Raw genomic sequence first — 190,088 nt, forward strand, 5'->3', positions numbered from 1 at the left:
AAGGGCCTTGGCTTCACAGATATCTGAACCAAAAAGGACGGCCGCACCCTGGATCCAGGGTGCGGCCGTCCTTTTGCATAGCTTAACCGCTAGTGGGAGACTTCGGCCGGGAGCAGCCATGAACGCTCGGCTTCGAAGGCGACCGAAACGAACGTTCCGGCAGCCATAATGTCGCCGGGAAGCGGATCGTAAACCATGGCGGTCATGTTGCCGGCTTCTGTTTCCACGTCGTACTCAATCCATGCTCCGTAGAAAACTGAACTGAGGATCCGCCCGGTCCGGCCAACAACCTCGAGGCCCTCGCCAGGGAGCTTTCGCACTGAAACGGACTCGGGCCGCACCAGCAACACCACGGAAGAATCCGGGGTGATGCCCGAATGTGCCGGAACAACCTGGTCAACGCCGAGGACGCTGACCCGTGCCGTGGCTGTCCCGCCGGTACCGTGCGCAGTGAAACCAGCGACGTCGAGGAAGTTGGCCTGTCCGATGAAATCCGCCACGAAGACCGACGCCGGCCGCCGGTAGACCTCCTCGGGGGGGTGCGAGCTGTTCGATTTTGCCGTGCCGCATGACCACGATCCGGTCCGAGAGACTCATGGCCTCGTCCTGGTCGTGGGTGACGTACACACTGGTGATGCCGAGCTTCTGCTGGAGGCGGCGGATTTCGGTACGCATCTGGACGCGAAGCTTGGCGTCCAGGTTGGAGAGCGGTTCATCGAAGAGCAGGACCTTTGGCTTCATGACCAGTGCCCTGGCCAAGGCCACACGCTGTTGCTGACCACCCGAGAGCTGGTTCGGCGACCGGTCCGCGAATGCCAGAAGACTCATTGATGTCAGGGCGAAGTTGACCTCCTGCTCGATCTGCTTCTTGCCCATCTTCAGGAGTTTCAAGCCATAGGCCACGTTGTCGTACACCGACATGTGCGGGAAAAGGGCGTAGGACTGGAAGACCATGGCCATCGGGCGCTTATCCGGCGTCAACCCGATCATGTCCTCGCCGTCCAGTGTGAGTTCACCGGCGGTCGGGTTTTCGAACCCCGCAATCATCCGCAGGGTGGTCGTTTTGCCGCACCCGGACGGTCCGAGGAGGGTGAGGAACTCCCCTGACTTGATCTGCAGGTTGATATTGTCGACGGCGAGTGGTCCGTTGCCACCACCGTAAGACTTGCTGATCCCGGTCAGTTGGAGCGAGCCGGCCTCGCCGGTGTTGGTGTTGGGGCTGGACTTCGTTTCAAGTGTTGTATTCGTCATAGTGTCCTCGTGGAAGTGTGTGTGAAGCAGCCGGTCTAGCGGGTTCGGGTTTTGGGACGAGGGTCCCGGACCAGGAGATTCATCAGACCGATCACCGAAAGCACGATGACGATCAGAATGGTGCAATAGGCGAAAGCGTTGCCGAAGCGGCCCGCATCCACTTCAGACAGGATCTGCGAAGTCATGATTTTGGTCTGGGGAGTTGTGATGAAAATGATGGGGGAGAGCGTGGTCATGGCCCGGGCAAACGCGTAGGTCAGGCCCGAAAGCAGCGCCGGCCGGATCAGCGGAAGCGTGATGGTGCGGAACGTTGTGATGCCGGAGGCGCCCAGGGAGGTGGAGGCCTCATCGATCGCCGGATCAATCTGTTGTAACGCCGCCACGCCGGAGCGCTGCCCGGAGGGCATGGAACGGATCACATAGACCATAACGATGGCCATGGCGCCGCCGAGGATGGCTCCACCCCCTGCCAAGGCTGGCAGGAGCTGGATGTTCCCGATGATGAATGGTTTGTTGAAGGCCAGGGCGTATCCGATGCCCAGCACGGTTCCGGGAACGGCAAGCCCCAGCATGCCCATAAAGTCCAGCACACCGCGTCCGCGCTTGACCTTCCGGACGATCAGCCAGGCGAGGATCATACCCAGAACGCCGGCAATGGGCGTGGCGATCAACGCGAGGATGGTGGTGGTGAACATAGCGTCAGAACCAATTCCAGCCAGGACGTACTGATAGTTCGCCAGGGTGAAGCTGTTGTTGACGCCCAGGATCTTCGTGAAGGCGCCTATAAAGACAGTGACGTAGATGGTCACGATGAGGGCTGCAATCAGGAGCACGATGGTGAGGAGGGGAATGCGTCCCAGAGGCGAAGAAATCAGGTTGACCCGGCCGGAGGGCTTGCCCGTAACGGACACGACGCTCTTGCGCTCGGCCCAGTAGCGCTGAACGAGGAACACGAGCAGCCCTGGCAGCAGGAGCACCAGGGAGTACGCTGCGCCACCTGCCACGTTGTATTCGCCGGTGATGGCGATGTAGGCGCGGGTTGAAAGGACAGTGAAGTCGCCGCCGATCACCAGCGGGTTGGCAAGGTCTGCGATCGCCTCGACGAACAGCAGCAGGAAGCAGCTGGCAAAGCCGGGGATCAGCATGGGGATGGTCACGCTGCGGAAGATCTTCCATTTGCTCGCGCCGAGGTTTGACGCTGCCTCATCCATCGCCGGGTCCAGGCTGCGCAGCATTCCGAGCAGGTTCATGTACGCCACCGGAAAGAACGACAGGCCCAGCACCACCGTCAGCCCGGTCAGGCCATAGATGTTGTAGTCCAGGCCGAGCAGCTTGTTGCTGATCAGGCCGCTGCGTCCGAAGAGGCTGATGACAGCGGTTGCCACGGCGAACGGTGGCGAGACGATCGGAAGGAGCGCGATCAGGTGCAGGATGCGCTTCCCACGGAACTCCAGCCGGGCCTGCGCGTACGCAAAAGCGAACCCGATGCACGTGCCGACGGCGCCGACTACAAGGCCCAGGGCCACCGTGTTGAGCAGGACGCCGCGGTTGGTGGCGGAGGTGAGGATCTGGCCGAGGGTGTCCCGGCCTTCCGGGCTGAAGGACTGTGTGAGGATCCGGATCAGCGGATAGCCGATCAGGAGAAGGAGAATGCCTACCACCAAGGCGATAACGAGCTTGGTGACGGTGTCGAGTTTACTGAATTTGGCGCCCGCACGTTTGGCGGGAAGAGGGGGAGCGGCCGGCGCTGTTGCCGGTTGCAGGGTGTCAATACTCATGGGAGCTCCTGGCTCGGGCGGCCCGGGGTGCACGGGCCGCCCGCCTTGATGGATCGGATGGTGGGAGTTTCTACTCCTTGGGCTGCGGCGCGATCTCCGCGTCAAACCGTTTGGTGAGCTTCGACTTCTCGGCCGCGGCCAGAGTGAAGTCGTAGTCCACCAGCTTGACCTCGTCGAGGTCTACCATCCGGTCGTCGTGCTTGGCGTCAGGGTTGGTAAGAATCTGGTACGAGCCCACTGTCGGGCCCAGGTCCTGAGCCTCGGCTGTCAGCGCCCAGTCCACATAGGCCTTAGCGGCGGCCGGGTTCTTCGAGTTTTTCACCACACCGACACCGCCCACTTCGTAGCCTGTGCCTTCCTTGGGAAAGGACACCTGCAGGTCCGTCATGCCGGCTTCCTTGTACTTGACGCAGTCGTGGGAGAACACCAGTCCGACGGCGACCTCGCCACGTCCCGCTGTCTGGCCAGGCGCCGTCCCGCTCTTGGAATACTGCAGGACGTTGTTGTGCATCTTGCGCATGTAGTCGAGCCCGGCGTCCTCGTTTCCGTTGTTCAGCGTGACCTGGGTCCAGAGTGTGGTGAACGCTGTGCCTGAGGTGGACGGGTGGGCTGTGGAGACCTGGCCCTTGAGTTTGTTGTCGAGGATGTCGTTCCAAGAGGTGGGGACACCGACTCCCAGCTTTTCCAGGCCTGCCTTGTTGGAGCAGAATCCAAGTGCTCCTACATAAACGCCTGCCCAGTAACCCTCGGCGTCCTTGTACTTGTCTGGAATTACGGAGGCATTCGGGGACTCATACTGCTCCAGCAGGCCCGCCTTCTTTGCCGCACCGTAGCCGTCGGCAGGGCCGCCGTGCCATACGTCGAATTCCGGCGAGTCCTTGCCTGCGTTGAGTCTGGCCACCGTCTCCCCTGAGGAGAGCCGCACGAAACTCGTCTTGACGCCTGTCTTTTCGGTGAAAGCCTCGGTCATGGCCTGGCACCAGTCTTCCATCGCGCCGCACGCGACGGTCAGGTTTCCGCTGAGCTCGCCGCCCGCTGCCGCGGCCTTGGGGCTTGTGTCGACGACGCAGCCGGTCAGGGCCAGCGACGCAGAGGCCACGACGGCGAAGGAGAGCGCGATTTTGCGCTTCATGTCATACCTTTCGTAGGTGAAGCAACGTTGCTTCACGACGTCGGAGCTAACCGCTAAGCGGTTCCTTCCGTGTCGATGTCAAAACCTTAGGCAGCGTCATGGGGCCTTGGAGTGTCGTGACGGTCACACATGGTCACAGCTCTGTGACCTTCAGAATTCCGTCCATAAGGGCAGGTTGTGGCATAGCTTCATTCATTGAAGGGGATCAGCTGATAGCCGTCGCCGCGGACCGCCTTGATGGAGCGCGGATAGCCCTCAGCCGCGAGCCGGTGCCGCAGCCGGTAGATGGCGGTCTTCAACATTTGGCGCCCGCCTGGACCTTCGGTCTGCCGCCAGCCAGCCAAGAGCAGCTCGTCGAAGGGGACGGTGCGTCCGGTGTTTTGGACGAGCCTGGTTAACAACCTCAGTTCCGTGGAGGACAGGTTCAGGTAGCGGCCGTGAACGCTGGCCCTGTCCGCTTCCAGCCGCAGCGGGCCGTGATGGAGCACGGCTTCAGCGGCTCGGGGCCGTGTCCTGCGGACAATTGCCTCGGCGCGCAGGGCCAGCTCCCGGGGATGGAACGGTTTAGTAACGTAGTCGTCGGCCCCGGACTCCAGCCCCGAGACCCGGTCAGAGCTCTCGCCTCGTGCCGTCAGCAGGATAATCGGGACTTCGCTGACCTCGCGGATCCGGCGGCACAGGGCCAAGCCAGAGGAGTGCGGCAACATGACGTCGAGAACCAAGAGGTCCAAAGCTTTTTCCCTGAAGAGGTTCCAGCCGGTCTCCGCATCCCTGGCTGTCACTGTGGTGAAGCCCTGGGTCTCCAACGCAAAGGTGACGATGTCCAGCATCTGGGGTTCGTCGTCGACCACCAGGGCCGTCAGAAGAGGGGCGCTCAAGGGGAAACCTCCAGCCGTACTGCTGTGGGGCCCGCCGGGTGGCTCTCACCGTTCGGCAGGCTGAACATCATGGTGGTGCCGCGCTGGGGGGTCGAGTCAACAAACACTCCACCGCCGTGCATCTGGACGATCTGCCTGGTGATGACGAGGCCAAGGCCTGTGCCGTCCCGTAAAGGCTTCCCGCTCGAAAAGCGCTCGAAAAGCTGTTGGCGCTCGGCCGGGGACATGCCTGCACCGTCGTCGCTGACTGAGACGAGGATCTGCTGGTCGGTGTCGATGATCCGGACTGTTACCAGGGTTGCGTCGTGGGCGTGGATCACCGCGTTGTTGATGAGGTTCGTCAGTGCCTGGCGCATAAGTTCGGCATCTGCCCAGGCCCGCGGCGGTGCCCCCGGGCAGTCCAGCGCTATTGCCAACGTGTGGAGGAGGCGCAGTTCGGAGATGACCTTGGTGGCCAGGGACCTGAAATTCACTCGCTGAAGGTGCAGTTCGAACATGCCGGCATCGATCCGGGCTTGGATCAGCAGGTCCTCCGCCAGGCTGATCACGGAGTGGCAGTTGCTGCTTATGGTCCTGATGAAGCGTTCCTGGCTCGGCGTCAAGGGTCCGGGTGTCCCCTCGGCCAATAAATCGGACGCGCCCTTCATCAGAGCCAACGGAGTCCGGATCTCGTGGCTGACCACGGAGATCTGGTCCGCGTTGCGTTGGGCTGTGGCGCGGAGCCGCTGGATGTCTGCCCTGTCAGCCAGCCACGATCTGGCAAGCAGGAAAAGCCAGAGACCCGTTGCTGCCGCAACGGCTGCAAGGATGACAGTGGCTTCATCACCCGAAGAATCGGCTGCGAGCCCGGCAAGAACCAGGGCGCCCGACCATGTCAGGATCAGCCCGCTGGCACCGAGCTTGTAGGGGCGCAGCAATGAGGTTCTCCATACGGGAACCAACGCCGCCAGGCCGCTCGCCCCCACGAAGTACCACAATGTATTCACCGAACAACTCTAACGAGGAGAACAACCCCAACATCAGAGTCTTGGCGAAGCGCGGCGTCGCATTACCAGCCGCGGGAGCGCCACTCCTCCAGGTGCGGACGTTCGGCGCCCAGGGTAGTGGGCTTGCCGTGGCCCGGGTGGACCACGGTATCGTCCGGGTACACGGCAAACAGCCGCTCTGTGACGTCAGTGATCAGTTGCTTGAACCGCTCAGGATCCTTCTGGGTGTTGCCGACTCCGCCCGGGAAAAGAGAATCGCCCGAGAAGATGTGAGCCGGACCTGCCGGGTCCTCATAGACCAGCGCCACCGAGCCCGGGGTGTGCCCGCGCAGGTGCACGGCCGTCACGTCGAAGCCGTCGAAGTTGCCGACGTCCCCATGGTCCAGCAGCACATCCACGGGCACGGGCAGTTCCGGAGCATCGTCGGTGCCTGCTGCCGTCATGGCTCCGGTGGTTTTCACGAGCTCCGGAAGCGCCCGCACATGATCCCAGTGTTGGTGGGTGGTGGCGATCAGTGTCAGTTTGGGCGCTGCAGCAGTATCGGCCGCCGCATCAGAGAGCAGTTCCAGGATCGCCGGCAAATCATCTGCCGCATCGATCAGCAGTTGAGCACCGGACTCCTTGGCGGTGAGCAGATACACGTTGTTGTCCATCTCGCTGACGGAAATGCGCCGGATGGTGATGTCCCGGAGTGAGTGAATGAGCGTGTCCATGCGTTATTCGCGTCCCTGTGAGACCCAGTTGGGGTCAGCAGACCGGGAGCCGACGACGGCGTCCGCAGCGGCGTCGAGCGTCTCCAGTTGTGATGGGGTGAAGTCGAGCGAAAGCGCTCCCAGGTTCTCGTCGATCCGGTGCGCCTTCCGGGTACCGGGGATCGGCACGACAGGCAGGCCCAGACGCTGGCCGTGGGCGAACAGCCAGGCGAGGGCAACCTGGGCGGCAGTTGCGCCGAGCTCCTCAGCAACAGCCTGCACTGCCGCCACCACCCCTTGGTTAGCTTCAGCTGCGACTTCGGCAAAACGGGGGATCTTGCGGCGGAAGTCAGTCTCGGACAGCTGGGTGGCGTCCACGGTTCCGGTCAGGAATCCACGGCCCAGGGGCGAGTAGGGGACGAAGCCCACACCAAGTTCGGCGGCGGCTGGAACCACGTTCTTTTCCACGTCACGGCTCCAGATGGACCATTCACTCTGGACTGCCGCGATGGGATGGATGTTGTTGGCTTCCCTCAACTCGGCGGCGGTCACCTCAGACAGGCCGAGGTGCAGGACTTTACCCTCGCGCACCAGCTCTGCCATGGCCTCAACGGTTTCCGCAATCGGAACGTTGAGGTCGCGGCGGTGCATGTAGTAGAGGTCGATGGTGTCCGTGCCCAGGCGGCGCAGACTGTTTTCCACTGCTTGCCTGACATAAGCGGTGTCCCCTCGGACACCTGAGTAGCCGCCGGCCGGGTTTCCGACGATGCCGAATTTGGTGGCAAGCTGGACTTCACCCCGCCGCTCAGCCAGCAGTTGCGCGATCAGTTCCTCGTTGCTGCCGCTGCCGTAGACATCCGCGGTGTCAATGAAGCTGACTCCCGCATCCACAGCGTGATGAAGGGTACGCAGGGCATCGCCTTGATCTACCCCTCCGTAAACCGGCGTCAGCGCCATCCCGCCAAATCCCAAGGGGCTGACCTTGAGGCCGTCTCCCAGGTCTACTGATGCTGCAGTCATAGGTCGCTCCGTTTCGTTGCTATGAAGTGGTGTCCCAGCCAAGAACCCCACCGCCGTCCGAGGTATTCCTGTGCCACGAACCGCGATGGCCATCCTGCTCGCCGAAATAGCCGAATGTCGCTCCCTAAAGGCGTTAATTCGGCGAGTGAGGTTACCGAGGTCCTGACGGACTCCCGTTAGTTCGTGCTTGCAGCAGTGTGCCGCGAGCACTTGGAACCCAACCACAAGTAGCTGTCCATTCGGTATTCGTCAATGGTTATTCCATTATCGAAACGCTTCGATTATTCTGGTGACGCACGCCATGTCGCACCTGCAGCAACTGTAGCGGCGCCAGTGCCCGGAACAACCACAAAGGAGTGTACGAGATGCACCGCGCCCGAAGAATCACCGCCCTTTTCGCTGCGGGAGGTTTCACCGCAGCGCTGATGAGCGGGCCAGCAGTTTTGGCAGCCCCGCCCTCAGATCCCGCCCCTGCCCCCGGCTATACATGGACCAATGCTGAAATTGTGGGCGGCGGATTTGTGCCCGGCCTCGTGTACAACGAGACCGAGCCAGGCCTCGCTTATGCGCGGACGGACATCGGTGGCGCCTACCGGTGGGACGAAGGCCTGGAGCGGTGGAAGCCCCTCATGGACTTCGTCGGCTGGGACGATTGGAACCTAACTGGAATCGAAGCGCTTGCGTCAGATCCCGTAGATCCGGACAATCTCTATGTCCTTGCGGGCACTTATACGGGGACGTGGGCCAGCAATGCAGCCCTGTTCCGTTCCGGCGACCGCGGCGACACGTTTGATCGTGTGGACCTACCGTTCAGGGCAGGCGGCAACGAGAACGGCCGCTCCATGGGTGAGCGTCTCATGGTGGACCCAGATGACAACAACAACCTCTACCTGGGCACCCGCAACGACGGGCTCTGGCTCAGTACCGACGCCGGCCGCACCTGGTCCAGGAACGACCCCTTCCCCCGGTTGGGTGATGCAGGTATCGGAATCTCGTTCATAGAATTTGGCTTGCCCACCCCGGGGGCGCCCACCGAGGTCTATGTCGGCGCGGCAGACAAGGCAGGGGGTATCTTCAAGAGCAAGGATGGCGGGCAATCCTGGCAGCAGCTACCGGGCCAGCCCACCGGCTTCTACGCCCACCATGGCCGGCTGGCTCCGGATGGGTTCTTCTATGTCACCTACGGTGACCTGCCGGGGCCGTATGAAATGCACGACGGTGGTGTGTGGCGGTTTGACCCTTCCGGCATGGCTTGGAAGGACATCACCCCGCTTCGTCCCAATACGGGAACCGAAGGAGGCTTCGGCTATGCGGGATTGGCCGTGGACGCTTCCAGGCCAGGCACTGTTATGGCAGCGACGATGGGCCGCTGGGGTCCCGTTGATGACATTTTCCGAAGCGTCGACGGCGGCGAAAACTGGACGTCTATCACTGAGAAGAAGGTGATGGACACGTCGGCATCGCCGTTCCTCAATTGGCACGGCGAGCCCAAGCTTGGCTGGATGATCGGGGCCCTGGAGATCGACCCCTTCAACTCCGACCGTGTCCTTTTCGGCACCGGGGCGACCATTTTTGGAACAGATAACGCCACGGACGCGGAGGATGGTGGGTCCACCACGTGGTCCGTTCGCGCACAGGGACTCGAAGAAACGGCTGTGCTCGATTTAGCAAGCCCCACCTGGGGTGATGCCCCGCTGTACAGCGCCCTTGGAGATATCGGAACCTATCGCCATGACAACCTCTCGGAGGTTCCGGCCAACGGAATGGACCCCAACCCCATCTTCGGCACGTCCACGTCCATCGAATACGCGCCACTTCGCGAAGGATTCCTGGTCCGCTCGGGCTGGGGCGAAAAACGCGGTGCTTACACCCTTGACGGCGGCGATACGTGGCAGCCCTTCCCTGGCGAACCGGTAGGAATCACCGAGCCCGGACATGTTTCACCATCCGCCGACGGCTCAGCAGTGGTGTGGTCCACATCCGGGATGCACGCCTTCCGCACTACCGATCTGGGCAACTCCTGGACACAGGTGCAGGGCCTGCCCAACGGTTTGGAGGTCGTGGCGGACAGAGCGGATGCCGCACTCTTCTTCGCGTTCGACCCCGCAACCGGAACCGCGTATGCCAGCAACGACGGCGGTGCCACGTTCAGCGCAACCCAGACGGGGCTGCCTTCCGGTTCAGGGGTGCTGGAGCCGGTCACAGACCGTGCCGGGAACGTCTGGCTTTCCGCTGCCGGGGGCGGACTCTGGCGATCCACGGACGCAGGGATCTCCTATCAGCAGGTCCTCAGCGGGGTGGGGTCGGCAGACCAGGTTGCCTTCGGTAAGGCGGCGAAGGGCGCGAGCCACATGGCCGTGTACCTGAATGGTGTAGTGGGCGGCACCCGCGGGATTTTCCGCTCCGACGACGCGGGTGCCTCCTGGTTGCGTATCAACGACGACGCCCATCAGTGGGGCTGGACTGGTGCTTGCCTCGCCGCCGATCCTGATCAGTACGGGAGAGTCTTCATCTGCACCAACGGACGCGGCATCCAAGTGGGCGAACTGACGGCTTCCCCGAAACCGGGGAAGGGTAAGGAAGACAACAAGGACAAGAAGGACAAGCCCGGAAAACCGGCCTATTCTGTCCATTCCAACCCCGAGGACTAATGACCTCAGTAGTAGCTGCAGCGCAGGCGGCGTAGTCATCCGTCTGCGCTGCAGCCCTGACTTAGGACCAGCTAATGACCCGGTCTGCAAAAGCCTTCGTTTTTTCAATCAGCTCGGCGTTGGCCTGGTCAGAGCCGCCAGCCCAGGCTTCCGCCGCGCTCCGTTCCTTCCCGAACAGCACGTGACGTTCCACAAGCCGGGACATCCGGACGCTGGCCGGGACCTCAATGAACCAGACCTCGTCCAGTTGTGCCCTGACCTCTCGCCATTGCGGGTGGTCCGCGAGCAGGTAATTTCCCTCGGTGATCACCAGGGGAAGCGCTGCAGGAATGGCGATGGACGCCGCCACGGGTTCGTCAATGGAACGCCGGAAGTCAGGGGCGTAAACCGTCTCTTCATCCCGCCGCCTGAGCCTCTGCAACAGCGAAAGGTAGCCGCCGACGTCGAACGTATCAATGGCGCCTTTGCGCTGCTTCAGAGGGGTGCCGTCAATGATCGCGTTGCCCAAGTGGAAGCCGTCCATCGGGACCACCACGGAGGCTTCGGGACCGAAGGATTCGCGGAGGTAGGCAGCAAACGTTGACTTGCCCACTCCCGGTGACCCTGTGATGCCCAGCAGGGTCCTGTTCCCTGCTTCGATCCGGCGGCGCAGCGTATCCATTGCCTGCTCGATTTCGGGAGAATCCATGGCAAAAGCCTAGTGCTCCGAGTCTGCCGATTTATGCCGCGGCAGCATCTTCAGCCCAGCCGCACAGGCAACGATTCCCGCGATGAACAGCAGTTTGAGCGGACTGGCCGGTTCGACGCCGGTGGCCATCGCCCAGCCAACCGTCAGGGCGGCACCGATTCCCACCCAGACCGCATAAGCCGTCCCGAGCGGAATCTGCTTCACGGCCAGGCCGAGGCCGAGCATGCTCAGGGTTGCAGTGACTGCGAAGACCATGGTGGGCAGGGGCCTGGTGAAGCCGTCGGACAGGCCAAGGGCCGTGGCCCACACGGCTTCAAGGACTGCGGAAGCCAGCAGGACACCCCACGCAATGGCGGATTTCGAGAGCATCACGCCACCACTTTCAGGCCGACCACGCACACGGCGATCCCGCCGAGCAGCAGGAGCCGGGCCGCCGTCGCCCGTTCCACTTTGGTGATGATCGCGTAGGCGCTGGTCAGCACAACTCCCACGCCCACCCACACCGCGTAGGCGGTGCCGGTGGGGATGGATTGCATCGCGATGGCGAGTCCGCCGGTGCTCGCGATGACGGAGGCCAGGAACAGCAGGGCGGGAAGAGTCCGACGGCGGCCAGTGGCTTGGAATGTACGGTGCAGGGCGGCGGCCCAAACGGCCTCAAGCGCACCGGAGAGGATGAGAATTATCCACGACATGACAGATCCTTTGGCCAGTCTTGTCGCGTGCCGGGTACTGAACCGTCGTCCGGAGGGTCCGGTGCGGACCCTTCAGGCCAGCCTAGCAACGCCCGACGCCGGCGGGCTACTTATGGTGGCCAACCTCACCTCCCGCGCCGTGTCACCCAACTAGGTAGCAGTTGACGTTGTTTTGAGGCTCCAAAACAGCATCTACTGCTACCTAGTTGGGGGACTTACTTGGGTGGGAGGCCCTGACAGGGAGGCCCTGACAGGGAGGCCCTAGAGCGTGCCCCCTGCCGCTTCCGGCGCCGAGGAGTCGTGCCCGCTGTCACCGACGGTTTCCCTGGCGATGAAGTTCTCGATGTCGAAGAGATTGTCCGCCCGCTGGGCAATGTTCAGGAGCGTGGTCATGGACGCCACTTCCTCCACCTGCTCCTTGAGGAACCAGAGCATAAACTGCTCCCCGAGGGCGTCGTCCTCCGCGCGGGCAGCGCGGAACATGTCTTCGATGTTCTTGGTGACTTCCTTCTCCTGCTTCAGCGCGAGCGCCAAAGGCTCGGTCACGGAAGTGAAATCATTACGGACCGCAGGAATGCCGGGAATGTTCACGGGAAGGTCCCGGTCCAGCATGTACTGCACCATCATCATGGCGTGATTCCGTTCCTCAACGGATTGCCTGTAGAAGTACTTGGCAAGTTGGGGCAGATCCTGGTTCGCAAACCATGTGGCCACGGCAATGTATTGCTGGGAGGCCGAGAATTCGTTGCCTACTTGAGTGCTCAGCAGTTCGTTGAAAGATGCTTTTCTCATGGACCGAGTCTAGGGTTTGTTCAACTGAACTAGCCAGACCAACCCTTCAGTCTGCGGCCGCGGCGGGATCCACCCTGTCGATGGACACTACGGCCAGGAAACCGCGGCCAAGGATTTCCGGCGTTTCGGTATCCGAACCGACCACGGCGTCGTAGCGGCCCAGGGGCTCCGGCCCGCCGTCGGAAGCTGTAGCGGGTGAGGTGCCCGATGAAGCCGTGCCGCCGGGACTGACGGTCGCCTGGCCCTGTAGCAGGACGCCGAGTTGGCCGCCGAAAACAGGGTGGGCGCGTTTCTTGGACAGCTCGATGATTGAGGTGTAACCCTTGAATGATCCCTTGCGGGTCACCACGTTGAGGGCCTGGACGTTACCCGTGGGGAGGGTGGCCGAGGAGAGAGCGTCGCCGGAAAACCGGAAAGGCCGGTGCTTCTCCAAGGGCTGCTCTGCACCGTCCACGTTGAGTAGCAGCAGTTCCCCTTCGATCACAGTCAGTACGCGGTCCGTGCCCACAAAGGGAGAGAAGGGTCCCGCCTTGGAAATTTCGGCGATGCTCACGCGCCAGTCCCAGGCTCCATCCTGGGCGGAGGCGGCCTCCGGGTGACTGGCGAGCTCCCTGGTCACCCCGCCGCCGTTGCGCCACGGTTGGGGTTTCAGCTCGGAATAGCGGATGATCTCCATCCGCCCAGCCTAACGGGACAGGGCCAGCCCAACGGGACAGGCCGGAAGCAAATGTCACTCCAAGGCCGGGCCGCACCTTCAGTCGACGGAGTCGAACCAGTGGACCACGCTGTTGCCGCCATAAGCGCGGGCCAGGGTTTCCTGCAGCCCTTCTGCCTGCTGTGCGGCGAGGTCAAGCTCCGCCACGGAGGTCATGATCCCGAGGGCGCTTTCCTCGTGCCCTTCGGCGTAGTGGACACCGGAAGAAGTGGAACGATGCCACTCGGCGAGCTGCCGGAGGGTCTGTTCAATGGCCCGCTGGGTCTCGAGAAGCTCTCCCAAGACCACGTAACTGTCGGAGGGCCGGCTCAGGGTCCTCGTGGAGTGCGCCAGCTGGCCGGCGGCTTCCGCCATCCGCTGCGCGGACCGGCGCGGATCATCTGTTTCGGTCACGGTGACTTCCTCTCCACAGGATGGGTGCCGCTTAGGGTTCATTGTGCACCATGGGTGACCTGCTGCCACCGATTGCTTGCTAACGTCAGATGAGCAAGAGAATTGAAGGAGCCCGATGTTCGTCAAAGTTTGTGGACTCAGTACCCCGGAATCGGTCCAGGCGGCCGTCGCCGCCGGTGCAGACGCCGTGGGCTTTGTCCTCACCGCCAGCCCGCGGGAAGTGTCTCCGGCCCGGGCGCTGGACCTGCTGGCGCATGTTCCAGACGGTGTTCATGCTGTGGGCGTCTTCAGGCACGAGCCTGTGGACCAGGCGATCGGTCTGGCCCGCCAGGCAGGCCTGGAGTGGATCCAGCTTCACGGGGAACGGACTCCGGTGGACGTCAAAACGGCGCACGACGCCGGGATCAAGGTTATCCGGGCCGTCACTGTGGGTGCCGCTCCGGACGCGTTCACCGATTGGGGTGAGGAACTGCTGCTGATCGACGCGGCGGTACCTGGCTCCGGCGAGGCCTGGGACTACGCATCCGTCCTCACCAAGGGCCTCGGAGACCGGGTGTGGCTGCTCGCGGGGGGACTGGACCCGCTGAACGTGGCCAGTGCGGCGAAAGAGGCAGGTGCGCCGGGAGTGGATGTCTCCTCCGGCGTCGAAAGTTCCAGGGGTGTTAAGGATCTGGCCAAGGTCACGGCTTTTGTCAGGGCGGCCAAAGGCTAGTACGCGCCTCCGCTGGCGGGAATGAGACTGCCGCCCGCTTTGTTGCCGTTCCCATGAAGCGCATTGGATTTCTCTCCTTCGGCCACTGGGGAAATATTGAGGGCTCACACACCCGGACCGCGCGCGACGCCTTGCTCCAGGGCATAGAACTCGCGGTCGCCGCAGAGGAACTGGGAGTGAACGGGGCCTTTTTCCGGGTCCACCACTTCGCCCGCCAGCTGGCTTCACCGTTCCCGCTTCTTGCCGCGGTCGCTGCCCGGACCAGCCGGATCGAGATGGGCACGGCCGTCATAGATATGCGCTACGAAAACCCGCTGTACATGGCAGAGGAGGCAGCCGCCACGGACCTGATCAGTGGAGGACGCCTGCAGCTCGGCATCAGCCGTGGTTCGCCCGAACCGGCCCGAGACGGCGCGGCTGTTTTTGGCCATGTCCCGGCCGAGGGTGAAAATGCCGCTGAGATGGCCCGCCGCCATGCAGCAGCCTTCCGGCAGGCAGTAACGGGAGCCGGAGTTGCCGAAGCCGACCCGCGCTACGCCGGAGGGGCCACCGGGCTGTTGCCCGTCCAGCCGAATTCCCCCGGCCTCGGCGAGCGCATCTGGTGGGGCGCCGGAACGAGGGCAACGGCGGTCTGGACTGCAGAGCAGGGGATGAACCTTATGAGTTCCACGCTGCTGACCGAGGATACCGGTGTGCCGTTCGACGAACTCCAGGCCGAGCAAATCAGCATGTTCAGGAAGGCGTGGGCGGATGCCGGGCACGGGCATGAGCCGAGGGTCTCCGTGAGCAGGAGCGTGCTGCCCCTGGTGGATGACGAGGACCGGCGATACTTCGGGCTCAGCGCTTTGCGGGAAACGCGGGACCAGGTGGGCATCATCGACGGGTTCACGGCACGGTTCGGCAAGAGCTATGTGGGGGAGCCGGATGTGCTTGCCGAGCAACTCGCTGCCGATTCCGCAGTCCAGGCCGCTGACACTCTGCTGCTCACAGTCCCCAACCAGCTGGGGGTCGACTTCAACGCCAAGCTTCTGGGCAACATCGCCACCCACATAGCACCAGCAATCGGCTGGAAGCCCAACGTTTCAGGTTAGGGTCGGGCAGCAAGTCCCGGCTGAGGCGGATTCTGCAGGCTGGGGGCCGCCCACTCCTGGCGCTGAAAGGCGGCCAGGGCGGGCGGCTCAGGCGGTGTGCTCAGGCGAGGTGATCAGGCGTGCGCAAGGACCGGGTAATCGGTGTACCCAACTGCGCCGCCGCCGTAGAGAGTGGTGGGGTCCACCTCGTTGAGTGGAGCATCCGCACGCAGACGCTCCACGACGTCGGGGTTGGCCAGCGCGAAACGGCCCAGCGGGGCAATGTCAGCAAAGCCTGCATCGATGTCACCGGCGATCTGTTCGCGGGTTCGCCCGTAGCGGAGCACAAGCACCGCCGTCGGCCACATGTCCCTGAGTGAGCGGAGCAGTTCGTCGTCGCCCACGTGGTGAAGGTGCAGGTAAGCCAGGTTCAGGGTGGCGAGCTCTCCCACCAGGTGCCGGTACTGAGCACGGACACTCTGGGTGTCGCCTTCGTCGAGTCCGCCCAGCGGCATGGCAGGGGAGAGGCGGATGCCAACCCTGTCCGCCCCGATTTCATCGGCTAGGGCGTGCGCGAGCTCGATCACGAACCGGGACCGGTTCTCCACGGACCCGCCGTAGGAGTCGGTGCGGTGATTGGCGTTGGGGGAGAGGAACTGGTGCAACAGGTAGCCGTTTGCGCCATGGATTTCGACTCCATCGGCGCCGGCCGCGATTGCAGACGCTGCGGCGTGACGGAATTCGGAGATGGTGGCCTGGATGTCCTCAGTGCTCAGCTCGCGTGGGGTCGCCGTCTTTTGCGGGCCGGTTGGCGTGAATATTTCCTGGTCGGCGGAGATCGCCGAGGGCGCCACGGGCTGACGGTGATGCGGAGTATTGTCCGGGTGAGACATCCGGCCCACGTGCATCAGCTGGATGAATACAGCGCCACCACCCGCGTGCACTGCATTAGTGATCTTTCGCCAGCCCTCGATCTGCTCAGGGGTGTGGATCCCCGGCGTGTTCATGTAGCCCTGCCCATCCTCCGACGGCTGCGTGCCCTCGGTAATGATCAATCCCAGGGAGGCTCGCTGCCCGTAGTAGTCAGCGGCGAGGTCACCGAGCGTTCCATCCGCGTTGGCGCGGCTTCGGGTCATTGGTGCCAGTGCCAGCCGGTGGGGGAGGTCCACGCGACCGAGGGTGAATGGTTGCCAGAGGGAGGACAAGGTCATGGGAGTTGGTCCTTTGCAGTCGAGAGGTTATGAGCATCACCCAAGTAGTGACTATGCTCATAACTGACTGCAATCAGATTCTATTCCCGAAGGATCCGACGCCCTCTAACGTCTCACTTGCCGTCCCACGGTGAGGCTCAGGAGTCCGACAGGCTCTTCACCGCGGATGCCAGGATCTGGATCGCTTCCTCGTATCGCTCCGGCTGCGGACCGGAGTAGTTCAGGCGGATGAACTGCCCGGAGGGTTCCTCTGGGAACCATTCCGGACCCGGCGAGATCAGCAGGCCCTGGGCTTCGCAGCGCTGGGCCAGTTGCAGCGTATCCACCGAATCGGGGAGCTGGAGCCAAAGGTTCATTCCCCCTTTGGGTATGCGGGTGATTGTTTCCTTGCCAAGGTATTTGGTGACTAGGGCCGCGAGGTCGTCACGGCGCTGACGCAACTCCCTGATCCGTTGCTTGTTGTGGGAGTGCCAGCCCGGCTGGGTCACAACGTCAAGAGCTGCTGACTGAAGGAACCCGCTGACGTAGAGGTGGTCAACCGTCCTGTCGGTTTGGATTCGCTGCATGGCGGGGCCTTTTGCGATGATGGCCGCGACCCGGATTGATGGCGACACGCTTTTGCTGAGAGAACGCACGTACACCACGTGGCCATCTGCGTCGTCGGCGGCCAGCGGTTTGGGGGTCGAGTCGAGGGCGAAGTCGTGGGCCCAGTCATCCTCGACAAGAAATGCGCCGGTGTCCCGCATGACCTCCATGACTGCCTCGGACTCGGCTTCTGTCCACTGGTATCCGGTGGGATTGTGGAAATGGGGCTGGGCATAGAACACTTTTGCGCCGCTGGAGCTGAGGGCTGCCCTAAGGCTTTCGGGGTCGGGAGCGGCGGAACCGCTGGAGGCGATGGGGATGATGCGCAGCCCTGCCTGCCGGGCGGCGGCAATTGCTCCCCAATAGGTAGGCGATTCCATGACAATCGCTCCCCCGCGGGCCGTGAGCGCCCGGAAGATGGACGAGAGTGCACTTTGCCCACCGGGGGTGATAACGACGTCGTTCTTGTCCGGCGCCGGCCCACCCCTCCGGGAACCCGCGGCCAACTCGTTGGCGAACCATCTCCGGAGCTCGGGAAGACCTGCTGCCGGAGGTCGTACCTCAATGGCATCGGAGCGGCTGGATCTGATGAGGGCCGCCCGAAGCAGGCGCAACGGCACAAGCTCCGAGGTTGGATAGCCGGTGTGCAGGGCTATGGCGCCATCGGGGAGCGAGGACATGATGGAACCAAACTGTGAGGTTCTGTGGGCAGGTCCCAGGGCCGTGGTCTGCCAGCTGAAGTCTGACTTCCCTTTTGGCCGCTGGGCGGCAACGAAGTTGCCCGACCCTGGCCGGGTTTCGATCAATCCCTCACTCACCAGATTCTGAACCGCGCTTTGTACCGTTACCGGGCTCACGGAGAGCTCGGCAACGAGGCTCCTGGTCGAAGGCAGTTTCGTTCCAGGCCGCAGGCCGCCAGACAGCTGCCGCAGATACTCTGTTGTCCGCCTGCTGCTACTGCTATCGTGGTTCATGAAAGACAACAATAGCGCTACTGTCCCAGTGAAGAAAGCGCTACTCCCCGGCCCGGCCTCTTCAGCGCCGAATCTCCGCGCGCCTTCCCCGGCCATAAATCCCGGCATCGCCGCACATCACTCCGCCCAAAAGGCGCAAGGACAAGCAGTTGCGCCTGAAAACAGCACCTTCTCACCTAAGCGGAACCGGCATCCGATCCCGTCCTCACCCTCCAAGAAAGCGAGTTTGAAATGTTGCTGATAGTCGCCGTCGTCGTCCTGCTGGTCCTTGTTCCTACGGCCGTTCTTGTCTCTCTTGTGCGGAAGGACGGGCACGGCACGCTGCCTCCGGAGCCAGCCCATCACCCGTGGACTGCGGGCGATCTCCCCAGCGAGCCCTACTCCTCGGGACGCCGCCCTTGACTACCCCCGCACACTCCCTAGAACCAGAGAGATTGGATCATTCCAGCGGCGGCCATGAGCACCAATCCGCCGAATGCGACCAGGGAGACTATGCTGGCGACCTTTGACGTGCCTTCGAATCTGCGAAGCTCGTCGTCCCTCCGGAAGGCGAACACCACCGAGAACGCAGCCATCACGGCCAAGAGAGGCATCGAGAGGATAAGAATGATTGTGAAACCCAGCCTGTCCCATCCGGCGGCAGTCACGGACAGGAGCCAGAGGGACCCGCCGATGACGAATGGCAGGACAGCCAGGATGAGCGCCCGGTACCTGATCCACTCCCACATGACAGGATCCCCCTAAAAGTATTGAGTTGAATGCTAGCGGCTGGGATTGTGTCGCGATTAGCATGCACAGTGGGAGCACCCCATTGACGGCGCATCGTTGGTTGGGGCCGCCGCTCCCGGCCAACCCGGCACGAAGGAGACAGCAATGACACTTCCAGAAGGACTGACTCCAGGCATCTGGACTCTTGATCCCTCCCACAGCGAGGTCGGCTTCACGGTCCGCCATGCCGGGATCAGCAAGGTGCGCGGCCGCTTCACGGATGTCACAGCAGAAGCCCATGTGGGCGATTCCCTGGCGCACTCCAGCCTGAATGCCACCGTAAAAACTGCCAGCTTCGATTCCGGCGACGCCAACCGGGATGCGCACGTGCGCGGACCCGAGTTCTTCGACGTCGAGAAATATCCGGAGATGACTTTTCATGCCACCGGCATAGAGGGCGACGGCGAGGACTACACCCTCACGGGCGACCTCACCATCCGCGGTGTCACCAAGCCTGTGGAGTTGGAGGTCGAGTTCACGGGTATAGCCGTTGACCCGTTCGGTGCCACCCGCGCAGGGTTCAGTGCCGAGGCCGAAATCAGCCGCAAGGAATTCGGGCTGACGTGGAATGCGGTGCTTGAGACGGGTGGGCTGCTGGTCAGCGACAAAGTCAAGATCACCGTGGACGCTGCAATGGTGAAGCAGGCCGCATGAAAACACTCCTGAACATCATCTGGTTGCTTTTTGGCGGCCTGTGGTTGGCGCTTGGCTATTTCCTCGCCGGCATTATCTGCTGTGTGCTGATCATTACGATTCCCTGGGGCATCGCCTCGTTCCGGATCGCCGCGTACACACTGTGGCCTTTCGGCCGGATGGTGGTGGACAAACCCGGCGGCAACGGAGTGTTTGCGCTCTTCGGCAACGTTATCTGGCTGGTGGTGGCGGGCATCTGGATCGCGATCGGGCACGTGGTGACCGCGATAGCCATGGCCGTCACTATCATCGGCATCCCGCTGGCCATTGCCAACCTTAAGCTCATTCCAGTCTCGCTCATGCCGCTGGGGAAGCAGATCGTGCCGACGGACCGGCCATTCGTGCAAAGCTACCGGTACTGGGGCCCACGGACACCGAAACGGTGAGCATGAGAATTGCCACCTATTAGAGCAGATCGGCTGAACACCGGGTCCCCAGCCTCTAGAAAGAAGGCGCGTGACTTCTACGCGACGCTATACCTGTTGATCGCAGCGACGAGTAGGTAGATGTCCCGGTTCTAGGGAAGTGGGACGTGGCTGCTTCGCTTCCCCGGCACTTGGATAAGGCGGTTCAGATCCGGTAGGGGCGGCTACTTGGGTGTTGCGGATACCGGCCCTGCACCATTACAGATTTGAGCTGCTGAATGTTGATATGAGCGCACTAAAGGCGTATGCCCACAGGAGAACCGCCAGAATGAGGGCTCCCAAAGCAACTGGCCAAGCCAACTGGCGCAGTACCAGGCGAATCAGACCCCAAACCGTTCCAATGACCACAACGACAATTCCCGCAATGACGCCAAGCGCCAGCTGGTGTCTAACCACCGCACACCCATCAGGCCGACAGGTATCAAGAAAGAAAAGACCACTGAAGCTGTATAAGCAGGCACCGGCCGCGGCGCAACCGGAGAGAACATAAATGGTGATGGTGGCTGCGATATCCCATCGCCGAGCCCGACGGGGGGATGGTGCGGGATAGATTCTGAGTTGTTGAGTGTAGCTACCCATGGATAATTCTCGCCGTCATTTCGGTCAAGAGGCTGATGCTGGCCATAATACACCACCGAATGGATAAACTGATCAAAAGCTGAATGGCCAGAAATCGCTGGAAGAATACGGTTTGGCCATTGTGGCTAAGGAGCGAGGTGCTCCGGGTTCCACCAAATCTGGGCTGCCAGCACGCCCCTGGACATGGCCTTCTTGGTTTCGGATTCCCGGCGGAGTCCCGCCGAATCTGTGTGTCCTGTTACCAAGGAAGTGGCACGAGGAGAATTGGGCCCCTCGCGACCTATCGCTGGCTAGCGGTGTGTGCTTTGGTTCAGATAGGTGGACGAGGACTGAAGCTACAGGCCCAGGGGAGTTTCAATGATTGAGATGGAGAACATGGGCAGGCTTCCGTTTCACATGTTCAAGAGTCGACGCATGGCGGCTGTTGTGATGGCCTTTCTGGTGCTCTGCGGCCTGGCGTTGACAGTGGGAGCGGGCACGCTTCCGAACTCGGGGGCTGTCAGCTTTCTTGCCGTCGTTTTTCCCATATTGGGACTTGTCACTCTCATACGAGCTTGGCAGCTTGGTGGCCGGCGTGGCACTGTATTTGTCCCCAGTTCAAAGGTGTGGAAGCCGCTTCTGTTCCTCGCGTTTGTACTGGCTTCGGGAGCCTACACAACTTACGCCGTTTATGCCTTCGCCCCGGCGCAAGCGGTCGGTATAGGAGGCCTGCTCTTGCTCCTGACCGCCAACCTGGTTTTCATGCTCCTGTTCGAAGTCGACGGAGATAGGAAATCCACGAACACGTAACTGCATTCGGCGACTGGGTCCGGCTGGAGCCGAGGGGTGGTGTGAGAGTGGACCCGAAGGGAAGGGCTATGCGGGTAATGTGCCCCAGAAACGGCGCCGAAATCTGACGCTGATGATCCTGCGTCAGCTGATCCTTTCTTCCAGCATTCGGGCCAGTTCCAGGCCCCTTGGTTCCGGGTTTCCATCACCGCGAGGATTCACAAGGGCGTCTACCTCATCCCATCGGCGCAGCTGGCCGGCAACGAACCGCCACGTTGTCGCTGGCAACTCGATACTCAAGTCTTCCTCCAAGGGCGGCCAACCTTCCCATCCCTGGTCGGCCTTAGGGTGGTGCCGGGCCGCTGCCCAGCCTGTCTTCCGGACGATGCCGCCCTGATCCGCGGTGGACTCGTCTCCGTTCTGGTCTGCGATTGCCACCGTGTTGTCCATGGTTGCGTCGATAAGTGTCCAGTCATGGACTGACAGGATCATCTTGAGCCGGGCCGCCGGATGATTGTTCGCTTCTGAGGTCAAGGTTCCCCCTAGTACTCCGATTGCTTAAGCCTATTTTTCCAATGCGGGGATTCCGAGTTGGGCGCAGACCTCGGCCGGGCCGGGGATGACGGCGACGGTGTTGTCCACGACGCATGCGGTGAGGAACGGTATGTAATTTCCGAATGACTTGAGGGTGGGATCCGGGAAAAGGGGTTTGCCGTTCTGGTCTTTTACTCCTTTTGCAGTCGGCATAACGCCCGGAGTAGGTGAGATGAAACCCTTTGGGATGAGGTCGTCGTTGACGCCGGTCTGGTGCATATTTCCCATGTCCCACGCGCGGCTGCACTGATTTATGGGATCCGCGACCTGTTGCATTCCGGCGTTCTTATCGTCCGGGTTGGGGTTGTTCTCGGTGTCGAATCCGGTGATGAAGATCCCCGTGGTGATGTAAGGGGGCTTCGTGTCGCCGGGCACTCCTATAACAGGAGGTCTGGTGGTGAGGTCGGCGCGGTAGTAGCAACGGATGTCCCGTTTGTCCTCCACCGGTGCCAGCGCCACGTAGACGCCTGCGGCCGTGGTTCCGGCCAGCGCCAGCCCGGCGAAGATCAACACTGCGGGTTTGCGCCATCGCGGCGCTGTTTTCGTGTTGCTGAGGGCTTCCTGGACAAGGAGGTTCTGGACGCGGTTTTTCGTGTCTCTGGGGTAGGTCACTTCAGACAGGTTCATGACAGCCTCGCTTCAACGATCGTGGTGTCCAATTGTTCGGCGGGCGCTAGCGCCCTGTTCATGGCGGTCAGCTTGGCTCGGGCACGATGCAGTCTCGATTTCACAGTCCCGATGCGGATGCCGAGGGTCTTAGCGGCGTCCTCCTGGCCGATTCCGTTCATCAGGCACAAGATCACGACGTCGCGTTCCCCGTCATTCAGGCCAGCAGTCGTCTCGATCAATTGGCGGACGGCACGTTCTGCATCAAGCCTTGAAGCGACCGCCTCGGCATGGTCTGCTTCGTGTTCGCCGTGCCGGGGATCGGAGTGGGGGAGCCTGCCGAGGAAGTCAGCGTGCCGACGGGATGACCTGGCACGGTTGCGGTTCGCGTTGGTTGCTACCCCGAGCAACCACGGCAGGACACTCTCCCTCTCCGGTATGAGCCTGTTCCGCTGCCGCCACGCCTCCAAGAACGTGATCGAGACCAGTTCCTCCGCGTCATGCCAGGAACCACACCGGGACAGGCAGTACCGGAAGACCGCATCGGCGTGCCTGTCGAACAGGACCCCGAAGGCATCAGCGTTGCCTGCAATGCACTTGCGCCACAGGTCTTGGTCGTTCTCCGCCATTTGCCTCATGTCTTGTAGTGTCCGCAGGAGCCGATAAGGTTCCCGGTCTGCCAAATATGATCGCCGACGCTAAATCTGTGGCGATGAGTTCGACTTCGAAACCGTGCGAGACGGAATGCCCATGATTTTGGCAAGGCCAGCATCCCCTGGATGCCGGCGAGCTCAAAAGGGGACAATCACACGTTCAGAAGTGGTGAGGCGTCGAAGGTTGGCAGCCGGTGTGGCGCGACCCGTCAAGGGCTATCCCCTTGAGGGTCAGGACGCAGATGATTACAACAGCGGAGACGACCGCCGAGTCGGCGATGTTGATAATGGCAAAATTAGGCAATTCAATGAAGTCCACGACGTGCCCCATGGCAAACGATGGCTCCCTGAACAGTCTGTCCGTCAAGTTGCCCAGCGCACCTCCCAGCAGAAGCCCCAAGGCCAGTGCCCACCAGGCCGATCCCAGGCGCCGGAGCTGGAAGAAAATGGCGATCGAAACAACGGACATGACGATGGTGAAGACCCAGGTCACGTTCTCGCCGATCGAGAAAGCCGCCCCGGAATTTCGGAAGTAGTACCAGTGAAGCAGCGGGGGAAGGACGGGGATGCGTTCGCCCTCCACCATGGTGCTCGTAACCAACAGCTTGGTCAGCTGGTCGAATACGTAAGCGAACACTGCGAAACCGGCAAAGAGGGACATCAAGAGCGGCCGCCGCGGCCTGGGTTTGACGGGCGACGGGTGAGTAGCATCCGGGGTGAGTTCGTCAGTCATGAGGACTTTCATGTAGGTCCACTGGAGGCGCAGAGAGGGCTTTGAAAGGGGTACCTGGCGCGTTGGTTCATGCTGGGGTCAGGTGTCGGGAGGGGACGGGGCTGGAGTAGACGACGCTGGTGGTGATGCCGCCTAGGGTGGCAAGGCGGCCGCTGATGCGCTCGAGGTCACGCATGGAGCGTGCCAGGACCTTGATTATGAAGCAGTCTGCGCCGGTGACGTGATGTGCTTCGATGATTTCCGGTGTCGTGCCGACGAGGTCGTGGAACGGCTTGTAATTGCCGGAAGGATAAGCCAGGCGAACGAATGCGGTAATTGCGTATCCGAGTGCCTCTGGATCGACAGTGACGGAGTAGCCCGTGATGACCCCGCCTTCGGTCAGCCGTCGCACACGGTCGGCGGTGGCGCTGGCTGAGAGGTTGATGGCCCGAGCTAGCTGCGCGACGCTCATGCGTCCATCGCGCTGAAGCTCGCAAATGATGGCATGGTCGGTCGTATCAAGTTCGAGGCGGGGATTCGACGGCATAACAGAAAGAGTACCGTTTGATCTTCATGAGAACGGCGACAGTACCGTTGACATGCGGTTCCCCTACCTTGGTGCCGGGCGGTTTGATTAAGGAATGAAAACAACCCTTACAGCAGTCGACTTCTTCGCCGCCAAACTAACCTTCGAAACGGACCCCGCAGACCTGGCCGCTGACCGAGCCGCCGGGGCAGCACCCTTGGTGATCGACGTAAGATCCGACGCTGCATGGAGCCAAGGACGCATCCCGGGCGCGATGCACGTGCCCAACTCCGACCTGGCTGCACGAGCCTCTGAAATCGCACCAGACTTGAGTGCGGCAATCGTCGTCTACTGCTGGGGTCCCGGTTGCAACGGGAGCACCCGAGGGGCGCTGACGCTCGCCTCCCTCGGGTACACGGGAGTGCGTGAGCTCATCGGCGGATATGAATACTGGGCACGAGAAGGGTTTGCTGTTGTCACGGACGACGGCCGGTCAAGGCGAGCACCTGATCCACTCACGGCACCCGTCGGGGTGAGCGTGTGAGCAGGATCGTCACCATCGTGCGCATCGCCGGCACTGCCGAGTGCGCCCCCATACGCGAGCTTGCTGTCGAACACGCGCGGCATGAGCAGAGCCCCACGGTGATCCCGCTGGATTGGGCTGATCGAATCGCCAAACTGATCCATGTGGGACGGCTTAACCTATTCGTTGCCATGGTGTCTGGAAACCCGGTTGGGTATGCAGCGCTCACCTCGGATGTCGAAACATGGGCAGCCTTGCCATATGGCCACCTCGATTGCCTCTACGTGGACGAAGAATACCGAGACTTTGGCGTTGGCCGACTTCTCATGGACGCCGTGATCGTTTACGCCCAGGATCAAGGCTTCGGCGAGCTGCAATGGCAAACTCCGGCCTGGAATGCCAAGGCAATCCGGTTCTATGACCGGTTGGGCGGGAAGCGGCAAGCGAAACAACGCTTCACTCTTGCGTTACGCGAATTAGTCCCCGAAGGCCAAAATGAGAACAGTCTTCGAAACGAGGCGAGTTTGAGTCATGACATTGCCATGGAGATAAGTAGAACTTCGTGTCCACTGTGAAAGACGCAACCCTAGGACGGGGAAGATGAAATGAAGGATCTTGAAAAGACTCTTGCGCCGACGACGCCTGACTTGCTCGATCCGCAATACGTGGTGGCCGTTGTGCGTTACAAGGGGGCCATCCACTGGCGAGTGTCAGATCATGACAACTGGGTGCTTGATTGGAAAAAATGGCAGGATGCATTCGTCGCAGCAGGGCATGAAGTTCCGGATCTGAACGTCACCGCAATGGCTCAAAGGTCAGGCATCCCTGTTGTGGACCAGCATACGGCCGAGGCTTTTCTGGCTGCGCCAGAGGTCCGCAGTGTGGATTTTCAGTTTTTGCGGCAGATTCTGTTGGAGCGATTTCCCAGTGCGCAGTCGTGGTGGGACGTGAGCTTCTTGTTTCCAATCGCCTTCGTCGATTTTGACAACAAGCGCTTTGCCGGCTGTTACCAGAGCGGGCCACGCATGGAGCAGTATGTTCCCGACGGTTGGGTGGGCGAGTTCGCAGACTTTTCCAATACGTACCCCGAAGAGGTGTTCCCGGCCTCGGATAAGTTCTGGATCGTCGATGGCAGGGATTTGCTCCATGAACTGAATGAACGTGGCCGGACCCTTGAAACTCAGCCGTCCCAAAGTTGACGTCCAAGAATCCCAAACCACAACGGGTCGTCTTTGCTTAGGTGGCCGATGGTTCAGGCCCGGGAGAGCAGGGCGTCTCCCAGTTCGCCCCGCTGGTAGAAGACCTCACGGCCGGAGCGAAGCGACTCCGCGAGGCCGCTCCCGGAGAGCACCCTGAGATGACCGCTGACGGTCGCGGCTGCGAGGTCCAGGGCGCAGGCGAGTTGAGTGGTTGTCATGGGGACGTCCAGTTGCGCCAGGATCTGCGCGCGGGTGCGCCCCAGCAGGGCGGAGACGGGGGATTCGGAGGTTTCCCGCACAGTTTCCCAGAGGCGCCCGACGCCGCGCGGGGCGTAGGTGATGGTGGGGACGAAGGGTTGTACGTTCAGGACCATGGTGTCCGGCCAGACGAAGGCGTTCGGGACGAGTATGAGGCCCATTCCGGGTTCCGGGACGTTGTTCGCGTAGTGGCAGCAGGTGACGCCTCGCATGATCTCCAGGCCGGTGCTGTTGGGGCGCACTCTCGGATGCAGGGTCTTGAAGACCTCCTGGATGCCGTCCCGGGCCAGCTGTTCCAGCCGGGAGTCAACGTCGGCCAGCAGCACCGAGCGCAGCCGGGGCCAGAAGGGCTCGACGGCGGTGGCCCAGTACCATTCGAGGGCTGCGAGGATCCGCGAGACTGCGGCGTCGATGTCGTTCAGGAGCTCGTCGATGGTGCGGCGTGTCGGGCTCCCGACCGTCAGGTCCGCTAGATGGCGGAGATCACGCTCCCATAATTCCGTAGGGATGGCCCGGATGGCATCTAGGGACTCCGCGAAGCTGTCCTGCCGTGGCTGAGTCGGGGTCAGTGAGTCGGCGATGTATCCGTCTGGCATCACGAGTGCGGAGAGGATGCGGAGGTGTTCGTACGCCCGGGAGTCTGGGGATGCGGCGATGCGCTCCTTCGCCATCTCGATCCAGGGGCGATGGATAGGGGTCCTCTTCTGCAACGCTTCGATGCTCGCGACCGTTTCCCAGAGGGGCGAGATGAGGAAACGGACCTTCGTAAGGTCCTCTGTGCCGAGCGCGATCTGCATCTCTTCACTGTATTCCCCGGGTCAGGATGCGCCACGATTCGGGCTGGACCGAATCGTGGCGTGAATTCCGGGAACGGCTCACGCTGGGGACATGAGCACAAACACCCACAGCGCGTCCCTCCGTCCTGCCAGCCGCCGTCTCGCCGCCCCGGTCCAATCAGTGAACTGCCTCGCCTCACGTGTTCAGGGTCCCCGCGCAAGGCTGCTGCGGAAGATCGGTGCTTCCCTACTCTCCATCCTTCGCGAGGCAGTCCTTATGGATGCCCGTCTTCGGGAGCGACGCGAGCACGACCGGGTGAAGTTCCACCGAGCCGGCGGCAACATCCGTTACTTCTGAGCATTCGGGCCCCGCGTGTACGAGACGCAGGCGCCTGCACTTTGTCGCCGACAACTTCTTCACGTCGTGGCCAGAAAGAAAGCTAGAGCAGGAAAATAGGGGAATGATGAAAATTACAGAGCTTCAGCAATATCTGGGATTTCCAGCGCAGAACATCGAGTTCGACAAATTTCTGACCGCAAGTGGCATTTCGAGACGACCAAAATTTCTCGGTAGCCCCGTCGAAAGAATCAATCAAATCGACACGGGCATTTCGCTGGTTTTCGAATCCAGGTCGGGCTTTGAGAAATTTTGGGGACCGGCAAAAGAAGATGGCGAGATGATCTTCGGGTCTATGCAGGTCTTTAGCGATCATAACGATAGCGGTTTCTCTCGCTATCAGGACACCTTGCCCTATGACTTGAGCTTTAATACCACGGTGAAGGAAGCTCTCGCCTTGTTTGGCCAGCCAACGCTCGATCATGTATCCGGCCCCAATCATGTTTATCTCTGGTACAACTTCCAGCAGGCGGGGTGGACGTTTTCGATCTGTTTTCTCCCCGGTGAGAAAGGCGTCTCATTTCTCAGCTTGGAAAAAGCAAAACTTAGACCCCCGAGAAAGAGGAAGTTAGATTTTGCCACGAGGGTTTGATTTATGCCCTGCACTGCTGTGAAACCAATCCGATCTGATTTCATGGCAAATTCCCCGCCATCGAATTCCGCGCCCTGGCTGACGTTTGCGGGAGGCAGGTCTACGGAACAAGCTCCTGAGGGTTTGCCAGAGCCCTGCGCAGGCTGCTCCCCGCGGCGCCCATCAGCGCGGCAGTCTGCCGCAGGGCGGAAAACGCGACGGCGTCCGGCGCTACAACTCCCGGCGCAAACTCGTCCACGCTCTGCTGCAGGGCCGGCCTGATCCATTCCTCGAGCAGAGAAAAATGGCCGCCCAGCACCACGGCAGCCACGTTCATGAGCCTGGCGGTGGTGGCCGTCGCCACACCCAGATAGTAGCCGGCCTCCTCGACCGCCGCTAAGGGGCGCGGGTCACCTGCAGCCAGAGCTGTTAGCAACTGTGCCATCCGGTGTCCTGTGGGCCCATCACCGATGCCCGAAGCCGAGAAGATGGCTTCCTGGCCTGCGAATGTTTCCAGGCAGCCGTGGCCGCCACAGGTGCACTTTGGTCCTTTTGGCTGAACCACGGAGTGTCCGATTTCGCCTGCATGGCCTGCAGGACCGGTGAAAAGCTGCGAATCGATGATGAGGCCACCACCGACGCCCACTTCTCCCGAGATATACAGATACGCGCGGAAGGAGACTCCCTGCCCGTACCAAAGTTCCGCCAGGGCTGCACTGTTGGCCTCGTTGGAAAGTGTGACCCCGAACGGGCTATGGGGGAGCAGGGCTCCAAGCTCTCCGGAAAGTTCGACGCCGGTCCACCCCAGGTTCGGGGCGGTGGACACATAGTTCCTGTCAGCGTCAACAAGGCCAGGAACGGCTAAGCCTCCGCCAAGGAGGACAATGCCTGCATCAGAGGCGGCATCAGCCGCGCGTTTGGTCATCAGCCGGAGTGCCCCGAGGACTTCCTCCGGGCTGCTTCCGCTGTTGTGACGCTCAGTGGTTTCCTGAAAATGGAGATTGCCGTTCAGGTCCACCACGCCAACTCCCAGGTAATCGACGTTCACCTCAGCCCCAAGCGCGCCACGTAGAGGATTGAGTGCCAGCCCCACGCCGGGCCTTCCCCTCTCGCCGTCGCGGGTGATTCCCACCTCCGTCAGGAGCCCTGCGTCCAGGAGGTCGGCCACGAGGCTGGAAACAGAAGCCTTGGTCAGGCCCGTTTCGGCCGCCAGCTGGGCCCTGGTTGTCTGGACGTTTGGGTGAACGTTCCGTAGCACCAGTGCGAGGTTCTGCTTGCGCACATCGCCCACCCGCCCGGGCGTGGGTCTGTCTTCCAGGTGTGCCGTCGACATTTCACTCCTTGGATTCTTCGCAGACCATTGACCTTAGTTGATCATGCCACCTATAGTTCAGAACGAAAACTAATTGCGTTTTTTCTCCTACCAGCCCAATGAGGTGCCTGAATTGTCAACACATCCCACACCTGAGGACCGCTTTACCTTCGGACTTTGGACGGTCGGCTGGACCGGCGCAGACCCCTTTGGCCAGCCCACCCGTGCTGCCTTGGATCCCGTGGAGGCAGTCCACCGCCTCAGCGAGGCAGGCGCCTACGGCATCACGTTCCATGACAATGACCTGATCCCGTTTGATGCCAGTGCCTCTGAACGCGAGCTGATCCTGAAGAACTTCCGGGCAGCCCTGGCCGAGACAGGCCTGAAGGTCCCCATGATGACCACCAACCTGTTCAGCCACCCTGTGTTCAAGGACGGCGGGTTCACGTCCAATGACCGCGCAGTTCGCAGGTTTGCCCTGAGTAAGGTGCTCGCCAACATTGACCTTGCCGCCGAAATGGGCGCCGAGACGTTCGTGATGTGGGGCGGCCGCGAAGGCAGCGAATACGACGGGTCCAAGGACCTCTCAGCAGCCCTGGACCGCATGAAGGAAGGCGTGGACACGGCCGCCGGCTACATCAAGGAGAAGGGCTACGGACTGCGGATCGCGCTGGAGCCCAAGCCCAACGAGCCCCGCGGCGACATCTTCCTCCCCACCGTTGGCCACGGGCTGGCCTTCATCGCGCAGCTCGAGCACGGCGACATCGTTGGCCTCAACCCGGAGACCGGCCACGAGCAGATGGCAGGACTGAACTTCACCCACGGCATCGCCCAGGCACTGTGGGCCGGAAAGCTTTTCCACATCGACCTGAACGGCCAGCGCGGCATCAAGTACGACCAGGACCTCGTCTTCGGCCACGGTGACCTCACCAGCGCATTCTTCACCGTGGACCTGCTGGAGAACGGGTTCCCCAACGGCGGGCCAAAGTACGACGGCCCTCGCCACTTCGACTATAAGCCCTCCCGCACCGACGGCTACGACGGAGTGTGGGAATCGGCCAAGGCAAACATGGCCATGTACCTCCTGCTCAAGGAACGCGCTCTCGCCTTCCGCGCCGACGCCGAGGTCCAGGAAGCACTGAAAACCTCCGGTGTGTTCGAGCTCGGGGAGCCTACGCTGGCCGCCGGCGAGTCCGCGGCCGATCTGCTGGCCGATCCTTCTGCCTTCGCGGAGTTCGACGCCGACAAGGCCGCCGAGCGCTCCTTCGCCTTTGTCCGGCTCAACCAGCTGGCCATTGAGCATCTCCTCGGTGCCCGCTGACAATCAGGGTGCCCGCTGACAATCAGCGCCCGCTGAACTACCCGCTTCACTAACCCTCCTCTGAAAGAGCCCAGCAATGCCCTTGGTCGCCGGAATTGATAGCTCCACCCAGTCCTGCAAGATCGTCATCCGCGATGCCGAATCAGGAGTTCTGGTGCGCCAAGGGCAGGCCCGGCATCCGGAAGGAACGGAAGTGGACCCGGAAGCCTGGTGGAGTGCGCTGCAGGAGGCGATCGAGGCCGGCGGCGGACTGGACGATGTCTCGGCCATTTCGGTCGCAGGGCAGCAGCACGGCATGGTCTGTCTTGATGCCGACGGCGCAATAGTCCGGCCCGCGCTGCTGTGGAACGACACACGCTCGGCAGCTGCGGCCGAGCTCCTGATCAGTGAGGCGCCTGGCGGCCCTGGATACTGGGCGGACGCCACCGGGACGGTCCCGGTGGCGTCGCTCACCGCCACCAAGCTCTTGTGGCTTTCCCAAAACGAGCCGGAGAACGCTGCCCGCACCGCAGCTGTCTGCCTTCCGCATGACTGGCTGAGCTGGCGCCTGGCCGGGTTCGGGCCCGGAAGCGGCGCGGAGGGACTCGCTGCCCTGCGGACAGACCGGTCAGATGCGTCCGGCACCGGCTACTGGTCCCCAGCCACCGGGTCATACCTGCCCGAGGTCCTGGAACGGACTTTGGGTCACGTCCCGGTGCTTCCGGAGGTCCTCGGTCCGCTGGGCGCGGAGCTGAAAACGCCGTCGGGCATTCTGATCGGCGCGGGAGCCGGCGACAATGCCGGGGCGGCGCTCGGAGTGAACGCCCGGTTGGGTGATGTTGTGGTGTCGGTCGGGACGTCGGGGACCGTTTTTGCCATCGCCAGCCGGCCCTCCGCTGACCCAACAGGGCTGGTTGCGGGATTCGCGGACGCAACAGGGGCTTTTCTTCCCCTCGTCTGCACGCTCAATGCCTCGCGTGTATTTGATGCCACGGCTGCTGTGCTGTCCGTGGACTTGGCGGAGCTCTCCCGGCTTGCCCTGACCGCCCCCGCCGGGGCCCGGGGTCTGACATTGGTTCCCTACTTCGAGGGGGAGCGGACGCCTAATCTGCCCGATGCCAGCGGTTCCCTGCATGGCCTGACCCTCGCCAACTTCACACCCGCAAACGTGGCCCGGGCGGCCATCGAGGGCGTTGCCTGCTCCCTGGCTGACGGATTGAAGGCCCTCACTGATCTGGGAATCACGGCGGAGCGGGTCATCCTCGTCGGCGGCGGAGCACGGTCACTCGCATTGCAGCAGATCCTGGCAGGAGTTTTCGGTCTGCCGGTTACAGTTCCTGAACCGGGGGAGTACGTGGCCGACGGCGCTGCGCGTCAGGCCGCGGGCATCCTGCTTGGAGCACTCCCTGTTTGGGAAGCCGAAGGAGCCATCACGGTTAACGCAGAGCCGACGCCGGAGGTCCTTGAACGGTATAGCGCTGCTGCTGCCAGCGCGATCTAAGACTCCTCTCCTCAGGACTACTTTGGCAGGCACTCAGGCCCCTGCGAGACGTCCGGCCAGGGCGGCCTCAGAGGGACTAAGCGTGGCTGCTGCGCTCTCCAGGAAGTCCCAGTGGGCGGCGGTACCATCCGGCCTGCTGATCGTTCCCGCCCGCAGCGCCTTCTCTATCCTTTTGCGCACCTGCTCTTCGTTTTCGGGCTGCGTGGCGAAGACAACACGCACCGTCAGCGCACCACCGGTCCGCTCCGCCCTGGTGTTGTGCGGGGCCAGAGGGCATGGCGGGGGATGTTCGAGGCTGCCGCACAACTCGAGGGTCACAGCGGCGCCGGGGGCGGCGTCGTCGGAATTTCCACTCACCGCTAGAACCGCCTCGTGAACAAAAGGTGCCAACATCCCTGCCTCGATTCCTTCTAGCCTGACAACTCGCCGGCAAGGTTCCGATGCGCTGCTTCCATCCACAAGTCCCGTGCGTGCCGCGTGTGGAACAGCGGATCAAGGGCAAGCAAGTGACGCACGACGGCGGCCCTCCCGGCGGCGAAGTCGGCATCACCGATGTGCCCGTATTCCTGCCGGACGGCGCTGACGTACCGGCCATATTCCTCCGGTTCCCCGCCGAGAATTGAAAGATCAGCATCCGACAGGAGGGCGCCGTCGCGGTCTCCCCGCTCCGGCCGGTGGTCAGCAGTCATGCGCACCAGCCGCGCCACTTCCGCGATATCGGCAGAGGGAAGCCCGGCGTCGTGAAGGCGCTCCTCTGCCAGGATGGCCGAATCCTCCTCGTCCTGGCCCGCTATCCCGTGGTAGACGGCGTCATGGAACCAGGCAGCCAGGGCAACGGTCCAGGGTGGTTCCTCCGGTTCAGTGAGCACGTCAAGCGCCTCGAGCACGGTCAGGAGATGGGTGCGCCCGTGGTACTTCCGGTGCTCTTCGCCCCAGCGGTCCAGCAGATCAAGGAACAGCGCATCATGGCCGGGGAGTACGGCGTTCCAGCGGTTCAGGAGCGGGACTTTGAGGGACTTGTTCCGCAATCGTGCCGGGATGCGGAGGCCGCTGGCGATCAGTTTGCGGACCAGGATCCGGGCTTCCACGGGAATGGCACCGGCCTCTACCAAGGCGGCATAGCGCGTTTCGGAAACGTCGTAGTGGTCGCCGTCGAACGCCCGCTGCGGGATGCCGGCCTTGGCCGTAAAGGCGTGCAGCTCCTCAAGGGAGGTATCCGAAATGAGGTGCGAGAAGTGCGTTCCGTGTGCCGGCCACAGCGGCGGATCCAGGTAGATGGCCATGGAGGAAGTCTAGTGGCCCGGGGCAGGGGCCGACCAGCCGGCCTTCGGCAGTCAGGAGTGACATTTGCGGAGAAAAAAGGCCCCGTACTCCGCATCTGAGGATTATGCTGGACTCATGCCGATGATCCGCGTTGCCGAAGCTGCCAGATTCCTGGGTGTCAGTGACGATACCGTCCGCCGCTGGACCGAAAACGGAACGCTGACCCCGGTGAAGGACCAGTCCGGACGCCTGGCCGTGGATGGGCTGGAGCTGGCCAGGCTCGCCAAGGACCAGTCCCAGCTCCCCGATGACCCGACCAAAGTTGGCAGCTCGGCCCGGAACAGGTTTGTAGGGCTGGTCACCGGCATCACGATGGACAAAGTCATGGCGCAAGTGGAGCTGCAGTGCGGTCCCTTCCGTGTGGTCTCCCTGATGAGCAGCGAAGCCGTCCGGGAACTTGGGCTGGAACTCGGCTCGGTAGCCACGGCGGTGGTCAAAGCCACCACCGTCATTATCGAGACGCCTCAGGGCAAGTCCGTAGCATGACCGGGCGCACTCGGCGTGGCTTGAGCCGCGATAGACGTGGCTTGAGCGGCCGCCGGAACCGGGCGCGCCGGCCCGCGGCGCAACTGGCGGCGGTTGGCCTGATTGTGGCGATCGGCGTCGGGCTTTCCGGCTGCGGAAGTACCAGCGAGTCCGGATCTCAGACTGTCACGGTGTTTGCTGCCGCCTCCCTGAAGGGGAGCTTCACCGAGCTGGCAGGCCGCTTCGAAAGTCAGCACCCTGGAGCCAAGGTGGTCCTCAGTTTCGCGGGCTCCTCGGACCTTGCAACGCAGATTATCCAGGGTGCACCCGCTGACGTCTTTGCCTCTGCAGACGCCCGGAACATGGCCAAAGTAGCAGACGCAGGCATGGTCAACGGCAGCGCCAAGGACTTCGCCAGCAACACCCTGGCCATCGCCGTCCCGCCTGCCAATCCGGCGTCGATCCGGTCCTTCGGGGATCTCGGCAGGCCCGGTGTGAAGGTGGTGGTCTGCGCCCCCCAGGTTCCCTGCGGCGCGGCAGCCAAAGCAGTTGCACGGTCCGCCGGAGTGGAGCTGAAGCCCGTGAGCGAAGAATCGTCGGTCACGGACGTGCTGGGAAAGGTTGGCTCCGGGGAAGCCGACGCCGGCCTTGTCTACGTGACCGATGTCCTGGCCGCCGGGAGCAAGGTTCAGGGTATTCCTTTCCCTGAAGCATCAGCAGCCGTCAATACCTACCCGATCGCGGCCTTGAAGTCGGCGGGGAAGACAGAATTGACGGACGAGTTCATTGCCATGGTCAGCGGCAGCGAAGGGCAGCGGATATTGTCCGCTGCCGGCTTCGGTGCGGCCCGGGGGGACTAGCGTCATGCGCCCCAGCAAGCCGGCCCCGGTGAGCCGTTCCGCCGCCTACAGCGGCATACCTTCGTGGATTTACGCAGTAGCCATCGCGGGTGCGCTGCTGGTCATACTGCCGCTCGTGGCGATGCTGGCCAGAGTCAACTGGCCCCAGTTCCTTCCGCTGATTAGCTCCGAATCCTCTCTCGCCGCCCTTGGCCTCAGTCTCCGAACGTCCGTAGCGAGCACAGTGCTGTGCGTTTGCCTGGGTGTTCCGCTTGCCCTCGTTCTGGCAAGAGGACGCTTCCCCGGCCAGCAGCTCCTGCGCGCGTTTGTCCTCTTGCCCCTGGTTCTTCCGCCGGTGGTTGGCGGCATCGCCCTGCTCTATACCTTCGGGCGGCAGGGCCTGCTTGGTGGAACGCTCGAAGTGCTGGGCCTGCAGATCGCGTTTTCCACTACCGCGGTGGTCCTCGCGCAGACATTTGTGGCCTTGCCGTTCCTGGTGGTGAGCCTTGAGGGGTCCCTCCGCTCAGCCGGCGGCCGGTTCGAAGCCGTGGCCGCCACCCTCGGGGCCCGCCCCACCACCGTGCTTCGCCGGGTGACGTTGCCCCTGGTCCTGCCCGGCCTGGTCTCCGGTGCAGTCCTTTCCTTCGCCCGCAGCCTCGGCGAATTCGGTGCCACCCTGACTTTCGCCGGGAGCCTCGAGGGGGTAACCAGGACTTTGCCGCTTGAAATCTACCTGCAACGGGAAGCGGACGCCGATGCCGCCGTCGCCCTTTCACTGGTCCTCGTGGCCGTTGCGGTCACGGTGGTTGGGCTTTCCTATCGTCGTCGCGGTTTCCTTGGCGGGACAGGCGGCAGCGGGACGATTAGGGAAACCCCGACGCCGGCTCTCACCGGCGGGAGCCTCCGGTGACGTTCACGTTCAACGCCGCTGTCCGCGAGCGCAACTTCGACGTCTCCCTCACCGTGGGGCCGGGGGAAACGGTGGCTGTGATGGGACCCAACGGAGCGGGGAAGTCCACGTTGCTGGATCTGATCGCGGGCCTGCTCCATCCGGATTCGGGAAGATCCGTGCTGGGCGGCAAGGTTCTTTTTGAAGTCCTCGACGGCGGACACACCTGGCTGGCGCCGCACCGCCGGGGGACCGCGCTCCTGGCCCAGGATCCGCTGCTCTTCCCGCACCTGAGCGCCCTGGAGAATGTCGCCTTCGGTCCAGGCAGCAGCGGAGCCAGCAGGACCTCCGCCCGGAACACGGCGCGGGAGTGGCTGGACGCCGTCGAAGCAGGAGGCCTGGCTCAGAGGCGGCCGGGTGAGCTGTCCGGCGGGCAGGCGCAGCGGGTTGCTGTAGCAAGGGCACTGGCGGCCAGTCCCGAACTGCTGCTGCTGGACGAGCCGCTTGCCGCGCTGGATATCCACGCCGCTCCCTTGCTCCGGCGCCTGCTTAAACATGTACTCGCCGGCCGGAGCGCCATCATCATCACCCACGATGTCCTCGACGCGCTGATGCTGGCTGACCGCGTCATTGTCCTGGAGAACGGCAAGATCACCGAAGAAGGCCCAACACGCCAGGTGCTCCAGCGGCCGCGGAGCCGGTTCGCGGCCGGGCTGGCCGGGCTGAACCTCCTGGCCGGAACCGTCACTGAGGACGGCATCACCACTGCGGAAGGCGTGCACTTTTCAGGCCAGCACGACGACGGCCTGGAGCCCGGGCAGGACGGCGTGGCTGCCTTCCCGCCGTCGGCCGTTTCGGTATTCCTTAGCGAGGCCCACGGCAGCCCACGGAACTCCATGGCGGTGACCGTAACGGACCTTGAGCCCCACGGTGACCAGATCCGTGTGCGTGCCGGGATGCGCGGTCAGCTGGCGGCCGACATTACGCCGGCAGCCGTCGCGGACCTCGGGCTGGTGCCGGGGATGAAGGTGTACTTCGTGACCAAGGCGGCAGCAGTGGCTGTCTATCCTGCCTGAGGCCTGATGTCAGGCGTCGTCCTGGATCGGATGATGGCTGACGATGGACACCCGGTTGAAGGCGTTCATGGTGATGGCCAGCCAGGTCACAACCGAGAACTCTTCATCACTCAGGTGTTGGCGGGCGGACTCTTCCTCGCGTTCGCGGGTGGCCGCATCAGGGAGTTCCGTGACCGATTCGGCCAGGGCAAGCGCAGCACTTTCCTGCTCCGTGAAGAGGTCGGTTTCCCGCCAGGCCGAAAGCACCGCGAGTCGCTGAGTGGTCTCGCCTTCCTTCAACGCATTGCTTACATGCATATCGAGGCAGAAGGCGCAGCCGTTGAGTTGGGAGATGCGGACATAGAGCAATTCGACGAGGAGGCGGCTGATTCCGGCCTCCTCGGCAGCCTCCCGCACCTTCAGACCCAGTCCATTCAGCGCCCGCCAGAGCGGGGGATGCTGCTTGTCGATGAAGACATGTTTTGTAGGGGTATCGTCAGGCGGGCTCTGGTTCATGTCTCCCAGAATAGGTCAGGATTGCCGACGGAAAGCCGGCATGTCCATGACGACCCGCTGGCACTGCCCCCCACCAAATCTCGCGGATCAGTCCGCAAGGATGTGATAGAGCGCCCGACGGGTTTCATCGATCTTCTCGATGGCCGCATTGCGTTGCTCCTCAGTCGCTGAGAAGCGGAACTGGTGGATGACTCCCATCAGCTTTCCTACGCTTTGGTGGAACGCGGGACCGGTGCCCTTAGGGTCAGAGTTCCAGGCGTTGTCGAGCTCCTCGGCGTTCTCTGCCACATAGGCCCTGCCCTCATCAGTGAGCGTGAATTCCGTGCGCCGGCCTTCTCCAACCGGGGTAATCAGCTCCTCATCAACCAGCTGCTGCAAAGTCGGGTAGACGGAGCCCGGGCTGGGGCGCCAGGTTCCTGAAGTCTTCTCCGCGATCGTCTTGATCAGCCCGTATCCGTTGGATGGCGCTTCGGCGAGGAGGGAGAGGATCGCCGAACGAACGTCCCCCCTGTTGGCCCGCCGTGAACCCCCGGGACCAAAACCGGGGCCGAAGCCAGGCCCAAAGCCGGGACCGAAGCCACGGCCGCCCGGGCCGAATCCGCCGGGTCCGAAGCCACCATGTCCATGGGGTCCGCGTCGGCTCCTGCCCCGCCCGAAGCGTCCTAGTACTTGCCCCATATGACCCACCTGTCCTTCTTGACCCGCTTGTCCTGCTTCTTCGGGGTTTCCAAATTTGCTGTCGTGAATGCCTTTCATAACGGCATCGTCCTTCCATCTGGTGATCTCTTTTCAGAGTATCGCCGATGCTTCGGCGATACTTAACGATATATCGGTAACTATCGCCGGTCAAGCAAAATCTTTGAGTGGGTGATGAAACCCCCATGCCGATTGCAATCAAGGCTGCGGGGCCCTGCGCGAACAGGGGAACTTCGTGCAAGATGGAGAAATGGACGCCGCTGACGCACTCAATGAGATTGCTTTCTGGCTCGAGCGTGACCTCGCCCCCACTTTCAAGGTGAAGGCGTTCCGGAATGCAGCGGAGACCATCCAGGGCATGGGGGAGGACCAGTTGGCTGAGGGAGTCCGGACGGGCCGGCTCAGGAAAATGGGTGGAATCGGAGACAGGACGTTCGAGGTCATCAGGCAGGCGCTGGAAGGCCAGGTGCCTGATTATCTGGAGAAGCTGCGCAGTGCGGCCAAGCCTCTCGTCCAGGGCGGCCAAGGGTTGCGGAAAGCCCTCCGTGGCGACCTTCACAGTCATAGTGACTGGTCCGACGGCGGCTCCCCCATTGAGGTCATGGCGGACACGGCACGGATACTCGGCCATGAATACCTGGCACTGACGGATCATTCGCCCAATCTCAAAGTTGCCAACGGGCTCACGGCGGAACGCCTGGCAAAGCAGCTGGACGTGGTGGCCCTCATCAATGAACAAAGCGAGAGCGAACAGTCCGACGGGTTCCGGCTCCTGACCGGCATCGAAGTGGACATTCTGGAGGATGGCACTCTGGACCAGGAGGCCGGCATGCTGGACACGCTCGACGTCGTGGTGGCGAGCGTGCATTCGAAGCTTCGCTCGGACAAGCACACCATGACCCGGAGAATGCTGGGAGGCATCAGGGATCCCCACACGAATGTCCTTGGCCACTGCACCGGCCGGCTTGTGACCGGTTCCAGGGGCACACGTCCGGAATCAGAGTTCGACGCCGAAAAGGTGTTCGCAGCGTGCGTGGAGAACGACGTCGCGGTCGAAATCAACTCCCGTCCGGAGCGCCAGGACCCACCGGACAACCTGATCCAACTCGCACTCGACGCCGGATGCCTCTTCAGCATCGACAGTGACGCGCATGCCCCCGGCCAGCTCGATTTTCTCCAGTACGGCGCTGAGCGTGCTGTGCTGAATGAGGTGCCGGCAGAGAGGATCGTCACCACCTGGCCTCTGGAAAAACTCCTTGAGTGGACGCGGCGGAAGCGCTGAAAATACAGCTGTTCGCCCACGGCAAAAAGTGGCACCCACACCACCGGTACCAAAAGTTGAGCGTAGTACACTCAACTTAGAAAATCTTCCCGAAAGGAGCCCTCTTTGGACGCCAAATTCACCATCAAGAGCCAGGAGGCTCTTTCGGCAGCAGCCATGAATGCCTCCACGGCAGGAAATCCCCAGGTGGAACCGGCCCACCTGCTCAAGGCGCTCATGGACCAGCGCGAGGGTGTGGCCGTCGCACTCCTGCGCGCCACCGGTGCCGACGTCGATGCTGTCAGCGTCCAGGCGAGCTCGGCCATCAGGGCACTCCCCGCTTCATCGGGATCTTCCACCCAGCAGGCCCAACTGTCCCGGCCCGCTCTGCAGGCTATCCAGAACGCCAAGAACGAGGCGGACAAGCTTGGGGATACCCACATCTCCACCGAAGTCCTGCTGCTCGGGATCTCTGCGGGCAACGACGCCGCAGCAAGGTTACTGCGCGACGCCGGTGCCTCCCATGAAGCGCTGCTCGCCGCCTTGCCGGGACTGCGGGGGGAGCGGAAGGTCACCACTGAGAACCCGGAAAACACCTTCCAGTCACTGGAAAAGTACGGAACGGACCTGACGGACATGGCTAGGGCAGGCAAGCTGGATCCCGTCATCGGGCGCGATTCGGAGATCCGCCGCATCATCCAGGTCCTGAGCCGCCGTACCAAGAACAACCCCGTCATCATCGGTGAACCCGGCGTAGGCAAGACAGCCGTCGTCGAAGGCCTTGCGCAGCGGATTGTGGCAGGCGACGTCCCGGAAAGTCTTCGAGGCAAAAGCCTGATCGCCCTGGACCTGGCCTCCATGGTGGCCGGGGCTAAATACCGCGGGGAATTTGAGGAGCGTCTGAAGGCTGTCCTGGAGGAGATCAAGAACTCCGAGGGACAGATCGTCACCTTCATCGACGAGATCCACACCGTGGTGGGCGCAGGAGCAACGGGCGACAGCTCCATGGACGCGGGCAACATGCTCAAGCCCATGCTTGCCCGCGGCGAGCTGCGCCTGATCGGGGCCACCACCCTTGACGAATACCGCGAGAACATCGAGAAGGACCCGGCGCTCGAACGTCGCTTCCAGCAGGTCTACGTGGGGGAGCCGAGCGTGGATGACACCATCGGCATCCTTCGCGGGCTCAAGGAGCGCTACGAGGCGCACCACAAGGTCGCCATTGCCGACTCCGCCCTGGTGGCTGCAGCCACGTTGTCCCACCGGTACATTTCCGGGCGGCAGCTGCCGGACAAGGCGATCGACCTTGTGGACGAAGCCGCGTCCCGGTTGCGGATGGAAATTGACTCCGCCCCGGAGGAAATCGACCAGCTGCGGCGCCAGGTGGACCGGCTCACCATGGAGGAGCTGGCCCTCAGCGGCGAAACCGATGCAGCTTCCCTGGAACGCCTGGCTGCCCTCCGCGCGGACATGGCCAACAAGAAGGAACAGCTCGATGCGCTGAACGCGCGCTGGGAAGCGGAGAAGGCGGGCCTCAACCGGGTGGGCGACCTCAAGGCCAAGCTGGACGAGCTGCGGTCTGCCGCGGACAAGGCTCAGCGGGAAGGTGACCTGGAGACGGCGTCGCGCGTGCTTTACGGTGAGATTCCTGCCTTGGAGCGTGAGCTGAACGCCGCCGCCGAGGCCGAGGCGGCCGTGACGGACAAGTCCAACCAGATGGTGGCCGAGGAGGTCACAGCGGATGACATCGCTGAAGTCATTTCCGCCTGGACCGGGATCCCTGCAGGGCGGATGCTGCAAGGCGAAAGCCAGAAGCTGCTGAACATGGAGCAGGTGCTGGGAGCGAGGCTTATCGGTCAAACCAAGGCGGTCGCTGCCGTCTCGGATGCTGTTCGGCGTGCCCGTGCAGGCATCAGCGACCCCAACCGGCCCACGGGTTCGTTCCTCTTCCTTGGGCCCACCGGTGTGGGTAAGACGGAACTTGCGAAGGCCCTTGCGGACTTCCTGTTCGACGACGAACGGGCCATGGTCCGGATCGACATGTCCGAGTACTCGGAGAAGCACTCCGTAGCGCGGCTGGTGGGTGCCCCTCCCGGTTACGTGGGTTATGAGGAAGGCGGTCAGCTGACTGAAGCCGTCCGCCGTCGTCCGTACTCCGTGATCCTCCTGGATGAGGTGGAGAAGGCTCACCCTGAGGTCTTCGATATCCTCCTGCAGGTGCTCGACGACGGTCGGCTGACCGACGGCCAGGGCCGCACGGTGGACTTCCGGAACGTGATCCTGGTACTGACGTCCAACCTCGGCAGCCAGTTCCTGGTGGATCAGACCCTGGATGCGAACGCGAAGCGCAATGCCGTGATGGCTTCGGTGAACGCGTCCTTCAAGCCCGAGTTCCTTAACCGGCTTGACGAGGTGGTGCTCTTCGACGCCCTGACTGTGGAGGAGCTGGCGAAGATCGTGGAGCTTCAGGTGAACGAGCTGGCAGCGCGGCTGCATGGGCGCCGGCTGACTCTGGAAGTAACCGATGGCGCGCGCGCCTGGCTGGCGATGTCCGGGTTTGACCTTGCTTATGGCGCCCGCCCATTGCGGCGCCTGGTGCAGCGCGAGATCGGGGACCGGCTGGCCAAGGCGATACTCGCCGGGGAGATCGCCGACGGCGACACTGTCCTGGTGGATACGGCCGCTGACGTCGACGAACTCACGGTCGAGGGCCTGATGTCAGCAGGCATGAACGACGGCAGGGAGCTCGTAGGGAGCGGTCTGTCGGTCCGCCGGAAGGACTAGCCAGGCGAGGAAGGAACCAGCCAGGGCCGGAAGGACCAGTGGAAAAACCGCTCAGGGGAGCAGGTTTTCCTTGATGACGTTGCCAGCATCGGCCGTGACGTAGCAGTCCACGCGGCGGTCCCCTGTTTCCCAGCTGGTAGTGCTCGGGAAAGCAGTGCGCTGCAAGAGCACGTAGTTTGCCTCGGCGCCATTGAGTTTGGCGTTCTGGCAGATTTCGCGCCCCTTGTTCCTCAGCGCGTCCTGTCCCGGGTACGCCTCGGATTCCGGATAGTGATGGACAGCGACGAGTTGCGCTGAATGCTCCGTATCGCATGCCACCACTGTGGATCCTGTGGCGTTGGGGTCGAAGTCTTTGAAACAGTCACCGAGGCGGAAGTCCAATGGGCTCACGCCTTCCCGGGGGAGCGGAAGGGGGCTGGCGTCCGCAGTGGGTGTGGGAGTGCCGCCGCCGGAAGCCTGTCCGTCCCGGGAACCTGTATTGAGGAAGGTCATCAAACCCCAGACCATCAGGCCCAGCAGCACCAGGCCGGTTGCAATGATGCTGCCGTTGATGAGGAGTTGCTTGGAACGATCTGACATGCGCCGTCTCGGTTTGCGTTCGACTTCGATTGGTTCGTATCCAATGGGCGCCTGCGTGCTGGATTCCGGCGGCATTTCGGCAGGTACTGGCGGGACTGCTGCCGGTTTCCGTGGTGGGGCGGGAGGAATCACTGCGATGGGAACGGTGGGAGGTTTTGCAGGTGGCGGCGGTACACGTGGAGTGCCTTTACCCATGCCGGAGCCGGGCTGATGCGAGTCATCTTTGTTCTGCCCGGCATCTTTTTTATCCATTGCGGACCTCACCTCTTCCCCTGCTTAACCTGATGCGGGATACCGGCGGTGGCCAGCAAATCCGTGCATCCCCCACCTCGACTCTACCCAAGAAACAGTCAGGGACGTGGTCTGCGAACAGTGCACCGCGCGAGACTCTTCCCACAGGGGCGGTGAACTGGCGCGCAGTTGCCCCAGAAAGCATGTAACCTAGGTGTACGACAAATTGACCAAACATTCCGGGGCCTCACCGATCGCCAAGGTGACCACCTCCGGTCCAAGTACAAAAGGGGGTCACGCCATGGGGCGCGGCCGTCAAAAGGCAAAAGCTACAAAGCAGGCTCGGGACATCAAGTACTACTCCCCGAACACTGACTACACGGCACTTCAGCGCGAGCTGACGGGCCCGGGAAGTCGTGCCACGAGCCATTTCGCGGATGACCCGGTAGAACCGGACTATTCAGCTTATGTGGATAAGTACGCGGACGATTTGGAAGAAGACGACGACGAGGTAGACACCCGTCGCATCGGCTAGTTGTCGCTCACTGAACGTGCCGTAAGGCTCCGTCAGTAGCGTGCCGCCGTCGTACTTATAGTGCGATGCTTCTTTTGCGGTACCCCGAACCCATGTGCGCGTGGGCGAGGAGTTCCGACCTCAGTTATCAGGCCCGTTGGCCACGCCGTTTCTTGGCGTACCAACGGGCCTTTCTGTTTAATCAATCCGTCTTGCCGGCCTGCGGTTCGACTGTTGGTAAGGACCCTTCCCGGCGCTAGATTGATGGGGTTACCGAAAGCTGCGAAGGGATTATCATGTCGCGAGTCGAACGCTATCAACACGGCGAACCCTGCTGGACGGACGTCCAGACCCCCGATGTGGAGGCGGCCAAGACCTTCTATGCTGCCGTCTTCGGGTGGACGTTCCAAGACCTTCCCACGCCGGACGGCCGAAGCTACGCGCAGGCTTTCGTCGGTGAGGATCTTGTCAGTGTTATCGCACCGCAGAACCCAAGTCAGGAAGCCGCGGGCCAGCCCGCCCAGTGGAACGTGTATTTTGCGGCTGATGATGCCCATGGACTTGCGCATGACGTGGTGCATGCGGGCGGCACAGTCCAGTTCGGGCCGGAGGACGTGGCCGATACAGGGGTGATGCTCTTTATGGAGGTACCAGGCGGCGGAACCACAGGGGTATGGCAGGCAGGCACGCACACGGGCTCGGCCTTGTACAACGAGCACGGGGCATTCGCCTGGGCGGAGCTGCTGACGCCTGAGCCGCAGTCCGCCGTCGCGTTTTTCCAGCACCTCTTTGGTCATGACGTCACCGAATACCCCCAGGACGACGGCGGGACGTACAGCACGCTGATGGTGGACGGCGCCGAGGTTGCGGGAATCGCACCGGCGGGAGGTGGCGACGGCGGGAAGCCCAACGCGTCACGTGCCGGCAACGGCTGGCAGGTCTACTTCGGTGTGTCCAGTGCTTCCGAGACCGTTATGGCAGCCGCGGCAGCCGGAGCGGAAGTTCTGGTGGAGCCCGAGTTCGCTGAGGACGCCGGAACGCTCGTGGCAACGCTGAAGGATCCGCAGGGCGGCGTCTTCAGCGTCGTCGAGATTGAGCCCACTCCCTGAACACGAGCAAAGGGAAGCCCCGGCCCCTGGGGGGGCCGGGGCACCTCTATTGGTTCCGATGGAATGACTAGTCAGTAATCGTTACGTCGTTCCGTTGGCCCTGACGATCGCAGACTACTGAGGAGACGTCTGTAGCATCGACTTGGGTGGCGAGCAGAATGACCGGGCCAACCTTGATACCACAGAGCTGAGCCGCGACATTAGCCGCAACTGCGATGTTGACGTCATTCAAAATCTCCACGTTTCCGACGCTGACGTTAACCAGGCCGTCCTGATCCACATCGCGAACCGCCTGTGATGGGGTGGCTACGGCTCCCAAGATCAACAATGATCCAAAAACTGATGCGGTGGCTTTTTTCATGACTGACATTATGTGCTCCCTTGATTCGCTCGAGGCTATGCCTACCGAGCTCAAGGCGACCCGTAGTGAACAGGGCGCCTGTTGTGGCAGGCAGAGACCCGAACATCACTATTGGTTGCTTCTTTTTGATTTCCGCCGACGGCGGTGAAAGGCAGTCCAACCTAGGTTGACCCAAAGGGCCACGCCTGGTCAGGGCCGAACTGCAAGCCCTAGAGAAGAACCCCCATGCCACCTCTGGTACTGCTCTTCCATATCGTCGAGCTTAAAGGTAAGCATGCTTAGCAGTCAAGGGAAAAGAGTGTCTCATGTCAGATCTTCTTAAGCCACATCGAATGCTCCCCACCGGCCCCCTCGCCTCGCAAGCTCGGCCAGGGAACCCTGCCGGCGTGGGCCCCAAAACTGCCGTTATGAGCCTTCTAAACGGCAGTTACGGAAGCACTCGATGGAGAAGTATCAGGCGTAGGCGTTGACCAGGCGGACGGCGCCGCCGTCAACACCCTTGGCACCCTGGACGTAGTCCACTCCGGTCTTGATGATGGAGTCGGAATCCTGTTCCACAGTGCCCATGATCCAGGAGGGCAGGCCTCGGTCGTTCAGCCTGTTCACGGCGGCGTCGGCGGCTTCCGCGGAAACGATGGCCACCATGCCCACGCCCAGGTTCAGCGTGCGCTCCAGGTCCGCGAGCGGCACGTTGCCGAGCTCGGAGACCAGCTTGAAGATTGCGGGCAGTTCCCAGGTTGCGCGGTCCACCGTGGCCACGAGGCCCTGGGGGAGGACGCGGGCCAGGTTTGCCGCGAGGCCTCCACCCGTGACGTGGCTGAACCCGTGGACTGCTGCCCCGGAGTTGACCGGGAAAGTGCGGGCAAGGTCCAGGCAATCTGCGGCGTAAACGCGTGTGGGTTCCAGCAGTTCTTCGCCGAGGGTGCGCCCCAGCTCGGAGACCTGCCGGTCAAGTGCCCAGCCGGCGTGGTTGATGACCCGGCGGACCAGGGAGTAGCCGTTGGAGTGCAGCCCGGAGGAAGCCATTCCAATCACAACGTCTCCCGCACGGACGCGGTCCGGGCCAAGGAGGGAATCGGCTTCGACCACACCGGTGGCAGCACCGGCAACATCGTATTCGTGCTCGCCCAAGAGGCCCGGGTGCTCTGCGGTTTCGCCGCCCACCAGTGCGGTACCGGCCACGGAGCAGGCAGCAGCGATGCCGCGGACGATGTCGGCGATGCGTTCAGGAACAACCTTGCCGCACGCAATGTAGTCAGTCATGAACAGCGGCTCGGCGCCCACCACCACGATGTCGTCCACCACCATGCCCACGAGGTCGTAGCCAATGGTGTCGTGGATGTCCATCGCCTGGGCAATGGCAACCTTGGTGCCGACACCGTCGGTGGAAGTGGCCAGCAGCGGACGCTTGTAGGTCAGCAGCCGGGAGACGTCGTAAAGGCCGGCAAAGCCGCCCACCCCACCAAGCACCGAGGAATTATGAGTCGCCTTGACGGCGCCCTTCATCAGCTCGACGGCGCGGTCGCCCGCTTCGACGTCGACGCCGGCAGAGGCGTAGGTGATTCCGGCGCTTTTGGCTCCGGCGGCTGGGGAAGCGGAAGTCATACTGGCTCTTTCTTGTCAGAGTCGATCAGGCGATCAGCGTCAGTCAGCAGGTTTTCAAATTCGGAGTCGGGCCCCGGATCGCAGCCGGTAGCGCCGGCCTTTTCCGCGGGATCCTCGTCAGCCGGTACTTCGTCGGAGGGGCTGCCAGCAGCGGAGGCTCCGGCGGCCGGGATGCCGCCGAGGTCTGTGCGCTCGAGGAGGTTCTTGCCCAGCTTGTCGGCACCCGGGAGCTCGATGGGGTATTTGCCGGTGAAGCAGGCGGTGCACAGACGTTCGCGCGGCTGCTGGGTGGCGCCGATCATGCCGTCTTCGGAAATGTAGGCCAGGGAGTCGGCGCCGATGGCCTGGGTGATCTCGTCCACGGTGGCTCCGTTGGCAATGAGCTCTGCCCGGGACGCGAAGTCGATGCCGTAGAAGCAGGGCCATTTCACCGGCGGCGAGGAAATCTTCACGTGGACGCTGGCGGCACCGGCCTCGCGGAGCATCCGTACGATGGCGCGCTGGGTGTTGCCGCGGACGATCGAGTCGTCCACCACAACAACGCGCTTGCCGCGGATCACCGATTCCAGGGCGTTGAGCTTGAGTCTGATGCCCAGTTGGCGCAGCGTCTGGGATGGCTGGATGAAGGTACGGCCCACATAGGAGTTCTTGACGAATCCGTGTGCGAAGGGGATGCCGGACTCTTCGGCGTAGCCTACGGCAGCTGGCGTTCCTGATTCGGGGACCGGGATGACAAGGTCGGCTTCCTGGGTGTTTTCCCGGGCGAGCTGGCGGCCCATTTCCACACGGGACTCATACACGGAGCGTCCTGCGATGGATGCGTCCGGGCGGGCGAGGTAGACGTACTCGAAAACGCAACCGGCCGGCGTCGCCTCCGCAAACCGTACGGACCGTACGCCGGCTTCGTCGATGGCGATGAATTCTCCGGGTTCGATCTCCCGGATGAAGCTGGCGCCCACCGTGGCAAGGGCTGATTGCTCGGAGGCGACAACCCAGCCGCGTTCCAGGCGGCCGAGGCACAGGGGGCGGATGCCGTAGGTATCGCGTGCGGCGTACAGGGTGCCCTCGTCCATGAAGACGAAGCAGAATCCACCCTTGATCTTTGGCAGGAGCTCGATGGCGGTCTGTTCCAACGACTTTCCTGGCTCGCCTTCGAGGAGCGCCGTAACCAGTGCGGTGTCAGAAGTGTTTCCCTGCTTCATTTCGCCGCTGAGCTGGCCGCCATTGCGGCTCATGATCATGGCTTTGAGTTCGGCTGTGTTGGTGAGGTTGCCGTTGTGCGCCAGGGCCACGGTGCCAGTTGAGGTGGCGCCGAGCGTGGGCTGGGCGTTGGCCCAGTGGCTTGCACCGGTGGTGGAGTAGCGGCAGTGGCCTACGGCAAGGTGCCCCGTCAGGGTGTTCAGGGTCGTCTCGTCAAAGACCTGGGACACCAGGCCCATGTCCTTGTAGACGTTGATCCGCTTGCCGTCCGAAGTGGCTATACCAGCCGACTCCTGACCGCGGTGCTGCAATGCATACAGCCCGTAGTAGGTGAGTTTTGCTACTTCTTCACCTGGTGCCCAGACCCCAAAGACGCCACATGCGTCCTGAGGGCCTTTTTCGCCAGGGAGAAGATCATGAGAAAGTTTTCCGTCGCCGCGTGCCACTGGTCGATTATCTCACGCCATACGCTAAGACTTTTCCGTCCGGGCGTTTATGACTGCGGGGAAGGGTGGCCGTCCGTGCCGGTGTCTGAGATGTTTTCTGTCCCGGTATCAGTATCGGGAACGGATTCGACGACGGCGTGCTCGGCCCGCCGGACACTCAAGCGATCCAGCACCAGGGCCGCAGCGGCGCCCAGGAGGGCCCCACCGGCGGCGAACAGGATCATGAAGAAACCAAAAACCGAACCGGGGTCATAGCTCGCACTCCCTGGCAGTGCGAAGGCGACGACGGCCGCCACCGCCACGCCTACGATGCCGCCCAATATGAGGAAAGGCACATACCTGGGAGCCCTGCGAACAGTGACGTCCCGGCGTTCCGGCTCCGGAAGCGGATTGTTGCCTGCAGTGCCGGGAGTTTCTTCGAAAGACATGCCATCAAGCCTACTGTGCGGCATGTCCTCCAGTGTTGCGGGCAGCAATCGACAGGGTTACTCGGGCTGCTTACGATTAATTCCGGGCATGCCTGATTCTGCGTTTCCTGTGGACGTGTCCAGATCGTGCGGCCAGCATGGAGGAGGAGGCCGATGAAAGCATATGAATCGCTCCCGCCTGCAGCGCGAAGGCTCGCGAAGTGGGGGTCTATCGGATTGCTGTTGGCTGTAGGGCTTGGTCTGGTGCTGATGACGTTCCTGGAGTTCTGGACGGCGTTCTTCATTGCCCTCGGACTGTACCTGGCGCTTTTTGGCCCGCTCAATGTGGCAGCCAGAAAGGAACACCTTCAGATGCTACGGAATAGAAACCGGGCCTGAGAGATCACCGCGCATCAATCAGGGGCTGGGTTGACGTAACTGTACATAGAAAATAAGTACGCTTACTATTGCATACCAAAGGATGACACCTGCTTGTCCGAGCAGCCATTCCGGGGCTCGTTGGTCCCGGCCCGATCGCTGAAGGGAGACCCGGCAATGGCCACTGATTATGACGCACCCCGGAAGTCCGAAGCAGATGTGGTCCCGGAATCACTCGACGAGCTTCAAGCCGTCCCGGGCGCAGTCCGCACACGGGATGCCGACATTGATGAAGCTGAGACTGCAGAGGGTGTCGAGCTGCCCGGAGCTGACCTCTCGAATCTGGAACTCACAGTCGAGATCATTCCGCCCCAGAAGGATGAGTTCGTCTGCTCGTCGTGTTTCCTGGTCCGACACAGGTCCCAGGTAGCCCGGCAGGCCAACGGCATGACCTATTGCACCGAGTGTGAAGGGTAGATCCGCCATGGCAGGCCTTCCCAGCTGACCCTCTTTGCCCTGAAACGAGGGCCGACACGCTCCAAGTTGGCGCGTCGGACCCCTCTCAGTCCGCAAAGAAGGTCAGGAAGGCACAGGTAGGCCCGGCCATGTCCTTGGTCAGCCGCCGTCGGACAAGCACCAAGAAAAAGTTTCAGAATGGCCCATCCGTTGTGCCTTCGCTCCCGAATACCAGCTAGAACCAGCAGGTTCTGTTACCCATTCCATATATAGGTATTGATCAGGAGCGATCATGACAACAGTCAGCAACTCACGCACCGGGGTGCGCACTAACGTGCAAAAGGCAGCTTTGGCTATCGGTGCCGTTTTCCTCCTCGTTGGAATCCTGGGCTTCATCCCGGGGATCACCAGCAACGTGGACCAGTTGAGCTTCGCCGGGCACCATTCAGGGGCAATGCTTCTGGGCCTGTTCCAGGTTTCCGTACTGCATAATGCCGTGCACCTGTTGTTCGGCGTCGCGGGACTGGTCCTGGCCCGAAGCGCATCAGGCGCCCGCTCCTACTTGCTCTTCGGAGGCATCATCTACCTCGTCCTCTGGATCTACGGACTTGTGGTGGATCAGGAATCGGCCGGCAATTTTGTCCCACTGAACGCTGCCGACAACTGGCTTCACCTGCTGCTGGGCGTGGCCATGATTGCGCTGGCCCTGATTCTCACCAGGGGCCGGAACCACCAGGCCCGGGCGCGCGCCTAGAGGACCACGCATAGAGGACCACGCATAAAGGATGCTGAGCTGGTGCGGCCCGGCGGATGGTCAGGCCCCGCCTGTCCTCCCCCGGCCGCCAGCCAGCAGATAGGAATCTTCGAGGAGCTCACCGAGCTCCTCCTTGGTCACCTTGTCCAACCGGACCAGGACCAGTTGAGGCGAGCGGTCGTGATGGGGAGTCCAGAAGTAGGTTTCGGGATCCGTTCCGGCAAGCGCCTCACGTTCCTCGGTCTTGACTGTGAGAACGCCTTCCTCCCAGATCCTGGCCATGAGCGTCCGGGCAAACCAGGCCGGCTGGCTCCAACCGAGCCGCTCGGTCACCCCGGGCATGGCCAGACAGATGCTCCGCACGTCCTCTTCGGTGGGCATGGATGGGTCAGCTGCCGCGGTAGGTGGAGTAGCCAAAGGGGCTCAGCAGCAAGGGCACGTGGTAGTGCTCACCGGGGCCGGTAACCGTGAACACCAGATCCACCTCGGGAAAGAATGTCTCGGTACCAAGGCCCTCGTAGTAGCTGCCGGTGCCGAAATTGAGGCGATAGGTCCCGGGGCGCAATTCTTCGGGTCCCAGGTTTTTGAGCCGGCCATCTGCATCGGTGGTACCGGTGGCCAGCAGGTCCCAGCCGCCGCCGTCGTGCGCATAAAGCCCGACGGCGACTCCCGCAGCCGGCCTCCCCGAGGCCGTGTCCAGGACGTGCGTGGTTATCTGTGAAACGCTCATTCGCTGATTACTCCTTCCACGCGCAGCACGGCGATTTCCCGCAGCTGTTGGGCAATGATGGCCTGCTCCTGGTCGGGCGTATGGGTAAGGCGTTGCCTGAGGGCGGCCAGGATCTCGGACGCCGTCCGGCCGGCCGCACGGATCAGGAACACCTGCCCGAACTTTTCCTCGTATTGGCGGTTGCCTTCAGCAAGTTCCCGGGCCACCTCCACGTCAGCCGGATCCACCCCTGCCTGCTCGGAACGGGACATGGACGCTTCGGCGCTTTTCGCCGTCGGACGTTCCCCGATCCGGGGGTGATGGCTTAGCGCCTGTTGGACCTCTGCGTTGGTAAAAGGGTTTGCTGTAGTCCTGGCGACGTCCATGAGGGCCTGCAGCGACGGGAAGGGGCGGGCGTCCGCAACCTGCTCCAGCCAGCGGTCCACATCGAGGCAAGGCCGTAGCGCCGCGACGGCATCCCCGCGATTGAGGGCATTGAATGCTGCAAGCTGCATGCTGGATCTTCCTGTGCACAACGTGAAGAGACTGGAGCAACGGTGTCACGAGACTACAGCACAGCCCTCCCGGACTATGATCCTGATTGGGGGCAGGGACTGGGGCTGGAGGCCGGGGGTCCTTCAACAAGGGGGTCTCATTGTTCAGTGCCGCTACGCTCCGCTTGCCACTGATGCGCATAGTCGCTCTTTGCATCCTGCTGCTCCTGTTCATGCCGGCTGCCGCGGCTGTTGCTTCCGAGCACGACGGCGACTCCCTGGCTACCAGCCCCGGCGAACCGCTGCTGGGTGCCGTGCTGGAATGGGCGGAGGACGACGCCGTCGGGTTCTCCGAACGGTTGGGGGCAACTCCGGCCGTCCTGGGCCATGAGGTGTCCTTCCCGATGAAAGACGTCGAGAGGCGGTACCTTCGCGAGTTCCTGGCCCAAAGTGCAGCCGTCGGCGCCCACGCCTTATTAACGGTCAACCCCACGGTGCCCCTGGCTGGGGTGAATGAGGGGAACTCGGCTGAGTTTGCGGCGAACCTGGAGCAGTTGGCCGAGGGTTTTCCCGGGATGCTCCTGATCCGGTTTGCCCCGGACATGAATTCAAGCTGGATGCCATGGGGGCAGCAGCCTGAGGCGTATGTCCCTGCCTTCCGGACAGTGGCGCAGGCCTTCTCGGACATGGACGCTGCGGTGATGGTGTGGCAGCCATTCCTCGGACGGGACTACCCCTATTCCCCTAGTCATTCTGCTCCATCCCCGGGAGCCACGGGCTTTGCGGCTCTGGATACCAATGGTGACGGAGCCTGGAACCACGACGACGATGCCTACTCTCCGTACTTTCCCGGCGAGGAGTCGGTGGATTGGGTGGGGCTGAGTGCCAGCCATGACGATACCGGCGGCGCTGCTGCACTGAACACGGTGCCCGTGGACGGTGAACTGGCCTCGATGCTGTCCGGTGGCGGGGCCAGAGGCGACAAAGCCGGGGATGAAAATTTCTACGAGCGATACTCGGCGCGGAAGCCGTTGCTTCTGCAGACTTCCGCCTACTTCAGCCCGAGCGCCGGCGGTCCCGGCGAAGCCGAAATCAAGTCCGCATGGTGGCGGCAAGTGCTCGCTGAGGTCTCTTCCCCCGCATTTGACCGTGTGGGGGCGGTGGTCTGGGACGAGCGCACGGCCCACGGTGACGCAGGAACGGTGGCCATCGATTGGCGGCTCACGCGGAACGGAGAAGTTGCTGCCGAGGCCGGCGGGCTTCTCAAGGAGTCCGCTCTGGTCACGGCCCCGGTTACCGAAAAGGTCAAGGACCTGGCCTCCTCGTCATCCTCTACGCTCGCCTCAACGGGAATTTCGGGGATTGTCTTGTCGGGGACGGCAGCGTGGTTGGTGGGCGGCGCCCTGTTGATTGGGGCCTGCACCTTGTGGCTCCTTCCGGTGCGCCTGGGTTCGGCCCGTAGCTGGCGCTACGAGGAGACTTCTACGCGGGATTCAAGGGTGGACATGCTCCGGGGTCTGGCCATCCTTTTCGTGGTTGTTAATCATGTGGGCATTTCGTCCTTGTTCCAGCTTTTGACCCAGGAAGCAGTGGGGTTCGTGTCGGGTGCGGAGCTGTTCGTACTGCTCTCCGGTGTGGTGGTGGGAATGGTCTATGGCCCCAAGGCGGCCAACGGCATGGCGGAGATCCTGGATAAAACCAGCAAACGCGCCGGAAAGCTCTACCTGACAGCGTTGGCGGTGGTAATCCTGGTTTTCGTCATCAGCCTCATCCCCGCTGTGAACACCCAAGCCCTTACTACCTTCACGGATCAGGGGACCGGCGGCGCTGGAAGAGCCGTAGCGGGTAGAAGCTATGATCTCTTCAGCGGAATGCAGGGGCTCCTGGAGTACCCGGTTCCAGGTGCCGTCATTCCTGCCGTTCTGTTTTTACAGTTTGGGCCCTGGCAGTTCAACGTGATGGGCCTCTACGTGGTGATGTTGCTGCTCAGCCCGCTGATTCTGTGGGCGCTGAGCCGTGGAAAAACAGCCTGGGTCCTCGCGGCCAGCAGTGCGCTCTACGTTATTGGTACTGTGTTCCGCTTCCGCCTGCTGCCCTCGCAGTTCGAGGACTCCTTTCCTCTGCTCGTCTGGCAGGTGCTGTTTGTCCTTGGCATCGTCGCGGGCTACCACCGGGGCCGCTTGGTGACCTGGCTGAGAGGCCATCGCTGGGTGGTGGCGGTATGCGCAGGGCTCACAGTGGCCTTCGCGTTTCTGTCATGGGCCAACCCGTACCTTGCCAACGAGTTCGACGTGCGCGTGGCTTCCCTGAGCGATACAAGTTTTCGTGCCCTGTATGAGAATCTGTTCGGCCGCACGTATCTGGAGCCGGGCCGGCTCCTGAACGTCCTTGTCCTGCTGGTCACCGTGTACGCCCTGCTGACGGCGTACTGGAAACCGCTGGAGCGTGCTTTGGGCTGGCTCCTGATCCCGCTGGGACGGGCAACGCTGTACGTTTTCGTCATGCATATAGTCCTGATCGCAGTGGTTTCCAACGTTCCCTGGCTGCAGCAGGACAACATCTGGCTGAACACTGCTGCCTACGCGGGAATGGTGGCCCTTCTTTGGGTGATGGTCCGGACGAGGACCCTGTTCAGGATCATCCCGACCTGACGCCGTCGCGCATTACACCAACGGCGCACACATAACTGATCGGAAGAGCTCAAGTATGGAAAATGAAACAGGACCGTTGCCGCGGGTTGAAGGTGACGACCTCGAGTGGGAGGGCCAGCTTCAGACCTGGAACGATGAGCCATTCACCGGTATCGAAGTGTGGCGCTTTCGGGATGGCACCATCGAGACCGAATCGACCTATAAGGAAGGCCTCAAGGACGGACTCTCGCGAACTTGGGACGAGCACGGCCAGCTGCGCGCGCAGTTCACGTGCCGCCTCGGCGCCATGTATGGCAATTGCAGGAAGTGGCATGCCAATGGCCGGCTCGCCGAGGACAGCAACTACGAATGGGGCGTACGGATCGATGAGAAGGAGTACAACGAGCAAGGGGTGCTGATCAACGAGTTCACCATGGATCCTTCCGACCCCAGCTCGCAGTACAGCATCCTGCTCAAGTTCAAGGACGCCTACGACAAGCATCTGTAGGGCCTACGCGGCGTTCAACACGGGGCGGGAGGCGCGGACGGGAGCAACAGCGGCCCGATTTACACCGATCAAGACTGCACGGCATATGCTGGCTCACAGGATAATGATGTTCGCTCGGAGGCAGGATTATCGTAGCCCTGGTCCGCGCGGATCCGGAGGAGACATACTTGGTCACCATGGCGGAGGTTGCCCGTGTTGCTGGTGTTTCCAGGAGCACGGTGTCTTACGTTTTAAGCGGCACACGCCCGATTTCGGAGGAGACGCGCCAACAGGTCCTCAGGGCGATGAAGGATCTTAACTACACTCCCAATGCACTGGCCCAGGGGTTGGCCGGCAAACGCACGGGAATCATTGCCTTGATCTTTCCGATCGATGAGGTTGGTTTCAACCTCACCGACTTCGAGTACATCCAGGCTGCTTCCGAGCAGGCCCGCAGCGAGGGCTATCACCTGCTGCTTTGGCCCTACAGTGCGAATGACGTCGAGGAGCTGCGGAAGGTGGTCAGCCAGGGAATCGTGGAGGGCGTGGTGCTGATGGAGGTGCGAACCGTGGACGAACGGGTGTCGTTCCTCCTGGATGCGCATCTTCCGTTCACCACAATCGGGCGTACCGGAGGCCTCCAGTCACATCCTTTCGTTGATGCCGACTTTGAAGCCACCGGCAACATGGCTCTCGAGTATGTTCTAGGACTTGGCCACACGGATTTGGCGTATCTGACGAGGTCACAGGAAGAACTGGATGCCGGTCATGGACCTATCGTGAGAATGCAGGATGCTGTCCTGGCGGCCGCCGAGGCCCGGGGCGTCCGGATGCCCGTGTTCACCGTATCCCCGACGTTTAATGACGGCTGGAACGCGTTCGACAAGATCCGGGAAATGTCACCCGGGATGACCGCCCTGCTGACGTTCAATGAGCCTGCCGTTCCAGGCTTCGTGGCGGCAGCTGCTGATCGCGGGGTTCGCATCCCACAGGACCTGTCGTTGGTAGGCCTGAACACCAGCGATGGTGGATCGTGTACGAGCTATCCCAATTTGACCAGCTTTTCTCCGAACCACAGCGAGCTGGCCAAGCTGGCGGTCCGGTATCTGATCCGGCGTCTTCAAGGCGAGGATCCGGCCACATTCCAGAAACTCTTAATACCGGAATTGACCGAACGAGGCAGCGCGGGCAGGGCGCCCGCCCAGCCCGGTTCATCCCGCAACGCCTGATCTTGTCACAATTCGTGTGACTCTTGACGCCCTTCTGGATCCTTCATAGTCTGTGTTGACGCGCGTCGACGAAGCGCGTCGACGCTCGGGCAACGTTGCCCGTTTGGGCCCGGCGAATGGTCTCCGGCCCTTGACAGTGAGAAGGAAATGCCTATGAGTACGGCGAAGCAGTCCAGCATGCAGCAAACGGCGGTCCGGCAGAAGCCGCTGATGAACATGAAGCAGATCCTTCTGATGAACGCCGGATTCTTCGGCATCCAATACAGCTTCGGGATGCAGCAGACCGCGATTAACCCGGTCTACGAGTTCCTCGGCGCCGATCCCGCCGATCTGCCCATCCTCAACCTCGCCGGACCGATCACCGGCCTGCTCATCCAGCCCCTCATCGGGGCCCTCTCCGACCGCACCTGGAGCCCCCGGTGGGGTCGCCGCAAGCCGTTCTTCCTGATCGGGGCCATCGGCTGCGCGATCTGCCTGTTTCTGTTCCCCTTCGTTACCGCGGTCTGGATGGCTGTGATGTTGCTCTGGCTGCTTGACGCCAGCAACAACACGGCGATGGAGCCCTATCGCGCCTTCATCGCCGACAAGCTCCCCCCGTCCCAGCTTGGAAAGGGCTTCCTGGCCCAGGCGTTCTTCACCGGCCTCGGCATCACGCTCGCCAACATCTCACTGTTCGTCTTCCAGCAATTCATCGAGGGGGCAACCGAAGCCGGCATCCCGTACTGGGTGGTGGGCTCGTTCATGCTCGGTGCCGTCTGCTCGATCGGCACAGTCCTCGTCTCGGTGCTGACCACGCCGGAGATCCCGCCAACCAAGGAGGAGCTCGCGGCACTCCGCGCCAAGAAGGGCGGCCTCATTCCCGCTGTCAAGGAGATCGGCGAGGCGATCCGGGAAATGCCCACCCAGCTGCGCAAGCTGGCAGTCGTGTATCTGTTCCAGTGGTACGGGATGGTCTGCTACTGGCAGTTCGTGGCTCTGTCCGTCGCCAAGTCAGTGTTCCCGGACGACATGCAAGGCAAGGAAGACGCCGTCGCATGGACCGGCCTGGTAAACGGCTGGTACAACATCATCACGTTTAGCGTCGCCTTCGCGCTGGTCGCCTTCGCCCGGCGTCGCGGAGCCAAGATGGTCCACTGTGTGTGCCTCTTGCTGGCAGCCGTGGGGTTGGCGATCTTCCCTTTCATTGACAATAAATTCCTGCTCTTCATCCCGATCATCGGCCTCGGGATCGCCTGGGCCTCGATCATGGGAGTGCCCTACATCATGGCCGTGCGGATGATCCCCTCAAACCGGTATGGCGTCTACATGGGCATCATCAACATGATGATCGTGGTGCCGATGCTGATCCAGTCGGTGACCTTCGGCTGGATCTACGACCACCTGCTGGGAGCCAACCCCAACAACGCGATCGTGTTCGCCGGCGCGCTCCTTGGTGCGGCCGCGCTCAGCATGCTGTGGATCAAGGAACCGCCGATCATTAGCGACGTCGACGACGTCACCCACATGCCGACGTCCGCGCACTGAGAAGGACCTGACATGACAACTATGAAGGACTACCGCACGATCGTCGTCGGGACAGATGGATCCGGGCTCGCCGGACCCGTCGTCGCACGAGCCGCCTGGCTCGCAGTACGGGACGACGCCGATCTCGTCATCGTCTGCGCATACGCCCGGGCGTCCCGTCGGGCAGAAGCCATGAACGTCCACACTCTCGGCGGCGACCCACGCAGCGGTCAGGTCCTCGGCCGGGAGGCCGCCGCCCTTGCCGTGGAGACAGCCATGGCCACGGCCAAAAATGAGGGGGCGACGGTCTCAGCCACTCTCCTCGTCGACGGCGAGCCAGCGGCTGCACTCATGGCCACAGCTCAAGAGCGATCCGCGGACCTCATCGTCCTCGGGGCCATCCATGACCGCTCGCTCGCAGATCGGCTGCTCGGGACGGTGGCCACTGAGGTAACCAAGCGGGCAACCTGCGACGTGCTGGTGGTCCGCCCTACCGATGACGAAGGTGACCTCGAGGTGCCCGAGGACGCGGCTCCCCGCTGACGGCCTGCGCCACGGGATTTTGCCGGAACCGCTGGGGCTCAGGCCCCAGCGGTTCCGGCACCTGTTTACCGCACGCTCCACCGCTTAGCTGGAAGAGCGCTGGAAAGGAGAGAACTATGAATGGCGAAAAAATCACCGGCTTAGGTCATCTTGTGTATGGGTGCATGGGTCTTGGCGGCGACTGGTCATCTGCGCCATATGGGCTGGCTGAGATCGATGAGGCTGAAGCCGCCGTCGAAGCCGCCCTTGACGCGGGAATCGGGATCTTCGACCAGTCGGAAGCCTATCGATTTGGCAAGTCCGAAGCCGTCTTTGGCGAGATTCTTTCCCGGTCGAGGGGTCTCCGGGAACGAATCCAAATCAACACGCATTGCGGACTCGGCAATGGCAACGGCAGTGGTGAAGCGCTGCACTATGACCTCGATGGCGCCGCGATCATCGAAAGTGTACGGCGCAGCCTGACGCGGCTGAAAACAGACTATATCGACACGCTCTTGCTGAACCGGGCTGACCCAATCCTGGAACCGGGACAGATCGCGTCGGCCTTCGAATTCCTGCGCTCCTCCGGCATGGTCCGGTATCTGGGCGTCTCCAATATGTCCGGCGCCCAGATCGCTTCGCTCCAGAAGCATCTGGACGCACCTATCGTCGTCAATCAGATGGAAATGAGCCTGGGCAAGAGGGACTGGCTCGAGACCGGTGTCCTCGTTAACCACCCGGATGGAAGCGGGCATAGCTCCCCCGAGGGAACCATCGAATACTGCCTGGATAATTCGGTCAGGCTTCAGGCCTGGTCCCCACTCGCCAGGGGCATCTACACTGGCCGCGCATCCACGGCCAAAACACCGGAAGAAGCCGCCACGGCCAAGCTGGTCCTCTCCCTTGCCCACGGCAAACACACCACGCCCGAAGCCATCGTCCTGGCCTGGCTGATGAAACACCCTGCCGGGATCGAACCTGTCATCGGAACGAAAGACCCCACACGGATCCTGGCAAGCCGCGATGCCGAGTATCAGGCCTCCCTCATGAGCCGACAGGAGTGGTACGCCCTCTGGAGGGCAGCCCGGGGAACCAACGTGCCCGTCCCGGGGCAAGGCACAGAACCAGCGGGGCGGAGCGGGCGATCAAGGGCGCTGGTAGTTGACGGCGTCATGGATCCGGTCGATCGGCAGAACGGGACTGACGTCGTTAACGGAACTCGCAGAACACTTTGGTGTCGCAAGGGCCGTGGCGTCTCAACTTCATCGCTACCGAATTGAAAGGGACTGCACGTGTCTAGGGGAGCCGTCCTTGTCGTTGAAAATGACGAGGACATTGCCGGTCTGATCACCATGATCCTGACCCAAGAGGGATTCGACGTGTGTGCGGTGAGCACAGGTGTTGCGGCGCTCAGACAAGTCACCGAAGTGAACCCTGTGCTGATCACCTTGGAGGCCATTCTTCCCGACGCCGATGGTCATAACGTCGTGACGGAGCTGAGGAAGGTCACTCAAGCGCCGCTGCTCATGGTTACCGGACGTGCTTCAGTCGCCGATGAACTCAACGGTCTGGCTGCCGGCGCTTCGGTCTACCTGACCAAACCCTTCCGCATCAACGACCTCAGGAGTGCCGCCAACGACCTGGCCGGGTCAATCTCGGAGGCAGCGCGGCGCCTGCACGTGCATATGTAACTACGTCCGTTCCTTGCCGCCCCGAGTCTCGGTTCCCGGCTCTCAGGGAATTGCAGCCTACCTCTGGCAGATCATCAGGCTATTTCCATCGGGGTCTTTGAAGTTGAACCACTTATCAAACTGGATTTCCTCCACGTCGGTACTCTTTTCCTTCATGTGCTGATGCGCGTTCTGGATGTCGCCTGTATTGAGAACGACGGCGGCAATTTGGAAGACGGCGTCCGGAGAATAAATCTTGCTGTCGAGGATGAGTCCGGTGCCTTCCATGGGAAGGACGTAAAGGTGGTTGTGCAGGATCTCCCCGTCGGCGGGGACTCCCAGCACGTCGCAGTACCAGTCGCGTGCCTTGTGAAGGTCGCTGACCGGAATGAAAACCATGCCTATCTGAGCTGCTATCGGATTCATGCTGATCCTTTTTGTATATGTGGCTTAGCTGGTCCGCCGCGGTGCCCCGATGGCTGATGCGCTTACTATTGCACGACGGTATGCACCGCGACAAGGATTGAGGAAAACGATTGCCCGCGATGAAGATTGTCGCCGTTGTATCTAACCGATGGGAGGAGGACTCATCAAAACAATCCGCGGGATCAGGCGGCTCCTGACAGAATTGCCTCAACCGGCAAGGACCTTCCATTGGTGCTTTGTCACGATGCTTCTCCTGACCGTTGCTCTAGGTGCTCTGACCCGGATGAACTGGATAGCTCTTGGATTCAGCGGAGCGGGTCTTTTCATGGCCCTATTTGGCCTATACGTCTTCCGGGATATCAACGACACGGCCACCAGCTGGTCGAGAATCTATAAGGAAAGTCGGGGAATCAGGCCGGAGAGCTTTACATTTGCCGATGTACCGACGATTAGGGGTATGGGATTCATGTTCATGGTCGGGGGCTTCTTCTTCGTGGCAGCAGGGTTTGGGATGGCCTTTTCATAGCCCGTTCGATGCATCTCCGTCCTTTTGTTTTGAGACGGTTTTTGAACGGCGCTTCTGACCGTGGGAGTGTGTTCTCATGGGTAAGGTATACGGCGCCATTGACGAGCGGTTGAGAAGATTCATTGCACGGCAGCCGGTCTTTTTTGTGGCCACGGCGCCGCTGTCTGCCGATGGCCACGTCAATGTCTCGCCCCGCGGGCTGCCAGGCACTTTTGCGGTTCTCGACGAGCACACCTTTGCCTGGCTTGATGTCACGGGCAGCGGGAGCGAAACCGTCGCCCACCTCAGGGAGAACGGCCGTGTCACTGTCATGTTCTGCGCCTTCGACGGCCCGCCGAACATCGTCCGACTCCACGGTACCGGTCGCGTCATCAGCCGGTACGACGACGAATTCGAGTCACTCGCCCGGCATTTTGACGAAAAACCAGGGACGAGGGCCGTCATTCTTGTTGACGTCGCCCGTGTTTCGGATTCTTGCGGATGGGGCGTCCCTCTGATGAGCTTCGAAGGTCATCGCGATGTGCTCGGACCCTACTTCGAACGTAAAGGGACTGACGGCAGCGCCGAATACCGGATCGCCAAGAACCGCACCAGCATAGACGGGCTTCCCGCCTACGACTTTGACCCAGCGGAATCAGCTCAGACCTAGACCTGACCTCGAGCCTCGAAGAGAACGAGGTCTGAGCGTCCGTCGTCAGCTGTCACTCCGTGTATCTCGACGGAACGGCCGACGGGCTACTACCACGCCGCCCAAATAGTGTCCTGCTGGGGCGATGCCATCGGGGTCCGGGTGGTACTGCGTCTTGGCTGCCCTAACGACCTCACCATTAACTTTTGCTCGGACGGATCCCGACGAAAGACCCCGGCGGCATTCCTGGCCCAAAGACAGGAGTGGCATCCGGCCGTTTGGCGTGGCGTTCTTCCTCCGCAATGCGTTGTTTCAGGCGCTGCAGTACCCAGGGGAACAGGTGTTCCCGTGCCCAGAGGATGTCATCCGCCCTGGCCTCCCGCCATCTCCGCTCGGGCAGCTCCTTGGGCATCATCGGTTCCAGGGTGTGCGGGACGTTGAGGGTGTCCAGGACCATGGCCGCGATGGTGTGCTGGCCCAGCGGAGAGAAATGCAGCCGGTCAGGATCCCACATCAGCGGATGGGTGAGCTCGCGCAGTGCCCAAAGGTCGGCGATCACGGCGTCGTGGCGGGCAGCGATGATGCGCAGGTTCTCGTTGAAGATGGCCACCTTGCCGCGGGTCCGTCCCAGGACTGGGGTTGCACCCCAGTCCGGGCCTGCGAAAAGCACTACAGTGGCGCCGGTGGAGGCCAACAGCTCCACTGCTGCATCGAGCCTGACGGATAGTTTGTCCGGATCGCTTCTCCTGAAAATCAGGTCATTGCCGCCTCCATTGAGGGTGATCAGATCTGGCCTCAGGGCCATGGCTGGTGCTACCTGCTGATCCAGAATCTGCTGTAGCAGCAGTCCCCGCACCGCGAGGTTCGCGTAGGCGAAATCCTCGTGGCCGATGCTCAGCTCTTCGGCAACACGGTCCGCCCACCCCCGCAGGCCTCCGGGGCTCCGTGGCTCGGGATCCCCTACCCCTTCGGTGAACGAATCCCCTAAAGCCACGTACCGGCTCCAGGGGTGCACGCCGTCCACAGAGACCTCCTGCGTACCGCCACCGCCGCCCGGAAGGTTCATCTCCCCATAGTCCTCCCGCTGAACGCCAGGCGCCATGCCGGTCGGGTCTGGTCCGTACATGAGCGCCATTGGACCCCTTCTCATTCGCACGCTTCAGACCATCACGTCCCTTTCCCGGATAAGGCGGATGGCAGCTGCCGCCACGGCGATGGCTATGGCGGCCATCAGCACGGCGCCCTCGGGATTGAAGGCTTCAACGGGCATGGCTGAAGAATGCCGGAACGGACTCAGGTCCTGAAGCCAAACGGGCAGGCCGAGCAGTTCCCCGAACTGTCCCAGGAACAGGGCGGCCGCCAGTGCCCCCCATCCAACGGCGCTGCTCCAGCGGGGTGCGAGTGCGAACACCAGCAGCGTCAGGGCAGGAAAGATGAGTGCCGCCGGGATGTGGGCCAGGGCTCCGGCAAACACCGTGCCGGGGCTACTGGCACCGGATTGTCCCGATGCGAGTACGACGGCGGCCGAGGCTCCAGCGGCAACGGCAGCCGCCGTCGTCGTAAATACCGCGACGGCGAGGGTGCTGCCGAGCCAGCGGAATCTCGACGCCGGCATGGCCAGCAGGAGTTCGGCCCGCCCTTCCGCCTCTTCGGCCCGAAGCCGCAGCACAGCCTCGATGCCCGCGGCAGCTGCCAGGACCCCGGCGATGCCCAGCATGGCCGTAGTAAACAGGTCGATCAGTCCGACGTCGCCGGGAACAATGCGGCTCATCAGCTCCGCCACGGACGGATTTCCTTCCAATGCGTCGCCGACCACCGGGCCCAGACCGCCGGCCACGGCCCCGAGCGCAGCGGTGGTGAAGCACCAACTGGCCAGGCTTCCACGCTGCAGCCTCCACGCCAAACCGAGCATCGACGCCAGGCCGGCGCCCGCCCGTTCCGCGCCCGAATCGTCCGCAGCGATATAGCTGGCGCCCAGGTCCCTGCCGCTGCGGAGCGCCACGGCAACCACCGCCACGACTACTGTTCCGGCGCCGATAACCAGCAACGGCAGCGGGTCCGTCTCGGTGAATGGCCGGATGCGCTGCGCCCAGCCGATAGGTGAGAACACCGAGGGCCAGGCGGCGGTGACGTGCAGCAGCGATGAATCGGCGGTGCCGAGGGCGTCCCCGGCACCGCGGATCAGGTAGGCGCCACCCACCAGCGCCGCAGCTGTCCCGTTGGCGCTCCTCGCGGAGGGCATAACCTGTGCCACCAGCGCGGCGGCCGCCATGAAGAACAGGCCCACGGCGCCAACAGCCGTCCCCGCCAGTAACGATCCTGATACCGGGAGGTCGGCACCGATGAAACCGGCGGCAACGGCCACTGCGAGGACAACGTTTGCGCAGGTGCCGAGCAGCAGGGTTGCGTACAGGGAAGTCACGCGGGTGACCTGGGTGGAACCGACCAGCTCAGACCGGCCCTGGTCTTCATCCGCCCGGGTGTGCCGGATCACCAGGAACGCACTCATCAATCCTGCCAACACCGCTGTGAACGAATAGCCCTGGAAGAAGGTGACGGCCCCGGAGCTGATGCCGTCGGGAAGCCCGCGCAGGAAAAGGAACGCCGGGCTGGCCGCGGCCACAGAAATCAGGGCGGCCCGCTCGTTGTCCTCGGCAAACTGTGTGGTCACTGCGCTGCCCGCCGCGTAGCCCAGACCGGCGATGCCCAGGATCCAGGCGGCCAGGGTTCCGCGGTCCCTGCGTGCCTGGAGCAGGGCCAGCCGGAGAACGGCGCGCATCACAGCACCTGGCTCTTCTGGCTCTGCTGGCTCTTGTGGCTTGCCTGCCCGGCCGCCTGCAGGCCGTAGTGGCGCATGAACAGCTCCTCGAGGGAAGGGGGTGCGGCCGTGATGGCCGTGATGCCGGCTGTAGCCAAAGCATTCAGGACGTAGCCCAGGTCCGCTGCATCGGCGTCGAACTCTATGGTTGCCCCGTCGATGCTGAGGTCGTGGATTCCCCGCCAGGTGGACAGCACCTCGGGTTTCACCGCCGACGTGACGCGGAAGCGTGTGCGGGTGAGGTGCCGGAGTTCAGCCAGGGTCCCGGATTCCACGGCCACCCCGGACCGTATGATGGTCACCCTGTCACAGAGCTTTTCCACTTCGGACAGGATATGGCTGGACAGCAGCACCGTGGCCCCATCCGAGGTGACCCGGCGGACGTGACGGCGGAACACTGCGTCCATGACCGGGTCCAGGCCCGAGCTCGGCTCGTCCAGGAGGTAGAGCCTGGCGGGGCGGGAAAAGGCCGCGATCAGGGCTGCCTTCTGCCGGTTGCCCTTCGAGTAGGTCCGCGCCTTCTTCCGTGGTTCGAAATCGAACTCGTCAATGAGTTCCCGGCGCAGGTTTTCATCCGCGCCGCCGCGCAGCCCGGCGAGCAGGTCGATGACCTCGCCGCCGGTGAGGTTAGGCCAGAGCGTCACGTCCCCGGGAACGTAGGCAACATCCCGGTGGGCGCGCACCGGCTCAGACCACGGGTCTATGCCGAACACGCGTGCCGTTCCCGACGTCGGCCGCATCAGGCCCAAAAGAATCCGAAGCGTTGTGGACTTTCCTGCCCCGTTGGGTCCGAGGAAACCGTGGACCTCACCTTGCAGTACGGACAGGTCCAGGCCTGCCAGCGCGGACGTGCGTCCGAAATTCTTCACGAGATCCGAGGTGTGGATGACGGGAGTTGAGTCGGTGTTCATGGCCGGTTCCTTGGTTGCAGCTCTCATGCCAAGGCGGTTGCCATGGCACGCCGCAGGCGTTTCCGCATGCGGGCCGACCAGGCTTCCCGGCTCTCCTGTCCTCATCATACGAGCGGTGCATGGCCTCTGGAAGGGGTGCTCACGACGCAGGTGATCGGAGAGAAGGGTGCCGAAGGCGAAGCGATGGTTGGAGTCTGCCAATTCCCGGAACCAATTGCGTAAAGGAACACGTAGCAAAGGATCAAAAAGCGGGTACATCCTACTCGTGCCCTTCGGGGCGGGGGAGCGTTGAATGTAAGTCTGGGGCCGGCGGTGATCGAGCCTTCTGAGACCAAGGTTCGACCCCCAGTCGCCGCCGGCCCCGGCCTGCTGAGCTTTTCCGGCCCGGATACGGACCGGTTGAAGCGTCGACTCGGTAGTGTTTATCGCATGATTCCAATGGTGTGGTTGGTCGGTACTTCTGGCGTGGGCAAATCAACCGTCGGCTGGCAGCTTCAGCAGGCGCTTGAGCATCGGGACGTGCCTGCAGCGTTCGTCGATGCCGATCAGCTGAGGAACGCTGCAGGAGTCGAGGCGACTGCGGATGATTTCGTTGCCGATGGACTCGCGGTGGTGGGGCCGATCTTCCAGCGCGCTGGAGCGAAGGTCCTGATCGTGGCGGGAATGGTCGACGACGCGGCTCATCTCGCTCGCTTGCTGCCAGTCAGCGGGCACCCCCATGTTCTCGTCGTTCATCTGCACGCCTCCGACGAGGCTGTTGTGGACCGCGTCGAGCGGCGTAAGTGGAACGTGGAGCTCGCCGCAGATTCGGTCGACTATGCCCATCGCTTCGACGCAAGGTGGGTGGATATAGAGGTGGACACGACTTGTCAGTCGCCATCCGAGGTCGTCGCGAGCCTGGTTGAACGATTGGAGCGTCTGGCCCGCTCGGAGCGCCTCGACACACCGCTGCCTGTTACACCCGCAACCGATGCCGAGCCCACGTTGACTCTTATAACGGGCGCTGGCGGCGTGGGACTGTCGACAACGGGGTTCCTCGCCTTCCTGCAGCGCATGTGGTCGGGCGAAAGTATCGGGTACATCGACAGCCACCAGGTCGGCATCGTGGGGGCAGACCCTCGCGCGCCGGAGGCCGCGCCGCTACGCGCGGCCACCTCGGCTGCCCTTGCGGCAGGGATGGCCCGTCGCGGGATCCGGCACGTGCTGATAACCGCGGATCCGCTGACGGCCCGTGCACTCGCCGATACCGCAAAGCCTGCGCACATGTTCTGGCTCGACGCATCCGACGACGTGATCGAATCGCGTCATCGCTTCAGGGCGGAGGGCGGCGGGCCGCCTCTTGCCGGCGATCACCGCCTGGGCCTCGACGACCTGAGCATCCGAGCCGCGGTGGCCACGTCGATCGGCGAGGCCCGCGATGAATCACTCCGGCCGAACGGCATCTCGGTCATCAACACCGACGATCTCCCGCCGGACGACGTAGCGGGGCTGATCAATCAATCCGGCGAAGTTGGGAAAAACCTGTGATGGAGCCTGTGGGCTCACCTCGCCTCCCCAGTGAATTGGGCGAGAGCCACTCGCGGGCATCACGAGCATTGCTGCTCAATGGCTCGTCCGGGGTCGGCAAGTCCAGTGCGCTTCACGCACTCGGCGCCGTGCTGGGGGAGCGAAGCGTCTCCCACGCTTTCATTGAACTCGACGAACTCGCACTCTTCTGGCCCCGCCCGGGGGACGACCCCTGGGGTGCCCGTATAGCTCGCGCGAACCTCGCCGCGGTGAGCACCACGTACTGGGCGGCGGGTGTTCAATGCATCGCCGTGGCGCACGTATTCACGGACCGTGAGCACCTGGACGGATGTCGTGCCGCGCTATCGCAGGATGTGGGCCTCTTGAATGCCGAGGCAGTACCGCTTGTGCGCCTGCGTGCGTCCAGGGCAGTGGTCGAGGAACGGCTGCGTAGACGCCATGTGGTTGAAACGCAGTGGGAGCTCGAGGCGTTTCTTGCCGGCTATGAGAGTCTCATTCGAGCACTCGATGACGCGGCACTGGATGACGTCGTTATCGACGTCGACGACCTGACACCCCGGGACGTCGCGGAACGCATCGCGGATGTCGCCGGTTGGTGACGGTGGGGCGACAGACTTGAGTGCTCAAACCCTCTTGCGATCCTTAACTGCAAGTGCTATAAAATCTGTATCAGCGGATATACATCCGGTCTATCAATTTGGATCACAGGAGGTATGCGATGTTGATGCTCAACGATCCTTTCCGCCAATTCGACAGACTGGCCCAGCAGGTCCTCGGCACGACGGCCCGGCCTACAGCTATGCCGATGGACGCCTGGCGTGAAGGGGACGAATTTGTGGTCGCCCTGGATCTGCCCGGTGTAGACGTCGACTCAGTAGACCTGGACGTCGAACACAATGTCCTGACGATCAAGGCTGAACGCAAGGACCCGGTCAGCGAGGATACCGAGATGTTCGCCTCAGAACGTCCCCGCGGGGTGTTCAGCCGGCAGTTGGTCCTCGGCGAGACCCTGGACACCGAGAACGTCAAGGCCACGTACGACGGCGGCGTCCTGACTGTACGGATCCCTGTTGCCGAACAAGCGAAACCCCGCAAGATTGAAATTGAGTCCAAGGGCAAGCAGCAGCAGATCAGCGCCGCCTAAAACCGCCGCCTAAAAGACGGAAACGCAGTGGTCCCCGGCCAATAAGGCCGGGGACCACTTCACCCGAAGCTGCAAAGGGAGCCAGCAGCATCACCCACTTGCCGATAACACGGCCGTTGATCAGGGAGTCCAAATGGACGAAGCCACAATCGTCGGCTACCTCGCCGGATACCTCGCGACTCTCATCGCGGTGTTCCTTTACTTCCTCCCGGGTCTACTGCTCTTCGTTCTGCTCGTGGTGACAGTGGGCCTGTTGCGACTTGTGGCGCAGCCATTTCTATTCCTGATCCACAGACTGCACAGGTGAGTTCCTAAGTAACCGCCGCGAGGCAGTATCGCTTAGTCCGCGACCCGCCTCAGTCCACCATCCGGAACGTTGCATCGGAACGGTCGAGGTCGTTCGCGATGGTCGTCAGGCTGAGGCTGTAGTTACTGTGCCTGATGTAGCGGTCCGGATAGTTGTGCGACCGGAACGATGTCAGGTAGTTGTGCGCCAGCCCCGCTACAGGGAGGAAGGTCGCGTCTGCCTTGAAGATAGCGGAACCGTCATTCTGGACCAGGCTGAATTGGTAGTTCCAGTGGCGCAGGAAGTAGCCGGGCATATCCACCGACTCGAACGAGATGCGACCGTCCGCCTGACTGGCCAGCCCGAGGACTACCCGGAACTGTGAGTCCTTGACCGGCGACGTCGGGAGTTCGAGGCGGACCGTTGAACCGGAGTGCCGAATGTAGCGGTCTGGCACATTGAAGCTTTGCAGCCGGGAGACGCGCCTGCCGGTCTGGGCCGGGTACTGCATAAGGGTGCCGAAACCCAGGGCGTCATACCCTCCGGAGTTGGGGCCGTAGTCGCCGCCTCCGCCGTCGGGCCGCAGGGTGGCAGCGATCTGGCTGACCCAGGGGGTGCTGAGGCCCTTGCGGCCGGAGTAGTGTCCCAGAACCTGATCCCATACCGGCCGGCCCTGCCCGCGTCCGCCCTCACCGGGGACGGTCTGGGTCTGCCAGCCTGCGTGGGCGGCGGTGCTCAAGGGGCCGGACTGCCAGGTGTACGGGGTGAACGGGACGTCGTTGCCGAGGTTGTATTTCGCGACGTACTCGGCCGCCTTGAGGAAGCGGTTGTTATCGTGCCCGTAGCAGTCGATGCCCTGGTTCCAGGCCATTTCGCAGAAGGCGCCCATGAGGCCGATGCCCATAATGCTGTGTGCCTGGTCGCGGCCGCTCTCCTGCCACTGGGCCAGGCCCTCATCCTCGTAGACGTAGGGTACGGCGTTCGGCAGTGAGCCGTTGCCCGCGCCGCTCTGGAAGTACGTAACAGCGCGGTCCACCAGGTCGTCGCGGTCCGCGAAAATACCGATGGCCAGGACCGAGGCCATGTTGCACAGGTCCCAGTTGGCCCAGTAGTTCGTGATGACAGCACCATTGTGATTGGTGAGGAAATGCTCGTTCATCGGGTGGAAAATGTTCAGCAGCATGCCGCGGAACCGCTCGAACTCGAAGTCCGGATGGTCCCGCACCAGCTCGGCGGCGTTCGCGAACTGGTAGCCGTAGATGCCTGCGGCCAGGAAGCGGTCGGCGTTGCCGGTCACTGTGGTTAACGTCCCTGACCAGGCATTGAGGATCCGCACGGCAGCCGCGCCATGAGCGGCCTCGCCGGAGATCCGCCACCGCAGGGCGTTCTGGTACGCGGCGTGGATATCCGCGAACAACGGCCCGTAGTTTGAGCCATCGCCGCCGCGGACGACTGTCTCCACCGGGCGCGGCTGCCACCCGGAACCGGAGCGGCCGTTCGCCACGAGACGGTTCCAGCCTCCCAGCCAGGGCTGGGCACTGTCGGCCACGCGCAACGATATCGCCTCGACGTCAGCCAGTGTATGGACCATGCCTGGATGCGCATACTTGGACGCTCCAAGAGAGACTGTCGCTTGCGGAATGGGGCCGGGCTTGGGCTTGGCCCAGGAGGCGCCGGCCGCACCGGCCGCTACAAGGGGTACAGCAAGGGAGGCACCAGTGATGAAGGATCTGCGTGAAACAGCACTGGGGGATGACTGAAGGTGGCGATAATTCGTCGTCATTGACTTCCGTTCGCTAGGGAATTCCTGAGAAATGAGCCGATCGGACACCGGGACGACGACGCCGTCGCTCTGGCAGGGGCCCAAACCCGCGGCGCCTCACAGCAATACAGCGAGGGAAGGGAACGGGGAAGGAGGCACGCAAATGCACTCACCCGAGTAGAACACCCGTCCGCAGCACTGAGGACTTGATTTGTGAGACCCGAGAGGGCGGGAAATCGTTATCCCGCTCGGGCTTATACTCACACGTGCAAGGCGGAGGTTCAAGAGGTCAGGCTGCCTTTTCTTCGGTGGACCCCTATGCCACCGTGTTGCGGAGGCTTCCCAATCCTCCGAGGCTGATCTCCACACGGTCACCCGGCTGCACCGCCACGGCTGTGCCCGGCGCACCGGTCATCACCACGTCTCCCGGTTCCAGCGTCAGCCACGATGTGACGTAGACGAGGCAGTCCACCACAGAGGAGGGCAGGTTGAAAGTGCCGGACTTTGCACGGATTTCCCCATTAACGGCGACGTCGATGCCCACCAGGTCCGGATCCGGCAGGTCGGTTTCGATCCATGGGCCCGGGGGTGTGTAATTGACCCCGGCCTTCCCTTGGAAGTTCCGCTCATCCACGGCCCCCTGGTCCACATTGGTGACGTCGTTGACGCAGGTGAACCCCAGAACATGCTCGAGGGCGTTCTCTGCGTTAAGCGAGGTTGCGCTTTTCCCGATGACGACGGCGAGCTCACCTTCGACATTGACCGTGCCCCTGTCCCGGGCAGCCACGATCACATCCTGCGGGTTGGCCACTGTGTGCACTGACTTATGCCATGCCTGGATGGGTAAAGGGTGATTGTTGATGGTCAGGTTATGGGCAATACCCACGACGACGGCGGGCCGCACCGGAGCCAGGAAAACCGCCTCCGCCTCGGGTGTGGAACCGCCGGTGAAGCTCAAGGTGTCCGCGAACAGATCGTTCACGTGATCCCAGTTGCCATCGCGCTCCACAGCAAACTGCGGCCCGGCGGGTGTCTTAATTCTTGCGAGGCGCAAGGAGTCTCCTTGGTGATATTGGCGGCAACCCGCCGTCGTCGGCTATTGCAGGTACTTGAAAACACTCCACGGAGCCCGCACCACAAAAGTGCAGGTGCTGTTGTGACGCGCCCCGAAGGTGGGCCGCCGGTCACCGGACTCCGCGCGGAAGAACGCTGGTTCCCCGCAGGCAAGGCATGTCAAGTGCTCACGCCGGGATCTGCGCCAGGATTCTTCCCTGGCCCCGAATTCCGTGGCATCCCAGTCCTTGCCGTCCACCAAACTCATGGCACGTTTCACTCTTGAATTCCTTCACAATGATCTGGCCCGGGGAATCAACTCGAAGTAGGTAGCAGTAGATGTGCTTTTGAGGGCTCAAAACAACACCTACTGCTACCCAGTTGGGGGGGGCACAACGCCTGTGTTAGGTGGCACGCAGGCTCAGGCGGTTTTTGAATGCGGCCGCTTCCAGGACTTCCCGGTTGATCACAAACTCAGGTGTGCGGCCATTGGCCACATCAACGATGGCGCGGACGCAGCTGCCGCCGTTTCCCAGCGACATCTCGTCCGTCCAGGACAGGCAATGAGGGGACAGCGTCACGTTGGGCAGGCCGATGAGTTCGTTGGCTACGGGCTCCTCTTCGAACACGTCCAGCCCGGCGCCGGCAATTGTGCCGCTGACCAGGGCCGCAATCAGGTCCGGCTCGTTGATGATGGGACCGCGCGCCATGTTAATGACGACGGCGGTGGGTTTCATCCGTTCCAGGATGGCGGCGTTAACAATGTGCCGGGTCTGGTCGGTCAGGACTGCCATCACAATCAGCGCGTCGCAGCAGGCGGCCACGTCTTCCAGCCCCATAAGGTCGACGCCGAGCTCGGCCGCGCGTTCCGGCGGGCAAAAGGGATCGTACCCCACGCAGCGGACGCCAAACGGCTGGAGCAGGCGGATCAGTTCTCCGCCGGTGTTGCCGACGCCGAGGAGGCCAACCGTCTTCCCTGACAAGCCCGTCCCCATGAATCCCTCACGCAGATCCCAGCGCTGTTCCCGGACCAGGCGGTCCTTGGTCACGGTGTGGTGCATCACGGAGAGCAGCATGGACAATGTGGCGGTCGCAACCGGTCCGCGGGCGCCGTCGGGAGTGATGGTTGCCACCGTCCCGGCGGCCGTGCACGCCTTGAGGTCGACGGCGTCGAATCCGACGCCGAACCGGGCCAGGATCAGTGGGGGATTGGCTACTCCGCCGAAGGATTCCGCCGTCACGGCGGGGGCGGCGTACAGGATCGCATCGTAGCGCTCCATCTGCGCCGGCGTCAGGGCTGCCGCCGAATCCTGCATATACTCCCAGTCCAGGCCTGCGTCGTCGAGTCCGGCGAGGCCGATATCGCCCCAGACGTTCCGTCCGGCGGGGTCAAGGAAATCAGGGGAAATGCCCACGGTGAATGTCATTAGAAGACCGCCAAAGGGTTAACGGGCGAACCTGTGCCGCGGGGAATGTTGAGGGGAGCCACCACAAACATGAAGCGGTAGCGGTCCTCCTCGGCGCAGGCCGCACCGAGAGGTTCGAGGTCGAGGTTGTCAAGGAGGGGCAGACCCATTGCCGTGATCGCCAGGATATGGATGGGGGAGTGGATGCCGGGGGTGGGCGAGGGCCTAACGTCGGAATCGCCGTCGCCGCCCAGGACACTGATCCCGCGCTCTGCCAGCAGCGGCATGCAGTCAACGTGAAGGCCCGCGCTCAGGTCCGAGGAGTCCCAGATTCCCAGTTCGGCTGCGCGCCGGAAGTGTCCCGTGCGGATCAGAACCGCATCGCCGGCTGTGATCTTCACTCCAAGCTTTGCCTCCGCTTCAAGAATGTCGGAGGCACGGATCGCGGTGCCGGGCTCGAGCCACGGCACGTCAAAGAGGACAGTGAAGTCCAGCAGTACGGCGGGGGTTACCAGTGAGCCGAGTGCGCTGACGGAGCCGAAATCGGCGCCGGTGGCGGTGACCACGTCCTTGGAGGTCTGCCCTTCATAGAGCAGGCCCTTGTAGGCGATGTGGCTCAGCGCGTCCAGATGGCTGACGGCCTTGCCGTGATAGTCGACGCCGATGAAGTCCTTGTTACAGGACGGTTCCGGCGCCTCACGGACACCGAGATCCGTCATGTAGTGGAGGGCCGGATTGGCATTGGAGGGCCCGCTCACCGTATTCCAGGGCAAGGCAGTAGGAACCACCCGCCCGCTGCGGACCAGGGATGCTGCTTCCACCACGGAGGCAGGAGTTACGGCTTGCCAGGCCCCCGCAGACGGATTGCTGTACGTGCCCCAGGTTTTTACCTCTTCGAAGACCTCCTCGAAGCGGGCTTTGTCCACGGCTGGCCCGTTATTGGCCGGCTCTCGATAGAGTGAGGTTGCGCTGATGTCTTCCGCACACACGGTGTACTCCTTGAAATTTAGGGACCGTCCTGGAACCCGGTCTGTTGCCTCCAACAGGAAGGCCAGACGGCCACATGAGATGCCACCGGTCCTGAGAAGGAGATGGGAGGGGGTGACTCGGCAATGATAAGCCAATATACTGGCCGAAAGTCAATATCTTGGATTAGGGGAAGCGAAACATGACGACAGAGACTACTGCAGGCACACAAAGTTCCGTGCCTGCCATTACCCGGGCTATGGCCATCCTTGACCTCATCGCCGAGGCGGGACAGGCTGGCGTCAGCGTGCCGGAGATTGCCAAGTCGATGGATCTGGCCAAGTCCTCCACGGCCAACATCGTTGCAGCCCTGGAGGGTGAAGGCATGCTGCGGCGCTCGGATGGCCGGTTTACATTGGGCCGGCGCATCCTGTCCCTGGCCGGGGACTATCTCCGCTCAGCGGACCAGCTCTCCGAGTTTTACGCTCTCTGCCGCCGCTCCAAGCTCATTTCCCGCGAGGCGGCCAGGCTCGCGTTGCTCGACGGAACCGACGTCCTTTACCTTGCCCGCTATGAAGGAACCAACCCCATCAGGCTGACGGCAAACATCGGCGACCGCTACCCTGCCCACGTCACGGCGACCGGAAAAGCCGTACTTGCCACGCTTCCTGACGCGGTAGTGGAGGACCGTTACCGTGGCAAGTCCTTTGTCGCCTTCACGCCGAAGTCTTTGACGAGCGTCCCGGAACTGCTGGCCGAACTGCAGGCGTCCCGGCGCCGCGGCTACTTCATGGACGACGAAGAGACCACTGTTGGCGTTGTCTGCTTTTCGGTCCCAGTGGTGGACATCCCTGGCAAACCGGCCCAATTCGCCATCAGCGCGACGCTCCTCAAGGCCCGTGCCGACGAGCTGAAGCATGAGGACATTGTGGGCGAGCTGCAGCAGATTGCCCGCGCCCTGGCCAATCCCCTCAGTTCACACTCCCTCTAGCTCGTCACTCCCCTAGAACCTATGGCCGACTGCCCCAGCTGACTGGGGCGGTTAGACCAAGAGTGCCCGGATTTCCCCGCTTTTCCTGCTCCCGAAGCTCCCATCTCGAAGACACGTAGCGACCGACTGGCAATCCACTCTTGACCAACATGTTGGTCGTAGTACAGGATATTGGTCAGCAGGTCATTGGTGACCACCCAGAAATTTACGCAGCACTGGGGCTGCAAGGAGCGAACATGGGACTCAACCCTCCCTCGATGCCGCTGATTCACATTGAAGAATTGTCCAAGCGGTTCGGAGTGAACGCAGCTCTACAGGACGTCAACCTCACACTGGAAGCAGGCAGCATCCATGCACTGCTCGGCCAGAACGGGGCCGGCAAGTCCACCATTATCAAGATTCTTTCCGGGCTCTACACGCCCACCAGCGGCCGCATCACGGTGGCCGGGCACGCCCTCGGAACCCCCGAAGCCACGGCCAACATGGCCTTCATCCATCAGGACCTCGGCCTGGTGGACTCCATGACCATCGCCGAGAACATTGCCCTGAGCACCGGGTTTGGCCGCTCCGGGGGTTTCATCTCCTGGCGCCAGGTGCGTGACGACGCCGCCGAGGCCCTTCAGACAGTGGCGTCCCACCTGGAACCTGACCGCTACGTCTCCGAATTGAGCCGGGCGGACAAGTCGCTGGTGGCAATCGCCCGGGCTCTGGCCTCCAACGCCTCGGTGATCGTCTTGGACGAGCCAACCGCAAGCCTTCCCGCAGCAGATTCCCGCCGGCTCTTCGACGTGCTGGAAAAGCTGCGGAGCCAGGGCCACGGGCTCCTTTACGTCAGCCACCGGCTCGACGAAGTGTTCGCCATTTCAGATACCGTCACAGTCTTGCGTGACGGCCGCCTGATCCACAGCGGACCCATTGCCCAGAAGTCTCCTCGCGAGCTCGTGGTGGATATTGTCGGCCGCAAGCCCGTCAGCTACTCCTCCGGCAGCGGCGTCCAGCAGGACGTCCAGCGGCTGGAGGTGCATGAGCTGACCACCTCGCAGACCCAAGCTGTCTCCTTTACAGTCCACGCCGGCGAAGTCGTCGGAATGGTGGGGCTGACCGGTGCCGGACACATGGAACTAGGAAGGGCATTGGCCGGGGCGTGCAGGATCACCTCGGGCAGGGTGAAGCTCGATTCCAAGGACTACCAGCCGCGGACGCCGTCGGAAGCTGTTGACTCAGGCGTCGGCTTCGTTACCAGCAACAGGATGGAAGAGGGCTGTGCCCCTGAGCTGACCCTCCGGGAGAACTTCCTTCCCAACCCCGCCATCCGCTCCAAGAACCCTTTCGCCTGGACCAGCCCCAAGACCGAACGGAAGCTGGCCGCCGAACTCGTGGAACGGTACGGGGTCAGGCCGGCGCTCACGGAGGTGGCCATCGCCACGCTTTCGGGCGGCAACCAGCAGAAGATCATGATCGGCCGCTGGCTGAGCACCAGGCGAAAGCTCATCATCCTTGAGGAACCGACGGCGGGGGTGGACGTCGGCGCGAAAGCCGACATCTACACCCTCCTGGAGGAGTCACTTGCGGGCGGGCTTGCCGTCCTGATGATCTCCACAGACTTCGAAGAAGTCGCCAACGTCTGCCATCGGGCACTCGTTTTTGTCCAGGGAACAGTCACAGCCGAGTTGTCCGGCGCCGAGCTGTCCATTGCAAACCTCACCGCGGCGGCCTCCGGTGCTGCTCTGACTTCGGAGTAATCCTCACATGAACCAGCTAAAGACCAACCGCCAACGCGGCGGTGCCGCCCACCTCCTGGGACCCTACGGACTCGTAGTGATCCTGGTGGTCCTGTTCGCGGTGTTTGCCCTGATCCTTCCCCAGACGTTCCTGTCGGGCCGGAACTTCAACGCAATCCTCAGCAACCAGGCCATCCCGGCCCTGCTGGCACTCGGCGCCATGATCCCCATCGCCACCGGAAAGTTCGATCTGTCCATCGGCTACGGGCTGGGGCTTTCCCACGTGATCGTCCTCAAGCTCATCGTCGACGGCAACATGCCGTGGGGTTTGGCAGCACTCGTAGCCATCGGAGTGATGGCGTTGGTGGGCGTCGTCAACGGACTGCTGGTGGAGTTCGGCCAGATCGACTCCTTCGTGGCAACCCTTGGAACCGGAACGGTGCTCTACGCCATCACCGGAGCCATTACTAACGGTGCACGCGTTGTTCCCGGCGACGGCGGACTGCCTGTCTCCTTCAAGGACCTCTACGATTCGAAGATTGCCGGCGTCCCCATCGTTGCCGTGTACCTGCTGGTGGTCGCCGTGATCCTCTGGATCCTGTTCGAACGCCTGCCCCTGGGACGCTACTTCTACGTGCTTGGTTCCAACCCCCGGGCCGCTGCGCTGATCGGCATCCCCACCAAGCGGTACTCCATCTACGCGTTCGCCTTCTCCGCCGTGGTTACCGGAGTTGCCGGTGTGCTTCTCGCTTCACAGCAGCAGATCGGTAACCCCAGCGTTGGCATGGACTACCTCCTGCCCGCCTTTGTGGGAGCGTTACTGGGAGCAACGGCCATCAAGCCGGGCCGCGCCAACGTGATCGGTACCTTGGTTGCGGTCATCACCCTTGCTATCGGCCTCGCCGGGATCTCGCAGCTCGGAGCCCAGTTCTGGGTCACCCCGCTGTTCAACGGCGTCACCCTGCTCATCGCCGTCGGCCTGGCCGGTTACTCGGCCCGGCGCAAACTCCGGGCCGGCGCCGTGGCCGCCCCGCCGCCCACCCTTCCCGGAGCGGGCGACGACGGGTTCCCGGCTCCCGGAGGTCCCTCCAGTACCGCCGCACTGGAGCCCAAACCAGCTCCCTCCGCAGCACCCGCCCCTGCCACGACCTCTCTCTGACACACCTCTCAACAAGAACCACCTCAGGCAATTCCCACTGACTGAAAGGCTCCACCATGTCCAACTCTGCTCCCCGACTGCTGCTTGCGGCCGGTGCCATCATGGCCCTGGGGCTCACCGCCTGCACCAGCGGCTCCTCTGAGTCTGCTGCCGCCGGCGCAACCGCAGCTTCAGCAGAAAGCGGCTGCACCGACGTCGTCGCATCCGCCAAGAAGGCCATAGACACGGCCAGCAAGTCGGACGCCGCGTGGGACGGCCCCACATCGGGCCCCAAGGCCGTCGACGGGAAAACCCTGGTGTACGTTGCCCAGTCCATGACCAACCCCGGCGTGGCCGGTGTTGCCAAGGGCCTGCAGGAGGCCGCGGCCGCCATCGGCTGGAACGTCAAGGTCATCGACGGGCTCGGGACCCCGGCCGGTATCCAGAGCGCATTCAGCCAGGCCCTCACCACCAAGCCCGACGGCGTCGTGATCGGCGGATTTGATCCCAAGACCACTGCCGCCCAGGTTGCCGAGGCCAACGCCGCCAAGATCCCGCTCGCAGCCTGGCAGGCTCTTTCCACCCCCGGCCCCAGCACCGACCCTCTGCTCTTCACCAACATCACCACCAAGGTTGAGGACGTTGCCAAGATCAGTGCCGACTTTGTTATCGCCAAATCCAACGGCAATGCCGGCGTCGTGATTTTCACTGACTCCTCCATCCCCTTCGCTGAGGGGAAATCGCAGATGATCAAGAAGGAACTGGAAACGTGCTCCGGGATCAAGGTCCTGGAATACGACAACGTTCCGCTCTCCGATGTAAGCGCGCGGATGCCCCAGGAGGTCTCCTCCCTGCTGAGCAAGCACAACGAGGCCTGGACCTACTCCGTGGCCATCAACGACGTCTACTACGAGAACGCGGCAGCGGCCCTGCGTGCCGGGGGAGTGAAGGCCGACGGCGCTCCCTTCAACGTAGGGGCCGGCGACGGCGACTCCTCAGCACTCCAGCGCATCAAGGCCGGCGAGTACCAAACGGCCACCGTGCCGTCCCCGCTGAAGTCCGAGGGCTGGCAGATTGTGGATGAGCTGAACCGGGCATTCAACAACCAGCCCGCCAGCGGCTATGTCCCGCAGATCCACGTCTCCACCAAGGAAAACACCACGGCAACGGATGCGTGGGATCCGGTAGGTTACCAGGACGCCTACCTCAAGATCTGGGGCAAGTAGTCCCGGGCAAGTCCCTGGAACGTAAGCGTTACACAGCAAATACGGGCCTCGGCCCGGGAACCAAGGTTGGAAATTGAACCACGATAACAACCCGCAGGCCCCTGGCCCGGCGAAGAGCAAGGTCACTCCGGTGACCCATACGGCACGCTGTGCCGGCTTCGTCGGGCTGGGGCTGATGGGTGCCCCCATGGCCGCGAACCTCCTCAAGGCAGGCTGGGCCGTCACGGCCTGGAACCGCTCCACAGCAGCCGTCGATGAGTTTGTGCAGCTCGGTGGAGCCAGCGCTGCGAGCGTGGCGGACCTCCGGGACCAGCCGGTGATCATCTTCATGCTTCCGGACCTGTCCTTCATCGAGGAGGCGGCGTCCGGGCTCCTGGATGAGTGGAGGCTGGCGCCGCCTGAACCGGGAACGCTTGTGGTGGTCATGAGCAGTGTGTCGCCCGTGGGCGTGCAGGCCTTCGGCCTCGCTGTGACCGAAGCGAGCGCCGGAAACGCCACGGTGCTCGACGCGCCGGTGAGTGGCGGCACGGAAGGGGCGCAACGCGGGAACCTGGCCATTATGGCAGGCGGTTCCGAGGAAAACTTTGCCCGGCTACTGCCCGTTTTCGAGGCCATGGGAACCACTGTGAAGCGGCTCGGCGAACTCGGGGCCGGATCCCTCGCAAAGGCATGCAACCAGCTGATTGTGGGAACCACGACGGCGGCGCTCGCCGAGGCTGCCGAACTCGCGGAACGCTCGGGCATGGACGTCGGTGCGCTCTTCGAGGTGCTGTCAGGAGGGCTGGCGGCGAGCCGCGTTCTCGAATTTGTCGGCCCCCGGCTTGCAGCCAAGGACTACGCACCCACCGGACCGGCCAAGTTCATGCACAAGGACCTGTCATTTGTGCTGGAGAGTGCCGCCGCAGTGGACGCCGTCGTACCGATGGCGTCCGCCGGCGTCGAACTCTACGCAGAACTTAAGGCGCAAGGCCTGGGCGATCTTGATCTGGCCGTAGTGCGGCAGACTATTGCAAACCTCAGCACTCCCGTTGCCGGAACCAGCACAGCCGGAACCAGCACGGACGTTATCGATACTGTTCAGGAGACAACACCATGAGTTCACTTTTTGACCTGACCGGGCGCACTGCCCTGGTGACGGGATCAAGCCGGGGGATCGGCAACGCGCTCGCCCGAGCACTGGCCGACGCCGGCGCCACGGTGGTGCTGAACGGTATCAACGAGGAGCGGCTCAAGGCAGCAGAAGCCGCGATGGCTGCCGATTTTGCTCCAGGCCGGATCCACAGCTGCGCTTTTGACGTCACGAAGGACACCGAAGCGGCACGTGGTGTGGCCTGGGTGGAAGAAAACGTGGGCCCGCTCGAAATCCTGGTCAACAATGCCGGAATCCAGCACCGCGTCGCCATGCTCGACCTGGACGTCAAGGACTGGGAGCGGGTCATCACCACGGACCTCACCAGCGCCTTTCTCGTGGGCCGCGAAGCTGCGCGCTTCATGATCCCCAGGGGTCACGGCAAGATCATTAACATCTGCTCCGTCCAGACCGATCTGGCCCGCCCCACGATTGCGCCGTACATCGCGGCCAAGGGAGGGCTGCGGAACCTCACCCGCGCCATGACGGCGGAGTGGGCGGCTTCAGGGCTCCAGATCAACGGCATCGCGCCGGGCTATATCCACACCGAGATGACCCAGAACCTGGTGGACGATGAACAGTTCAACTCCTGGATCCTGGGCAGGACTCCGGCCCACCGCTGGGGCACTGTGCAGGACCTCGCCGGCCCGGCTGTGTGGCTGGCCTCTGACGGTTCAAACTTCGTCAACGGCCAGACCATTTTCATCGACGGCGGAATGACGGTGGTGGTCTGATGAACACTTCCACCGGACTTTCCCCGAGCGCTCCCTTGACCGGTCTTCCCGAAACGGGACCCGCCGTCGTCGCACACGCCGCCGGCGACCTCCGGATCGAAAACATCCCCCTCGCACCACCCCAACCCGATCAGGCTGTCGTCGAAATAGCTTATGGCGGCATCTGCGGCTCGGACCTGCACTATTGGCTGCATGGTGCAGCCGGGGAGTCGGTCCTCAAGGCACCGATGGTGCTGGGGCACGAAATCGTGGGCGTGGTGGTCCGTGCTGGAGCAGACGGAACAGGTCCAGCAGAGGGCTCCGCTGTTGCTGTGCACCCGGCGACGCCGGGACCGGGCACCGGTCCCGGCGTCGTCAGGTATCCGGAGGACCGGCCCAACCTCTCACCGGGGTGCACCTACCTTGGCAGCGCCGCACGGTTTCCGCACACGGACGGTGCGTTCAGCCGCTACGCGAACCTGCCTTCCCGGATGCTGCGGGTCCTTCCCTCCGGCCTGGATCTCAAGACGGCGTCCCTGGTGGAACCCGCCAGCGTTGCATGGCACGCGGTGTCACGGGCCGGCGATGTCCGCGGCAAGACTGCCCTGGTGATCGGCAGCGGTCCCATCGGGGCGCTGGTAGTCGCAGTGCTCAAGCGTGCCGGAGCAGCCCGGATTGTGGCCGTGGACATGCACCGCAAACCCCTCGAGATTGCACAGGCAGTCGGGGCTGATGAAGTGCTTGAGGCAGGAGATGCTGAGGCGATCGCCGAGGTGGAGGCCGACGTCGTTATTGAATCCTCCGGCAGCCATCACGGCCTGGCCTCGGCCATCAAGGGTGCCGTTCGTGGCGGGAAAGTGGTGATGGTTGGCCTGCTGCCCTCCGGGCCCCAGCCAGTGCTGATTTCCTTGGCCATCACGCGGGAGCTTGAACTGCTGGGATCGTTCAGGTTCAATGACGAGATCGACGACGTCATTGCCGCACTGGCCGACGGGTCCCTGTTCGTGGACCCGGTCATCACCCACGTCTTCCCGCTGGAGCAAGGCCTTGAAGCATTCGAAACGGCGAAGAACTCCGCCGCGTCGGGCAAGGTGCTGCTGAGCTTCGCGCCGGAATCCTCAGCAGTCGAGGTGTCGCCGTGACCGCTATCCGTCCCATGGTGGTCATGGGCGTGTCCGGCAGCGGCAAAAGCGTCCTGGGAAGCGCCCTTGGGCAAAGCCTGGGGCTCCCCTTTATCGACGCCGATGACCTCCATCCAGCGTCCAACAAGGCGCTGATGGCCGCGGGCACTCCGCTCACCGATGAGGACAGGATTCCCTGGCTGAACGTGGTGGCGGCGACCATTGCGGACGGAGTCAGCAAGGGCCAGCCGAGCGTCGTCGCCTGCTCAGCGCTCAAACGTTCCTACCGGGATCTGCTGCGCACTCAGGTGCCCGACCTGCTCCTGATCTACATCGACGGCGCAGCGGAATTAATCGCCAGCCGGCTCGAGGCGCGGGAGCACGAGTTTATGCCCGCAACGCTTCTCGCATCCCAGCTCGCCACGCTGGAACCGCCCCAGGCTGACGAGGCCCACCTCCGGGTTCCGGCCGAACTGACGGTCGAGGAGGCCGTGGAGCTGATCCGGAACACCCTGGGGCTATCCGCGGCCACACCGCCGCGCTGACACCTGTGGGCTGAACAGGCAATGGGCCGGGCGGAGGAAGATCTTCACGACGCGCTCCTGGAACGGGTGGCCCGCCGCTACTTCATGAATGGCATGCTGCAGAACGATATTGCCGCCGTCGAGCACCTCTCGCGCCCCAGTGTGTCGCGCCTCCTCGCGGAGGCGCGCGCACGCGGCGTTGTCCAAATCCGGGTTGGCCCGCCAGTGGACCGCGTCCGGGAACTCGAAACGGAATTACGACGGCGGACAGGGCTCCGCCGGTGCGTGGTGGCCACAAACAAACCCCGCGCGCTCTACGGGACTTCAAGCAGGCTGGGCTACGTTGCCGCCCGGTATCTGGAATCGCAGCTCACTGGTGTTGGTCTGCTCGGAGTGGCATCCAGCCGTTCCCTCTCCATGGTGGCGGACTCCCTGGCTGAGGCCCACCGTCCTGACCTCACAGTGGTCGACCTTCTGGGCTGCCTCGCCGCCGGGAGATCAGGAGACGGAGGCCGATCAGGTGACGGCGCCAGAGCGGGGGAGGGCAGCGGGCCGAACACGGCGCAGCTGATGGCTGCGCGTCTTGACGCTGTTTTCAGGCCGCTTCCGGCCGCTTTTGTCTACAGGTCCGGCTCCGCCAGGGATGCCGCATTGGATTCCGCGTTGGTCCAGGATTCCCTGCACCTCGGCCGGCAATGTGACGTGGCGCTGGTGGGAGTTGGATCCATGCAGCGTTTCGATGGAACCGGCGTCTACAGCCCTGTCACCGTGCAGCAGCTTCAGGTTCTCGCTGCCCAGGGTGCAGTCGGCCATCTTTGCGGACATTTCATTCGGGCTGACGGGTCGCTGGTGCATGCCCATGCGCCTGCGGTGCTCGGAATCAGGTTTGGTGAACTGCGTCAGATCCCGCGACGGATAGCCGTCGCCGTTGGCAGGCACAAGATCGCGCCGATTGCTGCTGCCATCAGCGGCGGCATGATCTCCGAATTGGTCACAGATCAGGCCACCGCCGCTGACTTGGTACAGCTACTTCAGAGTTAGATCTCCTGCGCTGGCCGGTTGCTCATCCGTGCCAATACGAGGGCATTGTCAGATCCGAGGGGAGAAGGGTTGCGCAGCTGCCTCGTGCGGCATTGAGCTGCGGCTGCGTCACATACAGGGCTTTGGACAGATCAGCGCCTTCAAGCCGCGCATCCCTTAAGTCCGCGCCAAGCAGGTCCACACCTGCCAGATCACTGCCCCGCAGATCAGCCGCGATGAGGTAAGCCCCTCTCAGGTCTGCCCCGCATAAGCGCCGGGATTTAAGATTCCTGCCCATCAGATCCGCTCCTGCTTTTAGCTCGGAGCCCAGATGATCATCGCCTGCCGCGAAGTAGGAAGCCCGTACTTCTTCGCTTACCTCCATCAGTAATGTCCTCACCTGGGCGTGAAGCTCCTGAAGATCCAGTGAGAGGAGCGCGGACAGCTCGCCGCTGACCGAATGTTCGATCGTAGCTCTCAGCTGTCCGGCACCAGCTGATAAGTCAGGATCGAAGGTTCGTGATTGGGCCTCGGCCAGATACCAGAGCATCTCATGCAGCTGCCGGGCGGCTTTGAATGCTGAAAACATCCCGTCTCTTGTTTCGGGACGTTCAAGCCAGCTCTTTCCGGCGAAGAAGCCCTGCGACACGTTCTGGCCGGCCCCGAAGCAGTCAAAGACCGTGCAGCCTCGGAATCCCCTGGGGCGAAGGCGGTCATGGATGGTGCAGGAGAAATCGGACGCCAGGTTTTGGCACGGCGAGCCCGCTGGTTTGTCCAGTGCAAAATCCGCGGAACGCGAGAATCCGAAGGCCGTACAGCAGAGGGCAAAGCAGTTCGCGCAGTCAGGGCGCAGGGATTGCCGTTCGAGGGCAGGTGAAGATGGCTCGGCGGAGCTTCCAAGTGTTGTTTTCATGTGATCTTCCAGTGGTGAGTTCGGTGTTGGGCCTGGGAGCAAAGGAACTCGATTGGAGTTCCCCTCGCAGGGCGCACGGAATCATCGCTCCTCCACGGAGCGAACTGGAATCCCTAGGTGGATTCTGGGTCACAGAGAAAATTGAAATAACACTGCCATCAGAATAGCTGACGGACCTAGGGAGGGGTGCTACATCCTGCCTTGGCGTTCTGCCGCGAGCTGAGCTGCGACGTTCGCGATCAGGTCGTACGGAACCGGCTTCCCCAGCGGAAACTTCAGAGTGCCTTTCCCGCTCAGATAGGGCTCAATTTCTGCCCGAAGATCTTCGTCTCCGTGCGGAACGGGGTAGACGGACAAATGGTGCTTCCAAGCTGCGAAGTACACCACGTAGTGGCCCTCGAGCGTGATGGTGGGTATTCCATAGCTGATCATCTCCCCTGCCCCAGGCACTGCTTCATGGACCCGCCTGCGGACTTCCCGAAGGATCTCCTGCATTTCTGCAGGCTGGGAGGCTATGTAGTCGTCAATCGTGTCAATTGCCATGGGCTACAGCCTCTTTCGGGGGAGTAAATCCACTGTAGAACGCAGCACGGATAATCACGCTGAGGATCACCAGGTCATAAACCACCCAGCCAATGTTGACGAGGGTTCCCGCGGGGGCGCCGAGTCCGGTAAACATCCGGACCAGGCCCAGCACGGCGGCGAACACCAAGGCCGCGATGGCAACCAGTTGGGGACGGATCAGGGACCAGGGCGGTCCCCCGTCCTGCCGGGTTTTCGGCGTGACGGCGAAGCCCAGGTCACGACCGAACAGAACGTTCCCTGCCGCCGTCGTACATGCTTTGATCCAGACCGGGAAGAGCGCAAGGCTGTACTGCTGGCCGCGCCAGGTTTTCCTGCCCCGGGCCGCGACGAAGAACAGGAGCTGATTGAGGATCAGGAAAGGCACGAGGCGGGCGAAGAAGTCGGAACTGAACGCGTCCACCGGCATGACCCCGAAGCACAGGAAGATGATGGGGGCCGCAATGTAAACAACAGCCGCGAAGCCGGAGAGGTAGCTCCACATGGTGGCGAAGTACATCAGTCGCTGACCTGCTTTGAGCCCTCGTTGGAGGAGCGGGTTCTCGCGGAGGAACACTTGCATGGTGCCCTGGGCCCAACGCAACCGCTGGGTCAGCATCGTTTTGAGGTCCTCGGGGGCCAGGCCTTTGGCGAGGATTTCGTGGTGGTAGACGCTGTCCCACCCTGCAGCGTGCAGATGCATACAGGTGGCCATGTCCTCGGTAACGGAATTTGTAGCCATGGGCATCACGGGAAGGGCCTCATCGGACCGGTCCACATCCAACGCCTGGACGATCTTGCGGACCGAACCGATCGCACCGAGAGGAGACCAGTCACGCTGGGCCAGCCGGTCAATGGCGTTATCGTCAATGAATCCGCCTGAGGGGGCGATCCCTGAAAGACGCTCGATCTCCTCCATGTCAGCCTGGAGAGAAGCCACGTCCACGGTGACGATGCCGCGGGCCGCTGCATGGACTTTCCGCTGGAAGTCGTAGGTAATGCTACCGACCGGTTTGTTCTCTTTGAGTTCCCGGCGTGCTCCGCGTACTGCCGATCCGATGTCCTCCAAGGCCCTGGTTACATGCTGTCCTGACGAACTGTGCTCGGATCTGGCGTTGGCGATGACCTTGTCGGCTGCCTTGAGGGCCTGCTCCACCGTGGCCCTGACCCCTTTGACGTAGCCGGTGACGCCGATCTGCATCAGGGCCTCACGGCGGATGATGGCATTGGAGCCGCAGAAGAAGGCGGCGTTCCAGCCGTCCTTCCCTTGCTGGATGGGTCCGTAGAACAGCGGCGCCTGGCTTCCGAGCAGGTCATCGTCATTGACGTTTGAGAACCACTGGGGTGTCTGGACCAAGGCAACTTTGCGATTGTTGAAATGGCCCAGCATCCGGTGCAGGATCTGCGGTTCGGGGATCTGGTCGGCATCCAGAATGAGCAGGAACTCCCCTCCAGTCGCAGCCAGGGCGTTGTTGAGGTTGCCCGCTTTCGCGTGGCGCGGGAGGTCCTCCCAGTCGGGGGATCGGGTGATGTAGCCTATCCCGGCCTTCCCGGCTGCCTTTTCGATGGCCGGGCGTGCGCCGTCGTCCAGGATCCATGTCTTGTGGGGATAGGTGATGTTCCGGGCGGCCAAGGCCGTGGTCATGACCAGGTCCACGGGTTCGTTGTAGGTGGTGATGAAGACGTCCACGCTGAGGCCTTCGGGCGGGGAAGGAGCCGCGGGGCGTTCGCGCAGCCGCCACATGGTGACGCCGAAGAGGAAGGCGTCGATAAGACTGTAGGTTTCGACCATTACAAGCGGCACGCTGATCCAGGCGGCTGACCAGTTCACCGAAAACAGCCACCGCCACAGGATGTAGTTCACGCCCAAGACTATGGTCAGCGAGGTGAGGATCCGGACCAGCAATTGGTGATTGAGGACTCGGTGATTCATGACTCCGTGATTCAGGGGTTGGGGGTTCACGATTCGGGGGTTCACAGCGGCCCTTCGACCCTCAGGCCCAATCGGCCCCGCCGCACCGTCCGGAAGATCTCCGGAGGTGCGGCGCGACAACGTGGTGATGGGGATTCTTAGTTTCTCGCGGCCAATGCGGCGGCGAGGGCGTTGGTCGAGGTGGTGGAGCTGTTGATCCGCCAGTCGACTTCCTTGTTGTGATGGAACCAGACCAGCGCAGTGACATCGGATTGTGCGGCGAGGTAGGAGACGAGGGCGGTATTCCAGTTGGCCTTTGACCCGCCGGCTTCCGCGGAGGCTGTCTCGGAAATCATGATCGGCTTGCCCGGGGCGAGGCTGCGGAGGGCGATCAGTCCGTCGCCGAAGAGGGCGGATGGTGAGGTCCAGGAACTCCACGACACGGCGGTTCCCCAGTTGTAACCATCCAGGGACATGACGTCGACATAGCTCGCTCCGGGGTAAAGACCGCTCAGGGCGGTTGATCCCCAGTACGGAACGTTGGGGCTCCAGACCCACGAGACGTTGGATGCGCCTGTGGCGGCCACGACGTCATGAACATGCCGCCAGGCGGCCACGTAGTCCCCGGCCTGGTTGCCGTTCGCGGACTCGGCCCAGGGGTACCAGTTTCCGTTCATCTCATGGGCGAACCTGAGCATCACCGGCTTGCCCCAGGAGGCCAGGGCAGTGCCCCACTGAGCGATGTAGGTGTCGTAGTCTCCCGCGGTGATGCGGTCCAGCGCGAAGGCCGGCTGGTTTGCGCCGTTGCCGCTCCAGAGCCACGGTTCCCAAGTGATGAGGCTGGTGGCGCCCCGGGCGTCCACGGCATTGAGGTCCGCGATGGGTGCGGACTGGCTGAAGTCCTTGTAGGACATCACGATGGACGGGTTTTCGTTCACCAGCGTAGCGACGGCGTCCAGCTCGCTGGAGGCCAGTGGTCCGCCAGGAGTCGATACCCCGAACCGCAGCGGGTCCGAGCTCATCGGAGGAAGCGTCGTCGTCGTGGTTGTTTTTGTCCGGGCGGCCATGGTCATCGGGGCGGGACCTGCCTCAGCAAGGCTGTCCCTGCCGGCGGTGGTGGAGGCGGGGCTGTAGGTTACCGCGTACGACGCCGAGGCTGAGGTTTTCCCCGCGGTGGCGATAACAGCCACTGTGGGAGATGTGGTGACGGGGATGGTCACTGCGGCGGTAAAGGTGCCCTTGCCGCTCGTGGCAAAAGGCACGCTGACCGAGCCAGCTGCCAGCGTACCCGCGCCTTGCCTGGTGAAGCCTGTGCCGGTAACGGTCACCGAGGATCCGGCCGGCCCGGCGGAAGCGCTGAGCGTGATCTCCGCACGCCCTGCTGCTCCCGCCGGCACTGCAATTCCAAATAACACACTTAGCGACAGCACAAGGCTGGAGACAACCAGCCGAAGGAAACGATGATGCACGAGCACTCCCAGTGTTAGTAGACGGTCCCGGAGGAGTAGCGGGGTCCGAATCGTTCCTTCCAAGCCCTCTTCGGGCGAGCTGATGGTTGCCCCGGTTCAATGGTGGCAAGGGTTACGAGCAGGAAGTAGCAAACTGCTCGAATCCTCGGCCAATCCTGCGGAGGAGGGACCTAAACCTTGCAGTTTCCTTGGTAAGTACGGCAACGGCTCGCTCACTGGGGTGCTCATCAGGTTGGTCAGGGTCTGAAGAGCACAGGACCTGCCGCGGATGTGGCCAGGTAGATTTCCGCTGCGTTGCCCAGAGTAGCGATCCGCAATGCAGAGACCTTGTACTCGCCCCCTGTGGACGTGCCTGCGGCGGCAGCAGTGACCGGCGCTCCAGGCTGGTCCGGCTGGACGTTGACGGTGAAGGAGAGAACCCCGGCCAAGGGATCAAGTATGCCCCCAAGTTCCTCCGTGACTCCTGCCGTGGCGCCGCTAATTCCAGCCACCGCTGTTGGGATCACACCGGTGGCACCCTGCAATGCCGGGACCAGTGCACCCTGGACAACCGCCCCTGCTCCGTTGGTCACGGCAGTAATGATTTGCGGAAGCAGCGCCAGTCCGGGAAGGCCCGCCCCTAAAACCTCAGTGGTGATGGTGGGGGCCGGAACGGTCTCGCCGAGGAACGCTCCCACTGTGGTTCCGTAGCTGATGGTGAGCCGGGCGACGTCCACGGTGCCAACGAGAAACACGTCAGTGCGGAGCAGCACTTGTGTCTGCATGGAGAACGTGGCTGCTTCAAAGGCCTGCTCCAGAGCAATGACGGTGTCCGAGGACCACTCTCCGAGCAGCGCTGTTGTCCGCTGGCTGACTTCCGTAAGCACGGCCTGATCGATTCCAATGACGCTGTTTGGCGGAAGCCCGTTGAAGCCGCTGGCACGTCCCCCGAGTGCGGTGAGGTCGACCGTGGCGCTGCTGTTGGTGAGGTCTATCGTGACGACGCCGTCGCTGATGGATCCAGTCAGGAACTGAGGCAAGTCGCTCAAATCGAGGGCGCCTATGGTGATGACGGTGCTCACGGTACCCACTTCGAGGGAGCCTGCCGAGCCCTGAACAAGCCCGGTGATACCGGTGTTCACGGTCGTCGTGACCTGTCCGCCGACGTTGTCCAGGGCGGCAAAGTCATCCGCTGCGGCAGTCGCTGCCGCCGTCATCGTTTCGACAGAGGGGACTCCGGCGTTCAGGTCTGTTCCCGCAATCCCATAGGCCCGGTTCGCTACGGGAACGGGATTCAGAGCAGGCCAGCCATTCACCAGCACGCACGCATCCACCTCTGCCGAACTTGCCACAGCACCAACATCCAACCTCATGTCAGCGGTGGCAGCAGGGACGAGCGAGGCCATATTGATGCTGGCAGACTTGGGCATTGTCGCTGAACCGTCGGCCGTTCCGGTGGCATCAACTGCCCCGGACTGATCGTTTACTGCCCCTGCGGCTGCCGCAGCTTGCCCGCTTGCTATGGCGCGACCCCACTGGTTGTAGGCACCCGCATCTCCTGCAGCCGCGTCCAGCCCCAACGTGGTAGAAAGCAAAGGATTGCCCAGCGCGCTGACGTCCAGCGGAGCGCTGAAAGTAACAGGGTCGATCTCGACAGCCGAAGCAGGTGTTACCGACAGGGTCCCGCCTGAATTCTGGACTGCGAGACCTTGGAGTGCTGCCAGCGAATCCAGATCCTGTGCGCCGAGCAGGCCCGAGAGCTGACGGGCAGCTGATTGTGTCTGGAAGAGCGTTGTTGTGTCGCAGTCACCCGCGATCATGACTCCGGCCGAGCTGCCGACGTATTCATCGTCCGTCCAGGCAGCATCAGTGACCGGGCTCAGGCTCAGCAGTGATGCGGCAGCAACGATCATCGCGGCTGTTCCGGCCACCGCTTGGCGACTCCGGCTCGGGAACCTCACGGTTGCTCCTTTCGGCGTGCGGCCCGGATCAGGAGTGCGCCGATCAAGGCAAAGCCGACTGCGCCGGCGAGATAGGGCAAAAAGTGCATGCCTGTAATGGCCAGATCCGACGGCGGACGGGTCCCGCCGTCGTCGTCGCCGGCCACAATGCCTATGCCGAACGCCAAAGTCCCGTCAGTCCCGGCGGCACCCACTGGCCGTTCCAGCCGGAACAACACCCAGGGCTGATCGGCCGTGGTGAACCGACCCAGCGGGTAGGCCACGCCTCCGCTGTCGCCGAAATTCTCGGCGGCGACTATCTGCTTTGCCCCGGATCCGCACGAAAGCGCCGCATTCTTCCCGCTGGTCCCGGTCCATTGCACCGGGCAGGACTGCGCCGTGACGGAATAGGCTTCAGGCCCGGCAGACAACGAACCCGAACCCTGAAGTTCCAAAGTGGCAGTGGCCGAATCGGGCCCATCCAGCACGGCACCAACCTGCCAGCTGAACGACTCCCCGGGGCCCAGATACGGAATGTCCAGCGGGTAGACGGATGAGGTGAGGCGGAGCATAGCGTCTTTACCCGTCTGGGGAACCGGCAAGGCCGGATCCGCGGCGAAGGCCTGGTTCTGCCCGGTGAGGGACAGGACCAGGCAGGCAGCGGCTAGCGCCGTAGCACGTCGGAGTCCTCTCATCCGCTGCCACTCCTTCGGGGCCAGAACGACCAGGCCACCAGCGCAGCCAGGAGTACCGAGCTGATGCCCAGAATTGCGGGCGACCTGAGGCCCATGACCCATCCGCCCAGTTCAGGGACGGCGAAAAGCATCTGCCGTGCCGTGGACACCCGGTATTCCACCGGATCCGGGGAACGGTTCGCGTCACCCTTAAGGACCAGGATCACCTGGCCGGGCAACGCCGGATCGGGGTGGACGCTGACCACGCGGTGGGTGATGGGTGTCGAGGAAGGTGTCCGTGAAACGGTGGCCACGTCACCGGGTCTGAGGGAGGAAGCAGGTACTTCCCTGACGGCTGCGAGGGCGCCAACAGGAAAGGCCGGTTCCATCGAACCGCTGCGGAAGACCACAAAGTTGATGCTGAAAAGGGCAGAAGCGATCACGGCAGCAAGGCAAAGCGCCCCGAGCACGGCAAGGACAGTGAGGGCACTCTCACGCACTCCTGTCCGAAGACTTTCTGCCCTGGGTGCCCGCGCCTGTGCCCTGAATCCCTCCACGAAGGTCATGGCTTTGCAACCCTAGGATCCGACGACGCTGGTGAACCTCCACAGCGGAATCACGTTCTTGCCCTGAAGCGTCACATCGGACGTTCCCGCCGGAAGAGTAAGCGCGAAACACAGGTTCACGGGGTCACCGGCAGCTCCAGCGGCGCCCGCCGGCAAGCCGAAGGGGGCAGCTCCTGCCGTGTTCAGGCCGGAATTGGCAGCCACAAGGACCACCCCAGCGGTCTTGTCGCCGGCATCGCTGCAGTTGGCCGCCCCGACGTTCACCCACGCCTGCACTCTCAATGCCGTATAGAGTGCGGCGTTGTTGGTATCCACATGCAGTGGAACTGCCTGCCGTGCCTCGGCAAGGCTGACCGTCAGCGCCTCAGACCCGGCCTTGGTCCGAAGCTGGAAGGGAGCGTAGACGGTGTCGCCGGGAAGGAGGCTGGCAGCCTCGACGGTGAAGTCCAGGTACCCGCCGTTCTCCACCGGCTCATCCGTCCAGGTTCCTGCGGCGAAGGGGGCGACGGTGTTCTGCTCCATGGCATAGGTCTTGGTGCCGGGATTTTCATCATCCGGACCTGCACCGCCAAAAACCCATTCATTGTCAGTCCAGGCCGCCAGAGTGAAGGCCGCCCCAATCCCCAAAACCAGGCCACCGGCCAGCAGCGCGCGCACCTTGTCCTTGCGGCGCGAAGAAAATGCAGTCGTGTTGTGGTCAGTCATTCCTGGTCCCCCCAGTCGTAGAACAGGCCCAATCGGATTGGGCCTGTTCAGATCCATAGTCGAGCGACGCGCCTGGACTTATGCCTCGCAGCGCAATCCGCTCGGAGGCCCTTTTAGCGCCCTACAGGGATCCTTCAAGGGTCCGATCAATATCCGGACAGTTTTTCCGCAGGATTAGCCAAGGTGATCGGAAGGATAAGAGAACTGCCGCCTTAGGCCCGATTCGAACGGCATTTACCACGCGTAGGCCTGGGGCGCCTCGCCCGGACCAGGCCAGATCTTGTCCAGCCGTTCGTGGGTGTCGGTGTCCAAGTCGAGTGAAACTCCACCGAGGTCTGACCACGGCGGATGTCGAAACGTGGGCAGTCCCGCCATATGGCCACCTCGTTTACGCCCAAGATCAAGGCTTCGGCGAGCTGCAATGGCAAATGAGACTGAAAAGGCAACAGTTGGTCGTGGCCTCACGGTCGTGTGATCCGCAGGTTTGTCGTGGCCAGGTGATATGAATCAGAAAGCAGTCCGGGGACCTTCAATTATTGTCTTCGCCAGCATCAATGACTGTCTTTAACAACGTGCTAGTTCAGGGATCCATTACAGATCAGGCTAGGAACCATCATGAGTCCAGTGGCAACGTTCGAATGTGAAACAGTCAGTAGAGAATTCCAGTTCGTTGGACAGTGTGCGACGGGCAACTTCCCGGCGTCTTTTCCCGAGACCGCGATCAAGGTGCAGACTGCCTTCGTCCTGAGGCGATCAGAAATATCCGGGGTCATCAACCCTGAGGTCCTCTACAGCCCGTACATGTGCAACGGCCCTGTGGCAACGTACTTCGCCTGCTCTGAGGTTGAAGAAGTCAAGCAGGTTCCCGAAGGGATGCTGGGGTTTAAGGTTGCCTTCACGGACTACGCGAAAATCAGTTGCTCCAACATGACCGTCGGGGAAGGGTACTCCAAGCTCTTTGAATGGATCCAGACCCAGGGCCACACGCAGAAGAGCGGCTACAACTCAACACCAATTGAGATTTACTACTTTGAGGATGATGTCGAGGAAGAAGTAGTGGAGTTGCTGATCCCAATCGAGGAGTTTGCCGGTAGCTGATCCGAACGTTCGGCTCACAAACGGCCCCGGGAGGCGGGGATTCATGGTCCAGATTCATGCAATCGCCCATGTTTCCTGAATGGATCCGGTCCTTCTAGGTACTCGTACTGGTGGTGCAGGGATGCCATGGCAGTCTGGTTGCTGCTCTTCCCCCGGTGCTCGGGAAACACACATGCTTCAGTCGCCCTGAAGTGCAGTTGGTTCAGCCGCCGCGCCCTGGCATAAAGGCATGATTGGTGGACGCTAAACCCTGCGTCGTGGCGTTGCTGGGCCATGGCCGCGACCGTCCCCCACGGGCGGGCCACAGCGGGCACAACGGGCCGGATCAAGCCAGAATCAGGACACCGCCAGCCACAGCAGCGAGGCAATGGTCGCTGTTACACATCCCATGATGGTGACGCCCACGGTCCACGTCTTCAGCATGGCCTGTTCGCTGATGCCGAAGTAGCGCGACAGGACCCAGAAACCGGCATCGTTGAAGTTGGACAGGCACATGCCTCCCGCCGAAACCCCCACCGCCAGCAGCGCAAGCTGGCTCGGGTTCAGGCTGGTGGTGTCGAACGCCTGGGCGAGCAGGACCGCCACAAAGGTGACCGCCGCCGTCGTCGTTCCCAATGTTGCCCGGAGGATCGTGGCGAGCACAAAGCCGAACAGCACCAGCGGAAGGTGGATCTCCGCCAGAGTGTCCAGGAGCTGTTTGCCCACGCCGGAGGCACCGATGATGGAGCCGAACGCCACACCGCCGCCGGTGGAGACCAGGATTTCGCCCACGGGTTTCATTCCCTGCATGCCGAAGAAGGAGATGCTTTCTCCCCGCCGGACCCGGGGTGTCAGCAGCAGCGCGTAGGCGAAGAAGACCGTGATAGTCAGGGCAAGCCACGGTGTGCCGAGGAACGTCAGGATATCGAGGACCGTCTGGGCGGGGCCGCCGACGTGAACTGAGCCGGCCAGGGTCTGGATGAGAATGAGCACGATCGGGAGCAGCAGGACGAACAGCAACTTCGCGACGGCGGGGCGCTCGTGCCCTTCCAGCGCGGTCAGTTCGGTGGACCGCACGGTTGCTGTTGCCACTGCGGTACCTGTTGGGGAAGGCTGGCCGTTGGTTCCTGATGAGTCGCCGTTGCTGTTGGGGCCCGCCGTCGGGGTGTTCCCCATCGCAGAGGTGGGTCCGCCGCCGTCGTACGCTGCGTCCAGATCAATGGTGCCGTCGGCAGTGAGCTTCCTGGCCACCCACCGGGAATAGAGGAAAGCGATGCCCACTCCCGGAATCATGGCGAGCAGCCCGTACATGATCAGAAGCCCGAAGTTCACGTTCAGGGCGGTCGCGATGGCCACGGCTCCGGGGTGCGGAGGAACAATCGAATGCATGCCGAGGACCGCGATGGCCATGGGGATCGCGAAAAAGATGATGGACTTCTTCGACTGCCTGGCGACGGCGATGGTCACGGGCGCCAGCAGAATCACTGCGGTGTCGAAGAAGATGGTGCTGCCCACGAGGAGCCCACACATGGTCATGGCCAAGGGGCCGCGCTTGTTGCCGATACGCTGCAGCATCTTCTCGCCCAGCACTTCGCTGCCGCCTGAACGCCGGATGATCTCACCGATCACGCAGCCCAGGGCGATCAGCGGAACCATGTGGCCGAGCTGCTTGCCCATCGCCGGCTCCATCACGGCAAAGATCCCCGTTTTGGGGTCGATAAGTGGCATTCCCATGGCCAGGGCAAGCCCGACGGCGACAATCGTCATGGTGATAAAAGGGTGGATCTTCAGCTTCACAATCATGAAGAACAAGACGACGATGCTGAGGACCACCATCGTCATCGAAAACCAGATCGGGTACATATCGCTCCTTCGCGATACTGGCGGCGCTGCGGCATCAACGCCGCCAGACACCGAAAAGCGGTATTGGGTCGACCCGATACAACCCGCCGCCAGCGTGGCCGGTCAATGAATCCGCCCGAACCTGAACATCCGTTCCAATCCCCGTTGAATTGGGCACCTCATCGGCACGAACGGGGGAGGAGAAGCCAATACTGGGAGTTCGTTTTCCACGCCAGACTCACCGCCGAGGTGGCTGACCAGAGTTGGCTGAACAGAAGGGTGCACCATGCGTCAAGACCAGCTGATCCCGTCCCGTATCAAAGAGCTTCCCCGCATCAAGGAAGTTCCCCGCGTCAAGGAACTTCCAGCCAAAACCATGAGCATGCACCACGTCTGCCTCGTGGTGTCCGACATCGCCGCCACCCGTGACTTCTACGTCAATGTCCTGGGTTTCAAGGAGATCCACCGGCCCACCGACTTTGTGTTCCACGGGGCGTATTTCCACAACGGCAACGTTGAAGTGCACGTGGTCCGCGAAACCGAACCTGGTCGGCTGAGGCGGACTTCTCCGGACTGGGACAGCGAGGAGCTTCGCACCGGCCTCTGCCATCACTTCGCCGTGTTGGTGGACTCGTTCGAGCCGTTCCTGGCAGCCATGCGCGAACGTGGGCTGGAGCGGGTGGGTGGTCCGCGTGTCCGTGACGACTACGTCGAGCAGATCTACATCTCCGATCCCGATGGCCACATCATCGAGCTCCTGTATCAGCACACACCGGAATCCGGCCATGCCCGGCGGATTGAGATCTTCGATCTGGGCATCGCGGTGCCCGTGGCTCCGGGACACCACGTGCTGGATCCGCGGGTCAAATATGGGGTGCACTGTGCTGGGTGAGGCTGTGCTGGTTGAAGCCCCGCCGGTTGCGGGCAGTAAAAACAGCCGGCACCACAACGTGTGTGGTGCCGGCATTGCGGGATGTGAGGGAGGGTCCCGGTTTTTCCTGCGAGATGTGAGGGAGGGTCCCGGTTTTTCCTGCAGGATGTGAGGGAGGGTCAGACGCCCAGCTCGGCCCTCAGCTTCTCAACGTGGCCCTGGGCCTTGACCTGGTACTCGGCCAGCTTCACTTTGCCCTCGGGGTCCAGCACAACAGTGGAGCGGACGATGCCTTCGTGGACTTCGCCGTCAATCAGCTTCTCGCCCCAGGCGCCGTAGGCCAACGCCACGGCGTGGTCTTCGTCGGCCAGCAGTGGGAACGTCAGGGAGAAATCGCCGGTGAAGCGGGCGAGCTTTTCGGGGGCGTCCGGAGATACTCCCAGCACCTCGTAGCCGGAGCCTTTGAGGGATGCAAGATTGTCGCGGAAATCGCAGGCCTCGGTAGTGCAGCCAGGGGTCGCGGCTTCGGGGTAGAAGTAAACGATCACGTTTTTGCCGTGATAATCCGACAGCGAGATCTTGTTGCCGTCGGCGTCGTGCAGGCTGAAATCAGGGGCCTGCGATCCGGGCCGCAGCTTGTTGATCAGGTTCGGGCTCATAGTGGTCCTTAAGGAGATTACTTGGAATCAATCATAATAAGTGAAACCGGTTGTCGTCTCTGAGATCAACTCCGCCGTCACATGCAGTATTCCTCAGCTCCGTTACGGCGATGCAGAAACCGCTTCCTCAGACGTCCGGACGGCGGATTAACCGGCCCCGCGGGATACTGAAATCCACAGCGTTGCCCCGGAGATAGGTCCGCCGGATCACGCCGGAAAGTTCCCGCCCCTGGTACGGGGTGAGGTGGTTCTTGTGCTTCAGCTTGGACGCGTCCACGACGAACCGTTCGTCCGGGGCGAAGACGGCGAAATCGGCGTCGTGGCCGGCTGCTATCTGCCCTTTATCCCTCAGCCGGACGAGTTCCGCGGGCTTGGCCGCCATCCAGGAGACCACCTGTTCCAGCCGGATGCCCCGCTGCCGGGCCTCGGTCCAGATGAGGGACAGGCCCAGCTGAAGCGAGGATACCCCGCCCCAGGCCACCGCGAAATCCCCGTGTTCCAGATCCTTCAGGTCAAGGGTGCTGGGGGAGTGATCCGAGGCGATGAAGTCGATGGTGCCGTCCAGCAGGCCGTCCCAGAGCCGTTCACGGTTGGATGCCTCCCGGATGGGCGGGCAGCACTTGAAGGCGGTGGCGCCGTCGGGAATTTCCTCGGCGGTGAGGGTGAGGTAGTGGGGGCACGTCTCCACAGTGAGACGGACGCCGTCGCGCTTCGCGGCGGCAATCAGGGGCAGCGCGTCCGACGACGAGAGGTGAAGTATGTGGGCGCGCGCGCCGGTCCTGCGGGCCCGCTCGATCACTTCGGTGATGGCCCGATTCTCGGCAGCGCGCGGCCGGGAGGCCAGGAAGCCCGAGTAGCTGGTGCCTTCCGCGCCAGGTGCCTGGTCGATGGTGTGCGGGTCCTCGGCATGGACGATCATGACTGAATCGAAGGCGTTGAGCTCGGCCATGTCCTCCTCCATCTCGTCGGCGCCCAGCTGAGGGAACTCGTCCACCCCGGAGTGCAGCAGGAAACACTTGAAGCCGAAAACTCCTTCCGCGTGGAGTGGCTTGAGGTCAGCCTTGTTGCCGGGGATGGCTCCTCCCCAGAAGCCCACATCCACAAAGGCCTGGTCCGCGGCGACTTCACGTTTGAGTTTCAGCGCCTCAACTGTGGTGGTGGGCGGGATGCTGTTGAGCGGCATATCGATGATGGTGGTGACGCCGCCCGCCGCTGCCGCCCGGGTGGCTGACGCGAAACCTTCCCACTCCGTACGGCCAGGCTCATTGACGTGAACGTGGGTGTCCACAAGGCCGGGAATCAGGGTTTCGTCGTCGGATAATTCCACGATTTCCGTGCCGGCCCGGCCATGCCCCAGCGGCTCGATCGCTACGATCTTTCCGGCACGGACGCCTACTTCCCGCGGTGCGATGCCATCAGGGGTCAGCACGTGTTGGCCGCGGATCACCAGGTCAAAGGTTTCGTCAGTCACGCAGGTCTCCTTCAGGCTGGCCTTCTAACCACGTGTCTACCCTGCTTTGGGGCCACGTCAAAGGAGGCCACAGCAGTTAAACAGCAGTTAAACAGTTCCGTCCCGTCGCCGTAGCGTCGTGGAAACACCCGGAGCCTAGCGTGACTTGTGACCACAGCGGTGTTCCCGAATGCCGCCCCCACGATGATTGGCGGCCTCGATGAAAATCCCACTCACTGCGGAGACCCTGACTGCGGACACGGTTCCGGCGAAGAAACCCCTCTATAAGTCCTTGTTCTTCCAGCTCCTCGTCGCGGTACTCCTGGGCATTGTGATCGGGCACTTCTGGCCAAACGTCGGGTCCACTCTGCGCCCGTTGGGGGACGGGTTCATCCAGCTCATCAAGATGATCATTGCCCCGCTCATTTTCCTGGTGATCGTCACCGGCATCTCGGCCGTGGGCGACGTCAAGGCAGTGGGCCGGGTTGGCGTGAAGGCCCTGGTGTATTTCACCGGTGCCACGCTGTTCGCTCTGGTGTTCGGCCTGATTGTGGCCAACATAGTCCAGCCAGGGGCCGGGCTGAATATTGACCCGGCCACGTTGTCCCAGGACGCCTTGAAGGCTAAAACGTCCACCGCCCCGCCCGGCGACGCCGGCCAGTTCCTGCTGGGCATCATTCCCACCAGCGTTGTGGGCGCCTTCGCCTCCAACAGCCTCCTCCAGGTGCTGTGCTTCTCTGTCTTCTTCGGCGCAGCGATCGTGGTGGTGGGCCGCGAGCGGTGCATGCCGGTGGTCAGTCTCCTGGAAACGGTGCTGGAGCTCTTCTTCAAGATCATGGGCTGGGTCATGCGGGTGGCGCCGATCGGGGCATTCGGAGCCATGGCCTTCATTATCGGGCAGTACGGCCTGGGCACCCTAAGCACCTATGCGCTCCTCATCGCCGCCTGCTACGGTGCGGCCATCATCTTCATCGGTCTTCTGTTCGTCGTCGCCTGGGTCTACCCGAGGGTGCCGCTGTGGCAGTTCATCAAGTACTCCCGCGAAGAGTTCCTCCTGGCCCTCGGCACAGCATCCACTGAATCGGTGCTGCCGCGCATCATGACCAAGCTGACCAACGCCGGCTGCTCACGCGCCACTACAGGACTGGTGGTTCCCACCGGGTACTCGTTCAACCTCGACGGCGCCGCACTCTACCTTTCCATCTCCCTGCTGTTCCTTGCCCAGGCATTCGGGCACAACCTGGACCTCGGCCAGCAGCTTGCTGCACTGGGAATCCTGATGCTCACGTCCAAGGGCATGGCCGGGGTCCCGGGATCGGCATTCCTGGCGCTCTCGGCAACGGCAGGGGCTCTGGGAATCTTCCCGGTGGCAGGTGTGGCGCTCCTGCTTGGGGCTGACCGTCTGATGGATTCGATGCGGGTGGTGGTCAACCTTCTGGGGAACTGCGTTGCGACGTTCGTGGTGGCCAAGTGGGAAGGGCAGTTCGACCGGGAAGCCATGCTGGCGGCGTTCAAAGCTGGTCCCGCTGCCGAAGCTCCGGCTGCTGAAGGCGCGGCGACAGATCCTGCAGTTGACGGCGGCAGCGAGTCTTCTCCCGCTGGCGGAGTGCCGGGATCAGTCGATGGTGCTGTGCCGGAGGCGGTACTGCTGAAGTAGGGATTTGGACCTGGGTTCTCTGCTACTCTGGCGCCAATATCCCGGCTGCCTGAGGATCCTCGAAGATGAAGCCTGACTGGAGTGCCCTGGCTCAATTGCCTGTAAACCTCTGCGCAAGGAACGCAGTCTGATGGATCCTCTCAGCACGGTGCGCCAGCGACTGATTAACCAGCGTTTGGCGGGGGAGCCCTTCAATGGTGCGGCGGAGGCGGTCCGGTGGCTCGGGGCAGTGCAGGCGCAGGACTTCGCCGAGGCTAAATGGTCGCTTGCTGAACGCATGGATGCTTGCACGGATGCCGACGTCGAGGCCGCCTTCGCCCGGGGTGACATCATCCGAACACACCTGCTCCGCCCCACCTGGCACTTCGTTGCCCGCGAGGATCTGCGCTGGATGCTGAGGCTGAGCCGTCCCCGTGTCCATGCGCTCAACCGCCATTGGTACGGCAAGTTTGGCGCCAGCCCTGAGCTCCTCATCCGGGCCCACGATGTGTTCGCCCGGACTCTCGCCGGCGATGGTCCTCTGACCCGGCGGGAGCTGGTGGAACGCCTGGCCAAGGAAGGCATCGAGACAAGCGGCCCTCAACTTGCCTACTTCCTTATGTACGCGGAGCTCGAAGAGCTCATCTGCAGCGGCCCGCGGCGCGGCAAACAACATACTTATGCCTTGGTCGATGACCGTGTGCCGGTCACCGCGGTGGACGACAGGTCGCGTGAGTCAGCGCTCGACGAGCTTGTTATTCGATACTTCCGGAGCCACGGTCCAGCCACGGTCAAGGACTTCACCATCTGGTCGAGCTTCAGTGTTGCCGATACGAAAGCGGCTCTCCAACGCCTCAACGGGCAGCTCGAAAGCATCACGAATGAGGATGGAACCAGCTGGTACTCCTCGCCCGCTCCCGGTGTGGCCTCGTCCAGACTTACGGAGGGCTTCCTTATCCCGATGTACGACGAAACGGTGGTGGCCTACCAGGACCTGCGCATTGTGCTCGCCCATCAGCCGCCGCGGCCCGGGTTGTTCCTTGACCGCGCCATCGTGATCGACGGCAGGACTGTGGGCAGCTGGAAGCGAACGCTGAACGGACGTTCCGTCGTCGTGGAGGCGACGCTCTTCGGAGCCCTGACCAAGCCGGAGGAAGAGAAGCTTGATCACGTGGTCCAACGGTTCGGACGCTTCCTGGAAATGGAGGCCACATGGTCCAAGGTTGATTTGCCCACCCCGGAGGCAGCTCCATCCGGGGAAGTTATCGAAGGAGCAGGTTAGAGACTGGCCAGGAGGCCCGCTGTCTGTTCGAGCGCACCCGGGACCAGCGAGTAGTACGCCCACGTGCCGCGCTTTTCCCGGTGCAGCAACCCGGCGTCGACCAGGATCTTCAGGTGATGGGACACGGTGGGCTGGCCCAGGTCCAAAGGCTCCGTGAGGTCGCACACGCACGTCCCGCCGTCGCTACCGGCCTTGACGATCGACAGCAGGCGCAGCCGGTTCGGATCAGCAAGTGCCTTGAATGCCAGTGCCCTCTGCTGGGCGTCCTCCGCGTTCAGAATCATTTCACCTGAAGGCTCGCAGCAGGTATCCGACGCCGTCACCTCGAGAGTTCGCAGAGAGTTCATAGAGCAATTATGCACATAGATTGACATGCGTCGATATGTTTGGTGATACTTCCATATCGACGTTCATCAATTTAGCTACTCCCTCATCCCGGGCAGCCATCGCGGCCAGAAAGAGGACACCATGGAGTCATCGAACACCCTTCCCGTTGCCGTGATTGGCGCCGGTCCGGTTGGCCTTGCCGCCACCGCACACCTGCTGGAGCGTGGTCTGGAACCGCTGATCCTTGAAGCAGGAGCGTCCGCTGGGGCTGCAATCGAGCAATGGCGCCACATCCGGTTGTTCTCACCGTGGCGGTTCAATCTCGACGCCGCCGCCGTCCGCCTCCTTGCAGCCTCCGGCTGGGAATCCCCCCGCCCCACAGCCCTCCCCTATGGCGGGGAACTAATTGACGGATATCTGGCACCGCTGGCGGCACTTCCCGAGATCGCCTCGCGGCTGAAGACCGGTACGCGTGTTACAGCGGTCACCCGGCAGGGCATGGACAAGACCCACACCCGGGACCGGGACACCACACCTTTCATCGTCCGGGTGGAGCACGACGGCGGCAGGACCCTCGATTACCAGGTCGCCGGTGTGATCGACGCCTCGGGTACATGGTCCACCCGCAACCCACTGGGAACCGCAGGACTGGCCGGCATCGGTGAAGAAGCTGCTGCATCCCGGATCTCTTCACCTCTTCCGGACGTTCTTGGCCGGGAGCGTTCAGCCTTTGCCGGGCAGCGCGTGCTGGTGGTCGGGGCCGGCCACTCGGCGGCGAACACCCTGATCAACCTCGCCGACCTCACCAAAGAGGACCCTGGCACCCGGATCCTTTGGGCTGTGCGGGGCGCTTCCGCCGAGAAGGTCTACGGTGGCGGTGACGCAGACGGCCTGCCGGCCCGGGGCCAGCTCGGCTCCCGGCTCCGCCGGCTCGTGGAGGCGGGAACCATCGAACTGAGCACCGGCTTCGGAATCGCGGCCCTGAAAGAGTCCGACGGCGGCGTAACCGTCACCGCTCTGGACGGACGCACCATCGATGCTGACGTCGTCGTTCCTTGCACCGGTTTCCGGCCTGACCTGGACATCCTCCGGGAACTCCGGCTGAATCTGGACCCCGCCGTCGAGGCGCCGTTGGAACTGGGGCCGCTCATCGATCCCGAGTTCCACTCCTGCGGCACCGTTCCCCCACATGGGGCCCGGCTGCTGGCTCATCCGGAGAAGGACTTTTACATTGTGGGCATGAAGTCCTATGGCCGCGCGCCCACGTTCCTGCTGGCCACCGGGTACGAACAGGTCCGTTCAGTCGCTGCTGCCCTTGCGGGGGACCTCGAAGCCGCCGACACCGTGCAGCTGGAACTTCCCGAAACGGGCGTCTGCTCCAGCGGCGCCGGGACCAGTTGCGACGCGCCGGATGTGACACTCGAGGAGACAGAGTCGGCCTGCTGCGGCACTCCTGAGCCAGTGCTCGTAGGCTTCCCCACCGGCCTGTCCCACGGCCGCTCCGGGGACCACTAACCGAGGATCCATCCGCGGGCTGATCCACGTGAAACAGTCTCCGTGGGAAGAACATCAAGGCAAGGAAGAATCAAGGCATGACCGATAGCACCAACACATCCAGCAGGCCACTAAGCAACACTCAGAGCGTCCTGTTCGTCTGCAGCAAGAACGGCGGGAAATCGCAGCTTGCTGCCGGGCTCATGAACCAGCTGGCGCAAGGCACCGTCACCGTCCATTCTGCGGGGACCAAGCCGGGCCAATCCCTGAATCCCCAGTCCGTGGAGTCCTTGGCCGAGCTCGGCATCGATATCACAGGCGAGCATCCAAAGCCGGTCACCGACGACGTCCTGGACGCAGCCGACGTCGTCGTCGTTCTTGGCAGCGAGGCAAAACTGGAACCCCGCGAGGGGAAGCGGTTCGAAGTGTGGGAAACGGACGAACCCTCCACGCGCGGCATCGAAGGAATGGAACGCATGCGGCTGGTCAGGGACGATATCAAGGCCCGCGTCCAGAAACTGTACGCGGAGCTGGCCAAGGACTAGGAGATGCCCGCCCCGGCGTTAACCCGGACACTGGCTGCGGAGGGTGCACCGCGGCGCGGACTCGCCGCGCTGTGCATCACCCAAACCACCAGCTGGGGCATCCTCTACTATGCACTGCCCGCGGCGGTGCGGCCCATCACTGCGGACACCGGCTGGGACCCGGCACTCGTGACGGGGGCGTTCTCGCTGGGACTGCTCGTTTCGGCTGCAGCCGGTATTTTCGTCGGGAGGGCGCTGGACCGGACCGGGCCGCGCAGGCTTATGGTTGCAGGCTCCCTCGCCGGAGTGCTCGCCCTGGTCCTGGTGGCCCTCGCCCCCAACCTGCCCCTCTTTGCCGCCGCTTGGCTGCTGGCAGGCATGGCCCAGGCGGCGGTCCTCTACCAGCCTGCATTCACGGTGATCAGCCGCTGGTATGGTCCGGCCCGGGTGCGTCCCCTGACCGTCCTTACACTTGTGGCCGGGTTCGCGTCCACCATCTTCGCGCCGCTTACCGCCCTTCTCAGCACAGCGTTCGGTTGGCGGATGGCCTTCGTCCTCCTGGCCGGACTGATGGGCTTTATTACCGTGCCACTACATGCCCGCTACCTCAACCGCTCCTGGGTCTCGGGGCCGCGGAAGGAGCATGCCACCTCCGACAAAGCCAGGGTACGGATCATACGGCGCAGCCCTGAGTTTCTGGGCTTGCAGGCACTCATGGTGCTGCTGTGCCTGGGCCTCTACACGGTGACATTGAACATCATCCCCTTGCTGATGGAAAAGGGCGCCGACTATGCCACGGCGGCGATCGGCCTCGGACTGGTTGGAGCAGGACAGGTGGGCGGGCGCCTGCTCTTCGCAACTATCCCGCCTGCCGCCCGGCTGGCCGTTATCACCGCAACGGCGACCACCGCCGTCGTGCTCCTTGCGGTCCTGACCGGGCCCATGCCGCTGCTGATTGCAGCGAGCATGCTGGCCGGAGCGGTCCGCGGGTGCCAGACCCTCCTTCAGGCGACCGTCATTGGCGAACGGTGGGGGACAACCAGCCTCGGCACGTTGCAGGGGACCTTCGCGGCGCCTCTGACAGCCGTCACCGCTTTGGCGCCCGCAGCCGGACCTACTGTTGCGGCTTGGCTGGGCAGTTACACCGGCATGGCTTTCGCTATGGCTGCTGCCGCCGGCACTGCGGCCATCATCGCCGCTGTTGTGTGGCGGCATTCCCGAAACGATCCAGCTCATGGCGGCTGAGGAATGGCCCGACGGGCCGATCGTTCTGGGTGTCGATTGGAATTTTTCCCAACAAATGGTCCGCACTGCGGCTGACCTTGCTGATGCTCTGGGGCAGCACCTGGTGTGCGCCTTTGTGGACCCGGCCAGCTACCTCACCGAGTGGGAGGCAGACGGTCAACGAACAGCACTTTCACTCGATCCGGTGATTAATGAAGAGGCAGAATTTCCCTCCGGGCAACTCCTGCGGAGGCTTGAATCCACGCTCGGTGATCCCGGGGAGCGATGGTCTTTCCGGGTACTGAACGGGGACGTTGCCAAAGCACTCGGACGTCTCGCAGAAAGCACTGACGCCTCGTTGCTCATCGTCGGGGCAACCAGACCAGGAATTCGCGCTTTGATGGAAAGGATTCTGGAAGGATCGGTTTCAGCGGCTCTGATCGACAGCCAGAACAGACCTGTGCTCATTGTTCCGGTGATGGAATAGCAAAGGTTCGAGGATGCAGTACACCGCTTCTAGCCGCTGAGCGGCGTCCATCCCATTGGGAGGGGACCCCGGACATCCGCTCTGCGGCGGTCACCTTCCGCTGACCAGCCTTGGGCGGCGTCGTCGTGCGCTTCACCGACCGGGCCGCGGGCAACCCTGAAACCCACGTCCTCCAGTACAGCGTCCGGCGCGCTGCCGCGTCGTACCGATGCCCTGCAACTCCACTCCGGATCAGCCCAACCTCCGCCGCGGAGGCTTCGGTAATCGCCATACCTTGCCGTATCGGCGTAGTCCCAGCACCACTCCCAAACATTGCCGATCATATCGAAGAGGCCAAAGCCGTTCGCTGCCTTCCGAGCGACTTCCTGAGGTCCAGTCACATCGTCTGCTACTGTCCAGGCGATATCTGCAAGTGCTCCATAGGCAGGGGTCCGTGTCCCTGCCCGGCACGCCCATTCCCACTCGGCCTCGGTGGGGAGGCGGAAACCGTTGGAGCTCACATCCCAGATGACCTCCCGGTCCCGAAGCCTGTACGCAGGGTCGAAGCCGGCGGCGGACGACGCCCTGTTGCACCACCGAACGGCGTCTAACCAGGTCACCGGATGAGCCGGAGTATTCATCAGGGAGTCTGGAGGCTGGGCGTCGCTCGAGAGAGCGCTCCAGATGGCCCACGTGATCTGCGTTTGCCCGATCTGGAAGGGGTGCAATTGGACCTGGCGCGAAGATCCGGAACGGGCGTCGCGCAATTCGACGACTCCGCCGGGAATCGCAGCTAGCGGGACAGTCCCGGGCTCCACGTGTTCAATAGCCATATTCCCCAGCTTGCACTACCGGCAAGGTCTCGAACGCGAAGGCGCCCTTTTGGTTCTACATATACGTGACGGGATCGACGGTCTGGTCGTTGAGCATGACCTCGAAGTGCAGGTGGCAGCCTGTGGAGTTGCCGGTTGTTCCGACACCGGCGATCTGCGCACCCTGCGTCAGGGGCTGCCCCACGGAAACGCTGATCCTGTCCAGATGGTTGTACGTGGTCTTCAGGCCGGCGCCGTGGTCGACGACGATCCGGTTTCCGCCGCCGTACGGGCTCCAGCCTGCCTCGCTTACCGTTCCCGCAGCTGCCGCCAGGACAGGGGTTGAACATTGTCCGGACAGGTCCATGCCCGTATGCAATTCGTCGAGGGCGCCGGTGAGGGGATTGACACGGAAGCCGAATGGAGAAGTCACGCTCATCGTGGCCAAGGGAGCACGCAGGGCCGGTGAAGGGGGAGCAGGCGCGGCAGCCACCGGAGCGGCAGGGGCAGGTGCCGGTTCAGCCTGCGGTGCAGGGACGGAACTCACCTGCGGGCGGTCAAAGGTCAGCGCCGATCCGGCATCTGCCGCGACCGCGGGCTGCGCAGTGGGAGAGAACACTGTGCCGGCGGCAAGGTCCTGTGCCGCCGATATCAGGCCGGGCTGGGCGTGGGCATTGGAAAGGGCTGTTAGTGCAAACATTCCTGTCACCACCGCTGCAATTCCCAACTTTCGGGCGCGATTCCGCAGTGTGGGGGAGGCGGATGAGGCGGCCCGGTGGCTGCCGTTGGCGGACGTGGATGGGAAAAGGGCATGGCGCTGGCCGTGTTTATCCTGGGAAGGCAAAAGTAGGTCCTCTCGCCGCCTGCGGAATTAGCTGTCGGATTCGGACGAGTGGACTGTCCGGCCTGCCCCGCCACACGCCTCAAGGCGTGTAGCTACAGGGCCAGGCTTCACCCCAAGACGCGCTAAGGCATCATTAGTGGGTTTTCCGCCCCCGCCAGGGAAATAAAGGATTCATGTACCACCGGCGGGGTTTGGCGAGGCGGCACACGTATACCCAATCAAGGTATGTGGTCCCTCTATGTAAACAAGAAAAACCATGTGTTACAAATCCGTTACCTGAAAATGGTCATGTTTCGTCTTGCTCCAAGGTAGGATGCTGCAACTTTCGGCATCGTCCACACTCGCCTCGGGCCCGAAGATCGTCTGCCCTGACCGGTCATGGCTGCGTGGTTCCTTCGCCTACGATTGGCTGCGTGAAGATCGGGATCCTCGTCGCGGCGATGGAAAGGCACCAGATCGGGTTGTATCTGGCCGCCATCATTGCTGGCGGAGGTGCGGGCTTGCTGGCGCCCGCCTCGGCCGGGCCGCTCGAGCATGCCATCAACCCCGTCCTTGGCCTGCTGCTCTTCGCCACGTTCTTGGGGATCCCGTTTGCCTCGCTAGGTACGGCCACTCGCGATCTGCGGTTCATATCGACGCTGCTGATACTGAACTTCGCAGTTGTGCCCGTGGTGGTGTTTGCCCTGACCCGGTTCATCGCCGGGGAGCAGACGCTGCTGGTCGGTGTCCTCCTTGTCCTGCTGACACCTTGCGTCGATTACGTCATCGTGTTTACCGGCCTGGCGGGCGGGGCCAGTGACCGTCTCCTGGCCGCGGCGCCGGTGCTGATGCTGGTGCAGATGCTCCTGTTGCCGCTTTACCTTATGGTTTTCGTTGGCCCGGGGATAGCGTCAGCTATTGACCCTGCCCCCTTCGTCCAGGCGCTGGTGGGGCTCATCCTGATTCCCCTGGCCCTGGCCGCCCTGACGCAGGCCCTGGCCCGGAGCGCGGCACTTGGACGGGGGATCATAGCCGTCATACAGGCCGTGATGGTCCCGCTGATGATAGCAACCCTGGCCGTCGTTGTGGGCTCCCAGATCGTGGGAGTTCGGCAGGAGCTTGGCGCCCTGCTGGCTGTCGTTCCGCTGTATGCCGCGTTCCTGATCGGTATGGTGCCGGTGGGACTGATCGCGGCCAGGTGGGCGCGGCTCGACGTTCCGGCCACTCGTGCGGTGGTCTTCAGTGGGGCGACCCGGAATTCCCTGGTGATCCTTCCGTTGGCATTGGCTTTGCCGGGCCCGTTGGCCTTGGCGGCGCTCGTGGTGGTCACCCAGACTCTTGTCGAACTCATCGGGATGGTTCTCTACGTCCGCTTCCTGCCGCTCATCATCCCTGAAGTTCAGCGCCGGCAGCTCACCTGAGCCGGCGCTTTAAGCGGAGTCACCGGCAAGGAGAAATCACTGCCGGCTTTCCTTCATCGCCGCATCGAATGCTGGCAGGCTGCGCTCGATCATGTCCTCGTTGGCAGTCAGTGAGATCCGGAAGAAGCCGGGTGTTTCGAACAGCACGCCAGGAAATACGAAGACATCGTTGCGGGCAAGTGATGCAGTGAAGGCTTCGTCATCAGGAATCGGGGAACGCACATAGAGGTAAAACGTGCCTTCCGAACGCCAGACGCGGTAACCCATCCCGGCGAGCACCTCGACCAGCCGGTCGCGGCGGCGCTCCAGTTGGCCGACGTCGATGGAGAACTTCTCCAGCTCTGGAAGTGCGTGCTGCAGCACAGTGTTGGGATACACCCAGCCCATCGCTACCTGCAGGCCGGTAATGGCCGGAGCCATCTGTTCCCTGTGCGGCATGCTGGCTGGCAGCGCCAGGTAGCCCATCCGCTCACCTGGAGAGAGATGCGTTTTTCCGTAGGAGTAGGCCAGAAGCGTGTGCGCATAGAATTCCACCGGGCTGTGGAAGCGCAGACCGTCGAACACAATCCGGTTGTAGGCTTCGTCCGAGATGAGGTAGATGCGCCGTCCGATCCTCAGAGAGGCAGCCTCCAGCACCTCCGCCAGCCGGAGCAGCAGTTCAGGTGGGTAGATCCGGCCGGTGGGGTTGTTGGGCGAATTCACGATCACAACCCGGGTGCGCTCAGTGATGGCTGCCTCGATGGCGTCGAGATCCAGGTCGAACGTCATCGTGTTAATCTTCACCTTCACTGGTACCAGCCCTGCTTCAAGGACCAGCGGCTCGTACAGGAACCAGGGCGGCAGGCTGTAGATAACCTCGTCGCCGGGATCGCCCACAGTCTTGAGCGCCAATGCGATCGCGGCGAAGCCACCAGTCGTGAGGTAGATGTCCTCCGGGCGGAACGGCACATCCAGCAGTTGCTGCAGGGATTCCGCCGCTGCTTCCCGGGCGGCCTCGCCGTTGGTCTGGTATGCGAACCACTGATCATTCTGAGGAGTCAGGGCCTCCCGCAGGGTGTTGACATAGCGGTCAGCAGGCATCTGGTGCGGATTTCCGAAAGTGAAATCACACGCACCCGTATGGCCCTGCCGTCGGGCGGCCGATGCCCTGATGTAGGCGTCAACCCGACGGAATGAGGGGATCGAGGCCAGCTGCGCAGCGCGGGCAGATACCGCGGAAATGGTCCGCGCTGTGGCCAGAGGATCGTTCATGTCAGCTCCTGTGTATGGCAGCCTGATGTGGCGGCAGTCGGGCGGACAGCGCGCTGCTGAGCCAGTGGAGGCCGTGCTGGGACCCATTCTCGACTTCGGCAAAGTTGATGTAAAGGCCCTCGGGCCAGGTAATGGCACGGTTTAGCCAAGGACGGTATGACGACGGCGGGACGCACCGCTGACCGCCAAATGGCGGTTTGCGGGAACTTCTTTGAGCCCTGCTGGCGGTTAGAATCGCTGAACGAAATGCCTAGGCTGAATCACGTCACAACGCGGTGACCAGCCATCCAGGAGACCCAAGATGCCAACCTCTAAAACCACACCTAAAGCCCCGCCGTTTGATGTTGAGCTGGGCTCGACTCTTGAGGCATTGGGGGATCTGCTCAATCCAACTCTTACCCCAGACATGATTCAAGGCATGCGGGGCGGGCCACTTACCGCGTCCATTGAAGAGCAGTTGGCGGGCCACGCCGTCCGTCATGAGGAGCGGATAATTCCCGGCCCTCCGGGTGCACCGGACATCATCGTTTCAATCTTCACCAAAATCGATCACGTCCCGGGCGGCCCCGGGATTTATCACACCCATGGTGGTGGAATGATCATCGGCGACCGCTTTCTTGGGGCGGACATGCTGATCGAGTGGGTCGAGCTGATGGACGCCGTCGCCGTCTCGGTCGAGTATCGGTTGGCGCCGGAAAATCCCGACCCGGCCCCGGTCGAGGATTGCTATGCGGGCCTCGTGTGGACAGCGGCGCATGCCGAAGAGCTGGGCTTCGACCCCGAGCGGCTTATCATCGCCGGCGCCAGTGCGGGCGGCGGCCTGGCGGCAGGCGTTTCCCTGATGGCCAGGGACAGGGGAGGCCCGGCGCTCGCTGGCCAGGTCCTGATTTGCCCTATGTTGGACGACCGGAACGAAACAGTCTCCAGCTACCAGATTGACGGCTTCGGACTGTGGGACCGCACCAGCAACGACACCGGTTGGGATGCCTTGCTGGGTGACCGCCGCAAAACCTCTGAAGTGTCCATCTACGCCGCACCGGCGCGCGCAACTGATCTTTCAGGACTGCCGCCCGCCTTCATCGATGTGGCAACTGCAGAAGTTTTCCGGGATGAAGTGGTGGCTTATGCCTCGGGTATCTGGGCAGTGGGAGGCGTCGCAGAACTGCATGTGTGGGCCGGCGGATTCCACGGCTTCGACATGATCGTGCCCCAGGCCGCACTCTCGATCCAGGCCCGGGACGTACGGACGAAGTGGGTTCGCCGCATCCTTGGCGCCTGACTCACAAGTGGCCCGGAGAGAATCTGTGGGCGGAGTAAAATTCGGGCTACAAGCTAATTCAACGAGCGGCAGATATGCAGGGACTGGTATGGCGCCTCAAGGCGCTTGATCCTGAGGCGTCCGAAAGCCTCAAGGTAATCGCGTACTTCGACGCGCTCGTTGATGGTCATGCCAGCGCCCAGGTTCTGCTGAGCGGTGCCGCCGTGCTGAGCGGATGCCCCGCAGGATATGCCACCGACGGCAATACTGTCCGGGTTGACGCCTCCGGAACGAAGACCGACGTCGGGGCTCCAGCTCCCGGAGCACCCGACGGCGGCTGGCCCGGGCACGCTTTCGGCGACGGCGGCCGAGTGTGGATTGAGCGTACCGGCCCGGCCTTTGCCAACGACGAAATGATCCTTGAGCGCGTGGCGATCGCCCTGGGGATCTCCTTCGACCGCACCAGCCCGGTGGCCGCTTCCCGCCGGGCAGTGGAAACGCTCCTTGATGGTGCCGCACCATTGGACAGGCGGATGGACGCGTCGGCCATGCTCCACCTTGACCGTCAAACGTCTTACCGCGTTGTCGCTGTTCCTGTGTCCACGGATCTCGCAGGACCAAGCGCCGTCATCTACACAGCCGTGGGGCCGGTGCGGGCAGCCGTGCTCCGGTTCTCCATAGCAGAGGCGACGGTCGCCCAGAATCCACAGCCAGGGGCCACGGCCGGCGTCGGCTTGGCTATGACCCCGGAGTTGCTGCACCGATCCTGGTCGACTGCGCTCCTGGCCCTCCGGCTGACCAGTCCGCGTCACCCGAGGCAACTCGCGGACGATTTGGGGAGTCTGCTCGTCTTTGCGGAGGCGGCGGACACGTCCTCGTATGAAACGCCTGACCTCACGGCTCTCAAATGGCTGGTGACATCCCAGCCGAAGGCCCTCGCACTGCTGGACTCCATTGCCGAAACCAGCAGCCTGAGAGCTGTGGCCGAAGAGATCGGACTGCACCACTCCAGTGTCCAGACCCGGGCTGCCGAATACTCGACGGCGTTGGGTTTCGATATCCGCACAGCCGCCGGACGCGTCCGCTTGTCGCTGGTGCTGATCTTCTGGAGACTCGCCTCCCAGGCGTAGAGCCCTCAGCCAAGAAGCGCATGATGTGTCAACTTATGTTGACATCGCAATCCTTCGTCAACTAATGTTGACGCCATGGAGGTGGAACGAATGAAAACACTGGTGGCATCAATGGACGGGAAAGGTCCCGCCGAGGCGCTATACGCCGTCGCAGAATTGCAAAAAGAAGTGGGCCGCACGGAGGCGTCGCTGGTACGGAAGGCCCGACAGGCGGGCTTGTCCTGGGAGGCAATAGCGCTGTGCCTTGGAGTCAGCAAACAAGCCGTCCACCGCAAATACGGAAAGCAATAATGTCGGATCCATTGCTCCGCAGCTGCCCGTGTGGTGGGTCTAAAGGGCACCTACTGAGCAATCCATGTGCACTGTAGGTTAGTCTGCCCGTCCCGGCACGGCCGCAAGCCGGCTTAGTCGTTGACCAGCTGCAGGATCCCGGCTGAGGTGAGACGGGCAGCAAACCCGCTGGCGACGCCGGTCAGTTGAGCTTCTGCAGCCCGCCGGCTGCCGTCCACGTCAATGTTGAGGACCGTGGGTGCAAAGCGCACGTGGGTGGCATCGTCAATGCCAACGAAGTTCAGCCAGTCGGCAAAGAATGTGCTGCTGAAGTCCTGGCCGAATGCCGGCGCCACCCCCGGGCTGTACACGCCGCTGGTGTGGATGGCGAGGGCTTGCTTGCCCTCCATCAGGCCTTTGTAGCCAGTTTCCGGATCAAAACCGAAGCTCCAGCCAGGCTGGGTAACGATGTCGATCCACTGCTTCAGCGCGTATGGAACGCCGGCGTTCCACATCGGGATGTTGAAAACGTAAGCGTCGGCGTCGGCGAACTGATCGAAGACCGCACGTGCAGCTTCCCACGCGCTGATCTGCTCAGAGGTCTGATCCTGGCCCGAGAATACAGCCATCTTTGCCGCTGCTGCAGTGCGCCCGAAGTCCGGAAGGGCGCCGTCGTCGAACACGTTCAGTGTTTCAATCTCAAAGCGCTCCTCAGCGGATGCCTGGATGGCATCGAGAGCATGGCGGGCGAGGCGGAGGGAATCGCTGTGGGCCTCGCGGGGTGATGCGTTGACGTGAAGGATTGTAGGCACGGTCTACCTTTCGGTGGTGGCAGGAACAGGCCGAGCAACGGCCCATGAACCATCCTCGCTGCGGCTGCCATCGCGGGTAAGAACGCACTTTGATGTGCCTAGGGCACTTTCAGGTTCCCTCCTGTGGCCTTTGGGCTGCCCGCCCTTGGAAGTAGTAGGCTGGCGGCCGGCACGGAACCAGCAGAGGAAAGTTTGGGGCAATGACTCTCACGGCGGAACGCAAGCGGCAGGAAGCACAAGCGGACTTCAACAATGATCTGGGACAGTGCCCTGCCCGCCAACTGCTTGAGGCGATCAGCAGCAAGTGGGTCACTCTGGTGATGCTGGCACTCGCAGACGGGCAGTTGCGCCACAGCGAGCTCCGCAGAGTCATCCCCGGCGCTAGTCAGAAGATGCTCACCTCGACGCTCCGCTCGCTGGAGCGTGACGGCCTTGTATCCCGCCTCGTCACAGCGTCGGTTCCGGTCCGGACTGATTACGAGCTGACCCCTCTGGGCCACTCCCTGCTTGGTGTCGTTTATCGCATGAAGGACTGGGCCGAAGCGAACATGGACGATGTGTCGCACGCCCGGATGGAACACGACCGGCGCCACCTGGCCAGCACACGCTGAACGCGGCTTTCATTTCGCTGGAACAACTGTCTTGTGACGCGCTACCAAAAGGTCCAGCATTGGATCACCAGTGGGCACGGACAAAAGGGGCGGTAGAAATGGACCAGTCACGAATTTCCGAGGCGATCAGCTCAGCGAAGGACTACCTGATCTCGCATCCGGACGAGGCCCGATACCGCGACTCCATGGCCACCGCCGTCGTGGAAGACGGCCTCCGCGTCCGGGTGGAGGGCCCCCACGGCGCGTCCTTGGCCACCGACATGGTGGCCGGCGTCGGCGGAACCGCCTCGGCGCCGTCGCCCGGCTGGCTCTTCCGTGCCGCGAACGCATCGTGCACAGCCACCCTGATCGCGATGCGGGCGGCGGCACGGGGTGTGAATCTGTCACGGCTGGAAGTCAGCGTGGACAGCGAATCCGATGACCGCGGCCTTTTGGGAGTGGACGACGGCGTCCCCCCGGGTCCGCTCGGAGTCCGGGTCTCCATCAGGGCTGCCTCCGATAACGCCGACGACGACACGGTCCGGGAGATCGTGATGTGGAGTCTGGAGCATTCACCGATAGAAGACGCAGTTGTGCGTCCTATCCCGGTTGAACACGACATCCAGATAGGCTGACCGCCACCGTTTTTGACTGCCGTCAAGGCACCGGGGCTGAACTGTGGGATGCCCTGAACCGACAAGAAACCTGGATTGCCCCTCGATTGGATATTCCCTTGGGGCCACATCCGGTAGTACAGTCCCGGGTACCCGTTGCATCACTTTCCCAATGAGCTCAAAACCCTAGGAGTGTCATGGCCAAGTCCCCCACTATCCGTGCGGCCGTAACCCTGATTTCAGCGGCCGCGCTGATTCTCGCACCAACAACCGTTGCCTCAGCGCATCCGGAAGCCGACGACGGGGCAATAGCCGTCGACGACGGCGCCCGCGACGTCCACCAGCATGGCGGCGATGAAGGGCACCTTCCCGCAACACAATCGAATGTAGAACTGGTCTCCAAACTCAAACTTAAAAATGTGGTCCCCGAGAAGATTGCAGACGTAGGCGTATTCAACGGATACGCCTACCTTGCTGCTTGGGGCTCTGTCGAATGCAAGTACAACGGCGTACATGTAGTGGATATCCAGGATCCGGCCAACACAAAGGAAGTGGCCTTCATCCAGGCCAAGGAGGGCAGTTACCCGGGCGAGGGCATTCAGACCGTCCACATCGACACGCCAGCCTTTACCGGAGACGTGCTGGTCAGCAACAACGAGAAATGCAAGGACAAAGCCGGCTTCGGCGGGATGAATCTGTACGACGTGACCAATCCCGAGCATCCCACCCCGCTGGCTGAAGGGGTGGGCGATTCAGTTGCCAGCGGTCAGGGCAAGAAGGACGCCAATGAGATCCACAGCGTCTTCGCCTGGGATGCAGGGGACAAGGCGTACGCCGTCATCGTGGACAACGAAGAGGGCACCGACGTCGACATTATGGACATCACCAACCCGAAGAAGCCGTTCCTGACGGCGGAATACGATCTGGATGAGACGTTCCCCCAGATCCTGCAGAACGGGCCGGCGAACCTGACTGAGATCTTCCTCCACGACATCATCGTTAAGGAGATCGGCGGTAAGCAGGTCATGCTGCTCTCCTACTGGGATGCCGGCTACGTGACAGTTGATATGTCCGACGTCCACAACCCTGCCTACATCGGAGACACCGACTTCGCCAATCCGGACCCTGAGCTCCTTGAGTCCGCGGGTCTTGCCGAGAAGCCGGAGGGCAACGGCCACCAGGGCGAGTTCACCCTCGATAACAACTTCATGATCGCCGCCGACGAGGACTTCTCACCCCACGGCAGTGAGGGCACCACGGATGACTCGGCAGCCGCGTTCCAGGTTTCCCAGGGCGACTCAACGCCCAACCTGCATGGGGGTGAGTCGTTGAGCGGTGACGCCGTGTATGTGGGTCAGGCCTGCCCGGGCGATCCCGCTGTTCCGGCCGCCGGCACCACGGCCAGCGGCCAGCAGATCGCCGTCGTCTCCCGAGGTGTCTGCACCTTCACCGAGAAGGTGGCCAGCATTGAGGCTGCCGGTGGTTATGAGGGCATTGTCATCGTCAACCGGGAAGGATTCGATGGCTGCGGCCAGATCGGCATCAGCGTCGAAGGCAGCACCCCCACGTTCTCCGTAGACCGCCAAACCGGCCTCGGATTCTTCGACAAAGAGGCCGGCTTCGACAACGCAGCGTGCCTCGCGGGTACGGCTACCCTGCTTCCAGGCGTCAGCCTCGGTGAGGTGGGCGACCTCATCAACCTCCGGGCGTTCTTCGACGGCTGGGGCTATGTGCACCTCTTCGACAACTCCGCCGGCAAGATGACGGAGCTGGACACCTACGCCATCCCGGAAGCCCATGATCCGGCGTACGCCGAAGGCTTCGGGGATCTGTCGGTACACGAGGTTGCCACCTCCCACCAGCGGAATGACCTCGCCTACTTCTCGTACTACTCCGGCGGGTTCCGCGTGACCAAGATTGTGGATAACAAGCTGGTCGAGACCGGCAGCTTCATCGATGAAGGAGGCAGCAACTTCTGGGGTGTTGAAGTGTTCGAGAGCAACGGCGTGGAATATGTAGCAGCAAGCGACCGTGACTCCGGGCTCTACATCTTCCGGTACACCGGGGAGTAGCCGCGCCTGGGAAGTTTCAGAAGAGAGTCCCGTCCGGAGATTTTTCCGGGCGGGACTCTTTTTTGGGCGTGGCGGCAGGCCTATTATGTGCGCACAGCCTCTACTTCGGGGACCAACTCTCCGGGACCTTCCTTCTCTGGTGTCGGCCACACCTTCGGATGCGCGCGTCTTGGACATCACGGGACAGGAAAGACCATGACCAAGTATCTGTTCGAATCGAACTACGTGGGCGACGGGATCACGGGCCTCATGCGCGAGGGCGGCACGAGCCGCCGGGATGCCGTTGTTGAAGCCCTCAAATCGGTAGGAGGAACACTTGAAAGTTTCTACTTCGCCTTCGGGGAGGTCGACTGCGTGGGGATCATCGACGTCCCGGAACAGGCCAACGCCGCCGCGCTGTCGCTCTTGATCAATTCGACGGGCACCGTAAAAGTGCATATGAAACCGCTCATGACACCCGAGGATCTTGATGCAGCAGCCAAGGTGACGCCGTCCTACCGGGCGCCGGGACAATAGGCGCTAGGCGGTTGCCTGGCTGGCGCTGGCCGAACCTTGCCGGGCTGCCCAGGCGGCATAACTCCCTTCGAGCTCGACGACGTCGTAGCCTTCGCGCCGCAGGACGCTGGCTGCGACGGAGCTCCGGGCGCCGCTCCGGCAGTAGGCCACGATAGTCCTATCGCGTGCCAGCTTGACCAAGTTCCAGAGCACTCGACCGCCGTGCAGGTGCTGCGATCCGGGAATGTGCCCGTCGGCATGCTCGCTCTTTGTCCGGACATCGAGCAGCACGGCCGTGGTCAGCGCTGGGAGGTCTTCGGGCCGGATCAGCCGCGGAGTACTCAGAGGCAGGCCTTCAATAGCGGTGACGTAGCCGGCCACCGAGTCGATGCCCACCCGCACCAGGTGATCCCGCATTCCCTCTGCCTGTTCTCGACCGCTGGCGAGGAGCACCAAGGGACGCGGATCCCGTTCGGGGTCGACGGCCCAAGCCGCGTAGCTGGCGAAGTTCTTTCCAGCCGGGATGTTGAGGGCACCCGCCACCGTGCCTTCGTGAACTTTGGCGTTGTGGCGGGTATCCACGAACGTCACAGCATCGGCGGCGAGTTGCCTGGAAACTGTTTCGGCGTCGAGCTCCTCCAGAGGAGGACGCTCGCCCAGGATCGCAGGGCCCTGCAGGTTCTGCCGTTTCATGCGGCCGAAGTAGGAGGGCGCGTCGGGCTGGCCCGCGAGGAGTTCCTTAACGAAGCCCTCCTCGTCGTTGTTGGCCAGGTGCCGTCCCCACCAGGCATACAGCCGCTCATAGCCCACAGTGGAGGAAGGGACAGATCCGATGGCCTTGCCGCACACGCTGCCGGCCCCATGGCCTGGGTGGACCTGGATGTAGTCCGGGAGGGTCAGGAACTTGTCCCGGAGGCTGGCGAACATCTGCCGCGCCCCAACAACATCGGTACCGGCAGGCTGGGTACCGGCAGCTTTGCTACCGGCGTCCTCCAGCCCGGCGGTTTCCGCCAGCAGGTCCGGCCGTCCAATATCCCCTGAGAAGACGAAGTCGCCGGAGAGCAGGTAGCCGGGCTGATCGCTGAAAGCGCCATCGGTCACGAGGTAGGACAGGTGCTCCGGCGTGTGGCCTGGGGTGTGCAGGGCTTGGAGGGTGATTCTGCCGATGGTGACTTTGTCGCCGTCGTACAGCCGTTCGCCGTCGAACTTGTACTGCCAGTCCGGGCCGCCCTCCCCGGAGAGGTAGACCGTGGCGCCCGTAGCGGCCGCGAGCTCGCGCGTGCCGGAGAGGAAATCGGCGTGGATGTGGGTTTCGGTGACGGCCACGATCTTCATGCCGCGCGCGGAGGCGAGGGATTGGTACTCAGCGATGTCCCGGCGCGGATCCACGACGATCGCCTCCTTGCTGCGTTCACAGCCGATGACGTAACTGGCCTGTGCAAGGTCGTCGTCGTAGATGCGCTCGATCAACATGGTGTGCTCCTTTGACACCATTATTCACTTCACCGCGGATCTTGCTGACGTTTACGGCGCCGTTCCTCTGCCTGACCGATGCCGTCGCGAACAGCGGCGCGGATAACGCCATAAAGAACGTAGAAAAAGATCGCCGCGAAGACCAGGTTCACCACGATTCCGCCGGGATTAAGCATTGCGGCTGTCCTCCTCCGGCCAGAACGGTTGCACGCCCTCCGCCGCAGTTCTCAATAGCCCGCCGTCGAGCTCGATCGAAGTCTCTTCCATGCCGAAGTCCGTCCACTGCGCGACCAGCCTGAAGTCTCCGGCGGGAGGAAGGGGCCAGAGCCAGAGCGTGCCGGTGCCGGCCAGTTCGTCGTCCGCTCCGCTGCCGCCGCCGTTGTTCAGGGCAAGTGTTGGGGGGTCAGGTTCCTCGTTGGTTCCCATAAATCCATGAGGGGGTCGGTTCCCCGTACTGGCTTTGGAGCCGTCGGAAAGTTCTACGCCGAACATAAGCCAGGATTGGTCTGTTCCGCGGCGGAAGCCCATGCCCGGCTGAAAGAACAACGAGTGCTTCTCGGCCCAGTCCTCCTCGGTTTCTTCACCACGGCGGAAGACCCAGGACAGGTTGAAGTAGCAGCCTGTGGAGAACACTTCGACGCTTCTGAGCACCATCACCATCGCCGGGCCGCGGTGCAGGAACTTACCGATGTGGACCACGGCGGGCAGTTCGTAGGCCGGTGGACCGGCCCACGGTGGCGGAACGAACCTGGCGCTGGGTGGTTTGGGGCCGGACGGCGGGATTGGAAAGTCCTGGAAGAAGGTCACGGTCATCCTCGGGCTCGCTGGGTACGACCGACCAGCGGGATGACGGCACTGCCGCCCGGGATCCCCCAATCCGTCCTTGCCCCGTAAGTCTAACCGCGGCACCTCGGCGATGCCTGGAACCGACTGTATGTCCAAGCCGACGCCGTCTGGGGGCGAGTCCTGGTCTCATCAGACTCGATCGTCGCCGGCTTGGAATCCCATTGAACCCTGGCCAGACCACCTAAAACACGAGTAACGCGTACTCGCTTTTCCGGGCCTATGTTACTTGCGGGTACGTGGAAAATGATGCGCCGGTATTGGTTTTCTGCCAAGGATCTGAACTCTGCGGGTGCCAGAATGTAAACCATGACTTCCGCCCGTGCCGCTGTCTTCATCCATGGCCTTATCGGCCCCTTTTCGGAGCCTGCGGCTCTTCAGGCACTTCACCCGCGCCCGACGTCGGCCCCTGACTTGAATGGGTACGGAACCTTGAAGGGCGGCGGGGCCGGGGGATTCGATGATATTTCCACCGAATCCCAGGTGGCGGCGCTGCACGATCATGTTGCAGCAGTCAGCAGCCGCGAGCCGGTCCACCTCATCGCCCACTCGGTCGGCGCCGTGTATGCCTTCACGTTTGCAGCGCGCTATCCGGAGAGAGTGGCATCCATCATCACGGTGGAAGGGAACTTTTCCTTGGCAGACGCCTTCTGGTCCGGTGCCCTGGCCGCTATGCCGGCTGACCGGGCTGAGTCGGTAATCCGGGCTTCCCTCTCCAGCGCTGATGCGTGGCTGACCGACTGCGGAATCGAACTCACGCCGGTGCTGGTCGAGCGTGCCGGCGAGGCCTTGGCCTACCAGCCGTGGAGCACTGTCTGGTCCTCCGCCCGAGCCATCGTTGACACCACCGGGACGTCTGACTACGACGAAATGCTGCAGCACGTGTTCCAGCGCATCCCCGTACATCTGCTCACGGGGGAGCATTCGGCGGCGGGATGGGCTGTCCCTGACTGGGCATTTGCTGCAGCGGCCTCAAGCACCGTGTTGCCTGGGGTGGGCCACATGATGATGCTGGAACAGCCTGAACTGTTCGGGGCGGCTGTGGCCGGGATACTCAACTGATGGCAGCTCTAGCCCCATCCTCAAACTGGCAGCTGCTCCACTAGGCTGGCACGGAGAAAACCTGTCCCTTTGACAGCGCCAAGACCGAGGAGCCCCATGACCCGGAAAATCAGCGTTAGCCTTCCCGATTCGGCACTTCGTCAGTACCTGAAGCCGAATCCGGACGTCACGGTGCTGGAATGGGACCTCGCGGGCGAACCTCCGCAGCCGAAAATCGACATTGTGGTGCCGCCGTACATGCGCGGCCCCGTCGTCCTGCGCAATCTTGCCGGCGTGGAAACCGGGCTGGTTCAGAGCCAGTCGATCGGTTACGACGGCGTCGCGGACGCACTGCCGTCCGGGCGGGTCTTTGCGAACGCTGCCGGAGTGCACGAGACGTCCACCGCGGAGCTGGCTTTGGCCTTGATCCTGGCCAGCCAGCGGGAGCTTCCGCGTCACTTCCAGAACCAGGAGCAGGGCAGGTGGGAAACGAAGCCCACCGCCAGCCTCGCCGACCGTCGCGTCCTGATTGTGGGCTACGGAGGGGTGGGCAAAGCCATTGAACAGCGGCTTCTGCCCTTCGAAACGATCGTCACCCGGGTGGCCAGCAAAGAACGGATCGACGGGACCGGCGTCGTCCACGGCATCGAGGAGCTCCCAGCCCTGCTGCCAGACCACGACATGGTGGTGGTGGGGGTTCCCCTCAGCGACTCCACGCGGCACCTCATCGATGAAGATTTCCTTTCGGCAATGCCCGACGGCGCGCTGCTCGTCAACGTCGCCCGCGGACCGGTGGCGGATACGGAGGCCCTGGTGCGCCACACCGGCAGCGGACGGATCCGTGCCGCGCTGGACGTTACGGACCCGGAGCCGCTGCCCGCGGACCATCCGCTCTGGAGCACTCCCGGCGTGATCATCACTCCGCATGTTGGCGGGGCCAGTTCCGCGATGCGTCCGCGGATGGGCCGGTTGCTGCAGCGCCAGATCGACCTCATGCTGGCCGGGGAGCCGCCCATCAACGTGGTGCTGGGCGGCTGACCTGACCGGCAGCCACAGGGAAGTGTCCGGCTTATTTTGAGAACAAGTCTCAATAAAACTGTTGACAACCCTCTGCTTCGTGATTTAGATTCAAAGAGAATCAAAAACACGGCGACTCCCAGAACAAAACTTCCACAGACCCGCGCCGAAAAAACCTTTCCATTATCTCGTCGACAATCGACGACATATTCCCAGGAGAACAACCATGGCATTCGAATTCGAAACCAAGCCCAAGTTCGTTACGTTCGACATGAACGGAACACTGATCAAGTTCGCTATCAGCGACGCGCTGCGCGAGGTCCTGGGCGACCGGCTGCCGGCCGAGCTCGCCGATGAGTACCTGCAGGCCTGCAAGGCATACCGCATCGACGAGTGCATGGGGGAATACAAGCCGTTCCGCCAGATCGTCGCCAACTCCATGGAACGCGCCTCGCGCAGGCTCGGCATTGAATACCGTGAGGCCGATGCCCAGGCCGTCTACGAGACTGTCACCACCTGGGGCCCGTACCCGGGTGTCACCGAGGCACTGAACCGCCTGGCCGAGGAGGTCCCGCTGGTCATCATCACCAACAGCGACACCGCGGATGCCGCGCTCCTCGCAGCGAACCTCAAGGCCCCCTTCGCACACATCATCAGCGCCGAGGAAATGGGCACATACAAGCCGCGGCTCGGTGCGTTCGAGTACATGTTCGAGAAGCTCGGCGTGACACCGGATGAGATCGTGCACGTCTCCGCCAGCCCGATGTACGACCTGCGCACTGCGGCTATCCTGGGCATCAAGAACAAGGTGTACGTGGACCGCGGCTTCGAGCAGGACGAGCACTGGCTCGGCTACGAGCGGATCACCGACATCGCCGAGCTCCCCGTCCTCTTCGGCCTGCCGCGTCCCGCTGCCTAGTAGTCGAATTAAGCCAAGGGGAGGCCCGCGCTCACATCGAGCGCGGGCCTCCCCGGCTTATTTAAGGGTTTCCGATCCTATCTAGGGCTATCAGCAAGCCCGCTCGGCGTAAGCAACGTCAGCAGTGTAGGTGACCAACTGTCCACCCACTGTTGCCTTCGCCTCCACCTTCACTGCACCGGCAGGGACCGACGCAGCACGCGTCGGGAAGGTCTGCACGGTTGACTTGCCGGGCTTCACCGCCTTGACGGACTTCTGCCCGTAGGCCGACGTGAGAGTCAGGGCCATCGGCACAGCCTCGTCATTCCGCACTTCGACCGTGAGGACCACCTTTCCCTTTTCGCATTGGCCAACTGCTGTCGCAGTCAGGGCCAGGGCAGGTTTCGGCTTCGCACGCACGATGGCAATCTGGTAACTCACCTTCGTCACGTGATCCTGCGCGTACGACGTCAGCACGATGTTCGTCGGTTCAGTGCCGGCGTTCACCGGGATGGTGCGCGGTTTCGTGTCGTCGATCAGGATGTCGCCGATGGTGACCAGTCCGCTCGGTACTGCGGGGTCGGCGTCGAGCGCTACACTCGTGGCGTCCGTCGGCACCGTCAGGGTGTACGAGTGAACGCCGGCCGCCAGCGCCGGGCTCAGCACACCGGTGTCGGAGGTGAGTGCCTTGAGCTCAGCGTTGGTGTCGAAGGTGTTGGTCGCCGTCGTGTACACGCCATAAACACCACCCACGAAACTGATGCCGTTGCCCTGGAACCGGACCGTGACCACGGGGATTTTCGCGCCGTTGGCATCCAGCACGTAGTTGCCGTTCTGGTCACGCTTGTAGCTGTCCTTGGCCGCGATGCCGTCGAGGACAGCCTGCGGGATCAGGTCGTACTGGAGGTACCAGCTGGTGGCGCCGTTGGCGTTGGTGATGGTCTCGTGCTTGAGCAGGACGTCGTTTAGGTACACGTCGAAGGTCCGGCCGTTGTCGCCCCCGAAGTACCGGACGCCGAGGTAGTTCTTCTCCAGGGTGGGGTCAACGATCATGTCGTACTGGAAGTAGGCGTCGGTGGCCCGCTGCCCGTCCCGGTACGGCTGCCCCAGATGGGTGCCAACCCCGGACTTGTTGTACTTGTAGTTCTTGTCAGCCTCACTGTTGTTGTTATCGAAGGACGTCAGCGAATCAATGGTGGTCTCATCGATCCGCAACTGCTCCTTCTTCCGCCGGATCAGCGCCTGCGCCTCGGCCGAGTCGGGCTGAACGAGCGTCATGTAGATCGCGTAGCGGGCGTTATACAGGCTGTAATACGGCTCGAAAGTCAGAGCAGCCGACGCCGTATCGACGTTCTTCAGTGAGAACCGCATGGTTTCCACACCGTTTGCGTTCACGCCGTTTTCATTGCGCACGAGGTTGTTCTCGATGCCGGCCTTCCAGGCCACTGCATCATTGACGACGACGTTCGAGTTGACCGTCTTGTCTGCGGTGCTCATCCGGACGAGGACGCCCGCGGTGTAGGCTGCGTCCACGTTGTTCCGGTTCAGTTCGGTGGCAAGCAGCACCGGACCGTACTTGAAGGCAACCCAGTTGGCGTTCTCGGTTTCGTCGTCGACGGTGACCTTGGCGAGCAGGGTGTAGGAAATGGCGTCGCCGGCAGCGACCGGGACCACGACGTAGCCCGCGGACGTCAGCGGCGCGATGTCGGTCATCACGCCGTTGATGCTGAGGGCCGGTGTTCCATTGACCCAGGCGGGGATCCGCAACCGGATGCTGGTTCCATCAGCGACGGCGCCGCCGTCGAGCCCGGCAACCTGCAAGGTGACGGTCTCCTTGTTGGGCACATCGGCCGTCTGCGTCAGTTTCAGGTTGTGCGCGGCCGAGCGGAGGACGGACGACCTGAACTGGTTGACGTAGACCGAGTTTGTGTCTTCGAAGTAGATCGAGTCACCGAGCTTGGTGAAGCTTTCGATGCCGGTTCCGTGATCGCACCAGAACTCGTCCTGTTCGTGGCCGAAGATCTTGGCGTAACCGGCAGCCATCGGCTGGAAGTATGTGACCATGCCCGTCTCGGGGTTCTGTACCGGCAGGACGGAGTTGATGAACGCGTGTTCGTAGTAGTCCGCGTACTTCACGTCCTTGGTCACCTGGAACAGCGCGCGGGAGAGCTTGAGCATGTTGTACTCGTTGCAGCCCTCCGAGGTTGAGTTTTCGCCGTAGCCGGTGGTCTGGCCGTTGGTTGCGTACTGGTGGAGAGTGTCCGGAGCATGGAAGTGCTCGGACTGGCTGTTCCCGCCGTTGGCGTAGGTGTGGTGATCATGCACAGTCGGCCAGAAGTTCTCAGCCGCCGTGCGGTACATGGTCAGGCTGGACTTCTCGGCATCCGTCAGAGTGGCGTAGAGCCGCGGATTGTCCGTGAAGACTGTGTACCGCTTGAGTGCCCCGATGAGCTTGGGAATGGTGGTGTTCGCGTGCAGCCCGTTGAGGACGTCCTGGCCGGCGGCGAGCTTCTGGAACAGCGTGACTTCATCAAAGTACTCGGCGGCACGCTTGTGGGCAGGCTTCTCCGTGATGCTGTACAGCTCGTAAAGGGCTTCGTTCATGCCGCCGTATTCGGTGCCGAGCAGCGCCGCAGGGTTGGCTTGGCGGCCGGCCCAGTTGGTGATCCAGGTGCCGAATCCGTCAGCAACGGACAGGGCCGTAGCGGAGACGTTGGCCGGGGCGTCGTCGTGGGCTTCGAGCAGCCCGGCCACAACCTTGTGCAGGTTGTAGAACGGAACCAGCAGGCCGTCTGCACCTGAGGGCAGATACGAGACGGGGAAGGGCGAGACGAAACCCGCATTGGCGGGATCTTTAGCCGCGTAGGCGTCCTGGCACCGCTTCAAACCGTCGACGGCGGCTGTCAGTTTCGCGAGCAGCGCGGACTTCGTTGTCGGGTCGGTGGTGGTGGAGTAGGCCTGCGAGAGGGCCGAGATGTAGTGGCCGAAGAAGTGGCCCTGGAACCGGGTACCGGTCTCGCGCTCCCAGCCGCCGTAACCGGCCGCCGTCGTGGGTGTGAGTCCTGCCTGCTTGTAGAAGGAGAAGAGGAACTTCTCAGGATCCAGGCTGAGCAGATATTCGATGGTTTTCTGGTTGCCGTTCATGAGATACGGGTCCTCGACTGTGACGTCGGTGAGGCCAGCCTCGAGCAGGTAGACCGAGGACTCAAGGCCCTCCGGGAGTACCTCCACATTGAATGTTCTAGTCACGGGGTTACTTCCTCCATAAGTGCCTGTTGCCGTGAGAATCACTGTGACGGGTGAGCTCGGCGGCGTGACGGTTGCTGCGCCGCCATTGATCGCGATGGCGGCAGAGTTGGATGACGCCCAGCTGATGGCGGTTCCCTTGGAACCCTCGAGCGGGACGGTGAAATTGGTGCTTACCGATGGCGGAACGGTGACCGCATCGAGGTCTGACTGCGCCACCGAGCCGGCATCGAAGGCGGGGTTGTGCGCCTTGGTGAGGGCTACGACGTCGGTGGTGGAGGCGACGCCGTCGTAAACGGTGTAGTCGTCCAGCAATCCGTTGAGGTGGGCACCGTTGTAGAGCGGGCCGTTGTAGCCGAGGGTCTTGGTGCTGGTGCTTTCGGAGCCCAGGACGCCGGTCGCGGTACCTGCCACCGGGAATTTCACGATGGCAGACTGGCGGACGCCGTTGCGGTAGATGACAACGTTCTTGCTGGCTTTGTCGTAGGTGGCCACGATGTGGGTCCACTGGTCGGTGGGGAAGAAGGTGGACCGGGGTGCGTCGACGGCCACTTTGTAGGGCTGGCCGGTGGAGGGGCCGATGGAGAGGGCGAGCGGAGTTGTGTTGCTCTCGGAAGTCAGGTACCAGCCGTCGGAGTTGTAGGCCTGCTTGTTCCAGGTGAATACCTGCTCGCCGGACATCGCTATGTTCGGCTTGAACCAGAACGAGACGCTCAAGTCTGCGGGCTGCAGGTGCGCGGCGGTGCCGAGATTCACTGCGTTGGAGCCGTTGAAGTTGAACGCCTGGCCGGAGAGGCCGGTGCCGTAACCCGCGGTACCTTTTTGCATGGTGGGTGCGTTGGCCTTCGGGCTGACATCGGCGAGGCTTCCGTCGAACGGAAGTTCCAGCACCTTCCTGTCATCCAGCGATGTTTCGGCCGAAAAGGCAGGAGTCGTCATTGAGACTAGTCCTGCCGCAAGCATGATCACGCTAGTGGTCGCGATCGAGCGTTGTAATAGAGCCACTCTTGGTCTCTCTCCCTTGAGAAGACCCACCTGCTGAGCGATGGGGAGCGTCGCAAGGGGATGCGAAAGCCAGCGGTGGATAGCTCATGTTAGCGTTCACAGTTGGGTGGCACAAGAGGCATCTACAACGAGAGTAAATGGCAACTGGGTCGCAGTTGTTGTTGTTTTGAGGGCTCAAAACAGCATTTACTGCTACCTAGTTGGGAGGTGCCCTCTGCTGGCTACCTTGCCCCTTGGATAGCCGCAGAAAGCAGGCGGTCGAAGCTGTCGGTCCCGTTCTCCGGAGGGATAACCGTGAAGACTGCGCGCCATCTCCCTGGGCCGCTCAGCTCCAGGAGTGATGCCCGTTCCACATGCAGATTCAGGCCCGGCACCCCGCTGACGAGGAGCGGAACGTGCTCGCCGCTCTTGACCAGTTGCCGGAATTGCCTGACTGAGAGCTGATCATCAGGAGTGCCCGTCACCTCGACGATTGTGTCGTTGACCCTCTTGGTCAGCCCTGTCATAAAGCTCCTCTCGTCGGAGACCGCGGGAGCCGTAAAAATGGCCGCGAAAAACAGCGTGAACAAGGCAATGGCCCCGAAACTCTGGAGGAAGGGCATGAACATCATCAGAACCAGCCCCAGGATCAAACCCAAGATAGTGAGCAGGATGAACCTGATCATGGGGTCTGGTTTTTTCGACCAGCGCACCAGCGTGACAGTGCTCTTGCCCGGCAGATCGAGCGCCAAGTTCTTCATGTTCAGTACCCCTTCACTTCCATAAGCGCTTCAGCCAGGATGACTGCCTGGCGTGCTTCCTTGAGATCGCTGTGGAGCCCCAGATCGGAGACGACGACGGCGGCGGCACGGGTTGGGCCAGCCAGTTCAGAAAAGGCCCTGCTCAGGTTGTCGCGGTCTTGTGACAGCATTCGGGACGAGTGCAGCTTGGCCCTGCTGACCTCAAGCTCCAGGAGCGACTTATCGATTGCCTCGCGGCGGCCTTGCATGACCGCCAGCTTTTCGGTCAGGTGCACGATGCGGGCACGGAGCATCGACTCCATCTTCTGCGCGGTGTCGTGGAGCTCGCTCAGGGCAGTGTACGTCTGTGGCGAACCGTACGATGCGCCAGATGGTGTGCCAGAAAGCAGGGCCAGCTGCTCACCTACGTGGTTCCGGCGTCGTTCCCATTTACGGAGTGCCACGGTGTACGGTCCCACAAGCAAGGAGACGGCCTTGAGCGCATTGTCCAAGGAGGCGGCCCTTGTGATCAGGTTTGCGGTGGCGGCGTCCAACCTCGCCAGGAAGGCGGCGTAGCTGTCAGGAGGGGGATCGTTTTTCCTGTTCATACGTCACCGCCCGCAGGCCATGACGACGCCGGCGGGAATCCCTGCCGGTCTGTCCGGTCCTGCTCACGCTGGCTTGATTCCACTCGCCAGAACGTGACCCCAACGCCCATGTCAAGAGGATAGAGGTTCCGGGGCTGGTTGTCATAGGGTTCGTGGCGTGCGGGTTTGGGCCGGACCAGGTCCAGATCGCTCGCGCCACGGAACGGAAAAAGGCGGCCGTGCTGGTGCACGGGGCCGCGGTGATGAAAGTGCTCATCACGGGGATCCCGCCCATGGTGATTCCGATCTGCTGGCCAAGGTCGTCAATCCAGGTCAGAAACGGTCGTTTTTGACTATGCATCACCAGCCAGGGCGTACCTGCACTTCCTGCTGGATCCTGCCTGATCGACCAGTACCATTCGCGCTTACGCGCAGCGCCTTGACGCCTTCTTCACTACTACTTGCCGCATCGGCATCAACTTCTCAAAACGAGGTGTCGTTTTTCTGTCACAAGTTTGAGGGCTGTCTGGTCTTAGTTGGTGACGATGCCTGAGGACAAGCAGCGCCCATGGAATCCAAGATGACATGTCCGCGCGCACCTCAAGGAATCTTAACTTTAGGTATCTCGAATGAATGGAATGTAGTGATGAAGTCTCAGGAACTGCGTGTATCGACGTCCGTGCTCGTCATTGGCACCGGAGGCGCAGGACTCCGCGCCGCCATCGAGTTGGCCGAGCTGGGTGTAGATGTGCTCGCTGTCGGCAAAAGGCCCAAGAGTGATGCCCACACCTCGCTCGCGGCGGGAGGCATCAACGCCGCTCTCGGCACAATGGATGCCGATGACAGTTGGCAGCAGCACGCTGCCGACACAATCCTCGAAAGCTACCATCTTGCAAACCCTGAGATCGTGGAGATTGTCACAAAAGGCGCCGCACAGGGTATCAGCGACCTGGAACGCTACGGCATGCCGTTCGCCCGCGAGGAAGACGGCCGGATCAGCCAGCGTTTCTTCGGTGCTCATACGTTCCGCCGGACCGCTTTCAGCGGCGACTACACGGGGCTTGAAATTCAGCGCACGCTTGTTAATCGCGCCGCCCAGCTCGACATTCCGATATTGGACGATGTTTACATCACGCGCATTCTCGTCACCGACGGCCGGGTCTTTGGTGCCTACGGCTTCCGGCTCTCGGATGGGACGCGCTATCTGATCCATGCGGACGCCGTGGTGCTCGCAGCCGGAGGGCACACCCGCATCTGGCGGCGCACGTCCAGTCGGCGGGACGAGAACACCGGTGATTCCTTCCGCCTGGCAGTGCTCGCGGGCGGCCGCATCCGCGACCCGGAGCTGGTCCAGTTCCATCCCTCAGGCATTCTTGAGCCAGAAAATGCTGCAGGAACGCTCATCTCCGAAGCCGCGCGCGGTGAGGGCGGTGTGCTCACCAACGCCATCGGTGAGCGATTCATGGCCAGATACGATGCAGAGCGTATGGAGCTCTCCACCCGCGATCGGGTCGCCCTGGCTTGTTATACAGAGATCCAAGAAGGCCGAGGCACGCCCAATGGTGGGGTGTGGCTGGACGTTTCCCACCTGCCGCGGGAGAGGATCATGCGTCGCCTGCCGCGTGTGTATCAGACCATGCTCGAATTGCAGATGCTCGATATCACGACGACGCCCATAGAAATCGCACCGACCGCGCATTACTCCATGGGCGGCGTCTGGGTCCGTCCCGAGGATCACAGCACCGATGTCGCGGGCCTCTACGCAATCGGGGAGGCCTCAAGCGGCCTGCATGGCGCTAACCGTTTGGGGGGCAACTCGCTGATCGAGCTCCTGGTCTTCGGCAGGATCGTCGGCAATGCCGCCGCTGAGTACTCGCAGTCCCTCACTGCACACGTGCGCTCAACGGAAGCGGTGGATGAAGCTCGAAAAGAGATAGATGACCTGCTCCACGCCAATGGCCGGGAGAACGTCCGCGTACTTCAGCGGGCCATCCGAGACACCATGACCGAGCATGCTGGAGTCGTGCGCGACGAAGAAGGTCTTACCCAGGGCCTGGCAGAGCTGGACGGGATTGAAGCCCGCATCACCGAGGTGGGCGTGCATCCCGACATTGCCGGATATCAGGATCTTGCACACGCTTTTGACTTGAAGGCGGCCGCTCTTGCCGCACGTGCGACGCTCGAAGCTGCCCGTGAACGCCGTGAAACACGCGGCTGTCATAACCGCAGCGACTATCCCGATCTTGATTCAAGCTTGCAGGTGAATCTTGTCTGGTCTCCTGCTCGTGGCATCGAGCACGAAGGCATCGCACCTGTATCGCGCGAGATCGCGAAGCACATGCGCCAACCGGTCACAACCGCCGACAAACTCGTCGAGTGAATGAGGGTGCGGTGCATCCAGGCAGGACCTGCGCGTCACAGATCAATGCTTCATTGATTCCCTCAGTCAAAGACCCTCTTACGTTCCACCCGAGTGGGCGCTATTGGGAGGGATGTCCACCAAGAAAAAACCCGCAGAGCAAGGGAATCAGTTAAGAATTGGTACACCAACTTACCGCCGGATTTGCCCTTCGCGTTATGTCACACAGGCCCGGACTTCCCTCGCTGGCGTCCGACCCTTCGAGCAGTAATATTGGGCGCATGGATGCCGACACCGGGTCAACGGACGAATTGGAAACGGCATCGACAGTATTTGCTGATGTCCGTCCTCGATTGTTTGGGATCGCCTACCGCATGCTCGGCAGTGTCAGCGAGGCGGAGGACATCGTCCAGGAGACGTGGGTTCGATGGCAGACCTGCGATCGCAGCCAGGTTCGGCATGCGCCGGCGTTCCTGGCGACCACCGCCACCCGTCTTGCCATCAATGTCGGGCAGTCGGCACGTGTCCGTCGTGAGACTTATGTCGGTCCCTGGCTGCCCGAGCCTGTGGACACAAGCGCCGACCCTGAACTGGGCGCCTTGCGTGGTGAAGCGCTCGAGTTCGCGGTGTTGCTGATACTGGAAAAATTGACGCCGACCGAACGGGCAGCGTACGTGCTGCGGCAAGCGTTCGACTACCCCTATGAGCAGATCGCTGAGGTCATCCAACAGACAGAAGGGAATGCCCGCCAGTTGGTCAGCCGGGCGCGCAAACGCCTTGCTGAGGAGAAACGCGCTGAGGTGAGCGTGAGCGAGCAGCGGCATCTGCTGGAGGCATTCCTGGTTGCTGCGCGAACCGGGAACCTGGCCGCGCTGGAGGCACTGTTCGCTGCTGATGTGGTCAGTTACTCCGACGGCGGCGGTAAGGTTCGGGCTTCCAAGTTCCCTGTTGTCGGACGGGAACGGGTCGCGAAGTACTATCACGCGTTCGCGTCGCGTTTCTGGGTTGGTGTCGATACCGAGCCTTTCATGGCTAACGGCCGGCCCTCGGCACGGCTGGTTCAGGACGGGGTGGTGTTTGCGGTGGTGACTCTCACTGCGTCTGCCGATGGTATTGATCGGCTGTTGTGGACGATGAATCCGGACAAACTCTCCGGCGTGACGAGGGTTGGCGGCTGACCTGATGGCTTACATCCTGAGCTGTTTCATGGGGCACCGCTAATGTCTGAGATCAGCCCTGCCCGGCATGGTCCGCGGGTGCGTATGAGAGCCCGTGCGGCAGACGAATCGGACCGCCGTGCAAGCCAGCTGGAACTGCTGTTCGATCTCACTTTCGTGGTCGCTGTCGCCAGCCTTACAGCTCAACTGGCACACGGCATCGCTGAAAATCATTTAGCCGAATCGATCCTGCCGTTCCTGCAGGTGTTCTTTGCGATCTGGTGGGCATGGATGAACTTCACCTGGTTTGCATCCGCGTTCGACACAGACGATCCGTTCTACCGGCTGCTGACGATGCTGCAGATGGGAGGCGTGCTGTTGCTGGGCGCAGGTGTGCCCGCAGCCTTCAACGACGGCGACTTTCTGACGGTCACCCTTGGCTTTATTGTGATGCGCATCGGTTTGATTGCCCAATGGCTACGGGCTGCGATTGAGGATCCGGCCAGCCGTCGGACGGCGTTACGATACGCACTCGGGTTCGCGGTCCTTCAATTCGGCTGGGTCCTGCGGTTGGTGTTGCAGCAGGCGGGGTTGTTGCCGGGGCAGCTGCAGCTCGCCGCGTTCGTGATGCTCGCTATTTTGGAGCTCACCGTTCCGTTGTGGGCCGAACGGACAGGTGGCAGCACCTGGCATCCGCATCATATTGCCGAGAGGTATGGCCTGTTCGCGATCATTCTGCTCGGCGAGAGCGTGCTGGCCGCATCGAATGGCGTGGCCGCTGCATTAACATCTGGCGGCGTGAGCGCATACCTGATTACTGTCTCAGCGGCCAGCCTCGCGCTGTTGTTCTCCCTGTGGTGGCTGTACTTCCTACACCCTGCGGGCGAGGCATTGTCAGCAAATCGTGACAAATCGTACCGATGGGGATATTGGCATTACGCTGTTTTTGCGGCGCTGGCCGCCCTCGGCGCAGGCCTCGAAGTTGCCATCACGCTCGCGCCGACGGAACGTCAGCTCGATGTGCAGGCGTTTATCACGGGATACTGCGTCGCGGTTCCGACCGCGGTTTTTATGGGGTTGGTGTGGGCGGTTCACTCGCCGCTCACATCCCGGCCGATCGTTCGTCCGGCGGTGATATTGCCGGCGGTGGGGGCGGTACTGGCGATTCCGGCGAGCGTCAGTGCCATCGGGGTTGCCGGAGTGGTGGGCGGAATCGCGGTTGTGTGTGCGCTGGTCGTCGCGGTGACGGTGTTGCAGCCCCGACACAAGCCGGAAGCAAGCTGATCGGTCCCCGATCCGATTTCCGCGACACTCACATGCGGCTTTGCCCCGACGCCCATCGGGCTCGCCGTAGTCCTAGTCGGTGTCTTGAAGAGCTTTTTGATTTACGAGACATAGTTTTCGACGAGTCCTATCCGGCGCAGCAAGATTCGATGGAGGGCATTGCGTCTCTGACTTCCTCTCGGCGGACAGCGAGTCCTTCACCGATAACTGCTGACCGGCAGGATACTGCGCAGTCCTGTTCAGCGCTGCCCAGGGCCCCTCATGGCGAAGGTCGTGACCGTATGGATGGTTTCCCGGCGGAATCGTAGCTCTTGGCGGTGGATCTATTTCCCCCACCGCGCGGAGGAATCGCGCTCAGCGCCTCGTCTCGTACCTGGTCAGGACCACGCCGCCGGGAAACGTCCGCGTCTCCACCAGGTCCAGGTTCACCCAGCTGTCCAGCGCGGTGAAGAACGGCGTGCCGCCGCCCACCAGGACCGGATAGGTGGCCAGCACGTACTCGTCGATCAGCCCTGCCCGCATGGCCGCCCCGGCGAGGGTTGCGCCGCCGACGCTCATCGGGCCGCCGTCCTCGGCCTTGAGCCTAGTGATCGCGCCGATGGCGTCGCCGCTGACCAGGCGGGTGTTCCAGTCGACCTTGTCGATCGTCGAGGAGAACACCACCTTCGGCGTGTCCCGCCAGTTCCGCGCGAACTCGATCTCCGCCGGAGTGGCGTTGGGCTGCTGGTCGCCAGTGGGCCAGTATGAGCTCATTGTCTCCCAGAGCTTGCGCCCGTACAGCATCAGGCTGATCGCCCGCTCCTGGTCAAGCCACCACTGGAACAATTCGTCGCTCGGCCCGCTCCAGCCAATGTCGTCGCCGGCCGCGGCGATATAGCCGTCCAGGGTCAGGTTCATGCCGTAGATCAGTTTCCGCATGGCGTCAGCCTTCCGTCGGTCCGTTCTCCAGCGTATAGATCGGGCGCGGCGCGGGAAACTCATCGGTGCGCGATCGACTCGCGGGTAGTGCTCGTGCTCGGGGGTCAGCGTGGCATACTCGACCACCTCCCGCGCGCGCCCCCCGTCCAACATGAACACGCCCAGCCCGGTGGAGGATCCTCGAGATCATGGCAAGCATAGATGTCTTGCCGGAGACCCCGGTGGATAGCAGTCCCCTCCCGACACCTGACGCCAGCATGAACCCACGCGCCAGATAACCCTTCAAGGGCCCGCCGGTTATCGCCGCAACCTTATTCCGCTCGACGACTCAGACGACATTCAAAATCAGACGACATTCAAAAACGGTCGAAATTGAGACCCTCCGAATTGCTCATTACTCGGATAAGGCCTTGACGCATGATGCGAGCAAGTCTCGCAGTTGTTGTTGTTGGTTGATGTTCAGCGCCTGTGTCATCCGGGTCTCCACGGAACTGACAGCAGCGCTTGCGGCCCGCAGCCGCTCTCCACCCAACGGTGTGAGCTGAACAGGCAGGGCCCTGCCGGCAGGTGACTGATCCGGCCTGGACACGAGCTGTTCCCTTTCGAGGGACTGCAGGAGAACGTTCATCGACTGCCGGGAAACGAAGGCTCCGCGAGCCAGTTCCGAGTTGGAAAGACCGGGACGCTGGTGGAGGAGCTCAAGACATGCGTATTGCGGCACGGTCATTCCTAACGGACGCAGCGCAGCGTCCATCGCCGAGCGCAGCACGCTGTGCGCCTGCTTGAGGTGGTACCCCAGCGAGGTGTCCAGATCCACCCCAACATCATCTTGACTCATGTCAATATTCTGACATACCTTGTTGATGTCAACACATTGACATCAACAGGAGGCAATACCATGGCCGTTATTGGGCCCGATTTTATTTCCCTGCAGGTCCGCGATATGGAACGCTCGGCAGAGTTCTATGAACGCCAACTGGGGCTGACGCGGTCCGAGACCGGTCCGCCGCATGCCGTCGTCTTCGATACCCAGCCTGTTTCTTTCGCGGTGCGCCAACCCTTGCCTGGAGCCAGCCTCGACTCGGCGTCTCGGCCAGGTGAAGGCATTGCGCTCTGGTTGCGCGCCGCCGACGCCCAGCAGCGTCACGATGCCCTCGCCGCAGCCGACACACCTATCGTCTCCGCACCCTTCGACGGGCCATTTGGGCGGACCTTCACCTTCGCGGATCCAGACGGCTACAAGATCACGATCCATGACGGCGCCTGAACCGGGCGGACGCAAGTGCTTGTGGCGGTGATGACATGAGCGCATGGCTGGGAGTCGCGTCTGCCGAGAACGTCCGCCGCGCCGTTGCCCTCGGCATCGTGCAGCTCAACCACGGAAAGCGGGGAAACCTATTGCGGTTGGACGCCGGGGACACCCTTATTTTCTACTCTCCGGTTCAACGCTTGGGCGATAGGATCCCGCTGCAACATTTCACGGCGATCGGTGAAATCTGCGACAAGGAGATCTGGCAGGCCGACGAAGGCGAATTCAAACCTTTCCGGCGTCGTGTTCGCTACAGTGACGCGTCACCCGTGGAGCTGCTGTCTGTCCGCGCCAAACTGCATCTCACTGCCGAAGCGAACTGGGGGTACCAGCTCCGGTGCGGCCTCGTCTCACTGGACACCCATGACCTGAACGTACTTAGATCCGCTATGGCCCGTTCGCAGTAGGGCAAAAATCGCCCGACAGCTCGGACTGTTCACCACTTTTACTGAAGGCTCCGTCCCAATCGGACGGAGCCTTCTCCATTTTGGGGTCCTCTTTGTCCCGTTCCCTAACTGAACGGCAGGTTCCGGTTGAGGTGCCTTGCATCGATCAGTTTTGGAGAAGCAGCCAAGGCAGGCCGGTCCCTAGAGTCAAAAGCATCACTCGAACGCTCAAAAAGGACCTGACATGACCTCCATCGAATCCGTCACACTCGAAGTATCTGACCCCTCTGCCGCCACCGCTTTCTACGACGCCGCCTTCGGGCTGGGCGAGCGGTTGCGCGTGCGGGCCTCGGATGACACCACCACAGGCTTCCGCGGGTACACACTGTCGCTCATCGTGTCGCAGCCGTCCACGGTCAGCAGCCTGATCGATTCCGCTGTCGAGGCCGGCGCGACCACGCTGAAGCCCGTCAGTAAGTCGCTTTGGGGCTACGGCGGCGTCGTTCAGGCTCCCGATGGTGCCATCTGGAAGGTCGCGACGTCGGCAAAGAAGGACACCGGCCCGGCCACCCGGGAGGTCGACAAGATCGTGCTGCTTGTGGCTGCCACTGACCTCGGTGCGACCAAGAAGTTCTACATGGACCGGGGCCTCGCCGTCGGAAAGAGCTTCGGCAAGTACGTCGAGTTCGCCATGCCGTCCAGTCCCGTCCAGCTGGGGCTCTATGGACGCCGCGCCCTTGCCAAGGATGCCGGTGTCTCTCCCGAGGGCGCCGGATCGCACCGCATCGCGATCAGCAGCAATGTGGGCCCGTTCACCGACCCCGACGGTTTCGACTGGGAGCCTGTCTCGATGTGAGCAAGGTGGCGCAGGGGACAACTCCCAACTAGGTAGCAGTAGATGTGGTTTTGGAGGCTCAAAACAGCACCTACTGCTACCTAGTTGGGACAAGGAGGACGACGGCGGAATGTCCTCTGCTCACCGCGAAATACCAGCTCTCCCTCAGGAATCCGGTCGTAAACTGAACTCCGAATCTCTTCGCGTGAGTTGGAGCCATGCATGCTCTGGAAGTTGCTCGTTGAATACCTGAAGCCTCACCGGCGGCTGCTGCTCGCCGTCGTCGTCTTCCAGCTGGCGCAGTCCATCGCGTCCCTGTACCTGCCCACCCTGAATGCCGACATCATCGACCAGGGCGTGGCGAAGGGGGACATCAACTACATCCTGGGCACCGGCAGCATTATGCTGCTGATCACCCTGCTCCAGATCGTCTGCGCGGTGACGGCCGTGTACTTCGGGGCGAAGGCGGCAATGGGCGTGGGGCGGGATCTCCGCGGGGCGATCTTTACCAGGGTGGGGGAGTTCTCAGAGCAGGAGGTCACCCGGTTCGGGGCGCCGAGCCTCATCACCCGCTCCACCAACGACGTCCAGCAGGTCCAGCAGTTGGTCCTGATGTCGGCCACCCTGATGGTCACGGCGCCCATGCTCAGCATCGGCGGCGTCATCATGGCGGTACGGCAGGACGTGCAGCTGTCCTGGCTGATTGCGGTGAGCGTGCCCGTGCTCCTGATCGGTGTGGGGTTGATTGTCAGCCGCATGATTCCGCTGTTCCGCAAGATGCAGGTGAGGATCGACGCCGTCAACCGCGTCCTGCGCGAACAGCTCACCGGCATCCGCGTGGTCCGCGCCTTCGTGCGGGAGGACATCGAGAACGCCCGCTTCGCCCGGGCCAACGACGACGTCACCGATACAGCCCTGCACGCCGGACGCCTCATGGCGCTCATGTTCCCCGTGGTGATGCTGGTCCTGAACGTCTCCAGTGTGGCAGTGATCTGGTTCGGCGCGTTCCGGATCGACGACGGGTCCATGCAGGTGGGCACGCTGATCGCCTTCCTCAGCTACCTCATGCAGATCCTGATGTCCGTCATGATGGCCACGTTCATGGCGGCCATGATCCCGCGCGCAGCGGTCTCCGCGGACCGGATCGGGGAGGTGCTGACGACCGAGTCGAGCGTGCGGCCGCCGCTGAACCCTGTTGGCTTCCCTGACCGCGCCGGTGCTGTTTCCTCCAACGGCAAGCGCCGCGGCGAGCTGGAAATGCGCGACGTCGGATTCGCCTACCCGGGTGCCGAGCAGCCCGTCCTGAGCGGCATCAGTTTCACTGCCCGGGCGGGGCAGACGACGGCGATCATCGGCAGCACCGGCGCCGGCAAGACCACGCTCGTGAACCTCATGCCCCGGCTTTTCGACGCGACCAGCGGTTCGGTGAGGATCGACGGCGTCGACGTCCGCGAGCTGCACCCGGACCTGCTGTGGGGCCACATCGGACTTGTCCCGCAAAAGCCGTACCTGTTCTCCGGCACCGTGCGCAGCAACCTGCTGTACGGAAAGCCCGATGCCACGGAAGACGAGCTGTGGCAGGCCCTCGGCACCGCCCAGGCGCAGGACTTCGTCCGGGAGATGGAGGGCGGCCTGGATGCGAGCATTTCGCAGGGCGGCACCAACGTTTCCGGCGGGCAGCGGCAGCGGCTCGCCATCGCCCGCGCGCTGGTGAAGCGGCCGGAGCTCTACATTTTTGACGACTCGTTCTCCTCGCTGGACACCGCCACCGATGCCCGGCTCCGGCAGGCGCTCAAGCACAACACCTCCGGGGCCACCTTGGTGATCATCGCCCAGCGGGTGTCCAGCATTGTCGACGCTGACCAGATCCTGGTGCTCGACGGCGGCATGATCGTCGGGCAGGGAACGCACGACGAGCTGCGGGAGACCTCGGAGACGTACCAGGAGATTGTGAACTCGCAGCTGGCAGTGGAGGACGCGGCATGAGCGGCACCGGAACCCCGACGGCGGCTGCGTCCAGCCCGAGCCGCATACCCCGCCCCGCTGGAGGACCGGGCCGCGGCGGACCCTTTGCTGGAATGAACATCCCTGCAGAGAAGCCGATGAACTTCTGGCCCTCGGCCAAGCGGCTGCTGGGGACACTGCGGCCGGAGCGGCTGTGGCTGGTGCAGGTTCTGGTGCTGTCCGTCGTCGGCGTCGCGTTCTCCGTGATCGGGCCGAGACTGCTGGGCGAAGGCACCAACCTGATCTTCGCCGGCGTCGTCTCCAAGGACCTTCCCGCGGGCGCCAGCAAGGCCGACGTCATCGCGGGCCTGCGTGCTTCCGGGCAGAACCAGCAGGCCGACATGCTCAGCGCGATGCCGCTGACGCCCGGCGTCGGGATTGATTTCCAGGCGCTGGCCACTGTGCTGCTGTGGGCGCTGGCGCTGTATGTGCTGGCCTCCGCGTTCGGCTGGGCGCAGGCGTACATCCTCAACGGCGTCGTGCAGCGGACGGTGTACCGGCTGCGCGAGCAGATCGAGGCGAAGATCCACCGCCTGCCGTTGCGGTATTTCGATTCCATCCAGCGCGGTGAGCTGCTCAGCCGGGTGACCAACGACGTCGACAATATCTCCCAGAGCCTGCAGCAATCGATCAGCCAGGTGGTCACGTCCCTGCTGACGGTGGTGGGCGTGCTGGTGATGATGGTGCTGCTCTCGCCGACGCTCGCGGTGATTGCGCTTGTGACGGTGCCGCTGACGCTGGGGATCACGGCGCTCATTGCCAAGCGCTCGCAGAAGCTGTTCGTGGCGCAGTGGAAGAACACGGGCGAGCTGAACGGGCAGATCGAGGAGACGTACACCGGGCACGCGCTGGTGAAGGTGTTCGGGCGGCAGCGCGAGGTGGACGAGCGGTTCCGGCAGAAGAACGTGGAGCTGTACCAGGCGAGCTTCGGCGCGCAGTTCATCAGCGGGCTCATCATGCCGGCCATGACGTTCATCGGGAACCTTGTGTATGTGGGGATTGCCGTGGTGGGCGGGCTGCAGGTGGCGTCCGGTGCGATGCAGCTGGGCGATGTGCAGGCGTTCATCCAGTACTCCCGGCAGTTCACCATGCCGCTCGCGCAGCTGGGGTCGATGGCCAACCTGCTGCAGTCCGGCGTTGCTTCGGCCGAGCGGGTATTTGAGCTGCTGGATACCGACGAGCAATCGCCTGATCCTGCTGAGGCTGCGACGCCGGATGGCAAGCGCGGGCGGCTCGTGTTTGAGGATGTTTCCTTCTCCTACTCGCCGGAGAAGCCGCTGATCTCTTCACTTTCTTTGGTGGCGGAGCCGGGGCAGACGGTGGCTATTGTGGGGCCGACCGGTGCGGGCAAGACCACGTTGGTGAACCTGATGATGCGGTTCTACGAGATTGATGCGGGGCGGATAACGCTCGACGGCGTGGATGTCACCTCCATGACCCGGCACGAGCTGCGCTCGCGGATGGGGATGGTGCTGCAGGATACGTGGCTGTTCGGCGGGACGATCCGGGACAACATCGCGTATGGCCGGCCGGAGGCTTCGGAGGCGGAGATCCTGGAGGCTGCGCAGGCGACGTATGTGGACAGGTTCGTGCGGTCGCTGCCGGAGGGGTACGACACTGTGCTGGATGACGAGGGCTCGAACGTGTCTGCGGGGGAGAAGCAGTTGCTGACGATTGCCAGGGCGTTCCTGTCCCGGCCGTCAGTGCTGATCCTGGATGAGGCGACTTCTTCAGTGGACACGCGGACCGAGGTTCTGGTGCAGAAGGCGATGAGTGCTTTGCGGTCCGACCGGACCTCGTTTGTGATTGCCCACCGGCTCTCAACGATCCGCGACGCCGACCTCATCCTGGTGATGGAGGCAGGGCAGATCGTGGAGCAGGGGACACACGCGGAGTTGCTAGCGGCGGGTGGGGCCTACGCGCGCCTGTACGAAGCCCAGTTCGCGGCTCCGGTGGCGGAGGTTTAAGCGGTCTTTTTCGGCGGTTCGTAAGGTTGGAGTTCGGTATCCCAAGCTGACGAAGGTGTGGTCACATGAGCCGTAACGTCGGCCGATACCAGCTCCTCCACGATGATGCGCAGCATCGCATCTGCCATGGCTTTCGGCAGATCTCCATCCGTGTCGATGTCAATGACCAGTCCTTCAGGCGTGACGTAGACCCCGGATACGTAGCTGGCCGTGTTGTCGTAGGGGTCGCCCGAGAAGTCGGCGGAAATGTCTACTTCCTGGCCGCGACCGCCCACTCGCATAAGCCGAGGAGTGGCGGCTTGAAGAGCTGCTGCGGCCTTATCGGTGTCCTCCGTCACGACCAAAAAGACCGGGTAGGTTTCCCAGCCTTCCCCAAGCTCCGCCTCCCACCTCTCGCCCATTCGATCGAAGATGTCCGGTTCCGTGGTTACCCTGGCGACTTCCTTTGTGGCATCGGTACTCACTGTCTTAGTCGCGCTTGGGGTAGTACCCAACGCCCCCATCAGGTAGACAGTTGCAAATACGATAAGAACCGTCCCGATCAACACGATGACGAGTGCCATTTTGTTCATCATCGTCGTTCCTAGGACTTCACAAGTAACTCTTCACGCTCGCGCGGAGCGCCTCGGTGTGTTCGTAGATCTCCTCAAGCGAGCTGATAGGGACACGGGTTTCTTCTTTGTCAGCGTCGAATATCCCGATGTACTTCTGGGTGCGGTTGAAATGCAGTCGGGCGATCGGCTTGCGATTGTTGTCATCGAGCAGTACGGCGAAGTAGGACTTGGCATCACGCTGGATTACCCGTGCGGGCTTGACCTCACTACAAACGATGGCGCGAACAATCTGGTATCCCTCGATTTCCTCCAGGGTCGTCTCCAGACCATCCGCCTCGGCCAAGTCCGCGTCTGCGACAGGGGCACTTGTCACGCTTGCGGCTGCCGCGGAGTCCTCAGCCTGTGGAAAGCCTGGAGCGCCGAGGGCCTTCTTGAGCCGCTCGTTCACCTGGTCGTTGAGGAACTGCTTGGAAGCTTTGGTCACCAGAGCCGTGAACTGTTCTCGAACCTTTTGGGTGTACGGGCCAGGATAAACGCGGCCGGTTAGGAATTTCACCCATTCGTCTTCTGGCTCCTTGAACTGAGCGGCGAGAGTTCGCTTCAATTCGCCGATGTACTTCAGTTCGCCCGCGGCACTAATGATCGAGTCAAGGTCAAAGACATCTTTGGACAGCTTCTGGAGTTCAGGAATGAGGGACTCGTCGATGTCGTTCAAATCGAGAACCAGGAAGGGCTTGGCATCCATGCGATTCGGGGCGTCGAGGTCTGTAAAGAATTGATAGACCTCACCGTTTGTAAGGATGGCAATTCGAGCGTTCGTGACGGCGAAATACCGGAAGAGCTGGGAGGCGTGTTCGATTTTCACCGGCTCTGTCGACTTCTTGCACTCAATCAGGATCTGGACCACGCCGTCCTTGACGATGGCGTAGTCGATCTTCTCGCCCTTCTTCAACCCCACGTCCGCTACGAACTCCGGCACGACCTCCATCGGATTGAACACGTCATAGCCCAGGATTGTTGAAATGAAGGGCATGACAAACGCATTTTTTGTCGCTTCTTCTGTTTGGATAACTCCTCGCTGCTGGCGCACCTTTGCTGCCAAAGCCGAGAGTTTTTCTGCAAATTCCATTTGTCCCCCTTGAAAAATGTTGTGTTGCCAACCGTAACGCAGCACAAGGGGAAATTTGATGGAATCTCGGGACTCAAATTGGTAAATCAATCCGGGATGCGACTCGGGTTGGAGAGACGGGAGCGGCGTCGCGGGCGGATGGCATCTTGGCTAAGTTCCTCCTGATCCCTTATCTGTCCTTGTGGAGGAGCCGGGGGCAGACGGTGGCAATAATTGGGTCTACAGGTGCCGGCCACATCACACTCGCGTGAAGGTTAGAGGGCTCGTCCACACCGCGGCACCCGAGACAAACCGGCACAGGTCAAGGAGGTATAGCCATACCGGATAGAAATAGTTGCTGAACGTCAGGTTCCGGCCCGTCAATTCAGATGGAGGCGCCGCCCGAAGTGCGAAGTTCCTGCCGTCGTCCCCATTCGGATGCAGCTCCCCCGCAGTTCGCTTAGATCCGAAGCTCCATGAACACGCTGTTGGGATCCAGGACGTAGTCCGCGAAGGGCGGGCACTCCGTGAAGCCATGGCGGGCATATAGGCGTCGCGCTGGAGCGAAGTAGTCCTCGGTTCCAGTCTCCAGAAGAACGCGCTCAAGGCCTCGGGTCCGGGCGTCGTCAAGGATGTGCCTGAGCATGAGGGTGGCCACACCACGGCCACGTGCCGTTGCCGTGGTGCGCATGGACTTGATCTCACCGTGGCTGGCTGAGCCGGGCGCGGAATCTAGAAGCGTGAGTGCGCCGCACCCCAGCAGATTGCCGTCCTCCCTGGCCGTCCAGAACGTAATCGCCGGCCCGGACAGCGCGGAGTGGTCCAGGGCGTGAACGCTTTCGGCAGGCGAGGTGGCGAACATGTCTGCCAGGTGCTCGCTCAGGAGCTGGTGGACATCGGCGTGTGCGGGGTCGTCCCGGTCAATCTGAATCATCGTCTCAAATTTACCCGTTCCAAAGTGATTGTTCGTGCCCCGGGCCGGCTGCAAGAACAGCCGGCCCGGACGCATCCGTCAGCGCAGGTCGAAGCGGTCCAGCTCCATGACCTTCACCCAGGCGGCCACGAAGTCGTTGACGAACTTCTCCCGGCCGTCCTCGCTCGCGTAGACCTCGGCCAGTGCCCGGAGCTGGGAGTTTGAACCGAAGACCAGGTCCACGGGGGTGGCGGTCCATTTCAGCTCCCCTGTGGCGGCGTCGCTGATCTCGAAGACGTTCTCCTCGCCCTCCGACGCCTTCCACTTGGTACCCGGGGAGAGCAGGTTGACGAAGAAGTCGTTCGTCAGCACCTGGGGCCGGTCGGTGAGGACACCGTGGGTGGAACCGCCGACGTTCGTGTCCAGGGCGCGCATGCCGCCGACGAGCACCGTCATCTCCGGCGCGGAGAGGTCCAGCAGGTACGCCTTGTCCAGCAGGAGGGTCTCCGGCTGCAGTTTCTCTCCGGGGCGCACATAGTTGCGGAACCCGTCCGCCCGCGGCTTCAGGTACTGGAAGGACTCGACGTCGGTCTGGTCCTGCGCGGCATCGGTCCGGCCGGGCCGGAACGGCACGGTGACGCCGAAACCGGCGTCGCTCGCGGCTTTCTCCACCGCCGCGCAGCCGCCAAGGACGATCAGGTCTGCCAGCGAGACCTTCTTGCCGTTGGTCTGGGCGGAGTTGAACTGCTGCTGCACCGTCTCAAGCGCCTGCACCGCCGTCGAAAGCTGCTCGGTTTCGTTGATCTCCCAGCTCCGCTGAGGCTCCAGCCGGATCCGCGCACCGTTGGCGCCGCCGCGCCTGTCGGTCTTGCGGTAGGTGGACGCGGCTGCCCATGCAGTACCGGCCAGCTGCGAGACTGAGAGGCCGGAGTCAAGCAGTTGGGCCTTGAGCGAGGCGATGTCATCCTCGTCGATCAGCTGGTGGTCTACCTCCGGGACAGGGTCCTGCCAGAGCTGGGCCTCCGGGACCCACGGCCCCAGCATGTGCGGCCCGACGGGGCCCATGTCGCGGTGCAGCAGCTTGTACCAGGCCTTCGCGAACGCGAGCTGGAACTCATCGGGGTTCGCCAGGAAGCGCCGCCCGATCTCCTCATAGGCCGGATCGAATCGCAGCGACAGGTCTGTTGTCAGCATGGTGGGCCGGTGCTTCTTCTCCGGGTCATGCGCGTCCGGGATGATCTCCGGAGCATCCTTGGCAACCCACTGGTGCGCGCCCGCCGGGCTCTTGACAAGCTCCCACTCGTTTTCGAACAGGATCTCCAGGAAGCGGCTGCTCCACTGGGTGGGCCGGTCCGTCCAGGTGACTTCGAGGCCGGAGGTGATGGTGTCGGGCCCCTTGCCACTGCCGTGCGTGCTGATCCAGCCGAGGCCCTGCTCCTCCAGGTTCGCGGCCTCCGGCTCGGGGCCGACGTGCGCATCGGCGTCGGCGGCGCCGTGGGTCTTGCCGAAGGTGTGCCCGCCGGCGATCAGCGCGAACGTTTCTTCGTCGTTCATCGCCATGCGCTTGAACGTCTCGCGGATGAATGCTGCCGCGAGTTTGGGATCCGGATTGCCCATCGGCCCCTCCGGGTTGACGTAGATCAGGCCCATCTCGGTGGCGCCGACCCCTTCCGCCATCTGCCCTTCGCCGACGTAGCGCTCGTCGCCGAGCCAGGTGTCCTCCGGCCCCCAGAAAATCTCCTCGGGCTCCCACACGTCCTCGCGGCCGAAAGCGAAGCCGAAGGTCTTGAAGCCCATGGACTCGAGTGCCACGTTTCCGGCGAGGACCAGCAGGTCGGCCCAGGAAAGCTTCTGGCCGTACTTCTGCTTCACCGGCCACAGCAGCCGCCGGGCCTTGTCCAGGTTCGCATTGTCCGGCCAGCTGTTGAGCGGCGCGAACCGCTGGCTGCCGTCCCCGGCCCCGCCGCGGCCGTCATGGACACGGTAGGTGCCGGCCGCATGCCAGCTCAGACGGATCATGAGGCCGCCGTAGTGGCCGAAGTCCGCGGGCCACCAGTCCTGGGAGGTGGTCAGGACCTGGGTGATGTCCTGCTTGAGCGCCTCGACGTCGAGCTTCTGGAACTCCTCGCGATAGCTGTACGTGGAGCCGAGCGGGTTGCCCTTGGGGTGGTTGGCGTGAAGCACGGAGAGGTCCAGCTGGTTCGGCCACCAGTCCCCGATGGTCCGCGGCCGGTGCCCCTTGGGCTGCGGCGAGTCGATCGCCGGGTTCTCACTCTCGCTGCCGTGCGAGGTCACGCTGCTATGGTCCACCGGGCATCCACCCCCGACCTTGCTGTTTGGGCCTTGGGCGCTTCCGGGAGTGGGGGCCGGGGGATGTTCCTGGTGATCGGTCATGTGCTTCCTTCCATTCGACCGAGGCCGTGGTCGGACTCGGGCAGCCGGTTCAACCCTCCCATTTGACCATAGACAGCGTGTGCAGGGGAGCCGCTTCCACATCCAGCCGAAAACCTGTTGACACCCTCCGGCGTCGGTAGCATACTTGAATCATCATAACTAATATATCAAGAGGATATTAGGTAACAGCTAGGGGGAAATGATGGTCGACGTTCTGACCCGCTCGCTCGCAGAGACCGATCCTGCGATCCACGCCGCGGATTTCCTCTCGCGCAACCTGGACCCGAAGAAGTCCTAAGGACGGTGTGGTCCGCTCCGTCAAAGCCATCAACGCCGCCCGCCTTATTATGACGACCCCGACGTCATCGCCAAGGCCTCCCGCGGCCTGGGCGAAGCCATGGTCGGCATCAACGTGGACGAAATCCCGCAGCCGCACCGCCTCGCCGAGCGCGGCTGGTAGCAACCCATGTCGGGTATGAGGCCGAACAAGATATTTCCGCAGAAGATCGATCACCATCTCAATGAGGAGAAGAACACCATGCAGGAGCTCGCGAACCGGCTCGAACGTCTGGGCACAGAAACTGCCTTTAGCGTCGCCCAAGCCGCCGCCGCCTGGAAGGCGAAGGGGAACCTCGTGTACCCCTTCCATCTCGGCGACATCAACATCCCGACGGCTCCGCATATTGTCGAGGCGATGAACCGGGCCATCGGTGACGGTTACACGGGTTATTGCCCCGGCCCAGGCATCCCGCAGCTGCGTGAAGCCCTCGCCGACGACATCGGCTCGCGCCGTGGCATTGAGTTCTCCCCTGACAACGTCGTGGTGATGACGGGCGGCAAGCCCGTTATCACGAAGTTCCTGCAGGCGGTCATGAACCCCGGCCAGGAAGTGCTCTACCCGAACCCCGGCTTCCCGATCTACGAATCGCAGATCGAGTACCTCGGCGGCACGGCCGTGCCTTACCGCTACCTGCCCACGAGCCAGGGCTTCGCCATCGACCTCGAGCAGATCCGCTCTTCGATCACCCCGAACACGGTCGCAATCATCTACAACGACCTGCAGAACCCCATCTCGGCCGAATCGACGGCGGCCGAGCGTGAGGCCGTCGCACAGCTCGCAATAGAGCACGACCTCTGGGTACTCTCCGACGAGGCCTACTTCGAGACGCGCTATGAGGGCGTTTCGAGCTCGATCGCATCGATTCCCGGCATGCTGGAGCGCACCGTCATCCTCTACACATTCAGCAAGAAGTTCGCCATGACCGGCTCCCGCCTGGGCTGCGCCGTCGCCCCGCTCGAGATCGCCAAGGTTCTCAGTACGCTCAACACCAACGATGAATCGTGCACCACGCACTACGTGCAGTGGGCCGGCATCGAAGCGCTCCGCGGCACCCAGGAACCCGTGCAGCAGATGCTGGACGTCCTCCAGAAGCGTCGGGATGCTGCCTGCGAAATCGTGAACGACATCCCCGGCATGCACGTCGCTGTGCCGAAGTCGACGTTCTACCTTTTCCCCGACGTCACCGAGGCCATGAAACGCATGGGCTACACGGCAGTCGGCGACTTCGCTACAGACGCCCTGTACAAGACCGGCGTCTCCTTCTGCACACGCGAGCACTTCGGCCGACGCCTGCCCGGCGAGGAGCGGCAGTACATCCGGCTGGCCTATTCGGGCATCGAAGTGCCGGACATCCGCGACGGTCTCGGACGCCTGCGTGAGTGGATCGAGACGGCATGAGCCGGGTCGTCGTCACGGGACGTATCCCCGAAACCGCACTCGAGAAGCTACGCGCCGAACACGAGGTTGATGCCTGGCAGGGTCCGGAGTCGATCGGGCGCGAGGAACTCCTGCGCCGGGTAGCCGGTGCCGATGCAGTGGTGAGCCTGCTCACCGAACGTATCGACGCCGAGTTGCTCGACGCCGCGGGCCCGCAGCTCAAAGTGGTCGCGAACGTCGCCGTCGGCTATGACAACATCGACGTGCCAGCGTGCACTCAACGGGGCATCGTGGCCGCCAATACTCCCGGCGTGCTCACGGAGGCCACAGCCGACATCGCGCTTGGCCTCATCCTCATGGCAACCCGCCGGCTCGGCGAGGGGGAACGGCTCATCCGCTCCGGCCAGGCCTGGAAGTGGGGCATGTTCTTCCTGCTCGGCAGCAGCCTGCAAGGCAAGACCCTCGGCGTTGTTGGCATGGGAGGCATCGGGCAGGCGACCGCACGCCGGGCCAAGGCCTTCGGCATGGAAATCGTCTACCAGTCACGCAGTGAGATCGACCCCGGGATCGCAGCCGAGCTGGGTGCCCGCCGGGTTGAGCTCGACGAGTTGCTTGCCATCTCTGACGTCGTCTCCCTACATTGCCCCTACGGGCCGGCCACGCATCATCTGATCGGCGCCGAACAACTCGCGGCGATGAAGGATTCGGCGTACCTCGTCAACACTGCGCGCGGACCGATCGTCGACGAAGCAGCGCTCGCCGCAGCCCTTCGCGACGGGCAGATCGCGGGCGCAGGGCTGGACGTTTTTGAAAACGAGCCCAGCGTGCACCCTGGATTGCTCGAGCTCGACAATGTGGTGCTCGTGCCGCACCTCGGTTCCGCCACCGTCGAGACCCGCACCGCAATGGCGATGCTTGCCGCCGACAACGCCCTGGCAGTGCTCAGCGACGAACGACCGCCCGCGCCGATCAATTAGAGGCAACCGGCGCCACGAACGGGACGACAACCCGGCCGAGTACGAGCCCGGGTCCCAAAGGAATGGGACCCGGGACTACTCAGCGTCCGACGTCGTCCGTCTCCGCGGCCGTGCCCGCCGGCAGCATTGACCGGGCATCACATCTTAGAGAGAAGAAAATAGTGACACGTATTGGCATTGTGGCCGAGTTGGGCACTGAGACGAGGGTGGCGGCGACGCCTGTCACCGTGAAGCAGTTGCTGGGGTTGGGCTACGAGGTTGTGGTCGAGAAGGGTGCGGGGGAGTCCGCGTCTTTCCGTGATGAGGCTTTTGCCGAAGCGGGTGCCCTGATTGTGGGCGCCGATGAGGCGTGGGGCAGCGAGGTGGTGTTGCGGATCAATCCGCCCACTGAGGATGAGATTGCCCGTCTTGCCGAGGGTGCCACGTTGATCGGATCGTTGAGCCCTGGTTTGCGGCCTGAGTTGGTGGAGGCACTGGCTTCGCGTCCGATTACGGCGCTGGCGTTGGATGCCGTGCCACGGATCTCGCGGGCCCAGTCGATGGATGTGCTCAGTTCGATGGCGAACATTGCCGGGTACCGTGCCGTCATCGAGGCGGCCCACGAGTTCGGCCGGTTTTTCACGGGCCAGGTTACCGCGGCGGGCAAAGTACCGCCCGCTAAGGTCCTGGTCGCAGGCGCTGGCGTCGCGGGGTTGGCGGCGATCGGCGCGGCGTCCAGTCTAGGCGCGATTGTCCGGGCGACGGATCCGCGGCCGGAGGTCGCCGACCAGGTGAAATCGATCGGCGGGACCTACCTCAAGGTCGAGGTCGCCGAAGAGATGAAGTCTTCCGACGGATACGCGAAGGCGACGTCGGCGGCGTACAACGCCCGGGCCGCGGAAATTTACTCCGAGCAGGCAGCGGATGTGGATATCATCATCACTACAGCCCTGATCCCGGGGCGCCCGGCGCCGAAGCTGCTCACGGCCGAGGATGTGGCGTCCATGAAGGCTGGCAGCGTGATCGTGGACATGGCAGCGGGCCAGGGTGGAAACGTCGAAGGCTCCGTCGCCGGCGAACGCATCGTGACGGACAACGGGGTGGTGATCCTGGGCTACACGGATCTTCCGGCCCGGCTCCCGGCCCAGGCGTCCCAGCTGTACGGGACGAACATGGTGAACCTGCTCAAGCTCCTGACCCCGGACAAAGACGGGGTCCTGCGGATCGATTTCGACGACGTCGTGCAGCGCTCCGTGACCGTGGTGAGGGATGGTGAGAAGACCTGGCCCCCACCACCGGTCCAGGTCTCAGCCGCCCCGGTTCAGACCGAAACCAAACGCGCCGATGAGCGGGCTGCCGATATGGCGGCGAAAAAGACCGGCTTGGGCCCTGCCGGTAAGGCCGGGCTCTTTGCCGCAGGGATCGCGGTGCTGTTCGGGATCAACGCGGTCGCCCCGGCGCCGCTGCCCCAGCACTTTACGGTCCTGATGCTCTCCATCGTGGTCGGCTTCTACGTCATCGGAAAAGTCCATCACGCCCTGCACACGCCGCTGATGTCCGTCACGAACGCGATCTCGGGGATCATCGTCGTCGGTGCCCTCCTGCAGGTCACCTCGGACAACATCGTCATGCAGATCCTCGCCGCCGTCGCGGTCCTGCTGGCCAGCATCAACATTTTCGGCGGCTTCGCCGTCACCCGGCGCATGCTCGCCATGTTCTCGGCCGGGAAGGCACGTTCATGAGCGCGGCCACCGAAGCAGCAGGAATTCTATCGAGGAGCCTTACCGTGTCTGACACCGTCTCCGGTCCGTTGACCGCCGACTCCATCGCGGGGGCGGCCTACGTCGTCGCGGCCCTGCTGTTCATCCTCAGCCTCGCCGGACTGAGCAAGCACGAGAAAGCCCGTGCCGGGGTCATCTACGGCATCACCGGGATGATCATCGCCCTGGCCGCGACGATCTGGCTGACCCTTCAGGGTGCCTGGGGCACCGGCGCCGGCCTCACCGGCGTGGGCCTGCTCGTCGCCGCGGTGACAGTCGGCGGCGCCATCGGGCTCTGGCGCGCCCGCGTAGTCGAAATGACCGGCATGCCCGAACTGATCGCCCTGCTGCACAGCTTCGTTGGTCTCGCCGCGGTCCTGGTCGGCTGGAACGGGCACCTCGAAGCCCCGGACCTATCCCCGGACCTGACAGCGATCCACCACGCCGAGGTGTTCATCGGCGTGTTCATCGGCGCAGTGACCTTCACTGGCTCGATCGTGGCGTTCCTGAAACTCTCCGCCCGGATGAAATCCTCACCCCTGATGCTGCCGGGCAAGAACGCGATCAACCTCGGCGCCCTCGCCGCCTTCATCGCCCTGACCATCTGGTACGTCAACGACTCCCAGCTCTGGCTCCTCATCGTCGTCACCCTCCTCGCCCTCGGGCTCGGCTGGCACCTGGTGGCCTCCATCGGAGGCGGCGACATGCCCGTGGTCGTGTCCATGCTCAACAGCTACTCCGGCTGGGCCGCCGCTGCGGCAGGCTTCCTGCTGAACAATGACCTGCTCATCATCACCGGTGCCTTGGTCGGTTCCTCGGGCGCCTACCTGTCCTACATCATGTGCAAGGCCATGAACCGATCCTTCATCTCCGTGATCGCCGGCGGCTTCGGCATCGCCGCCCCGGCCGCGGCGGACGCAGAGTACGGCGAGCACCGCGAAATCACCGCCCAGGCCACCGCTGAAATGCTGACCAACGCCTCCAGCGTCGTCATCACCCCCGGCTACGGCATGGCCGTGGCCCAGGCCCAATACCCCGTCGCCGAACTCGCCCACCAGCTCCGAGAGAGGGGTGTGAATGTCAGGTTCGGCATCCACCCGGTCGCCGGGCGCCTGCCAGGGCACATGAACGTGCTCCTCGCCGAAGCCAAAGTCCCCTACGACATCGTCCTGGAAATGGACGAAATCAACGAAGACCTCGGCGACACCTCCGTGGTCCTCGTCATCGGCGCTAACGACACCGTCAACCCCTCCGCCGCCGAAGACCCGGGCAGCCCCATCGCCGGGATGCCCGTCCTGCGGGTCTGGGAAGCCGAAAACGTCATTGTATTCAAACGCTCCATGGCCGCAGGCTACGCCGGCGTCCAAAACCCACTGTTCTTCCGCGACAACTCCCAAATGCTCTTCGGCGACGCCAAAGCCCGTGTGGAAGACATCCTCAAAGCGTTCTGACAGGAAGAACGTCATGGGCTTCCTGCAGTTCATCCTCCCGCGCTGGAGGCGTACGTACGATCACCCAACCCCCAACGGAGATAAGGACAAAACCATGCCTCAAGATCGAGCGCCGCAGAACCGCATGCGCCAAGGCGCTGTTCGATCCTTTCCGTCCGCCCCGCCACAAACACATGAGAATTCTGCCGCGCGGGAAATTCCTAGTATTGACGCCTTCGTCGCCTCACCCTGGATTGGCCTTCACTACCGGCACGAGTACCTGCTCAACCATCGGCACGAACTGCCGGCGTATCCGGGGGATGCATAACGCGGCAAGCTACTTGGCGAACACACCAGTACTCGTTTATCCAGTACTCGCGGCAGTTCACCATGCCGCTGGCGCAGCTGGGGTATATGGCCAACCTGCTGCAGTGCGGTGTGGCTTCGGCGGAGCGGGTGTTCTCGTTGTTGGACGAGGACGAGGAGTTGCCGGATCCTTTGCCTGGGGTTTCTTCTGCTGACGGGTTCGGGCGGGGGCGGCTGGCGTTCGAGGACGTGTCCTTCTCCTACTCGCCGGACAAGTCGCTGATCTCTTCGCTTTCCCTGGCGGCGGAGCCTGGGCAGACGGTGGCGATTGTGGGGCACACCGGGGCGGGCAAGACGACGCTGGTGAACCTCATGATGCGCTTCTACGAGATTGATGCCGGGCGGACAACGCTCGACGGCGTGGACGTCACCTCAGTTCCCCGGCGCGAGCTGCGCTCGCGGATGGGGATGGTGCTGCAAGATACCTTGCTGTTCGGCGGGACCATCCGCGACAACATCGCGTATGGCCGGCCGGAGGCTTCAGAGGACGAGATCCTGGAGGCTGCGCAGGCGACGTATGTGGACAGGTTCGTGCGGTCCCTTCCCGAGGGATACGACACCGTGCTCGACGACGAGGGCGCCAACGTGTCCGCGGGGGAGAAGCAGCTGCTGACGATTGCCCGGGCGTTCCTGTCCCGGCCGTCGGTGCTGATCCTGGACGAGGCGACGTCTTCGGTGGATACACGCACCGAGGTGCTGGTGCAGAAGGCGATGAGCGCGCTGCGGTCTGACCGGACTTCATTTGTCATCGCACACCGGCTCTCAACCATCCGCGACGCCGACCTCATCCTGGTGATGGAAGCAGGGCAGATCGTGGAGCAGGGCACGCACGCGGAGTTGCTGGCCGCGGGCGGGGCCTACGCGCGGCTGTATGAGGCACAGTTCGCGGCGCCGGTGGCGGAGGTTTGAGGGGTAGCTGCCTCGCAAGGCGTGCCGCGGCCGACCGCCGGAATCCTGATGGGCCCAATCGGACCGTCAGAGCCGACGCGGCACGGCATCGTACCCCTCATGCCGGTGGCCGTTCTCGAGAGTCATATCGTGACCTATGTCGTCAAATAGTGTGTTGACGGCGGCAATTTTGGAGGCCGGAGCTTGTAGCCGTTATCCTCCTAGCTCACTGAAGTACTTCGCCTCCAGCCGGTTCTCAAGCCGGCGCCTCAAGGATCCAGCTGTTCCCTTTATGCTTCCACCCCACATCAAAGTGACCACTCCGCCGAGGCCTGAGAAAGCGAGAGAATACGGCACCGCAGGTTTTCCCCAACCGGGAATGATGCCATCAGGCAGGAACGTTGCTACAGCCGATAAAACGAGAACAGCACCGCAGAAGGCGAGGGCGATTCGATAAACCAAGGTTGCCCTTCGCTTGGCTTTTGTACTTGCGGCTACACGGCGATTTCTATCTGCGGCCTCGAGCCTATCGAGGCGCCCTTCCAATCTTGCGGCATGATCCTCGGCGGTTTGCTTGGCCTCTCGCTCGGCTGTAAGGATTGCATCTTTGTCCCGCAACGACAGTTCGGCGTCAGCCAGTGCCCCTCGCGCCTGTTTTGCTGTTTGGAAGGCAGCGTCTCGTTCGGCTTCTGTAGACGCTAGAATGCTTGACTTCACCTTTTGAAGTATGTCCGCCACTGTCTCTGCCGTGACCTGATCCGCATTGCCCATTGTTCTATCCATGAGGCTTCTCTGAGCTTCTGTGGAGTAGCGAAGCAGCATGAGATCGTTCTCTGAGGCTTTTCCTCGGCTACCAAGTCGATCGATCTCTTCAAGGTACCGGTCCCATACTCGTCCCCCTGGCTCAAGCGCCGCGAAGCAATCGGCGAGAATCTGGCGACGCGGCAGGCTAGGGGCAGCCTGTGGCTTTTTTAGCCATACAAGTGTTGCGAGATGATGGTCGGTCAGAGCTGGCGGCCATTCGTGGTCGCCGGCGTGCACGAAGAAAGACCGACCGACCCGAGCCAATCCTCCGTTGGTTGTCACTAACAGTGCGCGACAGGTTTCCAGACGGGCACTGCTACGGCCACCGCGGATACGGTGAACGGCCGTCAGACTGTCTAAATCGTTCAACAGAGAGTCCCGGCTCGAATACGTTATGTCCGTTTCCATCAGTTCTTCGAGGGCGAGCTCGTCTATGGTCAGTTCAGCGGACGCGACGGGACGCTGTTGAATCGATATGCCGAGACCAGTCACGTCCTCCTCAAGGCGTTGTGACAGCAGAAGAATGTCGCTGGCGCTGAGGCCCTCGCTGTCGAAATATGCATCAGTGGCTCTGCGGTGGGCGCCGTTGAAGCCACCGTTAAGTGCCTTTGCCGCTGATCTGTCCAAGATGCCCTTCACCTCGTTCACGCTGTGTTCGAAGCAGGCGATGCCTGCACCCGCCGCGCGGGACAAGGCTATGAGGTCCTTCGCAGCATCCTTCGCGTCATCACCCTCGTAGCCCAATGCTTTCAACAGGACAGGGGCGTCCAAGTACAAGCTAGTGCGGTCAAAACGCTTACCGAGCTCGCTGTTGTTCGGCAAGTAGAGCGAAACTGCCAGCATGCTCCCTTTCACAACTGTCTCTAAGTGATCGAATGATTCAGGCATGCTGCTCACGACCTGGCTGATGAACGCATTGACGACATATTCACTGTGGCGTCCAGCTCGAGACTCGGCTCGCGCGTCGTATGGTGCTCCCTTCATGACTGCACCGAGAATTGGCACTGAATGTTCTTCGATGTGGTTCAGCAAGGCGTCCTCTGCCTCTTCAACAGTGAGCTCGTGCTGGAATCGATCTGCGGAAAATCGAACGAGTTCATTCACTAGTGCTGATTGCTTGCGCAAGTAGTCGGCCTTTTGGCGGCCCAGATCCCGGATATGTGCCAGCTTGTCCATATCCGGGATGAAGTTACCATTCTCGCGGCGTCCATAGCCCTTAATAACAGCCCGGCGACTAAGCGTTGAGAGAACTCCCTCGGGTATGTCGATCCCGAAACGCTCACGGATATGGGTTTTTGCGATGGGCGCCGAAAGAGGCTGACCATCGACGTTTTTTACAGCATCAAGAAAGAAGGGAAGGAAGTTGTCAACGTAGCTCTCCTGCGAGTAGTCCCAGTTGGCCTTGATTATGGCAAGGCTGGCTAGTAAGGAATTACTTGTAGTCATAGTGGCACTCACTTCACGGCCACGTCGCAGGTGGCGAAACTTCTCCCGATGCGATGCATGCTCTTTGTTCCCCTCAAGTTGCTGCCCCCTTGCTCGCTGATCGTGACAGGGTACGGGTCAGCATATATGGCAGCAGTGACATTCTTCGCCGCAGGACGACCTATCGGCAAAGTCGACGTGTCGCAGGCTCATTTTCGCAGCCTGCACTCGACACGCTCATACGAGCGTCTAAAGGCCACCACCTTCGTAGAGCAGATTTGGGAACTGACTAATGCACTTGAAAAGCGAGTCGCCTTTCCTGAGGCTAATGTTCCTTCTTTAGAGGCTGAAACCATTTCACTATCGCCGGTTGAAGCGGAGCGAGCTGTGGGCAGCTTTTGGCAAATGCCGGATGGTCCCGTCACTAACCTCGTAGAACTAATGGAGGTGAATGGCATTGTGGTCGCTTTCCTCGCCATGGCCGGCGAGGAGGGAGTGACCGCTAGGATAGATGCCTTCTCGACCTCGGCCCTTGATCGCCCCATTGTCGTTGTCACACCTGAGAAAGCCAGCAACGTTTATCGCCATCGTTTTACGTGCGCCCACGAACTTGCTCATCTCGTCCTCTATAGGGATGTGGCCGTCGGGGATCCTTTGCAGGAGAGGGAAGCTGACGCTTTTGCTGCTGAGTTCCTGATGCCCAAGGGCGAGATTGAAGCGCTCCTCCCAAATACAATCAACCTTCCACAGCTGAGCCGCCTCAGCCAGCAATAGGGCGTTTCGCAGGAAGCGCTGGTCTATCGAATGCAAGAGTTGAAGGGGGCCTCTGATATATCTGTTCGTCGCGCTTATCAAAAATTGCGACTCGGACCTCGGCCGGAAGCATCTGTACGGGACTATCCGGGAGAAGTCCCTATCCTTCTAAAAGAAGCCATGAAGATGGCTGATAATTATGGGTTCTCGCTAGCAGACTTGGCCAACGAGCTGTAATGGGCTCCGGAGCGGGTGCGTCAGGTAGTAGGCATGATTGACGAGCGGCCTGTACTGACCCTGGTTCGATAACAGCGTTAGGCCTGGTCACATAGCTTTGATCCTGAAGGGGGCAGTAGGGACCTGTGCATTGGCCGTGGATTTTCTCCACCTCAGTCCGAGAGTTCGTGTAGTCAAGACGTAGGGGACCGGCTATATGTCGAACTGCACCTCCGGCGCACAGAATATGCACTTCTTTGCTCAGACGAATGAGCTCCTGTAGATCTTCGCCTGTCTTCGGCTTGCGCTGATCGCAGGGAGGGGACTTCGGCCCCTCGAGCCAGCATAAGACCTCATCACCAGTCCATGTTTGCAGACCGCTCCCAAACGTAATTGTGGTGGTTGATCATGTCCCCTAGTTTGCCTTCGACGCGTGCCGTATGGAGCTCGTCCCGGAATTCCTGGTCATATCGCATGTCGAGACCTTCGCTAATCCACAGCATAGCGTCGGCTAGAGGCCCCGATTGCAGCCAAGCGTCCATCGCGTCGAGGGTCTTCATTGCTTCTTCAAAGTCGCTTTCCCGCGCGGGTACGAACTGAAAGTGAGGGCTGTCTCGGATGTCGGAGAATGCAGCTGGTATGGCTCCAACCCCGGGCACATGAAAATGAATAGTTGCGTCATGCTTATCGAAGCCACCGTGAGAGTATGTGTTGCGCCATGTTTCCACTAGCAGTACCAGCTCGTGGCGACATTGGTTGGCTACGCGGTCCTGCTGACCGAAAACACGTCTATATTTGTCTCCCCACCGACTGGAGATGAAGTCCGTCAGGCTTTCAGTTTCGGGGTTGAACTCAATGAACGGAAGTGCCAGGACTAGTGTGTGTTCGAGCAGGCTCAAGTACGCGTTTAGAGCGGCAACGAGGTTGTAGAAACCCTCGGGAGGGTCGGTTATGAGGCTGATGCCGCCGAAAGACAGGTTCCTGGAGGTGCTTTTGTCGCTGGCAAAAGCTAGGCGTGCCCCCTCTCGGAAGTATTCGTATGAGCGCCGTAGTGTCTCGTACTGGTTGACTATAGTGACGTTGCCTGCGCTGACCTGCTCTGTGCTGAACGGTTTAAGGATCTTCGACTCAATAATCCGCACTGCTGATTCCAGCTTTTCGATGATTTCGTGGTGCGCTCTTTCGGCTGCAAGCCGGTCAGCCTCATCCTGAGGATTGTGTTTCACGTAGAGTCGCATTCCAAACTTCTGCAGAGTGACGGCAGCCCAGCGTTCGCGGTATCGGAGAGGGATGTAGAAGGCTGTCTTTTCCGCCGAGCCCAAATCTTCAAGTCCTATTAGCAGCAAGGCATACCGAATGAGATACGGCACTGGCCATTCATCTCGGGACACCATAAAACGAAGGGTTTCTCCCTCGTTGATGGGGCCCGGGGAAGAAAAGTCCCTGAGGCATGTACTTGATAGCTTTGCGGCCGCTTCGCTTGCGCCCGGAAGAGGATCAGGAGTCACAATTGGAGGGTAGCGCAGTTTGGGTTGCGCTATAGCGTGATCTCATTTCGACCGATGTTCATATTCGTGCCGCTGTCCGGGCTCACGACAAGCGGGCCCCTATTAATGACTTGGACGAAAGCCCAATATCCGGATACGTTCACATGTCCGTCAGTATTGATGCATGAGGGCAACCAATGAGAGCAACGGCTATGTGATCCAACCCGGCTTCGTATATACGTGATTCTTCAACAGCATGAGTCGGAGTTCGTGAAAATAGGCATCACTTATCAGTCCATGGCAGAGAGAATGGACAGCCTTGACAACACTTCAGTACCGGTTCCACCCACTGCTCTCTGGTACGAGTACGTCTCGGATCCCAAAGCTGTAGAGCAGGACGCCCACATGCGGCTTGACGAACATCGCGTTCGCCAAAACCGGGAATGGTTTCGAGTGGCTCCAGCTGTGGCCATCAAGGCAGTCACTGCGGCTGCCGTGCCTTACAGGCTATCGTCCTCGGAAGTCGTCGCTAAAGCAGACCTCACGATGAGACTGAGAGCCACGTTTGGCAGTCTAGTTCGAAAAGACCTTCAACGTGTCTCCATTCTTCACATCGTTTCAGGAGTGATTCTTGAATCTGTAAGCAGGAGTGTCTGGGGGACGCCTTCATTACTCACTACGTCCTTAGCTTCCCAGAGGCCGACAGGCAGACAGGCGGAGACTTCCTGGATGGTGGGACTGCCCAAGAGCATTGCGATGTACTCCTAAAGCTGGATCCCAAGTCGTTCGCGATCTTCTATGACCACTTAGTGGACCAAGATGAGGCTTCGCGGCGCTGGGACTCTGCATGACCGTTAGTTCTCTCTTCGCCTCGCCATGTTTGCCGGGGCGTCGCATGGCGTATGTCACCGGAGTTTGGGCCTGGTCGCGGTCTGCAAGCACTGCAATGATTGGGGCGAAAGACCACAACAGACTCCGGTTCCTTATCGGGGCCGAAGCGTCAGCCGCATCCCATAGGGCCTACTCCGACCAGCGCTGGGGGATTGGACCAAATGGATTCATCTGGTGCGCAGAGTGCAACGCAACACAAGACGAACTATCGCTTTGCAGTGGAGACCGCTCAGCAGAGAAAAGGTCCCAGTTGCCCTCCACCCGCCGTCGTAGTACACAGAAACACAGCGCAACATTTCGGGCCACACCCGTAATCTGTTTAGATGCCTCGTTTTGCACTTGATATAGACTCCGTCCCCCGTCCCGTCCGTTCGCAGGAGCTCCTGGATGCTGTGAACCACAGGGTGGTCATTGCCGATGGCGCCATGGGCACCATGTTGCAGAACAGGGAACTGTCGCTCGAGGAAGACTTCCTGGGGCTCGAAGGCTGCAACGAGATCCTCAACCACACCCGGCCTGATGTCCTCGCAGACATCCATGACGCCTACTTCGCCACAGGCATCGATGCCGTGGAAACGAACACCTTCGGCGCCAACTGGTCCAACCTCTCCGACTACGGCATCGACGACCGGATCGAAGAGCTCGCCCGGAAGGGTGCCGAAATCGCCCGCGAAAGAGCCGAAGCGGCAGAAAAAACTGACGGACGCATGCGCTGGGTCCTGGGCTCCATGGGACCGGGCACCAAGCTCCCCAGCCTCGGGCACACCAGTTACGACTACCTCAAGCAGACCTTCGCCCTCCAGGCCGAGGGCCTCATCGACGGGGGAGCGGACGCCTTCCTCATCGAAACCAGCCAGGACCTCCTGCAGACCAAAGCCGCCGTCAACGGCTGCAAGCAGGCCATCGTCACGCGCGGCATCAGGCTCCCCATCTTCGTTGAAGTGACCGTCGAAACCACCGGAACCATGCTTATGGGCTCCGAGATCGGCGCGGCCCTCACCGCGCTCGAACCGCTCGGCGTCGACGCCATCGGCCTGAACTGCGCCACCGGCCCGGATGAGATGAGCGAGCACCTGCGCCACCTCTCCAAGCAGTCCTCGGTCGCCATCGCCTGCATGCCCAACGCAGGCCTGCCGGTGCTTGGCCCCAACGGCGCGCACTATCCGCTGTCGCCCAGCGAACTCGCCACCGCGCACGAGCAATTCGTGCGGGAATTCGGCATCGGCCTGGTGGGCGGATGTTGCGGTACGACGCCGGAGCACATGGCCGCCGTCGTCGAACGTCTTGCTCCCTTCCGCAACGGCGCCTCGGTCGCCAGCGGCGGGAGGGCCGCCGACGGTGCCCGCGTTCCCACCGAGCGGGAAGCCGGCATCGCCTCCCTCTACCACCACGTGAATTTCGACCAGGAGTTGTCCTACCTCGCGATCGGTGAGCGCACCAACGCTAACGGTTCCAAGGCATTCCGTCAGGCGATGCTCGAAGAGCGCTGGGACGATTGCGTCGATATCGCCCGCGAGCAGGTCCGTGTGGGCGCGCACCTGCTCGACGTGTGCATCGACTATGTGGGGCGCGACGGCGTGGCCGACATGAAGGAGATTGTCTCCCGTTTCGCGTCGGCCTCGACGCTCCCGCTGGTCATGGACTCCACCGAACCGGCCGTACTTCAGGCAGGGCTCGAACACATCGGCGGCCGCCCGGTGGTCAACTCAGTCAACTATGAGGACGGCGACGGCCCCACCAGCCGCTTCGCGCGCATCATGCCGCTCGTGAAGGAACACGGTACCGCGGTGATCGCCCTGACCATCGACGAGCAGGGCCAGGCACGCACCACCGAGGGCAAGGTGGCCATCGCCTCCCGCCTCGTTGACGCCCTGGTGGGCGAATGGGGGATGCGCGTCGAAGACATCATCGTTGACGCCCTGACCTTCCCGGTCGCCACAGGCCAGGAAGAGACCCGACGGGACGGCATCGAAACGATCGAGGCCATCCGCCAGATCACCGCTAAGTATCCCGGCATCAACACCACGCTCGGCGTCTCCAACGTGTCCTTCGGCCTGAACCCGGCAGCGCGCATGGTCCTGAACTCCGTGTTCCTGCACGAGGCAGTCCAGGCGGGTCTGTCCAGCGGCATCATCGACGCCGCCAAGATCGTACCGCTCGCGTCGCTGCCGGAGGAGCAGCGCAAGGTGGCACTGGACCTCGTCTATGACCGCCGCGAATACGACGCCGACGGCAACACCACCTACGACCCCCTGGCCATCATGCTGGACCTGTTCGCCGGCGTCGACACCGCAGCACTCAAGGACCAGCGCGCCGCGGAACTTGCGGCGCTGCCCACCGGTGCGCGCCTGGAGCGGCGCATCATCGACGGCGAGGGCAAGGGCCTGGAAGCGGACCTCGACCTGGCGCGCTCCGAGGGAATGACCCCGCTCGGCATCATCAACGACAACCTGCTCGAGGGCATGAAGGTGGTGGGTGAGCGCTTCGGCGCCGGCGAGATGCAGCTGCCGTTCGTACTGCAGTCCGCTGAGGTCATGAAGAACGCAGTGGCCCTGCTTGAGCCGCACATGGAGAAGTCTGATTCGTCGGGCAAGGGCACCATGGTGATCGCCACTGTGCGCGGCGACGTGCACGACATCGGCAAGAACCTGGTGGACATCATCCTCACCAACAACGGCTACAAAGTGATCAACATCGGCATTAAGCAGGGGATCGCCGAGATCATGGCCGCAGCGGAGGAGCACAACGCTGACGTGATCGGCATGTCCGGCCTGCTGGTGAAGTCCACCGTGGTGATGAAGGAGAACCTCGCGGAGCTGCAGTCCCGTGGCCTCGCGAAGAAGTGGCCCATCATCCTCGGCGGTGCAGCCCTGACCCGCGCCTACGTGGAGCAGGACCTGGCCGAGCAGTTTGATGGCGTGGTCCGCTACGCCAAGGACGCCTTCGAGGGCCTCTCACTCATGGAACCGCTGGTCCGCGTTGCCCGCGGCGAGTCTCCGGACGACGTCGGCCTTCCGCCGCTGAAGAAGCGGATCCACAAGGGTGGCGCGAAGTTTACGGTGACCGAACCGGAGGCGATGCCCGGGCGTTCCGACGTCGTCGCCGACAACCTCGTTCCTTCGCCGCCGTTCTGGGGCACGCGCATCGTCCGCGGCGTGGCGCTGCACGACTACGCGGCCTTGCTCGACGAGCGCGCCACGTTCATGGGGCAGTGGGGGCTCAAGCCCGGCCGCGGCGATGACGGCGCCTCCTACGAGGAACTGGTGGAACTCGAGGGCCGGCCGCGCCTGCGGTACTGGCTGGACCGCATCCTCGCCGAGGGCATGCTGGATGCGTCCGTCGCGTACGGCTACTTCCCGGTAGTCTCCGAGGGAGAACAGGTGGTGGTGCTGCACCACGGAGAGGATCACGACGGCGTCCTCGGCACTGCGGGACTGCTTGCTCCCGATGGCGGTTCAGGCGGCCCGATCGGCACCGAGCGTCTGCGTTTCGACTTCCCGCGCCAGCGCCGAGACCGGCACCTGTGCCTTGCCGACTTCGTGCGGTCACGCGAATCGGGCCAGATCGACGTGCTACCGGTCCAGCTGGTCACCGCCGGCTCAGCGATTGAGGAGTTCACGTCCAAGATGTTCGCCGCGAATCAGTACCGCGACTACTACGAGCTGAACGGCCTGGTCATGCAGCTCACCGAGGCGCTTGCGGAGTTCTGGCATGCCCGGATCCGCACCGAACTGGGTTTCGCAGCCGAGGAGCCCAAGGACAAGGCGGGGTACTTCAAGCTCGACTACCGGGGTGCGCGCTTCTCGCTCGGATACCCCGCGTGCCCTGACATGGAAGACCGCCGCAAGGTGACGGAGCTGCTGAAACCCGAGCGGATGGGCGTGATCCTCAGCGATGAGCTGATGCTGCACCCCGAACAGTCCACCGACGCGTTCGTGTTCCACCACCCGGAGGCGAAGTACTTCAAGGTGTGAGCTCGTCAATAGGGGGCGAGTGGCATCACAATTCAACGATGGGTAGCCACGTTCTTGGCGGCGTGCGAGGCAGCATTCAAGCGGGTCGTGGAAGCTAGTCCGAGATGATAGACGTGAAGTTCGCTGCTGCCGGCTCCCAGGAGCACGCGCCACTCCTGTGCAATGGCACCGGGGTCGGCTGCCTTCGGTGGCAGCACCAGCACGTAGGAGCCCACTCGCCCGACGGGTGCTGCCGCCCGCATCTTTGCTACGGTTGATGCGCCCTGCATAGGTTCTCCCCAGCAGGGCACCACTGCGCTTACCTTATCCATGAGTGACCACAGCCGGCTGCGGCGTAGTGCTTCTACGGAGACGAAAGGGCCCGTGGACCATGGATCCGGTGAAGTATGCACCGAGATGTGGATGCCCGAGGTCGGGACTGGGTCAAGGCAGGCGTTAAGGAGGGCGGCGGTGGCATCCCATCTGGCTTCCAGCAGGGGATGGAATTCGGCGGCTTCAGGGGCTGTTTCAGGTGTGGCCTCGGGATCAATATCCCGTTGAATGACGTCTCGCACTCGCGCACGAAGGGCCTCTGCGGAAAGTCCGCGTTCGTTGTAAGTGGTAGAGCATGCGTCGCAGAAGCACAGCGACAGGAGCGCCTGCACCCAGGGGGAGTACTCGGCCCCCTCGGTCTTTTCGTGCTGGTTCTGGTGGCCGAAGCCCAGCGGCCCCACGGCCTCAAGCACCAAGCCATCAGGGTTTCCCAGTGCCAGGACTTGGGCCACCAGGGTGGCGGCGTACTGACGGACCTGCGGCTGGGCCGGGCACAGCGCGTAGCGGTACACCTCGCCAAAGGCGTTGCGCACGCAGAGATCAGGTCTCGTGCTACCTGCCGCGCTCGAGTGGGTCAGGACGGTCCAGGCATCCACCAAGATGCCGGCGCCGCGGAGAACGGCGGCGGCTTCGGCGAAGGAGTTCTCTGTCCCGGTCCACTCAGCCGCATCGCCGGGGCGGAGGACACTGCCGTCCCACGCCCCGGTGACCGGCAGGTACAGGGCCGCCTCCCGGGCATCGACAACCCGGCGCGCAGGATGCCGCGGCGTCCCGGCACGCACCGAGTGGTATGCCGCAGCCAACGCCACCCGGTCAACCCCGGTCGCCCGCACCCAGGAGGCCGCGTCCGGGTCGCCCAAGACGTCCCACGGGTAGAGGTATCCCGTGACGAGCGGCGCCGGCTGGGTCACCATCGGGGGAGGTCCGCCGTGTACTCGGGGACGAACCGCTGCATGTAGCCGGTGTCGTCGCGGGCCGTCATTTTGGCGTCCAGGAACTGCTGGTGGAGTTCGGCCAGTTTCTCCCGGTCAAGTTCGACGCCCAGGCCCGTGCCGGAAGGGACGCGGACGCTGCCGTCCACAAAGCGCAGGGTGCCGGGCTTGATGACGTCGTTGTGTCCGTTCCACGGATAGTGGGTGTCACAGGCGTAGGTCAGGGCCGGGGTGGCGGCGGCCACGTGGACCATGGCGGCCAGGCTGATGCCCAGGTGGGAGTTGGAGTGCATGGACAATCCTAGGCCGAAGGTCTGGCAGAGGGTGCCCAGCTCCCGGGTGTGGCGCAGTCCGCCCCAGTAGTGGTGATCGCCCAGGATGACCTGCACCGAGTCCAGTTCCACGCTGCGCTTGATGTGGTCAAAGGCCACCACGCACATGTTGGTGGCCAGCGGCATGGCAGCGGTGGCCGACACTTCGCCCATGCCCTCGAGCCCCGGCGTGGGGTCTTCGAGGTACTCCAGCAGGCCTTCGGTTTCCCGGGCCACCCACTGCGACGTCTCCACAGTCCAGGCCGTGTTGGGGTCCAGGCGGAGCGGCATCTCCGGGAACGCTTCCCGCAGTGCTTTGATGGCCTCGATTTCCTGGGCCGGCGGGAACACGCCGCCTTTGAGCTTGATGGACTTGAACCCGTATTCGGCAATCATTTTCTGCGCCTGCCGGACGATGCCTGCAGGGTCCAGGGCCTCGCCCCATTCGTCAGTGATCGCCGGCTTGCCGTCGAGGGCGGGGTGCTCGGCCCATTTGTAGAACAGGTAGGCGCTGAAGGGGACCTCGTCCCGGACGGTGCCGCCGAGGAGTTCGCTCACGGTCCGGCCGGTGGCATGGCCCTGGATGTCCAGCGCGGCCACCTCGAAGGCGGAGAAGACGGCAGCCTTTTCAAACGAGGACAGTGCCGGGTCCAGGGCCTCGTTAATGAACTGTTCCATCATGGAGGTGTCAAAGACGCCCAGGCCCTTGATGGCGGCGGCACCGACGGCCAGGTTGTCCAGCCGGCTCTGGCCGCCGCCGCATTCGCCCAGGCCCAGCAGGCCGTTGGCGGTCCGGACTTCGATGACCACGCGGTGGACCAGGGGTTCGTGGACCCCGACGGCGTTCAGCAGGGGCGGGTCGGAGAAGGCGATGGGGGTGATGGTGATGTCGGTGATTTTCAGGTCGGCCGCCGTGGGTGTGGCGGCGGACGCGTGGATGGTGCTGGTATGCATGGAACTTCTTTCGTGGGAAGGGCGGGACGGGCTGGGCCCGCCCTAGCCTTTGGTGGCGCCGGCGGTGATGCCGCGGATCATGGAGCGCTGCAGGAACAGGTACACCAGGAGGCTGGGGATCATGGCCATGACCGCGCCGGCCAGCAGGACGCCCGGACCCACGGTGGTGTCGTTGCGGAGGACGGAGAGCGCAACGGTCAGGGTGTAGTCGCTGGGGTCGTTGGCGGCGATGAGGGGCAGGAGGTACTGGTCCCAGACCATCATGAAGCCGAAGATCCCGATCACGCCCAGGGCAGGCTTGCAGAGCGGCAGGATGATGGTGAACAGCATCCGGAACTCGCCCACGCCGTCCAGCCGGGCGGCTTCCTCGATCTCGGCCGGAATCTCCTTCATGAATTCGCTCATTATGAAGATGGAGAAACCCCAGATGCCCACCGGCAGGATGACGGCCAGGACGCTTCCGCGCAGGCTGACCCCCAGCAGGGGAAGATCGCCCAGCACCAGCGAGAGCGGGATGGCGATCACTTCCTCCGGCAGCATCATGGTCATCAGGACCAGCAGCATGGCGAAGGCCTGCCCGCGGAATTTCTTCCGGCTCAGGCTGTAGGCGGCGAACACGGACACCGTCATCTGCAGCAGGAGACCGCCGCCGGCAACAACCAGTGAGTTCAGCAGGTAGCCCCAGAGGCCCTGCTGCTGGGCCGCCTCGAAGTTCTGCAGGGTAAACGATTTCGGCAGTAGCGAGATGTCGGTAGGGCTGGAGTTCCGGTCAAAGGCCCCGGAAATGATGGCCATGAACGGCAGTGCAAAGATGCAGAACACCAGGATGCACAGGATGATCCGCAGGGCCATGTTCGTGCCAAAGCGAGGGGACCAGCCCAAGGCGGAATCGAAGCGCGAGGAGGCCGAAGGCTGGGATTTCCGCGCGGCGGGGCGCGTCGTGGTCTGGCTCATCGTTCTGCCTTCCTTCGGGCCAGGAACTGGGTGCCGACGGTCAGCAGGAGCGTGACCACCAGCAGGAGGACGGCCGCGGCCGATGCCACACCGACGTCATTGCGTTGGAAACCCAGCGAGTACATACGGGTCATCCAGACCTCGGTTGAGCCGGCCGGGCCGCCTCCCGTGAGTACGTACACCTCGGTGAAGCTGCGGAGGCTGCGGATGGCGGCCAGGGTCAGCACAATCACGATCGAGGGCCGCAGCGCCGGCAGGGTAATGTAGCGGAGCCGCTGCCAGACGGTGGCACCATCCACGCCGGCTGATTCGTAGAGGGTGCGGTCCACGCCGGTCAGGCCGGCCAGGATGATCACCATGTTGTACGGCGCACCGCTCCAGATGCCAACGACGGCGATGGACCAGAGTGCGGTATCCGTACCGTTCAGGAACTGGAGCGGTTCCAGGCCCACCCACCCGAGGATGGTGTTCAGCGGCCCGTCCGCGGTGGGGAAGTACAGGATTCGCCAGATCTCGCCGACGACGGCGAGTGCCGTCACCACGGGCAGGAAGATGGTGGTCCGCAGGACCCACAGGGACCGTGCCTGGCCCTCCAGCAGGAGGGCCAGGACGAAGCCCACCACCAGGGCGCCGAGGGTCTGGCTCACCCCCAGGACCACGGTGTGGCCCAGGGCATCCATGAAGCGTGCATCCGTGAGGACATTGACGTAGTTGTCGAAGCCGACGAAAACGTCGCCAAGGAAGGGCTGGACCTTGAAAAGGCTCAGCCGGATACCCTCCACCATGGGGATGAACTTGAAGTACAGGCCCAACACGGCTGCCGGCACCAGGAACAGCCAGATGGCCAAGACCTGCTTCCCGTTGATCCGCTTCCTGCGTGAAGGCGCCGTCTTGGCACCCTTGGCCGGAACCAGCAAGTCCGCTGGCTTTGTTGGCGTGACGGTCATGACTTGGCGTTCTGGCTCGCCAGCTCGTCGTTGATGGCCGTATCAAGCGCTCTGAGGCCCGAAGCCACATTGTCGGCTCCGCAGTCCGACACGATCTTGTTCAGTGCTTCTGCAGCCGCCTGCTTAATCGGGACAAAGTTGATCGCGGAGGGGAAGGCCTTGGAAGAGTCCTTCAGGGCATCCTGGACCACGCCCCAGCGGGGATCGTTGTAGACGGTGGCGGCATCGACGTCGGCGTTAACCGGGACGCGGACAATGGGCTGCTTGCCGGCTGTCATGCCTGCCTTCTGGCCGTCGGCAGAGACCAGGTAGTCGATGACCTGCTTGGTCTTGTCCGGCTTGCCGTTGCTGGCGGTGACGTAGATGTTCTCGCCTTCTGCCAGGACCGTGTTGTCAGCGGAGCCCTTGGGCGCTTCGATGACCTCGTACTTGTCCTTGCCCAGGGCGGTGTCGAACGAGGCGAAGTTGTACGGGCCGGTGAGGATGATGCCGGTCTTGCCCGTCTGGAAGAACGGGGAGGCGACGCTGGTGGCGGCCGTAAGCGCGCCGGGCTGGGTGTTTCCCGGGGTGCAGAACTGCTGCTTGATCCAGGTGACGCTCTTCTCGGTTTCGGCGCTCGAAGCGGAGGCAGCGAATTTTCCGTCGCCTTCGTCCTTGAGGTAGGACCCGCCGTCCTGCCAGATGTAGGAGGAAGCCCACCAGCCCAGGTAGCCGCGCTCCGTGGAACCGGGAACGGTCATACCGTAGGTGTCTGCCTGGCCGTTGCCGTCAGGGTCCTTGGTGGCAAAGGCTTCGGCCAGGGCGGCCAGGTCCTCCTGGGTCTTGGGAACGGGCAGCCCCAGCTTTTCGCGCCAGTCCTTGCGGATCATTGTCACCATGGTCTGCCGGGAGAACGGAACCCCATAGGTGGCACCGTCCAGACCCTTGGCCTCGTCCCAGAGGGAGTCGGCAATCTTGTCGTTGCCTGTGACCGTGGACTTGTCCAGCTTCTGCAGGTAGCCCTGGGCGGTGTAGTTGCCCAGTGCGGCGGAATCGTTGATCACGATGTCCGGCAGGTCCTTCGACGCGGCGCGGGTCTGGAGCTGCTGATCGAGGTCCGGGACGCCCTGGAAGTTGACCTGTACGCCGGTCTTCGCGGTGAACTCCTTGAACAGGGCGGCGTAGGTGGTGGCGGCGTCGGTGCCGGCGCGTGCCCAGACTTCAATGGGCTGGCCGTCATCGGTTGCCGCCGGCGCGGAGGAACCAGAGCTGCAGCCGGTGAGGACGGCGGCAGAGGCGACGGTAAACGCCAAGGCAACGCGGGAACGGGACTTAAACTTCGAATCCACTCTGATTCTCCTTTTTACATATGTAAATCTCTGTTATCATGTGAAACGTACTTTATGAGAGTATGATCAAGCTCACAGACTGTCAACCGTCGGAGGTATCTTGTCTGCAGTCCCGAACCCCCAGACCATCGCCCTGACCGGCGGTGCCGGCATGATGGCCACACTGCTGCGGCCGTACCTCGCCGACGCCGGTCATACGGTGCGGCTGCTGGACCTGGCGGAAGCCGCCCACCCCCGCCCCACCGAGTCCGTCCACGTGGGATCCGTGGCCGATCCGGAGTTCATGACGAGCGCCCTTGAAGGGGCCGCCGCCGTGATCCACCTGGGCGGCCTGCACCGCGAGAAGACCTGGGCCGAGCTGGTGGCCACCAACATCACCGGCACCCAGGTGACGCTGGAAGCGGCGCGCGTCAACGGCGTCGGGCGCGTCCTCCTGGCCAGCTCAACGCATGCCGTGGGCTTCCACCCGACGGAAGCGGCGGCACAGGACTCGGTACTTATTCCGCGGCCGGACACCTACTACGGCGTCAGCAAAGCCGCGGTGGAGGCGCTGGGCAGCCTCTACGCCGACAAATACGGCATGAAAGTGGTCAGCGCCCGGATCGGCACCGGCGGCGATCGGCCCGCCAACGTGAGGACGCTGGGTTCCTGGCTGTCTCCGGCGGATTCCTACCGGCTGGTGGAAGCCACCCTGAGCGATGTGGGGGCGCCCGGGCATCACGTGGTGTGGGCCGTTTCCGCAAATACCCGCGGGTGGGCAAGCCTCGAGGCCGGCCGCCGCATCGGATTCGAGCCGGTGGACGACGCGGAAGCATTTGCCTATGGCGTGGACACCACGGCGCGGGACGAATGGGCGGAGCTTTTGGGCGGCGCCTGGGCAAGCGATAGCCATAGGGTGGGAGTAGACAACTACCCGCACCTGGCCGTGAAGTGACATGCCCATACTGGGGCAGTGGCAGAGGCAGAAGGAGGATCGGTGATGGCACCGGTGGAGGTACAGTCCGGCCCGGGCGTGGGCGCGTCCGGGGATGTAAAACTGGTGAAATCGGCGGAGCGCACCATAGCGATCCTGGAGCTCCTGGCCGGCGCGCCCCAGCCGCTCACCACGGCGGAGATCTTCAAGCTGACCGGCTATCCGCGGTCCAGCCTGCACTGGCTGCTGCTGACGCTGCTGGAGCGCAATTGGATCGAGCAGACCCCCGAAGGTGGGTACCGGATCGGCACCCACGCGCTGCTGTGCGGTACGGCCTACCTGGACCGGGATCCGGTGATGGAGCACGTTTCCGCTGTCCTGGAGAAGGTCCGCAACGCCACCACATTCACCACGCACTATGCCCGGCTGGACCGCTCGGACGTCATCTATCTGGCGACGCGGCAGGCCGTTGACCGCCGCAGGCTCTCCTCCCGGGTGGGCCGCAAGCTGCCTGCCCAGGTGACCGCCCTCGGCAAAGCTATGCTCGCCGAGTACACCGATGTCGAGGTCCGGCAGCGTATCGGTGACGGCCCCTACGCCCAGCTCACCCCGAACTCCGTGCCGGACTTTGGCGCGCTGCAGCGCGAACTGGCTGACTTCCGGAAGACGGGCCACTCCATCGAATGGGAGCAGAACACTGTGGGGCTCTGTTGCGTCAGCGTTGTGGTTCCGTACCGGATCCCCGGCACCGATGCTATGAGCTGTTCCATCCCCAAGGAACTTGCCACCGAGGAAGTTCTGCGCAAGACGGTGGCCACCCTGGAAGCAGCCGCCGCTGAACTGGCCCGAACCCTCCGCGCAGCCGGAATCCGCTAGCGCGATTGGCACCGCCACGGGGGCGGCGCTGGCCGCACCCTTGGCCCTTCCCGGCCTGGAATTACCTACGCGGAGAGCATAGTTGGCCGCAAGCTGACGTTGTTGCGGGTGAAGGGCCGTGGCCGCTGAGGTCCATGAGCATGCTGTCCTGGCCTGCAACGGGCACTACTTCTACATGGGTAATGCTGGGCTGATGCTCATCCGCCGGCCTCAGCCTTTTCTGCAGCAGGAACCACTTCGCCGTCGATTCGTCGGTTGAGCTGCCAGGGGTTGGCGTCCTGCAGCGCCTCCGGGAGAAGCTCCTGGGGGATGTTCTGGTAGGCGACGGGGCGCAGGAAGCGGTTGATGGCGAGGGTTCCTACGGAGGTGGTGCGGGAGTCTGAGGTGGCGGGAAAGGGTCCACCGTGGACCATGGCATGGCCGACTTCGACTCCGGTGGGCCAGCCGTTGATGATGATGCGGCCGACTTTCTGCTCCAGGGCCGGGATCAGGGGTGCCGCGGTGCGGTAGTCCTCCTCGGTCAGCTGCAGCGATGCGGTGAGCTGGCCTTCCAGCCTGCTGATGGCCTCGATCAGGTCCTGGATGCTGGTGTAGCGGATGACCAGGGACGCAGCGCCGAAGATCTCCTCGTGAAGGACTTCGTTGGTGACGAAGTCCTTGACCTGGGTCCCGAAGATGGCAGGAGCCGGGGCGTTCTCGGTCTCCCCTTCCAGTCCCTTACCAATAAGGTCTACGCCTGTTGCGCTGCCGAGTGCTTCGGTTCCTGCGTTCCAGGATCCGGCGATGCCTTCGGTGAGCATGGTCTGCCCGGCGCAGGCCGAAACAGCGCGCGCGACGGCGGCGGCGAGTTTGTCCCCTGCCTCACCTTCGGGGGCGAAGAGCAGCCCGGGGGAGGTGCAGAGCTGGCCGGAGCTAGCGGTGACAGAGGTGACGTACTGCTGTGCCAAGGCATCGACGTCGCCTTTGAGGGCGCCATCGAAGACGAAGACCGGGTTCAGCGAAGACATTTCGGCGTAGACAGGGATCGGCTCAGGGCGGGCGGCGGCGGTGCGCATCAGGGCGACGCCAGCGGACTGGGAGCCGGTGAAGCCGACAGCCTTGATGGCGGGGTCAGCGACGAGGGCCTGGCCGATGCTCGCGCCGGGCCCGTAGACCAGGGAGAACACGCCGGGGTGCAAGCCGAAGTCCTTGACGGCCTTCACGACGGCGTGCCCGACGAGTTCGCCGGTGCCGGGATGGGCGTTGTGGGCCTTGAAAACCACGGGGCACCCTGCAGCGAGGGCAGAGGCGGTGTCACCACCGGCGGTGGAGAAGGCGAACGGGAAGTTGCTGGCACCGAACACGGCGACGGGGCCGAGCGGGATCTGGCGCTGGCGGATGTCCGCGCGGGGCAGGGGAGTGCGGTCCGGGATTGCGGGATCGATGCGGACGCCGCGGAAGTCACCCGTGCGGACAACTGTTGCGAAGAGGCGCAGCTGGCCGGTGGTGCGAGCACGCTCGCCCTGGAGGCGGGCGGTGGGCAAGCCGGTTTCCTGGCTGGCGCGGTTAATCAGTTCCTCGCCGATGGCCTCAATGTTGTCCGCGACGGCTTCCAGGAAGCCGGCATGGGCTTCCGGGTCAAGGGTGGAGAAGGAAGCGTACGCCTCGGCGGCTGCTGCGGTAGCTGTCCTGAGCTGGTCCTCGGTAAGCAGTGAGTACACGGGGTCGAGCTGCTCGTTAGTGGCGGGGTTGTAGCCGAAGGTGGTTTTTCCTCCGCCGATAACAGTTTGTCCGGCGATCAGGGAGTGTCCGGTAGGGGTCACGGTGGTTCCTCCTAGTGAAGGGTGGATCAGGAGACGGTTGATCAGGAGATGGCAGCGATGAGGGCCTTGAGGTCCGCGAGGTCCTGCTCGGCGAGGTTCTGAAGCGGCGGGCGGACCGGCCCGGCGGAGCGGCCGATGGCTTCCAGTCCACCCTTGACGATGGACACGGAATATCCTTTCACGCGGTCGCGGATATCCAGGTACGGGATCACAAAGTCGTTGAGCTTCTTGTTGACGGCCACGCGGTCGTTGTTGCGCACGTCCTGGTAGAAGTCCAGAGCGAACTGCGGGACAAAGTTGTACATGGCGCTTGAGTAGGTGCTCATGCCAAGCTGCAGCAGCGGCAGCGCAAACGTCTCGGCCGTGGGCAGGCCGCCCAGGTAGAACAGCCGGTCTCCCAGTTTCGCGTAGACGCGGGCATCGTGCTCAAGGTCGCCCACGCCGTCCTTGAAGCCGATAAGGTTTTCGTGCCGGTCCGCCAGGGCTGCCACCGTGGTGTCCTTGTAGATGGCATTGGCGCGGTTGTAGATGATGACACCCAGTGAGGTCGCGCTGCAGATGGCGCTCACGTGGTCAATGAGGCCGGCCTGATCGGCTTCCGTCAGGTACGGGGGCAGGAGCAGGAGGCCCTCCGCGCCTGCCGCTTCGGCACCCCTGGCGTTCTCGATGGCTTGGGCGGTGGATCCGCCGGCAGAGGCGAGGACAGGAACCTGGCCCCCCACTTCATCGACGGCCGTGCGGACTACGCGCTCTGATTCGGCCGGAGTCAGTGAGAAGCCTTCGCCGGTACCGCCGGCCGCGAAAAGGCCTGCCACCGGGAAGCTCGCCTGCCACGCCAGATGCTTGCGGTAGTTCTCCTCATCGAACTGCAGCTCGGCGTCGAATGAGGTGACAGGGAAGGACAACAGGCCTTCCTTGAGGGTGTCCGCCAGTTCCTGGGGTGAGTACTTTGCCACGGTGTGGTCCTCCGCTGTTCGCGCCGCGGACGGCGGGCTGATCTTTGTGTCCAGAGTAAGCAGGAAGAGTTATGCCCGTCCAAGAGTTTTTAGGTATGCCTCGATACCTAACCGGCATCACTAGTTATTCTATTGGGCATTCATAGGGTGGTCACGGGAGAAGCGGAACTCCCCCAGAAGCCTTCGCAGCGCGGGATTTTCCACGCCTTTGATCCAGATCGCATGCAATTCGACTGTGTCATTACTCTGTATTGACAGTGGAAGGTACTTCACCCCCTCGATGTTCAGTAGTGCAGCGGATGCGGGAACGAGCGCTACCCCTCGTCCGGCCGCCACGAGGGAGACCATGGTGACCATCTGGCTGACGACATGAACGACGTTCGCGTGCCGGATAGGGAACATCCGGACTACAAGGTCATAGAAGTACCTAGCTTCCGTTGGTGAGTGCATGATGAGTGACTCATTTTTGAAGTCCTCGTAGATGAGGTCGCGGCCAAGGCCCGCGAGCCGATGGCTGGAAGGAACCGCGAGCAGCATTGACTCGCGGTAGAGCAATCGCGAGTCAAAAGTCTCCTCGTCAAACGGCGGACGCGCCAGGCCTAGATCCAGTTCACCCGTCAACAAACCGTTGATTTGCTTGCCTGTCACCTGCTCGGAGAGTTCGACGTCCACGTCCGGCAGGAGCCGTCCGATTTCCTCAAGCAAAGGCCCCAAGACGTTCAACGCGCTTGCGGCGGTAAATCCAATGCGCAGGAAGCCGGAACGACCGGAGGCTATTCTTCGGGCAGCCGTGGGAGCACGTTCTGCCAGGGCCATCAGGCGTCTCGCCTCGTCCAAGAATGCCAGCCCGGCGGGTGTCAGCTGAACGTTTCTGTTGTTCCGTTCGAAGAGACTGGTTCCCACAATCTTTTCAAGCTTTTGGATCAGTCGGCTCAGCGGGGGCTGGGTCATTTCCAAGCGTTCAGCGGCACGACCAAAGTGGAGCTCTTCGGCGACGGCGATGAAGCCGGCAAGCTGATCAAAGGTAAACATGTGGCCTTTCAATTATCACTGGCGTCAGTCGTCCAGCGACGATCCCGTCGACTACCTGATTCTCCTCCGGTTCCCGGTTCATAGAAAACCACCCCGACATCGAAGATCGCGAGTAGCGCCTAAAGGTTCCGTCGATGGGTCAGGGACTGTGCGCGGGCCGGGCGCCCCGGCCATGTCCTCAGACCCGGAGTTGAAGCCGGTCTTTGGCCTGGGTGGAGGAAGCCTTCGCGGCTTGCCCGCTCATGCTGGAGACCGGCTTCACCCGTCGGAACGCGGCGAGAATGGCCCGCCCCACCACGGCGATTCCGACGATGGTGGTGATGGCACGCAGGGTGTCCCAGCCCGCCGTGGACGTCACCAGCGAGTAGAGCAGGAAGCTGCTGAGGTTGGTGGCCAGCGGCGCGCCGGGTACGTAAGAGATGCCAGTGCCGGCGCCTACCGCGAAGGGCCAGAACCACAGATTGGTCAGCAGCCCGAATATGTAAGACGCCACCACGCCGTAGCCGCAAAGCATCCACAGTTCGGCTTTGCCGCGCACCCGGCGGGGGAGCAGTCCGGCCCCGGCGCCCACCCACGCACACGCGAAGATTTGGAACGGCGTCCAGGGCCCGATACCACTCCACAGGGCACTTGAGACGGCGATAGTGGCAGCACCAAGGAGTAGGCCGAAACGGGGCCCGAAGGCCCGGCCGGCCAGGATCAGCAGGATAAAGACTGCCTCTACGCCCCCGACGCCGGTACTCGCCACGCGTATTGCCGAGCCGACGGCGGCGAGGACGCCGAGTAACGCCACCGTGTGTGCAGAGCGGACTGAACCGTCAAGGGACACCACGATGGCAACGACGGCGAGTGGCGCGATAGACAACGCGGCGTACGGGAGCGCTGCGGCTGCATCCTCCGGGAGGGCAGCGGCGAGCAAAGGCCAGCAGAAAGTTGCGAGGGCCAGAAGGTTTGCAGCTGCGAGGACTGCAAGCTCGACGCCCCGGGGCATCCGGATGTGGCGCTGTCTTTCCGCGCCTGGAGAGTCTGTTACTTCTTTGAGGGCCCTTGGTGCTGCGATGCGCTGGACCGTGGCCGCATTGGCCGCGGCCGCTTCTTTCACAAGAGACGGCGCCGCCACGGATGAGGGCTCAACCGAGGGAGCAGGCGCGACGCCGTCACGCATCAGGAGGATCCGGGCGCCGAGGCCTTCGGCAAAGTCGAGGTCGTGCGTGGCGATCAGTACGGCCGTACCGGCGTCCGCTGCCGCCCGTAACGCTCCCGAGACGGCTGCACGCGCCGCCGGATCGAGTCCGCGGGTGGGCTCATCAATCAGGAGTATCTGGGGATCGTCCATTGTCTGCAACGCGATGGCAAGAATCCTGCGCTCGCCTGCAGAAAGGTCCCGGGGATGCTCGTGCCCAATGGGAATGCTGACGTCTCCCCGCAACCGGGCGAGGCGAGACGCCGCAGGCATTGGGGAAAGCCTGTCACTGCCCGGGCGATGCCCGTCTAAATGACCCCGGCCCCATTGCCGCACTGCTTGACGCCCGGCCTTACGCGCAGCCTTACGCGCAGCCTGACGGATAGCCCGCGCCTGGCGCCGGTCAGCAGCCCGAAGCTCGCCTGCGACCGTATCCCGCGTGAAGAGGTCGTCCGAGGCATCCGGGACAAGGGCGACGCGGCCGCCGTCGACTGTCCCGCCGTCGACCGTTCCTTCACCGCCCCTGCGCTTTCCGCCAGTGCCTTCACCAAGCGCGAGCGCCACCAGGAGGGACGACTTGCCGGCACCGTTCGGACCCACCAAGGCAACCACTTCACCGCGGTGCAGGGTCAGGGATGCACTGCTCACGAGCGGGTTGCCCTTGCGGTGAACCGCGAGGTTTGTCGCAGTCAGTACGGGCACGAGCTCAGCCGGCTGTGCCGGCGTCGGACCGGAATCGACAGGGTGCGAAGGTGCGGCTGGCGCAGCGCCGTGTACCAGAGCGCCGTCGTCAATGGTCCACCATGAGTCAGCAACGGGTACGAGCGGCTCCGCCCGGTGCTCCGCGACGATGACGCAGACACCGGCGTCGCGGGCGAGGGCGTCGAGTACAGAGATGACGTGGCGGCGTGCTGTGGTGTCAAGGTCGGCCAGGGGCTCATCAATCAGGAGCAGGGCTGGATGATCCACCACTGCGGCGGCGATGGCTACGAGCGTTGCCTCACCGGCCGAGAGGGTGCTGACGTTCCGGTCCAGCAGCGCCGACACCCCGATACTCTCCGCGACTTCCAGCACCCGGGCCTTGGCAGTCCCGGATGCCATGCCGCGCAACTCAAGTGCAAGCGAGATTTCGTCCCGAACGCGGGTGCTGGCGAAGGCGGCGCGGGGATTCTGCAGTACGACGCCGATGAGCCGGGCGGTATCGCGCGGCGGCGTGCTGGCACGGTCCGCTCCGGCGACGAGAACGGTGCCGGAAATTTCTCCGCCGTCAACGTGGGAGAGGAGGCCGGCGATACCTCGCAGGATGGTGGATTTGCCGGAGCCGGTCGGCCCGGTGATGACCGTAATGGACCCGCTCGACGGCGTGAACCCTGCCACGCGTATCTGCGCGTCACCAATGCGGAAGAGTGCGTCCCGGATAAGGACCGGCGCTTCAATAGCTTGGGTGGGCTGGTGTGCTGCCCGGCTCCCGAAGCCGCGCAGTTCCAGGGCCGCGGCAACGCGGCTGGCGTGCTCAAGGGTGCGCTCGAGCACGGGAATAAGGGCGCGGGCCCCGAAGCGTTCGCCCCGCAGTCGAAAGGCCAGGCGTACGGAGCTCACGGCGTCGGCAAGTGCCGGAAGCGCCGCCCAGGCCACCACAAGCATCCGGGCAATGCCCTGCATGGGGCCACGTCGGGCGAGGTGCACGAAGCCGCGGGCTATGTCCACCCACGCGTTGAGTATGCCGAAACCGAGGATTATTCCGGCAATCGGCAGGGCGGACAGGACCGCCGCCCACAGCCCGGGCCCCGTTACCGGGCCGAGGAGGACAACATGGGCGTACGGGGCAGGCAGCCGCACCGGCGGCAGGTCTAGCAGAACCGGTTCGCCGATGCCCGCCCCGTTGAAAAGGATGCGGTAGATGACCCGCGCCGCGATGAAGACGACGGCGAGAACCGCCGCTGCCCGTAACGGCGCGGGTCGAAAGGTCATGCCGAGGGAGTGGCCGGTGCGCCGTCGACCGTGAACAGCAGTTCCAGGCTCTCGCCTGGGCTCACCTTCAAGGTGGTGAGACCTTCCTGGGCGTAGGCCCAGTCACCGGTGGCCGGCTTAACCCAGAGAGCCCAGTAGGCAAAAGCGGCGGGCATCTTGCCGCATTCTTCCTTGTACGTGCCGCCCTTGTGGACGATGTCGAAGTCTTTGGCGGGCACACCGTTCACGCGGCACACCAGTTCCTTGGGATATTCGGTGGTGCCCTCGGTTTTCACCTTGGCCTCGTCGAGCACCTTGGAGGCGGGAGTCGGAGCGTCCACGGGCACGCAAACCGACTTATCGGCGGCGGCTTGCTTCAGGGCGCCGGAGTCGACGATGACCTTCACTCCGGTGCAGGGCCCGGCGGCGGCGCTGGTGGCCGTTGCCGGGGAAGCCGGTGCAGGGGTAGTTGGTTGGGAGGCGGCCGGTGCTGAACAGGCGGCGAGAGAAAGCAGGAGACCTGCGGCGGCGAGGGAGCTCGCGGCGGCGGTACGAATGTTAGTGAAAGACACCTGTTAAGGGTAGGGCTTTGCCTGTCAGGATCCGGATGCGGTCGCGTTGTGTGACGTTTGGTCACTAACAACGGAGGTAGTGCGGCCATTCGGCCACCCCGCTGGTGGCTACCGCTGGGAACGGTGGCTTGTCAGCGGATGTTGCAGGGCTGTCTCACGGAGAAGCTGCAGACGCAGGGCACGCGCAGTTTCCATGTGCTTCCTGGCAATTTTCCCGGCGGCGTCGCTGTCCTGCTGCTCGATTGCGTGTATCAGGGATTCGTGCTCGTCCAGGGACTCGGACCAGCGGTTCCCTGTGGAGAGGGTGGACCGGGGTGCGTGGATCAGGTGCGTCGACAACCGGTCCAACAGGTCCGAGAGGACGGGATTGTGCGCGCAATTCCAGATCGCGGCGTGGAACTCCAGGTTGGTGGTGATCCTGGTATGGTCATCCGGATCCTCGAGCCCCCGGTCCCGCTGAAGCAGGGCCTCAAGCCTCATGAGGTCCGGGAACTGCCTTGACCGTGCAGCCTGACGCGCGGCCTCTTCTTCAAGGAGGATGCGCATGTCGTAAATTTGGATGACCTGCTGCGGGTCCACCTGGGGCACTTGCAGGCCTCTGTCGACGCGCTCAAGGAGACGTTCCTGCTGGAGGCGGGACAGCGCCTCCCGGACCGGTGTCCGGGAGACGCCAAAGCGTTCGGCAAGTGATATTTCACGAATGGCTGTGCCGGGCTGATGAACTCCGGACAGGATCTCGCCCCGCAATGTCAGGAAGATGCTCTCGCCATCCGCTCGTGGGGTTGATGCTGTATCCGTCACTTGACTGGTCCTTGAAGAATATGGGCTGGGTTTCGTACTCGCAGCGCAGAGGCGGCGGGCTCGAAGCAAACTTTACGCCAGGGTTCCCGCCCGTCGGCCAAAAACACATCCGGCAGCAAGCCCGCTGCCTCCCGGATAGTTGGCGCTGAACAGGCCGCCGAGCATTTCGCCGGCCACATAGAGGCCTTGGATGTGCTTTCCTTCGCCGTCGAGTACCCTGCCGTGGGTATCTGATTTGATGCCGCCGAACGTGAAGGTGATCCCGCACGTGACACCGTAGGCGTAGAAGGGCCCGGTCTCGATGGGCGCTGCCCAGTTGCTCTTGACCGGCTCCGTGGCGGCGGAGCGTCCGTCTTTGACGTTGGGATCGAAAGCGATGCTTCGGTCGATTGAGTTGTTGAAATCGCTGACAGTCTTTGACAGCTTCTCGGGGTCTATGCCGATCTTGCTGGCCAGTTCTTCAAGAGTGTCTGCCATTTCCACGGATATGCCTGGCATGTCGTATTCTTCGGTGCGCAGCATAGGGCGCAGGGTGGCGTCAAAAATCTGGTACGCCACTGATCCAGGCTGCTTCAGGATCTCCTTGCCGTACTTCGCGTAGGTGTAGTTCCGGAAGTCTGCCCCTTCATCCAGGAACCGCTCACCATTGGTATTGACGATGATTCCGAATGGGTAACTCTGGCGGGTCAATCGATTGGTGAGTTCACGGTTGCTCTCGTTAGTGGCGGTGAAGGCATCCCACTGGACACTGTGGCACGTTCCCCAGTCACCTCCCCGTGTTGCCCCGATCTCAAGGGCAGCGGCGATCATGTCGCCGGTGTTGTTCGGCGTTCCCCTGACTTTGGCGTTTTCCCAGCCTTCGCCCAGGTACTCCCTGCGCAGCTGAGGATCGGCTTCGAAACCGCCTGCGGTGAGGATGACGGATTCGGCACGCAATGACATTTCACCCAAGGGTGAGCCCGTGACGACTCCAACGACTCGGCCGTCCTCGACGATGAGGCTTTTTGCCGCGTGGCTGTACCGGACGTCGATGCCGAGTTCTGCGGCTACCCGGGTGTGGTCCTCTATCAGTCCTTCGCCTCCGCCAACGTTTCCGACGTGAAGTCCGCCCCAGAACAGGTACGAACCATCAGGGCGTTCAAAGGCCTGGCGTTCATACATCAGGCGGTACTTCAGGCCCAGGTTCTTGAGCCAGCGCAGCGTGGGCTGGGATTCCTCAACCAGCACTTTCGTCAGCTCCGGGTCGTTCCGGCCTTCCGTGACCTTTGCGAGGTCGGCGGCGTATTCATCGGCTGAGTAGGGCGGAACCTCGGTACGGCTGTGCCGCTCGTCTGGTTCCACCCAATCCAGCAGATCATCGAGCCCATTGTGGGCAATGCGCGTGGCGCCGGCGGTGTAGAAGCTGTTGCCGCCCGCCAAGTCTTCGCTGCCCTTTTCAAGCAGCACCACTTTCCGCCCCCGGACGGCCGCTGCATGGGCTGCAGTGAAACCCGCATTGCCGCCGCCAACCACAACTACGTCAACAGCCTCCATGTCTTGGGGCGCCGAGCCATTTCCGATAGACATCCTTTGTCCTTTCGTTGATGTTGTATCCAACTGTATACAACAATATTCGCTCCCACAACCCTTTAATTCCGGGAGGGAACTTGCCAGTGAGGATGATCACAGGTATAAATATATTTCACTGTGTACAACGGTATCCAGATGGATGTCGAAATATCTGCAGTGTGGCTGGGGCTCCGGCCCGGCACAGTAACCTTCGCACCGCCCAACAATGTCGTTACGGAACGAGAACCATGAAAAACCCCTTACGCAATGCCGTGTTCGGCCTGGTCGTGGCCGTTGTTGCCGCGCTTGCGTTCCTCAATGCCGGCACCGCCGGCGGAACGAGCACCGCCAGGAACAAACTGACGCTGATCGCCCCGGCCGCCCCGGGCGGCGGGTGGGACGGATTTGCCCGGGAAGGGCAACAGGCGCTCAAGAGCGACGGCGTCGTTAACAACCCGCAGGTCGTCAACGTGCCCGGAGCCGGCGGAACCATCGGACTGAGCCAATTCGTCCAGACGCCAGGACGGGAAGACGCCCTTCTGGTTACCGGGGGCGTGATGGTGGGAGCCATCGAGCTTGGGGATAACCCCGAGTCCATGACCGACGTTGTTCCCATCGCCAGGATGGCGGACGACTACGCGGCACTGGTGGTTCCTGCGGACTCCAAGTTCACAACGCTCGACGACTTCCTGGAAGCCTGGAAAAAAGACCCCGGGGGAACCTCGATTGGGGGCGGTTCCCTTGGCTCCATCGACCATCTGCTCAGCGCGATGGTGGCAAAGACCGTCGGGATCGATCCGAAAGACGTCAACTACATCGCCTACTCCGGAGGCGGCGAGGCGCTGACCTCCCTGCTGTCCCACACCACCGCTGCCGGGATGTCCGGCTACAACGAGGTCAGGGACCAGATTGAAGCCGGAACCCTGCGTGCCCTGGCCATATCGTCGGACGAACGGCTGGAAGGCGTGGACGTTCCCACCTTCAAGGAACAGGGCGTGGACGCAGCCATGTCGAACTGGCGGGGGTTCGTGGCGGCGCCCGGCACCAGTGAGGACGCGAAAGCGGAATTCATTGAGATCATCACCGAGATGCGCGGCAGCGCCCACTGGCAGAACGCCCTCAAGCGCAACAGCTGGACGGACACGTTCTCCACCGGTGAAGAATTCGAGCAGTTCATCACCCAGGAAGTTGCAACGGCCCAAGAAATCGTAAAGGACCTCGGCCTATGAGTATCACCCAGCACCAATCAGAAGCGGGATCGTCCGTAGAGCCACAGGGCAAAGCAATGTCCCGCTTTGGAACAGGCCGCAGCGAGTTTGTTGTTGTTGCCGTGCTCTACGCAGTCGCCATCTTCCTCACCATCGGAACGGCGACGATGAACGTGCAGGGCAAGTCGGCCCCCGGGCCCCAGTTCTTCCCCGTTCTGGTCTGCATAGTCCTGTACCTGGCCGCCACGCTGCTGGCCATCCACATCCTTCGCACGCCGAACGTCCCGGACAACAGCATCCACCCAGGGCACGGCCAGTTCTCGGCTGACATGTTGCACGACCTCGGCCACCTCGGGAAGGAAGAAGACGCGGCGTACGAAGACGCGCCATCCCAAACTCCGGGCAAAACGTGGAAGACCTATTCCGATTGGCGCACTGTTGGCCTGCTTGTAGGCGGCGTCGTGGCCTTTGTCCTGCTGCTGGAACCGCTGGGCTGGATCATCAGCGCAGCAGCGCTCTTCTGGCTCGTCGCCTACGCCCTTGGCAGCCGCCGCCCGATCTTCGACATCGGTGTGGGCCTGCTCTTTTCCTCAATCATTCAACTGGCCTTCGGCGCCGCACTGGGCCTGAGCCTGCCCTCCGGCCTCGTAGGAGGGATCCTCTAATGGAACAACTCGAACTCCTTATGGGCGGCTTCGCCAGTGCCCTGACGCCCATCAACCTCCTCTGGGTCCTGATCGGCGCCCTCCTGGGGACCGCCGTCGGCGTCGTCCCGGGACTTGGCTCCGCCATGGCGGTGGCGCTGCTGCTGCCCGTGACTTTCTCTCTGGAACCGACGGCGGCCTTCATCATGTTCGCCGGCGTCTACTTCGGCGGGCTCTTCGGCGACTCCACCTCCGGAATCCTGCTCAACACCCCAGGCCACTCTTCGGCCATCGCGTCCACGTTCGAGGGGCACCGCATGGCCAAAAGCGGCCAGGCCGCCAAGGCTCTGGCGACTTGCGCGATCGGCGCGTTCATCGGCGGGCTGATAGCGACAACCCTCGTGGTGTTCTTCGCGCCCACCCTGGTCAAGATGGCCACTGTCTTCGGCCCGGCCGAGTACTTCGCCCTGGCAGTCTTCGCCTTCCTGGCCATTTCCGCCGTCGTGTCCGAATCCGTGATCCGTGGCGTCGCAGCCCTCGGAATCGGCCTCGCCCTGGCCCTCGTGGGCATTGACGGACCCAGCGGTACAGCACGTTTCACCTTGGGTACACCCCAGCTCTTCGACGGGATTTCAGTCATCGTCATCACGGTTGGACTCCTGGCCCTCGGCGAGGTCTTCCACATCGCCTCGCGCATCCACCGCGACCCGGCAGCCACCCGCATTCACACCAAGGGCCGCGCCCGATTAGGCCTGGCCGATTTCAGGACGGCCCTGCCCGCATGGCTGCGCGGCACCGCGTTCGGCGTCCCGTTTGGGCTGATCCCTGCCGGCGGCGCCGAAGTCCCCACCTTCCTGGCCTATGGCACAGAAAAGCAGTTGGCCAAGCGCAGGAACGATCCGGAGTTCGGCACCACCGGCTCCATCCGCGGCCTTGCCGCACCGGAAGCGGCCGCGAACGCCACCGCCGGCACCGCGATGGGTGCACTGCTCGCATTGGGACTGCCGGTCTCGGCAACTGCCGCGATCATGCTCGCCGCGTTCCAGCAGTATGGAATGCAGCCCGGACCCCTGCTCTTCCAACGGAGCGGTGACCTGGTTTGGGCTCTGTTGGCTTCGTTGTTTATCGGCCTGGTCATCCTGGTGATGATCAACATCCCGTTCGCTTCAGTCTGGGCCAAGCTGTTGAGCATCCCCAAGCACTACCTTTACGCCGGCATCACCGTCTTCTCCATGCTCGGCGTCTACGCAGTCAGTTCAGCAATCCTCGACCTCTGGCTGCTCATCGCCATCGGCCTTATAGGATTCCTGATGCGCCGCTACAACATCCCTCTGGCGCCGGTCCTGATCGCGGTGATTCTCGGGCCCATGGCAGAAACCGAACTGCGCCGTGCCTTAGCCGTTTCCGAAGGTGATCTGGGCATCCTGGTGGACAGCCCCATCACCATCACTCTGTACCTGGTCCTGGCCGCGGCCCTTGCCCTCAGCGCCGTCCAGCACCTGCGGCACCGGGCCAACCGCAAGGCCTGATTCCCCAAACAAAAAGCAAAGCGGACGACGGCGGGAGGTCCCGCCGTCGTCCGCTTCCATTTGGTGGCTGGGCAGGTTGGTATGTCAGCCTCACCGCCTCCCTCGCGTTGGCTTTGCCCCTGCCTAGAATTCTGTAGTGCCGCGCAATTTGCGGGGGCGCCCGTCCGGGTCCACAAGAAACCGGTTTGCGGGACCCGCCCAGAGACGCTGAAGGCGCGAGACTGGCTCTGTACTGTGGTGCCGCACATGTCCCTTGGGCCGGGGCGAGCGGGCGCCGGCTTTGTGCCAATCGTCCAGAGCACCGGCGGCGGCATTCCAAAGGCCGAGGCCGTCCTCCGGCGCTTGGAGCCGGGGGTCACTCTGGTCGAGGCCCAGGTGCTCGGCCCAGAGTTGGAGCCGGAGCCCGTGGGCCAATGGACGGGAAGCGGCGGGACCAGTGGATCGCCCCGGACCAGTGTCTGCGCCGGATGCTGCCTGCTCACCGGCTCTGGTCTCACCAGCAGTGGGGTTACCGGCAGTGGTGTCGATGACCGCGCAAGTAAGCTCACTGTCCGTGGTCCAGGACCGACGGTTGAAGTTGTCCGACCCGCACGTGAACCAGGTGTCGTCGATAATGCAGACCTTGGCATGCACATAGATCGGAGTCCCGGCTTTGTTCTCCAGATTGAAGACGCCGAATCTGCCGGGCGCCACGCGGCTTATGGTTTCGATGGCACGCAGTTGCCCCAGCCGCTTGGGTGGCCCACCGAGCGGACCGTCGGAGTCCGGGTAGCGCGGCACCACTGCGATCACGTTCAACCCGGGATTCTGTTCGAGGGCTCCCGCGATTCCGGCTGCGACTTCAGCCGACCACAGGTACTGGTCCTCGATGTAAATCAAGGAGCGGGCCAGGGCGAAAGCTTTCGTGTAGGCCTTTGCAACGCTCCGCTCACCATCGGGCGCGAACGGGAACGGCGGACGCTTCACACCGTAGGTGCGCAGCAGCTGCACGGCATGCGGGCCGGCCGGTGGCGGTGGTGGCGCATTCTCCGGCAGGGGTTCCGGGTGCCGGGGCATGTCGGCCAGGCGTTGCAGCAGCATCCGGTACGGTGTGCGATGGTCCAGGGGATGGGGGTCATTCCACCGTTCAGCGAACAACTCCAGCACATCTGCCACAACCGGGCCGCGCAGTTCGAGGGCGGCGTCGTGCCACGGAGGTTGTTTCCCGTACCGCGGATCCATGTCCACCGCCTGCGGGTCACCCGCGTGATCGGCGTCGTCCCGGCGGCTGTGGGAGAGGTCGATCCCACCAACGAACGCGACGTCCCGCGAGGGGTCACTGTCACTGCGGATGACGAACAGTTTCTGGTGATGGCAGCCGAAGAGGCGCACCCGCTGATCCAACAGCACCTCGCCGCCGGCGTCGTTGATCTGGCGGCTGAGGAGCTCGTTGGACCGGTTACTCATGGGGGCAGACACCCGCTCTCCGTGGGATCTCCAGACCAGGCCCCGCACTTCCACTCCCGCTCGGGCTAACCGCGCCAGCAACTCGCCGATCGTCGGCCCATCCGGCGTAAGCCGCTCGTCGGCGTCGCCACGCCAGTCGGTGAACCACACACGGTCTCCCGCCTGAAGAGCCGACAACTCCTCATGCAGTCGCGCGAAGTAGGTCGCCCCATGAATCAGGGGCCGCACGAGGTTGCCCTCCGACCAGGACGCCGAACCCGCGCTGCCCGTGTGCACGTCGGTGGCTGCATTGCCCCACTCAGCGCCACTCAAGAACCAGTAACCAGCACTACTGTTCACCTGTCGTTCCCTTCGTGACCTGAGCCGGTCATTAGGCGTTCCGGCCTACTCAATAGCCTACGACTGTGCCGAACATTGTCATCGGATAACGGTCGACGTCTTGGGGATTCCGAAGGTCTGGACACGGGCAGCCGCCGGGCTTATCGTGCAGAGGTGGCGGCTGCCTGACTGGCAGAAGGGCACGTACTGCCGGTCCGTCGTTGCGGCCGCACGTCATGACAGGAGGAATCAGATGGAACACGTTGAAGAGACTGTTGACGTCGCAGTACCGGTGCGGACCGCGTACAACCAGTGGACCCAGTTCGAATCCTTTCCGCAGTTCATGTCCGGTGTGGAGTCTGTAACGCAACTGACCGACACCACCAACCACTGGGTTACAAAGGTGGGTGGTGTCCAGCGGGAATTCGATACTGAAATAGTTGACCAGGAGCCTGATGACCGGATCGCGTGGCGCAGCACCGACGGCAAGTCACATGCCGGCATCATCAGGTTTACGCCGCTGGACGCCAATCACACGAAGGTCAAAGTCCATTTCGAATGGGCGCCGGAATCCGTCACTGAAAAGGCTGGCGCTGCACTGAAGATCGACGAGATGCAGGTAAAAGCCGACATGCGGAAGTTCAAGGACTTCATTGAATCGCGCGGCACCGAAACCGGCGGCTGGCGCGGTGAAGTCAAAGACAGCGGCCCCACCGGGCAGTTCTAGAAGTGCCAGCGATAAGGGTTCCGTAGTCAGGCGGGTCGCCGAGGCACGAATATCCCTAAATGATTAGGTGGCGTTGAGCCTGGGTTTCGACAGGCTCAACGCATCGGCACCTGTGAAACGTCATTGGAATGAACTGCGCTCCGGTCCGGCGGCAACTATGACGACGGTCACTGCGGAGCGCTGAGAAGGACATTACTCAGTAAACGGTTTCTCAGCAATAGTGACTATTCCAAAACACTGCGGACGGCGACGGTGGGAGGCGCCGTCGTCGTCCGCTTTGTTTAGCCTCAGAACCTAAGCTGTCACCGACTCATCGATCTTCAGCAGCCGGTCATACATTGGGGACGCACTCGCCGGTTCCCAACAATGCCAGGCCAGCCCGGTCACCGGCACCGAAGCCCACCTGCCCGTTGTTCTCCTCGTACATCAGCTGGGTGGGGTCGTTCACATGGTCCAGCCCCACCACGTGCGCCAGCTCGTGCATGATGATGGCACGAACCAGAGCAGGTCCATTGGGAAAGGTCATTGTTTCGCTCAGGCCTGGCGCGTCGAGCTGCACCTGGCCGGTGACGTATACATAGGGTTCGCCGGGAACCTGGATTGAGCTGCTGCCGCCGAACCCGGCGACCCTTCCCGCCAAATCCGGTGATTCTTCCGGCGTCGACCAGGCAATCAAAATGGGTGCCCACTTTTTCCCATAGCGGTCAGGCTGGTACGCCTCGCGGTCTTTGGCTGGTGCCTCAGCTGTGGGCCCGTCGTACACGAACTGCAGCCCCGTGGCGGCGGAAACGGCAGACACCGCCTCCCGAATAAGCTGGTCCGTCCCCGGTGGCGCTAAGTCCGGCCGGACAACGTAGTGAACTGGACGGCAGGGGTCGTAAGCAACGAAGGGCTGGCCAGGGTCGGGTGACTCCTGAAGGACGAATGCGGTTGATCCATTGCTGGCGGGAGGGAGCCCGAGAGGAGACGAGGCGGCTTCATACCCCGGTGGAGGAACCTCAGAGTCGGGGAGGTGGGGCAGCGCCTCCGCCAAAACGTACCGTTCGAACCAGGACGGAATGAAAAAGAGTCCGACGATGAGCGCGAGAACCAGTACGATGGCCGACGTCGACCGCCACTTGCCGGGGCGTCCCTGCTTCATCCTGGGATAACCGCGCCCCGCACGGGCGGACGTCCTCGAAGGGATGAAGGCCGGAGCCGATGACTACGTGACAAAACCGCTGGACCCCTTCGTCCTGCACACCCGGTTGCTGGCGGCCCGGCGGGTCACGACGCTTCACGGCGTGCTGGCCGATGCCCTGGCTGAGACCAGGGGCAGCAATGAACGGCTCGCGGAATTTACCGGGCGGGTCAGCCATGACCTTCGAAATCCTTTGGGGTCCATCCTTGGATATGTAGAGCTCGGCTCCATGGAAGCAGAGACGAATCCAGCGGGTGCTGCCGAGTATCTCGAGATCGCTGGCCACAGTGCGCGCAGAATGTTGTCCATGGTGGAGGAGTTGCTCACGTTCGCGTCCATCGGGGGTTCATTAGTCAGATCCCCGCTGTCGCTGGCGCGTCTTGTCAATGACGTCACGGCTGACCTGAGTCTGGGTCTGAAGGAAGCCGAGGCCGTGGTTGAGTTCGAGGATTTTCAGTTCGAAGCTGATGAGGGTCAGATGCGGGTGGCGCTGCAGAACCTGATTCAGAATGCCGTGGCGTACAGCCGGCCAGGACTTCCCCCTGTAATTCGGGTCCGCGGGCAGCGCTCCGGTTCGGGCGCGGTGGTGCAGGTGGCGGATAACGGTAAGGGCATCAATGCGGAGGACCGACGGCGGGTGGTGGAGCCGCTGGTCCGACTGCACCGGGAGGGGGATCCTCCTGGCTCGGGGCTGGGCCTTGCCACGTGCGCGCGGATCGCCGCTGCACACGGTGGCCGCCTGGAGATCTCGCCAAGTCCGAGCGGTGGGACTACGGTCAGCCTGTACCTCGCCGGTTCCTGACGTATGACTGCCCGTGAGCTGGCCGGCTGAGTCCAGCCTCAAGCCAACTGGCGCAATGCGCTCACATGCGGAAGATTTGCCTCATGTTTGCCGCCAAGATCGCCACGGTCACGTTGAAGACGCATAGGCCGAAAGAGGTCGCTCGGTTCTGGCGTGAACTCCTCGACTACCGGATTGCTCCCAACCACAGCGACTCAGTGAAACTCATTGGAGTCGAAGGGCCAACCCTCCTTATTCAGCCGTCTGATCGCCCCATGGAGCAGGGAGCAATCCACCTGGACCTTCGCCCCGAAGATCAGTCAGCCTGTGTTCAGCGCGCGCTGGTGCTCGGAGCCACGCTTGCAGACATCGGACAGGCCGGTGACGAGGGATGGGTTGTCATGGCAGACCCCGGCGGGAACCTCTTTTGTGTCCTCCAGTCCGAGGTTGACTACCAAGATTCGCTGGTCGATGACCAGGGAACCACAACGCCCATCGATTGAATCGGCTCTTCTGCCGGGCGGCATGCGGGAGCGGGAACGGCGGTGACGGCGGGAATTGCGGTGATGGCGGGGAACTTCGGGAACTGCGGTGATGGCGGGGAGTCGGGAACGTCGTGAAAGCCGGGAAGTCCCGCCGTCGTCCTCTGTCTGAGTAAATGCAGCCTATTCGCTTGCGGGTTGGAACAGCTCGATGACGTTCCCGGACGGATCTTCGAGCAGGATTTGCTGACCGCCTGGGCCTTTGACTATGTCGTTGCGAAACGTGAGTCCGGCGGTGCGCAGACGGTCCACTTCCGCGGCAATGTCGCTCACGATGAGGTGGATGCGGTTCCATCCTCCTGGTGCTGGGACGGCGCCGTCCGGCATCGGCCGGCCGGCAGAGCTACGAGGCCCACTCAGCAGAAGCCGCAACCGGCCCCGGGTGACATCGGCAAAGGCGGGCGCAGCGCTTGTCCTCAGGGCGAAGCCCAGGTGCTTGGTGTAGAAGTCGACGGCAGCATCGACGTCGTCCACCATGTACCGGACGCTTACCAGGTCCATTAGATCGTCAGGCATGACGCTAGATCCTTTCCCAACTCGGGTGGAAGTACTCTATCCCCTATGGCACGGCTTGGTGCAGGTGTTTGGTTATTCAGTTGCTAACGAATCCAGGTGGCTAGCTTGGTGGTTTCTGCCGTGGCGCTAGCCGATTGCAGGCCGATCCTCCTAGCATTTATTGTGCAAAGGTGCGGGCCGGAAACGGCGGAGAACAACCTGGATTAGTGCGCTGGCCGTGTTGGGCGCATGGCTCCTCCGAGTCATACCGGTGATTCAGGTGGCCCGCACTTTTGTAAGACTTCAAATGCAGCCGCTGCGGCCTTTCGAGGCTGTGGGGGAGCAGCACGCTTAGCAAAGAACCACGCTTAGCAAAGAACGCTGCCAGGAGCACGACGGCGGGAGGTCCCGCGGTCGTGCACTCAAAAGTTGGCGTGCGGCAACTATGCCGGTTGTAGGAGGAACCATTCTGGGAAAGGGTCCACGGGCATAGGCAGGTCAAGGTCCAGACCTAGATCCAATTCCGGATCCAATTCCAACTCCGGGTCCAGATCCAGATCCGGGTCCAGGTCGTGGTCGATGTTGGGCGCGGGGAAACCGGTGTGGTCGGTCCAGGTGGGTGGTTGCCAGTCTTGTTGTTCGCTGGGGTAGTGCCGGCCTGAGGGTGCGGTCCAGCCGGGTGTTTGGTGTGCGGTGGCTGGGGATGGTGTCCAGGAGGTGTTGTGTTTGAGGTGGTGGTGTTTCCGGCAGGGTTGGCCAAGGTTGCTGATGCCGGTGGTGCCGCCGTGGGCCCAGGCCAGGAGGTGATCGGCTTCGTTGTCGAGGGAGTGGTTGCTGCAGCCCGGGAAGGGGCACTTGGCATCGCGCAGACGCAGCCATTGGCGCATGGTCTTGGGGATGCGGTAGCTGGTGCGGCCGATTTCCAGGGGTGCCCCGTCGCGGGGATCGATCAGGACGCGGTGGAAGGAATCGGCCCCTTTGGCGATGAGGTCCCGGGCGATGGATGCCGGGATGGGTCCGTACCCGTCCAACATTGCCGGTTCGTCGGTGGCGCCAAGGAGGGAGAGGACGGGGACGGTGACCAGCACTTGGGCCCGGGGAGACGGAACGCCCGCCGGGTCTGTGACGTCCGTGTAGTCCGGGGTGCAGGGATCGCCGTTGGCCCTTGGGTTGCTCAGGAGCCAGGTGGCGGCGATGTCGGCGCGGATTTGGGTGAGTGTGCGAAGCTCTGTGGGGCCTTGGAGCGCTCTGGCTGCGGTGGTGGTCCGCTCCCAGATCCCGGCGGCGGTCGCGGCTGGCAGGTAGGCCGAGAGCCATGCCATGCCGTCATGGTCCGGGGTGTATTCCAGCCGCCGGTCCAGGGCACTCTTGCGGTGACGGATTTCAATGCTGTCCGGGTGGTGGCGTTCGCGCCAGGTGCGGGCTTTGGCGCGGAACCTGGAGGGGACCAGCTCGCCCATGGGGCAGCCCCGAGGAGCGTCGGGGGAGTCAGGGTCAAGGAAGTGTGTTTCCAGTGCGGCTGCCCCGGCCGGGTCCAGGTTGCTGATTTCGTCGCACATGATGCGGGCGTGCTGCCACGACATCGACCCGTGCTGGAGTGTGGTGAGGGTGAGCGGCAGCTGGGTGGTCAGGTGGAGGGACTGGTCAAGGAGCGCCGCGGCGGTTCGCTCGCTCACGGTGAGGACGCAGGCGAGTTCGGCAATGGTGGACATTTCCTGCGCCGTGGCGTCCTGGGCGGTGGCAGCAGGGGAGGCGATGGCCTCCGCCGCTTCGGCGTACTTGGCGGCCAGCTGTACTTTCAGCGCCGCAGTCTTGGCTTCGAACCGGGCGACCTCGGCCAAAGCGTCCAGACAGGCATCGAGCCGGCGCCGCAACGGATCGGAGTCCTGGTTAGTATCTACATCCCGGCCAGCAGTTTGGCCTTGGAAATCCGCTCCAATGATCCGGGTGAGAACAGCCACGGACGCAGCAACAGCAGCCAGGGCATCGGCGGCATCGAGCCCGACGGGGCCCTCTAAAGCCTGCCCGGTCCTAGCAGTCCAAGCCCCCGTGCCTTCCATATGAAAAGCATCTCAGCAGGGTCTGACATTAATGCGGTGATGGATCCTCGTTGCTGAACCGGGTGCGCCCCACAGCTGCGCGCCCAGAACCTCACCGGCAACCGCGGGACCGGCAAAGCAGCCAACGGAGGCCGGCGGGACCCTCCCGCCGTCGTCGGACCAAAAAACGGGACAGCATCAGCCGAACGGCATCAGCGGGGCCGCGTCACGGGGAGCGTCAGAAATCACCAGCCCGAGCAGCAGAAGCCGCGATCAGTTGTCGAAGTGGGTGAAGATATCGGGGTCTTTGGAAACGGACGCGACGATGGATGTGGCCACGTCGCGGAGTTTGACGTTGCGGGTGCTGGACGCGATTTTGAGGATCCTGAAAGCTGATTCCTGGCTGCAGCGGTTCTGAGCCATGATTGCTCCGATTGCCACGTCGATGGCGGTCCGGGATTCCATCGCAGCCACCAGGTTTTTCTTGTCATCGGTGAGCTGCGCGACCCGGACAGCCAGGCGCAGGGCCTTGGATGCTTGGCCGGCATAAATTTCCGCGGTTTCGATGTCTTCGCCGCTGAAGGCATGCGTGCGCGTCGAGTAGATGTTCAACGCCGCGTTCGCTTCGCCTTCAAGGGGGAGGGGGACGGACAGGATGGAGCCGATTCCGTGTCCCCAGGCGGTGGCGGTGTAGCCTGGCCAGCGGCTTTCGTCATGGAGGTTCGGGACGTGGATGGTGGCCGATTCCCGGATCGCTGTCATGCACGGCCCGTCACCGAAGCCGTACTGCATTTCGTCCAAAGGAAGCACACGGACATCACTATTGGCGACCGTAGTTGCTTTCCTGTGTCGCAAAAGCGTCACGCCGCACAAAACCTCACCACGGGTCGACAGGCGGGCGGCCGAGAACGCGGCGAGTTCATTGAGGAGCTCCTGCACGTCATCGCACTGAAGCACAAGGTCCTGAAGATGCTCGGCGATGGCCGTGGTCGGCAGAGGTTTCGCTTGCTGAGCCATGGTGGCCTCGTTCCTGCGTGCCACCAATTTCCTGAGTGGCACATTTTAGGATTGTGCGCCGTTTGCTCGACGGAGCATAAGTCTACGCTCGCACAGTCCAACGCACCTCTTCTACTCAGCGGGAACCGGTACCCGCCCGTTTTCCCGCTCATCTTTTTCCCGGCCTCGGACCCTGTCACGGGAACGCTGCTCGCTTTCTCCACTTACGCCGTGGGCTACATTTCCCGGCCCCGTTGGCGGCATTATCTTCGGCCGGCTTGGGATGAGATCGGGCGCAAGAAGATCCTGATCATCACCCTGATGCTCCAATCTTGCCGAGGACGAGGAGTACCTCCAGTCCGCGGCTGAAACTGAAACCACCTCTCCGGAAGCGGCCGGAGTATCAGCCTGATTACGCCTCACTTACCGTAAAAGCCAACGTCAGGGGGCGGGGGGGGGGGCCCCCCCCCCCCCCGCCCC

183 protein-coding genes, 3 pseudogenes and 2 riboswitches are annotated in these 190,088 nt (G+C 62.7%); of the genes and pseudogenes, 93 read left to right on the plus strand and 93 right to left on the minus strand.

The window, feature by feature from the left end:
* Positions 1–89 precede the first annotated feature (89 nt).
* The 8 genes from MU551_RS23460 to MU551_RS02630 form a co-directional block, all read right to left on the minus strand.
* Positions 90–500 carry a TOBE domain-containing protein gene (locus MU551_RS23460; RefSeq protein WP_247040593.1) on the minus strand — a complete coding sequence of 137 codons (411 nt, stop codon included), beginning with the start codon at positions 498–500 and terminating at the stop codon, positions 90–92.
* Positions 397–1,251 (minus strand): ABC transporter ATP-binding protein, encoded by an 855-nt coding sequence (locus tag MU551_RS02600; protein WP_247040594.1) that lies wholly within the window; start codon positions 1,249–1,251, stop codon positions 397–399. The genes MU551_RS23460 and MU551_RS02600 overlap by 104 nt, the downstream gene beginning before the upstream one ends.
* 35 nt (positions 1,252–1,286) lie before the next feature.
* On the minus strand, positions 1,287–3,029 hold the full coding sequence (locus MU551_RS02605) for an ABC transporter permease (RefSeq protein WP_247040595.1): 1,743 nt from the start codon (positions 3,027–3,029) through the stop codon (positions 1,287–1,289).
* Between the two features lie 70 nt (positions 3,030–3,099).
* A complete protein-coding gene (locus MU551_RS02610; protein ID WP_247040596.1) occupies positions 3,100–4,161 on the minus strand; it encodes an ABC transporter substrate-binding protein in 1,062 nt (353 codons plus the stop codon).
* Positions 4,162–4,349: 188 nt separating this feature from the next.
* Positions 4,350–5,039 carry a response regulator gene (locus MU551_RS02615; protein WP_247040597.1) on the minus strand — a complete coding sequence of 230 codons (690 nt, stop codon included), beginning with the start codon at positions 5,037–5,039 and terminating at the stop codon, positions 4,350–4,352.
* Positions 5,036–6,025 carry a sensor histidine kinase gene (locus MU551_RS02620; protein WP_247040598.1) on the minus strand — a complete coding sequence of 330 codons (990 nt, stop codon included), beginning with the start codon at positions 6,023–6,025 and terminating at the stop codon, positions 5,036–5,038. The genes MU551_RS02615 and MU551_RS02620 overlap by 4 nt, the downstream gene beginning before the upstream one ends.
* Positions 6,026–6,087: 62 nt before the next feature.
* Complete coding sequence (locus MU551_RS02625) at positions 6,088–6,738, minus strand: MBL fold metallo-hydrolase (RefSeq protein ID WP_247040599.1); 651 nt, start codon at positions 6,736–6,738, stop codon at positions 6,088–6,090.
* 3 nt (positions 6,739–6,741) lie between these two features.
* Entirely contained in the window at positions 6,742–7,737 is a 996-nt protein-coding gene (locus tag MU551_RS02630; RefSeq protein ID WP_247040600.1) for an aldo/keto reductase, read from the minus strand.
* Between the two features lie 365 nt (positions 7,738–8,102).
* Here MU551_RS02630 and MU551_RS02635 point away from each other — a divergent pair, with 365 nt between their 5' ends.
* Positions 8,103–10,388, plus strand: coding sequence for a WD40/YVTN/BNR-like repeat-containing protein (locus MU551_RS02635; RefSeq protein ID WP_247040601.1), 2,286 nt, complete (start codon positions 8,103–8,105; stop codon positions 10,386–10,388).
* 61 nt (positions 10,389–10,449) lie between these two features.
* Here the strand turns inward: MU551_RS02635 and MU551_RS02640 are convergent, their stop codons facing one another.
* The 6 genes from MU551_RS02640 to MU551_RS02665 form a co-directional block, all read right to left on the minus strand.
* Complete coding sequence (locus MU551_RS02640) at positions 10,450–11,076, minus strand: nucleoside/nucleotide kinase family protein (protein WP_247040602.1); 627 nt, start codon at positions 11,074–11,076, stop codon at positions 10,450–10,452.
* Between the two features lie 9 nt (positions 11,077–11,085).
* Positions 11,086–11,445 (minus strand): DMT family transporter, encoded by a 360-nt coding sequence (locus MU551_RS02645; protein ID WP_247040603.1) that lies wholly within the window; start codon positions 11,443–11,445, stop codon positions 11,086–11,088.
* On the minus strand, positions 11,445–11,768 hold the full coding sequence (locus tag MU551_RS02650) for a DMT family transporter (protein WP_247040604.1): 324 nt from the start codon (positions 11,766–11,768) through the stop codon (positions 11,445–11,447). The genes MU551_RS02645 and MU551_RS02650 overlap by 1 nt, the downstream gene beginning before the upstream one ends.
* Before the next feature lie 9 nt (positions 11,769–11,777).
* Positions 11,778–11,843: riboswitch (guanidine-III (ykkC-III) riboswitch) on the minus strand.
* Positions 11,844–12,029: 186 nt separating this feature from the next.
* Positions 12,030–12,560: a ferritin gene (locus MU551_RS02655; protein ID WP_247040605.1), complete on the minus strand. Its 531-nt coding sequence runs from the start codon at positions 12,558–12,560 to the stop codon at positions 12,030–12,032.
* Between the two features lie 46 nt (positions 12,561–12,606).
* Positions 12,607–13,236 (minus strand): HutD/Ves family protein, encoded by a 630-nt coding sequence (locus MU551_RS02660; RefSeq protein ID WP_247040606.1) that lies wholly within the window; start codon positions 13,234–13,236, stop codon positions 12,607–12,609.
* A gap of 78 nt (positions 13,237–13,314) precedes the next feature.
* The gene (locus MU551_RS02665; RefSeq protein WP_247040607.1) at positions 13,315–13,668 is read right to left on the minus strand and encodes a hypothetical protein; all 354 of its coding nucleotides are present in this window, start codon (positions 13,666–13,668) and stop codon (positions 13,315–13,317) included.
* Positions 13,669–13,783: 115 nt separating this feature from the next.
* Between MU551_RS02665 and MU551_RS02670 the strand changes: the two genes are divergently transcribed.
* Together MU551_RS02670 and MU551_RS02675 are read left to right on the plus strand one after the other, a co-directional pair.
* Positions 13,784–14,380 carry a phosphoribosylanthranilate isomerase gene (locus MU551_RS02670; RefSeq protein WP_247040608.1) on the plus strand — a complete coding sequence of 199 codons (597 nt, stop codon included), beginning with the start codon at positions 13,784–13,786 and terminating at the stop codon, positions 14,378–14,380.
* 53 nt (positions 14,381–14,433) lie between these two features.
* On the plus strand, positions 14,434–15,471 hold the full coding sequence (locus MU551_RS02675) for an LLM class flavin-dependent oxidoreductase (RefSeq protein WP_247040609.1): 1,038 nt from the start codon (positions 14,434–14,436) through the stop codon (positions 15,469–15,471).
* A 113-nt stretch (positions 15,472–15,584) separates the two neighbouring features.
* On the opposite strand, the gene MU551_RS02680 is transcribed toward MU551_RS02675, so the two are convergent.
* Both MU551_RS02680 and MU551_RS02685 read right to left on the minus strand, forming a co-directional pair.
* Positions 15,585–16,661, minus strand: coding sequence for an alkene reductase (locus MU551_RS02680; protein WP_247040610.1), 1,077 nt, complete (start codon positions 16,659–16,661; stop codon positions 15,585–15,587).
* A 137-nt stretch (positions 16,662–16,798) separates the two neighbouring features.
* Positions 16,799–18,220: an aminotransferase-like domain-containing protein gene (locus MU551_RS02685; protein WP_247040611.1), complete on the minus strand. Its 1,422-nt coding sequence runs from the start codon at positions 18,218–18,220 to the stop codon at positions 16,799–16,801.
* A gap of 231 nt (positions 18,221–18,451) precedes the next feature.
* Here MU551_RS02685 and MU551_RS02690 point away from each other — a divergent pair, with 231 nt between their 5' ends.
* Positions 18,452–18,622, plus strand: coding sequence for a hypothetical protein (locus MU551_RS02690; protein WP_247040612.1), 171 nt, complete (start codon positions 18,452–18,454; stop codon positions 18,620–18,622).
* 17 nt (positions 18,623–18,639) lie between these two features.
* Here the strand turns inward: MU551_RS02690 and MU551_RS02695 are convergent, their stop codons facing one another.
* Complete coding sequence (locus MU551_RS02695) at positions 18,640–18,948, minus strand: hypothetical protein (protein ID WP_247040613.1); 309 nt, start codon at positions 18,946–18,948, stop codon at positions 18,640–18,642.
* A gap of 145 nt (positions 18,949–19,093) precedes the next feature.
* On the opposite strand from MU551_RS02695, the gene MU551_RS02700 reads away from it, so the two are divergent.
* The 3 genes from MU551_RS02700 to MU551_RS02710 all read left to right on the plus strand — a co-directional run bounded on the left by MU551_RS02700 (position 19,094) and on the right by MU551_RS02710 (position 21,474).
* Positions 19,094–19,642, plus strand: a complete 549-nt coding sequence (locus MU551_RS02700) for a YceI family protein (protein WP_247040614.1) — start codon at positions 19,094–19,096, stop codon at positions 19,640–19,642.
* The gene (locus tag MU551_RS02705) at positions 19,639–20,067 is read left to right on the plus strand and encodes a YccF domain-containing protein (protein ID WP_247040615.1); all 429 of its coding nucleotides are present in this window, start codon (positions 19,639–19,641) and stop codon (positions 20,065–20,067) included. Before MU551_RS02700 ends, MU551_RS02705 begins: the two co-directional genes overlap by 4 nt.
* A 975-nt stretch (positions 20,068–21,042) precedes the next feature.
* Positions 21,043–21,474 carry a hypothetical protein gene (locus MU551_RS02710; protein ID WP_247040616.1) on the plus strand — a complete coding sequence of 144 codons (432 nt, stop codon included), beginning with the start codon at positions 21,043–21,045 and terminating at the stop codon, positions 21,472–21,474.
* Between the two features lie 123 nt (positions 21,475–21,597).
* Here MU551_RS02710 and MU551_RS02715 read toward each other — a convergent pair whose 3' ends face one another.
* The 5 genes from MU551_RS02715 to MU551_RS02735 all read right to left on the minus strand — a co-directional run bounded on the left by MU551_RS02715 (position 21,598) and on the right by MU551_RS02735 (position 24,565).
* Positions 21,598–21,987: a hypothetical protein gene (locus tag MU551_RS02715; RefSeq protein WP_247040617.1), complete on the minus strand. Its 390-nt coding sequence runs from the start codon at positions 21,985–21,987 to the stop codon at positions 21,598–21,600.
* A 30-nt stretch (positions 21,988–22,017) separates the two neighbouring features.
* Entirely contained in the window at positions 22,018–22,674 is a 657-nt protein-coding gene (locus MU551_RS02720) for a hypothetical protein (protein WP_247040618.1), read from the minus strand.
* On the minus strand, positions 22,671–23,291 hold the full coding sequence (locus MU551_RS02725) for an RNA polymerase sigma factor (RefSeq protein ID WP_247040619.1): 621 nt from the start codon (positions 23,289–23,291) through the stop codon (positions 22,671–22,673). The genes MU551_RS02720 and MU551_RS02725 overlap by 4 nt, the downstream gene beginning before the upstream one ends.
* 175 nt (positions 23,292–23,466) lie before the next feature.
* Positions 23,467–24,039: a signal peptidase II gene (gene lspA / locus MU551_RS02730; protein WP_247040620.1), complete on the minus strand. Its 573-nt coding sequence runs from the start codon at positions 24,037–24,039 to the stop codon at positions 23,467–23,469.
* Positions 24,040–24,106: 67 nt separating this feature from the next.
* Positions 24,107–24,565 carry an Lrp/AsnC family transcriptional regulator gene (locus MU551_RS02735; RefSeq protein WP_247040621.1) on the minus strand — a complete coding sequence of 153 codons (459 nt, stop codon included), beginning with the start codon at positions 24,563–24,565 and terminating at the stop codon, positions 24,107–24,109.
* 94 nt (positions 24,566–24,659) lie between these two features.
* Here MU551_RS02735 and MU551_RS02740 point away from each other — a divergent pair, with 94 nt between their 5' ends.
* The 3 genes from MU551_RS02740 to MU551_RS02750 are packed head-to-tail and all read left to right on the plus strand — an operon-like array spanning position 24,660 to position 26,266.
* The gene (locus tag MU551_RS02740; RefSeq protein ID WP_247040622.1) at positions 24,660–25,088 is read left to right on the plus strand and encodes a rhodanese-like domain-containing protein; all 429 of its coding nucleotides are present in this window, start codon (positions 24,660–24,662) and stop codon (positions 25,086–25,088) included.
* The gene (locus MU551_RS02745; protein WP_247040623.1) at positions 25,085–25,642 is read left to right on the plus strand and encodes a GNAT family N-acetyltransferase; all 558 of its coding nucleotides are present in this window, start codon (positions 25,085–25,087) and stop codon (positions 25,640–25,642) included. Before MU551_RS02740 ends, MU551_RS02745 begins: the two co-directional genes overlap by 4 nt.
* Positions 25,643–25,672: 30 nt before the next feature.
* Complete coding sequence (locus MU551_RS02750) at positions 25,673–26,266, plus strand: hypothetical protein (protein ID WP_247040624.1); 594 nt, start codon at positions 25,673–25,675, stop codon at positions 26,264–26,266.
* 53 nt (positions 26,267–26,319) lie between these two features.
* Here the strand turns inward: MU551_RS02750 and MU551_RS02755 are convergent, their stop codons facing one another.
* The gene (locus tag MU551_RS02755) at positions 26,320–27,321 is read right to left on the minus strand and encodes a winged helix-turn-helix domain-containing protein (RefSeq protein WP_247040625.1); all 1,002 of its coding nucleotides are present in this window, start codon (positions 27,319–27,321) and stop codon (positions 26,320–26,322) included.
* A gap of 91 nt (positions 27,322–27,412) precedes the next feature.
* Between MU551_RS02755 and MU551_RS02760 the strand changes: the two genes are divergently transcribed.
* Positions 27,413–27,658: a hypothetical protein gene (locus MU551_RS02760; RefSeq protein ID WP_247040626.1), complete on the plus strand. Its 246-nt coding sequence runs from the start codon at positions 27,413–27,415 to the stop codon at positions 27,656–27,658.
* Positions 27,659–27,761: 103 nt separating this feature from the next.
* A complete protein-coding gene (locus MU551_RS02765) occupies positions 27,762–28,289 on the plus strand; it encodes a hypothetical protein (RefSeq protein ID WP_247040627.1) in 528 nt (175 codons plus the stop codon).
* Between the two features lie 100 nt (positions 28,290–28,389).
* Here MU551_RS02765 and MU551_RS02770 read toward each other — a convergent pair whose 3' ends face one another.
* Positions 28,390–29,601, minus strand: coding sequence for an ROK family transcriptional regulator (locus tag MU551_RS02770; RefSeq protein ID WP_247040628.1), 1,212 nt, complete (start codon positions 29,599–29,601; stop codon positions 28,390–28,392).
* A gap of 112 nt (positions 29,602–29,713) precedes the next feature.
* On the opposite strand from MU551_RS02770, the gene xylA reads away from it, so the two are divergent.
* Both xylA and xylB read left to right on the plus strand, forming a co-directional pair.
* On the plus strand, positions 29,714–30,901 hold the full coding sequence (xylA, locus tag MU551_RS02775; RefSeq protein WP_247040629.1) for a xylose isomerase: 1,188 nt from the start codon (positions 29,714–29,716) through the stop codon (positions 30,899–30,901).
* 76 nt (positions 30,902–30,977) lie between these two features.
* Positions 30,978–32,381: a xylulokinase gene (gene xylB, locus MU551_RS02780; protein ID WP_247040630.1), complete on the plus strand. Its 1,404-nt coding sequence runs from the start codon at positions 30,978–30,980 to the stop codon at positions 32,379–32,381.
* Positions 32,382–32,414: 33 nt separating this feature from the next.
* Here the strand turns inward: xylB and MU551_RS02785 are convergent, their stop codons facing one another.
* Both MU551_RS02785 and MU551_RS02790 read right to left on the minus strand, forming a co-directional pair.
* Complete coding sequence (locus MU551_RS02785) at positions 32,415–32,774, minus strand: hypothetical protein (RefSeq protein ID WP_247040631.1); 360 nt, start codon at positions 32,772–32,774, stop codon at positions 32,415–32,417.
* A 17-nt stretch (positions 32,775–32,791) separates the two neighbouring features.
* A complete protein-coding gene (locus tag MU551_RS02790) occupies positions 32,792–33,664 on the minus strand; it encodes a DUF4031 domain-containing protein (protein ID WP_247040632.1) in 873 nt (290 codons plus the stop codon).
* Between the two features lie 115 nt (positions 33,665–33,779).
* Here MU551_RS02790 and MU551_RS02795 point away from each other — a divergent pair, with 115 nt between their 5' ends.
* The 4 genes from MU551_RS02795 to MU551_RS02810 are packed head-to-tail and all read left to right on the plus strand — an operon-like array spanning position 33,780 to position 36,973.
* Entirely contained in the window at positions 33,780–34,190 is a 411-nt protein-coding gene (locus MU551_RS02795; RefSeq protein ID WP_247040633.1) for a TOBE domain-containing protein, read from the plus strand.
* On the plus strand, positions 34,187–35,029 hold the full coding sequence (gene modA, locus MU551_RS02800) for a molybdate ABC transporter substrate-binding protein (protein ID WP_247040634.1): 843 nt from the start codon (positions 34,187–34,189) through the stop codon (positions 35,027–35,029). The genes MU551_RS02795 and modA overlap by 4 nt, the downstream gene beginning before the upstream one ends.
* Positions 35,030–35,033: 4 nt before the next feature.
* Complete coding sequence (locus tag MU551_RS02805) at positions 35,034–35,918, plus strand: ABC transporter permease (protein WP_247040635.1); 885 nt, start codon at positions 35,034–35,036, stop codon at positions 35,916–35,918.
* Entirely contained in the window at positions 35,915–36,973 is a 1,059-nt protein-coding gene (locus MU551_RS02810) for a sulfate/molybdate ABC transporter ATP-binding protein (RefSeq protein ID WP_247040636.1), read from the plus strand. Before MU551_RS02805 ends, MU551_RS02810 begins: the two co-directional genes overlap by 4 nt.
* Positions 36,974–36,982: 9 nt before the next feature.
* Here MU551_RS02810 and MU551_RS02815 read toward each other — a convergent pair whose 3' ends face one another.
* Together MU551_RS02815 and MU551_RS02820 are read right to left on the minus strand one after the other, a co-directional pair.
* On the minus strand, positions 36,983–37,468 hold the full coding sequence (locus MU551_RS02815; protein ID WP_247040637.1) for a carboxymuconolactone decarboxylase family protein: 486 nt from the start codon (positions 37,466–37,468) through the stop codon (positions 36,983–36,985).
* A gap of 87 nt (positions 37,469–37,555) precedes the next feature.
* Positions 37,556–38,224, minus strand: a complete 669-nt coding sequence (locus MU551_RS02820; RefSeq protein ID WP_247040638.1) for a PadR family transcriptional regulator — start codon at positions 38,222–38,224, stop codon at positions 37,556–37,558.
* 190 nt (positions 38,225–38,414) lie between these two features.
* Here MU551_RS02820 and MU551_RS02825 point away from each other — a divergent pair, with 190 nt between their 5' ends.
* Both MU551_RS02825 and clpB read left to right on the plus strand, forming a co-directional pair.
* Positions 38,415–39,446 carry a PHP domain-containing protein gene (locus MU551_RS02825; RefSeq protein WP_247040639.1) on the plus strand — a complete coding sequence of 344 codons (1,032 nt, stop codon included), beginning with the start codon at positions 38,415–38,417 and terminating at the stop codon, positions 39,444–39,446.
* A 105-nt stretch (positions 39,447–39,551) separates the two neighbouring features.
* Complete coding sequence (clpB, locus tag MU551_RS02830; RefSeq protein WP_247040640.1) at positions 39,552–42,209, plus strand: ATP-dependent chaperone ClpB; 2,658 nt, start codon at positions 39,552–39,554, stop codon at positions 42,207–42,209.
* 51 nt (positions 42,210–42,260) lie between these two features.
* Here the strand turns inward: clpB and MU551_RS02835 are convergent, their stop codons facing one another.
* Positions 42,261–43,040: a septum formation family protein gene (locus MU551_RS02835; protein WP_247040641.1), complete on the minus strand. Its 780-nt coding sequence runs from the start codon at positions 43,038–43,040 to the stop codon at positions 42,261–42,263.
* Positions 43,041–43,320: 280 nt separating this feature from the next.
* On the opposite strand from MU551_RS02835, the gene MU551_RS02840 reads away from it, so the two are divergent.
* Complete coding sequence (locus tag MU551_RS02840) at positions 43,321–43,554, plus strand: DUF3073 domain-containing protein (RefSeq protein WP_247041105.1); 234 nt, start codon at positions 43,321–43,323, stop codon at positions 43,552–43,554.
* 275 nt (positions 43,555–43,829) lie between these two features.
* Positions 43,830–44,642 (plus strand): VOC family protein, encoded by an 813-nt coding sequence (locus tag MU551_RS02845; RefSeq protein ID WP_247040642.1) that lies wholly within the window; start codon positions 43,830–43,832, stop codon positions 44,640–44,642.
* Between the two features lie 67 nt (positions 44,643–44,709).
* Here the strand turns inward: MU551_RS02845 and MU551_RS02850 are convergent, their stop codons facing one another.
* The 4 genes from MU551_RS02850 to MU551_RS02865 all read right to left on the minus strand — a co-directional run bounded on the left by MU551_RS02850 (position 44,710) and on the right by MU551_RS02865 (position 48,682).
* Positions 44,710–45,003: a hypothetical protein gene (locus tag MU551_RS02850; RefSeq protein ID WP_247040643.1), complete on the minus strand. Its 294-nt coding sequence runs from the start codon at positions 45,001–45,003 to the stop codon at positions 44,710–44,712.
* Positions 45,004–45,456: 453 nt separating this feature from the next.
* Positions 45,457–46,608: a phosphoribosylformylglycinamidine cyclo-ligase gene (gene purM, locus MU551_RS02855; protein ID WP_247040644.1), complete on the minus strand. Its 1,152-nt coding sequence runs from the start codon at positions 46,606–46,608 to the stop codon at positions 45,457–45,459.
* Positions 46,605–48,254 (minus strand): amidophosphoribosyltransferase, encoded by a 1,650-nt coding sequence (gene purF / locus MU551_RS02860; protein ID WP_247040645.1) that lies wholly within the window; start codon positions 48,252–48,254, stop codon positions 46,605–46,607. The genes purM and purF overlap by 4 nt, the downstream gene beginning before the upstream one ends.
* A 47-nt stretch (positions 48,255–48,301) precedes the next feature.
* Positions 48,302–48,682 (minus strand): hypothetical protein, encoded by a 381-nt coding sequence (locus MU551_RS02865; protein ID WP_247040646.1) that lies wholly within the window; start codon positions 48,680–48,682, stop codon positions 48,302–48,304.
* A gap of 153 nt (positions 48,683–48,835) precedes the next feature.
* Between MU551_RS02865 and MU551_RS02870 the strand changes: the two genes are divergently transcribed.
* The 3 genes from MU551_RS02870 to MU551_RS02880 all read left to right on the plus strand — a co-directional run bounded on the left by MU551_RS02870 (position 48,836) and on the right by MU551_RS02880 (position 50,249).
* Entirely contained in the window at positions 48,836–49,060 is a 225-nt protein-coding gene (locus tag MU551_RS02870) for a hypothetical protein (protein WP_247040647.1), read from the plus strand.
* 156 nt (positions 49,061–49,216) lie between these two features.
* On the plus strand, positions 49,217–49,516 hold the full coding sequence (locus tag MU551_RS02875) for a DUF4193 domain-containing protein (protein WP_247040648.1): 300 nt from the start codon (positions 49,217–49,219) through the stop codon (positions 49,514–49,516).
* A 271-nt stretch (positions 49,517–49,787) separates the two neighbouring features.
* Positions 49,788–50,249 carry a DUF4383 domain-containing protein gene (locus MU551_RS02880; RefSeq protein WP_247040649.1) on the plus strand — a complete coding sequence of 154 codons (462 nt, stop codon included), beginning with the start codon at positions 49,788–49,790 and terminating at the stop codon, positions 50,247–50,249.
* Positions 50,250–50,309: 60 nt separating this feature from the next.
* On the opposite strand, the gene MU551_RS02885 is transcribed toward MU551_RS02880, so the two are convergent.
* Genes MU551_RS02885 through uraD form a run of 3 tightly spaced genes read right to left on the minus strand, consistent with a single transcriptional unit; the run spans position 50,310 to position 51,473 of the window.
* Positions 50,310–50,630: an MmcQ/YjbR family DNA-binding protein gene (locus MU551_RS02885; protein ID WP_247040650.1), complete on the minus strand. Its 321-nt coding sequence runs from the start codon at positions 50,628–50,630 to the stop codon at positions 50,310–50,312.
* Positions 50,631–50,637: 7 nt separating this feature from the next.
* Positions 50,638–50,979 carry a hydroxyisourate hydrolase gene (uraH, locus tag MU551_RS02890; RefSeq protein WP_247040651.1) on the minus strand — a complete coding sequence of 114 codons (342 nt, stop codon included), beginning with the start codon at positions 50,977–50,979 and terminating at the stop codon, positions 50,638–50,640.
* Positions 50,976–51,473 (minus strand): 2-oxo-4-hydroxy-4-carboxy-5-ureidoimidazoline decarboxylase, encoded by a 498-nt coding sequence (gene uraD / locus MU551_RS02895; protein ID WP_247040652.1) that lies wholly within the window; start codon positions 51,471–51,473, stop codon positions 50,976–50,978. Before uraD ends, uraH begins: the two co-directional genes overlap by 4 nt.
* A 140-nt stretch (positions 51,474–51,613) precedes the next feature.
* Here uraD and opgC point away from each other — a divergent pair, with 140 nt between their 5' ends.
* The 7 genes from opgC to MU551_RS02930 all read left to right on the plus strand — a co-directional run bounded on the left by opgC (position 51,614) and on the right by MU551_RS02930 (position 59,514).
* On the plus strand, positions 51,614–54,103 hold the full coding sequence (gene opgC, locus MU551_RS02900) for an OpgC domain-containing protein (protein ID WP_308198283.1): 2,490 nt from the start codon (positions 51,614–51,616) through the stop codon (positions 54,101–54,103).
* Positions 54,104–54,158: 55 nt separating this feature from the next.
* Positions 54,159–54,590: a toxin-antitoxin system YwqK family antitoxin gene (locus MU551_RS02905; RefSeq protein WP_247040653.1), complete on the plus strand. Its 432-nt coding sequence runs from the start codon at positions 54,159–54,161 to the stop codon at positions 54,588–54,590.
* Positions 54,591–54,766: 176 nt separating this feature from the next.
* Positions 54,767–55,798, plus strand: coding sequence for a LacI family DNA-binding transcriptional regulator (locus tag MU551_RS02910; protein WP_281506873.1), 1,032 nt, complete (start codon positions 54,767–54,769; stop codon positions 55,796–55,798).
* Between the two features lie 153 nt (positions 55,799–55,951).
* Entirely contained in the window at positions 55,952–57,322 is a 1,371-nt protein-coding gene (locus tag MU551_RS02915) for an MFS transporter (protein ID WP_247040655.1), read from the plus strand.
* Positions 57,323–57,334: 12 nt separating this feature from the next.
* A complete protein-coding gene (locus MU551_RS02920; RefSeq protein ID WP_247040656.1) occupies positions 57,335–57,844 on the plus strand; it encodes a universal stress protein in 510 nt (169 codons plus the stop codon).
* Between the two features lie 116 nt (positions 57,845–57,960).
* Positions 57,961–59,103 carry an aldo/keto reductase gene (locus MU551_RS02925; RefSeq protein ID WP_308198284.1) on the plus strand — a complete coding sequence of 381 codons (1,143 nt, stop codon included), beginning with the start codon at positions 57,961–57,963 and terminating at the stop codon, positions 59,101–59,103.
* 12 nt (positions 59,104–59,115) lie between these two features.
* On the plus strand, positions 59,116–59,514 hold the full coding sequence (locus tag MU551_RS02930; RefSeq protein WP_247040657.1) for a response regulator transcription factor: 399 nt from the start codon (positions 59,116–59,118) through the stop codon (positions 59,512–59,514).
* Positions 59,515–59,571: 57 nt separating this feature from the next.
* Here MU551_RS02930 and MU551_RS02935 read toward each other — a convergent pair whose 3' ends face one another.
* Positions 59,572–59,919 (minus strand): VOC family protein, encoded by a 348-nt coding sequence (locus tag MU551_RS02935; RefSeq protein ID WP_247040658.1) that lies wholly within the window; start codon positions 59,917–59,919, stop codon positions 59,572–59,574.
* A 244-nt stretch (positions 59,920–60,163) separates the two neighbouring features.
* Here MU551_RS02935 and MU551_RS02940 point away from each other — a divergent pair, with 244 nt between their 5' ends.
* Both MU551_RS02940 and MU551_RS02945 read left to right on the plus strand, forming a co-directional pair.
* Entirely contained in the window at positions 60,164–60,445 is a 282-nt protein-coding gene (locus MU551_RS02940) for a hypothetical protein (protein ID WP_247040659.1), read from the plus strand.
* A 76-nt stretch (positions 60,446–60,521) separates the two neighbouring features.
* Positions 60,522–61,094, plus strand: a complete 573-nt coding sequence (locus MU551_RS02945; protein ID WP_247040660.1) for a pyridoxamine 5'-phosphate oxidase family protein — start codon at positions 60,522–60,524, stop codon at positions 61,092–61,094.
* A 178-nt stretch (positions 61,095–61,272) separates the two neighbouring features.
* Here MU551_RS02945 and MU551_RS02950 read toward each other — a convergent pair whose 3' ends face one another.
* From MU551_RS02950 to MU551_RS02960, 3 genes are all read right to left on the minus strand, one after another.
* Positions 61,273–62,139 (minus strand): SGNH/GDSL hydrolase family protein, encoded by an 867-nt coding sequence (locus MU551_RS02950; protein WP_247041109.1) that lies wholly within the window; start codon positions 62,137–62,139, stop codon positions 61,273–61,275.
* A 93-nt stretch (positions 62,140–62,232) separates the two neighbouring features.
* Entirely contained in the window at positions 62,233–63,852 is a 1,620-nt protein-coding gene (locus tag MU551_RS02955) for an ABC transporter permease (protein WP_247040661.1), read from the minus strand.
* Complete coding sequence (locus MU551_RS02960; RefSeq protein WP_247040662.1) at positions 63,852–64,802, minus strand: ABC transporter ATP-binding protein; 951 nt, start codon at positions 64,800–64,802, stop codon at positions 63,852–63,854. The genes MU551_RS02955 and MU551_RS02960 overlap by 1 nt, the downstream gene beginning before the upstream one ends.
* 429 nt (positions 64,803–65,231) lie before the next feature.
* On the opposite strand from MU551_RS02960, the gene MU551_RS02965 reads away from it, so the two are divergent.
* The 4 genes from MU551_RS02965 (at position 65,232) to MU551_RS02980 (ending at position 67,780) form a co-directional block, all read left to right on the plus strand.
* Entirely contained in the window at positions 65,232–66,329 is a 1,098-nt protein-coding gene (locus MU551_RS02965; protein ID WP_247040663.1) for an AAA family ATPase, read from the plus strand.
* Positions 66,326–66,928: a hypothetical protein gene (locus tag MU551_RS02970; RefSeq protein ID WP_247040664.1), complete on the plus strand. Its 603-nt coding sequence runs from the start codon at positions 66,326–66,328 to the stop codon at positions 66,926–66,928. Before MU551_RS02965 ends, MU551_RS02970 begins: the two co-directional genes overlap by 4 nt.
* A 119-nt stretch (positions 66,929–67,047) precedes the next feature.
* On the plus strand, positions 67,048–67,473 hold the full coding sequence (locus MU551_RS02975) for an Hsp20/alpha crystallin family protein (protein WP_247040665.1): 426 nt from the start codon (positions 67,048–67,050) through the stop codon (positions 67,471–67,473).
* 133 nt (positions 67,474–67,606) lie between these two features.
* Positions 67,607–67,780, plus strand: coding sequence for a hypothetical protein (locus MU551_RS02980; RefSeq protein ID WP_247040666.1), 174 nt, complete (start codon positions 67,607–67,609; stop codon positions 67,778–67,780).
* 49 nt (positions 67,781–67,829) lie between these two features.
* On the opposite strand, the gene MU551_RS02985 is transcribed toward MU551_RS02980, so the two are convergent.
* The 5 genes from MU551_RS02985 to MU551_RS03005 all read right to left on the minus strand — a co-directional run bounded on the left by MU551_RS02985 (position 67,830) and on the right by MU551_RS03005 (position 72,969).
* Positions 67,830–69,542 carry an AbfB domain-containing protein gene (locus MU551_RS02985; RefSeq protein WP_247040667.1) on the minus strand — a complete coding sequence of 571 codons (1,713 nt, stop codon included), beginning with the start codon at positions 69,540–69,542 and terminating at the stop codon, positions 67,830–67,832.
* Between the two features lie 295 nt (positions 69,543–69,837).
* Positions 69,838–70,575, minus strand: a complete 738-nt coding sequence (locus tag MU551_RS02990; protein ID WP_247040668.1) for a fumarylacetoacetate hydrolase family protein — start codon at positions 70,573–70,575, stop codon at positions 69,838–69,840.
* Positions 70,576–70,617: 42 nt separating this feature from the next.
* The gene (locus MU551_RS02995) at positions 70,618–70,854 is read right to left on the minus strand and encodes a hypothetical protein (RefSeq protein ID WP_247040669.1); all 237 of its coding nucleotides are present in this window, start codon (positions 70,852–70,854) and stop codon (positions 70,618–70,620) included.
* Between the two features lie 124 nt (positions 70,855–70,978).
* On the minus strand, positions 70,979–72,001 hold the full coding sequence (locus MU551_RS03000; protein WP_247040670.1) for an NAD(P)-dependent oxidoreductase: 1,023 nt from the start codon (positions 71,999–72,001) through the stop codon (positions 70,979–70,981).
* Positions 72,001–72,969 carry a cyclase family protein gene (locus tag MU551_RS03005; protein WP_247040671.1) on the minus strand — a complete coding sequence of 323 codons (969 nt, stop codon included), beginning with the start codon at positions 72,967–72,969 and terminating at the stop codon, positions 72,001–72,003. Before MU551_RS03005 ends, MU551_RS03000 begins: the two co-directional genes overlap by 1 nt.
* 179 nt (positions 72,970–73,148) lie before the next feature.
* On the opposite strand from MU551_RS03005, the gene MU551_RS03010 reads away from it, so the two are divergent.
* From MU551_RS03010 to MU551_RS03050, 9 genes are all read left to right on the plus strand, one after another.
* Positions 73,149–73,937, plus strand: a complete 789-nt coding sequence (locus MU551_RS03010) for an IclR family transcriptional regulator (RefSeq protein ID WP_247040672.1) — start codon at positions 73,149–73,151, stop codon at positions 73,935–73,937.
* Between the two features lie 236 nt (positions 73,938–74,173).
* On the plus strand, positions 74,174–75,679 hold the full coding sequence (locus MU551_RS03015) for a sugar ABC transporter ATP-binding protein (protein ID WP_247040673.1): 1,506 nt from the start codon (positions 74,174–74,176) through the stop codon (positions 75,677–75,679).
* A gap of 7 nt (positions 75,680–75,686) precedes the next feature.
* Positions 75,687–76,817, plus strand: a complete 1,131-nt coding sequence (locus MU551_RS03020) for an ABC transporter permease (RefSeq protein ID WP_247040674.1) — start codon at positions 75,687–75,689, stop codon at positions 76,815–76,817.
* Positions 76,818–76,873: 56 nt separating this feature from the next.
* On the plus strand, positions 76,874–78,022 hold the full coding sequence (locus MU551_RS03025) for a substrate-binding domain-containing protein (RefSeq protein WP_247040675.1): 1,149 nt from the start codon (positions 76,874–76,876) through the stop codon (positions 78,020–78,022).
* A 175-nt stretch (positions 78,023–78,197) separates the two neighbouring features.
* Positions 78,198–79,118, plus strand: a complete 921-nt coding sequence (locus MU551_RS03030; RefSeq protein ID WP_247041110.1) for an NAD(P)-dependent oxidoreductase — start codon at positions 78,198–78,200, stop codon at positions 79,116–79,118.
* A complete protein-coding gene (locus MU551_RS03035) occupies positions 79,115–79,885 on the plus strand; it encodes an SDR family oxidoreductase (protein WP_247040676.1) in 771 nt (256 codons plus the stop codon). The genes MU551_RS03030 and MU551_RS03035 overlap by 4 nt, the downstream gene beginning before the upstream one ends.
* Positions 79,885–81,006 (plus strand): L-idonate 5-dehydrogenase, encoded by a 1,122-nt coding sequence (locus tag MU551_RS03040; protein ID WP_247040677.1) that lies wholly within the window; start codon positions 79,885–79,887, stop codon positions 81,004–81,006. The genes MU551_RS03035 and MU551_RS03040 overlap by 1 nt, the downstream gene beginning before the upstream one ends.
* The gene (locus MU551_RS03045) at positions 81,003–81,530 is read left to right on the plus strand and encodes a gluconokinase (RefSeq protein WP_247040678.1); all 528 of its coding nucleotides are present in this window, start codon (positions 81,003–81,005) and stop codon (positions 81,528–81,530) included. The genes MU551_RS03040 and MU551_RS03045 overlap by 4 nt, the downstream gene beginning before the upstream one ends.
* 21 nt (positions 81,531–81,551) lie before the next feature.
* Positions 81,552–82,550, plus strand: coding sequence for a sugar-binding transcriptional regulator (locus MU551_RS03050; protein WP_247040679.1), 999 nt, complete (start codon positions 81,552–81,554; stop codon positions 82,548–82,550).
* 22 nt (positions 82,551–82,572) lie between these two features.
* Here MU551_RS03050 and MU551_RS03055 read toward each other — a convergent pair whose 3' ends face one another.
* The 9 genes from MU551_RS03055 to MU551_RS03095 form a co-directional block, all read right to left on the minus strand.
* A complete protein-coding gene (locus MU551_RS03055) occupies positions 82,573–83,442 on the minus strand; it encodes a pentapeptide repeat-containing protein (protein WP_247040680.1) in 870 nt (289 codons plus the stop codon).
* A 189-nt stretch (positions 83,443–83,631) separates the two neighbouring features.
* Positions 83,632–83,985: an iron chaperone gene (locus tag MU551_RS03060; RefSeq protein WP_247040681.1), complete on the minus strand. Its 354-nt coding sequence runs from the start codon at positions 83,983–83,985 to the stop codon at positions 83,632–83,634.
* On the minus strand, positions 83,975–85,936 hold the full coding sequence (locus MU551_RS03065) for a glycosyltransferase family 2 protein (protein ID WP_247040682.1): 1,962 nt from the start codon (positions 85,934–85,936) through the stop codon (positions 83,975–83,977). Before MU551_RS03065 ends, MU551_RS03060 begins: the two co-directional genes overlap by 11 nt.
* Positions 85,937–86,073: 137 nt before the next feature.
* Entirely contained in the window at positions 86,074–87,384 is a 1,311-nt protein-coding gene (locus MU551_RS03070; protein ID WP_247040683.1) for a glycoside hydrolase family 26 protein, read from the minus strand.
* Positions 87,385–87,620: 236 nt separating this feature from the next.
* On the minus strand, positions 87,621–89,324 hold the full coding sequence (locus tag MU551_RS03075; protein ID WP_247040684.1) for a choice-of-anchor G family protein: 1,704 nt from the start codon (positions 89,322–89,324) through the stop codon (positions 87,621–87,623).
* Complete coding sequence (locus tag MU551_RS03080) at positions 89,321–89,998, minus strand: hypothetical protein (RefSeq protein ID WP_247040685.1); 678 nt, start codon at positions 89,996–89,998, stop codon at positions 89,321–89,323. Before MU551_RS03080 ends, MU551_RS03075 begins: the two co-directional genes overlap by 4 nt.
* Positions 89,995–90,543, minus strand: a complete 549-nt coding sequence (locus MU551_RS03085) for a signal peptidase I (RefSeq protein WP_247040686.1) — start codon at positions 90,541–90,543, stop codon at positions 89,995–89,997. Before MU551_RS03085 ends, MU551_RS03080 begins: the two co-directional genes overlap by 4 nt.
* Positions 90,544–90,555: 12 nt before the next feature.
* Entirely contained in the window at positions 90,556–91,248 is a 693-nt protein-coding gene (locus MU551_RS03090; protein ID WP_247040687.1) for a SipW-dependent-type signal peptide-containing protein, read from the minus strand.
* 234 nt (positions 91,249–91,482) lie between these two features.
* Positions 91,483–91,623, minus strand: coding sequence for a hypothetical protein (locus MU551_RS03095; protein WP_247040688.1), 141 nt, complete (start codon positions 91,621–91,623; stop codon positions 91,483–91,485).
* A gap of 240 nt (positions 91,624–91,863) precedes the next feature.
* Here MU551_RS03095 and MU551_RS03100 point away from each other — a divergent pair, with 240 nt between their 5' ends.
* Positions 91,864–92,346, plus strand: coding sequence for a GyrI-like domain-containing protein (locus MU551_RS03100; protein ID WP_247040689.1), 483 nt, complete (start codon positions 91,864–91,866; stop codon positions 92,344–92,346).
* 336 nt (positions 92,347–92,682) lie between these two features.
* Here the strand turns inward: MU551_RS03100 and MU551_RS03105 are convergent, their stop codons facing one another.
* Positions 92,683–94,188, minus strand: coding sequence for a GntP family permease (locus tag MU551_RS03105; protein WP_247040690.1), 1,506 nt, complete (start codon positions 94,186–94,188; stop codon positions 92,683–92,685).
* Between the two features lie 265 nt (positions 94,189–94,453).
* Here MU551_RS03105 and MU551_RS03110 point away from each other — a divergent pair, with 265 nt between their 5' ends.
* Positions 94,454–95,059: a VOC family protein gene (locus tag MU551_RS03110; protein ID WP_247040691.1), complete on the plus strand. Its 606-nt coding sequence runs from the start codon at positions 94,454–94,456 to the stop codon at positions 95,057–95,059.
* Positions 95,060–95,217: 158 nt separating this feature from the next.
* Here MU551_RS03110 and bcp read toward each other — a convergent pair whose 3' ends face one another.
* Both bcp and allB read right to left on the minus strand, forming a co-directional pair.
* A complete protein-coding gene (gene bcp, locus MU551_RS03115; RefSeq protein WP_247040692.1) occupies positions 95,218–95,697 on the minus strand; it encodes a thioredoxin-dependent thiol peroxidase in 480 nt (159 codons plus the stop codon).
* Positions 95,698–95,824: 127 nt separating this feature from the next.
* Positions 95,825–97,168 carry an allantoinase AllB gene (allB, locus tag MU551_RS03120; RefSeq protein WP_247040693.1) on the minus strand — a complete coding sequence of 448 codons (1,344 nt, stop codon included), beginning with the start codon at positions 97,166–97,168 and terminating at the stop codon, positions 95,825–95,827.
* Positions 97,169–97,367: 199 nt separating this feature from the next.
* On the opposite strand from allB, the gene MU551_RS03125 reads away from it, so the two are divergent.
* On the plus strand, positions 97,368–98,804 hold the full coding sequence (locus MU551_RS03125; protein WP_247040694.1) for a cation:dicarboxylate symporter family transporter: 1,437 nt from the start codon (positions 97,368–97,370) through the stop codon (positions 98,802–98,804).
* 130 nt (positions 98,805–98,934) lie between these two features.
* Entirely contained in the window at positions 98,935–100,065 is a 1,131-nt protein-coding gene (locus MU551_RS03130; protein WP_247040695.1) for a winged helix DNA-binding domain-containing protein, read from the plus strand.
* On the opposite strand, the gene MU551_RS03135 is transcribed toward MU551_RS03130, so the two are convergent.
* Entirely contained in the window at positions 100,062–100,412 is a 351-nt protein-coding gene (locus MU551_RS03135) for an ArsR/SmtB family transcription factor (protein ID WP_247040696.1), read from the minus strand. The genes MU551_RS03130 and MU551_RS03135 overlap by 4 nt on opposite strands.
* A gap of 121 nt (positions 100,413–100,533) precedes the next feature.
* On the opposite strand from MU551_RS03135, the gene MU551_RS03140 reads away from it, so the two are divergent.
* The 4 genes from MU551_RS03140 to MU551_RS03155 all read left to right on the plus strand — a co-directional run bounded on the left by MU551_RS03140 (position 100,534) and on the right by MU551_RS03155 (position 104,121).
* Complete coding sequence (locus MU551_RS03140; RefSeq protein WP_247040697.1) at positions 100,534–101,907, plus strand: NAD(P)-binding domain-containing protein; 1,374 nt, start codon at positions 100,534–100,536, stop codon at positions 101,905–101,907.
* A gap of 77 nt (positions 101,908–101,984) precedes the next feature.
* Positions 101,985–102,431 (plus strand): arsenate-mycothiol transferase ArsC, encoded by a 447-nt coding sequence (locus MU551_RS03145; protein WP_247040698.1) that lies wholly within the window; start codon positions 101,985–101,987, stop codon positions 102,429–102,431.
* Positions 102,432–102,434: 3 nt separating this feature from the next.
* Positions 102,435–103,655, plus strand: a complete 1,221-nt coding sequence (locus MU551_RS03150; protein WP_247040699.1) for an MFS transporter — start codon at positions 102,435–102,437, stop codon at positions 103,653–103,655.
* On the plus strand, positions 103,645–104,121 hold the full coding sequence (locus tag MU551_RS03155) for a universal stress protein (protein ID WP_247040700.1): 477 nt from the start codon (positions 103,645–103,647) through the stop codon (positions 104,119–104,121). The genes MU551_RS03150 and MU551_RS03155 overlap by 11 nt, the downstream gene beginning before the upstream one ends.
* A 29-nt stretch (positions 104,122–104,150) precedes the next feature.
* Here MU551_RS03155 and MU551_RS03160 read toward each other — a convergent pair whose 3' ends face one another.
* Complete coding sequence (locus tag MU551_RS03160; RefSeq protein ID WP_247040701.1) at positions 104,151–104,933, minus strand: formylglycine-generating enzyme family protein; 783 nt, start codon at positions 104,931–104,933, stop codon at positions 104,151–104,153.
* A gap of 55 nt (positions 104,934–104,988) precedes the next feature.
* Positions 104,989–105,612 carry a M23 family metallopeptidase gene (locus MU551_RS03165; protein ID WP_247040702.1) on the minus strand — a complete coding sequence of 208 codons (624 nt, stop codon included), beginning with the start codon at positions 105,610–105,612 and terminating at the stop codon, positions 104,989–104,991.
* A 148-nt stretch (positions 105,613–105,760) separates the two neighbouring features.
* A riboswitch (cyclic di-AMP (ydaO/yuaA leader) is annotated at positions 105,761–105,928 on the minus strand.
* Positions 105,929–106,196: 268 nt separating this feature from the next.
* Between MU551_RS03165 and MU551_RS03170 the strand changes: the two genes are divergently transcribed.
* Positions 106,197–107,156: an arsenic resistance protein gene (locus tag MU551_RS03170; protein WP_247041111.1), complete on the plus strand. Its 960-nt coding sequence runs from the start codon at positions 106,197–106,199 to the stop codon at positions 107,154–107,156.
* A 36-nt stretch (positions 107,157–107,192) separates the two neighbouring features.
* Here MU551_RS03170 and MU551_RS03175 read toward each other — a convergent pair whose 3' ends face one another.
* Entirely contained in the window at positions 107,193–108,407 is a 1,215-nt protein-coding gene (locus MU551_RS03175; protein WP_247040703.1) for an aminotransferase class I/II-fold pyridoxal phosphate-dependent enzyme, read from the minus strand.
* Here MU551_RS03175 and MU551_RS03180 point away from each other — a divergent pair.
* The 4 genes from MU551_RS03180 (at position 108,406) to MU551_RS03195 (ending at position 111,086) form a co-directional block, all read left to right on the plus strand.
* Positions 108,406–108,552 carry a hypothetical protein gene (locus tag MU551_RS03180; RefSeq protein WP_247040704.1) on the plus strand — a complete coding sequence of 49 codons (147 nt, stop codon included), beginning with the start codon at positions 108,406–108,408 and terminating at the stop codon, positions 108,550–108,552. The two genes, MU551_RS03175 and MU551_RS03180, sit on opposite strands and share 2 nt — an antisense overlap.
* A gap of 156 nt (positions 108,553–108,708) precedes the next feature.
* Positions 108,709–109,686, plus strand: a complete 978-nt coding sequence (locus MU551_RS03185; protein ID WP_247040705.1) for an alpha/beta hydrolase — start codon at positions 108,709–108,711, stop codon at positions 109,684–109,686.
* Positions 109,687–109,760: 74 nt separating this feature from the next.
* Positions 109,761–110,795: a hypothetical protein gene (locus MU551_RS03190; protein WP_247040706.1), complete on the plus strand. Its 1,035-nt coding sequence runs from the start codon at positions 109,761–109,763 to the stop codon at positions 110,793–110,795.
* Positions 110,796–110,870: 75 nt separating this feature from the next.
* The gene (locus MU551_RS03195; RefSeq protein ID WP_104174334.1) at positions 110,871–111,086 is read left to right on the plus strand and encodes a death domain-containing protein; all 216 of its coding nucleotides are present in this window, start codon (positions 110,871–110,873) and stop codon (positions 111,084–111,086) included.
* A 113-nt stretch (positions 111,087–111,199) separates the two neighbouring features.
* On the opposite strand, the gene MU551_RS03200 is transcribed toward MU551_RS03195, so the two are convergent.
* Positions 111,200–111,877, minus strand: coding sequence for an FMN-dependent NADH-azoreductase (locus MU551_RS03200; RefSeq protein ID WP_247040707.1), 678 nt, complete (start codon positions 111,875–111,877; stop codon positions 111,200–111,202).
* A 200-nt stretch (positions 111,878–112,077) separates the two neighbouring features.
* Between MU551_RS03200 and MU551_RS03205 the strand changes: the two genes are divergently transcribed.
* From MU551_RS03205 to MU551_RS03220, 4 genes are all read left to right on the plus strand, one after another.
* Positions 112,078–112,488: a winged helix-turn-helix transcriptional regulator gene (locus tag MU551_RS03205; protein WP_247040708.1), complete on the plus strand. Its 411-nt coding sequence runs from the start codon at positions 112,078–112,080 to the stop codon at positions 112,486–112,488.
* A gap of 98 nt (positions 112,489–112,586) precedes the next feature.
* Positions 112,587–113,102, plus strand: coding sequence for an OsmC family protein (locus tag MU551_RS03210; protein WP_247040709.1), 516 nt, complete (start codon positions 112,587–112,589; stop codon positions 113,100–113,102).
* A gap of 176 nt (positions 113,103–113,278) precedes the next feature.
* Positions 113,279–115,153 (plus strand): PA domain-containing protein, encoded by a 1,875-nt coding sequence (locus MU551_RS03215; RefSeq protein ID WP_247040710.1) that lies wholly within the window; start codon positions 113,279–113,281, stop codon positions 115,151–115,153.
* Positions 115,154–115,348: 195 nt separating this feature from the next.
* Complete coding sequence (locus tag MU551_RS03220; protein WP_247040711.1) at positions 115,349–115,669, plus strand: GYD domain-containing protein; 321 nt, start codon at positions 115,349–115,351, stop codon at positions 115,667–115,669.
* 3 nt (positions 115,670–115,672) lie between these two features.
* On the opposite strand, the gene MU551_RS03225 is transcribed toward MU551_RS03220, so the two are convergent.
* The 3 genes from MU551_RS03225 to MU551_RS03235 are packed head-to-tail and all read right to left on the minus strand — an operon-like array spanning position 115,673 to position 117,928.
* A complete protein-coding gene (locus MU551_RS03225) occupies positions 115,673–117,121 on the minus strand; it encodes an MBL fold metallo-hydrolase (RefSeq protein WP_247040712.1) in 1,449 nt (482 codons plus the stop codon).
* 29 nt (positions 117,122–117,150) lie between these two features.
* The gene (locus MU551_RS03230; protein ID WP_247040713.1) at positions 117,151–117,297 is read right to left on the minus strand and encodes a hypothetical protein; all 147 of its coding nucleotides are present in this window, start codon (positions 117,295–117,297) and stop codon (positions 117,151–117,153) included.
* A complete protein-coding gene (locus tag MU551_RS03235; protein WP_247040714.1) occupies positions 117,290–117,928 on the minus strand; it encodes a hypothetical protein in 639 nt (212 codons plus the stop codon). Before MU551_RS03235 ends, MU551_RS03230 begins: the two co-directional genes overlap by 8 nt.
* 345 nt (positions 117,929–118,273) lie before the next feature.
* Between MU551_RS03235 and MU551_RS03240 the strand changes: the two genes are divergently transcribed.
* The 3 genes from MU551_RS03240 to MU551_RS03250 all read left to right on the plus strand — a co-directional run bounded on the left by MU551_RS03240 (position 118,274) and on the right by MU551_RS03250 (position 120,941).
* Complete coding sequence (locus MU551_RS03240) at positions 118,274–119,026, plus strand: alpha/beta fold hydrolase (protein ID WP_247040715.1); 753 nt, start codon at positions 118,274–118,276, stop codon at positions 119,024–119,026.
* Between the two features lie 96 nt (positions 119,027–119,122).
* A complete protein-coding gene (locus MU551_RS03245) occupies positions 119,123–120,043 on the plus strand; it encodes a 2-hydroxyacid dehydrogenase (protein ID WP_247040716.1) in 921 nt (306 codons plus the stop codon).
* A 205-nt stretch (positions 120,044–120,248) separates the two neighbouring features.
* Entirely contained in the window at positions 120,249–120,941 is a 693-nt protein-coding gene (locus MU551_RS03250) for a haloacid dehalogenase type II (protein WP_247040717.1), read from the plus strand.
* Positions 120,942–121,031: 90 nt separating this feature from the next.
* Here MU551_RS03250 and MU551_RS03255 read toward each other — a convergent pair whose 3' ends face one another.
* From MU551_RS03255 to MU551_RS03265, 3 genes are all read right to left on the minus strand, one after another.
* Positions 121,032–125,105: a beta-L-arabinofuranosidase domain-containing protein gene (locus tag MU551_RS03255; RefSeq protein WP_247040718.1), complete on the minus strand. Its 4,074-nt coding sequence runs from the start codon at positions 125,103–125,105 to the stop codon at positions 121,032–121,034.
* Between the two features lie 287 nt (positions 125,106–125,392).
* On the minus strand, positions 125,393–125,911 hold the full coding sequence (locus MU551_RS03260; RefSeq protein WP_247040719.1) for a hypothetical protein: 519 nt from the start codon (positions 125,909–125,911) through the stop codon (positions 125,393–125,395).
* Between the two features lie 2 nt (positions 125,912–125,913).
* Positions 125,914–126,498, minus strand: coding sequence for a hypothetical protein (locus MU551_RS03265; RefSeq protein WP_247040720.1), 585 nt, complete (start codon positions 126,496–126,498; stop codon positions 125,914–125,916).
* A 625-nt stretch (positions 126,499–127,123) separates the two neighbouring features.
* Between MU551_RS03265 and MU551_RS03270 the strand changes: the two genes are divergently transcribed.
* The 3 genes from MU551_RS03270 (at position 127,124) to MU551_RS03280 (ending at position 131,277) form a co-directional block, all read left to right on the plus strand.
* On the plus strand, positions 127,124–128,857 hold the full coding sequence (locus tag MU551_RS03270) for an L-aspartate oxidase (RefSeq protein ID WP_247040721.1): 1,734 nt from the start codon (positions 127,124–127,126) through the stop codon (positions 128,855–128,857).
* Between the two features lie 260 nt (positions 128,858–129,117).
* A complete protein-coding gene (locus MU551_RS03275) occupies positions 129,118–130,014 on the plus strand; it encodes an RNA polymerase sigma-70 factor (RefSeq protein WP_247040722.1) in 897 nt (298 codons plus the stop codon).
* 42 nt (positions 130,015–130,056) lie between these two features.
* Entirely contained in the window at positions 130,057–131,277 is a 1,221-nt protein-coding gene (locus tag MU551_RS03280) for a low temperature requirement protein A (RefSeq protein WP_247040723.1), read from the plus strand.
* A 354-nt stretch (positions 131,278–131,631) separates the two neighbouring features.
* Here the strand turns inward: MU551_RS03280 and MU551_RS03285 are convergent, their stop codons facing one another.
* Together MU551_RS03285 and MU551_RS03290 are read right to left on the minus strand one after the other, a co-directional pair.
* Positions 131,632–132,195, minus strand: a complete 564-nt coding sequence (locus MU551_RS03285) for a dihydrofolate reductase family protein (protein WP_247040724.1) — start codon at positions 132,193–132,195, stop codon at positions 131,632–131,634.
* Positions 132,196–132,589: 394 nt separating this feature from the next.
* Positions 132,590–133,033, minus strand: a complete 444-nt coding sequence (locus MU551_RS03290) for a MarR family winged helix-turn-helix transcriptional regulator (RefSeq protein ID WP_247040725.1) — start codon at positions 133,031–133,033, stop codon at positions 132,590–132,592.
* A 60-nt stretch (positions 133,034–133,093) separates the two neighbouring features.
* On the opposite strand from MU551_RS03290, the gene MU551_RS03295 reads away from it, so the two are divergent.
* From MU551_RS03295 to MU551_RS03315, 5 genes are all read left to right on the plus strand, one after another.
* Complete coding sequence (locus tag MU551_RS03295; RefSeq protein WP_247040726.1) at positions 133,094–133,462, plus strand: VOC family protein; 369 nt, start codon at positions 133,094–133,096, stop codon at positions 133,460–133,462.
* A 35-nt stretch (positions 133,463–133,497) separates the two neighbouring features.
* Entirely contained in the window at positions 133,498–133,911 is a 414-nt protein-coding gene (locus tag MU551_RS03300; protein ID WP_247040727.1) for an EVE domain-containing protein, read from the plus strand.
* Between the two features lie 223 nt (positions 133,912–134,134).
* On the plus strand, positions 134,135–134,746 hold the full coding sequence (locus MU551_RS03305; protein WP_247040728.1) for a VOC family protein: 612 nt from the start codon (positions 134,135–134,137) through the stop codon (positions 134,744–134,746).
* A 201-nt stretch (positions 134,747–134,947) separates the two neighbouring features.
* Complete coding sequence (locus MU551_RS03310; RefSeq protein WP_247040729.1) at positions 134,948–136,711, plus strand: ABC transporter ATP-binding protein; 1,764 nt, start codon at positions 134,948–134,950, stop codon at positions 136,709–136,711.
* Entirely contained in the window at positions 136,708–138,696 is a 1,989-nt protein-coding gene (locus tag MU551_RS03315) for an ABC transporter ATP-binding protein (protein ID WP_281506860.1), read from the plus strand. The genes MU551_RS03310 and MU551_RS03315 overlap by 4 nt, the downstream gene beginning before the upstream one ends.
* Here MU551_RS03315 and MU551_RS03320 read toward each other — a convergent pair.
* From MU551_RS03320 to katG, 4 genes are all read right to left on the minus strand, one after another.
* Positions 138,693–139,271, minus strand: coding sequence for a hypothetical protein (locus tag MU551_RS03320; protein WP_247040731.1), 579 nt, complete (start codon positions 139,269–139,271; stop codon positions 138,693–138,695). The two genes, MU551_RS03315 and MU551_RS03320, sit on opposite strands and share 4 nt — an antisense overlap.
* A 16-nt stretch (positions 139,272–139,287) precedes the next feature.
* Positions 139,288–140,379, minus strand: a complete 1,092-nt coding sequence (locus MU551_RS03325) for a type I restriction endonuclease (protein WP_247041112.1) — start codon at positions 140,377–140,379, stop codon at positions 139,288–139,290.
* 439 nt (positions 140,380–140,818) lie between these two features.
* Positions 140,819–141,292 carry a GNAT family N-acetyltransferase gene (locus tag MU551_RS03330; protein WP_247040732.1) on the minus strand — a complete coding sequence of 158 codons (474 nt, stop codon included), beginning with the start codon at positions 141,290–141,292 and terminating at the stop codon, positions 140,819–140,821.
* A gap of 78 nt (positions 141,293–141,370) precedes the next feature.
* Entirely contained in the window at positions 141,371–143,665 is a 2,295-nt protein-coding gene (katG, locus tag MU551_RS03335; protein WP_247040733.1) for a catalase/peroxidase HPI, read from the minus strand.
* Positions 143,666–144,008: 343 nt separating this feature from the next.
* Between katG and MU551_RS03340 the strand changes: the two are divergent.
* The 6 genes and pseudogenes from MU551_RS03340 to MU551_RS03365 all read left to right on the plus strand — a co-directional run.
* Positions 144,009–144,125, plus strand: a pseudogene (locus MU551_RS03340) (pyridoxal 5'-phosphate synthase lyase subunit PdxS); the annotation flags it as partial.
* Positions 144,126–144,203: 78 nt separating this feature from the next.
* Complete coding sequence (locus MU551_RS03345) at positions 144,204–145,403, plus strand: pyridoxal phosphate-dependent aminotransferase (RefSeq protein ID WP_247041113.1); 1,200 nt, start codon at positions 144,204–144,206, stop codon at positions 145,401–145,403.
* Entirely contained in the window at positions 145,400–146,359 is a 960-nt protein-coding gene (locus tag MU551_RS03350) for a 2-hydroxyacid dehydrogenase (protein WP_247040734.1), read from the plus strand. Before MU551_RS03345 ends, MU551_RS03350 begins: the two co-directional genes overlap by 4 nt.
* 161 nt (positions 146,360–146,520) lie before the next feature.
* Positions 146,521–148,080: a Re/Si-specific NAD(P)(+) transhydrogenase subunit alpha gene (locus MU551_RS03355; protein WP_247040735.1), complete on the plus strand. Its 1,560-nt coding sequence runs from the start codon at positions 146,521–146,523 to the stop codon at positions 148,078–148,080.
* On the plus strand, positions 148,077–149,549 hold the full coding sequence (gene pntB, locus MU551_RS03360) for a Re/Si-specific NAD(P)(+) transhydrogenase subunit beta (protein WP_247040736.1): 1,473 nt from the start codon (positions 148,077–148,079) through the stop codon (positions 149,547–149,549). The genes MU551_RS03355 and pntB overlap by 4 nt, the downstream gene beginning before the upstream one ends.
* A gap of 339 nt (positions 149,550–149,888) precedes the next feature.
* A pseudogene (locus MU551_RS03365) lies at positions 149,889–150,803 on the plus strand (ABC transporter ATP-binding protein); the annotation flags it as partial.
* Positions 150,804–150,995: 192 nt separating this feature from the next.
* Here MU551_RS03365 and MU551_RS03370 read toward each other — a convergent pair.
* Complete coding sequence (locus tag MU551_RS03370; protein WP_247040737.1) at positions 150,996–153,032, minus strand: hypothetical protein; 2,037 nt, start codon at positions 153,030–153,032, stop codon at positions 150,996–150,998.
* Positions 153,033–153,158: 126 nt separating this feature from the next.
* Between MU551_RS03370 and MU551_RS03375 the strand changes: the two genes are divergently transcribed.
* The gene (locus tag MU551_RS03375; protein WP_247040738.1) at positions 153,159–153,785 is read left to right on the plus strand and encodes an ImmA/IrrE family metallo-endopeptidase; all 627 of its coding nucleotides are present in this window, start codon (positions 153,159–153,161) and stop codon (positions 153,783–153,785) included.
* A gap of 551 nt (positions 153,786–154,336) precedes the next feature.
* Here the strand turns inward: MU551_RS03375 and MU551_RS03380 are convergent.
* Positions 154,337–155,488 (minus strand): hypothetical protein, encoded by a 1,152-nt coding sequence (locus MU551_RS03380; protein WP_247040739.1) that lies wholly within the window; start codon positions 155,486–155,488, stop codon positions 154,337–154,339.
* A gap of 219 nt (positions 155,489–155,707) precedes the next feature.
* Between MU551_RS03380 and MU551_RS23580 the strand changes: the two genes are divergently transcribed.
* Both MU551_RS23580 and metH read left to right on the plus strand, forming a co-directional pair.
* A complete protein-coding gene (locus MU551_RS23580) occupies positions 155,708–156,235 on the plus strand; it encodes a GIY-YIG nuclease family protein (RefSeq protein WP_372489782.1) in 528 nt (175 codons plus the stop codon).
* 446 nt (positions 156,236–156,681) lie between these two features.
* On the plus strand, positions 156,682–160,332 hold the full coding sequence (metH, locus tag MU551_RS03385) for a methionine synthase (protein ID WP_247040740.1): 3,651 nt from the start codon (positions 156,682–156,684) through the stop codon (positions 160,330–160,332).
* A gap of 32 nt (positions 160,333–160,364) precedes the next feature.
* On the opposite strand, the gene MU551_RS03390 is transcribed toward metH, so the two are convergent.
* The 5 genes from MU551_RS03390 to MU551_RS03410 are packed head-to-tail and all read right to left on the minus strand — an operon-like array spanning position 160,365 to position 166,070.
* Entirely contained in the window at positions 160,365–161,558 is a 1,194-nt protein-coding gene (locus tag MU551_RS03390) for a hypothetical protein (RefSeq protein WP_247040741.1), read from the minus strand.
* On the minus strand, positions 161,552–162,841 hold the full coding sequence (locus tag MU551_RS03395) for a glucarate dehydratase family protein (RefSeq protein WP_247040742.1): 1,290 nt from the start codon (positions 162,839–162,841) through the stop codon (positions 161,552–161,554). Before MU551_RS03395 ends, MU551_RS03390 begins: the two co-directional genes overlap by 7 nt.
* Positions 162,842–162,883: 42 nt before the next feature.
* Positions 162,884–163,795 (minus strand): carbohydrate ABC transporter permease, encoded by a 912-nt coding sequence (locus tag MU551_RS03400; RefSeq protein ID WP_247040743.1) that lies wholly within the window; start codon positions 163,793–163,795, stop codon positions 162,884–162,886.
* The gene (locus MU551_RS03405) at positions 163,792–164,742 is read right to left on the minus strand and encodes a carbohydrate ABC transporter permease (protein ID WP_247040744.1); all 951 of its coding nucleotides are present in this window, start codon (positions 164,740–164,742) and stop codon (positions 163,792–163,794) included. Before MU551_RS03405 ends, MU551_RS03400 begins: the two co-directional genes overlap by 4 nt.
* On the minus strand, positions 164,739–166,070 hold the full coding sequence (locus tag MU551_RS03410) for an ABC transporter substrate-binding protein (RefSeq protein ID WP_247040745.1): 1,332 nt from the start codon (positions 166,068–166,070) through the stop codon (positions 164,739–164,741). Before MU551_RS03410 ends, MU551_RS03405 begins: the two co-directional genes overlap by 4 nt.
* A gap of 100 nt (positions 166,071–166,170) precedes the next feature.
* Between MU551_RS03410 and MU551_RS03415 the strand changes: the two genes are divergently transcribed.
* Together MU551_RS03415 and MU551_RS03420 are read left to right on the plus strand one after the other, a co-directional pair.
* Positions 166,171–167,004 (plus strand): NAD-dependent epimerase/dehydratase family protein, encoded by an 834-nt coding sequence (locus MU551_RS03415; RefSeq protein WP_281506861.1) that lies wholly within the window; start codon positions 166,171–166,173, stop codon positions 167,002–167,004.
* A gap of 18 nt (positions 167,005–167,022) precedes the next feature.
* Positions 167,023–167,859 (plus strand): IclR family transcriptional regulator, encoded by an 837-nt coding sequence (locus tag MU551_RS03420; protein WP_247040746.1) that lies wholly within the window; start codon positions 167,023–167,025, stop codon positions 167,857–167,859.
* 197 nt (positions 167,860–168,056) lie between these two features.
* On the opposite strand, the gene MU551_RS03425 is transcribed toward MU551_RS03420, so the two are convergent.
* From MU551_RS03425 to tcuA, 7 genes are all read right to left on the minus strand, one after another.
* Positions 168,057–169,661: an aldehyde dehydrogenase (NADP(+)) gene (locus tag MU551_RS03425; RefSeq protein WP_247040747.1), complete on the minus strand. Its 1,605-nt coding sequence runs from the start codon at positions 169,659–169,661 to the stop codon at positions 168,057–168,059.
* A gap of 41 nt (positions 169,662–169,702) precedes the next feature.
* A complete protein-coding gene (gene kdgD / locus MU551_RS03430) occupies positions 169,703–170,617 on the minus strand; it encodes a 5-dehydro-4-deoxyglucarate dehydratase (protein ID WP_247040748.1) in 915 nt (304 codons plus the stop codon).
* Positions 170,618–170,746: 129 nt separating this feature from the next.
* A complete protein-coding gene (locus MU551_RS03435) occupies positions 170,747–171,649 on the minus strand; it encodes a LysR family transcriptional regulator (RefSeq protein ID WP_247040749.1) in 903 nt (300 codons plus the stop codon).
* Between the two features lie 178 nt (positions 171,650–171,827).
* The gene (locus tag MU551_RS03440) at positions 171,828–174,803 is read right to left on the minus strand and encodes an ATP-binding cassette domain-containing protein (RefSeq protein WP_247040750.1); all 2,976 of its coding nucleotides are present in this window, start codon (positions 174,801–174,803) and stop codon (positions 171,828–171,830) included.
* Positions 174,800–175,354, minus strand: coding sequence for a hypothetical protein (locus tag MU551_RS03445; protein WP_247040751.1), 555 nt, complete (start codon positions 175,352–175,354; stop codon positions 174,800–174,802). The genes MU551_RS03440 and MU551_RS03445 overlap by 4 nt, the downstream gene beginning before the upstream one ends.
* A gap of 108 nt (positions 175,355–175,462) precedes the next feature.
* Positions 175,463–176,155 (minus strand): GntR family transcriptional regulator, encoded by a 693-nt coding sequence (locus MU551_RS03450; protein ID WP_247040752.1) that lies wholly within the window; start codon positions 176,153–176,155, stop codon positions 175,463–175,465.
* A 72-nt stretch (positions 176,156–176,227) separates the two neighbouring features.
* Entirely contained in the window at positions 176,228–177,721 is a 1,494-nt protein-coding gene (tcuA, locus tag MU551_RS03455; RefSeq protein WP_247040753.1) for an FAD-dependent tricarballylate dehydrogenase TcuA, read from the minus strand.
* A 230-nt stretch (positions 177,722–177,951) separates the two neighbouring features.
* Here tcuA and MU551_RS03460 point away from each other — a divergent pair, with 230 nt between their 5' ends.
* From MU551_RS03460 to MU551_RS03470, 3 genes are read left to right on the plus strand one after another with little or no spacing between them, the layout of a single operon-like run.
* A complete protein-coding gene (locus tag MU551_RS03460; protein WP_247040754.1) occupies positions 177,952–178,932 on the plus strand; it encodes a Bug family tripartite tricarboxylate transporter substrate binding protein in 981 nt (326 codons plus the stop codon).
* Positions 178,929–179,576, plus strand: a complete 648-nt coding sequence (locus tag MU551_RS03465) for a tripartite tricarboxylate transporter TctB family protein (RefSeq protein ID WP_247040755.1) — start codon at positions 178,929–178,931, stop codon at positions 179,574–179,576. Before MU551_RS03460 ends, MU551_RS03465 begins: the two co-directional genes overlap by 4 nt.
* Positions 179,576–181,084 carry a tripartite tricarboxylate transporter permease gene (locus MU551_RS03470; protein WP_247040756.1) on the plus strand — a complete coding sequence of 503 codons (1,509 nt, stop codon included), beginning with the start codon at positions 179,576–179,578 and terminating at the stop codon, positions 181,082–181,084. Before MU551_RS03465 ends, MU551_RS03470 begins: the two co-directional genes overlap by 1 nt.
* A gap of 123 nt (positions 181,085–181,207) precedes the next feature.
* Here MU551_RS03470 and MU551_RS03475 read toward each other — a convergent pair whose 3' ends face one another.
* A complete protein-coding gene (locus MU551_RS03475; protein ID WP_247040757.1) occupies positions 181,208–182,869 on the minus strand; it encodes a phospholipase D family protein in 1,662 nt (553 codons plus the stop codon).
* A gap of 232 nt (positions 182,870–183,101) precedes the next feature.
* On the opposite strand from MU551_RS03475, the gene MU551_RS03480 reads away from it, so the two are divergent.
* A complete protein-coding gene (locus MU551_RS03480) occupies positions 183,102–183,575 on the plus strand; it encodes an SRPBCC family protein (RefSeq protein WP_247040758.1) in 474 nt (157 codons plus the stop codon).
* Between the two features lie 331 nt (positions 183,576–183,906).
* Here the strand turns inward: MU551_RS03480 and MU551_RS03485 are convergent, their stop codons facing one another.
* A complete protein-coding gene (locus tag MU551_RS03485; RefSeq protein WP_247040759.1) occupies positions 183,907–184,716 on the minus strand; it encodes a M10 family metallopeptidase domain-containing protein in 810 nt (269 codons plus the stop codon).
* A gap of 43 nt (positions 184,717–184,759) precedes the next feature.
* Here MU551_RS03485 and MU551_RS03490 point away from each other — a divergent pair, with 43 nt between their 5' ends.
* Together MU551_RS03490 and MU551_RS03495 are read left to right on the plus strand one after the other, a co-directional pair.
* Entirely contained in the window at positions 184,760–185,557 is a 798-nt protein-coding gene (locus MU551_RS03490) for a sensor histidine kinase (protein ID WP_247040760.1), read from the plus strand.
* Positions 185,558–185,640: 83 nt separating this feature from the next.
* Positions 185,641–186,039, plus strand: coding sequence for a VOC family protein (locus MU551_RS03495; protein ID WP_247040761.1), 399 nt, complete (start codon positions 185,641–185,643; stop codon positions 186,037–186,039).
* A gap of 162 nt (positions 186,040–186,201) precedes the next feature.
* Here MU551_RS03495 and MU551_RS03500 read toward each other — a convergent pair whose 3' ends face one another.
* The 3 genes from MU551_RS03500 to MU551_RS03510 form a co-directional block, all read right to left on the minus strand.
* Positions 186,202–186,594: a VOC family protein gene (locus MU551_RS03500; protein ID WP_247040762.1), complete on the minus strand. Its 393-nt coding sequence runs from the start codon at positions 186,592–186,594 to the stop codon at positions 186,202–186,204.
* A gap of 422 nt (positions 186,595–187,016) precedes the next feature.
* A complete protein-coding gene (locus tag MU551_RS03505) occupies positions 187,017–188,633 on the minus strand; it encodes a DUF222 domain-containing protein (RefSeq protein ID WP_247040763.1) in 1,617 nt (538 codons plus the stop codon).
* A 252-nt stretch (positions 188,634–188,885) separates the two neighbouring features.
* Positions 188,886–189,629, minus strand: a complete 744-nt coding sequence (locus MU551_RS03510) for a GAF and ANTAR domain-containing protein (RefSeq protein WP_247040764.1) — start codon at positions 189,627–189,629, stop codon at positions 188,886–188,888.
* A 138-nt stretch (positions 189,630–189,767) separates the two neighbouring features.
* Here MU551_RS03510 and MU551_RS23585 point away from each other — a divergent pair.
* Positions 189,768–189,935 (plus strand): annotated as a pseudogene (locus MU551_RS23585) (MFS transporter); the annotation flags it as partial.
* Positions 189,936–190,088 lie beyond the last annotated feature (153 nt).

Source organism: Arthrobacter rhizosphaerae, assembly GCF_023062595.1.
Classification (GTDB): Bacteria; Actinomycetota; Actinomycetes; order Actinomycetales; family Micrococcaceae; genus Arthrobacter; species Arthrobacter rhizosphaerae.

What these genes read in the sequence shown, in the direction of transcription:
- MU551_RS03155 (WP_247040700.1), top strand. Translation starts at nt 103,645, where the DNA reads ATGGCGGCTGAGGAATGGCCCGACGGGCCGATCGTTCTGGGTGTCGAT.
- MU551_RS02980 (WP_247040666.1), top strand. Translation starts at nt 67,607, where the DNA reads ATGGACGAAGCCACAATCGTCGGCTACCTCGCCGGATACCTCGCGACT.
- MU551_RS03205 (WP_247040708.1), top strand. Translation starts at nt 112,078, where the DNA reads ATGACTCTCACGGCGGAACGCAAGCGGCAGGAAGCACAAGCGGACTTC.
- MU551_RS02755 (WP_247040625.1), bottom strand. Translation starts at nt 27,321, where the DNA reads ATGCAGATCGCGCTCGGCACAGAGGACCTTACGAAGGTCCGTTTCCTC.
- MU551_RS03280 (WP_247040723.1), top strand. Translation starts at nt 130,057, where the DNA reads ATGTCTGAGATCAGCCCTGCCCGGCATGGTCCGCGGGTGCGTATGAGA.
- MU551_RS02630 (WP_247040600.1), bottom strand. Translation starts at nt 7,737, where the DNA reads ATGACTGCAGCATCAGTAGACCTGGGAGACGGCCTCAAGGTCAGCCCC.
- MU551_RS03090 (WP_247040687.1), bottom strand. Translation starts at nt 91,248, where the DNA reads ATGACTGACCACAACACGACTGCATTTTCTTCGCGCCGCAAGGACAAG.
- MU551_RS03170 (WP_247041111.1), top strand. Translation starts at nt 106,197, where the DNA reads ATGGAAAGGCACCAGATCGGGTTGTATCTGGCCGCCATCATTGCTGGC.
- MU551_RS03285 (WP_247040724.1), bottom strand. Translation starts at nt 132,195, where the DNA reads ATGCGGAAACTGATCTACGGCATGAACCTGACCCTGGACGGCTATATC.
- MU551_RS03110 (WP_247040691.1), top strand. Translation starts at nt 94,454, where the DNA reads ATGCGTCAAGACCAGCTGATCCCGTCCCGTATCAAAGAGCTTCCCCGC.
- MU551_RS02945 (WP_247040660.1), top strand. Translation starts at nt 60,522, where the DNA reads ATGGGTAAGGTATACGGCGCCATTGACGAGCGGTTGAGAAGATTCATT.
- MU551_RS03395 (WP_247040742.1), bottom strand. Translation starts at nt 162,841, where the DNA reads ATGCATACCAGCACCATCCACGCGTCCGCCGCCACACCCACGGCGGCC.
- MU551_RS02650 (WP_247040604.1), bottom strand. Translation starts at nt 11,768, where the DNA reads ATGTCGTGGATAATTCTCATCCTCTCCGGTGCGCTTGAGGCCGTTTGG.
- MU551_RS02935 (WP_247040658.1), bottom strand. Translation starts at nt 59,919, where the DNA reads ATGAATCCGATAGCAGCTCAGATAGGCATGGTTTTCATTCCGGTCAGC.
- MU551_RS02690 (WP_247040612.1), top strand. Translation starts at nt 18,452, where the DNA reads ATGTTGCTGATAGTCGCCGTCGTCGTCCTGCTGGTCCTTGTTCCTACG.
- MU551_RS02955 (WP_247040661.1), bottom strand. Translation starts at nt 63,852, where the DNA reads ATGCGCGCCGTTCTCCGGCTGGCCCTGCTCCAGGCACGCAGGGACCGC.
- MU551_RS03320 (WP_247040731.1), bottom strand. Translation starts at nt 139,271, where the DNA reads ATGATGAACAAAATGGCACTCGTCATCGTGTTGATCGGGACGGTTCTT.
- MU551_RS03490 (WP_247040760.1), top strand. Translation starts at nt 184,760, where the DNA reads ATGAAGGCCGGAGCCGATGACTACGTGACAAAACCGCTGGACCCCTTC.
- MU551_RS02700 (WP_247040614.1), top strand. Translation starts at nt 19,094, where the DNA reads ATGACACTTCCAGAAGGACTGACTCCAGGCATCTGGACTCTTGATCCC.
- MU551_RS03495 (WP_247040761.1), top strand. Translation starts at nt 185,641, where the DNA reads ATGTTTGCCGCCAAGATCGCCACGGTCACGTTGAAGACGCATAGGCCG.
- xylB (WP_247040630.1), top strand. Translation starts at nt 30,978, where the DNA reads ATGCCCTTGGTCGCCGGAATTGATAGCTCCACCCAGTCCTGCAAGATC.
- MU551_RS02835 (WP_247040641.1), bottom strand. Translation starts at nt 43,040, where the DNA reads ATGGATAAAAAAGATGCCGGGCAGAACAAAGATGACTCGCATCAGCCC.
- MU551_RS02785 (WP_247040631.1), bottom strand. Translation starts at nt 32,774, where the DNA reads ATGTTGGCACCTTTTGTTCACGAGGCGGTTCTAGCGGTGAGTGGAAAT.
- uraD (WP_247040652.1), bottom strand. Translation starts at nt 51,473, where the DNA reads ATGCAGCTTGCAGCATTCAATGCCCTCAATCGCGGGGATGCCGTCGCG.
- MU551_RS03065 (WP_247040682.1), bottom strand. Translation starts at nt 85,936, where the DNA reads ATGAATCACCGAGTCCTCAATCACCAATTGCTGGTCCGGATCCTCACC.
- MU551_RS03435 (WP_247040749.1), bottom strand. Translation starts at nt 171,649, where the DNA reads ATGTTTACCTTTGATCAGCTTGCCGGCTTCATCGCCGTCGCCGAAGAG.
- MU551_RS02915 (WP_247040655.1), top strand. Translation starts at nt 55,952, where the DNA reads ATGAGTACGGCGAAGCAGTCCAGCATGCAGCAAACGGCGGTCCGGCAG.
- MU551_RS03040 (WP_247040677.1), top strand. Translation starts at nt 79,885, where the DNA reads ATGAACACTTCCACCGGACTTTCCCCGAGCGCTCCCTTGACCGGTCTT.
- uraH (WP_247040651.1), bottom strand. Translation starts at nt 50,979, where the DNA reads ATGAGCGTTTCACAGATAACCACGCACGTCCTGGACACGGCCTCGGGG.
- MU551_RS03010 (WP_247040672.1), top strand. Translation starts at nt 73,149, where the DNA reads ATGACGACAGAGACTACTGCAGGCACACAAAGTTCCGTGCCTGCCATT.
- MU551_RS02940 (WP_247040659.1), top strand. Translation starts at nt 60,164, where the DNA reads ATGCTTCTCCTGACCGTTGCTCTAGGTGCTCTGACCCGGATGAACTGG.
- MU551_RS03015 (WP_247040673.1), top strand. Translation starts at nt 74,174, where the DNA reads ATGGGACTCAACCCTCCCTCGATGCCGCTGATTCACATTGAAGAATTG.
- katG (WP_247040733.1), bottom strand. Translation starts at nt 143,665, where the DNA reads ATGACCGATCACCAGGAACATCCCCCGGCCCCCACTCCCGGAAGCGCC.
- MU551_RS03060 (WP_247040681.1), bottom strand. Translation starts at nt 83,985, where the DNA reads ATGGCAATTGACACGATTGACGACTACATAGCCTCCCAGCCTGCAGAA.
- MU551_RS03470 (WP_247040756.1), top strand. Translation starts at nt 179,576, where the DNA reads ATGGAACAACTCGAACTCCTTATGGGCGGCTTCGCCAGTGCCCTGACG.
- MU551_RS03185 (WP_247040705.1), top strand. Translation starts at nt 108,709, where the DNA reads ATGCCAACCTCTAAAACCACACCTAAAGCCCCGCCGTTTGATGTTGAG.
- MU551_RS02820 (WP_247040638.1), bottom strand. Translation starts at nt 38,224, where the DNA reads ATGAAAGGCATTCACGACAGCAAATTTGGAAACCCCGAAGAAGCAGGA.
- MU551_RS02705 (WP_247040615.1), top strand. Translation starts at nt 19,639, where the DNA reads ATGAAAACACTCCTGAACATCATCTGGTTGCTTTTTGGCGGCCTGTGG.
- MU551_RS02635 (WP_247040601.1), top strand. Translation starts at nt 8,103, where the DNA reads ATGCACCGCGCCCGAAGAATCACCGCCCTTTTCGCTGCGGGAGGTTTC.
- MU551_RS03310 (WP_247040729.1), top strand. Translation starts at nt 134,948, where the DNA reads ATGCTCTGGAAGTTGCTCGTTGAATACCTGAAGCCTCACCGGCGGCTG.
- MU551_RS02975 (WP_247040665.1), top strand. Translation starts at nt 67,048, where the DNA reads ATGTTGATGCTCAACGATCCTTTCCGCCAATTCGACAGACTGGCCCAG.
- metH (WP_247040740.1), top strand. Translation starts at nt 156,682, where the DNA reads ATGCCTCGTTTTGCACTTGATATAGACTCCGTCCCCCGTCCCGTCCGT.
- MU551_RS02840 (WP_247041105.1), top strand. Translation starts at nt 43,321, where the DNA reads ATGGGGCGCGGCCGTCAAAAGGCAAAAGCTACAAAGCAGGCTCGGGAC.
- MU551_RS03195 (WP_104174334.1), top strand. Translation starts at nt 110,871, where the DNA reads ATGGAGGTGGAACGAATGAAAACACTGGTGGCATCAATGGACGGGAAA.
- MU551_RS03175 (WP_247040703.1), bottom strand. Translation starts at nt 108,407, where the DNA reads ATGAACGATCCTCTGGCCACAGCGCGGACCATTTCCGCGGTATCTGCC.
- MU551_RS03390 (WP_247040741.1), bottom strand. Translation starts at nt 161,558, where the DNA reads ATGGTGACCCAGCCGGCGCCGCTCGTCACGGGATACCTCTACCCGTGG.
- MU551_RS02865 (WP_247040646.1), bottom strand. Translation starts at nt 48,682, where the DNA reads ATGTCTTTCGAAGAAACTCCCGGCACTGCAGGCAACAATCCGCTTCCG.
- MU551_RS03085 (WP_247040686.1), bottom strand. Translation starts at nt 90,543, where the DNA reads ATGACCTTCGTGGAGGGATTCAGGGCACAGGCGCGGGCACCCAGGGCA.
- MU551_RS02875 (WP_247040648.1), top strand. Translation starts at nt 49,217, where the DNA reads ATGGCCACTGATTATGACGCACCCCGGAAGTCCGAAGCAGATGTGGTC.
- MU551_RS03345 (WP_247041113.1), top strand. Translation starts at nt 144,204, where the DNA reads ATGCAGGAGCTCGCGAACCGGCTCGAACGTCTGGGCACAGAAACTGCC.
- MU551_RS02625 (WP_247040599.1), bottom strand. Translation starts at nt 6,738, where the DNA reads ATGGACACGCTCATTCACTCACTCCGGGACATCACCATCCGGCGCATT.
- MU551_RS02740 (WP_247040622.1), top strand. Translation starts at nt 24,660, where the DNA reads ATGAAAACAACCCTTACAGCAGTCGACTTCTTCGCCGCCAAACTAACC.
- MU551_RS02920 (WP_247040656.1), top strand. Translation starts at nt 57,335, where the DNA reads ATGACAACTATGAAGGACTACCGCACGATCGTCGTCGGGACAGATGGA.
- MU551_RS02645 (WP_247040603.1), bottom strand. Translation starts at nt 11,445, where the DNA reads ATGCTCTCGAAATCCGCCATTGCGTGGGGTGTCCTGCTGGCTTCCGCA.
- MU551_RS02600 (WP_247040594.1), bottom strand. Translation starts at nt 1,251, where the DNA reads ATGACGAATACAACACTTGAAACGAAGTCCAGCCCCAACACCAACACC.
- MU551_RS02795 (WP_247040633.1), top strand. Translation starts at nt 33,780, where the DNA reads ATGCCGATGATCCGCGTTGCCGAAGCTGCCAGATTCCTGGGTGTCAGT.
- MU551_RS03465 (WP_247040755.1), top strand. Translation starts at nt 178,929, where the DNA reads ATGAGTATCACCCAGCACCAATCAGAAGCGGGATCGTCCGTAGAGCCA.
- MU551_RS02660 (WP_247040606.1), bottom strand. Translation starts at nt 13,236, where the DNA reads ATGGAGATCATCCGCTATTCCGAGCTGAAACCCCAACCGTGGCGCAAC.
- MU551_RS03400 (WP_247040743.1), bottom strand. Translation starts at nt 163,795, where the DNA reads ATGAGCCAGACCACGACGCGCCCCGCCGCGCGGAAATCCCAGCCTTCG.
- MU551_RS02725 (WP_247040619.1), bottom strand. Translation starts at nt 23,291, where the DNA reads ATGAGGCAAATGGCGGAGAACGACCAAGACCTGTGGCGCAAGTGCATT.
- MU551_RS02850 (WP_247040643.1), bottom strand. Translation starts at nt 45,003, where the DNA reads ATGAAAAAAGCCACCGCATCAGTTTTTGGATCATTGTTGATCTTGGGA.
- MU551_RS02965 (WP_247040663.1), top strand. Translation starts at nt 65,232, where the DNA reads ATGATTCCAATGGTGTGGTTGGTCGGTACTTCTGGCGTGGGCAAATCA.
- bcp (WP_247040692.1), bottom strand. Translation starts at nt 95,697, where the DNA reads ATGAGCCCGAACCTGATCAACAAGCTGCGGCCCGGATCGCAGGCCCCT.
- MU551_RS03270 (WP_247040721.1), top strand. Translation starts at nt 127,124, where the DNA reads ATGAAGTCTCAGGAACTGCGTGTATCGACGTCCGTGCTCGTCATTGGC.
- MU551_RS03305 (WP_247040728.1), top strand. Translation starts at nt 134,135, where the DNA reads ATGACCTCCATCGAATCCGTCACACTCGAAGTATCTGACCCCTCTGCC.
- MU551_RS02710 (WP_247040616.1), top strand. Translation starts at nt 21,043, where the DNA reads ATGATTGAGATGGAGAACATGGGCAGGCTTCCGTTTCACATGTTCAAG.
- MU551_RS02960 (WP_247040662.1), bottom strand. Translation starts at nt 64,802, where the DNA reads ATGAACACCGACTCAACTCCCGTCATCCACACCTCGGATCTCGTGAAG.
- MU551_RS03500 (WP_247040762.1), bottom strand. Translation starts at nt 186,594, where the DNA reads ATGCCTGACGATCTAATGGACCTGGTAAGCGTCCGGTACATGGTGGAC.
- tcuA (WP_247040753.1), bottom strand. Translation starts at nt 177,721, where the DNA reads ATGTCTATCGGAAATGGCTCGGCGCCCCAAGACATGGAGGCTGTTGAC.
- MU551_RS03000 (WP_247040670.1), bottom strand. Translation starts at nt 72,001, where the DNA reads ATGACATTCACCGTGGGCATTTCCCCTGATTTCCTTGACCCCGCCGGA.
- purM (WP_247040644.1), bottom strand. Translation starts at nt 46,608, where the DNA reads ATGACTTCCGCTTCCCCAGCCGCCGGAGCCAAAAGCGCCGGAATCACC.
- MU551_RS02845 (WP_247040642.1), top strand. Translation starts at nt 43,830, where the DNA reads ATGTCGCGAGTCGAACGCTATCAACACGGCGAACCCTGCTGGACGGAC.
- MU551_RS03225 (WP_247040712.1), bottom strand. Translation starts at nt 117,121, where the DNA reads ATGTTGATCGAGCGCATCTACGACGACGACCTTGCACAGGCCAGTTAC.
- MU551_RS03055 (WP_247040680.1), bottom strand. Translation starts at nt 83,442, where the DNA reads ATGAAAACAACACTTGGAAGCTCCGCCGAGCCATCTTCACCTGCCCTC.
- MU551_RS02790 (WP_247040632.1), bottom strand. Translation starts at nt 33,664, where the DNA reads ATGGCCATCTACCTGGATCCGCCGCTGTGGCCGGCACACGGAACGCAC.
- MU551_RS03080 (WP_247040685.1), bottom strand. Translation starts at nt 89,998, where the DNA reads ATGAGAGGACTCCGACGTGCTACGGCGCTAGCCGCTGCCTGCCTGGTC.
- MU551_RS03330 (WP_247040732.1), bottom strand. Translation starts at nt 141,292, where the DNA reads ATGATTCAGATTGACCGGGACGACCCCGCACACGCCGATGTCCACCAG.
- MU551_RS03165 (WP_247040702.1), bottom strand. Translation starts at nt 105,612, where the DNA reads ATGTTTGCACTAACAGCCCTTTCCAATGCCCACGCCCAGCCCGGCCTG.
- MU551_RS03160 (WP_247040701.1), bottom strand. Translation starts at nt 104,933, where the DNA reads ATGGCTATTGAACACGTGGAGCCCGGGACTGTCCCGCTAGCTGCGATT.
- MU551_RS03245 (WP_247040716.1), top strand. Translation starts at nt 119,123, where the DNA reads ATGACCCGGAAAATCAGCGTTAGCCTTCCCGATTCGGCACTTCGTCAG.
- MU551_RS03290 (WP_247040725.1), bottom strand. Translation starts at nt 133,033, where the DNA reads ATGAGTCAAGATGATGTTGGGGTGGATCTGGACACCTCGCTGGGGTAC.
- MU551_RS03135 (WP_247040696.1), bottom strand. Translation starts at nt 100,412, where the DNA reads ATGAACTCTCTGCGAACTCTCGAGGTGACGGCGTCGGATACCTGCTGC.
- MU551_RS03255 (WP_247040718.1), bottom strand. Translation starts at nt 125,105, where the DNA reads ATGACGACTCCTGCCTTTTCGGCCGAAACATCGCTGGATGACAGGAAG.
- MU551_RS02685 (WP_247040611.1), bottom strand. Translation starts at nt 18,220, where the DNA reads ATGAACCACGATAGCAGTAGCAGCAGGCGGACAACAGAGTATCTGCGG.
- MU551_RS03020 (WP_247040674.1), top strand. Translation starts at nt 75,687, where the DNA reads ATGAACCAGCTAAAGACCAACCGCCAACGCGGCGGTGCCGCCCACCTC.
- MU551_RS03130 (WP_247040695.1), top strand. Translation starts at nt 98,935, where the DNA reads ATGGATCCTCTCAGCACGGTGCGCCAGCGACTGATTAACCAGCGTTTG.
- MU551_RS02680 (WP_247040610.1), bottom strand. Translation starts at nt 16,661, where the DNA reads ATGACCTTGTCCTCCCTCTGGCAACCATTCACCCTCGGTCGCGTGGAC.
- modA (WP_247040634.1), top strand. Translation starts at nt 34,187, where the DNA reads ATGACCGGGCGCACTCGGCGTGGCTTGAGCCGCGATAGACGTGGCTTG.
- MU551_RS02605 (WP_247040595.1), bottom strand. Translation starts at nt 3,029, where the DNA reads ATGAGTATTGACACCCTGCAACCGGCAACAGCGCCGGCCGCTCCCCCT.
- MU551_RS03300 (WP_247040727.1), top strand. Translation starts at nt 133,498, where the DNA reads ATGAGCGCATGGCTGGGAGTCGCGTCTGCCGAGAACGTCCGCCGCGCC.
- MU551_RS02825 (WP_247040639.1), top strand. Translation starts at nt 38,415, where the DNA reads ATGGACGCCGCTGACGCACTCAATGAGATTGCTTTCTGGCTCGAGCGT.
- MU551_RS03315 (WP_281506860.1), top strand. Translation starts at nt 136,708, where the DNA reads ATGAGCGGCACCGGAACCCCGACGGCGGCTGCGTCCAGCCCGAGCCGC.
- MU551_RS02950 (WP_247041109.1), bottom strand. Translation starts at nt 62,139, where the DNA reads ATGAACCTTCCGGGCGGCGGTGGCGGTACGCAGGAGGTCTCTGTGGAC.
- MU551_RS02720 (WP_247040618.1), bottom strand. Translation starts at nt 22,674, where the DNA reads ATGAACCTGTCTGAAGTGACCTACCCCAGAGACACGAAAAACCGCGTC.
- MU551_RS03295 (WP_247040726.1), top strand. Translation starts at nt 133,094, where the DNA reads ATGGCCGTTATTGGGCCCGATTTTATTTCCCTGCAGGTCCGCGATATG.
- MU551_RS03025 (WP_247040675.1), top strand. Translation starts at nt 76,874, where the DNA reads ATGTCCAACTCTGCTCCCCGACTGCTGCTTGCGGCCGGTGCCATCATG.
- MU551_RS03370 (WP_247040737.1), bottom strand. Translation starts at nt 153,032, where the DNA reads ATGACTACAAGTAATTCCTTACTAGCCAGCCTTGCCATAATCAAGGCC.
- MU551_RS03350 (WP_247040734.1), top strand. Translation starts at nt 145,400, where the DNA reads ATGAGCCGGGTCGTCGTCACGGGACGTATCCCCGAAACCGCACTCGAG.
- MU551_RS02640 (WP_247040602.1), bottom strand. Translation starts at nt 11,076, where the DNA reads ATGGATTCTCCCGAAATCGAGCAGGCAATGGATACGCTGCGCCGCCGG.
- MU551_RS03105 (WP_247040690.1), bottom strand. Translation starts at nt 94,188, where the DNA reads ATGTACCCGATCTGGTTTTCGATGACGATGGTGGTCCTCAGCATCGTC.
- MU551_RS02885 (WP_247040650.1), bottom strand. Translation starts at nt 50,630, where the DNA reads ATGCCCACCGAAGAGGACGTGCGGAGCATCTGTCTGGCCATGCCCGGG.
- MU551_RS03265 (WP_247040720.1), bottom strand. Translation starts at nt 126,498, where the DNA reads ATGAACAGGAAAAACGATCCCCCTCCTGACAGCTACGCCGCCTTCCTG.
- MU551_RS02815 (WP_247040637.1), bottom strand. Translation starts at nt 37,468, where the DNA reads ATGAACCAGAGCCCGCCTGACGATACCCCTACAAAACATGTCTTCATC.
- MU551_RS02905 (WP_247040653.1), top strand. Translation starts at nt 54,159, where the DNA reads ATGGAAAATGAAACAGGACCGTTGCCGCGGGTTGAAGGTGACGACCTC.
- MU551_RS03460 (WP_247040754.1), top strand. Translation starts at nt 177,952, where the DNA reads ATGAAAAACCCCTTACGCAATGCCGTGTTCGGCCTGGTCGTGGCCGTT.
- MU551_RS02760 (WP_247040626.1), top strand. Translation starts at nt 27,413, where the DNA reads ATGAGCACAAACACCCACAGCGCGTCCCTCCGTCCTGCCAGCCGCCGT.
- MU551_RS03145 (WP_247040698.1), top strand. Translation starts at nt 101,985, where the DNA reads ATGACCGATAGCACCAACACATCCAGCAGGCCACTAAGCAACACTCAG.
- MU551_RS02925 (WP_308198284.1), top strand. Translation starts at nt 57,961, where the DNA reads ATGAATGGCGAAAAAATCACCGGCTTAGGTCATCTTGTGTATGGGTGC.
- MU551_RS03215 (WP_247040710.1), top strand. Translation starts at nt 113,279, where the DNA reads ATGGCCAAGTCCCCCACTATCCGTGCGGCCGTAACCCTGATTTCAGCG.
- MU551_RS02985 (WP_247040667.1), bottom strand. Translation starts at nt 69,542, where the DNA reads ATGACGACGAATTATCGCCACCTTCAGTCATCCCCCAGTGCTGTTTCA.
- MU551_RS03240 (WP_247040715.1), top strand. Translation starts at nt 118,274, where the DNA reads ATGACTTCCGCCCGTGCCGCTGTCTTCATCCATGGCCTTATCGGCCCC.
- MU551_RS02655 (WP_247040605.1), bottom strand. Translation starts at nt 12,560, where the DNA reads ATGAGAAAAGCATCTTTCAACGAACTGCTGAGCACTCAAGTAGGCAAC.
- MU551_RS03480 (WP_247040758.1), top strand. Translation starts at nt 183,102, where the DNA reads ATGGAACACGTTGAAGAGACTGTTGACGTCGCAGTACCGGTGCGGACC.
- MU551_RS02870 (WP_247040647.1), top strand. Translation starts at nt 48,836, where the DNA reads ATGAAAGCATATGAATCGCTCCCGCCTGCAGCGCGAAGGCTCGCGAAG.
- MU551_RS03125 (WP_247040694.1), top strand. Translation starts at nt 97,368, where the DNA reads ATGAAAATCCCACTCACTGCGGAGACCCTGACTGCGGACACGGTTCCG.
- MU551_RS03035 (WP_247040676.1), top strand. Translation starts at nt 79,115, where the DNA reads ATGAGTTCACTTTTTGACCTGACCGGGCGCACTGCCCTGGTGACGGGA.
- MU551_RS03180 (WP_247040704.1), top strand. Translation starts at nt 108,406, where the DNA reads ATGTCAGCTCCTGTGTATGGCAGCCTGATGTGGCGGCAGTCGGGCGGA.
- MU551_RS03275 (WP_247040722.1), top strand. Translation starts at nt 129,118, where the DNA reads ATGGATGCCGACACCGGGTCAACGGACGAATTGGAAACGGCATCGACA.
- MU551_RS03210 (WP_247040709.1), top strand. Translation starts at nt 112,587, where the DNA reads ATGGACCAGTCACGAATTTCCGAGGCGATCAGCTCAGCGAAGGACTAC.
- MU551_RS03260 (WP_247040719.1), bottom strand. Translation starts at nt 125,911, where the DNA reads ATGAAGAACTTGGCGCTCGATCTGCCGGGCAAGAGCACTGTCACGCTG.
- MU551_RS03140 (WP_247040697.1), top strand. Translation starts at nt 100,534, where the DNA reads ATGGAGTCATCGAACACCCTTCCCGTTGCCGTGATTGGCGCCGGTCCG.
- MU551_RS03440 (WP_247040750.1), bottom strand. Translation starts at nt 174,803, where the DNA reads ATGACCTTTCGACCCGCGCCGTTACGGGCAGCGGCGGTTCTCGCCGTC.
- MU551_RS03030 (WP_247041110.1), top strand. Translation starts at nt 78,198, where the DNA reads ATGGGTGCCCCCATGGCCGCGAACCTCCTCAAGGCAGGCTGGGCCGTC.
- MU551_RS02670 (WP_247040608.1), top strand. Translation starts at nt 13,784, where the DNA reads ATGTTCGTCAAAGTTTGTGGACTCAGTACCCCGGAATCGGTCCAGGCG.
- MU551_RS03510 (WP_247040764.1), bottom strand. Translation starts at nt 189,629, where the DNA reads ATGGCTCAGCAAGCGAAACCTCTGCCGACCACGGCCATCGCCGAGCAT.
- MU551_RS02880 (WP_247040649.1), top strand. Translation starts at nt 49,788, where the DNA reads ATGACAACAGTCAGCAACTCACGCACCGGGGTGCGCACTAACGTGCAA.
- MU551_RS02910 (WP_281506873.1), top strand. Translation starts at nt 54,767, where the DNA reads ATGGCGGAGGTTGCCCGTGTTGCTGGTGTTTCCAGGAGCACGGTGTCT.
- MU551_RS02750 (WP_247040624.1), top strand. Translation starts at nt 25,673, where the DNA reads ATGAAGGATCTTGAAAAGACTCTTGCGCCGACGACGCCTGACTTGCTC.
- MU551_RS03095 (WP_247040688.1), bottom strand. Translation starts at nt 91,623, where the DNA reads ATGGCGGGACTGCCCACGTTTCGACATCCGCCGTGGTCAGACCTCGGT.
- MU551_RS02695 (WP_247040613.1), bottom strand. Translation starts at nt 18,948, where the DNA reads ATGTGGGAGTGGATCAGGTACCGGGCGCTCATCCTGGCTGTCCTGCCA.
- MU551_RS03150 (WP_247040699.1), top strand. Translation starts at nt 102,435, where the DNA reads ATGCCCGCCCCGGCGTTAACCCGGACACTGGCTGCGGAGGGTGCACCG.
- MU551_RS03375 (WP_247040738.1), top strand. Translation starts at nt 153,159, where the DNA reads ATGGCAGCAGTGACATTCTTCGCCGCAGGACGACCTATCGGCAAAGTC.
- MU551_RS03100 (WP_247040689.1), top strand. Translation starts at nt 91,864, where the DNA reads ATGAGTCCAGTGGCAACGTTCGAATGTGAAACAGTCAGTAGAGAATTC.
- lspA (WP_247040620.1), bottom strand. Translation starts at nt 24,039, where the DNA reads ATGACTGACGAACTCACCCCGGATGCTACTCACCCGTCGCCCGTCAAA.
- MU551_RS03190 (WP_247040706.1), top strand. Translation starts at nt 109,761, where the DNA reads ATGCAGGGACTGGTATGGCGCCTCAAGGCGCTTGATCCTGAGGCGTCC.
- MU551_RS03220 (WP_247040711.1), top strand. Translation starts at nt 115,349, where the DNA reads ATGACCAAGTATCTGTTCGAATCGAACTACGTGGGCGACGGGATCACG.
- MU551_RS03405 (WP_247040744.1), bottom strand. Translation starts at nt 164,742, where the DNA reads ATGACCGTCACGCCAACAAAGCCAGCGGACTTGCTGGTTCCGGCCAAG.
- MU551_RS03505 (WP_247040763.1), bottom strand. Translation starts at nt 188,633, where the DNA reads ATGGAAGGCACGGGGGCTTGGACTGCTAGGACCGGGCAGGCTTTAGAG.
- MU551_RS03250 (WP_247040717.1), top strand. Translation starts at nt 120,249, where the DNA reads ATGGCATTCGAATTCGAAACCAAGCCCAAGTTCGTTACGTTCGACATG.
- MU551_RS02805 (WP_247040635.1), top strand. Translation starts at nt 35,034, where the DNA reads ATGCGCCCCAGCAAGCCGGCCCCGGTGAGCCGTTCCGCCGCCTACAGC.
- MU551_RS03230 (WP_247040713.1), bottom strand. Translation starts at nt 117,297, where the DNA reads ATGCTTAATCCCGGCGGAATCGTGGTGAACCTGGTCTTCGCGGCGATC.
- MU551_RS03325 (WP_247041112.1), bottom strand. Translation starts at nt 140,379, where the DNA reads ATGGAATTTGCAGAAAAACTCTCGGCTTTGGCAGCAAAGGTGCGCCAG.
- pntB (WP_247040736.1), top strand. Translation starts at nt 148,077, where the DNA reads ATGAGCGCGGCCACCGAAGCAGCAGGAATTCTATCGAGGAGCCTTACC.
- MU551_RS03050 (WP_247040679.1), top strand. Translation starts at nt 81,552, where the DNA reads ATGGGCCGGGCGGAGGAAGATCTTCACGACGCGCTCCTGGAACGGGTG.
- MU551_RS02610 (WP_247040596.1), bottom strand. Translation starts at nt 4,161, where the DNA reads ATGAAGCGCAAAATCGCGCTCTCCTTCGCCGTCGTGGCCTCTGCGTCG.
- MU551_RS03485 (WP_247040759.1), bottom strand. Translation starts at nt 184,716, where the DNA reads ATGAAGCAGGGACGCCCCGGCAAGTGGCGGTCGACGTCGGCCATCGTA.
- MU551_RS02765 (WP_247040627.1), top strand. Translation starts at nt 27,762, where the DNA reads ATGATGAAAATTACAGAGCTTCAGCAATATCTGGGATTTCCAGCGCAG.
- MU551_RS02735 (WP_247040621.1), bottom strand. Translation starts at nt 24,565, where the DNA reads ATGCCGTCGAATCCCCGCCTCGAACTTGATACGACCGACCATGCCATC.
- MU551_RS02675 (WP_247040609.1), top strand. Translation starts at nt 14,434, where the DNA reads ATGAAGCGCATTGGATTTCTCTCCTTCGGCCACTGGGGAAATATTGAG.
- MU551_RS02770 (WP_247040628.1), bottom strand. Translation starts at nt 29,601, where the DNA reads ATGTCGACGGCACACCTGGAAGACAGACCCACGCCCGGGCGGGTGGGC.